198 protein-coding genes, 3 pseudogenes and 1 other annotated feature (2 of these 202 cut by a window edge) are annotated in these 230,686 nt (G+C 53.9%); of the genes and pseudogenes, 30 read left to right on the top strand and 171 right to left on the bottom strand.

The genetic code is table 11. The annotated features are described in order from the left end of the window. A protein-coding gene (locus AC58P5_RS07550; RefSeq protein ID WP_497385513.1) for a carboxypeptidase regulatory-like domain-containing protein crosses the window boundary here: on the top strand, nucleotides 1-3,330 show its 3' portion. It extends 2,382 nt beyond the left edge of the window; only the last 3,330 of its 5,712 coding nucleotides appear in the window; its start codon lies beyond the left edge, outside the window; its stop codon occupies nucleotides 3,328-3,330. A gap of 83 nt (nucleotides 3,331-3,413) precedes the next feature. On the opposite strand, the gene AC58P5_RS07555 is transcribed toward AC58P5_RS07550, so the two are convergent. The 21 genes from AC58P5_RS07555 to AC58P5_RS07655 all read right to left on the bottom strand — a co-directional run bounded on the left by AC58P5_RS07555 (nucleotide 3,414) and on the right by AC58P5_RS07655 (nucleotide 21,010). After that, a complete protein-coding gene (locus AC58P5_RS07555) occupies nucleotides 3,414-4,400 on the bottom strand; it encodes a cation diffusion facilitator family transporter (protein WP_497385514.1) in 987 nt (328 codons plus the stop codon). A 201-nt stretch (nucleotides 4,401-4,601) separates the two neighbouring features. Next, entirely contained in the window at nucleotides 4,602-4,892 is a 291-nt protein-coding gene (locus AC58P5_RS07560; protein ID WP_497385516.1) for a hypothetical protein, read from the bottom strand. A gap of 116 nt (nucleotides 4,893-5,008) precedes the next feature. Next, nucleotides 5,009-5,908, bottom strand: coding sequence for a carbohydrate ABC transporter permease (locus AC58P5_RS07565; protein WP_497385517.1), 900 nt, complete (start codon nucleotides 5,906-5,908; stop codon nucleotides 5,009-5,011). A 13-nt stretch (nucleotides 5,909-5,921) separates the two neighbouring features. After that, a complete protein-coding gene (locus tag AC58P5_RS07570) occupies nucleotides 5,922-6,791 on the bottom strand; it encodes a carbohydrate ABC transporter permease (protein ID WP_497385519.1) in 870 nt (289 codons plus the stop codon). Beyond that, nucleotides 6,788-8,179, bottom strand: a complete 1,392-nt coding sequence (locus AC58P5_RS07575) for a sugar ABC transporter substrate-binding protein (RefSeq protein WP_497385521.1) — start codon at nucleotides 8,177-8,179, stop codon at nucleotides 6,788-6,790. Before AC58P5_RS07575 ends, AC58P5_RS07570 begins: the two co-directional genes overlap by 4 nt. Beyond that, nucleotides 8,176-9,126: an amidohydrolase family protein gene (locus AC58P5_RS07580; RefSeq protein ID WP_497385522.1), complete on the bottom strand. Its 951-nt coding sequence runs from the start codon at nucleotides 9,124-9,126 to the stop codon at nucleotides 8,176-8,178. The genes AC58P5_RS07575 and AC58P5_RS07580 overlap by 4 nt, the downstream gene beginning before the upstream one ends. A gap of 306 nt (nucleotides 9,127-9,432) precedes the next feature. Next, the gene (locus tag AC58P5_RS07585) at nucleotides 9,433-10,788 is read right to left on the bottom strand and encodes a TrkH family potassium uptake protein (RefSeq protein ID WP_497385524.1); all 1,356 of its coding nucleotides are present in this window, start codon (nucleotides 10,786-10,788) and stop codon (nucleotides 9,433-9,435) included. A 291-nt stretch (nucleotides 10,789-11,079) separates the two neighbouring features. After that, nucleotides 11,080-12,075, bottom strand: coding sequence for a zinc-dependent alcohol dehydrogenase family protein (locus AC58P5_RS07590; RefSeq protein ID WP_497385526.1), 996 nt, complete (start codon nucleotides 12,073-12,075; stop codon nucleotides 11,080-11,082). A gap of 147 nt (nucleotides 12,076-12,222) precedes the next feature. After that, complete coding sequence (locus AC58P5_RS07595) at nucleotides 12,223-12,912, bottom strand: VOC family protein (RefSeq protein ID WP_497385528.1); 690 nt, start codon at nucleotides 12,910-12,912, stop codon at nucleotides 12,223-12,225. A gap of 84 nt (nucleotides 12,913-12,996) precedes the next feature. Then, nucleotides 12,997-13,491, bottom strand: coding sequence for a GNAT family N-acetyltransferase (locus AC58P5_RS07600; protein WP_497385529.1), 495 nt, complete (start codon nucleotides 13,489-13,491; stop codon nucleotides 12,997-12,999). A 97-nt stretch (nucleotides 13,492-13,588) separates the two neighbouring features. Then, nucleotides 13,589-14,038: a hypothetical protein gene (locus AC58P5_RS07605; protein ID WP_497385530.1), complete on the bottom strand. Its 450-nt coding sequence runs from the start codon at nucleotides 14,036-14,038 to the stop codon at nucleotides 13,589-13,591. Between the two features lie 110 nt (nucleotides 14,039-14,148). After that, a complete protein-coding gene (locus tag AC58P5_RS07610) occupies nucleotides 14,149-14,559 on the bottom strand; it encodes a RidA family protein (RefSeq protein WP_497385531.1) in 411 nt (136 codons plus the stop codon). 150 nt (nucleotides 14,560-14,709) lie between these two features. Then, nucleotides 14,710-15,279: a hypothetical protein gene (locus AC58P5_RS07615; RefSeq protein ID WP_497385532.1), complete on the bottom strand. Its 570-nt coding sequence runs from the start codon at nucleotides 15,277-15,279 to the stop codon at nucleotides 14,710-14,712. A 45-nt stretch (nucleotides 15,280-15,324) separates the two neighbouring features. Next, nucleotides 15,325-16,008: a DUF1361 domain-containing protein gene (locus AC58P5_RS07620; RefSeq protein WP_497385533.1), complete on the bottom strand. Its 684-nt coding sequence runs from the start codon at nucleotides 16,006-16,008 to the stop codon at nucleotides 15,325-15,327. Between the two features lie 48 nt (nucleotides 16,009-16,056). Then, nucleotides 16,057-16,824, bottom strand: coding sequence for a GNAT family N-acetyltransferase (locus AC58P5_RS07625; RefSeq protein ID WP_497386041.1), 768 nt, complete (start codon nucleotides 16,822-16,824; stop codon nucleotides 16,057-16,059). Nucleotides 16,825-16,892: 68 nt separating this feature from the next. Then, nucleotides 16,893-17,489 carry a DUF1572 family protein gene (locus AC58P5_RS07630; protein WP_497385534.1) on the bottom strand — a complete coding sequence of 199 codons (597 nt, stop codon included), beginning with the start codon at nucleotides 17,487-17,489 and terminating at the stop codon, nucleotides 16,893-16,895. Nucleotides 17,490-17,503: 14 nt separating this feature from the next. Beyond that, entirely contained in the window at nucleotides 17,504-17,662 is a 159-nt protein-coding gene (locus AC58P5_RS07635) for a hypothetical protein (protein ID WP_218228317.1), read from the bottom strand. Nucleotides 17,663-17,727: 65 nt separating this feature from the next. After that, complete coding sequence (locus AC58P5_RS07640; protein ID WP_497385535.1) at nucleotides 17,728-18,252, bottom strand: GrpB family protein; 525 nt, start codon at nucleotides 18,250-18,252, stop codon at nucleotides 17,728-17,730. Continuing rightward, nucleotides 18,249-18,659, bottom strand: coding sequence for a GNAT family N-acetyltransferase (locus tag AC58P5_RS07645; protein WP_497385537.1), 411 nt, complete (start codon nucleotides 18,657-18,659; stop codon nucleotides 18,249-18,251). The genes AC58P5_RS07640 and AC58P5_RS07645 overlap by 4 nt, the downstream gene beginning before the upstream one ends. A 177-nt stretch (nucleotides 18,660-18,836) precedes the next feature. Next, a complete protein-coding gene (locus tag AC58P5_RS07650) occupies nucleotides 18,837-19,166 on the bottom strand; it encodes an Mpo1-like protein (RefSeq protein ID WP_497385538.1) in 330 nt (109 codons plus the stop codon). 212 nt (nucleotides 19,167-19,378) lie between these two features. Then, nucleotides 19,379-21,010, bottom strand: a complete 1,632-nt coding sequence (locus AC58P5_RS07655; protein ID WP_497385539.1) for an alkaline phosphatase — start codon at nucleotides 21,008-21,010, stop codon at nucleotides 19,379-19,381. Between the two features lie 229 nt (nucleotides 21,011-21,239). On the opposite strand from AC58P5_RS07655, the gene AC58P5_RS07660 reads away from it, so the two are divergent. Continuing rightward, on the top strand, nucleotides 21,240-22,079 hold the full coding sequence (locus AC58P5_RS07660; RefSeq protein ID WP_497385540.1) for a helix-turn-helix domain-containing protein: 840 nt from the start codon (nucleotides 21,240-21,242) through the stop codon (nucleotides 22,077-22,079). Between the two features lie 102 nt (nucleotides 22,080-22,181). Here the strand turns inward: AC58P5_RS07660 and AC58P5_RS07665 are convergent, their stop codons facing one another. From AC58P5_RS07665 to AC58P5_RS07835, 35 genes and pseudogenes are all read right to left on the bottom strand, one after another. Beyond that, complete coding sequence (locus AC58P5_RS07665; protein ID WP_497385541.1) at nucleotides 22,182-22,751, bottom strand: GNAT family N-acetyltransferase; 570 nt, start codon at nucleotides 22,749-22,751, stop codon at nucleotides 22,182-22,184. A 38-nt stretch (nucleotides 22,752-22,789) separates the two neighbouring features. After that, nucleotides 22,790-23,362, bottom strand: coding sequence for a histidine phosphatase family protein (locus tag AC58P5_RS07670; protein WP_497385543.1), 573 nt, complete (start codon nucleotides 23,360-23,362; stop codon nucleotides 22,790-22,792). 30 nt (nucleotides 23,363-23,392) lie between these two features. Continuing rightward, nucleotides 23,393-23,791 (bottom strand): hypothetical protein, encoded by a 399-nt coding sequence (locus tag AC58P5_RS07675; RefSeq protein WP_497385544.1) that lies wholly within the window; start codon nucleotides 23,789-23,791, stop codon nucleotides 23,393-23,395. Between the two features lie 121 nt (nucleotides 23,792-23,912). Further along, nucleotides 23,913-24,434, bottom strand: coding sequence for a DinB family protein (locus tag AC58P5_RS07680; RefSeq protein ID WP_497385545.1), 522 nt, complete (start codon nucleotides 24,432-24,434; stop codon nucleotides 23,913-23,915). Between the two features lie 320 nt (nucleotides 24,435-24,754). Further along, nucleotides 24,755-25,264: a GNAT family N-acetyltransferase gene (locus AC58P5_RS07685; RefSeq protein ID WP_497385547.1), complete on the bottom strand. Its 510-nt coding sequence runs from the start codon at nucleotides 25,262-25,264 to the stop codon at nucleotides 24,755-24,757. Between the two features lie 68 nt (nucleotides 25,265-25,332). Continuing rightward, nucleotides 25,333-26,334 carry a phosphotransferase enzyme family protein gene (locus tag AC58P5_RS07690; RefSeq protein ID WP_497385549.1) on the bottom strand — a complete coding sequence of 334 codons (1,002 nt, stop codon included), beginning with the start codon at nucleotides 26,332-26,334 and terminating at the stop codon, nucleotides 25,333-25,335. A 177-nt stretch (nucleotides 26,335-26,511) separates the two neighbouring features. After that, nucleotides 26,512-26,970, bottom strand: a complete 459-nt coding sequence (locus AC58P5_RS07695; RefSeq protein WP_497385551.1) for a transporter — start codon at nucleotides 26,968-26,970, stop codon at nucleotides 26,512-26,514. Between the two features lie 87 nt (nucleotides 26,971-27,057). Continuing rightward, a complete protein-coding gene (locus AC58P5_RS07700; protein WP_497385553.1) occupies nucleotides 27,058-28,086 on the bottom strand; it encodes a serine hydrolase domain-containing protein in 1,029 nt (342 codons plus the stop codon). Nucleotides 28,087-28,334: 248 nt separating this feature from the next. Continuing rightward, nucleotides 28,335-28,511, bottom strand: a complete 177-nt coding sequence (locus AC58P5_RS07705) for a YHYH domain-containing protein (RefSeq protein WP_497385554.1) — start codon at nucleotides 28,509-28,511, stop codon at nucleotides 28,335-28,337. Nucleotides 28,512-28,617: 106 nt separating this feature from the next. Continuing rightward, a complete protein-coding gene (locus AC58P5_RS07710) occupies nucleotides 28,618-29,337 on the bottom strand; it encodes a stalk domain-containing protein (protein WP_497385555.1) in 720 nt (239 codons plus the stop codon). Between the two features lie 148 nt (nucleotides 29,338-29,485). Beyond that, on the bottom strand, nucleotides 29,486-30,067 hold the full coding sequence (locus AC58P5_RS07715; protein ID WP_497385556.1) for a DJ-1/PfpI family protein: 582 nt from the start codon (nucleotides 30,065-30,067) through the stop codon (nucleotides 29,486-29,488). 177 nt (nucleotides 30,068-30,244) lie between these two features. Next, entirely contained in the window at nucleotides 30,245-30,940 is a 696-nt protein-coding gene (locus AC58P5_RS07720) for a cysteine hydrolase family protein (protein WP_497385557.1), read from the bottom strand. Between the two features lie 183 nt (nucleotides 30,941-31,123). Further along, nucleotides 31,124-32,203, bottom strand: a complete 1,080-nt coding sequence (locus AC58P5_RS07725) for a DUF418 domain-containing protein (RefSeq protein WP_497385558.1) — start codon at nucleotides 32,201-32,203, stop codon at nucleotides 31,124-31,126. Between the two features lie 100 nt (nucleotides 32,204-32,303). Continuing rightward, entirely contained in the window at nucleotides 32,304-32,660 is a 357-nt protein-coding gene (locus AC58P5_RS07730) for a glyoxalase superfamily protein (RefSeq protein ID WP_497385560.1), read from the bottom strand. A gap of 22 nt (nucleotides 32,661-32,682) precedes the next feature. Further along, nucleotides 32,683-33,729, bottom strand: coding sequence for a hypothetical protein (locus AC58P5_RS07735; RefSeq protein WP_497385561.1), 1,047 nt, complete (start codon nucleotides 33,727-33,729; stop codon nucleotides 32,683-32,685). Between the two features lie 26 nt (nucleotides 33,730-33,755). Next, nucleotides 33,756-34,496: a YdcF family protein gene (locus tag AC58P5_RS07740; RefSeq protein ID WP_497385562.1), complete on the bottom strand. Its 741-nt coding sequence runs from the start codon at nucleotides 34,494-34,496 to the stop codon at nucleotides 33,756-33,758. 40 nt (nucleotides 34,497-34,536) lie between these two features. Then, nucleotides 34,537-34,887, bottom strand: coding sequence for a VOC family protein (locus AC58P5_RS07745; RefSeq protein WP_497385563.1), 351 nt, complete (start codon nucleotides 34,885-34,887; stop codon nucleotides 34,537-34,539). 66 nt (nucleotides 34,888-34,953) lie between these two features. Further along, nucleotides 34,954-35,484, bottom strand: a complete 531-nt coding sequence (locus AC58P5_RS07750) for an HXXEE domain-containing protein (RefSeq protein WP_497385565.1) — start codon at nucleotides 35,482-35,484, stop codon at nucleotides 34,954-34,956. Between the two features lie 106 nt (nucleotides 35,485-35,590). Further along, a complete protein-coding gene (locus tag AC58P5_RS07755) occupies nucleotides 35,591-36,322 on the bottom strand; it encodes a metallophosphoesterase family protein (protein ID WP_497385567.1) in 732 nt (243 codons plus the stop codon). 199 nt (nucleotides 36,323-36,521) lie between these two features. Further along, nucleotides 36,522-38,615: a methyl-accepting chemotaxis protein gene (locus AC58P5_RS07760; RefSeq protein WP_497385568.1), complete on the bottom strand. Its 2,094-nt coding sequence runs from the start codon at nucleotides 38,613-38,615 to the stop codon at nucleotides 36,522-36,524. Between the two features lie 275 nt (nucleotides 38,616-38,890). Continuing rightward, on the bottom strand, nucleotides 38,891-40,558 hold the full coding sequence (locus AC58P5_RS07765) for a hypothetical protein (RefSeq protein WP_497385570.1): 1,668 nt from the start codon (nucleotides 40,556-40,558) through the stop codon (nucleotides 38,891-38,893). 37 nt (nucleotides 40,559-40,595) lie between these two features. Beyond that, nucleotides 40,596-44,540, bottom strand: a complete 3,945-nt coding sequence (locus tag AC58P5_RS07770) for a hypothetical protein (protein WP_497385571.1) — start codon at nucleotides 44,538-44,540, stop codon at nucleotides 40,596-40,598. Nucleotides 44,541-44,554: 14 nt separating this feature from the next. Next, nucleotides 44,555-46,906 carry a hypothetical protein gene (locus AC58P5_RS07775; protein ID WP_497385572.1) on the bottom strand — a complete coding sequence of 784 codons (2,352 nt, stop codon included), beginning with the start codon at nucleotides 46,904-46,906 and terminating at the stop codon, nucleotides 44,555-44,557. Nucleotides 46,907-46,920: 14 nt separating this feature from the next. Further along, nucleotides 46,921-51,825 (bottom strand): DUF6603 domain-containing protein, encoded by a 4,905-nt coding sequence (locus tag AC58P5_RS07780; protein WP_497385573.1) that lies wholly within the window; start codon nucleotides 51,823-51,825, stop codon nucleotides 46,921-46,923. A 72-nt stretch (nucleotides 51,826-51,897) separates the two neighbouring features. Further along, nucleotides 51,898-53,334 (bottom strand): hypothetical protein, encoded by a 1,437-nt coding sequence (locus AC58P5_RS07785; protein ID WP_497385575.1) that lies wholly within the window; start codon nucleotides 53,332-53,334, stop codon nucleotides 51,898-51,900. A gap of 249 nt (nucleotides 53,335-53,583) precedes the next feature. Next, nucleotides 53,584-54,102: a DUF2569 domain-containing protein gene (locus AC58P5_RS07790; protein ID WP_497385577.1), complete on the bottom strand. Its 519-nt coding sequence runs from the start codon at nucleotides 54,100-54,102 to the stop codon at nucleotides 53,584-53,586. A gap of 393 nt (nucleotides 54,103-54,495) precedes the next feature. Then, complete coding sequence (gene sigK, locus AC58P5_RS07795; RefSeq protein ID WP_009673339.1) at nucleotides 54,496-55,197, bottom strand: RNA polymerase sporulation sigma factor SigK; 702 nt, start codon at nucleotides 55,195-55,197, stop codon at nucleotides 54,496-54,498. A gap of 208 nt (nucleotides 55,198-55,405) precedes the next feature. Continuing rightward, nucleotides 55,406-55,533: pseudogene (locus AC58P5_RS07800) on the bottom strand (sigma factor); the annotation flags it as partial. A gap of 358 nt (nucleotides 55,534-55,891) precedes the next feature. After that, nucleotides 55,892-56,866, bottom strand: coding sequence for a hypothetical protein (locus tag AC58P5_RS07805; RefSeq protein ID WP_497385579.1), 975 nt, complete (start codon nucleotides 56,864-56,866; stop codon nucleotides 55,892-55,894). After that, nucleotides 56,867-58,414, bottom strand: a complete 1,548-nt coding sequence (locus AC58P5_RS07810; protein WP_497385580.1) for an AAA family ATPase — start codon at nucleotides 58,412-58,414, stop codon at nucleotides 56,867-56,869. A 509-nt stretch (nucleotides 58,415-58,923) separates the two neighbouring features. Beyond that, entirely contained in the window at nucleotides 58,924-62,289 is a 3,366-nt protein-coding gene (locus AC58P5_RS07815) for a DEAD/DEAH box helicase family protein (RefSeq protein WP_497385581.1), read from the bottom strand. A gap of 8 nt (nucleotides 62,290-62,297) precedes the next feature. Further along, the gene (locus tag AC58P5_RS07820; protein WP_497385582.1) at nucleotides 62,298-63,455 is read right to left on the bottom strand and encodes a restriction endonuclease subunit S; all 1,158 of its coding nucleotides are present in this window, start codon (nucleotides 63,453-63,455) and stop codon (nucleotides 62,298-62,300) included. Next, complete coding sequence (locus tag AC58P5_RS07825) at nucleotides 63,452-64,906, bottom strand: type I restriction-modification system subunit M (protein WP_497385584.1); 1,455 nt, start codon at nucleotides 64,904-64,906, stop codon at nucleotides 63,452-63,454. The genes AC58P5_RS07820 and AC58P5_RS07825 overlap by 4 nt, the downstream gene beginning before the upstream one ends. Nucleotides 64,907-65,040: 134 nt before the next feature. Next, nucleotides 65,041-65,654, bottom strand: a pseudogene (locus AC58P5_RS07830) (McrC family protein). 845 nt (nucleotides 65,655-66,499) lie between these two features. Continuing rightward, nucleotides 66,500-66,697, bottom strand: a pseudogene (locus tag AC58P5_RS07835) (RNA polymerase subunit sigma-70); the annotation flags it as partial. 363 nt (nucleotides 66,698-67,060) lie between these two features. On the opposite strand from AC58P5_RS07835, the gene AC58P5_RS07840 reads away from it, so the two are divergent. Next, nucleotides 67,061-67,663 carry a copper amine oxidase N-terminal domain-containing protein gene (locus AC58P5_RS07840; RefSeq protein WP_497385586.1) on the top strand — a complete coding sequence of 201 codons (603 nt, stop codon included), beginning with the start codon at nucleotides 67,061-67,063 and terminating at the stop codon, nucleotides 67,661-67,663. A 91-nt stretch (nucleotides 67,664-67,754) separates the two neighbouring features. Here AC58P5_RS07840 and AC58P5_RS07845 read toward each other — a convergent pair whose 3' ends face one another. The 10 genes from AC58P5_RS07845 to AC58P5_RS07890 form a co-directional block, all read right to left on the bottom strand. Then, nucleotides 67,755-68,180: an SRPBCC family protein gene (locus tag AC58P5_RS07845; protein WP_497385587.1), complete on the bottom strand. Its 426-nt coding sequence runs from the start codon at nucleotides 68,178-68,180 to the stop codon at nucleotides 67,755-67,757. Between the two features lie 152 nt (nucleotides 68,181-68,332). Continuing rightward, on the bottom strand, nucleotides 68,333-69,043 hold the full coding sequence (locus AC58P5_RS07850) for a hypothetical protein (protein WP_497385588.1): 711 nt from the start codon (nucleotides 69,041-69,043) through the stop codon (nucleotides 68,333-68,335). A gap of 260 nt (nucleotides 69,044-69,303) precedes the next feature. Continuing rightward, entirely contained in the window at nucleotides 69,304-69,549 is a 246-nt protein-coding gene (locus tag AC58P5_RS07855) for an Imm51 family immunity protein (RefSeq protein ID WP_497385589.1), read from the bottom strand. Nucleotides 69,550-69,710: 161 nt separating this feature from the next. Beyond that, nucleotides 69,711-70,304 carry a hypothetical protein gene (locus tag AC58P5_RS07860; protein ID WP_497385590.1) on the bottom strand — a complete coding sequence of 198 codons (594 nt, stop codon included), beginning with the start codon at nucleotides 70,302-70,304 and terminating at the stop codon, nucleotides 69,711-69,713. 398 nt (nucleotides 70,305-70,702) lie between these two features. Beyond that, a complete protein-coding gene (locus tag AC58P5_RS07865) occupies nucleotides 70,703-71,632 on the bottom strand; it encodes an ADP-ribosylglycohydrolase family protein (RefSeq protein WP_497385591.1) in 930 nt (309 codons plus the stop codon). A 452-nt stretch (nucleotides 71,633-72,084) separates the two neighbouring features. Beyond that, nucleotides 72,085-72,972, bottom strand: coding sequence for an L-serine ammonia-lyase, iron-sulfur-dependent, subunit alpha (gene sdaAA, locus AC58P5_RS07870; RefSeq protein ID WP_497385593.1), 888 nt, complete (start codon nucleotides 72,970-72,972; stop codon nucleotides 72,085-72,087). Next, nucleotides 72,969-73,649: an L-serine ammonia-lyase, iron-sulfur-dependent subunit beta gene (sdaAB, locus tag AC58P5_RS07875; protein WP_497385594.1), complete on the bottom strand. Its 681-nt coding sequence runs from the start codon at nucleotides 73,647-73,649 to the stop codon at nucleotides 72,969-72,971. Before sdaAB ends, sdaAA begins: the two co-directional genes overlap by 4 nt. Before the next feature lie 516 nt (nucleotides 73,650-74,165). After that, nucleotides 74,166-75,236, bottom strand: coding sequence for a dihydrodipicolinate synthase family protein (locus tag AC58P5_RS07880; protein ID WP_497385595.1), 1,071 nt, complete (start codon nucleotides 75,234-75,236; stop codon nucleotides 74,166-74,168). A 2-nt stretch (nucleotides 75,237-75,238) separates the two neighbouring features. Then, entirely contained in the window at nucleotides 75,239-76,255 is a 1,017-nt protein-coding gene (locus tag AC58P5_RS07885; protein WP_497385597.1) for an NAD-dependent epimerase/dehydratase family protein, read from the bottom strand. 452 nt (nucleotides 76,256-76,707) lie between these two features. Continuing rightward, nucleotides 76,708-77,103 (bottom strand): YvaD family protein, encoded by a 396-nt coding sequence (locus tag AC58P5_RS07890; RefSeq protein WP_497385599.1) that lies wholly within the window; start codon nucleotides 77,101-77,103, stop codon nucleotides 76,708-76,710. A gap of 102 nt (nucleotides 77,104-77,205) precedes the next feature. Between AC58P5_RS07890 and AC58P5_RS07895 the strand changes: the two genes are divergently transcribed. The 5 genes from AC58P5_RS07895 to AC58P5_RS07915 all read left to right on the top strand — a co-directional run bounded on the left by AC58P5_RS07895 (nucleotide 77,206) and on the right by AC58P5_RS07915 (nucleotide 80,982). Further along, nucleotides 77,206-78,048, top strand: a complete 843-nt coding sequence (locus AC58P5_RS07895; RefSeq protein ID WP_497385600.1) for an amino acid ABC transporter substrate-binding protein — start codon at nucleotides 77,206-77,208, stop codon at nucleotides 78,046-78,048. 31 nt (nucleotides 78,049-78,079) lie between these two features. Beyond that, on the top strand, nucleotides 78,080-78,757 hold the full coding sequence (locus tag AC58P5_RS07900) for an amino acid ABC transporter permease (protein ID WP_497385601.1): 678 nt from the start codon (nucleotides 78,080-78,082) through the stop codon (nucleotides 78,755-78,757). Nucleotides 78,758-78,766: 9 nt separating this feature from the next. Continuing rightward, nucleotides 78,767-79,513: an amino acid ABC transporter ATP-binding protein gene (locus tag AC58P5_RS07905; RefSeq protein ID WP_497385603.1), complete on the top strand. Its 747-nt coding sequence runs from the start codon at nucleotides 78,767-78,769 to the stop codon at nucleotides 79,511-79,513. An 87-nt stretch (nucleotides 79,514-79,600) separates the two neighbouring features. Next, on the top strand, nucleotides 79,601-80,611 hold the full coding sequence (namA, locus tag AC58P5_RS07910) for an NADPH dehydrogenase NamA (protein ID WP_497385604.1): 1,011 nt from the start codon (nucleotides 79,601-79,603) through the stop codon (nucleotides 80,609-80,611). A gap of 65 nt (nucleotides 80,612-80,676) precedes the next feature. Then, complete coding sequence (locus AC58P5_RS07915) at nucleotides 80,677-80,982, top strand: hypothetical protein (protein ID WP_497385606.1); 306 nt, start codon at nucleotides 80,677-80,679, stop codon at nucleotides 80,980-80,982. A gap of 63 nt (nucleotides 80,983-81,045) precedes the next feature. Here AC58P5_RS07915 and AC58P5_RS07920 read toward each other — a convergent pair whose 3' ends face one another. Next, complete coding sequence (locus AC58P5_RS07920) at nucleotides 81,046-82,665, bottom strand: phosphodiester glycosidase family protein (protein ID WP_497385607.1); 1,620 nt, start codon at nucleotides 82,663-82,665, stop codon at nucleotides 81,046-81,048. 142 nt (nucleotides 82,666-82,807) lie between these two features. Further along, nucleotides 82,808-83,569 carry an NAD-dependent protein deacylase gene (locus AC58P5_RS07925; RefSeq protein WP_497385608.1) on the bottom strand — a complete coding sequence of 254 codons (762 nt, stop codon included), beginning with the start codon at nucleotides 83,567-83,569 and terminating at the stop codon, nucleotides 82,808-82,810. A gap of 232 nt (nucleotides 83,570-83,801) precedes the next feature. On the opposite strand from AC58P5_RS07925, the gene AC58P5_RS07930 reads away from it, so the two are divergent. Beyond that, a complete protein-coding gene (locus AC58P5_RS07930; protein ID WP_497385609.1) occupies nucleotides 83,802-85,127 on the top strand; it encodes an MFS transporter in 1,326 nt (441 codons plus the stop codon). Nucleotides 85,128-85,239: 112 nt separating this feature from the next. Here the strand turns inward: AC58P5_RS07930 and AC58P5_RS07935 are convergent, their stop codons facing one another. The 3 genes from AC58P5_RS07935 to AC58P5_RS07945 form a co-directional block, all read right to left on the bottom strand. Then, nucleotides 85,240-86,688, bottom strand: a complete 1,449-nt coding sequence (locus AC58P5_RS07935; RefSeq protein WP_497385610.1) for a nicotinate phosphoribosyltransferase — start codon at nucleotides 86,686-86,688, stop codon at nucleotides 85,240-85,242. A gap of 42 nt (nucleotides 86,689-86,730) precedes the next feature. Further along, nucleotides 86,731-87,282 carry a cysteine hydrolase family protein gene (locus tag AC58P5_RS07940; protein ID WP_497385611.1) on the bottom strand — a complete coding sequence of 184 codons (552 nt, stop codon included), beginning with the start codon at nucleotides 87,280-87,282 and terminating at the stop codon, nucleotides 86,731-86,733. Between the two features lie 174 nt (nucleotides 87,283-87,456). Further along, complete coding sequence (locus AC58P5_RS07945; protein WP_497385612.1) at nucleotides 87,457-88,230, bottom strand: sporulation protein; 774 nt, start codon at nucleotides 88,228-88,230, stop codon at nucleotides 87,457-87,459. A 398-nt stretch (nucleotides 88,231-88,628) separates the two neighbouring features. Here AC58P5_RS07945 and sda point away from each other — a divergent pair, with 398 nt between their 5' ends. Next, the gene (sda, locus tag AC58P5_RS07950; protein WP_009673311.1) at nucleotides 88,629-88,766 is read left to right on the top strand and encodes a sporulation histidine kinase inhibitor Sda; all 138 of its coding nucleotides are present in this window, start codon (nucleotides 88,629-88,631) and stop codon (nucleotides 88,764-88,766) included. A 21-nt stretch (nucleotides 88,767-88,787) separates the two neighbouring features. On the opposite strand, the gene AC58P5_RS07955 is transcribed toward sda, so the two are convergent. The 7 genes from AC58P5_RS07955 to AC58P5_RS07985 all read right to left on the bottom strand — a co-directional run bounded on the left by AC58P5_RS07955 (nucleotide 88,788) and on the right by AC58P5_RS07985 (nucleotide 97,528). Continuing rightward, nucleotides 88,788-89,066: a hypothetical protein gene (locus AC58P5_RS07955; RefSeq protein ID WP_497385613.1), complete on the bottom strand. Its 279-nt coding sequence runs from the start codon at nucleotides 89,064-89,066 to the stop codon at nucleotides 88,788-88,790. Nucleotides 89,067-89,307: 241 nt separating this feature from the next. Beyond that, a complete protein-coding gene (nagZ, locus tag AC58P5_RS07960; RefSeq protein ID WP_497385615.1) occupies nucleotides 89,308-90,945 on the bottom strand; it encodes a beta-N-acetylhexosaminidase in 1,638 nt (545 codons plus the stop codon). A gap of 23 nt (nucleotides 90,946-90,968) precedes the next feature. Beyond that, nucleotides 90,969-92,594 (bottom strand): response regulator, encoded by a 1,626-nt coding sequence (locus AC58P5_RS07965; protein ID WP_497385617.1) that lies wholly within the window; start codon nucleotides 92,592-92,594, stop codon nucleotides 90,969-90,971. Beyond that, nucleotides 92,564-94,342, bottom strand: a complete 1,779-nt coding sequence (locus tag AC58P5_RS07970) for a cache domain-containing sensor histidine kinase (protein ID WP_497385618.1) — start codon at nucleotides 94,340-94,342, stop codon at nucleotides 92,564-92,566. Before AC58P5_RS07970 ends, AC58P5_RS07965 begins: the two co-directional genes overlap by 31 nt. Nucleotides 94,343-94,362: 20 nt before the next feature. After that, nucleotides 94,363-95,205, bottom strand: a complete 843-nt coding sequence (locus tag AC58P5_RS07975) for a carbohydrate ABC transporter permease (RefSeq protein WP_497385619.1) — start codon at nucleotides 95,203-95,205, stop codon at nucleotides 94,363-94,365. Nucleotide 95,206: 1 nt separating this feature from the next. Further along, the gene (locus AC58P5_RS07980) at nucleotides 95,207-96,094 is read right to left on the bottom strand and encodes a carbohydrate ABC transporter permease (RefSeq protein WP_497385620.1); all 888 of its coding nucleotides are present in this window, start codon (nucleotides 96,092-96,094) and stop codon (nucleotides 95,207-95,209) included. A 99-nt stretch (nucleotides 96,095-96,193) separates the two neighbouring features. Then, a complete protein-coding gene (locus tag AC58P5_RS07985) occupies nucleotides 96,194-97,528 on the bottom strand; it encodes an ABC transporter substrate-binding protein (protein WP_497385621.1) in 1,335 nt (444 codons plus the stop codon). A gap of 363 nt (nucleotides 97,529-97,891) precedes the next feature. Between AC58P5_RS07985 and AC58P5_RS07990 the strand changes: the two genes are divergently transcribed. From AC58P5_RS07990 to AC58P5_RS08000, 3 genes are read left to right on the top strand one after another with little or no spacing between them, the layout of a single operon-like run. Continuing rightward, nucleotides 97,892-98,836: a carbohydrate ABC transporter permease gene (locus tag AC58P5_RS07990; protein ID WP_497385622.1), complete on the top strand. Its 945-nt coding sequence runs from the start codon at nucleotides 97,892-97,894 to the stop codon at nucleotides 98,834-98,836. Next, complete coding sequence (locus AC58P5_RS07995) at nucleotides 98,833-99,654, top strand: carbohydrate ABC transporter permease (RefSeq protein ID WP_497385623.1); 822 nt, start codon at nucleotides 98,833-98,835, stop codon at nucleotides 99,652-99,654. The genes AC58P5_RS07990 and AC58P5_RS07995 overlap by 4 nt, the downstream gene beginning before the upstream one ends. Before the next feature lie 45 nt (nucleotides 99,655-99,699). Then, nucleotides 99,700-101,085, top strand: coding sequence for an ABC transporter substrate-binding protein (locus AC58P5_RS08000; RefSeq protein WP_497385624.1), 1,386 nt, complete (start codon nucleotides 99,700-99,702; stop codon nucleotides 101,083-101,085). Between the two features lie 279 nt (nucleotides 101,086-101,364). Here AC58P5_RS08000 and AC58P5_RS08005 read toward each other — a convergent pair whose 3' ends face one another. The 5 genes from AC58P5_RS08005 to pdhA all read right to left on the bottom strand — a co-directional run bounded on the left by AC58P5_RS08005 (nucleotide 101,365) and on the right by pdhA (nucleotide 107,592). Continuing rightward, nucleotides 101,365-102,381: a GGDEF domain-containing protein gene (locus AC58P5_RS08005; RefSeq protein WP_497385626.1), complete on the bottom strand. Its 1,017-nt coding sequence runs from the start codon at nucleotides 102,379-102,381 to the stop codon at nucleotides 101,365-101,367. A 217-nt stretch (nucleotides 102,382-102,598) separates the two neighbouring features. Further along, nucleotides 102,599-104,014 (bottom strand): dihydrolipoyl dehydrogenase, encoded by a 1,416-nt coding sequence (lpdA, locus tag AC58P5_RS08010; protein WP_218228264.1) that lies wholly within the window; start codon nucleotides 104,012-104,014, stop codon nucleotides 102,599-102,601. Between the two features lie 4 nt (nucleotides 104,015-104,018). After that, complete coding sequence (locus AC58P5_RS08015; protein ID WP_497385628.1) at nucleotides 104,019-105,356, bottom strand: dihydrolipoamide acetyltransferase family protein; 1,338 nt, start codon at nucleotides 105,354-105,356, stop codon at nucleotides 104,019-104,021. Nucleotides 105,357-105,407: 51 nt separating this feature from the next. Continuing rightward, nucleotides 105,408-106,388, bottom strand: a complete 981-nt coding sequence (locus tag AC58P5_RS08020; RefSeq protein WP_009673352.1) for an alpha-ketoacid dehydrogenase subunit beta — start codon at nucleotides 106,386-106,388, stop codon at nucleotides 105,408-105,410. A gap of 136 nt (nucleotides 106,389-106,524) precedes the next feature. Next, entirely contained in the window at nucleotides 106,525-107,592 is a 1,068-nt protein-coding gene (pdhA, locus tag AC58P5_RS08025; protein WP_497385629.1) for a pyruvate dehydrogenase (acetyl-transferring) E1 component subunit alpha, read from the bottom strand. 227 nt (nucleotides 107,593-107,819) lie between these two features. On the opposite strand from pdhA, the gene AC58P5_RS08030 reads away from it, so the two are divergent. Next, a complete protein-coding gene (locus AC58P5_RS08030) occupies nucleotides 107,820-108,548 on the top strand; it encodes an alpha/beta hydrolase (RefSeq protein WP_497385630.1) in 729 nt (242 codons plus the stop codon). 374 nt (nucleotides 108,549-108,922) lie between these two features. Here AC58P5_RS08030 and AC58P5_RS08035 read toward each other — a convergent pair whose 3' ends face one another. Continuing rightward, the gene (locus tag AC58P5_RS08035; protein ID WP_497385631.1) at nucleotides 108,923-109,747 is read right to left on the bottom strand and encodes a lipoate--protein ligase family protein; all 825 of its coding nucleotides are present in this window, start codon (nucleotides 109,745-109,747) and stop codon (nucleotides 108,923-108,925) included. 291 nt (nucleotides 109,748-110,038) lie between these two features. Here AC58P5_RS08035 and AC58P5_RS08040 point away from each other — a divergent pair, with 291 nt between their 5' ends. Beyond that, complete coding sequence (locus AC58P5_RS08040) at nucleotides 110,039-111,343, top strand: ATP-binding protein (RefSeq protein ID WP_497385633.1); 1,305 nt, start codon at nucleotides 110,039-110,041, stop codon at nucleotides 111,341-111,343. On the opposite strand, the gene AC58P5_RS08045 is transcribed toward AC58P5_RS08040, so the two are convergent. The 17 genes from AC58P5_RS08045 to cymR form a co-directional block, all read right to left on the bottom strand. Further along, the gene (locus AC58P5_RS08045) at nucleotides 111,331-113,355 is read right to left on the bottom strand and encodes a peptidoglycan D,D-transpeptidase FtsI family protein (RefSeq protein WP_497385634.1); all 2,025 of its coding nucleotides are present in this window, start codon (nucleotides 113,353-113,355) and stop codon (nucleotides 111,331-111,333) included. The genes AC58P5_RS08040 and AC58P5_RS08045 overlap by 13 nt on opposite strands. Before the next feature lie 135 nt (nucleotides 113,356-113,490). Then, nucleotides 113,491-115,641, bottom strand: coding sequence for a methyl-accepting chemotaxis protein (locus tag AC58P5_RS08050; RefSeq protein WP_497385635.1), 2,151 nt, complete (start codon nucleotides 115,639-115,641; stop codon nucleotides 113,491-113,493). A 214-nt stretch (nucleotides 115,642-115,855) separates the two neighbouring features. Further along, entirely contained in the window at nucleotides 115,856-117,142 is a 1,287-nt protein-coding gene (locus tag AC58P5_RS08055) for a peptidase U32 family protein (RefSeq protein WP_497385636.1), read from the bottom strand. An 11-nt stretch (nucleotides 117,143-117,153) separates the two neighbouring features. Continuing rightward, on the bottom strand, nucleotides 117,154-118,086 hold the full coding sequence (locus AC58P5_RS08060; RefSeq protein ID WP_497385637.1) for a peptidase U32 family protein: 933 nt from the start codon (nucleotides 118,084-118,086) through the stop codon (nucleotides 117,154-117,156). Nucleotides 118,087-118,099: 13 nt separating this feature from the next. After that, a complete protein-coding gene (gene mltG, locus AC58P5_RS08065) occupies nucleotides 118,100-119,179 on the bottom strand; it encodes an endolytic transglycosylase MltG (RefSeq protein ID WP_497385638.1) in 1,080 nt (359 codons plus the stop codon). 84 nt (nucleotides 119,180-119,263) lie between these two features. Next, complete coding sequence (locus AC58P5_RS08070; RefSeq protein ID WP_497385639.1) at nucleotides 119,264-119,560, bottom strand: DUF1292 domain-containing protein; 297 nt, start codon at nucleotides 119,558-119,560, stop codon at nucleotides 119,264-119,266. Then, nucleotides 119,557-119,859, bottom strand: a complete 303-nt coding sequence (locus tag AC58P5_RS08075) for a DUF1292 domain-containing protein (RefSeq protein WP_009676589.1) — start codon at nucleotides 119,857-119,859, stop codon at nucleotides 119,557-119,559. The genes AC58P5_RS08070 and AC58P5_RS08075 overlap by 4 nt, the downstream gene beginning before the upstream one ends. A 12-nt stretch (nucleotides 119,860-119,871) precedes the next feature. After that, nucleotides 119,872-120,282, bottom strand: coding sequence for a Holliday junction resolvase RuvX (gene ruvX / locus AC58P5_RS08080; RefSeq protein WP_497385641.1), 411 nt, complete (start codon nucleotides 120,280-120,282; stop codon nucleotides 119,872-119,874). A gap of 52 nt (nucleotides 120,283-120,334) precedes the next feature. Then, complete coding sequence (locus AC58P5_RS08085; RefSeq protein WP_009676594.1) at nucleotides 120,335-120,595, bottom strand: IreB family regulatory phosphoprotein; 261 nt, start codon at nucleotides 120,593-120,595, stop codon at nucleotides 120,335-120,337. Between the two features lie 115 nt (nucleotides 120,596-120,710). After that, a complete protein-coding gene (gene alaS, locus AC58P5_RS08090; protein WP_497385643.1) occupies nucleotides 120,711-123,338 on the bottom strand; it encodes an alanine--tRNA ligase in 2,628 nt (875 codons plus the stop codon). Nucleotides 123,339-123,881: 543 nt separating this feature from the next. Continuing rightward, on the bottom strand, nucleotides 123,882-124,415 hold the full coding sequence (locus tag AC58P5_RS08095) for a DUF1854 domain-containing protein (protein ID WP_497385645.1): 534 nt from the start codon (nucleotides 124,413-124,415) through the stop codon (nucleotides 123,882-123,884). Continuing rightward, nucleotides 124,399-126,639: an ABC transporter ATP-binding protein gene (locus AC58P5_RS08100; protein WP_497385646.1), complete on the bottom strand. Its 2,241-nt coding sequence runs from the start codon at nucleotides 126,637-126,639 to the stop codon at nucleotides 124,399-124,401. Before AC58P5_RS08100 ends, AC58P5_RS08095 begins: the two co-directional genes overlap by 17 nt. Nucleotides 126,640-126,824: 185 nt before the next feature. Further along, a complete protein-coding gene (locus AC58P5_RS08105) occupies nucleotides 126,825-127,895 on the bottom strand; it encodes an AI-2E family transporter (protein ID WP_497385647.1) in 1,071 nt (356 codons plus the stop codon). Between the two features lie 236 nt (nucleotides 127,896-128,131). Further along, on the bottom strand, nucleotides 128,132-128,329 hold the full coding sequence (locus AC58P5_RS08110; protein WP_009676575.1) for a YrzR-like zinc ribbon domain: 198 nt from the start codon (nucleotides 128,327-128,329) through the stop codon (nucleotides 128,132-128,134). A 14-nt stretch (nucleotides 128,330-128,343) separates the two neighbouring features. Beyond that, nucleotides 128,344-128,871: a PRC-barrel domain-containing protein gene (locus tag AC58P5_RS08115; protein WP_497385649.1), complete on the bottom strand. Its 528-nt coding sequence runs from the start codon at nucleotides 128,869-128,871 to the stop codon at nucleotides 128,344-128,346. Between the two features lie 56 nt (nucleotides 128,872-128,927). Further along, nucleotides 128,928-130,070 (bottom strand): cysteine desulfurase family protein, encoded by a 1,143-nt coding sequence (locus AC58P5_RS08120; RefSeq protein ID WP_497385650.1) that lies wholly within the window; start codon nucleotides 130,068-130,070, stop codon nucleotides 128,928-128,930. 16 nt (nucleotides 130,071-130,086) lie between these two features. Further along, the gene (cymR, locus tag AC58P5_RS08125) at nucleotides 130,087-130,506 is read right to left on the bottom strand and encodes a cysteine metabolism transcriptional regulator CymR (RefSeq protein ID WP_009676580.1); all 420 of its coding nucleotides are present in this window, start codon (nucleotides 130,504-130,506) and stop codon (nucleotides 130,087-130,089) included. Nucleotides 130,507-130,754: 248 nt separating this feature from the next. On the opposite strand from cymR, the gene mnmA reads away from it, so the two are divergent. Beyond that, a complete protein-coding gene (mnmA, locus tag AC58P5_RS08130; protein WP_497385651.1) occupies nucleotides 130,755-131,837 on the top strand; it encodes a tRNA 2-thiouridine(34) synthase MnmA in 1,083 nt (360 codons plus the stop codon). Between the two features lie 373 nt (nucleotides 131,838-132,210). On the opposite strand, the gene AC58P5_RS08135 is transcribed toward mnmA, so the two are convergent. From AC58P5_RS08135 to AC58P5_RS08160, 6 genes are all read right to left on the bottom strand, one after another. Beyond that, nucleotides 132,211-133,689, bottom strand: a complete 1,479-nt coding sequence (locus AC58P5_RS08135) for a potassium/proton antiporter (protein ID WP_497385652.1) — start codon at nucleotides 133,687-133,689, stop codon at nucleotides 132,211-132,213. A gap of 60 nt (nucleotides 133,690-133,749) precedes the next feature. Further along, on the bottom strand, nucleotides 133,750-135,054 hold the full coding sequence (locus AC58P5_RS08140; RefSeq protein WP_497386042.1) for a replication-associated recombination protein A: 1,305 nt from the start codon (nucleotides 135,052-135,054) through the stop codon (nucleotides 133,750-133,752). Between the two features lie 87 nt (nucleotides 135,055-135,141). Further along, nucleotides 135,142-136,245 carry a Ger(x)C family spore germination protein gene (locus AC58P5_RS08145; RefSeq protein WP_497385653.1) on the bottom strand — a complete coding sequence of 368 codons (1,104 nt, stop codon included), beginning with the start codon at nucleotides 136,243-136,245 and terminating at the stop codon, nucleotides 135,142-135,144. Further along, on the bottom strand, nucleotides 136,242-137,330 hold the full coding sequence (locus AC58P5_RS08150; protein WP_497385654.1) for a GerAB/ArcD/ProY family transporter: 1,089 nt from the start codon (nucleotides 137,328-137,330) through the stop codon (nucleotides 136,242-136,244). Before AC58P5_RS08150 ends, AC58P5_RS08145 begins: the two co-directional genes overlap by 4 nt. Next, nucleotides 137,317-138,678, bottom strand: a complete 1,362-nt coding sequence (locus AC58P5_RS08155; protein WP_497385655.1) for a spore germination protein — start codon at nucleotides 138,676-138,678, stop codon at nucleotides 137,317-137,319. Before AC58P5_RS08155 ends, AC58P5_RS08150 begins: the two co-directional genes overlap by 14 nt. A 415-nt stretch (nucleotides 138,679-139,093) precedes the next feature. Next, nucleotides 139,094-140,086, bottom strand: a complete 993-nt coding sequence (locus AC58P5_RS08160) for a LacI family DNA-binding transcriptional regulator (RefSeq protein ID WP_497385656.1) — start codon at nucleotides 140,084-140,086, stop codon at nucleotides 139,094-139,096. Nucleotides 140,087-140,190: 104 nt separating this feature from the next. Here AC58P5_RS08160 and AC58P5_RS08165 point away from each other — a divergent pair, with 104 nt between their 5' ends. The 4 genes from AC58P5_RS08165 (at nucleotide 140,191) to AC58P5_RS08180 (ending at nucleotide 144,713) form a co-directional block, all read left to right on the top strand. Beyond that, on the top strand, nucleotides 140,191-141,519 hold the full coding sequence (locus AC58P5_RS08165; RefSeq protein WP_497386043.1) for a DegT/DnrJ/EryC1/StrS family aminotransferase: 1,329 nt from the start codon (nucleotides 140,191-140,193) through the stop codon (nucleotides 141,517-141,519). Beyond that, nucleotides 141,503-142,360 (top strand): HAD-IIB family hydrolase, encoded by an 858-nt coding sequence (locus AC58P5_RS08170; protein ID WP_497385657.1) that lies wholly within the window; start codon nucleotides 141,503-141,505, stop codon nucleotides 142,358-142,360. Before AC58P5_RS08165 ends, AC58P5_RS08170 begins: the two co-directional genes overlap by 17 nt. A gap of 62 nt (nucleotides 142,361-142,422) precedes the next feature. Next, nucleotides 142,423-143,478: a Gfo/Idh/MocA family protein gene (locus AC58P5_RS08175; RefSeq protein WP_497385659.1), complete on the top strand. Its 1,056-nt coding sequence runs from the start codon at nucleotides 142,423-142,425 to the stop codon at nucleotides 143,476-143,478. 35 nt (nucleotides 143,479-143,513) lie between these two features. Continuing rightward, nucleotides 143,514-144,713 carry an MFS transporter gene (locus tag AC58P5_RS08180; RefSeq protein WP_497385661.1) on the top strand — a complete coding sequence of 400 codons (1,200 nt, stop codon included), beginning with the start codon at nucleotides 143,514-143,516 and terminating at the stop codon, nucleotides 144,711-144,713. A gap of 341 nt (nucleotides 144,714-145,054) precedes the next feature. Here the strand turns inward: AC58P5_RS08180 and AC58P5_RS08185 are convergent, their stop codons facing one another. The 5 genes from AC58P5_RS08185 to AC58P5_RS08205 all read right to left on the bottom strand — a co-directional run bounded on the left by AC58P5_RS08185 (nucleotide 145,055) and on the right by AC58P5_RS08205 (nucleotide 151,158). After that, on the bottom strand, nucleotides 145,055-146,299 hold the full coding sequence (locus AC58P5_RS08185) for an S-layer homology domain-containing protein (protein ID WP_497385662.1): 1,245 nt from the start codon (nucleotides 146,297-146,299) through the stop codon (nucleotides 145,055-145,057). Between the two features lie 45 nt (nucleotides 146,300-146,344). Then, complete coding sequence (locus AC58P5_RS08190; RefSeq protein WP_497385663.1) at nucleotides 146,345-147,100, bottom strand: tRNA threonylcarbamoyladenosine dehydratase; 756 nt, start codon at nucleotides 147,098-147,100, stop codon at nucleotides 146,345-146,347. A 198-nt stretch (nucleotides 147,101-147,298) separates the two neighbouring features. Continuing rightward, complete coding sequence (gene aspS, locus AC58P5_RS08195; RefSeq protein ID WP_497386044.1) at nucleotides 147,299-149,083, bottom strand: aspartate--tRNA ligase; 1,785 nt, start codon at nucleotides 149,081-149,083, stop codon at nucleotides 147,299-147,301. Continuing rightward, on the bottom strand, nucleotides 149,083-150,369 hold the full coding sequence (gene hisS, locus AC58P5_RS08200; protein ID WP_497385664.1) for a histidine--tRNA ligase: 1,287 nt from the start codon (nucleotides 150,367-150,369) through the stop codon (nucleotides 149,083-149,085). Before hisS ends, aspS begins: the two co-directional genes overlap by 1 nt. 483 nt (nucleotides 150,370-150,852) lie before the next feature. Beyond that, a complete protein-coding gene (locus AC58P5_RS08205) occupies nucleotides 150,853-151,158 on the bottom strand; it encodes a winged helix-turn-helix transcriptional regulator (RefSeq protein ID WP_009674280.1) in 306 nt (101 codons plus the stop codon). A 237-nt stretch (nucleotides 151,159-151,395) separates the two neighbouring features. Here AC58P5_RS08205 and AC58P5_RS08210 point away from each other — a divergent pair, with 237 nt between their 5' ends. Continuing rightward, nucleotides 151,396-152,181, top strand: coding sequence for a phosphodiester glycosidase family protein (locus AC58P5_RS08210; protein ID WP_497385665.1), 786 nt, complete (start codon nucleotides 151,396-151,398; stop codon nucleotides 152,179-152,181). 169 nt (nucleotides 152,182-152,350) lie between these two features. On the opposite strand, the gene AC58P5_RS08215 is transcribed toward AC58P5_RS08210, so the two are convergent. The 4 genes from AC58P5_RS08215 to AC58P5_RS08230 all read right to left on the bottom strand — a co-directional run bounded on the left by AC58P5_RS08215 (nucleotide 152,351) and on the right by AC58P5_RS08230 (nucleotide 157,732). Further along, complete coding sequence (locus AC58P5_RS08215; protein WP_497385666.1) at nucleotides 152,351-154,333, bottom strand: FAD-dependent oxidoreductase; 1,983 nt, start codon at nucleotides 154,331-154,333, stop codon at nucleotides 152,351-152,353. Between the two features lie 432 nt (nucleotides 154,334-154,765). Further along, on the bottom strand, nucleotides 154,766-154,939 hold the full coding sequence (locus AC58P5_RS08220; protein WP_497385667.1) for a hypothetical protein: 174 nt from the start codon (nucleotides 154,937-154,939) through the stop codon (nucleotides 154,766-154,768). A 135-nt stretch (nucleotides 154,940-155,074) separates the two neighbouring features. After that, complete coding sequence (dtd, locus tag AC58P5_RS08225; protein ID WP_497385668.1) at nucleotides 155,075-155,518, bottom strand: D-aminoacyl-tRNA deacylase; 444 nt, start codon at nucleotides 155,516-155,518, stop codon at nucleotides 155,075-155,077. 27 nt (nucleotides 155,519-155,545) lie between these two features. Further along, nucleotides 155,546-157,732, bottom strand: coding sequence for a RelA/SpoT family protein (locus AC58P5_RS08230; RefSeq protein WP_497385669.1), 2,187 nt, complete (start codon nucleotides 157,730-157,732; stop codon nucleotides 155,546-155,548). 236 nt (nucleotides 157,733-157,968) lie between these two features. Between AC58P5_RS08230 and uraA the strand changes: the two genes are divergently transcribed. Continuing rightward, nucleotides 157,969-159,225, top strand: a complete 1,257-nt coding sequence (gene uraA, locus AC58P5_RS08235) for a uracil permease (RefSeq protein ID WP_497385670.1) — start codon at nucleotides 157,969-157,971, stop codon at nucleotides 159,223-159,225. A gap of 80 nt (nucleotides 159,226-159,305) precedes the next feature. Here uraA and AC58P5_RS08240 read toward each other — a convergent pair whose 3' ends face one another. From AC58P5_RS08240 to AC58P5_RS08265, 6 genes are all read right to left on the bottom strand, one after another. Next, the gene (locus tag AC58P5_RS08240) at nucleotides 159,306-159,821 is read right to left on the bottom strand and encodes an adenine phosphoribosyltransferase (protein WP_497385672.1); all 516 of its coding nucleotides are present in this window, start codon (nucleotides 159,819-159,821) and stop codon (nucleotides 159,306-159,308) included. Nucleotides 159,822-159,835: 14 nt separating this feature from the next. Beyond that, nucleotides 159,836-162,298 carry a single-stranded-DNA-specific exonuclease RecJ gene (gene recJ, locus AC58P5_RS08245; protein ID WP_497385673.1) on the bottom strand — a complete coding sequence of 821 codons (2,463 nt, stop codon included), beginning with the start codon at nucleotides 162,296-162,298 and terminating at the stop codon, nucleotides 159,836-159,838. 47 nt (nucleotides 162,299-162,345) lie between these two features. Beyond that, nucleotides 162,346-163,299 (bottom strand): cation diffusion facilitator family transporter, encoded by a 954-nt coding sequence (locus tag AC58P5_RS08250; protein WP_497385674.1) that lies wholly within the window; start codon nucleotides 163,297-163,299, stop codon nucleotides 162,346-162,348. 91 nt (nucleotides 163,300-163,390) lie between these two features. Further along, nucleotides 163,391-164,311, bottom strand: a complete 921-nt coding sequence (gene secF / locus AC58P5_RS08255; RefSeq protein WP_497385675.1) for a protein translocase subunit SecF — start codon at nucleotides 164,309-164,311, stop codon at nucleotides 163,391-163,393. Continuing rightward, nucleotides 164,301-165,533, bottom strand: a complete 1,233-nt coding sequence (gene secD / locus AC58P5_RS08260) for a protein translocase subunit SecD (protein ID WP_497385677.1) — start codon at nucleotides 165,531-165,533, stop codon at nucleotides 164,301-164,303. The genes secF and secD overlap by 11 nt, the downstream gene beginning before the upstream one ends. Before the next feature lie 112 nt (nucleotides 165,534-165,645). Further along, on the bottom strand, nucleotides 165,646-166,344 hold the full coding sequence (locus tag AC58P5_RS08265; protein WP_497385678.1) for a post-transcriptional regulator: 699 nt from the start codon (nucleotides 166,342-166,344) through the stop codon (nucleotides 165,646-165,648). Nucleotides 166,345-166,526: 182 nt separating this feature from the next. Between AC58P5_RS08265 and spoVB the strand changes: the two genes are divergently transcribed. After that, nucleotides 166,527-168,098 (top strand): stage V sporulation protein B, encoded by a 1,572-nt coding sequence (gene spoVB / locus AC58P5_RS08270; RefSeq protein WP_497385679.1) that lies wholly within the window; start codon nucleotides 166,527-166,529, stop codon nucleotides 168,096-168,098. A gap of 64 nt (nucleotides 168,099-168,162) precedes the next feature. Here the strand turns inward: spoVB and AC58P5_RS08275 are convergent, their stop codons facing one another. Together AC58P5_RS08275 and AC58P5_RS08280 are read right to left on the bottom strand one after the other, a co-directional pair. Then, on the bottom strand, nucleotides 168,163-168,852 hold the full coding sequence (locus AC58P5_RS08275) for a DUF421 domain-containing protein (protein WP_497385680.1): 690 nt from the start codon (nucleotides 168,850-168,852) through the stop codon (nucleotides 168,163-168,165). Between the two features lie 83 nt (nucleotides 168,853-168,935). Beyond that, nucleotides 168,936-170,255 (bottom strand): ArsB/NhaD family transporter, encoded by a 1,320-nt coding sequence (locus AC58P5_RS08280; protein ID WP_497385682.1) that lies wholly within the window; start codon nucleotides 170,253-170,255, stop codon nucleotides 168,936-168,938. Between the two features lie 120 nt (nucleotides 170,256-170,375). Between AC58P5_RS08280 and AC58P5_RS08285 the strand changes: the two genes are divergently transcribed. Beyond that, a complete protein-coding gene (locus AC58P5_RS08285) occupies nucleotides 170,376-170,768 on the top strand; it encodes a TIGR04086 family membrane protein (RefSeq protein WP_497385683.1) in 393 nt (130 codons plus the stop codon). Between the two features lie 93 nt (nucleotides 170,769-170,861). After that, complete coding sequence (locus AC58P5_RS08290; RefSeq protein WP_497385685.1) at nucleotides 170,862-171,707, top strand: phosphatase PAP2 family protein; 846 nt, start codon at nucleotides 170,862-170,864, stop codon at nucleotides 171,705-171,707. 89 nt (nucleotides 171,708-171,796) lie between these two features. On the opposite strand, the gene yajC is transcribed toward AC58P5_RS08290, so the two are convergent. From yajC to AC58P5_RS08310, 4 genes are read right to left on the bottom strand one after another with little or no spacing between them, the layout of a single operon-like run. Then, nucleotides 171,797-172,117 carry a preprotein translocase subunit YajC gene (gene yajC / locus AC58P5_RS08295; protein WP_497385686.1) on the bottom strand — a complete coding sequence of 107 codons (321 nt, stop codon included), beginning with the start codon at nucleotides 172,115-172,117 and terminating at the stop codon, nucleotides 171,797-171,799. A gap of 19 nt (nucleotides 172,118-172,136) precedes the next feature. Next, nucleotides 172,137-173,273: a tRNA guanosine(34) transglycosylase Tgt gene (gene tgt / locus AC58P5_RS08300; protein WP_497385687.1), complete on the bottom strand. Its 1,137-nt coding sequence runs from the start codon at nucleotides 173,271-173,273 to the stop codon at nucleotides 172,137-172,139. A gap of 20 nt (nucleotides 173,274-173,293) precedes the next feature. Next, complete coding sequence (queA, locus tag AC58P5_RS08305) at nucleotides 173,294-174,415, bottom strand: tRNA preQ1(34) S-adenosylmethionine ribosyltransferase-isomerase QueA (protein ID WP_497385689.1); 1,122 nt, start codon at nucleotides 174,413-174,415, stop codon at nucleotides 173,294-173,296. A gap of 9 nt (nucleotides 174,416-174,424) precedes the next feature. Continuing rightward, nucleotides 174,425-176,497 carry a SpoIID/LytB domain-containing protein gene (locus tag AC58P5_RS08310; RefSeq protein WP_497385690.1) on the bottom strand — a complete coding sequence of 691 codons (2,073 nt, stop codon included), beginning with the start codon at nucleotides 176,495-176,497 and terminating at the stop codon, nucleotides 174,425-174,427. A gap of 526 nt (nucleotides 176,498-177,023) precedes the next feature. Here AC58P5_RS08310 and AC58P5_RS08315 point away from each other — a divergent pair. After that, nucleotides 177,024-181,271, top strand: coding sequence for an S-layer homology domain-containing protein (locus AC58P5_RS08315; protein ID WP_497385692.1), 4,248 nt, complete (start codon nucleotides 177,024-177,026; stop codon nucleotides 181,269-181,271). A 427-nt stretch (nucleotides 181,272-181,698) separates the two neighbouring features. Here the strand turns inward: AC58P5_RS08315 and ruvB are convergent, their stop codons facing one another. The 12 genes from ruvB to AC58P5_RS08375 all read right to left on the bottom strand — a co-directional run bounded on the left by ruvB (nucleotide 181,699) and on the right by AC58P5_RS08375 (nucleotide 194,254). Further along, nucleotides 181,699-182,703 (bottom strand): Holliday junction branch migration DNA helicase RuvB, encoded by a 1,005-nt coding sequence (gene ruvB / locus AC58P5_RS08320; protein WP_497385693.1) that lies wholly within the window; start codon nucleotides 182,701-182,703, stop codon nucleotides 181,699-181,701. An 18-nt stretch (nucleotides 182,704-182,721) separates the two neighbouring features. Then, nucleotides 182,722-183,348, bottom strand: a complete 627-nt coding sequence (gene ruvA, locus AC58P5_RS08325) for a Holliday junction branch migration protein RuvA (protein ID WP_009671933.1) — start codon at nucleotides 183,346-183,348, stop codon at nucleotides 182,722-182,724. Beyond that, nucleotides 183,345-183,848 carry a crossover junction endodeoxyribonuclease RuvC gene (gene ruvC / locus AC58P5_RS08330; RefSeq protein ID WP_497385694.1) on the bottom strand — a complete coding sequence of 168 codons (504 nt, stop codon included), beginning with the start codon at nucleotides 183,846-183,848 and terminating at the stop codon, nucleotides 183,345-183,347. The genes ruvA and ruvC overlap by 4 nt, the downstream gene beginning before the upstream one ends. A gap of 323 nt (nucleotides 183,849-184,171) precedes the next feature. Next, nucleotides 184,172-184,594, bottom strand: a complete 423-nt coding sequence (locus tag AC58P5_RS08335; RefSeq protein WP_497385696.1) for an organic hydroperoxide resistance protein — start codon at nucleotides 184,592-184,594, stop codon at nucleotides 184,172-184,174. 200 nt (nucleotides 184,595-184,794) lie between these two features. Beyond that, nucleotides 184,795-185,472 carry a BofC C-terminal domain-containing protein gene (locus tag AC58P5_RS08340; RefSeq protein WP_497385697.1) on the bottom strand — a complete coding sequence of 226 codons (678 nt, stop codon included), beginning with the start codon at nucleotides 185,470-185,472 and terminating at the stop codon, nucleotides 184,795-184,797. 215 nt (nucleotides 185,473-185,687) lie between these two features. After that, nucleotides 185,688-188,201 carry a LysM peptidoglycan-binding domain-containing protein gene (locus AC58P5_RS08345; RefSeq protein WP_497385698.1) on the bottom strand — a complete coding sequence of 838 codons (2,514 nt, stop codon included), beginning with the start codon at nucleotides 188,199-188,201 and terminating at the stop codon, nucleotides 185,688-185,690. A 288-nt stretch (nucleotides 188,202-188,489) separates the two neighbouring features. Beyond that, complete coding sequence (gene ilvE, locus AC58P5_RS08350; RefSeq protein ID WP_497385699.1) at nucleotides 188,490-189,371, bottom strand: branched-chain-amino-acid transaminase; 882 nt, start codon at nucleotides 189,369-189,371, stop codon at nucleotides 188,490-188,492. A gap of 9 nt (nucleotides 189,372-189,380) precedes the next feature. After that, nucleotides 189,381-190,319 (bottom strand): prephenate dehydratase, encoded by a 939-nt coding sequence (locus AC58P5_RS08355; RefSeq protein ID WP_497385700.1) that lies wholly within the window; start codon nucleotides 190,317-190,319, stop codon nucleotides 189,381-189,383. A 2-nt stretch (nucleotides 190,320-190,321) separates the two neighbouring features. Next, entirely contained in the window at nucleotides 190,322-191,284 is a 963-nt protein-coding gene (gene thrB / locus AC58P5_RS08360; protein ID WP_497385701.1) for a homoserine kinase, read from the bottom strand. Then, nucleotides 191,284-192,354, bottom strand: a complete 1,071-nt coding sequence (thrC, locus tag AC58P5_RS08365) for a threonine synthase (protein WP_497385702.1) — start codon at nucleotides 192,352-192,354, stop codon at nucleotides 191,284-191,286. Before thrC ends, thrB begins: the two co-directional genes overlap by 1 nt. Before the next feature lie 34 nt (nucleotides 192,355-192,388). After that, nucleotides 192,389-193,678 (bottom strand): homoserine dehydrogenase, encoded by a 1,290-nt coding sequence (locus AC58P5_RS08370; RefSeq protein ID WP_497385703.1) that lies wholly within the window; start codon nucleotides 193,676-193,678, stop codon nucleotides 192,389-192,391. A 102-nt stretch (nucleotides 193,679-193,780) separates the two neighbouring features. Next, nucleotides 193,781-194,254, bottom strand: a complete 474-nt coding sequence (locus AC58P5_RS08375) for an ACT domain-containing protein (protein WP_497386045.1) — start codon at nucleotides 194,252-194,254, stop codon at nucleotides 193,781-193,783. A gap of 292 nt (nucleotides 194,255-194,546) precedes the next feature. Here AC58P5_RS08375 and AC58P5_RS08380 point away from each other — a divergent pair, with 292 nt between their 5' ends. Both AC58P5_RS08380 and AC58P5_RS08385 read left to right on the top strand, forming a co-directional pair. Next, on the top strand, nucleotides 194,547-195,053 hold the full coding sequence (locus tag AC58P5_RS08380; protein ID WP_497385704.1) for an NUDIX domain-containing protein: 507 nt from the start codon (nucleotides 194,547-194,549) through the stop codon (nucleotides 195,051-195,053). A 29-nt stretch (nucleotides 195,054-195,082) separates the two neighbouring features. After that, nucleotides 195,083-196,453, top strand: a complete 1,371-nt coding sequence (locus tag AC58P5_RS08385; protein WP_497385705.1) for an aldehyde dehydrogenase — start codon at nucleotides 195,083-195,085, stop codon at nucleotides 196,451-196,453. A 223-nt stretch (nucleotides 196,454-196,676) separates the two neighbouring features. Here the strand turns inward: AC58P5_RS08385 and obgE are convergent, their stop codons facing one another. The 18 genes from obgE to AC58P5_RS08475 all read right to left on the bottom strand — a co-directional run bounded on the left by obgE (nucleotide 196,677) and on the right by AC58P5_RS08475 (nucleotide 211,971). Continuing rightward, complete coding sequence (gene obgE, locus AC58P5_RS08390) at nucleotides 196,677-197,984, bottom strand: GTPase ObgE (protein WP_497385706.1); 1,308 nt, start codon at nucleotides 197,982-197,984, stop codon at nucleotides 196,677-196,679. Nucleotides 197,985-197,989: 5 nt separating this feature from the next. Then, nucleotides 197,990-198,763: a Spo0B domain-containing protein gene (locus AC58P5_RS08395; protein ID WP_497385707.1), complete on the bottom strand. Its 774-nt coding sequence runs from the start codon at nucleotides 198,761-198,763 to the stop codon at nucleotides 197,990-197,992. A gap of 169 nt (nucleotides 198,764-198,932) precedes the next feature. Then, nucleotides 198,933-199,244: a 50S ribosomal protein L27 gene (gene rpmA / locus AC58P5_RS08400; protein ID WP_009675465.1), complete on the bottom strand. Its 312-nt coding sequence runs from the start codon at nucleotides 199,242-199,244 to the stop codon at nucleotides 198,933-198,935. A gap of 4 nt (nucleotides 199,245-199,248) precedes the next feature. Further along, on the bottom strand, nucleotides 199,249-199,596 hold the full coding sequence (locus AC58P5_RS08405) for a ribosomal-processing cysteine protease Prp (protein WP_497385708.1): 348 nt from the start codon (nucleotides 199,594-199,596) through the stop codon (nucleotides 199,249-199,251). 11 nt (nucleotides 199,597-199,607) lie between these two features. Continuing rightward, a complete protein-coding gene (rplU, locus tag AC58P5_RS08410; RefSeq protein WP_009675460.1) occupies nucleotides 199,608-199,919 on the bottom strand; it encodes a 50S ribosomal protein L21 in 312 nt (103 codons plus the stop codon). A gap of 13 nt (nucleotides 199,920-199,932) precedes the next feature. Then, nucleotides 199,933-200,026: a sequence feature (ribosomal protein L21 leader region), on the bottom strand. A gap of 394 nt (nucleotides 200,027-200,420) precedes the next feature. After that, entirely contained in the window at nucleotides 200,421-201,584 is a 1,164-nt protein-coding gene (locus tag AC58P5_RS08415) for an Rne/Rng family ribonuclease (protein ID WP_497385709.1), read from the bottom strand. A 143-nt stretch (nucleotides 201,585-201,727) separates the two neighbouring features. Beyond that, nucleotides 201,728-202,603 (bottom strand): M50 family metallopeptidase, encoded by an 876-nt coding sequence (locus AC58P5_RS08420; protein WP_497385710.1) that lies wholly within the window; start codon nucleotides 202,601-202,603, stop codon nucleotides 201,728-201,730. Further along, a complete protein-coding gene (locus tag AC58P5_RS08425) occupies nucleotides 202,596-203,525 on the bottom strand; it encodes a peptidoglycan DD-metalloendopeptidase family protein (protein ID WP_497385711.1) in 930 nt (309 codons plus the stop codon). Before AC58P5_RS08425 ends, AC58P5_RS08420 begins: the two co-directional genes overlap by 8 nt. 99 nt (nucleotides 203,526-203,624) lie before the next feature. After that, nucleotides 203,625-204,770: an FtsW/RodA/SpoVE family cell cycle protein gene (locus AC58P5_RS08430; protein ID WP_497385712.1), complete on the bottom strand. Its 1,146-nt coding sequence runs from the start codon at nucleotides 204,768-204,770 to the stop codon at nucleotides 203,625-203,627. 7 nt (nucleotides 204,771-204,777) lie between these two features. After that, complete coding sequence (minD, locus tag AC58P5_RS08435; protein ID WP_217558194.1) at nucleotides 204,778-205,572, bottom strand: septum site-determining protein MinD; 795 nt, start codon at nucleotides 205,570-205,572, stop codon at nucleotides 204,778-204,780. Nucleotides 205,573-205,638: 66 nt separating this feature from the next. Further along, on the bottom strand, nucleotides 205,639-206,283 hold the full coding sequence (locus AC58P5_RS08440) for a septum site-determining protein MinC (protein WP_497386046.1): 645 nt from the start codon (nucleotides 206,281-206,283) through the stop codon (nucleotides 205,639-205,641). A 78-nt stretch (nucleotides 206,284-206,361) separates the two neighbouring features. Continuing rightward, nucleotides 206,362-206,889: a rod shape-determining protein MreD gene (mreD, locus tag AC58P5_RS08445; protein WP_497385713.1), complete on the bottom strand. Its 528-nt coding sequence runs from the start codon at nucleotides 206,887-206,889 to the stop codon at nucleotides 206,362-206,364. A gap of 2 nt (nucleotides 206,890-206,891) precedes the next feature. Further along, on the bottom strand, nucleotides 206,892-207,770 hold the full coding sequence (gene mreC, locus AC58P5_RS08450) for a rod shape-determining protein MreC (RefSeq protein WP_497386047.1): 879 nt from the start codon (nucleotides 207,768-207,770) through the stop codon (nucleotides 206,892-206,894). A gap of 34 nt (nucleotides 207,771-207,804) precedes the next feature. Next, a complete protein-coding gene (locus tag AC58P5_RS08455; RefSeq protein ID WP_009672964.1) occupies nucleotides 207,805-208,836 on the bottom strand; it encodes a rod shape-determining protein in 1,032 nt (343 codons plus the stop codon). Nucleotides 208,837-208,984: 148 nt separating this feature from the next. Then, complete coding sequence (gene radC / locus AC58P5_RS08460) at nucleotides 208,985-209,674, bottom strand: RadC family protein (protein ID WP_497385714.1); 690 nt, start codon at nucleotides 209,672-209,674, stop codon at nucleotides 208,985-208,987. An 834-nt stretch (nucleotides 209,675-210,508) separates the two neighbouring features. Beyond that, entirely contained in the window at nucleotides 210,509-210,964 is a 456-nt protein-coding gene (locus AC58P5_RS08465) for an RrF2 family transcriptional regulator (RefSeq protein ID WP_326052096.1), read from the bottom strand. Nucleotides 210,965-211,050: 86 nt separating this feature from the next. Next, nucleotides 211,051-211,677: a Maf family protein gene (locus AC58P5_RS08470; RefSeq protein ID WP_497385715.1), complete on the bottom strand. Its 627-nt coding sequence runs from the start codon at nucleotides 211,675-211,677 to the stop codon at nucleotides 211,051-211,053. Between the two features lie 51 nt (nucleotides 211,678-211,728). Then, a complete protein-coding gene (locus AC58P5_RS08475) occupies nucleotides 211,729-211,971 on the bottom strand; it encodes a DUF4321 domain-containing protein (RefSeq protein WP_497385716.1) in 243 nt (80 codons plus the stop codon). 146 nt (nucleotides 211,972-212,117) lie between these two features. Between AC58P5_RS08475 and AC58P5_RS08480 the strand changes: the two genes are divergently transcribed. Continuing rightward, nucleotides 212,118-213,326: an N-acetylmuramoyl-L-alanine amidase gene (locus tag AC58P5_RS08480; protein ID WP_497385717.1), complete on the top strand. Its 1,209-nt coding sequence runs from the start codon at nucleotides 212,118-212,120 to the stop codon at nucleotides 213,324-213,326. 62 nt (nucleotides 213,327-213,388) lie between these two features. On the opposite strand, the gene AC58P5_RS08485 is transcribed toward AC58P5_RS08480, so the two are convergent. The 4 genes from AC58P5_RS08485 to AC58P5_RS08500 all read right to left on the bottom strand — a co-directional run bounded on the left by AC58P5_RS08485 (nucleotide 213,389) and on the right by AC58P5_RS08500 (nucleotide 221,092). Continuing rightward, nucleotides 213,389-215,221 (bottom strand): SPOR domain-containing protein, encoded by a 1,833-nt coding sequence (locus tag AC58P5_RS08485; RefSeq protein WP_497385718.1) that lies wholly within the window; start codon nucleotides 215,219-215,221, stop codon nucleotides 213,389-213,391. Between the two features lie 355 nt (nucleotides 215,222-215,576). Continuing rightward, nucleotides 215,577-216,962 (bottom strand): UDP-N-acetylmuramate--L-alanine ligase, encoded by a 1,386-nt coding sequence (gene murC / locus AC58P5_RS08490; RefSeq protein WP_497385719.1) that lies wholly within the window; start codon nucleotides 216,960-216,962, stop codon nucleotides 215,577-215,579. Nucleotides 216,963-216,970: 8 nt separating this feature from the next. After that, nucleotides 216,971-218,347, bottom strand: a complete 1,377-nt coding sequence (locus AC58P5_RS08495; protein WP_497385720.1) for a bifunctional folylpolyglutamate synthase/dihydrofolate synthase — start codon at nucleotides 218,345-218,347, stop codon at nucleotides 216,971-216,973. Between the two features lie 78 nt (nucleotides 218,348-218,425). Then, nucleotides 218,426-221,092: a valine--tRNA ligase gene (locus tag AC58P5_RS08500; RefSeq protein WP_497385721.1), complete on the bottom strand. Its 2,667-nt coding sequence runs from the start codon at nucleotides 221,090-221,092 to the stop codon at nucleotides 218,426-218,428. A gap of 498 nt (nucleotides 221,093-221,590) precedes the next feature. On the opposite strand from AC58P5_RS08500, the gene AC58P5_RS08505 reads away from it, so the two are divergent. After that, nucleotides 221,591-221,755, top strand: coding sequence for a YszA family small membrane protein (locus AC58P5_RS08505; RefSeq protein ID WP_181024400.1), 165 nt, complete (start codon nucleotides 221,591-221,593; stop codon nucleotides 221,753-221,755). A gap of 71 nt (nucleotides 221,756-221,826) precedes the next feature. Here the strand turns inward: AC58P5_RS08505 and AC58P5_RS08510 are convergent, their stop codons facing one another. The 9 genes from AC58P5_RS08510 to AC58P5_RS08550 all read right to left on the bottom strand — a co-directional run. Further along, a complete protein-coding gene (locus AC58P5_RS08510; protein WP_497385722.1) occupies nucleotides 221,827-222,684 on the bottom strand; it encodes a hypothetical protein in 858 nt (285 codons plus the stop codon). A 43-nt stretch (nucleotides 222,685-222,727) separates the two neighbouring features. Further along, nucleotides 222,728-223,423: a hypothetical protein gene (locus tag AC58P5_RS08515; protein ID WP_497385723.1), complete on the bottom strand. Its 696-nt coding sequence runs from the start codon at nucleotides 223,421-223,423 to the stop codon at nucleotides 222,728-222,730. Then, nucleotides 223,420-223,911 carry a VanZ family protein gene (locus AC58P5_RS08520; protein WP_497385724.1) on the bottom strand — a complete coding sequence of 164 codons (492 nt, stop codon included), beginning with the start codon at nucleotides 223,909-223,911 and terminating at the stop codon, nucleotides 223,420-223,422. Before AC58P5_RS08520 ends, AC58P5_RS08515 begins: the two co-directional genes overlap by 4 nt. Before the next feature lie 22 nt (nucleotides 223,912-223,933). Further along, nucleotides 223,934-225,286, bottom strand: coding sequence for a UDP-glucose 6-dehydrogenase TuaD (gene tuaD / locus AC58P5_RS08525; protein WP_326053793.1), 1,353 nt, complete (start codon nucleotides 225,284-225,286; stop codon nucleotides 223,934-223,936). Nucleotide 225,287: 1 nt separating this feature from the next. Continuing rightward, complete coding sequence (gene galU / locus AC58P5_RS08530) at nucleotides 225,288-226,199, bottom strand: UTP--glucose-1-phosphate uridylyltransferase GalU (RefSeq protein ID WP_497385725.1); 912 nt, start codon at nucleotides 226,197-226,199, stop codon at nucleotides 225,288-225,290. A 38-nt stretch (nucleotides 226,200-226,237) separates the two neighbouring features. Continuing rightward, the gene (locus AC58P5_RS08535; protein WP_497385726.1) at nucleotides 226,238-227,476 is read right to left on the bottom strand and encodes a DegT/DnrJ/EryC1/StrS family aminotransferase; all 1,239 of its coding nucleotides are present in this window, start codon (nucleotides 227,474-227,476) and stop codon (nucleotides 226,238-226,240) included. Between the two features lie 249 nt (nucleotides 227,477-227,725). Next, nucleotides 227,726-228,361, bottom strand: a complete 636-nt coding sequence (locus AC58P5_RS08540) for an acetyltransferase (RefSeq protein WP_497385727.1) — start codon at nucleotides 228,359-228,361, stop codon at nucleotides 227,726-227,728. Further along, the gene (locus AC58P5_RS08545) at nucleotides 228,358-230,151 is read right to left on the bottom strand and encodes a sugar transferase (RefSeq protein WP_497385728.1); all 1,794 of its coding nucleotides are present in this window, start codon (nucleotides 230,149-230,151) and stop codon (nucleotides 228,358-228,360) included. The genes AC58P5_RS08540 and AC58P5_RS08545 overlap by 4 nt, the downstream gene beginning before the upstream one ends. A gap of 36 nt (nucleotides 230,152-230,187) precedes the next feature. Then, nucleotides 230,188-230,686, bottom strand: partial view of an NAD-dependent epimerase gene (locus tag AC58P5_RS08550; RefSeq protein ID WP_497385729.1) — the 3' portion only. 509 nt of this gene lie beyond the right edge of the window; only the last 499 of its 1,008 coding nucleotides appear in the window; the start codon falls outside the window, past its right edge — the gene reads right to left on this strand; its stop codon occupies nucleotides 230,188-230,190.

Genomic DNA, 230,686 nt, shown 5'->3' on the forward strand with positions numbered 1-230,686 from the left:
GTACAGGGGGCGGTCCTTGTGGTGCGCCAGACGGACAACAGCGTAATCGGGCGGACGATTACTTCGCCCGACGGCACCTTCGTATTGGAGGAGCTTGCGCCGGGAACTTATACGGCCGCCGTTTTTGCCGACGGGCTGCAGACGCAAATCAAAGGGTTCAGCATTACGGCCGGGCAGACGACAACCGTTTCCTACAATCTGGAGCCTTTGCCGGGTATTCTCGCCGGAAGCGTGTACAATGCCTCCAATGACCAGCTAATTCCGGATACTGCCGTTGCGATACGCATCGTCGATACGAACGGACTCGTGATCCAAAGTTTGTTCACGGACCAGTTTAGCGGATTCACGGCTCCTAATCTGGCACCGGGGAGCTACACGGCGATCGTGTCATCCACTGATTTTCAGACGAATCTTGTCAGCTTCCTGATCGCCGCCGGACAGACAACAACGATCCGCGTGAATCTGATTCCGAGTCCCGGACAGATCAGCGGGACGGTAACGGCGGCCGGACCGGACACGGGAATTTCCGGCGCCTCCATCCGGATCAGCAACTACACGGGGACGCTGATCGCCACCGTCCTCACCGACAGCAGCGGTTATTTCAGGGCAGAGGGCCTCGCTCCCGACACCTATATCGTCACGGCTTCCCAAGCGGGATTCCAGCAGGGCAGCATCGGAGCCATTGTGAGGGCCGGTCAAACGACGACGACCCGTCTCAGCCTGCTCCCGCTTCCCGGATCGGTAAGCGGCGTTATTTCCCCGGCCGTGGACGGGACCGTCATCCAGATTTACGACCGGAACAACCTCCTGATCAACGAAGAGCTGATCAATACGGGGAACGGCACCTTCCGGTTCGATTCGCTCGCACCGGGCGCCTATATCGTGACGGCTACACCGCCGGGCTACGCCGTATCGAAAGCCGGGACAGTTGTGGAGGCGGGACTGGAATCGAACGTAACGCTCACACTCATGCCGCTGCCGTCGATTCTTTCGGGACGTGTTACGGATATCGCCGGAACCCCCGTGAATACGGCGGTTATCCGGGTCCTTGACGGCAATGAAACCTTGCTGGGGACGGGGCACGCCGACGCCACAGGAGCTTATGTCGTCGATAACATTCCCGCAGGCAATCATTTTCTCGTGGCAGCGGCTCCCGGGTTCTCAACCGTTATCGTCGGCGTCGCAACCCTTCCGGGTACGGATTCGGCGGGAATCAACATCCGCCTCGTTCCCAATTCCGGGTCCATCAGCGGTCAAATATCGAACGTTTCGGACGGAAGTCCGCTGCCTTCCGCCACTGTTCTGATCCGCAGCGCGGACGTGAGCAATCTTCTAATCGCGACAGCTACCACTTCCCTGTTCGGCAACTTCTTCGTAAGCGGTCTGTCTCCGGGTGCTTATACGGTGGTGGCGGAAGCGGAAGGTTTCGCCGCAGGCACAGCCGGAGCCGTCGTAGTCAGCGATCAGGAAACCGCCGCCAGTCTCGCTCTTCGGCCCCTAAGCGGCGTTGTGACGGGCATCATCACGGACCGCTTGGGCTCAATTCTGACCGGTTCGGAAACCCAGATTAAAATCTTCAACGAAGCAGGCATTCTCCTGTTCGCTTATCTGGCCGATGCAGACGGGCGCTTCACAACGCCGGAACTGGCTCCCGGCAGGTATGTCCTTACGGCATCCGCTCCGGGCTTTGCTTCCGCCTCCGAGATCGTCACGGTCACTGCCGGTTCGGCAGGCACAGTAAAGCTCGTTTTGACCCAGCAAAATTCGCTCCTGAGCGGCAATGTCATCAACCGGAACGGATCCGCTCCCGTGCCCGGAAGCATTGTCACTCTCCTGAATGCGGCCGGTCAGACTGTCGATCAATCGGTTACCGATCTAAGCGGAAATTTTACGATCGAAAACGTAACCGCCGGGGCCTATACGCTGACCGTCACCAGTGACGGTTTCGGCAGCACCTCCCTCGGTGTCGTGCTCCGGCCGGGGCAAACGACAGCCGTCACTGTCCCGCTTGAGCCGTCGCCCGGCAGTGTCAGCGGCTTCGTGATCGACCGTGCTACGTCCGCCCCTCTCGCCGGAGCGGACATCACGATCGAAGACGCGGCAGGGGTGCCGGTCAACACGGTTCAAACCGACAGCAGCGGCTTCTATCTCTTCAATAATCTCAGTTCCGGAGATTATAAAGTGACCGCCGAAGCGGCCGGATTCGGCTCGCAAAACGGCGGCGCTCCGGTAGCGCCCGGGCGTAACACCGACTACAGCTTCGCTTTGAGCCCGCTGTCGGCCTCTCTATCCGGGACGGTGACTAACGCCGCCGGCGCCCGGCCGCTTGCCGGTGTGCTCGTCGAAGTCCGCCAGCTCAACACGTACGGCACCGTCGTAACGGATACGACGACTGATGCGGCCGGCCGTTATACACTGGACGGCCTCCCGGCGGGCAATTACACGGCCGTGTTCAGCCTTTCCGGCTTCGGCCAGCAGACGGACGCCTTCAACGCCGCCCCCGGGCAAAATACGGTCGTGGACGCTCAGCTGTCCCCGACGTCGAACGATTTGAACGGGACGGTCGTGACTCCGCCAGCCGTTCCCGTGTTTCCGCCTCCTCCGGTGGTGGATGTTTACGACGACAGGAATACACCGGTCGTGACGGTTCCGACGGCCCCCTCCGGGCAATTCACGGCTGACGGGATAACCGCGGGCGACTATACGGTCGTCGTGCAAAAGCCGGACCTGTCGTACAGCCAGCAGGTTGTAACCGTCGTACCCGGCTTTACTCCGAATGTCGTCCTCTCTCCGGGGAGCCCTGCACTTGCCGCTTCGGGCGCCGTTCTGGACGAATCGACAGGCAATCCGGTTCCCGGCGCTTCCGTCCAGATCCTGAACGAGAATTTAACGCCGGTCGACCGGACGCTTACCGACGGAACGGGAGTATTCCTGCTGGGAGGCCTGCGCCCCGGAAGTTACACGGTCACCGTGTCCAGCGAGCTCTTCGGCTCGAAGTCGGCCGCGGTTTCCCTGGCGGCCGGAACTACGGCCCCTCCTGTAACCGTGGCGCTGAACCCTTTATTCGGCACTTTGACGGGCACGGTAACGGACAGGAACGGACGGCTCTTATCCAACGTGTTCGTCCAGCTTTTCGATCCTTCCGGGCTCTTCCTGAGAAGCGTGACGACCAGTACCCGGGGCGTCTATACGATCACCAACCTGGCCCCCGGCTTCTACTCCGCCCGCTTCACGCTGGAAGACAAACAACCGGCGGCACGCACGCTGATCATCGCCGCAAATGAAACGACGTTTCTCAATGTCGTCCTGGAGGAAGATTCGGAAGAATAAACGCCAAAAAATCCCGCCGGTTCTCCGGCGGGATTTTTTGCGTTTCTTTTTCACGGTATAAACGGTTGAGCGGTTGGAAAGCGTTACCGGTTGGCGGCAGGCACCCAGTCCTTCACGCCGTTATCTTCGAGAATCCCCAGCGTAACGTCCGCGATATCGGGGTCTCCCAGCAGCTTGTCGCGAACACGGAATTTGATATCGTCCGCTTCGGCAAGAGTGAGGCCCGGTTTCAGTTCGATCAAGCCCTCCACATGGTAGTACCGGCCTTCCTGAAGAACGCGCAGCTGATAAATATCCGTCACAAACGTTTCGGAAAAAATAATTCCGGACACCTTGTCCTCCACGTCGGGAGGCGCGGATACGCCGATCAGGCCGACCATATTATCGTAGCCGACTCGGAACGCGACGAATATCATCAGTAAGCCGATCAAGATGGTCATCAATCCGTCCAGGGCGCTGAAATTCGTAAGAGAGGTAACCACTACCGCAATGAGGGCCAGCAGAGCACCCGTTGTCGCAACCAAATCTTCGTAGAAGACGAGCCGCGTCGGAGGTGCCGCACGTTTCACATGCTTGAAAGAGGCCTTGACGATTCCAAAACCGGCCGCTTCCGCCCTGGATTCTTTGATGACTTCCTTCATCGCCTTGTACAGCACATAACCGTCAATCACGATCGACAGCACGAGAACCGAAAGATTCAGCCAAAATCCGTGGGATTCGGACGGATGCTGCAGCAGATGCAGCCCTTCTCTGATCGTTTCGTAGGCCATGAAGGTGACGACGAGAACCGCTATCATGCAGAAAATATTGATGACGCGGCCGAAGCCCGTCGGAAAACGGCGGGTCGCCTTTTTCTCCGCAAGTACGCTGCCCGTAAAAACGAACATCTGGTTAATGGCGTCCGCGATGGAGTGCATCGTAGACGCGAACATGGCGCCGCTGCCCGTCAATGAAGCGGCAACCCCCTTTACGATGGCAATAATCGTATTGCCCAGGGCCGCCGTAGCCGAAGACATATTACCTTTCTTGATTAACTCAAACCAATTCGTGCGTTCCGCATCCGGGCTCATAAGAAAATGAATCCTCCTAAGTAAAAAGGTAGTTAGGGTTAGGTTACCACGAAACCTTTCCGCCAAATCATCCTTACGCGGTATGAGTAAGAGCGGTTTCATAATCCAACCGAAAAAATCCCCTTTCGTTTGCGGTGCTTTGGACAAGTCATCCTTGTCGGCAGCCGTGCAAACGGAGGGGATTTCATGTGTCCGGACCGGTCAGCTCCAGACGTTCTGTCTTTCCTTGGACTGGATCGCGCCCGACGGGTCCAGATCCACTTCGCCGTCAGCCGCCGAATCGTCGGCCCGCAGCCCGATCCGCTCGTGGGCGCTGACATCCTCGAATATTTTAAGCGGAATCGTATCGTCGGCGGATTTCCCGCCCGTCGTTACATCTTCAAAAGCGGACTGCCGGATTTCACCGCCCCGGGTATCCGTTAAGCCTTCGGCTCCCGGTCCGGCCTTTGCCGGCGTGTCCGGCTGCTTGTTGTTCTCGGTCTGCCTGTTCACTGCGCATTCCTCCTCGTCATCGTCGCCGCTATCCTCGCGGAAAAGGTTTCCGCCGATAGGTTTCCCGACTGCGGAAAATGCTACTCTCCTGCCCGCCTCGTCCCCCCTTACCCGGCTTATTTGAAGCCGGTCATGGCAATGCCGCGAATAATCTGCTTCTGGAACAGCAGAAACACGGCAAGCAGAGGCAGAATAGAGATCGCGGCGCCCGCCATGATGAGCGTCCAGCTCCCGCTGTCGCCCGACTCGCTCGAGAAGAACGCAAGCCCCACAGGGATCGTCAGATGCTCCGGCGTCTGCGTGACGATGAGCGGCCAGATAAACGCGTTCCAACTGCCCAGAAAGGTTAAAATGCACAGCGTTGCCAGCGCAGGCTTGACCAGCGGAACGACCACGCGGAGCAAGATGCCCCACTCGCCCATCCCGTCGATACGGGCCGCATCGAGCAGATCGCGCGGAACGGATTCCATAAACTGCTTCATGAGAAAGATGCCGAACGCGGAGATGAGGCCCGGAAAAAGAATACCCAGGTACGTATCGACCAGCTCCAGCTTGGCGGCAAGCAGATACCAGGGTATGATCAGCATTTCGGTCGGAACCATCAGCGTGCTTAGTATGCCGACGAAAATGACGGTTTTACCCGGAAACGTAAATTTCGCCAGAATGTATCCGACCACCGTATCGAAAAAGCAGACGGAGACCGTCGTAATGACGGCAACGATCAGACTATTGACGATCCAGGTCGTGTAGAGCGTCTCCGAGAAAAGCGTCCGGATGTTGCCCAAGGTTGCCTCCGGCGGAATCAGGCTCAGCGAAAACACATCCTGCGGCGTTTTCAGCGTGGTCGCGATCATCCACAGGAAAGGAAACATCATCACAATCGCGCCTGCCCCCAGAAGTAAATAGGCGGGAAAGACGGACGGGCGGATACGGCTCCGGGCTATACGCTTGACGGCCTTTTCGCTGCCCCGCCTCCGGAGTCCGGTATGCTCCGCAGCCCAATCATATTTGCTCATGGCCGTTCTCCTTTTAGTATTCGACTTTGCGGTTTAACGTTTTGAGCTGCAGCAGCGACAAGAGAAGAATAAGGAGGAACAAGACGACTGTAGCCGCGGTCGCCTGGCCCATATTGAACTGCTTGAACGCGAGCTCGTAAATATAAACCACCACGGATTTCGTAGAGTTAAGCGGCCCGCCCCCGGACGTCATATTCAAAATCTGGGTGAAAGACTGCAGATAAGAAATACTTGCGATAATGACGGAAAACAGCAGGACCGGGTTCAGCAGAGGAAGCGTGACATGCACGAACCGCTGCCACGCGCCCGCCCCGTCGATGGCGGCCGCTTCCTCGTATTCTTTCGGGATATTTTCCAGACCCGTGAGGAAAATCAGCATTTGAAAGCCGAGGTTCTGCCAGATCATAGCGGCGGTGACGATAAAAATAGCCTGGTCCGGCGAGCCCAGAAGCAGTTGGGACGGCAGGCCCATTTTGAGCAAAAGTCCGTTGACGATGCCGTTCTTCATGAAAATCCAGCGGAACACCCAGCTTACCGCAACGACGCTGGTGACATAAGGCAGAAAGTACACCGTCCGGAAAAAACCTCTGAACCGGATGATTCGTTGAAGAAGCAGGGCTACGACAAGTCCGGCCGCAAGCTGCCCCGGTACCCCGATCAGGACGTAAAGGGCCGTATTTTTAAGCGATATCAGAAACACCGGGTCCTGGTATAGAGCAACGTAATTGGAGAAACCGACGAACGGCTTCTTCTCCGACAGCAGATCCCACTCGCGGAACCCGACCAGAAAGGAATACACGATGGGGACGATCCGGACGCCGATGAAAAACAGCAGCGGAACGAGCAGGCAAGCGTAGACGAAAACGAGCCGCTGCCGCTTCATTTTTTAGCCTGCTTCGCCCAATAGTCGTCATAGAGCTTCTGGGTTTTCGCTACAAGTTCCTCGAAAGCCTTCTCGACGGGAACTTTGTTCAGCACGACGCTGTCCGCGGCCTGCACGAAATAGTCCCGCTCCAGTTTTTCATCCACGAAGAAATGGGCGTTCGCATCACCGAGCTGGCGGATGAACGGACCGATCTTCTCGTCCTTGGCGTACTTATCCTGAAGGGCCACGGCCTTGGACGCCGGCAGCTCGCCGACTTTTTCCACCCACTGCTCCTGCACTTCCTTGCTCGTCAAAAACTTGAGAAATTCGGTTGCCGCCTCAAGCTTTTTCCCTTTGGCGTTTTTGGTGATTCCGTTGGCCCAGAAAGAAGCCTGCGTGGCTTTTCCTTTGTAAGCGGGCAGCGGGGCCACGGCGAAATTCAGATTCGGCGCATCCTTCTTGAGTCCCCCGAGCTGGAACGAGCCGTCGATATTCATCGCCGCATGGCCGCCTTTAAACGCCGTAATATCATCGTTGTAAAAATCTTTCGTTCCGACCTTATGTACGGTGGCAAAATCAAGCAGATACTTGAACGCTTGAAGTCCCGCAGGGGTTTCGTTCCATAAGACACGCTTGCGGTCTTCGCTGATATCCTTGCCGCCGGCCTGATACACGAGCGCATCCCGGTACCAGTGATGCAGCTGGGAGTTCGGCTGCCAGGCCAGGCCCTCGACGACAAACTCGCCTTTGGCATCCTTCTCGGTCAACTTCTTCGAATAGTCCACGAGCTCCTCCCATGTCGCGGGAGGTTTAGCCGGATCCAGACCCGCTTTTGTAAACAAATCCTTGTTGTAGTATAGACCCAATGTCCGGACGGCTGTCGGAATCGCATAGTAGCTGCCGCCGATTTTGGCGGCCTCTACGAACGGGAAAAATTCTTCTTTGATTTTTGAATCCGGGAATGTTTCCTTCGGCAAAGGCTGCAAATAACCCGATGCCGTGTATTTCGGAAGCCAGCCGTAGTACAGGTTGATCACATCCGGTCCCTTGCCGGCAGGAATCAGCGTCGCCACCTTTTCGTTATACTGGTCGTAAGGAAAGTTGGTTTGTTTAACGGTAATGTTCGGGTGCGTCTTTTCGAATTCTTTAATAAGCGAGTTGATGAGATCCACCTTGACCGGATACTGGTACTGCCAGTACTCGATCGTGACTTTCTCGTCCTTGCCCGCGTCCCCGGATTGTTGCCCGGCTGCGTCTTTGGCGCCGTCCCCGGAAGCGGACCTGCTCCCCGAGCAGCCCGCCACCCAAACCGCGCTCAGCGCGGCGGCCAGCGTTAACGCCGTAAGACGGTACATCATGTGCTGCGGCTTCCCTTTCACGCTTTTGTCTGTTTCCCGTTTGCTCATAGGACTTCAACCCCTTTATGTTCTTGAACGCTTGCGGCGGTTTCCGGTATACGGAGCAGCCTTCTCGCGTTATTGCCGAAAATACTCTGTATGTCCGTTTCGCTGAAGCGAAGTTCCCTGCATACGCGGACCTGGTCCTGCAAATAGCGGTAGACGTACCCGCGGGGAAAGCCGCTGGAATCCGACCCGTACACGACGCGTTCGGGACCGATCAGCTCCACGGTTTTGCGGAACAGGGTTTCCAGTGTCAAGTCGTAGGGCGTCCACCGCATCCACTGGTTGGAGCCGGACGTATCGACGAGCACATTCGGGCATCCCCAGCACAGGTGCAGCAGCTCCTGGTAGTACCCCGCTCCGAAGTGCGGAATAAGGATCGGAATGTCCGTGAATTCCCGGGCCACGTTAAATATGGCCAAGGGGTTGATATTCCGGTGCTGCACGATTCCGCCCGTATGACCCAATAACCCGAAATGAATCAGCACAGGCAGCTTGCGCTCCGCCAGAAAGCTCCAAACGGGTCGGAGGGACGGATCGTCCAGCGACGTTTGGATAAGCGGGCCGAACAATTTGTAACCCCCGAGCCCCAGTTCGTCTACGGCCCGCTGCAGCTCTTCCACCGCATCCGGCGCTTCGATGGAATGATGGGCGAAGCCCGTGAATTTACCGGGATATTTGGAAATTTGCTCCTTTAAATCGTCGTTTCCCCTAGCGGTCAGGAAATTCAATCCCCCGATTCCGTACTTGTCGAGCTCATCTGCCCAGCGGTCGATAAACGGCCGCTCCGCACCCGGTCCGGTATCCGGCCCGGACGGAAAATCCCAAGTGAGCCGCATCCGCTCTGCCCGTTTGGCCTGCGCGCCGTCGATCACTTCATCGTGTTTGACAAACTGCTGCGCATAAGGCAGATGCCCGTGAATATCGAAGACTTTGAACCCTTCTTTGAACATTGTCCGTTCCTCCTTCTCCTGCTGCTCCGCTTTACCCCTGGAAAAAGAAAAGGAGACGCGTTTTCTTCTCCATACAGGCTCCCCTAGCATCCCCCGGCCGCCATCCGCCCGTTGGAACCCGGATTCCTTCCCGCCGCGGCAGGGTGCCCGTCAAATAAAAAAGACACTATCCGCGTTAAACGAAATAGTGTCTCCAGTGGTCTGGTCAACAAGGTATTCTTTTATCCAATGGGAATACTAGGAATTATAAAACGCCGCCGAAAAACTGTCAAACTCTTTTTTATATTCCGGCGGAAACGCAGCCCCTTACCCGATTGTAATTTTTCCTTCCGGGTAGCGGTACAGCTCTTTCGTCCCTTTCGGTGTCAGCGCATAGGCAAGCGTCAGCGGGCCCAGCCGGCCGATAAACATCAGGAGCGACATCAGAATCTTGCTGGGTGAAGTAAGCTCCGGTGTCAGCCCCAGAGAAATGCCGGCCGTACCGAAGGCGGACGTGACCTCGAACAGCATTTTGATAAAAGGCCCGTCCTGCAGAACCGACAGAATCATCGTTCCCGTTACGACCAGTATGAGAGCAATCAAGGTCAGCGTCGTCGCTTTATAAATGCGTTCCTCCGGAAGTCTTTTGCGGAAAAACACGATATCCTCCTTGCCCCGGACCATCGTAATGACGGCGCCTATGAGAATCGCGAACGTCGTGATTTTGATCCCTCCGCCCGCAGAACCCGGCGCCGCTCCGATAAACATCAGGATGATAACAAAGAACTGGGTCGCCTGACGGAACGATTCGATATCGATCGTATTCATGCCCGTCGACCGGGTCGTCGCCGACTGGAAGAAGGCGGCGAAGATTTTGCCCGGAAGACTGAGCGGCTGCATCGTCAGCGGATTTGTATATTCGAAGATGAAGACAACGACGGAACCGAGCAGAATCAGCAGTCCCGTTGCCGTAAGCACAACCTTGGAGTGGAGCGTCAGCTGCCGGGTCCGTTTGAAATCGAGCACGTCCGCTATGACGATAAACCCGATGCCCCCCAGAATCATAAGTCCGATGACCACGATATTCACGTAAGGATCGTTCACATACGCCATCAAGCTTCCCTGGGCTCCGGGCAGACTGCTGAACAAATCGAAGCCGGCGTTATTGAAGATCGAGATACTATGAAAAATGCCAAAATAAACAGCTTGTCCGAACGGCATGTCGAAGGCCCAGCGTACCGTCAGGAGAACCGCTCCCGCTAGCTCAATGGCAAGCGCGTAGGTCAGTACCCTGCGGATCAGCCGCACGATGCCCTCTACGGACCCTTGGTTCATCGCTTCCTGCAAAAGCAGCCGCTCCTTGAGGGTTATCCGCTTGCGAAGCACGAGCGCGATCAAGGTGGCCATCGTCATAAATCCGAGTCCGCCCACCTGGACCAGCATAAGGATGACAATCTGGCCGAACAGCGAAAAATGCACCCCTGCGTTCAACACGGAAAGCCCCGTCACACATGCGGCCGAAGTCGCCATAAAAAAAGCGTCCAGGTAAGAGATCGGCTCTCCCGTAGAGGAGGCGGCAGGCAGCGAAAGCAGCACCGCTCCTATTAAAATAATTGCTAGGATTCCGAGCGCCAAAATTTGCGGAGGCGTAAAGCGAATCGGAATCCTTCGTTTTTTAACCATGTTGTTACTCTCCTTCTCACAAACACATTCCCCTCTATCCTACCCAAAAAAGAAAAGGAAAGCCACCTGATCCGGTGAACTTTCCCGAGATGAAGGGACAGGGCCCTTTACGGGCACGCGCCCGTCCTTTTTCTTCCGTCTCATCTGTATTTGCGGCCGGCTTCTATCACTCTGTCGGCACAGGCGCGGTTGCCTGTCTCGCTGAGATGCAGATGGTGAGCTCTCCGGCCATGGCGCCTCCTGGTGAGGATCCCAAACAGCGGCATACAACGGAAGATCCGCACCGGTCCTTCACCTGTGCCCGCCGGTCAGCAAAATCTTACCGGGCACGCCCGACTCGAAAGCCGCCACGGCGGCGTGCACCTCGTCCAGCCCGCAGCTGGCGGCGATCTTCATCAGGCTCAGCCGTCCATCCCGGACAAGCTCCATAATCTCCTCGAAAGTCCCGAGCCAATCCGCGGGGGAAGCACGGCGAATCCAGTGCCGGAGCCAGAACGGCCGGGCGTCCACCCCGTACAGCCGGGACATCTCCGCCCAGTCCACCGGCCCCCCCGACAGCAGCCCGATGCTGAACACGGAACCGCCGGGCCGCACACAGCCGGCGAGAGCCGCTCCGTCCGGGCCGCCTATGCTGTCCACGGCCGCGGTCGCTCCACGGCCGCCTGTCCGTGACAGCACCGCCTCGCGAAGCGGCGCGGTCGTGTCGGCGGTGTCGATGACATGAGCTGCGCCTAGGCTCAGCAGCTCCTCCGTATGAGCTCCGCTGCGGGTAACCGCAATCAGCTCATAATTGAAAACCGCCGCAAGCTGCGCGAACACCCGGCCGATCGCCGAGCCGCAGGCGTTGACGACGAGCGTATCGCCATACCCCAGGCGGAGAGCCCCGCAGACGGCCCAGGCGGTCACGGGGTTGATATAAAGCTGGGCGGCCGTCTCGTCGGGAATGTCCGGCGGAACCGGGATCGCCAGCCCGGCGGGCGCGAGGACCGATTCCTGCCAAGTCCCTTCGCCGCGCAGCGGGAGAACGCGTCTGCCGAGCAGCTCCGCCCGCACGGACGGGCCGGTCTCCTCGACGATGCCCACGCCTTCGTAACCGGGCACCGCAGGGAGCGCGATCCGGTGGGCGTAGGCTCCGCGCACGGGAATCAGGTCCGACGGGTTGATGGGCCGGGCCAGCATCCGCACCCGGATCTCGCCCGGTCCCGGCGGCACGACGGGGGTCCGGCGGATCTCCAGCACTTCGGCCGGAGGGCCGAACCGGCCGTAATAGACGCTTTTGTTAAGCACGCTGTTCTCTCCTATGATGTCTATTTGCCGAAGCCGTTCCAGGGGCGGCGTACGGTGGGCGGACCTGCGGCAAAAGTGCGGATGGGCCTCCTGCCGTGTGCAGCGCTTGGGCCGCGTACCGCTCATCCGCCGACTGCCGCGTCCTGTTTACGGCTTTTCCGGCCCGCTCTCCCCGGACACTCCGAATGAGATTCCTTCCTCCGCGTCCAGACGCACCGAACATCCATCCGTCCTAACGGCGAGCGTGTGGGGATAAGAGCTTCTTTCACCCGCGAACCAGACCCGGCCTTTTTTCACCACGATAAAAAGCCCGTTCTCGTCGCCGACCGGCGCGAACGTTTCACTCGGAGTCTTCCAGGCATCCAGCCCCGCCTCCTGCTTCAACGCCCGCAAAGCGGCGGAAACATCGTCTACCGGCACTCCGATTTCGCTGACGCAGAGAAAATCTTCCTCACTGAACGGTTTCTGCGATGCATTCTTAAGATTATGACGGGCGATCAGCTCGACAATATTGCCGGCCGGGTCTTTAAAATAAAAGGCGTGGGCGTTCCAGTTCTCGAAATGAACGATAGGGGTGCCCTCCTGGCTCAGCAGTTCAACCCTGTCCCGGAGCCAATCGGCCGCTTCTTCAACCTTGTTCTCCGGGATGTTGAAAGCGAAATGATAGAAGCTATCGTCATTCTGAGCTGCGCGGACGAACGTCACGTACGTGTCCCCGGCCCGGAAGGAAAAGGAGGTGCTTTTCTCTGCGGTGACAGGCAGCCCCAGCCGCTCCCCGTAAAATTGTTTTAATTCGTTTACATTCGAAGCGTGAAGAGTAAGTTCCAAAATTTTCATGATGTCAGCTCCTTAAGATGACTAATAGAGGGAATGGACTGATTCGCTAGTCACGAGTGATTCTCAGGCCGCTGCCGCCTGCTCCTATACCGCTTCACGCCTGCGGTCGCCGAGCACGACGGACGTTTCGATCTGACGGTCCGGTATGGTCCAATAGGTGCGCAGCAGCCGCTCCTTCTCTTCCTCGGGGACGAGAGCGAAGCCGTTTTTGAGATAAAAGGCGATCGCCCAGGAAGCGTCCGCCCACGTACCGATCAGGAACGGCTTCTCCGTCAGGTCCGTCAAATAAGCCAGCAGCCGGCTGCCGATGCCGCCCTTGCGCTGGTCTGTTCTCACATAGGCGTGCCGGATGAGGAAAACGTCGCCTTTGTCCTGGATGCCCATCACCCCGATCAGCCCCCCGCCGTCCTCATACCCCCAGAACACGACCCCGCTGCGGATTTCGCTCTGCAGTTCCTCCATCGTCATGTAAGGCTCGTGAAACCGGTCGGCCGGTATAATACCTTTGTAGGCCACGGCGGCGTCGTTAATAATGTCGTAAATCTCACGGATATCTTGTTCGGTACAAATTCGGATCATAAATGAATGCCTCCCGTGAAAATTTCTCCGGTCGCTAATCGGCTGTTCTCATGAAAAAACACATCTGCAACTTCCAAGCTATTTGATACTGTTACGTTTACGGGACGTCCTTATCGGCTGTCCGCCGGTTCAGCTTTTTGTCCGCAGCTTCATGCCACAAGGCGCTGATTCCAATCGCTGTAGCGGCAAAAAGCGGATAAAAGGGCATTAAAAACAGGGCCATCATGTAAATGACATAGAAATTATCCTCGCCCGGAAGCACAAGCGCCAGACCGTGACTGGTCAATAGCCAGTAAGGAAACCACAGTACCGCCGCCCAGAATGCAAGCGCCCGCCCTTTCATCCACTTCTTGGTCATCCACATACATAACAAAGTGAGCAAACCGGCCAAAAGGAACGTTACCCCGACAACCATCTTCACCGAAATCGAATAGGACAGACCGAGCGATTTGATCACGTTCATTCCGTAGAGCAAACCGTGCCCGAATACGAGACAGACGCACGCATATCCCGCACTGATTCCGTTCAATTTGAGAAAAGCGTTCACGCCCGTTCATCCCTTTTGCCTCACAGCCCATATTTTCCTGATTATACCACAGGGATCTATCCGCTCTGCAACTAAAAAAGGCCCCCCTCTAAAAGGAGGCCCGAGGGCGGTCAATCACCGAACCCGGAAGAAGTTTCCTTCACAATGGCCTGAACTTCGATCTCCACCAGCAGCTCGGGATCAATCAAGGCCCGGACCTCCACCATCGTGGATGCCGGACGAATGTCCTTGAAAAATTCCCCGTGAGCTTTGCCGATCTCTTCCCACCGGCCGATATCGGTCACGAACATGCGCGTCCTTACGACGTCAGCAAGTTTGGCCCCCGCCCGGTTAAGCGCGTCCTCGATAATGCCCAACGCGCATTTCGTCTGGGCGTAAGCGTCTCCTGCGCCTACAACTTCTCCATCTTTCATGGCGGTCGTTCCCGCTACTTCGACGATATTGCCGACCCGTACCGCTCTGCTGTATCCGACAACAGGCTCCCACGGCGAACCGGATGAGATATTCTTTCTTTTGGTCATGATTTTCTCTCTTCCTCTCCGATAAATCTGCTTGCCGTGCTTTTGTTCTTCAGGCCGCTGCGGCCGCTTATCTCCAGACCGGCTTTCTTCCTATTTGCGGTCGTGAAAAATCCATGGTAACGGCGCCTCATCCTTTCGCAAGACCCGCGTTTAACGCTTGGCAAAAACAGCCGCTCCGCCCGATCCGAGCACCATAAATGCCTCTCCCGACGGAGAAAATCCGCCCTTCAGCCAGCCGTCGAGCCGCGGAATCTCCAGCATAACGGCCCCGGCCAAATACCGGTACTCCCTTGTGAAAACATTCTCCAGGATCACGGAAGCTCTCGGCCACCACGGATAAATGACCTCCAGCCGCCAGCCGTCGGCGTTCATCTGAATGCCGTCTCCCCCGTCAAGTCCGAAGACGCCGATTACTTCCCCCGTCTCCGGTACGGTGAATCTTAACCCGCCGCCGGTGAGATGCCGCTCGGTCTCCTCCTCATCGCGTTGCCTGACAAGCCGCTGCCCGGTAAAGGCATCCGTGATGCTGTAGCCGCTGCCGATCAGGACGATCCGGCCTTCGCCGTCCCAGCCGCCAGCCGTTACTCCCGCCGCCGCAATAACCGTCTGCAGACGCCAGGGCGGCGGCGGTTCCCCTGGAATAAGCCGCCTGGCCTGACGGAGCAGATCCCGTTCGAAGTCCGTCCTTGGATCGGCCGGATCTTTTTTGGATAAAAGCATGGACATTCTCCTCTCCGCTCTGTAGTAACTGCCCGCGGGAACTTCTCATGCACGCTTTCCTGACTGGCCCGCCAGATGAATAACAAAATAAAACGAAAGATAAACCATTCCGATCATAAGACCGAACAACAGGCAGAAAAGCAGCGCCGGCGCATGAAGGCTCTCCAGGACGATCTGTTTGATGAGCCGGGCATCCGTCAGCACGTCCCAGCTGTTAAGCCGGTGCACTCTGCCCAGCAGTACGCCGTAGCCGCCCAGCAGCGCTGCCGCCGCCACAAAGCCCCAGCCAAACAAGGAGCCAGCGGCAAGCCGGATAAGTGAATGGAAATGATACAGGGAATACACGCAGAGCAGCAGACCGTTCCACGCAAATAAGACGAGAACGAGCAGATCGTACCAGTACCGGAACGTAACCGTTCCTTGACCGGCATACAGCCCTTTCATCGCGGTTAAATGAACCAGGTCCGTCACGATATAAGGGGCGTTCGGATAAAACAGAAGCCAGCAAGCCCCCAGAAGGACGATGATTGCGGCTCTCATCCGCCTTTGTACCCGGTGCCCCGCCTCATAAGCGATAAACGAGAAAACGAACGGAACCCAGGCCAGAAATAAATTCCAGGTCAAAAAATCGTAATACGTCTTGTTCCGGAAAACGGAATAGACCAGCAGCGTAAGTGCCGACAGAGCCGCCATAAACGCGGCCGATTTCCACGCAGATAGGTTTACCATTCGTTCTCCTTCTTCCGCGGGGACAACGGCCGCACTGTCTTCCTCCGCCTAATCCTGCAGGGAGAAAACCTCATAAGATCCGGCGTAGATCAGACCCAGTTTCTCCGCAAGCCCCTTGGATTTCAAATTTGCCGCATCCCAGCTCGGATACAGATTGTGCTCCAGGCAGTGCAGCAGGAAAGCCGCCGCAACCCGGGTCGCCAGACCGAACTTCCGGTAGTCCGGGTGTGTCATAATGCCGATTTCCACGCCCGTACGACTCACCATCGCGGACGTGCAGGCGGCCGCGACTTCGCCTTGCGCGCGGATGCAATAGCCGAACCCGGTCTCCATAAATTGTTCGGCCGTGTCGTAATTCATGAAGTGATAGTGTTGGAGCGGGTCGCGGATCATGTCCCGGGCCAGCTCCAGCGTAATCTTTTCCACCTTGTAATCCGGATGCTCCGCCAGTTCCTTCAAATGGCCGCACTGCAGCGCCTCAGGGGAAAACATGTACCGCTCGTCGCGGATCAGCTTGCCGCCGTGGATGGTTCCGGCCCGTTCCGTCCAGCCGGGGGACGAAGGCATAATGAAGCAGTGGGCGGGAAACTCCTCCAGCCATTGCTTTGCGGAAGGACACTCGGAATCACCGGCGAAATAGGCGAAACTCCCCTGGTTGATCTGCACGCTCGAAGGCTCCGTCAAGGAATCGACGAAGATCCGAATCTCTCCGCCCGCCTGGCCTTCCAGTACGCTGTCTATACAGACGTCCACCCGGCGGACCTCTTCAAACAATTTTGTCAGATGCGGCCTGATGCCGGCGTTTACTTTTGTCATCGTGTACACGGCCTTGAATGTCTCCCGTCTGTGTCCGTCGTGATGCCGCTCCGGTTTCCGGAGCCGTTTTATTGCATGCTGTCCGTGTTGGCGGACAATTTTTTCATTTCTTCATCGGTAAAATTTCGGACGGATTTCTCTTTGCCGAATTTTTCGCTGTTGAATTGCGCGGATTTGTTTCTCGGAATGGACAGGCTGTTCCATTCTTCTTTTTTGAGCAGTTTGGCCGCATAGACGATCTGCCCGACGTGGTAAGGATAATGGGCCAGCTGCCGGTTAATGGCTTCGATCACGGTATGGCCTTCGTTGCGGATATAAATGATCTGCTCCAGCTGATCCGGACTCAAGGAATCCAGCGCATGGAATAAGCAGTTCCATCCTTCGTTCCACTTGCCCAGAAGCTGCTCTTTGTCCGAAAGGCTGTGCCCGAATTCGGCGTCGCGGTCGCGCCAGTCTTTTTCCCCGTCCGTCGTAAGAAAGTCGGTCCAGCGGGAAAGCATATTCCCGCCCAGATGAGCCACTATCGCCGCAATGCTGTTCGTGTCTTCGTTGTAAGCCGTAAACAACTGCTCCGGCTCCAGCTGGTCCATCGCTTTCTCTCCCAGTGTTTTGTAGTAGAGAAATTGTTTGCGGACACTTTCCAGGTAAGTCTGATTCGCACTCATTTCGGTCACCCCGGTTATTTATTTTTTTTCGACGCGGCCCAGAAAGCCAGCACGACCAGCGGAATCGCGATGATCCACGGAATCGTAACCGTCCCTCCGGCAAGCAAAGCGAAAACCATAAGAACCACTATACCCAAAATAATATACAGGCAACCTCTGCCGAATGTCTCCATCGTATCGCCGGCCTCCCTGGTCTCCCTCTGCCGGTTCCTTGGATGCTGCTGACGCCCCTGCTGTTTTAATCCTTATAGAGGGTCTTGTTTAAAATGTCCCGGACAAAACCGGTTTTCCTCTCACAATAAGTATCTCTATCATAGCGGAATTCGGCCGCCAAATCTTCCTTAAGCCGCTGATACCGCTCCCGTGCCGCAGGATGGGCACGCAAATAATCGCGAAAAGCGATATGCTCCAGATATCCGCGCCCGTCCTTGGGACATACGTAGAGATGATAAGCCATAAAGCTGTCCTCGTACGTCCGTTTGAACGCTTCACGGCCCTCTACGCCGAGATTGCCTTCATGCCGGAAGCCAGCTTTCCCTAGACGCTCCGCAATGGCGGGAAACACTTCATAGCTGTCCATCACGACATCAATGTCTATGACCGGTTTGGCTCCCAAGCCTACTACCGACGTACTCCCGACATGTTCGATGGCGAGAACGAGATCGCCGATATGCGTCTCAAGTTCGGTCCTGATGCTCTCGAAAGCGGTTTTCCACGCCGGATCATAAGAAACTATCCGGACTTCTTTCGTTTTATTCATCACTGGGACAGTCCCTCCTTCCGGTATTTCATCCCGCTGGCAAACACCTCGAAACCGAACTTTTCATAATAACCGATTTCCCGGTCCGAGCAAAAAAGCTCCATATGTAATTGACGGGTGATGCACCGCTGCATAAGCCGCTTCATCAGCTCGCTTCCGATTCCCTTCTTCTGATAGTCCGGATGGACGACGAGGCCGCATATAAACGCGTTCATCACGCCGTCCGATACGACTCTGCCCGTGCCGATCAGGCGGCTTCCATCATAAGCGCTCGCCACATACCAGCTTCCCCGCATCGTATCATGGAGCTGACTTGCGGACAGCTTAAGGAATTCGTTCCAGCCGAATTGCTCATACAGGTCATAAACGGCTTCACCCGCAGGAAGTTCGTCCGAATACATCATGTTCATGATTTCACTCCTTAATCGGCCGCCCGATATCCTATGCCGTTGATCCGATAATGCCGGTCGCCCGCTCCGTTCACGGTACAAAGCCTTCCGCCGTTCTTGCCGAGCAGAGTAGCCCAGCGGAAGGAGGAAAACCAGCGCCATTCCGACGTATCTTCCCTGCGGAGGCATCGTCCGTTCTCATTCGGGCTCTCTCACCCACGCGTCGACAAGATCGGTCCGGGTCACCACTTCCGCCGTCCTCAGAAAAAACCAGAGAAACCCCGCGTAAAAACCGACGAACGGATAGCGGAATGACGCCGGCTTGTTGCCTTCGAAATAAAAGTGTCCGGTCCAGGCTAACGCATAATGAAGGACGGCAAGCGCCAAGGTAAGGCGGATGTCGAACCACAGAAAGATCCAGGCCATAAATGCCGCCAGGAACGCGAAATAATGCAGCGTCCGGTTCACCGGATTCCGGTGTTCCTCCAAATAACCCTTCATATCCCGTCTAATGCGCCCCATGCTCATCCCGCGACTGTCCTCCCGTTCCGGCTATTCTCCGCTGCTGCTTCTGCACCTGTCTTTCTACTTTATCATTTAACGGTCCCGTTAGGATATATTTTCCTTCCCCGCCTGTCCGTCACACGAATAACGGCAAAAAGAAAAATCCGCAGCGAGTGCGGATTTCAATTAAAGAGTTACTGGACAAGATGGGTCCTAAAAGATTTCTGTAAAGCCGTTTATTGAATCAAAGCCGCCGCGTCCTTGGACACCCAGACTTTATTTTTGATCAGCAGGGTTGGCGTGCTAAGCTTGATCGTCTTGCCGTCCGTCAAAGCGATGTTCTTGTCTACCGGGAGCTTGATCGTCTTCGTTCCTTTGGTCACCACGACGACCGGGTTTTCTTTATCCGATTTGTCCAAGCTGACTTTGGCGCCCTTGGCTTCCAGGTCACTCGCCGGAACGAAAAGGGTGTTTTCCAGTGCGGGCAGGTCCAGTCCCAGGATCAGCTGGAGGTATTTTCCGACATCCGTGTTCTCAACCACGCCGCTTCTGGCGTAATCCGTAGGCAGGAAATCGTTCGGGTGATAAGCGAAAAGTCCGACCTCTTCCGAGGTATGATCTCCCGTGGAGAAGGAAACGCCTGCCCGCTCTCCCAATATGCCGCCGATAACCGGGGACAGATTGTCTTCGAGCCCTTTCTTGACGGCTTCCTCTTCTTCCTTCGTCAAATCGGAGAGCCCGTATTCTTCCTCCAGCATTTTCTTGTAGTTGGATTCGTTAATTCTGCCTTCCAGCCCGTAGCTCGTATGTTTGGCCTTCGTAAAGATAGGTTGCAAATCCTTCATCGTGTCGTAGTTGGTCATATTAACTCCGCCCGTGGCATGGTCGGATACGGAGATAACCGCGGTGTTTCCGTCTTTTTTGGCAAAATCGATCGCCGCTTTCAGGGCACGGTCGAAGGCCTGCGTCTCGGTAACGATGCCTACCGGATCGTTGTCGTGTCCGAACCAGTCGATCTGGCTCGCTTCTACCATCAGGAAAAAGCCGTTCTCGTTCGAAGAAAGCTTATTGGCCGCGATCGTCGTCATTTCAGCCAGGGTAGGCTGCTTCTGCGGGTCCAGGTCAAGATCGGCGTCCAGCGCCCCTTCGTTAAAAAGGCCCCAGATCTTGTTCGTCTGCGAACTGAGCAGATCGATCCGGCTCGTCGCATATTCGTAGCCGTTTGCTTTCAGCACTTTGGTGAGATCTTCCCCGTCCTTGCGGTTGATTTCTTTATCTCCCGGCACGAGATAGCCCGATCCGCCCCCCAGCACGAGATCCACGCCGCTGTACACCATCTGCTCCGCGATGGAATGGGCGTTGTCCCGGCTTTCGGCATGGCTGGCGAATACTGCCGGTGTAGCGTCCGTGAGCTCGCAGGTGAAGACGAGCCCCGTCCCTTTGCCCTTCAGGCGGGCCGCTTCCAGAAGAGTCGGCAGAGGTTTGGCCGCTTCTTGTTCGCCGGGCTTGTCGATGAAAGGCATTGTGACCTTATCCGGCGAGATCGATACCGTCTCGCTCTTCACTTTATGACCGGTTGCGTAAGCGGAAGCCCCCGCAGCCGAATCCGTCGTTAGCGAATCCGACGCGTACGTCCGGACGAGCCCTTTGAAATAAGCGTCCATCTCCAAAGGTTTGCCGCCTTGCACCCATCTCGTCAAATTCACGTCCGACAAGCTCATGCCGTCCGTAATAAACAAAATCACGTTTTTGACTTCTTTCTTCTCCGCCGGCAAAGTACGGCCTGATTGCGCATGTCCCGTACCGGCCCCCAGACTGCCGCACACCAGAGCCGAAGTCAACAGCATACCGAGCATCTTTTTAGCCATTTTTTACCTCCTGAACCGTTATGTAGAAATATCACTCCTTCATTATAAGCGAATATTGTTCCGTTTTCTGCACATATCTTCCAGTAGAGAGAAAAAGCCACCTTATTTTGCTGTTCTTTTTTTGTTACCTTTTTTGTTTTTTTATGTGATTTGGGCCGAAAGGGTTAAAAAGAAGCCGGAGAACGCGCTAAACTGAATAGGACACCCAGGGGGCGAGGAGGAGTTCATTTTGAAGAACGTCTGTTATGACTGCGGTTCTCTGCATATCAGCCGCAAGGAGCTCACTTACACGAGCATGCCGTCGCGCCACACGCACGATGCTTTTGAAATCATGTATCTCGTATCCGGTCAATTGTATTATTTTATCGGGGACAAAACGTACCAGGTCGTAGGCGGGGTACTTCTGTTCATCAACGCCAACGTGCCGCACCAGTTAGTCAACGCGGGCGAGGCCGTCTTCGAGCGCGTTACGATGCTGTTCAAAGAGGAGTTTCTGCACGATTTTTTCCGTCTGCAAGACGACGGGGAGCTTCTGTCCTTTTTCTATGCGGACTTCCATGCCGTCCACCTTTCCGGGTATGAGCAGACCTTTGCGGAGGAGCTTTTTCATAAAATGCTCCACGAAGGCGTCCGCAAGCAGATCGGGTTCGAGCAGTATCAGAAAGTGCTGCTGATGGAGCTGCTGCTGTTTATGAACCGCAAGGTGCGCGAAGCGGACCGGGAGCAGGCCGGGAACGGCACATCGCCCACCCACAAAAAAATTTACGCCCTCGTAGAGTACATAAACAGCCGTTTTTACGAGCGGCTTACGCTGGAAGATCTGTCGCAAACGTTCGAAATCAGCCCTTCCCACCTCAGCCGCACCTTTAAAGAAGTGACCGGCTATACCGCGATCGAATACATCAACAACGTCCGGATCAAAAAAGCATGCGCCCTGCTCAGGGAAACAAGCTGGAAAGTGCTCGAAATCTGCGAGCGCGTCGGTTTTGATAGCCTGACCCATTTCGGTAGAACCTTCAAGCAGATGACAGGCTGCTCCCCTGTCCGTTACCGCCGCAGGCAGCCGTGAACGGCGGGGCCGCGCGGGCGCGGACGGCAAATAATCCGCCGGGGTTCGGCGGATTGGAAGGCGGCGTCATTTGGCGCCGAGGCGGCCCGTTTCTAGAAAGTATCAGTGATTCAAAAAAGGCTGGATTTCCGCCTTGCCGGCGTGCAGATTGTAGAACGAATCCAGCCGCAGGTCCTTGACCAGATACAGGAGGAGATCATCGTCCACGCGGACCATTTCTCCCGCAGCCGCCTCCCGGTTGCCCGACATCAGGCCGTTGCCGTCCGGGACATAGCCTCTTCTGCAGTAAATCCTCTGCGCCGCCCCATAGTCTTTGTAAAGTCCGACTCCCAGTCCGATCCGGTGAAAATCTTCGCTTGCCAGCGTCTCGAACTGCTCCAGCAGTTTGGTTCCGATTCCGCTGCGGCGGTAGTCGGGAAAAACATTCAAATCATTGATTTCGGGAATCCGCCGGTCCCGGAAATACGCATACTCCGATTCCACCTTCAAATGGCCGCAGCCGACCAGCGTCTCTTCCACGAAAGCGAGCAGGGTGACACGGGTACCCAGCACATTTTCATGAAGGCACTGATCGTAGTAGGCGACTTCCCGGTGCAGCCCGTGCTTGTGGAAAGCCTGCATCCAGATCCCTTTAAGCTCCTCGCTGTCGAGCGGCTTGACTAAAATATTCATGCCCCCACCCTTTCTGTATCCATTGCTTCCGTCCTCTTCTAGTCCAGATGCTTCGTACAGTTGTACAATCCGCAAGTCCAGTCCCGGTCATCCAGAACTAAAGTCGTAACCGATGTGTTCGTTAAATGTCCGTCGTACTCCGAATCGGGCAGCAAATGTTTCAGCATCGTCCGGATAAAGGAGCCGTGGCTGACGATCAGTATCCTTTTCCCTTTGTGCCTGCTCAAAACCTCGTCCAGAAAAGAGCCGCCCCGGGCTATGACGCTTTCCGGCTTTTCTATGCCCAAATCAAGCTCTCTCCATCCCGCACCCCACTTGGCGATACGTTCCTGCTCGGTTGTCCCTTCGATTTCTCCCCCGCCCGCTTCACGGATTCTCTCGTCGCTCCACACCGGAATCCCGGCGCGGCCGCCGATTCTGTCCGCCGTCTGTTTTGCGCGGAGTAAATGGCTCGAGTAAATAGAGTCCCACTTCTCCGACCCGATCCGTTCCGCCAGCTTTTCCGCGTCGGCCAGCCCGTCTTCATCGAGCGGAATATCCGAGCTTCCCTGCGCTCTTCCTTCTTTGTTCCAGTGTGTACTGCCGTGCCTTATAAACCCGATTGTCGTCATATGTGCCGCTTCCTTTCCCGGTTTAACAGCCTATCCTTCCCGCACCAGCCATGTCTTCGCAACCTCGGGATCGCTGAAAAACGCGACGGGGCGTTTTAAAGGCGGCTCTAGTCTGTTCAGCCTTTTCTTTAATTTGAACTTGCTCCCGAAGGAACAACCCACGAGAGTCAGCTTGTAAATATGCGCGTTAAGACGGCCGATATGCTCAACAAAAGAAGCGAGAGCGTCATCGCTCAGCCGCGTTTCGTAGAAATCGACCCAAATTCTCAATTCCTGGCTTCTCTGCCGGATAAAATGTTCTTCCTCCAGCATCAGCCTTAACAGTCTTTCTTCATCTTGGAAGAAGCTCCCGTACTTTAAGCAGTGAATCTCGCCCCCTTTATAGTAATAAGGAAAAAGGGAACCTCCCGGCGATTTGACACTGTACATTCCGCTGCCTCCTTCCGTTCGTCGCAATAGCGGGTCATCCCGCTTCGGGCGTTCACCATTTACCGGCTTGCCGGGAAGCCTATTCAGTCGTGCGATCAAGAAAAATCCGCCGTGAATCAGCTTACTCGGCCCGCAGGTATCTCTCCTGAATAATCCGGATATGATGCCGCTCGTGCCCGGCTATGATCGCGGCGAGCGCTCTGGCGGATAGGAGGTTGTTATTGGCCGTTCCGGTCCGGAGCCAGGCTTCATCCGTTATGCCCCGCAGCAAGGTCAGTGTAGAGCAGCGGACGGCGGAGTAATCCTTGAGAATGTCGGACAGGCCGCTTGCCGCGAAAGACGCCCCCGCTACATACTCATTCTCGTCATAACCGGGGAGCGGCGTCCGGTCCCCTCTCGCGATGCAGAGCATGCGGTAGGCCATGATCCGTTCCGTATCGGCCACGTGGCCCAATACCTCTTTGATGCTCCACTTGCCCGGAGCGTACTTGCGGTCCCCGGTTTCTTCCGTAAGGGACTGCATCAGCTCCGTCGTGGTTTGAAGCTGTTCGACCAGAATCTCGGCGAGATTGCCCTCCTGAACCAGCTTAACGTACGTTTCGTAGTAAGCCGGATATTCTTCGTGCGGCGGTTTTGTAAGCATGAACTCACTCCTTTTTGAACTTCGGCCCGGTCAAATGTTTGACAAATCGGTAACCGTTCACTTCTCTGCAAGCTGCCGTGCACCTGTACTAGGATCGTACGCAAATCTCCGGCATTTGTTTCGCTGCCGCCTGTAATTCGGCAAAACGGCCCGCTGGAGCGGACCCCCTTTTATTCACCGGGAGGACCCGGTGGCCGATCCTTCTCCGAAGCCATACGGTTCAGCGTCTCGTATATTTTGCGCAGATAGGCCGTAATCGTGATCAGGCTCATCAGAATAAACCCGAGCATGATGAACGTTACGACTTCCCTAGGTCTCTCCTAGATCTGCTTGTAATAAAAAATCGTCGTGTGCAGGCTCCCGTCGGACGATTTGGCGAAATGCGGGATGCGGCCCGCCTCCACATACCCGAATGACTTGTACAGCTTGTTGGACGCGTCTCCTTCACGGGTATCCAGCACCAGAAGCGACCTTCCCTCCTCCGCCGCCGTTTCCTCCAAAGCCTGCATCAGCATATGAGCGATGCCCTTTCTCCGGTATTCGGGGTGAACCATCAGCTTGACGACTTCCGCCCGGTGCGCGGCATTTCTTTTCATCGCCAGGTGAAGCTGGACGGTGCCGACAATTTTGCCGTCGCATACGGCGTTCCAGGCCAATACGCCGGGTTCTATCACTTTTTTCCAGTAAGTGTTCGCATCCTCCCAGCTTAACGGCGGCAAAAATCCGATCGAAGCCCCATCCTCCACTACCCGGATCAGCAGCTCCGTCAAATCGTTCAGAACGCCCGACTCCATCGATTCCAGCTCATGAATCGTCACTCCATGGGTCATAGTCGTTAACCTCCTTGTGGCCTCCGGCCCTATATTTTTTTGCGTGGTGCATGCGTATTTCCGTTGTTCTACAAGGTATAAAAAAGGCTACGGTCCTCAAGAAAAGGAACGCAGTAATTTTTGCAAAAAGCAGGCATCCTTTCTTTCATCCACGGATGCTTATCGGGGTTATGTAGGTGGAACGAATAAAAACCGAAAATCGACAGAAGCATAAACCCCTCCAGCAGATCCAGCCGCTCCGCAACGGCGCCGGGCCGGACAAGTGAGTAACCCTCCAGCACGGAATCCCTCAATTCCGCTTTCATAGTGAGCGCGCAGCCCGCCAGATCATATCCGTAATACCCGTGCCCGAACAGGCAGAAATCGATGAGCGAAAAGCCCTGCTCCGTCACGATCAGATTGCCTTTATTGATATCGGCGTGAATCAGTCCCCAAGTACTCCCGGACCGGCTGTGCCGTGCAAGCTTGTCCGCTATGCGCGTAAAAGTCAGGCCGACGATCTCAAGGTCTTCTTCCCTGAAAAGGCCCATGGGCAGCCCGGACCGGATTCGTACGAGCATCTCCTCGTTCTGTTCCACACCCGCGTAGCGGGGTCTTTTCCATTCGGCAGCCCCGGCGTAGGTTTGCGAGAACCGGTGCATCATACCAAGTTGCCGGCCGAGCTCTTTCACCATCTCCCGCGAAAAAGATTCTCCGTGGCCGACATCCCGGCCTTCGATCCATTCGAGTAGCGTACAAAAGACGCCGGATTGCGATCCGGATTCCCCGTCAAGGTTTACAGACGTTACCCATTCACCCGCGTTGCTTGCGACCGGTTTCTGCACCCGCATCCCCGTACCGGCGCCAAGATCCGCCAGCCACTGCATTTCCGCATGCAGCCCTTCCCGGGAATGCTGCAGCCCGTGCAGCTTGTACGTAACCGGTTTATGTATCCGGAGCAGGTAAGATTGTCCCGTGGTGACGTCCGTTACCCGGTAGGTCATGTTTTCGTTGTGCCGGATAAACTGTACGGACGGCTCGCGGACCGGATAAGCGGCCAGAATACCGGACAGAAGGTCCTTTTCATTCATGACTGTTCTCCCTTCCCATCGGTTTTTCTGTATGCCCCTTCCATATATACCTTCCTAGTATCTTCGATGTGCACGTGCGCCTTCCTCTTTCCGGGTTATAAAAAGAGGATATCCGAGACGCTAAAGTTCGGATATCCTTCGTATTTGTACTTGCCTCTCAGAGCCGGCCGTCTATTTCTAAAAACAGGTGAACGAGCTGATCCTCCGCAGATCGATTCCGAAATAGACCCAACTGAACCCCGTCCACCGGAAGCCGGCCACCGAAGTGCGGCCGACAAAGGTCGGGAAGTACCAGAACCGTGAGCCGTCATTCAGCCAGACGAACGTATTGCGAAACAGGCAGCCGGAGATGGCGCCCGGGTCAACCGCAAAGGGAGTCACCTGCGGCTCGAACTGCGGAGGGGGCGCCGTCGGTGCCTGCTGGCCGGGGCTGCCTCCGGGAAATCCGGGAGGTCCCAGCGGGGGAGGCGTACCCGGTCCCTGCTGGCCGGGAAACGGAAAGAACGAGCCTTGGCCCGGTCCGCCTCCGGGTGACGGAAAGAACGGCCCCGTCGTACCGAACGGTCCCTGACCGCCTTGAAACCCCTGGCTTCCTTGCGGCTGTGTAAACGATCCTTGAGGGAAGAAAAATCCCATGCTGCATTCACTCCTCTTCCTTTAGTAGGCTCCTATACTGTATGCCGGGACGGATGCCGGGGACTGGGCGGATGCGGATTATAAAATTTACGGGGACCGGTCTGCCCGCAGGCCGATAACATTCAGACAGCCATATACGGTGTTGCCGAACGTCCGGATGTCGTCCAGATAGCTGTAGCCGGCGAGATTCGGCCCTGTCTGGTTATACATCCGGACCGCGACGGCTTCCTTCTCCGGAATAACGAGACAGGCGCAGCCCGTACTTCCGAGAGATTGATAAGAACCCGCGGGAAGCTCGTGCCCCAATTCCGTCAAGGAGCGCGGACGGTCCTGCACGAACCAGAAAAACCCGTTTCTCGGTAAAGAGTCCGCAAGACCTTCCGGACTGATAATTTCGGCGGTCTGCTCCCATACCGGACGAGGGACTAGCTGCATCCCGTTCCATATGCCTTTGGACAGATGCAGCTGCCCCCAGGAAGCAAGCTCTTTGGCGCTGACGAACATGTTTGTTTCTGTGCCTTCTTCGCTGGTGTAAATTTCATCCAGCCAAACGAGCCCGTCCGTTTTGTGTTGGCGCCAGCCCGTTTCCGTGAATCCGCCGGGACGGAACACCTTTTCATTTAATAGCTGTGCAAGGGGCTTTCCGAATACTTCTCCGACCATGCGGATCAGCAAATTAACGCCCACATTGTTATAAGCCCAGTCCGCCCCGGGAGGAAATATCCGCTTTTGCGGACTCGCAAGACCGTGCGTGTGGGTGAGCAAATGCCGGATCGTCGTGCCCGCCAGCAAGGCGTCGTCCGGATCGGCCATATAGTCCGAAACCGGATCATCCAGGCTGCCGATCCGTCCCTCGTAAAGGGCCAGAGAGACGGCGAGCCCCAGATAGGTTTTTCTGACCGAAGCGACATTAAATCGGGAATCCGCGCCGACGAGACGGCTGCCGGGAGAGAACTCATGCGTACCCGAGTACCATTCGTTAACGACGGTTCCGCGATGCAGAACATAGACGGCGGCCGCCGAAGCTGTAATCTTTTCCTGTATTCCGAGGACATATTGATTCAGCGGAGAAAATGCTTCGTTACGGTGAATCTCAAGACCCTCTCCGTTATCCATGATTCGTCTCCTTCCCGGACTTTTCAGCAATAAAGGCCAATCCACCCCGAAAAGCATCCGGACACGGAACAACCTCTTAGTAAGAAGGAACTCTTTGTATTCAAAGGCAGTGTCCATCCCTGCAACATAAACCAAACAAGCCGGCCCCGATACGGTGCCAGCTTGTTTTGCAGGGTTTCTTTTTACCGGTTACTTCATGGGGATTGGCCTACAAGGAAACCGGCTAAGTTTCTACGTAAATGGGCCTGTTATTTCTTTTTGTGGTAATGATACCCGCTGCATAACCCTTTTTGTTTGGATTTTGCGGAGCAGTTGTGGCCCCCGTTTTTGTCTAATCTTCCGGGATGCGCGTAAGCCGAAGCGGATGTAGCCATAACGACCACGATAGCGACGATAAAAATAACGGTTTTTTTCAATGTTATCACCTTATGTACACCCTATTTTCAGGGCTTAATGGAATTCTCTCCCATTCTAAACCAGTTTCAAAAATCGGGATACGATTTGGCCCTACAATTTATCAATTCTTTAGATTCAGTTGGTGGCAGGATTGTCTTCCGATGTTCCATCCAGACCCACCACAAATAAATGCACCTTCTTGTCGGCCGGGTTCACGTAGGAGATGGAATAAAAGTGCAGCTTATCGTTTTTCCAGCCGATAAATAAACTCGCTCCGACTTTTTTGTTCTTCAAGCCTTCGTAATCGATTGCGTGGTCCGGAGTCCCTTCGGGACGCTCGTAACCGGCCTCTTTGAAATAATACACTTTGGAGAAAGAATCGCTGCCGTTTTCAACATCGCCGTTGTCATTGGCATTTTCAAGTTTTACTTTGAGTTGGGCTGCCACTTCTTCCCGGGTCAAACCCCGCTTCAGTTTCTTTTTGATCTCGGCTATTTTTTGCGCGATCTGCTCGTCTCTGTCCGTCACGCCCGATTCCGGGGGAGAAACAGGAGCGTCTTTGCCGGGAACGGATGTGATCGCGATCGTTTTCGTATCATTGTTCCACTGAACTTGTCCACCCATCGCCTCCACGACCGCTTTGGCCGGAACATAGGAAGTCCCGTCGATAATGACCGGGGCCAGCGCATTTCCTTCTCCGTTTTTCGCGGTCCAGGCTTCATTGTTGAGCGTCAGCTTGATATCGGGATTGAGATAAGCTTCGATTTTCTCCACTCCGCCGGCGGCATAACTAGTCGCCCCCACCACTGCGGCTAATCCGCATGCACCCAATAGGGTCATGTACTTCTTTTTCATCTTCTTCTCTCCTTCTCCTTGGTTTTTCTAAATTAGTCATCGAATTCCTTAAAAACAGTACAGAAATAAGTGTAGCACACTAGAATTGTTTATTTTCAACAAATTTGTTAGATGGAATGTCCAAAATCGGTCCTTAAACAGCGCCTGCTTAAGCCTCCACCATCCCGCTTCGCTCATAAGGATAGTCGATCTGCTCCTTCACTTGACCCGCAGCTTCCCGCCCAGCGAGCATTTCGACCACATAGAGCCCTAAATCGATAGAAGCCGATACCCCTCCGCCCGTGACGATATGGCCGTCCTTGACGATTCTGGCCCGGACCACTTCCTTGCAGTACGGTTCCAGCAGCGCATAAGCTTTCGGATGTGTGGTTGCTTTCCTGTTCTCCAGAAACCCGGCCGCCCCGAGCAAAAGCGAACCCGTGCATACCGAAACCACGTGTTTAACTCCAATCGCCTGCCTCAGCCAGTCCACGAACTCTTTTCTAAACCTGAGCTTTCTCGTCCCGAGACCGCCCGGAACAAACAGCAGATCATATTCCGACAGGTCCGGTTTTACTTTGCCGGCACGGATCGTCAATCCCTGCTCATCCTTTACCTCCGGCGCAAGCGCGCAAATATCCCACGTCGTTCCTTTCGTCTTGTCGAACAGATGCAGTCGGTTGACGACATCGTAGAAACCGATAAAATCCAGAAAGGTAATCCCGTCAAACACGATAAACGCGATTTTCATCTCTAAACCTCCTTATGGAAAAAATTCAGATCAATCCATGAAACGCAGAATTATTTCTTCTAAAAAGTATGCAGATGGCCGTTAATGCCCGCCATCTTTCACCGCTATGGAATTCAAAGGGCCTGATTCAACGGCCCCGGACGGATACATTCCGGCCCCGTGGAAAGCTGTTCCTTTTCAGGAAACGGGGGATGATGCCGGATCGGCCGAAAGTTCCAGCCTTTGCGCGAAAGCTTGGCCGATGTCCCTGATTAAGGAAGCCGAATCATAAACAGAAATTCCGATATTTCTGATTTCATCCTTTCCCTTCTCGTACACACCCGAAATGGCGTCCTCCACCATAATTACTTTAAAGTCGCGCTCGCTCGCTTCGTACATGCTCGTCCTGGGACAGTTAGGGAAATTGCAGCCCGTGAAAATAAGGGTGTCGATCCCCAGCTCTTTTAGGAAGTCTTCCAATTTCGTCTTGTAAAAAGCTCCCCAGCGGGGTTTGTATAGGGCCCACTCCCGCTCACCGATCGCCTGGATTTCTCCGCCGAGCAGCGGCCCGAATCGGAGTTCCTCCGCATGAGGCGGTTTGATCGCATCCGCGAGATCCGCCCCCCGTGTCCCCGGCGCTGCGATAGCCGCTCCGGCCTCGATCATTTCTTTGCGGCACAGATCCGCATTGGAGCCGTCCCGTTCGTAAATCCGGATCACGTGGATAACCGGGATGCCATGGGCCCGGCACTGCTCGAGGATCCGGCTCATAACGGGCAGTACCTCGTTCGTGCCGGGAATTTCGGCCGGGGCGCCGGGCAGGCTGAAATCGTTTTGCGTGTCGATCGTCAATAACGCGGATGTTACCAAATTCGGCTGGATATACGTGCTCATTCCTGCTCATCTCCCCAGTATCATTTGTAGCGTTTCGCATCTTCCCAGGAAAGACGGCAGTCTGCACTAGCTCCCGCAGCCGCCCTTCTGCATAAATACAGCCAGAACTGCTCCTGCCGCCCTCATTTTCCACAATTATACATCCGGTTTCGCCCTTCGTCTAATAAAAGGTCCCTTCTCCGCTTACAGCTTTCTCATCCAGGCTTCCAGCGGCCCTCTGGAAAACTTTCGTCTCCAAAGAAGACTCGCCCCGACCGCAGCGGCAAAATAGCCGACGGAATACGCGACGGAGAAAGGCAGGGAGCCGTTTTCCAGTATCCCCAGCGCCTCCAGAAGACCAAGGCCCGCAATAACGTGCAAAATATAGTGGCTCAGCGCCATTTGTCCCGTTTGGACAAGAGCCGTGAGCATACGCTGTCCGGGCACTTTCTCTGTCACATAGATGCACAAAAAAATAACCAGCACGGCCGTACTCGTCGCGGAAACCATATACAGCATATTGGGCGGCATGGGTTTCGTCTCAAAAAGATAGCGCGCCCCCTCATCCCCGATGGAAGCAGCGCTCAGCTTCATGGCGAACCGTGAGATCAGTTCACTACCGGCGAATAGGATCAGCGAGGCGGTCATCCCCTTGGTGCGCACAGAGGGATCGGTAAGATCCAGTCGGCCGATACACATCCCCGTCAGAAAAAAAGCAAACCACGGAAGCGCGGGATGGAACCCGTTAAAGAACAGATTCCGGATAAAGCCGTGGGCCGTCCAAAAATCGGTGTAGGAATGAAAAGTCGCATCCCAGCCCGCCCCATAATTCAGCGCGAGCTGTGCGCATTGACCCGCCAATACGGTGGTAACGGCCGCACCCGCAAGGAAGCGGTCGGATGAACGGATCAGAAATGATGCCGCGAACAAAAACAAGGCATAGTAGTGCAAAATATCCGCCGTCCATCCCAATGCCAGCAGAAACAGTCCGAGCGTAAGCAGATACGCCGACCTTTTGCGGAGGACAAGTTTTTGCTTTGCCAGCTCGGGTTCGTCACCCCGCCGGGCTTTGCGGGTCATGAGGGAAATGCCGATCCCCGCCAGCACGACAAATACCGCGGAGGCTCTCCCCTCGAACAAGCCGGCGAATCCGGCCAGCCACGAAGGCCCGCTTCCGTCCGCCATCATCGCGATTTTGTAGTTCACCACGATCATCCCGAAGATGGATAAAGCCCGGGCCAGGTCCAAACCGGTAACTCGCGTTTCCTTTTTAACGACCGTCATAAAAAATCCTCCCAAATAAATTTTACCTACCGGTAAGTAAAATTCTAACCGAAAAAAGACCGGTCTGCAACCGGCTGGATTTTTATACACGGCCTTTGTCTTATTCGAAGAAAATCAGTTTGTTTCCGAACGGGTCGGTTACCGTGCATTCTGTTGTTTCCCAAGGGGTGCGTTCGATCCCCGGCCTAGCGTAGGGATAATTTTTGCCGATCAGCGCCTTCTGCAGATCTTCTACGCCGGAAACCGCAATCCGGAGCGCCGCTCCGGGGCTGCAATCTCCGTAATGCTCGCTGAGTTGAAGAACGATTTCATCCCGGGAAATCTGCATGTACAAAGGCATGCCGGGCTCGAAGCGATGCTCCCAATCCAGCGTGAACTCCAGAAACTCCACATAAAATTGTTTGGCTTTCTTTTCATCGAATATGCGCAAAATAGGGGTTATTCCCGTTAAGGTCATTTCGATGGCACCTCCGCAAGTGTTATTCAGGACGTTTCGTAACCGTAAAAACGGTGATTTCCTGGCCGATCAAACTCAGAAATTGTCTGGTCCCGGGGTGATAGGCCGATGCGGATAAGCCCGAATTGGCGTACAATTCCTCTCCCGTTCCGGAATCGTAAATTCTGAAGCCGCTCTCAGCGGATGTGCAGTACAAATAGTCATCATCATACAGGTCGCCGAAGGCAATTTTAAAGGAGACAGACTCCATCCCGTCACGGACATCCACGACTCTTATAAGAAAATCTTCGGAAAGCGGCGTTTCTTCCTCTTGCGCCAACAGGTCGGGATCGTGCCGCCCGATGATTCCGAGCTTTGTTTTTCCAATCCAGCAAATAGGTTCGTTCCAGTCGTATTTGCCCCACCAGAGCGTTTTTCTGCTTTCCCCGTCTTCGGATTCCCAAACATTTTCCGTTAACCACTTCTGTACATTCCACGAGGTAACGGAACCCGTAGGATGCCATATCCAGCCGTTATCCGCTATCCAGTCCCCCCCGGGCGATACGAGCAATTGTCCATGAAAATAATCCAGGCGATGCTCCGCTTCACTAGAGTCGTCTTCACCGGTATCACAATAAGGATCCGGTCTGGGAACTACAGATTCTCCGGTACGAACATCGGTAATGTCGAGCCGGTTCCATTTTGTAGCGTGAACAAATAGAGTGCGATTGTCGTATTCCAGAAAAACCGCGGGAAAAAGAGACTGCTCGAAATAGTAGTCGTCTCGCTGAAACGTACGGAGGACCTTTTTTTGTACTAAATCTATAATCACTCCGTGTTTTCCATGCGTATTGACGATTGAAATAACTTCCTCTTGAACGGAAACCGCAAGTGTTACGCGTTCTTCGAAATTTATATCTGGACACTGGACGGAGCAAATCTTTTCAATGGAGTCCGATACGGTATCCAGCGTATAAAGATTCCCTTCTTCCGTAACGACGATGAATTTCATCGACTTTACCAAAGGTTTGATATCGGCAATACGTTCATCCAACCATAAATTGAACTTCTTTGTTTTGATTTCGAACACGGCTTCTTCCCCTCATTCCCCCCGAATCAACTTACCCACGTCTTGATCATGGCGAAGTACTCCCGGATCATATTAACCGGTTTGAGATGCGCCGGTGACGGACTCGAAAGGCCGTAAGCTTCATAGCCTTCCCGTTTCGCCAGCAGCTTGGCCCGGTACATATGGTAGTCGCTTGTGACGATGAGGATTTTCGGATCGGTGATGCCTTTTTGTTTCAAAACGGCTTTGGTAAACCTTAAATTCTCGCTGGTGCTTGTCGATCTGCTTTCGAGAAGAATCCGGTTCTCCGCGACCCCCTTCTTCACCAGGTAGTCCCTCATAGCCACCGCTTCCGGCACATTCTCACCCGGGCCCTGACCGCCCGATACGACCACGGTGATGTCCTTCCTTCCGGAAACGTAAGCGAGCCCCGCATCCAGTCTTTGCTGAAGCGTGAGCGACAGCTCATATCCTTTCAGGCCCGCCCCCAATATCACGACGGTGTCCGCTCCCGAAGTTTCGGCTTCGTCGGCGCCCATTTGCGAGATCACGAACGATTCCACGGCGACGAAAGAAAGGCCGATCAGCAGCGAGCCTGCCCATAACGTTTTTCGGAGCCGCACGCGCTTTTTAAAATCAATCTTCCTGATTATTAAGAGAAGGACGACCACGGCTAAAAAAAGCATCAACCCGAAACGCCCTCTAAACAAAAAAGGAAAGCTCAAAACGGTCAGCACTAACAAAACGTCTGCGACTTTCGCTTTCCTGATTCCAGACAACATATTCATACCGCGGTTCTCCTTAATGGATAATCTGTCCCGGCAACTCTTACTTGCAAACCATAAGCAGATTCCCGTCCGGGTCCGTAAAATTGAACCAGTGCCCGTGCTCGATTTCGGAGACCAGCCGGACGCCGAGACTCTTCATGTACGCATAAGACTGCTCAATATCGTCCGTGGCAAACTGGACCACCGGCGCTTTAAAAACCGCGTCCGGCGAGTAGATTTTACTGTCCAGCACAATTCCCGCCCCCCGCATCGGCAAAATATACAAATGGCCGAACAGCACCTCGCCGTCCGCGGGAAGGCCCAAAATCTTGCAGTACCAACCCGCCGCCTGTTCGATATCTTTGACCGGAATAAAAACCGTACGGATTTTATTTTGGATGGGGCTTTTCATCTTCGTTCCTCCTATTCGGCAAGCCATTGATTGGCGATGGCGGCTGCTGCGGCAGCCTTGACACTCTTAATCCGGCACGACCTTTTTTCCTAGCTTGTGTCCGGCCAGCACGACAGGCAGCAAAAGCAGCCCCAGCGGGGCGCAGGTCAGCAGGTCCTGCCAAGTTGCCGCGCCGTCCCTGAGCAGCCTGTAAAACAAATAAACCGAATAAGGCAGGGTGACCGCCACCGCGGTGACCACGCCAGGTGTATAGGATCTCAGCAGGACCGACTGTCCCAGATGGGTAAACACATGCACGAACAGAAGCGCATTGAACCCGATAAATAAGGCCCAAATTCCCCTCTCGGCCGCCAAATACGTAACCGGTATAAAAAGAATAAATTCAACAAACACGGCCACGGCAAACTGCGAAGATTTCACGTTCGACATGTTCTGGAACAATTTTTGTCCCGGTCCCGGCACTTTCGGCCGAAGCCTCGCGTAGTTCCTGTTCATCCATGACTCCACAAAAATGATCTCTTCGAAATCGTGTATCATAAACGCCGCAAGGAACAGCCAGACGACTGCGTTAAGCGAAACATAATCGTCCATGAGCATAAAATCCCGTCCCCTTCTTCCTTAACCGGTCCCCGCGTTACCGGGGGTTCAGACACCTTTTTCCGGCACCATATCGAGGCTGCGGTTTCAATCCGCGTCTATGCGCCTAATCTTTGATGCCCCGGTATTTCGCGGTACGAAGCTCCTTGATATAGGCTTCCAGCGCAGGCATACCCGACTCCACGGCCTGGCTGACGGAGCGTTCGATGTCGTAAGGAACCCGGACGAACCGGATTTCGAGCGGAGCAGGCGTCCGGGACTCGAAGCTTCCTTCCAGAATGACGTAGGAAGCCTGGGTCAGATCGAGCGGATTTCCGACGCTTCCGGCATTGAACAGCACTTTGCCGTACAAATGCTGGAGGTACGCGTTGTGAATATCGCCGTAGCCGACGAGATCGGCCGGAATCCGCTCCCGGCTCTTTTCCGAGGATTCGAAAAGGGAAAGCCGCTTCTCCAGCTCGTCCCACGGCTGCACGCGCTCGTACAGGCTGCGGGGCGAAGCATGGAACAGCCGGACGTATTTGCCGCTCATATAAAATTCGAGCGAAAAAGGCAGTCCCGCCAAGTATTCCAGCCGTTCTTTCCCGAGCACCTTCTGATGCCATTTTAGATCCTCGATTTCCGTTTCCCGGGTGATAAAATCGTCCCAGTTGCCGCTTACAACCTCCTCGCAGTGCTCGCGGATCAGATCGACCGCCCGATCGGAATGCGGTCCTTTGCCTATCAGGTCGCCCAGGCAAAAGATTCGCGCGATGTCTTTGCGCCGGATATCTTCCAGCACGGCTTCCAGCGCCGGTATGTTTCCGTGAATGTCTGACAGGATCGCTATTTTGTCCACACGTTTGTCCTCCGTAAGTCCGGCAGTTAATCTGCTCTCTATTTGGGTTGTATCTACTTTCGATCCGCCTGCGGCGGCTTCCTTCTTTTCCCTCCCAAACAATCTTCCACTCCTTTGACGAAACATACGTAAAAAAGACTGCAATGATCGCTCATCGCAGTCTTTCCGTTCAAAGCTTTTTCAAACAAACGGCTCTCCGTTATATTTTGAAATTGGCGATCGTTTGCTTGAGCTGTTCGGCGCTTTCTCTCGTGCCTTCCACAATGCTCAGCACTTTGTCCGAACTGTCCATCGCAACGCTTGCTTGATCCGAGATGTTCCCGGTTCCGGCGGCGGATTCGTTGTTCGCGATCGAAATTTCGTTGATCATGAGCGCCATATCCTGAATCGCCCGGCTCAGCTCATGCGCGGTCGCGTTGAAGCTGCCCAGCAGATTTTCGTAAAACTCCGCGTCCCGGTAGTACTGCTGGCCCGTTTCTACCATCGCGTTGTAATCGCTGATAACGGTCGTATCGATGAAGGCGAGCATACTTTCGGAGTTCGCCTTCAAATTCTGCACCGAGGAAGTGACGATTTGAACGACTTCGCGGATTTTATTCGCGGAATGTCCGGATACCTCGGCCAGCTTGCGGATTTCTCCGGCTACGACGGCAAACCCTCGGCCCGCTTCCCCTGCTCTTGCCGCCTCGATATTGGCGTTCAGGGCGAGCAAATTGGTCTGGGCCGTAATCTCCAGAATGGAGCTCGCCAGGACCTGAATCTGCTCGACGGCTCTGGACTGCTCGATGGCGCTCTCCAGCTTCTCCCGCATCTGCCGGCCGATTTCAACCGCCCGCTCGGACGAGGCGACCGCAGTCTCGCGCAAATCTTCGGCCCGCTTGCTGACTTCCTTCGAAGCCTCTTCGCCCTGCTTCGCCTGATCCGCAATCCGGTCGACGGACTGGCGGATGCTCGCGGACGAATGGTTCATTTCTTCCGTCGATGCGGCCGTTTCTTCCATGGCGGCGGCCATTTGCTGCGTCGTGCCGGACACGTTCTGGATTTGGCTGTTGAGATCCGTCAAATGGCTGCTTACCGCCGTTACCGAGCCGCCCAGCTTATCCGACTCTTCCACAACCGTACGGATCGTGTCGCTGATCGAAGACTGCATCGTGTGCATCGACTGCATCAAAACGCCCGTCTCATCCTTGGATTTCATAAATTTCTGCGGAACCGGATGGGAGAAGTCGCCGCTCGCGATGACTTTCAAATGACCCGTCGCGACTTTAATCGGCGTCGTAATCCGGTACGAAAGCAGTACGAGAATGGTCGCAAACACGAGAATACTACCGATAATGACGATGACCAGACCTTTTTGCAGAGCCGAAACATTATGCATATACTCTTCGACCGGTTTGAAGGAAATAATGTACATATCCTGCAGGGCCGATTTGGCATAAGAAGCGATTTGCTGCTGGCCGTTCAGTGTGAAATACCCGATCCCCTTCTTGTTCGCGCTTATTTCTTTGAAAAAGGCGGGAACGTCTCCTTCGGCCTTGGTCATATCGTATTTCAGCACTTCTTTGCCGTCTTCCGCGGCGACGAGAACACCCGCCGCATTGATCATAAACGTCTTGACGTTGCCTTCCTGCGTGGACCGGACGATATTCGCCGACAGCTTCGTCAAGTCAACCGCCGTCCCTACGATAGATGGCATCGCATCCGTACTTCCGTCGGGAATATGCGCCAGCAGCGCCATAATCGGCCCGCCGGTTACGGGAGACTCGACGGGTCCGTACAGGACGGGACCTTTCTTCATCCCTTCGAGAAGGGACTTGTCCAATTCGGCAACCCCGATGTCGATGCCCACGGATTGCCCGCCGATGCCGTCGGATACGATCGCGCTGTTGTACGCGGCGTAAATATTTTCATAAAGGCCGCCCGCGTCCGTAATGAGCTTGCCGAGATAAGCGGATGCGGCGGCGGCGTTTTCCGATTTCGGATTGCCCGTTTTTTTAATTTCCTTGAATGTGTTGATCAGAAAAGGATTGTTCGCGATCGTCGAAGAACTTAACGATAAGTTTGTGAAAGCCAGATCCATCTGGTTCACCTTCTCCGAAACGATGTTCGTCATGGACTGTCTTGCTTCATCCTCGAGCGAATCGGCTGACGAGCTGCTTGCGAACCATAGCGCGATTAACATCGGAATGGTCATACAAGCAACCGATATCAGCATGATTTTGGCGAACAACCCGTTCAGGTTGATTTTGCCGAGGACACCGCGTGCCCGATTTGCCTTGCTTTTTAACATCATGCTCCCCCTCGTATAGCGGCGTACGCCAAAAATAGATATTTACTTTATCGACAAAAACAGACAAAAGTTTGATATTCATTTTATTAAATTCGACAGACAATTACAGGAAATTGTTTCTATGGAACTATTTTTTATAGGACAAAAGAAACAGCCTCTCCGCAAAGAGGCTGTTTCTTTATTCGGCGGTTTCATGGCAATGTCGGGTGTTTTTCGAAAAGCATCCGCACTTGGATTTCTCCTCTTATACGAGAGCGAAGGGTTAACGATCCCTTCGGCTAAAGGGTTCCCAGCACGTCGAGCAGAGCTTTCTTCTTATCTTCGTCCATAGATTTTCCCAAAATTTCCTCCAGCAGCCGAGTCAGGAGCTCCGCCCGTTCAGCACGTTCCGCGCCGTTCGTTTTCTCCAGGCCGTCATGCGGCAGAACGATACCATCGGGAATTTTATCAGAGATTTTTACCGTCGCCTCTTCCCCGCTCGAACCGCTTCCTAATGGTACAAAATAATAGACCGTTCTCGGATTCACCTCATTGTCTTTGAAAAAGCTTTCGCCGACCCAGTAGCTTGCTCCCCTCCGTACCGGAAACATAAAGCTGTTCGGATTCGAATAATTGTACTTCGTCCAATTGCCGGTAAAGCCTCCCGTATTTCCGCCGGTGGTCTGCACTATATATCCGTCGGTCCCTCCGTAAATCCAGCCCACCGATAAAACCTGCTGCCAGGGGAGGTAAACATAACCGATCACAAAGCCGTCCGTTCCCGCCAAATGCGTACCGGTACTGATCTGCTGGTTGTAGCCGATCATCCCTACGCTGCCCGCAGCGCTCAAAGCCCCTTTGACCGTGGTGTCGGACAGGGTTGACGCACCGCCAACGGACAGTGCGCCCTGCACGGACGAGCTTCCCAGCGCGGCGGCGCCCTGCACCGTAAGCGGGCCCGTAACCGTCCCGCCGGACAACGTTGCGGTTCCGGTTACGTTCAGCGAACCTTTCGCGTTCAGCGGGCCGCTTACGTTCAGCTCACCCTTCGCGTTCAGCGGGCCGGTTACGTCCGCGCCGCCTTTCAAAGACGCGGAATCCGACACCTGAAGCGTCTTGCCGTTCAATCCGGCGGCCGTCGTGATGTATCCCGCCGCGGTCACCGTGTTCGGCGTTTCGTCCGGATTCGTAATAGGTACGGTTACCGCTTCGTACACATACAGCGTTTCGCCGCGAACCCCATCGGTCCGGCTTGCGATGAGAATGAAGGTGGTCGTCTGACCGAGGCCCTTCGTTATGACGAAAGAATTATCGGTCCCGCTGTACAGGGGCGCGGAACCAGCCGTTGTGACGATCTGATACTGGCTGGCGTTCCCTTCCCAGCTCAGCTTGAACGCCTGGCCGTTTGCGAAGCTGCCGCCCGGCACGATGTCCGGTTTGGAACTGTCGTAGGCGCCCGCCACGAAATTGCGTACGAAAAACTCCGGAAGCCCGATCGTCAAGCCGAAAGGCAGATCGCGCTGCTGATAATCTCCGGAGAACGAGGAGGACGTCTCCAGGATGTGCAGGTTGCGGATGTCGCCGAGAGCGGCGGAGACCGAGCCGACGCCGACCGTCAAGATCAGCGGATAGTTAATCAGGTAATCCTGCGACGACTTGGCCGTGAATTTAAGCGGAATGTAGGATATGTCGGCGGCCAGCCCCACCTCGCTGCCTGCGACGATCTTTCCGACCGCATACTGCCACTTATCCGTATTGACTCCCGGATCAAAGATATCCTTTCGGCTCAGCGCCCCCGAGGGGATATACAGATCGATTTCCGGACAATAAACTTCCTTCCCGGGGGGAGGGGTCACGACCAGTGTTACGGTGCCGGAAGCGGAAGACGTCTGCGTACTCGCCTGCAGGGGACTCGGTGACGTCAGCACGCTGTAATTCAAAAGTGCGGGAAGATCGGTTTTGCTCATCGTTTGAAACCTCCATGGGATAAAATGCTCTTGCGGTTTAGCTTTCGGATTCGGATGTGTCCCTCTTGCCGGGTTCCGAAGGTTCGGTTCCGGCCCCTTGAGCGGACCCGCTCCGGAATTGCAGTGTGCCTTCGCGCAGCGACAGGGACCGGGAGTTCAGCCGGGCCTGCTGGTCGATTTCGGCCAAAGCATACGTCAGAAAAGCGGGCGGTCCGCCTTCCCGGGATTGCGGCTCCAGCCACTCCCACCGTCCTCCGTTATCCGAGGGAACGGGGAGCGTTATAACACCGGCGGGTACGTTCTCTCCCCCGGCCGTCTTATCCGGAGCCGGCTGAAGCACGGTCAGGAGCGGCCCCGTCCGGAATTGGAGGTTTAACGCGCTCAGCACGGGATCGATAAAACGGGCCGGCAGCTCCAGAGCCTGCACCGGAACGATGCCCGCTACCGCGTGAACCGAAGCGCGCGGATCCAGCAGCATCATCACTTCGGCCTGCCGGGCGCCGTCGAACCGCAGCGAGAAGAAATTGCCGGGTCCGATCGGTCGGACATAACCGGCCGCTTCCTCTCCCGCTTCCAGTTGGTGGACGCTGTTAAACCGGTCGTAAGCGCCGTTAAGAAAGTAGCCGATCAAGCCGTCTTTCCGGATTTCCGTGTCGCCCAGTCTCACCTCGTAATCGTTCCCGGTAAAATCGGACGGCGGCGGATTGAAGGTGGCCGACCACCCGGTATTCCTCGCGGCCGGGCCGTCCAGCGCGAGCTTCAGATTGGCGCGCACGAGCGCCAGCGGCCTTCCGGCCAGGACCGACACGTTCCGGTCGCTGCTTGCGGAGAGAGGATCGATCGTCCACAAGGAGGAATCGATCGCCTCAAGGAAGCGGCTGAAGGCATCTTTGTCCGCGGCCGACAAGCTTTGCAGCATTTTGGCCAGCTCGGGCGCCCGCTTCTCGATATCCGCAAAATTGCCGTAAGCTCCCATCGGCGCATAGAACAGATGAACCCGCTTGACGCCATCCTTTCCCGTGATCAGGCCGACGTCCCCGACAGCGCCGCCCTGCGCGTCGTATACGGATACCGAGCCGTTGAGATGATTCGGGAGCAGCCAGCCCGCAACGGGGTTCGCCGCGCTGTCCAGGTCGGCAAATCTCCCCGCTTCCCGCGCGTCCACAAGGCGGAATTCGAGGCGGATGTGCTGGTTAGGCCTCGGCGGCAGCTGGATGAACCGCTGGACATTCTGCGCCTCGATCGGCGCGTCCGGCACAAGACCTTCCGACAAAATCGGCTCAAACACATCGGAGCGGCTGAGCCCTGAATCGCCGATCACCTCCAGCACTTGACCGAACGCATCGTACACGGCTAAATAGGCGAAGGCGAACTGTCCCTGCCGGACTCCCTGGAATTCCAGCGTATCGCCGGTCGAGCGGATATAAGGGAGATCGTGATAGTCGTCGCCGACGAGATCCGCCAGCGTTTTTTGCCCGCCGTCCTTGAACGTAAAGGTCAATCCGGGATCCGGCGACCGGTTTACACGCATATCGCGTACAGCGAGCTGGCTGCCAAAACCGCCAAGCGATTGCGAGATAAAGTCCCATCCGTCGATATCGTCGATTAAGTCGTCGAGCTGGTCCAGCAGCCCTTCATCCGTATTTTCCGATTCGCTTTGACGGGTACGGACGAGCTTTTTCAACCGGTCCCGGAAAAGAAAGCTTGTCTGCGGCGTCAGCAAAATGTCTCCTCCGATCTGCCGGTCGTTCGAACCGGAGGCTTTGCCGTCGTACCGGTAATCGGTTCCGTCGAACGTCCAGTTGGCATGCCCGATCGGATACCAGTCCGACACCCATTTCAGCAAGAGCGGATTCCAGGGCTGCTGCCAGCCTCCCGGAACGAAGGCGGGAAGTACGCCTTGAAAATGGGCGGGATCGTGCCCCGCAATTATTTCCCGCGTGATCGCGGGATGCCCCGCGGAAATGGCCGGAGCGTTGTCCGGATCGAGCAGGAAAAACTCGGCCAGCAGCAAACCGACAGCGCCGGCAAGCTGCAAGGCAGTGTCCGGCGGGATGTAATCGCCCTGAAGAGCGGAGGCCAGCTCCGAAGAAGTCAGCGGGAGCTTGGGCAGCGCGGCCGTCAGCTCATCCGCCGTCACGCTGTCTGCGCCGCTGACGATCCCCCCGACGATTTGCGCCGGCAAGCGGCAGGGCAAAGGCCGGTCCGGCCCGCTTATCCGGCCCGTACTGCCCGCCCCGCTGATGAAGACGACGGGATCATTGGCCCGCCAGTAGCGGGGGCCTGCCACCGGCTTAAGCTTCCGTCCCGCGTCCAGCTCCCCTTGGGTGCGCTTCGTCCGCTCGAAAGCTTCGATTCCGGCCGCCAGCGCCTCTTCCGGAGTCCGGCCGTCCCCTTCCGCAGGGCGGGGCACACCTTGGCCGGCCAATGAGCCGGCCTCGCCGAAGAGATCCATGATCTTCCTCGGCAGGCTGGCGATGTTGTCCGGTCCCTCAGGCTTGGACGGATCGTAGGACGGATCGTTTTCGGCGGAAAGCGCCTTGGCGAATTGTTCTTCCGTCAAACCGTCCGGCCGCGCGAACACCGGATAGGATTCGTATTTCCCCCGCTTCCACCACGTGTCGTAGAGCTGCCTCCGGGCGGCTTTCAATTCGTTCAGCTTTTCGTCCAGCGCGGCTTGCGTACCGTTCAGCGCCGTTAGCCATTCTTCCGGCGCACGTTCTCCGAGGTTCTCCGGCCGGTCGGACTCCGCATCCACGACCGTCCACCGGTATCCGCCCGGCTTCGAGCCGTACCATTCCTGCCGGATGCGGAGATCAAGAAGGTCCCAGCCGCTCGGCTGGTCGAGCAGATGAAGCATATCGTACTGAAACGCTTCGAGCATTCCGGCCGCGTTGGGCATCTTCGCAAGCAGCTGCTGCGCTTTGGCGTCGCCGTTCTTGGCGCGGTCGTGCAGCTGGCGCTCGATCATAGCTTTAAAGGCATCGACCGACGTATTGCCGACCGCCACATGTATCCCTTTGCCGGCGGGATCTTTGTATTTGTCCTTGACCGTCGGCAGCACGCCCGCGCGGCTCCACTTCACGCCAAGCACCATTCCGTGGTACAAGCTGGCCTGCGGAACGTCGCCGTCCGGCAAGGCGGAGCCGTCCGCGGGACCTGCCGGGGCGGCTGGATCGGCTGGGGCAGTTCCCTCAACCGTCCACGAAAACGCCGCAAGCTGCCGCTCGTAAGCGTCGGCCGGAGAGCTTCCGGAAGGCTTGGCGCTCTGGCATTTTTGCAGGGGATCTTCCGCATGGTTGGAGTACCAGCCGGTCACCAGATAACTGACCGCACACTCCGGCTCGGCATCATCCAACGGATCCCGGAAGGAAAACACCTGACTGCAGTGGCTTTGAAACGCGCTGAAAAGCGGATTGCCCGGAGCGACGGCTTTAACGAACAGCTCCTCGATGCCTTTTTCCGACCAGCCGCTCAGATCGAATACTTGTCCGAGCACATCCGCGATTTGCCGGCCGCTGCCGCCTAACCGCTCGCCTGCCTGCCGGCGTACGGAATCCTTGCTTCCTTTCCACGCTTCTATAACGGCCGGATCAAAAACATAAGCCGCGGAACCGGCGCCTCCGGGCGCGTCGCTTTCCACGAGATACGCTTTGGATACGCGTCCGGCGGAAGTTCCGCCGAAGCGCACAATGAGCCAGCGGTTCGGAACCAGGGGGAATTCCACACGCCGTGTGACCCGGTCCTGAACACCGTGTTTTAACGCATCGGGAAGCGTCCAGTGTACGTAAACGCCGGTGTGATCATCCGGATTTCCCGCGAAGCCCCCGCCCCGGTCCGTCGGATCGGGTTCGGAGCTTCCGAAGCTTTTGACCTGGGTATAATTGTGCTCCCAGCGCCGAAAAGGCTGATTGGCCCAAACATACGCGTTTACCGCAAGAGCACTGACCTCGATAGGAACCAATAAGGTTGAATTATCCATAACTTTCCACCTTTCTACTGCGGTTCGACTGCGATGCCCGGTTGAAACACGATCCGCTCCGGAGATTTAACCATCTGCAGAGCGAAATCGGAAGGGTTCAGCGTCAAATGTTCCAATTTCAGCGCTTGCTTGATCGCATCGGCCGACTGCTGCACAAGTCCGTCCGCCTGTTCGGGCCGCAAGTCCAGAATGCGTCCCGGTCTCAGATGACGGTCGCGAACCGGCAAATGCACATTCAACTCCGAACCGAAGGGGGAGCCGGAACGATCCGGGAGCACGCTGCGCAAATTGATTTCCCCTTCCTCGTTCAGGCCGAACTGGAACCCTTCCTGAGGCTCGCTGAGCTCGATCCGGTCCGGGATGCCGCGGAATAAGGCGATCAGCACGCTGGACGAAAGCCGTTCCAGACGGGCGATCCCGAGCGGAAGGCCCCCGGCGTCGAAGGCGCGAACCGCCAGTCCCGGCCATCCGGCGACAACCGCGGACCGGAGCAGGAAACCGGCCAAGGGCAGAGCTTCACCGCCGGGCGCCGCGCTCCGTTCATCTCCGGGGCGGGTGCGAACGGTTTGCACGGCTGCTTCGGCTGCCGCACGGATTGTTCCTTTGGTCATGCCGTACGTAAACGAATCGCGGCTGGAATGCATCGCGACCGCCAGCATACCGTCCAGCATGGCGTCCAGCCAATTCGAGTCCAGGTAAAAAAAACGGATGGATTCGGAAGGCAGCATTCGCTCTTCCGGCACCAGGTAATAGAACGGTACGTCGTACAGCAGAAGCTTGTGGGCAAGCCACACCGCAATCGGCTCCAGATCGTCCTGCGTCAGCTCCGCGATCGCCTTTTTGACCTCATCCCCGGACAAAAATTGCTGCAGCGCGGCGACGGGACTTACGTCGGAGCCTGTCTGGGACAACCGCCGGTTCGCGGAAGGGTTCCGCGGCGGGTCGTCCGGCTGCAAACCGAGGAGAGGCGGCTGCGGGATTTGCTCCAGCAAATCCCCCTTCATCGCGGCGAGCAGCGCCTCCCGCATCAAGCCGGATTGCGCGAGCTCCTTCAAATCAGCGGCGTCCGTCAGCCCCAAAGCCTCCAGCCGATGATACAGCAGGTCTGTCAGCCTGTGGCAGCGGCGGCGGTAATCCAGGAGCAGCGAACCGAACGCGGCGTCGGACAAGGCCAGGCTGCGTCCAATTTGCCAGGCGGCCGCCAAAGAGGCGTCAAACAAGCCGTTCGCCTTGTCGTAAATCAAGGCCGCGTCCGCCGTGAGCAGCGGCTCCGCGGGCTGGAAGGGAGCCGGACGGACCGGGGCGAGCGGCCCCCGGTACCACGCGAAGGTATCCTCCCCGCTCCGGATATGGAACGGAAGGGGCACGTAACCGCTGCGCAGCCGCTTCCTCGCTTCGGCACCGGCCGCGTCACCCGGCGGCGCTGTCCGCTCCTCCCCTCCGTCCGCTGCCCCTTGCGGCAGCCGGAGCAGCAAAGCGCCGGGATCGTACGCGGATCCGGACATTTCCTCGGCCACCAGACGGTGCATGAGGCCCGCGAAATCTTCTTTATTGTCGGGGCGGCAGCGGAACGTCCACCTGGCCAGAGACAACAGGGCGATTTTATGTTTAGGCGGCTTTGCGCCGGGCTGCAGGAGATCGTCGAATTTTTCGAGCGATACGAGATGAACAATGTTTTTCGAACCGCCTTCATCGGACTCCTGCGCATAGGGAAAGCGGCTGCCCGTCACGACGCTGTACCACCCGTCTTCCTCGTGTCCGGCTGCTTTATCCTGCGTATTTAACTGCCTGACGTGCGTCAAATAAGGCAGCTCATTCAGTTGAGGGATGATCGACTGGAACACACCGGCATCCATTTGAATGTAAAAACAGGTCTGGCCGTCGGTTACGTCCGCCTCCCGGACCAGAGCTTGGGGGACATACACGTCGGGGCTGTTTTTCAGCCCCATAAATTCGCCCGCCGTCGAGCGGATGGCCAGCGTCTCGGCATCCGTCCGGTCCGCAGGGCCGGCCAGAAGCTCCCCTTCCTGGAAAAGAAGCAGCGCCAGCCAGGGGATGTTCGGCCCGCTCATCTCACGCTCCCACGGCAGACCCCGTGTATTCAGCACCAGATGCGGAAGCTCGTCGGCAAATTTGCCGGTGCTGCCCGCGGGGGGCACCAGACTGTGTATCTCCGAAGGATCGATCGCAAACTGCGGGGCGTGTACGATAAAGGGCTGTTCGGCCGTCAGAAGGGCCTGTTCCTGAGCGGTCATCCCGATATCCTGCACGGACTGCTTCACGGTTACCTTGTAATTTCCGGCGGGTAAGCCGGGTAAATCATGATCATAAAACCGGATTTGACCCTGCTGGGGTTCGTCACTCATGTTTTCCGCTCCTTTCACGGCTTCACCTGCATGGGAGAATCGGCAAAGAGATCTCCCGCTTCTTCGGCAAGACGGGGCAATAGTCCATTCGTGCCGCTGTAGGCCTGCATGTCTTGCAGCGCCGCGAATATGGCGGCCCGATTGGCCGCGGACGGGCCCATAATTCCCGCGATGTCCCCCGGTGTCGTATCTGCCGGAACGGGCGCATAATCGGAATTCACGGCCCCTCCGGGCTCTAACGGAAGCCGCCCCTGCGGCACCACGTCATCGTAAGCGAGCAACTCCGTCTGAAGGCCTGCCGCCGAATAACCCAGCTTCGACCCGGGAGGAGTAACCGTTAAGCCCGCGGGTGTATTCCGCGTCGTATCGCTGCCCGGCACTTGCGGATTGCGCATAAACCGGCCGTCCGCATCCTTCAGCGGCTCTCCCCACAGCGCCGTCGGCATGTTCCGGTAATACGGAACGAGCTGCCACCCGGAAATGTCGTGGTCCGCGCCGTCTTTCTCGACCGTCAGGTGGTGCTCGGACGAGACGTTCGTTTTGTTCATCGTCCGGATTTGTACGGGGTAGGCTTCCGGATATTCCGGGTCCTTCACGGGGTTCATCGCTTGGCCCGCCGTGAAATGACTGGCCGGAATCGCCGTCTGTGTCGTAAAGCTGAAGGAGCCCGCACGGACCAGCCAAATATCCGACACCGGTTGAGACGGGGAAGGTCCGGGCGGTTCGGACAGTGAAGACGGTCCAGATGACTGAGATGGTCCAGATGGTTGGGATAGTTGGGATAGTTGGGATAGTTGGGATGGTTGGGATGGTCCAGATGGTTGGGATAGTTGGGATGGTTGAGACGATTGGAACGGTTGGGACGGTTGACCCGGCGGCACCGCCGTGCCCCCCTCGCCGATCCCCGCAGCATCTTCGCTGCCTGATTTTAAAGCCGTGGCCGAGCCGCCGGGAGAAAGTGAGCCTGTCAAACCGGTCACGGCCGTAATTTTGCAAACGTTGTCCAGAGAAGGGAGCAGCGATTTGAACTGGTCCCACTGAATCGGCGTTTCGTCCCGTTCCGAGCGGTCGGCTCCGAATCCGACCGTGAACGAGATGATCCACCAGTGCACGTGAGCCTTTCCGCCCGTCGGCGGTCCCCACAGCTCTACGGATGCTCCCAGCTCGACGCTGATCGTTTTCGTTACGAATAGCAGGTCCAAACGGTACGAAGCCCCGATGCTCACGCTGATACCCGCCTGGAAATGAAACGGATGGAAGGTGATCAGCAGATCGGCGTGGGCGGTGAACCAGGCTTTTAAGTCGCCGTCGTGAAAAAGAACTTCCAAACCCCCGCCGGCCATAACGGCTGCCGGAGTCAAGGCGAAATAAGCTTCGCCGTGAATATTCACCTTGTCGCTGATCGCCCAATTGAAGCCGATCCGCGGCACGGCCGGGTAGTAAGACGGAGGCTTGAAGCTCGGATGGTAGCCGCCGAAGGTGACGACGAACTGGCCTTCCTTCTCCCCTTCGTACCACAGATAGAAAGCGAAGCCTCCCGTCAAATGACAGTTCGGATCGATCAGGAAAGAATTCGGAGTTAAAATAGCCGTCAATCCGAAGAAACCGGCGGACGGTTTCCAGTCCGCTTCCAGCTGCAGCTCCGCGTAAGCGTATATGGCGCTTCCCGCCTGGGGCAGTCGAATGGAGGAAAGCCCGAGCAGGGCCAGTTCCAGCTCCCTGCCGAATTTGGCGATAAGCAGGGCGCGGGTATGCAGCAGCTCGTACGACCAGAAATCGACGCCCACGGCCAGCCAGTACTCGCCGGTTTGAGGCCGGATCCATGCCTTTTTCTTGCCGGGTGCGTATTCCTGATTTCCTTCCAGCTGCGCCATCACTTCGTTCATCGACAGTTTGGGGCCCGTGTCCCGGGTCAGGGCGAGCAGCGGAAATTCAAATACTTCCTCCGGCGCGGGCATATTCACATCCCGGTTGTAGCCGAAACCGGCGGACAAACCCGTCACAAACAGTGCGGGCGGACCGCCGAGTGGCGTGTCCACATTCGCGAACACGAAGAGCGAAGGCTGGCCATCGAGCATTTGCGCGTACGAGCCGAGCGCTTCCAGGGCAAAATCGGCCGTCCGGATTGTGGCGGCCCCGTCATACATAAACCGGGCGCCCGCCGGCGGAGGCACGACTTCCATAAAGCTGCCGCCGATTTCCAGAGGCGCCTGAACATAGTCCACGCCGATTCCGAGCAGTTGGAATTTAAGCTCGAAACGATCGAGCGGAGAACCGAAGCCCATCCCGCTCAGGCTGATCGTTAAGCCGGATAAGGTTAAAGAGCCGTCCAGCATAAACCAGAGAGTTCCGTCCCCGTAACCGATGCCCAGGCGGTTTATCGAAACGGGGCCGAACGTTTTCTGCACAAGGAACCACTTGGCCGAGGATGCCGAAGATGCGGAGGCTGCGGACGAGACAGCCGGGACCAGCGAGCCGCCGGAAGGGACGGACACCGCCTCAGATGCCGCCTGCGTCGACAGGGCATCCGTAATCGCCGGGTCATGCTGCCCGGACGCTTCCGGGGCAAAGGGCTCCCGGAGAGCGGGCGGTTTCTGCCCTCCCCCCGGTATAAGCGTGAAAGACAACGATTGCGGCGTTCCGCCGAAAAGAAGATCCGCGCCCGCGGTCAGACCCGCCTCCACTCCAGACGGCAGCGGATGAACCGTCTCAGGCAGCAGCTTGTTGATCTGTGCCGCCTGGACCGCCGTGAATGCGGCGGATGCGTACAAAATCTGCAGCTGTTGAACGGCAATCGTATCGTCGGCGGGAAGCTCTTTGCCGATAAGGGGCAGATCGGTTAAGCTGATATGCGCGTCGAGGTCAAGCCCGAGCGCAAACTTGCTCTCTTTTGCATCCTGGTAAAAAACGAATTTCACATCCCGCAGATCGATCGCCAGGCTCTGCGGGATTTCCGCCGCCAGCTTTGGTGACAGGGACGCAACCAAATCGTGGATGGAAACGGAGGGCGGGGAGCCGTTTTTCCGGCTGTACGCCGCTATAAAGGTCTGCGACGTCAGATCCTGCCGGTCAAACAGAAGATCGAACTCCAGCGACCCGATGACGATTTGACCGCCGAAAAAAGCCTCATACCGGGCTCCGGCGGGCTCGCCCGTTCCGGCCTGGTTCGAAACGACGCGGATGCTCAAGGTAACGGCAACGGGCACCGAATTAACTTCAAAATCGCTTTCCACCGTAAAAAAGAAGCTGCTCGCGGAAGCGGAGGATGCGTACTTCAGCTCCAGATTTTTCAATTTCATCCCGCGTATGGCAGCAGGGATGCCCACATCGAATTTGGCCGCGAGATCGTCCAGCAACTCCCCCATCAGTATCGGGTTCTCTTCCCCCGCTTGCACCAGGATGCTCCAGCCTCCCGGAGGCGTGTCGCCGGAAGAACCGCCGGAACCCGCCGCCAGCGACAGACGGGCGTCCACTCCGGCGATGGTCATCGTCCCCTCCAGACTGAAGCTCGGCTGTCCGTCGTAATCCAGTTCGAACACGAGATTGTTCATCACAAACGTGTTCGGACCCGTTCCGAGCGGATGCTGGGCCAATCCGGCCCGGATGTAGTACGTTCCGGCCGTGGAGCCGCCCATCTCGAATTCCTCGATCGCAATCGCGTACGCGCCCGTAGGCAGGCCGAATTTGGCGGCGATCATCGTGAGGTCGATTTCGCTCCACGGCTCCATCCGCACGACGACAGACAGATCCGGAACTCTTGGCGAGGGGACCAGGTTCGCCGAAACGAGCAGATCGACTCCGCCGATGTCCAGAATACCGGACATTTTGTAGGAAGCGCTCGGGTGGTCGAACGGGTTCCGGACGGCAACGGCCGCCTCGATATCGCCGATTTCGACCCACTTGGGGATGATGGTCAGCGTCTTGTCGTCCAGTGCGGTAAGCGTCGCCTTCACGTACTCCACGCTTCTGGAGCCGAGGCCTATACCGAGCGCCAACCGTCCGATCTTGACGGACGCCAGCATGCTTTCGAACGACGGAGGAAGATACTCCGTGATGCTGACGCCGCCGAACCAATGTGCGAGGTCGTCAGGGGAAGGAAGGTCCACCGGGCCTTCCAGGGAAAGCTCGGCAATCCCTCCCCCCGCGGGCGGAATAAGCGAGGTAATCCGAACCGGCTGGCCGTTCCACTGAATTGTCGCGGCGATTTCCAGCCCGGACGGCGCATTGGCTGCCGCTGGGTCATGGACGAGACTGGCGTCGACGGGCACCTTCATCGCCTGAAAAAGCCCGGATAACCCGCCGCCGTCATCCGCCAGCTTCAGGGCGAGCGACAAGCCCGGGGCCCCTGCGTCCCGCAAAACCGCGGGACCGAACGCCAACGGGCCTTCGCCGGTCACCCAGTCCGCTTCCTGCAGCAGCCCTTTTGTTTCGTCGAGCGCGCCATAGAAATAAACGGCACCGTTCAATTCAAGGCCCAGCTCCGGTTCCGCGGCCTTCCCGGCGGCGATCAGCCATCTCGGCGCCTTGGCTTCCGCACTCTGCTTCAGCGCCAGATCGGACCAGAACGTGTTGGTCAGCCAAGGCAGCGCATCCCCGAAGCGCCAGTCCGGCGTTACCGAAACCGAGAGCACGAGCACCGGTTCCGAATCCGCCCCGTATACGGCGCCGTGAACCGAAGCCGTCTTCTTCTCCGGAAAAAATATTCTCGGCGGGCTGCCGGCCAGTTGAAGACCGATGCCTTCAAAAGTAACGATTCCCCCCGATTCCGCAGGAGCCGCCTGTACCCCGGTCACGGTCAGCGTGCCGCTTCCCGTCAACTGCCGGAGCGTCTCGCCCGTCGGGCCCAGCTTCGCCGTATCCAGCGTCAGCGTCCCGCTTCCCGCTTCGTACATATTTTGAAGATCGGACAGAAAGCTCACGCGAACTCCTCCTTTCCTTTTTTACACAAGTTCCAAAATACTCCGGAGCCCAAGCTTCGTTTCCTCCGAGCCTTACACATATTGAATCTCCATCCGGATCGGCAAATGGTCGCTAATGGCATGATGGTACACATAATGGGCTTCAAACAAGGAAGACGGCGGTCCCGCCAGCTTAGGCGCGGCATTGAGCATATCGGTAGCCGCTTTCGATTTGCGCTTCTTCGCGTTTTGCCGGTCCCACCAGTTGTTGTAGATCGTTTGGGCCAGACTTCCCAGTTCCGGGGAGTAGGAAGCCGTCGTGGTGGAGCGGGTATCCATAATGGGAGTGCCATCCTGCTGAACGCCGATTTGTACGCTTTTGGGGATCATCACGTCCATCAGGTTGACGACAAAGGCCGCCGAAGGATCGGCTTTGGGGGCTTTCACGAAAAATTTATCGTACTCGCTGGACAGCACACTTTCGATATTCGTGGGACTTGCAACGGTGGTGGAGGGATTCACAAGGATTGAAGTGAGACTCGTTTTGCTGCTCCACAGCCTTTTTCCGTAATTGAGTACGGTTGACAAGGCCGGATTGCTGGCAGGATTGGGGAAATCGGGGCCGGTGATGCGCTGAAAAGGGTGTGCGTTGATATAGGCGTTCTTGGCATCGCGCACATACTGGAGCCTGCCGAGGCTCATGTCAAAATAATTGAGCGCCCATTGTTTGGCCGCGTCCGTCGCGTTTACGTTAAAATCGCCCATAATGACGCCGACAGCCGCGTTCTCGACGGTCGGATTCAATTGGTTGCTGGCGATAATCGGCAGGCTGTCTCCGGGTCCGGGCGCGTGGTAAAGAACGAGGGTGAGGTCGACATTCGTTCCGCTCGTCAGGGCGCGCAGCACGAAAGGCGGGCGGGAACCGCGAAGCGGGAACGCTTCCGGCGTTTCGGCCAGGAGCAGATCGACGATGTCCTTTTTCTGGGCATTGGTCAGGGTGATCGCGGGGGCTTTGTTCGTCAAATCCAGTTGTTTGTAATCTTTCAGCATTATCTGGAACTTTTTGTAAGGAATCATAAAGGCCGCATCGAGCCATCCGTTCTTGAACAGGCTTTTCCAAAACAACTCCTGATCGCTTTTGCTCACTTTGTAGGTTTTGAAATACGTGTCGAACATGGTCTCTCCTACAACATTCCATAACAGGCTTGCCTGTCTGCTGAACAGCCCGCTTTTCCATAGAAAAACATACTGTTCATTGGGCCGCGCCGGCGTCATTTCACTCGCTTCTCCGGTCCAAGTGATGCCGCTGCCCTTGCCGCCGTTCTTTTTCTTCTCCAAGTTGTTGAGGCAGGTGACGAGCGTGTCCTTGATTTCGTTGCCGAGCCAGCCGACCAGCTCCATGATTCCGACGACATCCGATTCGGTCATTTGAATGACCCGGGCGACGTACTCGACGAACGACACGTCGTTCATCTTGTCCTCCCCGAATTTTTCAATGTTCCACGATAAAAGCTTGAGTGAACCTGACACTGCTCATGCCTCCCGTCTTGAATCTCGTTTTAAAATAAAAACAAGAAATTGGATCACTTATACTTTTCTACTATAAATGCCATTTTCCTCCTGTTTATGATCCGAATTTTATGGAATGGTTGGGGGGATGTAGGATTACTTATGTATACAGAAAATTGCCGCGATTCAAGAACGAAGTAAAACCCCTGACAACAATTGTCAAGGGCCATCGTTTAGGCCGGGCAAATCCTTGGTTAATCTCTTTAAACGTCAAGCGATATACGTATTTCTCACACGCTCTGATTTCACAAAATACAAAGTCCAAATCAGACAGGTGATCCCGCTTCTTATCAAATCTTTGAGGGCCCCATCCACAAAATCGGGAGCCAATTCGGAGACGAATGAATAAGCAAGGTAAGAAATTGCGGAAAGCGCCAGGCTCAGCAGCAAGTAAGCGATGGACATCGTTTTAAAAAGCCGCTTGCGTTTGTAGCATAAGTAGCCGAGAACGAGCGGGAATACCGCATAAAACAGATGGGAGAGCGTCTCCACCAAAACAGCCGCGCCCACAGCCGGATAGTCGCTGAAATAAGCGGCAGCTTCTCCTGACTCATACATGGGCCATACATAATCGACCAAGCTATAAACGGCGTAGATAAAAGTGATGATTAACCCGAGCGAAAACATAATCAACCAACCGCCAAATCCCGATATCCCTGTTCGCTCATAATCGCCCTCATAAAACTCTTTTTCGTTGTTGACTTTTAACTCTCTGACAAAAGGTTCCATATTCCGATCCGCTCTTTTCCTGAAATTTGCTTCCCCGTTCATTCAAGCATATTTTGCACCCATTGAATATGGGGTTATTTTGTCGAAAATGCTAAAGAAAAAAAGACCTTATCCAAGGTCTTTCACGGTAGGGTAGGAAGCGCGGGCTCGTTGATGATCTTATGTAGTCAGATGATTTAGGAACGTTCTCCGACTTGTCACCGGTAGCTGTTTCTTCTGAAGCAAGATAGTTGTTATAAAAGTACTTAACGGAACTTTCAAACTGTCGTCAATCAAAAACACCTCCCATACTCTTTTCTCTTATATAGCACAATATGTGCTACATGTATTACAGGTTTAAAATAAAAAAAACCCTCCATCAAGAGGGGTTAATTCTTTGCGGATAAGTCCATCTCATCGCTTCGCTTTGTAAAACTCGTGATACAGCTTCATTAGCGCACGCTTCTCGATGCGTGAAACATAGCTCCGTGAAATCCCCAGTTCCTTCGCGATTTCCCGCTGTGTCCGCTCTTCCCCGCCATGCTCCAGCCCGAAACGTCCGACCACCACTTCTTTTTCGCGTTCGTCCAAAATATCAAGGTTGCGGTAAATCTTGCTTTTCTCGATCTTAAGCTGCACCTTATCGACGACATCATCCGCTTCTGTGCCCAGGATATCGATCAATGTGATTTCGTTGCCCTCTTTATCTGTTCCTATCGGATCGTGTAGAGAAACGTCTTTTCGTGTCTTTTTCAGAGAACGAAGGTGCATCAGGATTTCATTTTCTATACATCTCGCCGCGAAAGTCGCCAGCTTGGTCCCTTTGGTCGGGGAAAAGCTTTCGATCGCTTTAATGAGGCCGATCGTTCCGATCGAAATGAGGTCTTCCAGATCCTCGCCGGTGTTGTCAAACTTCTTGACGATATGTGCAACAAGCCGAAGATTATGTTCGATGAGCAAATTGCGGGCGTGGGCATCGCCTTCCGCCATTTTTTGCAGATACTTGCTCTCTTCCGCCTCGGTGAGGGGCTGCGGGAACGCGTTGTTTTTGACATACGATACCAGCAGTGTCAGTTCTTTGATGAAAAAAGCAATGGCGCTAAACAATCCTGGCAAAGAGGACACCTCCTGCTCCAATTCCCGTACCAACCATGGATTAACGGCTGCGGTCTTATCATTGTATGAGGGCAGATGCCTAATTGTGCCTGTACGGGCGGATTTGATGCGGGGGAGGATTCGAGGGAATGAACAGCGATAAAAAGGTGAATTCATTCCTACCTTGACTGTTGGCGGGGAGTTGTTCGGAATCTAAGGGGGATCGCATCCGTAAATGCATGAGAATCTCGTTCTCTATACTTCTCGCCGCAAAAGTCACCAAATTGGTCCCTTTAGTCAGAGAAAGCTCTCGATCGCTTTAATGAGGCCGATCGTTCCGATCGAAATGAGGTATTCGCTCACCAAGGACATCACTTTGGATGGGCTGGAATGCCGTATGTTAAGTCCTCCATCGAAATCTACCGAGTAATCCGATAACAAAAAGAACCCGAGTTTCATATGCATGAACAATTATTTAAAAAACAGTCTAGTCCTCTGTTATCATTAAGCACCATAAAGGGCAATCGATACCGGAAAGCCATGGCTTGTGGAAGAGTATCAATCAACTGTCCAGCTGAAAAAGATTTGGACCAGAGGTCGGCCACTCATCAAGGCTTTTGTTGGGAACAGAAGCGATTAAAGATTCGGTAACATTATAATCGTAATATCAAGAAGCATGTTGGCTGCAGTGCTGCGATATGAGCAAATATTTTGTCTAGCACAGTTGGAGAAGCGCATCCTCTTCTATTGCCTGTAGAGCTTCTAAAACAGCTTTTTTAACAAACTTATGATCCTGCATTTTAGGCTTACATGCCTTTATTTCTGCATTTATAGCGTGCTCAAAATCAACACCGTAATTCTTCATTGCTTCTGTAATATTTGATACCCAACCATTCAAGTTAGCATCGGCAAAATGATTAATCCTATTCTTAATATCAAATAAACCATTCCAAGTTTCTATCTCTTCTTGAAAACAATCACTACATATTTCTGCATTTTCAATTATTCCAGAAACTATATCGAATGATAACTTGCAATCATTGATTTCTGATGTAAAGGGATAGAAAGTTTTTCCGTATTCATGAGGATTTTTATCATTTTTATACACTGAATTACACGTATTACAAATAGGGAATAGATTTTCTCTTAAGAATGAAACATATGGATATTTTGACTTCGGAAGATAGTGATCGAATGCTTCTCTATATAAATCTTTGGAAGTCAACATATTATCAAGTCCGCAAAATGGACAAACATATTCGATCGCTTCCTCATAAAAACTTTCATAATAATTTTTTAATGTCACTCCCATGTCATTAAAGTACTTAAGCTTTAATAAATTATCATAAAGATACTCTTGAATTAACCTTATGCTTTTTATACAATTTTTAAACTCTATTGTTGCATTTTTCAATAACTCTTCATAAGATATTGGACTAATCTCATTTTTGCAAACTCTTTCAATTTGGATATTCACATTAAATGATTCAACTACTTTAGTTTTTTCTTCATCCAAACTTAATTCAAAATGGTTTTTAAAATTTGCAAAATGCTCTTTTAGAATAATGGATTCCATCCAATCCGGAAAAACAATTTCATCTTTAGCAAAAATTTTACGAAATAAGTCATTGACTTGAGTTATGACTTTATTCATTTCTTCATTATTAAACTGTCTATAAAAATACCACATTCATTTCATCCTCTTTTGAATCTCAAGTAATAGCATCAAGCGTTCTGAAGAATCTCCTAGTTCACTTTCAATTTCCTTCTGAAGACACTCTAGACTCACTAAGTCCTTGTTTTCATATAATTGGTTAATCTTATTTCTAAACTCTCTAACTTTCTGATTAGCTAATTCAGATACAGTGTTTTTCTTATCAAATAAATTAGCACTTATTATATTGGGATTAGCGCCAAAAGTCTCAATTAATAGACCATTTTGAACCCCTCTTTTCATACTAATTACATTTTCTTTTCTTAAATCTGTAATGACTTCAGGGTTATGTGAAGTAAAAATAACGAATGAATTTGTATCAGTTATTTTTGTGAGATAAGAGACAAATAACGATTTCCAACTTGGATTAAAATGTGTCTCCGGCTCATCCAATAAAAACAAGTTATTGCTCCCACTAAAAATATTCATAATACTAATAATCTGCAATATCTGGTACTCACCATCAGAGAATGCTCTTAAATCAAATTCATTACCACTATTAGTTTTTAATATAATTTCTAATAATTCAAATACCTTATTATTTGCAATATTCCAATCAATTAATGAGCTTTTATTTTCTTCAGAACTATGAACTATCTTGTTTCTAGTTCTTTTCTTAATCTTATATACATTATACTCATACAACCTGTGAAAACCTTCAAAAACGGCTAATAAAGCACTTTTTTCTTTAGTCGAATTATCTTCCAATAAATATTGATAATATTCGAATCCGTTTTCATTTGTGTGTTTTTTATTCTGAATATCATTGAGTCCTTTTAACAAATATGTTACTTTTTCATCAAAATAGATTTTATCACCATAAACATCAAATTCATCAAACCTTAGTTTAAATGATTTCACGTACACTTGCTCAATAAATTGTTTTATTAAATCTTGATCTATTGACTTATAAAGAAATGCTGCCAGAACCGATAATTTACTAATTTTATCATCAAAATAATAAAACATCTCATTATATCTCTCTAAAACACCTTTGTTTATTACTTCTCCCGAATTATTTCTTTTCACGGCTTGATTATCTTTTTCCATGAATGAATACAATTTATAATTATAAATTTCATTGCTAATATTCTCATTGTGTCCGGAAGAATATACAATGATTCTCCGAGGAAAAAAAACAAAATAAAGGTTTAAGTTTTCAATTTTAAATTCTTCACTATCATTCAAAATCCACATTCCAAACTTATTATCCCGATTAGAAATCTTGATATTTATCCTATCTACATTTTTCCAGTCTCCTCCTATATTATAAAGGACGCTATTGAACATATGATCTTTAACCAAAGAGTATGTAGCTTCAAACTCAATCTTGCTTTTATAATTTTCTTGTGTTATTTGATTTACAGCCTCAATAAAAATGTTAGAAATCAATTCAAGTAGGATTGATTTTCCACTTCCATTTACCCCCACAATCCCCTGTATATATTCGTTTCCGAACAAGAAAACTTGTTCAGGGTTAAATATTTTGTATTTATTCCATATAATAATTTTATGAATTCTCAATTCATAACCTTCTTTTTTGACCAGTTTATTATATAAAGGCGCAGCAGTTATTGGAATTAAAGATATATAAGAATAAAAATGGAAATATTTTAAAGTTAACTTCGACACAGTCTTATCAAACAGTACAAATATATCTCTTCAAAGTGGGTCTCAAGCATCACTTTCTACAAGAAAGAAAGTTTCGAGTTGACCCATCTACAGATTATGTAATCCCCGGAGCAAACCGTGGAGCGAATTCGAAGTGAGGATTGTCCTGTCATGTGCTTAAAACAAACTTGCACTAACCAAGACTCTTGCAAAAAGCTTCAGCCTTTCCGCATAAAGGAAAGCGGAAGAAGCCCTTTTAAAACACGAACCATTTTTGATTAGCTTTCGCATTCGGCTTAACGGCCTGTCAATTACAATATCTATCAGAAATCCGCACTCGAAGGCGAAAGCCGACACTTCTTCAACTCCAAACTCTTTTCTCCATGCTTTTTCACCAATTTTTAAAACAAAGTTAAATCTACCTACGCTCCAACAAACTCCGCATTTTTATTAATCATATCGATAACACCGATAATCGCTCGTGCGTCGTCCATATTACTACTGAACAATTCTGTGATGCTGCCAACCGAACGGAACGGCTCCTCTTGAAGAACTGATTTCTCCATAATGCCGTTTTTGACGACATAATTAATAATAAGTTTTACAAACCGAAGTTGGTCAATATTTAATCGATTTTCTTGCAAAAATACCATGAATGCATCATTCGCTGCTTCATGATCGAGTCCCACAACCGTTCGTACAAGTTTCGTAATGGGTAAATCTTTATATTCCCGCTCATAGTCCGCCTTCGTACCAAGCTCTGCCCACAGAATCTGCTCAAGTGTCTGCAAATCTTGTTTCGTGATCGGCTTGTTGTTGCGTAATTTATAGATCGCCAGTTGATTCTTGTTGTCCTGCAAATATTGGCTAACCTTTTTACGGTAATTTTGCAGGTCATTGGTGTTATAGAAACCGCGGCTCTCCTCTATAGCAAGCCATTCATCTTTAAAGTTTGTATAATAAATTTGCTGTGTTTCTCGTTCCAGGAACTTAATCAGATCTCGCAGCGCATCCCTGACTTGTTCCATCTCGAAGATATCCGCTTCTTCCCAGAATTCAGCCGTCATAACCTGCTCGATGACACTTCGCTGAGCGACTATTTGAGGAACGGTTCCTAGTTTAGTGAGCTTCTCCGCAGTCCTAATCACTTTGCGAATCGGCCTCACCGATTGTGTTCCCTGAAGTTTAGCGAGTTCGATAATGAGCATCATGTAGTCAAATCTCTTTGCTAATTCATCTTGATCTACTGAAACAACAAGAGGAGCAATATAAGCCCGCAAATCCCCCATATCGGTATCGGTTAAAGAGTGCCATGCAGCGTCATTTTTATATTTGTGGACATATTGGATATGTTGCCTGATGCGAAAATGCTCTTCGTTAAGCGCCTTCACCCTATCCACTAACCCTTTCACCAATTCCGTGCGGTGAGTAATATACGTCGCTTCCTGATATCTTAGTTGCTGAAGCTCTCGTACAAGCTGAGTACGAACATTGAACAATTTCTCCGATAACGTCTCAGCAAGGGCACCCTCCATTCCTTTTGGATTGGCCCGGAAGTATTCAAAGTTGCGACAGAAATCGAAGATCAAAAATTCCTTCTTATCCTCTCCGATCCCGTGCAAATCTTTGCACAGCCGCGTCCCACGGCCCACCATCTGCCAAAACTTCGACTTCGAGCGAACCTTCTTAAAGAACACCAGATTCACAACCTCCGGTATATCTACCCCCGTATCCAGCATATCCACAGAGACGGCGATTTGCGGAAGCTTGCTCCATATCGAGAAATCATCAATTAGGGATTGATAATATTGGGTCTTTATATCAATCACGCGTGCAAAATGTCCCTTGAGTGCCGGATACAGGCTATCGAAACGCTCCACGATCGCAACAGCATGTCGATGGTTTTTGGCAAAAATAATGGTCTTGCCCAGCTTGTCTCCGCCTTCTACCTTCAGCCCCCGAACCATCACAAATTGCATCACCCGGTCAATCGTATCTTGATTAAACAGCCACTCATTGATTGCTGTACTATCAATATCTCGTGGTTCCTCTTCTTCCTCTGTGAGCAGCACTTCATCGTACTGCTCCTTCTCCTCTTCGGTCAGGTCGTCATATCGTATACCTTCATCCAACATTTTGGTCGTCGTTTCCACCGTCCGATAATCCACCAAATGTCCTTCTTTAACGGCTTGCTCCAGTTCATAGGCAAACGTTGGAACTCCATTTTCCAGTTGGAACACATCGTATGTATTCTTATCGACCTCGTCCTTGGGCGTTGCCGTCAAACCAAGAAGGATTGCATCAAAATAATCGAATATCGCCTTATATTTCTTATACACACTTCGATGCGATTCGTCGATAATGATCAAGTCAAAATGACCAACCGTAAACAGCTTTTTGCCGTTCTTCCGCTTGGTCTCGTCGATGGCATTCATCATCGTTGGGTAAGTAGAGAATACGATCCTTGCCGTCTCTGGATTGTCCTTGCTGTCCAACAGATTGCACAGTGTAGTATCGGGCAAGTATTGACTGAAGCTGTTTTTCGCTTGAAGAACCAGTGTTGTACGATCCGCAAGAAACAGCACATTTTTCACCCAATGATGTCGACTTAACACGTCAACAAGCGCACTCGCCGTTCGTGTCTTGCCGCTGCCTGTTGCCATAACGAGCAATGCGGTCCGCTGTCCTTTGTTTAACGCGTCGCACACCGACAAAATCGCTTCCTGTTGATAAGGACGATTCACAATAGAATTGTTGATTTGTACTTCTTGCAACGGTTTACGGATTGAGCGGCGGTTCATGAGCAACTGTAGCTCATCCTGACTGGCGAATCCAGATACCAGCCGACTAGCATAGTGAAGATCGTCCCAGAAGTTCGTCACAAAACCGTTCGTATAATAGATCACAGGTCTCTGTCCGTATTGTTGTTCCAAACAATCCGCATACAGCTTTGCCTGCTGCTTCCCCACATTCGGATCTGTGCTGGCACGTTTCGCCTCCACCACCGCAAGCGGCTTCCCATTCTCTCCAAATAGGACGTAATCCACATAGCCGATTCCTTGCCTGTTCGGCATTCCCTCAACTTTTACTTCTTCTAGTACATTCATCTGAAATATCCAGCCAGCCAGCTTCAACTCTAGCTCAATGTAACGCTTGCGGGTCTCATATTCGCTGATTTCATCCGGTACAAAGTCATATGCCTGAAGATTGTGTGCTTTACGCTCGGTCAGTAGCTTTCGCAGTTCTTCATTCTCCTTGACCAAATCCTCCAATTTTCGATCTTTCGAACCCAAGCGGTCGTATAAATCTTGCAGTTCTTGAGGTCTAATCTTCTCCTGTTGCTTATTCTCTTCCAACAGAATTTGTTCATCAAAGCTTCTGGCCGTATACTCGATAGAGTAGCAATAATCGATCCAACTTATGAAGTTATGAAGGTTGCGAATGGATAAGATCGCTTCTCCACGACTGATTGTGGCATTTGAATGCACTGCTACATTACCCAGCTTCGTAATATATTTCAATTGTGGCAGCATGGACTGATCAATGACGCGGAGAAACGATACATCATGGATCAAGCTTGACAAATTATCTTGATAAGGGACCTTCAAGTCGCTGTCGTAGGTAAACAGCCATTTGACCGCAAGCTCGAGCGCACGTCGACTGAGGATCGCGCTGGTCGCCGGACTGACGACCAGCGCTTTCTCTGCCTCCATACAAGCGCCCGCAAAGCTATTGTATGTTTCAAACTTATTTAGAAATCCAAAGTTCGATAGCTGAACATCAATCATCGCATTCACTACCCTTCTTGTAATGTGAGCTCACCCTTGAAGGCTTTTTGAAGAAGCGCTTGGAAGTTGGATTCTAGTTGTTGTAAGGATTTTATTTGCTTTTCTTTTTCTGCTTGTATCTTTATTAAGACTCCTTCAAATCTATTCTGCTCATCAATTGGTGGTAGTTTAATCTTCAGAGATTTTATAGCATTAAAGTTTAACCCAGACTTAACACCAACTTGATCCAATGTGGAAAATTGTATCTTCCCCCCCGTGCTTTCAAGATAATGAGCCACATAGTAAGGGTTACATTTTAGGTTAAGTCTTAATATTGATAAATGTTGGTTTATATACGCCCCCTTTTCAGCTGTGTACTCATCTACAACAGCAGTTCGACCAAGGTCAGCAGTTATTGAAAGCAACAAATCTTTATACTTTACTTTTGTTCGCTCTGCTTCTTTAGTATTTGGGGCTTTTACATATGTCACATCATCCAACCACAACTTCCCGTTCTTCACATTCTTTATAGTAATAAAAAGCTCTCCAGCACTAGAAAAGTATTGTGACCATCCCCTCGAACCACTTGTAAGAAAATCTAGTAGCGAATCCATAGGCACAACTTCATAATTGAACGAATTCGTAACTGGATCACCGAACATATCCAAAAACACCGCTTGCACCAATTCATCAAGTCTGGTTATGGCTTGTTTCCGTTTGTCGATTAAGACTTGGGCTTTGTCTAGGATAGTTGCAAGTTGCTTCTGTTCGTCGAATGATGGCAATGGAACTTCAATTTCTTCTAATACTTTTTTCTGAATATGAGGTATCGTTGCTCCAGTACAATTTTCTCTTAGATAAGAACTTTTAGACTGAAGAAACATTGCAATGTATGGAATATGATTATCGTTATTTTTTGGCCTTAACACCGCTAACGTACTGCCTATGATTCCAGTAAGGTTATAACCAATCGTACCTGCATTGGCGCCATCCCATGCGATCAATACGTTATCTGAGTTAACATAAACACCAGAGTCAGTTTTTTTTACCATTTTTATATTATTATCATTTCGCAAATCGTCTATCTGAATATACCTAACCCTCTCATTGACTCCAGCTACTACAGTTCCTTCATACTTTTTTCCTTTCGAGATCGTAAATAAATCTCCAATCCTTTGCTTCCTCACCCCAACAGCGCCTCCAATTCAGCAAGCCCCTCCACAATCTCCGCCTCAAGCTGCTTAATCGAAGCGAGAATTACCTTCGGATCCTCATACTGGACTTCCTCATAGACCATTTCCTTGTAGCGATTAATGCTTAAATCATAGGCATTGCTGCGAATCTCTTCTACAGGGACAAAGAAGGATTGCTCGGTGCGTTTACGCGCTTTCTCAGCTTCCAGCTTGCCGAAGCGCTCAATAATATCGGGAATATCATTGGACTCAATCGAGTTACGCTTATCATCCAGAGATAATCCGTCCGCCTTCATATCATAGAACCACACCTGATCCGTTCCACCTGCACCTGTCTTGGTAAAGATCATAATAGCGGTGGATACGCCGGCATACGGCTTGAATACGCCGCTTGGCATCGAAATAATTGCTTCTAGCTTATGATTCTCAACGATTTCCTTACGAATCGCTTTGTGAGCTGTACTGTTTCCGAACAGAACCCCATCCGGTACAATGGAAGCACAACGACCGCCAACTTTTAGCATACGAAGGAAGAGAGCCAGAAACAGCAGCTCCGTTTTCTTTGTGCGAGTCACGCGCAGCAGGTCTGCTGATACTGCATCCGCATCCAACGAACCTTTGAATGGCGGATTGGCTAAGATTACCGTATATTGGTCCTTGTCTGTATTGTTTTCATTCAGCGAATCACGGTACTCAATATTCGGATTGTCCACGCCATGCAACAGCATGTTCATAGCACCGATGCGCAGCATCGTGCGGTCCATATCGAAGCCATGGAACATGTCATTATTGAAATGCTCTCTAAGTCCCTGAACGAGAAATAGGTCTGCATGCTCTTTACGCAAGTACTCCCCTGAAGAGACCAAAAAACCTGCCGAACCTGCAGCAGGGTCGCAAATGATATCCTCTGGCGTCGGCTTCATCAAAGCGACCATCATGTCGATAATATGCCGGGGTGTTCGGAACTGTCCGTTCGTCCCTGCTGTTGCGACCTTGGACAACAGATATTCGTACAAATCTCCCTTCGTATCCCGATCCTTCATATCAATCGTATCGATCCCCTCGACAATGCGTACCAGCATATTCGGAGTCGGAATCATGAAGATGGCATCGCCCATATATTTGGCATAGGCCGAATCCTTATCTCCATGAAGTGATTTAATAAAGGGAAATACTTCAGTGGATACAACCTCAAACATGCGTTGCGGATCCAAATCCTTAAATTGACTCCAACGCAAGTACTGCTTATCATTTGGAAATAAGCGGATAAAAGGGACGGATAACATCTCGGATTCATTTTCCTTGCGAGTCTCTGTTTCATCCAACCCTTTAATGAATAGCAAATATGTGAATTGTTCGATAACGCTTAATGGATTCGTAATACCACCAGTCCAGAATGTTTCCCAGATCCGGTCTACCTTTTGTCGTAATTCACCTGTAATCATAGTTGTCTCCTCTTCATGTAAATTCATGTCTAATTATACAGCAGATTATCCTAACTTGACATAAATCTAATCATTACCAAGCACAATATTCATCAATTCAGTGGATAATTCATCCACGTATGCTTTTCCAAGACTCAGATCCAAAAATGCGATCCTAACTTGCCGTAAGCATAGGCTTGATACATATCAGCCTGCGAAATACCGTAGTCCGGGGTATTTGTGAGCCTCTTCCACTTGGTATCCAGAACGATAACCCCGGCTGGCCCATGGACAACGATATCCGGTTGTAATTGAAACCTTGCTGGATTATGAAACAATCTGTATGTTCGATCCTGGGTCTTTATCTGTAAAAGAGGATTTAAAAAAACTTTTTTTAGAATGCCAGCCAAGTATTGTTCATATACCTTCTCCATCGGAAACAGTAGTGCATAAGCATAACTATCGCCTTTGAACGGAGTAAAGCTTTGACCTGACAGGAATAACCGGCACCAGTCCAAATTGTCTTATAGTCCTTCATCATGCGATCCGTCGAAATACATGCCCAGTCCTGTTCCAGATGCCCCGATGTCTCAACGCTGTCAAACGCAGCCAATAACGTGTATAAATCCCTCTGATTATCCTTGCTTCCGCTTATCTTCATCAACAGCTCAATGGTAGTCTTGATCAGCCGATTCTCCGGTCGATTGACACTATATACGTCATATTCAACATAGAAACGTTCCTTATGTGCAGCATCCGTGTATACAATTTGGGTAGAATCTCAATTTGCGTACCATCGTTCATCGCAATGACACCTACATAATTTTTTGCGCTAATGACTTTGCCAATTCCTCTCCTGATCGACAAGGTCATGAATTCAATCGGCTCTGCCGCCTTCTTGGTCGCTCTATTTTCCGAGAATCGAGGTTAAAATTATCGCTAATGCGAAGCTTGTCCACGATCAAATTCCAGATGGTGCTTTTTGTCGCTACCATTATTTCCAGCAAACACAACCATTATGGCAGCAGCTTTACTCATGCGGAACCCCTCGGTTTTCGATGGGTTCAATTACACCAGTTATGTATTCTTTAACAATTTGACGGTTATACGCTTGTTAAACAATATCGGTATCATTTGCTTTGGCATCAATCTTGGCCCGTTCACCTGGGCTTAATCAGCTTTTACAAATCTTGAATATGATTCGTCGTCATAAGTGACACCTTCCATCCTTATTTCTTAAATAATTTGTTTCTATCAACTGGAGACAGACCATAGAATGATACAATTCATTATCAAAAACCCTCGGAGAAAAAGATTTTAGCATTTCCGAGTCCCATGGCTTTGCCAAGTCTATGCTCCGTCTGGCTTTGTTCAATCACAGCCCTTCCGCCTAAGATCAGTTTGAATGGGTGATTGTTGCGGTGAACTTACCTTACTAAAATCAATTTTATCTGTAGTATAACATACAGCATTCAAAGGCCAGAAGCTGATAAGCTAACCTTTTTCTCTGATTGGCTTGCAGTCGGCTAAGGCTTGTTCACCCTCACCTCACAAACCTCCTACTGCACACAAATCGAGCCTTTTCCTGACACCAGTTCATGTTCATAACGTGTTGACGATATGTGCAACAAGCCGAAGATTATGTTCGATTAACAAATTGCGGACGTGGGCATCGCCTTCCGCCATTTTTTGCAGATACTTGCTTTCTTCCGCCTCGGTGAGGGGCTGCGGGAACGCGTTGTTTTTGACATACGATACCAGCAGTGTCAGTTCTTTGATGAAAAAGGCAATGGCGCTAAACAATCCTGGCAAAGAGGACACCTCCTGCTCCAATTCCCGTACCAACCATGATTAACGGCTGCTGTCTTCTCATTGTATGAGGGCAGATGCCTAATTGTGCCTGTACGGAAGGAATTGGTGCGGGGAGGATTCGAAGGAATGAACACCGATAAAAAGGTGATCTCATTCCCTTCCTTGTCTATTGGAAGGAGTTGTACGGGAAATCGCCGGCTGTGGCTGAGCGCAGATGCATCGGGTTTTCGATATTTATGCTCTGAGTACAGTTAGTTAAAATCTCGCTTCTTCACCTTTATTCGACAAAATACCCCCATTTCGAACACTGGTAAAATATGCTTAAATGAGGTTTGTACCTATATTTAGAATGGAGACATAAGGATGAAAAAGAAAATTATCATGCTTGTCGCTGCGTTTAGTGTGTTCGCAGGGGTTGTATCTGCATCAAGCATTAATGGAGTTTACAAAGGAAATGCCATCGTCAAGGTCACGGTTAACGGCAATGAAGTCAAAAGCGAAGTACCTGGAATCAATTTGGACGGGACCACCATGCTTCCTGTGAGATCCGTTTCTGAGGCGCTGGGAGCAGAAGTGAAGTGGGATCAGAATACTTATACGGCGGAAATAGAATCATCGCCGACTTTTAAAAGCCTGGATGAGATAGCGAGGCATTTAAAGAACTACAATATTCATTCTGTTGATTACCATACGGATGGATCCGGCCACACGGAATTCATTGCTATTTATGAGGGTCTATTCTTTATGGGGAATGAAAATAAATATAATGAGGCAGTCAAGGAAATAGCAAAGCAAGCAATCACTCTGGGAACTACTGATTTTATTTTCGCTGATATGCTTAATCAATCCATAGCAGGAACTACAGAAAATGCTCGTACTTTTTATAACGGTAAACTAACGGAAACTCAATTTTTTGATACCCTTATTAGAGAGAATATAGAAGAAGAGATCGAGCTGGATTCATAAAAAAGTATTAAAAAAAGGGGCCCTCGGTTGAGGACCCTTTCTTCTATTTCTCACAAGCGACTCCGTCGCTTTGAACCAATTTTATTTTTCTTTATAAGGCTTCACTATATTTTTTAAAATTATCTAGAATCGCCTGCCATCCTGCTTTCTGCATCTCAACGGAATTGGCGGCTTCGGCTTCAAAAACTTCAATTACCTTAGTGTTGTTTTTTTGATCAATAAACGTGATCGTAACGTTTCTTCCATCTCCAAGCGTGTAAGAAATCAATTCATTTATTCTGATTTCATCATATTCTCCGCCAAATTCAAATCCAAAACTTCCATCTTTCGCTTCCATTCTTGTGAGAAATTTTCCGCCAACCCTTAAATCATTTTCGGCTTTCGGGGCATGCCAGTCATCAGAAGCAAAAGACCATTTCGTTATATGCTGTGGTTCTGTCCAATATTCCCACACTTTTTCAACGGGAGCATGAACTGTGGCTTCTACCGTTATGGTTACTTTATCGCCGGTTTCCATTCTAATTACCGCCCCACTCTATTAAATTTGTACTATCGATAATTATACCATTGTGCAAATGGGAAACGATAGTTCAAAAAACACCCATTATTACCGATGATTCATACGAAAAATAGATTAAAGACTCCCTCTATAAAAAGAGACTCCCGCCCTCATCCCTTCGACGTTTTCGGAGTCGGTTTCGGCGTGGAAGGCGGCGAAGGTGTAGACGGTTTGGCCGCTGGCGTCGGAGTCGGCTTGGCGGTTTCCGGCTTTGCCGTCGGCTTGGGCGTCGGCTTAGACGTCGTCGTCGGTTTCGGTGAAGCGGAAGCCGCAGGCTTAGACGACGGAGAAGCGGTCGGCTTGGGCGACAGCGTGGTTCCCGGTTTTGCCGTTGGCGACGCCATCGGTTTTGACGTGTTCGTTGCCGTCGGTTTTGGCGTGTTCGATGCCCCGGGTTTAATCGTCGGCGATACGGTCGGGGCAGGCGATATTTTTGCCGTCGGCTTGGGTGTCAAGGTTGGCCTTGGCGTCACGGTCGGCTTAGCCGTTTTATACGGAACGATGATCGTAGTGTCCGTATCGGCATCGTCTTCCCGGTTTTCGTCGGCAGATGCCCCGCCCTGCTGCGTCCCCTGCTCAGGCGCGACAACGGGGGTCTGGTCCGCAGTCGGCGCTTTGGCACCGGCCGGCGTTGACACCGGCACGTTTAATGGCTTCTCGGGTCCCGCATTTACCGCGCCCACGATCATCAGCACGAAACAAGCCCCGGACCCCATAAAAATATTTTTGGCTTTTCCTTTTTTCCGGATAACGGCGACAACGGCCCATACGAACAAAGCGACACAACCGAGTAAACTTAACATGCCAATCGAATTCCACATAAAAAGATACAGCCTCCCGTGTAGTTTCAAGACTTTTAGTATAGCAGAATCCGGTTTGTTTTAGAGGAAAAATTTTGCACTTTTTCGCTGCTCCTATCGCCCGCCGGAAAAAAGAAAAAGAAGCCTTCCGGGCTTCTTTTTTAGCTTATCAAACTCACTGGATACCGGTGTGACGCTCCAAGTTCTCCTGAAGCCGCTTACTTATCATGTGTGGTGTCATATTTATTGAGAAATTAGATTTTTTTCGATTATTGGAACCTTCAGATTTGAAGAAATGCACAAAACATTCCTGCTTCAGGATCAAATCTGATATCTTCTGCCAGATGCGGTTTTCTTTCATCTAAAAAAACTTGTGCTAAAGATCCCCAATCATAACCATTTCCCTCAAAGCCTTCATCTTCTCTTGTTTCAAAAATTTCCGGTTTATAACTTCCTGTGTTCAAACATACAGAAAAACTACTTTCATGGGCTACCCAGAAGAAGGGTACTGTATATTGTGCCCTCAATCATTATAATATCTTTTTCTCGATCCAGCTTCACGCCAAAGGGTAGATAGAAATCGTCCGGCATAATCATTTGTTTTCTTTGCATATAATTACAGTATGAGCTCAAATCCCTTGTTGTAACGCGGCTTTTAGCGATTTTTCGAGCATTCAGCAAACCCTAATTAACTCTTGATTTTATTAATGATATCCTGATAGTATTGTTTACCGTATTCATTGTTAGACTCTTCTACTTTTTTATTAAAATATTGTATGGCCTCATTTTTATATGGTTCCGGAATTTTTTCTAAATACAAATCCATTATAGTTTCAAAAGAACTTTCGGCTACTTTTTTGGGTGACATTTTTTTAATATTCATAAAATATTCCCACTTTTTATCGTAATTTTCAAAATGCTTCAATCTAGGCAGGAATATTGCGACATAAGGTCCTATGTTACTTTTACCGGAATTTTCCAGCATGAATTCGTAAATTTCCTTAGTTTCCGGAAGATCGTATCTCTGAATCATATTCCCAATTGCTGAAACAAGCAGAACTGCAAGTTTAGTATTATCCTTATGCTTATTATAGATATCAAGAAGGGTTTTAGAAAACTTCGGATCATTAAATAAATCTTGATAATAAATTGAAACCTCTAACCTGGGCGTTTTCTCAAACTCTTTTACAGCAAGAAACAGCTCTTCATCACTCCATTTATGCCAATCAGATATTTTCTCTTTTAATAGGCTGATATTTTCAATATTTTTTTTAGTGTCCATATAGTTCTATCACCACCATTTTCCTTTATACCACCTTTATATTTAGCAGGTATTTTGCAGTAAAGCTCTTTATATAACGGCATATTTCTCTTTTAAGTGTTGATAGGAACCATAACCCTTCGGCAATTTCTCGCAAATTTTTTTCAAAAGCCCCGTCCCATCCTCGGACCCCAAATACCTTCTTGACAGGCCCGATCCAATAAACATTATAGGCATCGTGTCAAATTGTTGTAAGAGTTATTCCAATTGTCTCTCCATCATTTGAGGCCCCCATCATGAGATGTCACCCGAATCAGGTTCCACGAAAATACTAAAGGTCATAGCATCAATATTGAATTTTCTAAAATTTCGAAAAAAATTCTCATTAATTCTGACAACACACATTATAAAAACAACCGTTAAGTACGCTGCAAGCCGTACAGCTTCCGCGCGATCTCCTCGATCTTCCCGCGCATCGCCAGCTTCTCCCGCCACGATTCCGGTATGCCTCCGTAGCCATAATAGGCTCCGGCAATCTGCCCGTAAACGGCTCCCGTCGTATCGGCGTCGTCGCCCAGATTAACGGCCAGAAGCGCCCCGTCCTCAAAGCTCGAGGACTTGTCAAAAGCCCACAAAGCGGCTTCCAGCGACTGGACGACATAGCCGGAGCCTTTGATCGCCGGCGGCTCCTTGCGCCGGTAAGAGCCGCCGAGGATCTCGGCGAGCCCGCCGGACAGCTCCAGTCCGGACGCCGCCATCCATTCGCGGTAAGCATCCGGCTCCAGGAGCTCCGCTTTGCTGCGGCCGTGCAGACCCGCGAGGAGATAGCAGGCGAGCAGTCCGCACGCCTGCAGGCACTCCGCCGTGCCGTGGGTCGTGCGCGAGCTCTGCACCGCGAAGCGGACGGCAGCCGCCGGATCGGCGGCATAGAACATCGGCACGGGAGCCAGCCTCATGATGGAGCCGTTGCCGGCGGAGTACGGGTCGAGAGAGCCGCTGAAAGGCTCGCCCGTGCGCTCGAAGAGCAGCAGCGCTTCCCGCGTCGCGTTTCCGATGTCGAAGCACGTGCCCGTGCTGCTCATGTACCCGTTTTTGAACCACCTTACGTAGCGGCTCATCTGGTCGGCGGGATCGAAACCGCCTGCCGCCAGCAGGCTTTCCGCCAGGCATAGCGCCATCGACGTATCGTCGGTCCACTGGCCCGGCTTCAGGCCGAAAACACCGCCGCCGATCATATCTCGAAGGGGTTCGAACGTCCCCGGTCTGCTGAATTCCACTGCCGTCCCCAGCGCATCGCCCGCGGCGAGACCGGCCAGGCAGCCATGAAAACGATCCAGGGTTAGTTCCATAACGTTTCAGCCTCCCAGCTTGGTTGTATGTATACAACATTCTTCACCTTGCGGCCGTTCTCCTTTTCTCCGCTTTAAAACAAGACCGCTGAGTACTGCGGCGCATCGCGCTCATTTTTCCATTCCGCGTGACGCGATCTTGCGGCACCACACGACCCGCTGGAAGCTGCGGTCGGTGCCGCGGGAGAAGCCCAGGGCCAATGGTTAAGCACGCCTCTCCCGTTCCAAGATTCTCTGCGCCCTCACCCTGCTTCCACACGTATATAAAAAAGACACGTCCGGCAGTCCGGACGTGTCTGTGTTTCGCCATGCGAGCTTCTAGCGCGCGGCGGGGCATTGCGTTGCGGTGGTCCACCACATGCAAGGCGCACCGCTTTCATCCGCAGTAGGCAGAGATGGCTCCATGTCCCGAACAAGCTTTATTATGCAGCATTCCGGCCGGCTCACAACCTCTAAGTACGCTTGCGGCTGAGCTTCAGCTCCTGCATCATTTTTTTGCCGGTCGGCGTCTGGGCCAAACCGCCCTTGGCCGTTTCCCTGTACTTCTCCGGCATAGCGGATCCGGCCTCGTACATCACCTGGATGACTTCGTCGGACGGAATCGCGCTGCGCACGCCGGCAAGGGCCATGTCCGCGGCGGCCAGCGCATTGACGGCGCCGAAGCCGTTGCGGACGATACACGGAATCTCCACGAGGCCGCCGACGGGATCGCAGATGAGCCCGAGCGTGTTTTTCAGCGCCAAGCCGACGGCGTGAACCGCCTGCGCGGGCGTTCCGCCCCGCAGCTCGACCATCGCCCCGGCCGCCATCCCGATGGCGGAACCGACCTCGGCCTGGCAGCCGCCTTCGGCGCCGGACACGAACGAGTTGTTCGCGATGATGTAGCCGATGGCGCCGGCGCTGAACAGGCCCATCACCAGATGGTCGTCTTCCCAGCCGAACCGCTGCTGGGCGCTGACGAACACGCCGGGGATGATGCCGCAGGAGCCTGCGGTCGGTGTCGCGATGACGCGGCCCATGGACGCGTTCACTTCGGACACCGCAAGCGCGTAGGCCATCGCCCGGCACGCTTCCTCGCCCACGGACGGAACGGAGCCGGACATATAGCTCATGACGCGCTGGGCGTCCATGCCGGTCAGTCCGCTGCGGGACGTCGTGTCCTCGGTGAGGCCTTTTTGCACCGCTTCCTTCATGATCTTGTAGTAATCGGCCATCTTGCCGAATTCCTGCTCCGTGCTGCGGCCAGATTCCTTCGCCTGTTCCTCCAGCATAAACTCGGAAATCGATTTGTTCTCGGCCGTGCAAATATCCGCCAGTTCTTTCAGCGTCCGAAATCTCATGATTGCCCTCTTTCCTTCAGATCCACGATCTTCACTCCGTCTATCTCGCTCAGCTGCAAAATCTCCCCGATCAGGTCATCCGTTATTACGGAATCCGCTTCAATCACCGTCATGGCGTCGCCGTTGCGGCCTTTGCGGTCCAGATCCATATATCCGATATTCACACGGTGCTTCTGCAAAATAGCGGTTATATCGGCGATCATTCCGGGCCGGTCATGATGGGAAACGGCCAGCGTCGGAAATTCCCCCGTGAATTTCAGGTCGAATTGGTTAACCCCGAGAATTTCGATATTGCCTCCGCCTATCGATGCGCCGACCATGCTCAATTCCTGGCCGCCGGCATAGAGAACGATTTTCGCTGTATTCGGATGAACGGTCAGCCCTTTGCTCGTATGAAAAACGATTTCGATACCCGCCGCTTCCGCATCCTCCAAAGAATCCGGAATCCGGCTGTTGTCCGTCTCATAGTTCAGCAGGCCGCCGACAATCGCCAAATCTGTCCCATGGCCGCGGTACGTATCGGCAAAAGACCCGTAAAAAGTCAGCTCGGCTTTCTCCGGCTGCTGACCGAATAGCTGCCTGGCCACACGCCCAAGGCGGATGGCTCCGGCCGTATGGGAGCTCGATGGGCCGATCATCGAAGGACCGATAATCGAAAAAACATCTTTGAACCGCACCCAGTATTCCTCCCTGTCCTAATCATTTTAGCAGGGCGGCAGCGTTTACACGGCTTTCCGCTCGGCCGGGCTGATCCGATAAATTAATTGACCAGCACCTAATTCCTATTCTATTGCGATTCTCGTTTCTATTCAACTGCCGGACCTTGTAACGGGCCGAACATTTTCAAAGCGGGGTTTAGCTGTTAGCTGAAGGGGATGGCTGAACTGCCGGAAGAACGGCCGAATAAAGGGCGGAAATGAGATAAAACGGCAAGCAACCGGCTTGCAGAACTTCGCTTGGTTTCACCCCGATATATACATTTGGTTGTCTTCATGGCTTACTTACAAGTGATTACATATGATTACATATGCGATCCCGCATACTCACGAGTTCCGTAACGCCGCTAGGATCACTTGTCATTAAAAGGAATTTTTGAAGTGGAATCACATCCTGCCGGTCTACAGGCGGTTTCCTGATCTAGGGACATGGACATCCAGCCTGGTCTGCTGGCGGCCCGCCCCGACTTCCGCCCCTTAATCCGTGAGCCATTCACTCAGGTGCGCCTTCACAAAAGCATCGTCGTTCAAATGAGGATAATCCCGGTAAACGCGGTCGATTTCGTCCATTTGTCCCGGAGAAAGCTCTTCGCGCGGGTTGAGGCACCAGCGGCCTTGCAAAAGACCCTGTCTCCGCAATACCTCGTGTATGCCCGGAATACAGCCCTCGAAATGATGCGCCGGATCGAAAAACGCCGCGTTTGCATCCGTTACCTCAAGGTTCCTCGTCAGCCACTCCGCAGGGATTTCGCGGTTGTCCCGCACTTTTTTGACCGCTTCCAGCAGTTCCACCGCTTTGTGCGTCCAAACGGCCCAGTGACCCAGCAAACCGCCGACGATTTTCTTCTCAACCGTTTGTCCGTTCACCTGAAAGCGGTAGGTTGTCAGCAGATCCGTGACAATGTTGTCGTCGTTGCCCGTATACAGCGCAATCTCGTCCCTGCGCTCCGAGCAGCAGACGGCCCGGACGACGTCAATCGTCTGGTAGCGGTTGAACGGCGCCATTTTGATGGCCACTACGCCCGGAATTTCGACGAACTGCCTCCAGAAGTCGAAGCTGAAAATCCGCCCGCCTACCGACGGCTGCAGGTAAAACCCGAACACCGGAATGAGTTCGGCGACAGTGCGGGTCCGTTCCAGAATTTGTGCTTCGTCGTACCCTGTTAAGCCGCCCATGCTCAGCAATCCGATATCATAGCCGAGCTTTACGGCAAGTTCCGCTTCCCGGATCGCCTGTTCCGTAGGACCGCAGATCCCCGCGATTTTGAAAAAAGGACGCCGGAGCTCCGCTTTCTCCACTTCCTCGGCCGCAAGGCGCAGAACCGGCTCCAGCAGGCCGACCTCCTTATCGCGGATCTCGAACTGGGTGGAATGGACGCCGACGGCGATTCCGCCCGCTCCCGATGCGATATAGTAGCGGGTCAGCGCCCGCTGGTGCTTTTCATCGAACTGCCTGTTCTCGTCGAGTGCGAGAGGATGGGCGGGAATCGCCACGCCGTCATGCAGCGCGGCCAGCATGTCGGGACTTAAGTTTTTACGGGCTGCCATGATCAGAATTTCCCCTCTCTCTCCTGGAAATGGGTCGGTTTGTTCCACGTATGGCCGTCCGCTTCTACCCACTCCGCAATCCAGTCGATCATTTGCAGAACGGACACTTTCGGGTAGCCGAACGTTTGGCTCGCCTTCGATGAATTGCTCAGCAGTGCCGTATCCGACTCGCTTCCTTCGAAGATCGGATCGACTCCGAGCCTGCTGCCGAATTCGTTTGCGACCCAGCGCAGCGAAAGCGTCTCGGGCCCCGTGACGTTAAACACCGCAGGAGGCGTGCTGCAATGATTCAGACAACGGATGGCGATTTCGTTCGCGTCTCCCTGCCAGATCACGTTCGCGTGTCCCATCGTAATGTCGATCGGCTTGCCCGCTTTGACGGATTTGGCGATTTCGAGCAGCACTCCGTAGCGCATATCAATGGCATAATTCAACCGGTAGATCGCCATCGGAATGTTATATTTGTGCGAAAAGTACGTGAACACCCGCTCGCGTCCAAGACTGGACTGACCGTACTCCCCGACGGATGCGGGCGGCGTGCTCTCCGTGGCTCCCCCTTGGTGAACCGGTGTGATCGGATAAACGTTCCCCGTGGAAAACACGACAATTTTCGAATCCCGGTACTTTTCGGCTACCCGCCCAGGCAAATACGTATTCATCGCCCAGGTGAAATGTTCGTTTCCAGTCGTTCCGAATTTGTTGCCCGCCATGTAGATGATATTTTTCACGTCCGGCAGTCCCCGGAGCTGTTCGTCGTCAAGGAGGTCCACGGCAAACGTCTTGACCCCGTCTCCCTCAAGCTCTTCCCGCAAACCGCCGGATGAGAACCGGGAGGCACCGTATACTTTTTTGTCCACGCCCGCTTCTTTGATGGCATTCATCGCCAGCCTCGCCAGGCTCGGCCCCATCTTGCCCCCGATCCCTAGGAGCATAATATCCCCCTCCAGATTGGCCATATCGTTGATAAGCGCCTCAGAGGGCCGCGCCAGTTTCGCTTCCAGTTCTTGAACGGTTTTCATACAGGTCTCCCTTTCTGCTTTCCAAGATAGTTCCAGTATTTCATGCCGGAATATATAAAGACAAGGTCTTTAAAACGTCTAATAAAAGCGATAATTTGTCTCTAAATCGAGCCTTCTTAGAGGTTATCTATTTGAAGCAGGATAGGATGAAAAAGCGATGATACCAAGGAAAAACAAGCCTATACTGGAAGGATTCTTGGTCAGATTTCGTTTTTTATCCGCTGATCCGGATTTGGTACCTGAACGTCCAATTTAGAGACACAAACCTTTATTCGGTCTAAATATGCACGGCAAATACGAGAACAGTCTTATTGTCCTGTTCCGGCATGCCGCTAGACTTATGGTGTTTCCTCTTCCCCCCTCCGCCACGACCCGTCTGTTCATCGACAGCAAAAAAAGCCCTCCGGCGTATAACCGGGGGCTTTGCCTTGTCTGCTTTTTCCCTTGCATTCTTAAGCCGAAGACGGCTCCCGCGCAATAAAGTGACGCAGGAAGAACAGCGGATAGATCATTAAATACAAGTTGAAGGCCCACCAAGCCGCGTCGAAATCGCCGCTGAATCCCCAGAATGCGATCGCCTGCAGACCCGAGCAGAAGGTCAGGACCAGGGAAACGAGCGCCCAGCTTCGCCATGCCGCCCTTTTGTTCCTCTGAAGATAGATACTGAGCAGCCCCGTAAACGAAATAAGAAGATCCAGGGGGAAGAAGGACCAGTTCCAGGCGACGATGACGGGATTGTCGTAATCTTTGAACAATGCGCTGTCCGGGAGCAGATGGAAAAACGTAACCACCCAGTACACGATAAATCCGATGTCCGTAACGAAAAAAAACGGCTTCAGCCCTTTCATGATGCAACCTCCGTGATGAAAACTTTTGGGAATCTTATTCATAATTCCGAGCGGTTAAGGAAACCTATACAAAATATAACAAGTTACTGGAGGCATAGACAAATGAAATCTTTTCGCAAAAGCGGCATCGCTCTTACCGCCGTATTTGCCTGTACCCTGCTGCTCGGCGGGTGCGGCAAAACCGCCACCCCCGCGCCGTCTCCTTCGCCCTCGCCCGGCGCCGCCACTCCTTCCGCCGGAGCGGGCACACTGGACGCGATCAAATCCGCGGGAAAAATCCGCATCGGTACGGAAGGCACCTACGCTCCATTCACGTTCCACGATAAATCCGGCAAACTGACGGGATTTGACGTGGAACTCGCGGAAGAAGTGGCGAAAAGACTCGGCGTCCAAGCGGAGTTTCAGGAAACGAACTGGAACGGCATGCTCGCCGGGCTGGATGCCAAACGCTTCGACCTGGTAGCCAACGAGGTGTCCATCCGCGAGGACCGCAAAGAAAAGTACGATTTCTCCGATCCCTACATCGTCTCCAAAGCGGTTCTTATCGTGCGCGAAGACAACAAGGATATTACGAAACTCGCGGACCTGAAAGGCAAAAAATCCGGGCAGTCGCTCACCAGCAACCTCGCGGATATCGCCAAGAAGAACGGCGCGGAAATCGTCACGATCGAAGGATTCAACCAGGCGATCGAGCTCCTCATTTCCAAACGGATCGATGCGACCATCAACGATAACCTGTCTTACCTCGATTTCAAAAAGCAAAAGCCCGACGCGCCGATCAAGGTCGTCGCGGAAACGACGGAAGCGTCCCAGAGCGCTTTCCTCCTTAACAAAAACAACAACGATCTGGTTAAAGCCGTCAATGAAGCGCTGGCTTCCATGAAACAGGACGGCACCTACCTGAACATTTCGAATAAATGGTTCGGAGCGGACGTGTCCAAGTAACAAGCACATGACGAAACGGGGTTGAAATCGTATGTCCGAGCGCAGCGAACGGCTGCTTCAAATTTTTATGGAATCGCTTTGGCCGATGCTGAAAGCGGGACTGCAGTACACGGTCACCTTGACGCTGATCTCCTTTGCGCTCGGTCTGGCCCTCGCGTTCGCGACAGCCTTGGCGAGGCTCTCGCGCTGGAGGCTCCTGGCGGGGATCGCAGCTTTCTATGTCTGGATTATCCGGGGAACCCCGCTTCTTGTGCAGTTGTTCATCATCTATTACGGCCTGCCCAGCCTCGGCTGGACCATCGATGCGTTCCCGGCCGCCGTGCTCGCTTTTACGCTGAGTGTAGGCGCCTATAACTCCGAAGTCATCCGCGCCGCCATTTTGTCCATCTCACGGGGCCAGTGGGAGGCCGCCTACTCCATCGGCATGACCCGCAGACAGGCTCTGCGCCGGATTGTTCTGCCTCAGGCCGCAAGGGTTTCGGTCCCCCCGCTGTCCAATTCCTTCATCTCTCTGGTGAAGGACTCGTCGCTTGCGGCTACGATTACGCTGACGGAGCTCTTCCAGATTGCCCAGCAGAGGACGGCGGTATATTACGAGCCCATGCTGCTCTACTGCGAGGCGGCTCTTCTGTATTTGCTGTTCAGCACGGTACTCACGTATGCCCAGCGGCGGCTGGAACGGCGGTTCGACCGTTACACCGCCAGATAGGAGGCTCTTATGATCGAACTCTCCCACCTGAAAAAACAGTTTCAGTCCCAGGAAGTGCTTCGCGGCATCAGCCTGAACATCGCCCGGGGCGAGACTGTCGTCGTCATCGGGCCGTCAGGCTCCGGCAAAACGACGCTCCTCCGCTGCATCAATCTCCTGGAAGTGCCGGACGCAGGCTCGCTTCGGATCGGCGATGCCGGGCTGGACTTTACCGGCGGCGGAAAGCCGTCCTCCCAGGACATCCTGGCCCTGCGCAGGCAGACGGGCATGGTGTTCCAGTCATACGAGCTGTTCCCCCACATGACCGCGCTGGCCAACGTGATGGAGGGACCCGTCACGGTTCAGGGGAAGCGGGCTGCCGAGGCGCGTGACAGGGCGCAGGAGCTGCTCGCCCGGGTGGGGCTCGCCGATAAAGCCGGGCTGTACCCCCATCAGTTGTCCGGCGGCCAGCAGCAGCGCGTCGGAATCGCCCGCGCTATGGCCATGAACCCGCTCGTGCTGCTGTTCGACGAGCCGACCTCGGCGCTTGATCCGGAGCTCGTGGGAGATGTCCTCGAGGTCATCCGGCAGCTCGCGCGCGACGGAATGACGATGGTCATCGTCACCCACGAGATGAAATTCGCCCGCGACGTGGCCGACCGCATCGTGTTCGTGGACGGCGGGGTCATCGTCGAGGAAGGCCCTCCGCAGAAACTGCTGGAATCCCCTTCCAATGATCGGACTCAGCGCTTTCTGCACCGCATCTCCGGAGGCTAGTCCCGGCTGTTTTTGATCGGAGCAAGCGGTGAGGAGTATAATGGAACGAGCAGCGTACATAAATTTGTCGGAAAGGCGGGATTTCCCGTGAAATTGTTCGAACCGTTTACCATCCGGAACGTTACCCTTCCCAACCGCATTGTCATGTCGCCGATGTGCATGTATTCCTGCGAAAACCGGGACGGCAAAGTGACCGACTGGCACCGTACCCATTACTCTTCCAGAGCGGTCGGAGGCGTCGGTCTCCTCATTCTGGAAGCTTCCGCCGTGACGGAGCAGGGCCGCATCTCTCCGCAGGATCTGGGCATCTGGAACGACGGCCACGTCGAGGGGCTGCGCGAGCTGGTCCGGCTGATCCACAGCCACGGATCGAAGGCGGGCATCCAAATCGCGCACGCCGGACGCAAAGCGGAGCTTGACGGGCCGATCGTCGCTCCGTCCGCCCTTCCTTTTCCCGGCGGCAAGACGCCGGAAGAAATGACGACGGCGCAGATTTCCGAGACCGTCCGGGCATTTGCCGATTCGGCCCGGAGAGCGAAGTCCGCCGGGTTCGACGTGATTGAAATTCACGGCGCTCACGGCTACCTCATCAACGAATTCCTCTCGCCTCTGTCCAATCGCCGGACGGATGAATACGGGGGAAGCAGACAGAACCGTTACCGCTTCCTGCAGGAGATCATCAATGCGGTCAAGGAGCAGTGGGACGGCCCGCTCTTCGTCCGCGTCTCGGCGGAAGAATACGACCCGAACGGGAACAGCATTCAGGATTACGCGTTCTTCGCCTCCCTCATGAAAGAGCAGAGCGTCGATCTTATCGACTGCTCCTCCGGCGGCGTCGTTCCCGCCAAGATCGACGTCTACCCGGGCTATCAAGTGGCCCTGGCCGACCAGATCAAGAACACGGCCGTCATTCCGACTGGGGCCGTGGGCCTCATTACGGGCGGCAAACAGGCCGAAGATATTATCGAGCGCGGACAGGCCGATCTCATCTTTATCGGCCGCGAGCTGCTGAGAGATCCGTACTGGCCCCGCACGGCAGCGCGCGAGCTTGGAGTCGAGCCCGCGTTTGCTCCGAAGCAGTACACGCGCGCCTGGTAACGCGGCTTAAGCCGGCCCGGCAGACGAACTCACCCGAGTCCGTCTGCCGGGCCGGCTTTTTTTGCATGCGGACGCTGTTGCGCATACGGACGCCTGCGGCTGCGCTTACGCTGCCTGCATGCATACGGGCACCTGCCGATGCGCTTACGCTGCCTGCGCGCCTACGGACGCCTGCCGATGCACTTACGCTGCCTGCACGCCTACGGACGCCTGCCGATGCGCTTACGCTGCCTGCACGCCTACGGACGCCTGCCGATGCGCTTACGCTGCCTGCACGCCTACGGACGCCTGCGGCTGCGCGGACGCCTCCCCGTAAGCATGCAGATGACAGCTTCATGCGGCGTCTCACCTCTCCCCGGGAGCTAGCATAGCGGCGCAAAGATGAAGCCATAAAAAAAGCCCCCGCCTGTCGGCAGGGACTTGATCTTACAACCTTAGGGCAGCACAATGTCGGCCCGGTACAAGCTCTGATTCCACTTGACCTCCGCCCCGATCTTTTCGGCCGTAAAACGCAAGGGGACGTACAAGTAATTATCCAGCAGCTGCGGCGCCGCAGGCACCCAGTAATCCTTGCCGTTGACGCGGATATAATAACTGCCGACGGTCATGACCATCTCGACGTTCCCCTTCTTCAAGGTCAGGGAATGCGCCGCGTTGTCCCACTTGTATTCCGTATTCATCGCGTTCAGCAAAGGGCGCATGGGGACCATCGTCGTCTCGCCGCCGATAAATCCTTTGAAGCCTTCTGACAGTTGGCCGTTCACCGCAACCTGCACCTGCGGGGTCGCGTGTCTCTTCACCACCAGCGTGTTGCTCAGAGCCCGTCCGGGAGCCGTCAGCATGCTTCCGTTGGCGTACAGCCCCGAACTGGCCCCGCCGTCCATGTTCATGGCATCGGTTAAGCCCATCGAGAGCGCAATCTGCGCGAGATCGTTCATGGTGGCGCCGTTAACCGTTCCCATAACGAGTCTGCCCTGGGCATCCGCGCCTACAAAACTGCGCATGGCCGCACTCTTCGTAATTTTCGGATCGGAAAATCCGTCCCGTGCGGGGTCGATATCCACCTTGCCGCCGGTAACGAGCTTGGGCCCGACCCCTGTGGCGCTCTGCCACAGTTCCGCTCCTTGAACGCGCTGGCCGTTCTCCGTCACTTCCAGCTTCGTTTTGACGGTGTCGCCCACATGGAGATGCGGAAGCAGATTGCTCTTGTTGTTGGAGCTGTTTCCGATCAGACAAACGTACCCGTCGTACGGTACATACACGGCGTCGCCGGTAATGGCCGTGATGACACCGTCCCGCACCACCACTTTCGTCGTTCCGCTTTTGCCCACCGCGGCTTTGTATTCGGGCGTAAACCAGACCACCTGATCGGGCTGGGAATCGCCGTAATCCTTATTGGTCCCCCACGGAGAAAACGTATAATCCTTGCCGCCGTGAGTCGTCGTAATCGTGTAGGACATTTTCAGCTTCCGGATATCCACCGTCTTGTCCGCATCGACAATCAGGGACTGGTTCTCCCCGGAATGAAGCAGTTCCCCGTCTTTCAGCATAAGGCCGTTCGGGTAACGGATCGAGGCATCTTTTTCATACGCATTGAAAAAGGTCCCGTTCACCGCGGCGACTGCTCCCGTCCTTGCGATCATGGACGAGAAGCTCTCGTCGTACCCGATGCCGCGCGATGCCGTAACGGGCACAACCTCCAGATAAGGGTCCGTTACATCGACGCGCACCCATTTGACGGCGAAGCTTTTCCCGCCGGCGTTTACCTGCTTGCTGCCGCTTGTGACCGCATCGTCGGCCAGAGCTTGACCGGCAGGGCCCGCCGCGAACAAGAAGCCGCCGATCAGCAGCGCAGCCGCTCCCGTACGCCAGACTCCTTTGGCTCCGGCGTACATGGCTTTTGTTCTAAGCCCCCTTCGGCCGTACCCCTCTTTCAGAACGTCCGCTCCGGCGAAATCCGTATGCGCTTTCCGTTTACCGGCGCCTTTCGTTAAACTTCTCCGCTCGCCCAACCGCGAAAAAGCGTATCCCGCTATATCCAGACCGCGTCTCATGCTGTCATGTCTCCTTTGACTTTGTAATCCGGCTCCGTCCGGTTCAACCGTCGAACCACGTTCCGCGCCTGTCGAAAGAAATTCGCTGCGGGACCCGCCGGATTCCTTCCCGAATCAGTCCTTCTCTTCTTGAAAAAACCGTTTATGCCCTTTTATCCGCAAAAGGAGCCAGCACTTTTCCGATCGGCTCCCGGATAATACAGGAAGCGTACGAATCGTATGGAGTCGGGTCCAGGTTGATCAGGGCCAGACGGCCTCCGCGGAAGCGGCCTACCATGCCTGCGGCGGGTTGAACCGTCAGCGAGGTGCCGCCGACGATCAGCAAATCCGCCGCGGCGATTTGAGCGGCCGCTTCGCCCAGCACATCCGCATCCAGCCCTTCCTCGTAGAGCACGACGTCCGGCTTGATGAGGCCTCCGCACACCGTGCAGCGGGGAACCGTCTCGATGCTTTCCATGACCGCATCCAGGCCGTAGCCTTCGCCGCAGGAGAGGCATTTGTTCCGGAGCACGGAGCCGTGCAGCTCCAGAACGTGCTTGTTTCCGGCAAGCTGATGGAGCCCGTCGATATTCTGCGTAATGACGGCGGTAAGCTTGCCGCTGCGCTCCAGTTCCGCAAGCGCCAGATGGGCCGGGTTCGGCCTGGCCGCCGGGTGAAGCATCTCTCCCCTGTAGAAGGCGTAGAACTTCTCCGGCTCGCGGATAAAAAAGCTGCGGCTCAGCATAACCTCCGGCGGATAGTCGTACTCCGCCCCGCTGCTGTACAAGCCGCTTGAGGAGCGGAAATCGGGAATTCCGCTTTCCGTAGAAGTACCCGCACCGCCGAAGAACACGATGCGCTCGCTTTCGTCGATCAAACGGCGGAGATTCTCCGTATGGTTTTCAAACGATGGCAGATCGCTCATTTTGAGCCCTCCCTGAATTGGAATAAATAGAAACCCGCCCTTTCGCAGGCCCCGGAATTTCGAGGTTCCTCCTTATTGTACCTTATTTCAAGCACATTCCAGAAAGCGATTGCAAATATTAGGTAAAAGGAGAGGAATTCCGGTAAAGCCGGGCGAATAAGTGTGTACAAGAAAAAAATCCGATTAAATCCAGTGCTTAACATTTTTTAACCCGTGAAAAGGAAGGTGCCTCATGTCTCAAACGAACCCGGTCACACCGGCGCCCCTCCCTGCGAAAGGACGCAAGCTTTTTCTGTCCAGGCCCGTCCTCTCCTGGGGATTAAACGATTTGGCCAACACGATTTTCTCCTCCAACATCGTCACGTTGTTCTTCCCGTTTTACTTGACCCAGGTGATCGGCGGCGATGCGCGGATGGACCAGGTGGCCAGTACGTTCATAACGTATACCAACGCCCTCTCGGGCCTGCTCATCGTCCTGCTCAGTCCGCTGTATGGCGTCTGGATGGACCGAACCGGCCGCAAAAAGGGCCTTATGGTCCCGTTCACGCTGCTTGCGATCGGATTTACGCTGCTCATGGCTTTATCCGCCAATTGGAACAGCAGCGCCTCGTTTTTGGGGCTTCCCCTGGCCGTGGCGGGCGTCCTCTTCTTTTTCGTCATCGCCAAGTTCTTTTTCAGCTCGTCGGTCGTGTTCTATGATGCGATGATTTCCGATCTGGGAAATTCCAGGGAAATTCCTCTCATCTCGGGATTCGGCGTCGCGCTTGGCTATATCGGCACCCTGATCGGTCTCTCCGTGTACCCGCTGGCCAGCGGGCAGCAGTATGAACAGACCTTCCTGCCCAGCGCGCTGCTTTATCTGCTGTTTGCGCTGCCGCTCATGCTCTTCTACAAAGAAGCGGCTCCCGCTCCCCGCTCCGGCGGGCGGACCGGATTTTTGAGCGGCTACAAGGAAATCGCGGCAACCTTCAAGGAAATGAAGACCTACCGGCCCATTTTCCTTTTCATGGTGGCTTACTTTTTCTTCAACGATGCCCTGCAGACCGCCATCTCCGTGATGGCCGTATACGCCAAAACCGTGGTCGGCTTTACGACCGTAAGGTTTCTCATCCTGTATCTCGTGGCGACCGTATCGAGCATATTCGGTTCCTTCGTCTTCGGCTATCTGACCCGGAAATACGGGGCCAAGCGCGCGGTCGTGTACGTCGCCCTGCTGCTGATCGTCGCCATCGGCCTGGGAACGACAGCCGTCAACGAGCCGATGTTCTGGGCCGCCGGCGTCATCTACGGGATTTCCATGGGGTCCATGTGGGTGACCTCGCGTACTTTGATCGTCGAGCTGTCGCCTCCGGACAAACGCGGCCAGTTCTTCGGCCTCTTCGCCTTCTCCGGCAAAGTGTCCTCGATTGTGGGACCGGTTCTGTACGGGACGATCACCTTCCTGCTCCAGGATCAGGGCACCTTGGCCAGCCGGGTCGCGCTCGGTTCCCTTCTGGTTATGGTCGTCATCGGCCTCATTGTCCATAAGCGCATTCCGGAGCAGCACGAAACGGTCTGACCCGACGGGAGGCCGGATTTTCTCTCTTTTCCCCATTATCCCCTTATGCAAAAAGCAGCCCCGCACCCGATGGACGAAACACTCGTCCCCCGGGTACGGGGCTTTTGGTAAATCAGGCGAAATTGAAGTTTTCAATCATTTTCATTTTCATTTCCCACGTCTTGGTGCTGAGATCGACCGCATATTTCTCGGGATTCAGCTTGCGGAGATACTCCGGCCAGAACTGGTCGAGCTGCTTCCGGTGATGAGCTCTCATTTCTTCCAGAGAAGGCACCTCGTATACCTGCTTGCCGTCTTCAAATACAGGTTGCAGCAGCTTTACCGCCTTATACTCGTCCACATATTTATAAATATACGGATGAACGGGATCGAAGAGCTTGATCTTCCTGCCTTCCTGGACATCCGTCTCGTCATGAAGCACAATGTAATCCGCGATAGCTTTGCCCGTATCGGAGCCGATAATCCGGTAGACATCTTTCCAGCCGGGCGTGGACACTTTCTCGGGATTGCCGGAAATCTTGATCTTCGGCACCATGACGCCGTTTTCCTCGATCGCCACAAGCTTGTACACCCCGCCCAGTGAAGGCTGGTCGGCTGCGGTGATGAGCTGGGTGCCCACTCCCCACGTGTCGATCCGGGCTCCCTGCGCCTTCAGGTTCAAAATCGTGTTCTCGTCGAGGTCGTTGGACGCCACGATTTTCACGTACTCCAGCCCCGCTTCGTCGAGCATTTTGCGGGCTTTGATGGACAGATAAGCCAAATCTCCGCTGTCCAGACGGATCGCCTGCATCCGTTTCCCCTGCTCTTCCATCTTTTTCGCCGTTTGGATCGCATGCGGAACGCCGCTTTTCAAGGTATGGTACGTGTCCACAAGCAGCGTAACCTGGTTCGGCAGCGCCTCGGCGAATTTATCGAACGCTTCCTGCTCCGTAGCGTGTCCCTGCACCCAGGAATGGGCGTGGGTCCCTTTGGAAGGGATCCCGAACATCATGCCCGCCAGCACGTTCGAGGTGGCGTCGAAGCCGGCGATATACGAGGCCCGCGCTCCCCATACCGCGGCGTCCGCTTCCTGGGCGCGGCGTGTGCCGAATTCAAGGAACGTGTCGTTCGGGGATACATTTTTGATGCGGGAAGCTTTCGTCGCAATCAGCGTCTGGTAGTTGATAAAATTAAGCAGCGCCGTTTCGATCAGCTGGGTTTCGAAAATCGTGCCTTCTACCCGTACGAGCGGCTCGTTCGCGAAAACAAGCGTTCCTTCCTCCATCGAGTAGATCGACCCGCCGAAACGGAACGCTTTTAATTCTTCCAGAAATCCTTCGTCGTAATTCTCTTCCTGCTCGCTCAAATAGCGCAGAGCCGGCTCGTCGAAGTTAAGATGGTGCACATAATCGATGAGACGCTGCAAGCCCGCAAAGACCGCGTATCCGTTCCCGAAAGGAAGCTTCCGGAAGAACGCTTCGAATACCGCTTTCTGGCGGTGGGAACCGTTTTTCCAATGGGCGTACATCATGTTGATCTGATACTTATCCGTATGTAAGGTTAAATTCGGTATGCTGCTCATGAATTCGTCTCACCTGTTCCTGACAATGTAGTAGTCCTGCTGTTAGACCGGTTCGCTGCCTCTCACGACTTGAGCGCCCAGCGAAGTACGGAAATGGTTCAGGGCAAACGTGTGCCCGTCCGGGTTAAAGCTCGCCACGGCATCCTCGTGGACGATCAGCTCGAAAGCTTTGTTATACGCATCCACGGCCGTATGCAGGACGCAAATATCCGTGCAGACGCCGGCCAGGTGAACTTCCTGAATCCCCCGCGCGCGCAGCTGCAGCTCCAGATCCGTGCCGCAGAACGCGCTGTACCGCGTTTTATCCAGCCACAAGATCTGGCCTTCCTTTTCCCGGTAAAGCGTATTTAAACGGCCGTACAGCTCGCGTCCGCTCGTGCCCTCTATATTGTGAGGCGGAAACAGCTTCGTCTCCGGATGAAAAGGCTCGTTCAAACGATGGAAATCCACGGCCATGACGACGAAGCCGCCCTGCTCCAGAAATTCCTCCGTGAGCGCCGTAATTCTCTCCTCAATGGCAATGGCGGGATCTCCGACCGGAAGCTTGCCTTCGACAAAATCGTACGTATAATCAATGACGATCAAAGCTTTCATAACCCGATAACCCCTTCCCCGAATCTTAGGCTTAAAAGTTTGTAACGATCATATCACTCCAACCCTTTAAAATCAAACGGGCCCCGCCCCTTCCAGACAACAAAAAAGACCGCTGCGCCAGACACGCGGCAGTCCTGATTCTCCTATCCCTCGTTACCTTCGTTTTTGGCTGTCTCACAAGTGATCCTGAATCAATTCGGCCAGCATGCCGGCCATGTAGGAGGAACCTCTGTCGAGATCTGCAGGATGAATGCGGAGCCGGAGGAGCGTTTCATCCGTGTCCGCAGCCTCCGCAAGCAGGCCGGACAAGCCTCTGGCTTTGCGGTCGATCTGCAGCAGCAGTTCCAACCCTTCCGTTGCCGGCAGGAAGCTGATCTCCAGCTCGTCCAGCTCGCCGCGGAAACGGCCGGAAGGAGCAAATTCAAATTCCTGCAGCAGGCCGATCCGTCCGCCGAACCTCGGCGACTGCTTCACCTCCGCCTCCCGGAGCCGGAAGCCGAGCTGGTCCGCCGCATCGAATACGACCTGCATCTCCGGGGAGGGAACGACTTCAATCCGGTCGGAATCGTTAGGGTCGATTGCGCTGGCAATATCCAGCCCTGTCGAGAACCAGACCGGAGTATGCCCCAGCGTAAGCGGTGTATGTTCAGCCAGCCTGAACCGGAACGGAACCTCCATCTGCTCGCTTGGCCCCAGAGTGATCGGGTCCGAAACGAGGTATTTGGCAATTTCTCTCGTTTCGCTTACATAACCGTTATTGACTTCGCGTTTGTATTCGGTAACCAGGGAAATATAAATCTCCTCGATATGTTGTTCGACCTGGCCGCCGCGGATATGGACGACGCCTTCGACCTCTTCGCCCGGATAATAGGCATGCTTGCTGAGGCGTGTATCCACTTGAGCGGCGCCAAAACCGATACTGGCCAGCATCCGTTGGAAAAATGTCATTCTTCATCCTCCTGAACCTGCTAAAAAATAGAAATCTTTGAGAAAATTATACACGATTTGAACAATCGTGTCTCCGAAACAATTCCAGCCGCACGAAAAAAAGGCTCCTTGCGAAAGGAGCCGGAACCTGCGGTAAAGCCGATTTTACTTGCTTTTTTACTGAAATCTCGGACCTTCTACCCTGTTTCGGGACACCCCTTCTTTTAACAGTAGGACGAAAGCCTCTATCAGATGGAAAGGAACAGGTCATTTTTATTGTTTTTTGGAAGAATAATGTGCATGAAAGTGTAATGATATACGCGCAATTGCGTAATCATTTTGCGCTGACGAAACGATTTGAATCTTTTATTATAAGGTTGTACCCACGTTTACCATTTTATTCATAAAGGATGAATGTCATGTTAAAAAAATCAGCTGTAGAGCTGCTCAGTGATTATCAGCTGCTTGATTGTTTCGTACAAGCCCTACAAATGAAGTTGGGTGCCGAATTTCTTCAACAACTTGCCTCCGAGATTAGACGCCGCAATTTATATTAATCGGCGGCTTGCCGGCCTCGTTTATTTTATACCGGGCCGATACGCCGCAGAATCTATCGCTTGACTGATTAAGGCTCCCTGTCTCTGCCAATTGTCGGAAGCGGAACGAAGCAGCGCAATCGTACTGCTTATTTCCTTCATATAGTGAATATCCTGAATATCCGCAGCCAATTGGTACAAGGTATTGAGGCTTCCGGTTGCCTGTTCTTTACCGATTGTTCCATTCCGGATGTTCGACAACGTCCTTTCTTTTTCATTGGTAATAAATTTGCGTATGCCGGCCAACCTGTTCGATCCCATACCTCTCCTCCTTAATAACGAAAAATGACGAGCGCCGGGTCTTCGGCTTATGTGAAGACCATTATCACTATATGCGCCTAGATTCACATTTCATACGTTTATGGAGAAGCTGCGGAACAAGAGAAAATTGCCGTTTTATAAATCGAGATCCGAAAAAAAATTACATTTTAACATGCAATAAAAAAAGAAGCCCTGTAAGCTAACGGAAGTTTGCTCACAGGGCTTTTCGGTTATTCGGTTATTAGCTTTGGGAAGAGGCTGACCAGCCGTATGGGTATTCAGGTGTGACGGTAACAGGCAGCTTGCCGCGTGCCGGGAACTGGCCGGTCAATACACCGGCAACCGCGTTCATGACATGAGGACGGTTCTCGTAGCTAGCCAAGAAAGTTTTGACTTCCGGAAATTCTTTAAAGTCAAACGGATTGCGTCCGGCCACGACGACGAGCTTGCTGTCTCTGGCCGCCAGTTCTTTTACGATACGCACCTGGTTGGGTGAAAAGCTTGCATTATACGTGACTACGATAACCTGGTCGTATCCTTGACTGGCCTTCAGCACACGCTCTACTTCTTCTTCGGAAGGATTCGTGTGGATTCTTTCTTCCGTTACCTCAAAAACGGTTTCCGCCAGGAAGGCTCCGAGTGTTTCCTTCTGCTCCACCACTTCGTCGATTTGCGTCCATTCCCGGACTTCCGTCCAGATGACAAACGTCCTTTTGTCTTTCGCAAGCGGAAGCTGATCCTCGTCCTTAACAAGCGTCACGCTCTTCTTGTAGGTTTCGCGCACAAGCTCGATATGCTCAGGGGACCCCACTGCCGAAATATCGTCGGCCGTAGTGCCCAGCGTAATATTCAGACCGCCTTTCAAAGCGAGAATACGGTCCACCGACTCGTTGATCCGTTCTTCGCTGATGCGGCCGGTTTCCACGGCTTCCACCAGACGTTCAATGGTTTGAACCTGGGTGTCGTAAGTATGGCTGACCAGCAGCAAATCGGTGCCCGCTTCCACCGCCATTACCGCTCCCTCCGCCGTCCCGTAATGGTCTGCGATCGCTTTCATCTCCAGGCAGTCGGTCACGATGATGCCATTGTAACCGAGCTCACCGCGCAGCAGATCGGTCAGTACCCGCTTGGACAAGGTCGAAGGAAGGCCATCGGGCTCCAGCGCCGGGAAAATAACGTGCGCCGACATCAACACGTCGGCTCCTTCCTGAATCGCTTTCACAAACGGAGCGAGCTCCAGCTCACGCAGGCGATCCAGGTCGTGAGGAATCAGGGGTAGAGCATGATGGGAGTCCGAATGCGTGTCCCCGTGCCCCGGGAAATGCTTGATCGTCGGTGCAACGCCCGCCGCCTGGTACCCCTTCACGGCCGCAGCCCCCAGCTCGCCGACGATTTCCGCGGTTTCGCCGAAAGAACGGACACCGATCACCGGATTCATCGGATTGTTGTTAATATCGAGGCATGGCGCGAAGTTCAAGTTGATGCCCATCGCGCGCAGTTCCACACCGCTGACCCGCGCTGTTTCATAGGCCGCCTGGGCGTCTCTTGTTGCCCCGATTGCCATGTTGCCGGGCATACAGGCAATGCCCTCGTGGATACGGGCAACCATGCCGCCTTCCTGGTCGATGCTGATCAGAAGGGGCCCTCCTGCCGAATCCTTGGCCAGTACCTGCAGCTCATGGTTAAGTTCGCTTACCTGCTTCGGATTGTCCAAATTGCGGCGGAACAAGATTACGCCGCCGATTTCGTGCTTCTGAATCAAGTCGATAATTTTCTTGTTGGGCTTCATCGCCGAGTCGAACTCATTCGATGTGGAAAAACCGCACATCATCATTTGTCCGATTTTTTGCCGGAGGCTCATTTCTTTCCGTTGTTTCATCCTAATCATCCCCCATCGATAATTTATGCGTTCGTAATTTGTTCACGGTATTCGGAAGGCGTCATGCCGGTAAATTTATAGAACACCCGGGTAAAATACCGGCGTTCCGCATACCCCACCTGCTTGCCGATCTGGGTAATGCTCTTGTCGCTCATACGCAGAAGTGACTTGGCCAGCTCGATCCGCTGCCGGGTCAGATTTTCAAGGAATGTTTCCCCGAAGTGCTGCTTAAACAACAGACTGAAATAACTGCAGCTGATACCGAGATGATCCGCAATTTCCTCTACGCCGAAATCGTTGGATAAGTTCTTGGCAATATATTCTTTGGCGTTGACCATCAGCAGTTCGCTCGGCTTGCGGTTCATCCCCGCATTCATGCAGTCCTGAATAAGCTGATGGATCGTCGCAAGCAGATCCTTGACCCCGACACTGCGCTCCAGATTGGACCATAGGCCCCGTTCTTCCTCATCGGACATGATGTTGATCTCCCGCATCTCCCGGATGAGATGAAGGACCAGAAAATGCAAAATCTGCTCCACACGCACATAGGAATGCTCGGAAATAACCCGCAAGCTCTGATTTAGCTTTTCAAAGGTTTGCTCCATTTGCGCTTTATCCCGCCGTTTCAAGCTGGATACGATTTCTTCGACCAGTTCCCACATGGAGTTGTTCCATTCGTTCCGGCCGGGATTCACTTCTTCCAAGAGCAGAATCTGCTCGATGTCAGGGGATAGCTGAAGCGCACGCTGAAGCTTTTTGTAAGCGTCTGCAAGCTGGAGAACGGACATGTGCTCGGGATAAATGCCCAGGCTGACCGTCAGTTTGACGTGCTGCTTTACCGCCAGCTGAAGGGCTTCGCTCCACCCTCTCGCCGTTGCCAGATTGAATGGCGTTTCCCTCTGATGACGGATGAGCACGCCCCACTCCCCTTCCCGGGTCTGCAGGACCGAGTACAAGAGCTCATACGGCTCCAGCGCATCCTGCAGCACATTCCGGACGGCGAAGTTCTTGAGCTTGCGCTCTTTCTCGTTCCATGCCCGGGAAAGATGCGAATAATTGTCCAAGTCGATGAGCAGAAGGGTAAACTCGATCTCTTCCAGACTGTTTTCATCTTCGAAAAAATGCCGGGTCGTCACGTTCGTATAATCAAGCAGAATATCGAACAAAAACTTCTCGTACGCCAAGTGCTTGACCCGGCTCCATCTTTTCTGCTCATCGAGCTCCGCCTTGCGCTTCTCCCGGATATCAAAAGCGACCCGCTCCACAACCGCTTCCAGCTCTTCGTAGTTGATCGGCTTAAGGATATAATCCTTGGCCCCGTATTTTAACGCCGACCGCGCATATTCAAATTCCTGAAACCCCGTCAGCAGAATAACCTGGATATCCCTTTCCAGCTTGTTAACCTGCTCCAACAGCGCGATGCCGTCCATCAAAGGCATGCGGATATCGCTAAGGATAAGATCCGGCTGATGCTCCTGGACCATCTCCAGGGCCTTGACCCCGTTCGATGCGAGCGCAACGACTTCAATATCGTGCTTCTCCCAGGGAATAACGGTTTGCAGATTACGTAAAATATTGATCTCATCATCCACCAATAAAGCTTTTAAGTTCATCATCATCACCTTGCCGTCGTTTTGGGAATTATACACTTGATCCGTGTACCTTTATTCGGCTCGCTGCAAATATAGAGCCCGTAGAGATTTCCGTAATGAATCCTCAGACGGTCGGCTACATTGAGTACACCTAATCCTACCCGTGGCTCATTCGTATTAAGGCCCGGTTTCTTTTGCCGGTATTGGAACCTGGCAAGAACGTCCTCGGGGATGCCGATGCCGTTATCTTCAACCCACAAAATAATGTGATCCCCGCCGTCTTCAACACGAATGGTAATAATTCCCTGATACGTAATCCCTTCGAATCCGTGCTGAATACTGTTTTCAACAAGCGGCTGCAGCGTCAGTTTAAGAATAGAGTGATTTTCCAGCTCTCTGGGAAGGTAAATCTCGAAATCGAAAAGTTCTTCAAAACGGTATTTCTGAATTTCCATATAATTTTTCAAATAGTCGATTTCCAGGCCGAGGGCGATTTCTTCTTTATGATGGAACGAAATTCTTAATATCGTACCCAGCCTGTAAACGAGCTGGCTCACTTTTTTGCCTTGATTTTGTACGGCCAGCGCATTAATCGACTCCAGCGTATTAAACAGGAAGTGAGGCTTGATTTGTGCCTGCAGCAGAGAAAGCTCCGCTTTGTTCTTGTGCTCCTGCTCCTGCTTGACCTCTTCCACAAGGTCATGGATACGGGATACCAGGCTGTTGAAACCTCTGGAAAGAATGGTCATTTCATCGTTGCCCTGTACTTTGACCCGCACGTCCAGATCTCCCCGTTCCACTTGTTTCATGGAACTGACGATCCGGATAATGGCCCGGATATAGCGGTTGACAAACAGCAGGTTAAAGAGAAGGGCGGATATGAGGAACAGGAACATGATCGTTCCGACCCATTTCAGAATAACGGACATTTCGCCGGAGAGATAATCCCACGGGGTGACAGACACGAGCGCCCATTTGGGAGTTCCGTATTTTTCCAGCCCTATATCATATACCGTCACAAGACTCTCTATACCGTCAAATTTGACTCTGGAAGTGGCGTAAGACTCCGTCAAATCTATTTTTTGAGATAAAAATTTATTTAAATTGGAGCCATTTGTAAGCTTACGGTTGTCGTACAAAATAACCCCTTGCTGGTTTACTAACAGAAAGTGGCTGTTCTTCTGATTATAAAAGTTGAAAATTTTATCCATCTCTTTAAAGTCAAACTGAAGAAACATAGTTCCAATTCTACCGGAACCCGGAGTTTCATAATAATTGGCTGTGCGGACCTGACTGAACAAATTGTTGTCTCCGGTCAATTCGGGATTTTCGTAAGGCCCGATCCACCGGGGAAAACCGTTCAAATTTCTCACTTCTTCATAGATCGGATGATCTTTTAACGTTTTAAAAGGAATCGGTGCAAATGGAATAACACCACTTGAGTAATTTTCTCCATACAAATTGTATATGGAAAAGGTCCCAAGCGGCTCATAGGTTAGAAATATTTTTCTTAAGCTATTCGTTACATTATTCAGTTGTTCGTCGGATGGCGGGTTCTCGTTTAACTCAACGAGCTGGGACTGTAGATTGTCCCCCAGCATCCAATAATCCGAATAATAGTTGGCTTCCTTGAAAAGGCTTGCAATGTTACGGCCGATTGACTTAATGGTCAGCTCGGATTGTTCCATGTATTTCTCTTGGGTAATGTCCTGAAAAATCATATAGGTGAAAATTGAAATAGATAATAAGGGAATAATGATGAATCCCATGAAAGCCAGAAATACTTTTTTTCGTAAATTCATCATTACTCCCATGTCCTTTCAACTTAACCCTTGACGCTTCCGGCAGCCAAGCCTTCGATAATCTTTTCTTGTAGTATAGCATAGATCACTACGACCGGCACGATACTGAACATAGTCGCCGCCAGGAGAGCTCCGTAGTTCATCGCCATCCCGTTGTTCATCGCCGCCATCGCTACAGGCAGCGTTCTCAGCGCTTCTTTGGACAGCATCACGTTGGCGAGAACGTACTCGTTCCAGTGACCCAGGAAGTTGATGATAAATACGGTCACAATGGCAGGCGTCATGAGAGGCAGAACGATTTTCCAGAACAGTCCGTAAATCGTCAGTCCGTCCATAACTCCCGCTTCTTCAAGCTCTCTCGGAAGAGATTTGATGAAAGCCATGATAATGATAATCGAGAGAGACAGACCGAATGCGATGTAAGGCAGGATCAAAGCAAGGTGTGTATCGTACAGCGGAATATGCAGATCGTTTGTAACGTTCAAAATGAAACGGTACAGCGGGATGAGCAGAGAACCCGCCGGGATCATGATGGCCAGAAGAAATACCCCGGTAACGAATTTATTCATTCTCGGGAAATACATCCGCGTCAGCGCGTAAGCCGTCATACTTGCCAATACAATCGTCACGACACTGGCCGCAACGGAGATATATAAGCTGTTGACGAAATACCGGCCGATGTTGGCACTGGTCCAGGCGTTCGCATAGTTATCCAACGTGAAGTTTTTGATTAAAGAGAAAGGACTCGCGACAATATCAACATGCCTTTTAAATGAGTTTTGAAAACCCCAGAACAAAGGATACAAGGTTACAAAAACGTATAACAAAAGAAAGGCATGGAGAAATCCATTTTTCAATTTGGACATATCAGTTCTCCACATCCTCTAATTTTTTTGTAAGCAGGTTGCTGATCAACGTAATAATTAAGGTGAAGATGAAGATCAGGATCGCAATGGTATTCGCGTAACCGTAATTTCCTGTCGTCATACCCACTTTATACATGTAAGAGGCCATAACTTCCGTGCTTCCGTAGGGCCCGCCTTTGGTCATAACCATGACGATATCCATCGCTTTCATCGCACCTGTGATAGACAGCAGGACGATAACCGCGAGGATCGGACGGATCAAAGGAACCGTAATGAGAAGCGCTCGCTGAAACCCGGTGGCTCCATCGATTTCGGCAGCCTCGTAGACTTCTTTGGAAATTCCGAAGATTGCAGCCAGGACGAGAACGATATAAAATCCGGTCCACTGCCAGGCATTCGTCAGAAGAATGGAAAGCATAGCTGTGCTTTCGTCAGCCAGCCACAGATGGATCAATTTATCCAACCCGATCGACTCAAGCAGCTTGTTCAGCAAGCCGACTGTCGGGTCAAACACGACTACAGTCCAAAGTACACCTACGACGGCAGTCGACAAAATACTAGGCAAGAAAACGGTCGTTTTATAAAAACCGCGTAACTTTCTGACTTCGGAGATCAGTACCGAAAAAACGACGATAACCGGGACTTGAATAAATACGGAAAACAAAATAAAGTAAAGGTTATTTATAACCGAAGTCCAGAAAAACTTATCGTTAAAAGCTTCTTTAAAATTATCCAATCCGTTGAAAACAGGTGCAGTCAGACCATCCCAGCTAGTAAACCCGTATCTGAATGTTGTAAGAAGCGGGAACATATAAAATGTTAAGTAGAAAAACAGGGTTGGAATAATGAACACCAGGTATGCTAGAGGATTTCGATAAACCTTGTTCATAACAGCCTCCATCCTTCACACTATGCGAATAAGAACGGGTACCACTTGGTGTGATACCCGTTATTTTTTTATCTGCTTATTTAGATGACGTTACTCATCTTACTTTGCAGTCTTTTTGTTTTCTGTTTCTTGGGATTTTTGAACATCAGCCAACAGGTCCTGAACGGATTTTTTGCCGCCTACAAAAGCTTGGATACCGGACTCAAGGTCAAGTTTCACTTTAGGCTGAATCAAGGAGTCGAATGCCGGGAATGTTTTCTTGCCTTCGGAAGCTTTCAGCATTTCAGCAATGATCGGCTTGTCGCCAGTGGAGCTGAGCTTCATGGACGGGAAGAATCCTTCTTCTTTCAGCTGACGAAGTTGATATTTTTCCGTGAAGAATACTTTGATGAATTCTTTTACCACTTTTTTCTCGTTTTCGTTCAGCTTAGCGGAGAAACCGAAGCCGTTGGAGTACGAACCGTTGATCAGATCGTTACCTTTGCCGCCTTCTACAGTCGGGAAGTTGAAGAAGCCGAGGTCAGCAGCCATTTTGGATTGATCCGGGTTGGAGTACTTCTGGTTCGCCCAGCCTCCGTCGAAGATCATAGCAGTTTCGCCGTTAGCGAAACGGTCTTGCGTTTGGGCATATTTCAGCGCAAGAGCGTCTTTGTTGAAGTAGCCTTTGTCGATCAGGTCTTTAAACATAGTGTGGCCTTTAACGTAAGCTTCGTCCGTCCATTTGCTTTGGCCGGATTGGAGACCGTCTACGACTGCTTGGCCGCCTACGCGTACGTAAAGGGTGTTAGGAAGCATGTTGAGTACCCAAGCTTCGTTGCCGCCAAGCGCCATCGGCGTGATGCCTTTGGATTTGAACGTTTCGCAAGCTTTCAGGAACTCTTCGTAAGTCTTCGGAACTTCTACGCCGTTGTCTTTGAAGATTTTCTTGTTGTAGAACATGCCTTCCAGGTAACCTGCGATCGGAAGACCGTAAACTTTGCCGTCTACCGTGAACTCGGAAAGGTCAACGAATTTGTCTTTCAGGCCAAGCTCGTCAAGGATCGGCGTCAGGTCAAGCAGGTTGTTTGTTTTCGCATAGTTCTTTGTATCGGTACCACCGAAAAGTTCGAACATTTTTGGAGGGTTACCGGCGGCCATTTCGGCTTTCAGCTTTGTATCGCGGTTGACAACTTCGTCCACGCCTTCGGATTCGATTTTCAGGCCGGGAATGTTAGCTTCAACTTCTTTAAGAGCATCCTCGAACATAGCCTTTCTTTTCTTGGCTGTGTCTTTGATTTGCGTATGACGGAAAGAAACGGTAAATTCTTTCGGCGCAGCGCTTCCACCCGGTGTCGTCGTGCTGCTAGCGCCTCCTCCATCTGTGCTGCCACAAGCGGAAAGAACGGTTGTCATCCCCACGGCTACGGCCATGATTGTCGCCAGTTTCTTTTTCATTTGTAGACCTCCCCAAAACGTTTGAATTTGTGTCTTACAAGTTTGATTATAGGGACGTTGCCCTTCTTGCGGCAGGTCCTCATTTCAACAATACAGGGATAAAATCCTCTCACTTGAGGGGTAAAATAGTGGGCCCTTAGTCCTTAATCCTATTTATAGAAATTAAGGATTCGTTTTACATTTTATTAGGAAGTAATCCAACTGAAACTCTGGGTATTCCCCCTCCTCCTTCCTTATTCTGCCCCTTGATTCGACAGGTTTAGCGCTTCCCGGCCGGTTTTACAAAACCTTCAAGCCCAATTGATCTGAGCAAAATAGTCCGTACGTACACTTAATCCTGAAAGAGAGGGGGATAAAAAATCGATGAATACCGTCGATGAATCGTTACCAATCCGGGTCAGAAACGCGCGGGGCATCCGGACCGCCTCCTGGTGGAATCGCGTCCGGGAAGCGGGGATCGGCTATTTGTTCCTGCTGCCTTCACTGGCCGGGTTCGGTATTTTTTTGTTTTACCCGTTCTTCCAGTCCTTGTATTTAAGCGTACACAGTACGAATCTTCGGGGAAAAATCGCGGAATATGTCGGTTTCGAGAACTACCGGGAACTGCTTACCTCGGAGAAATTTTATCATAGCCTGGGCGTTACGGCCCAGTTCGCTCTGCTCACGATCCCGACCACGATCGCCGCGGCTCTGCTCCTTGCCGCGCTGACATACAGAGGGCTGAAGGGCAAGAGAATCTACCAGTTCATTTTTTCCCTGCCGATGGCCCTATCGGTCGGCACTGCTTCCGTGATCTGGGCCCTGCTCTTCCATCCGACCGCCGGTATGCTCAACTACTGGCTCGGTCTGCTTGGACAGGCACCGGTCGCCTGGCTTTCCGATCCGAGCTGGGCGCTCTTCTCGGTCTCGCTGATGACCGTATGGATGAATCTCGGCTTCGCCTATATTGTCCTGCTCAGCGGGCTGCAGAGCGTACCGGAGGATATGTACGACAGCGCCAAAATCGACGGTGCGGGTCCGATACGGACATTCTTTAGAATCGTGCTTCCGCTCGTCTCCCCCACCATGTTCTTTGTCGGTGTGGTTTCCCTGATCGGGGCCTTCCAGTCTTTTGGCCAAATCCAGATTTTAACCAAAGGTGGTCCCATGGATACGACCAATGTCATGGTCTATTCCCTTTACCAGGAAGCGTTTGTCAACTTCCGCTTCGGCTCCGGCAGCGCGCAGGCCATTCTTTTATTCGTGATCGTCCTGTTCTTCACCTTCGTGCAGTTCGGCGTTCTGGAAAGGAAAGTGCACTACTCATGATCCGGTCCTTGCAAAAAACCGCTATCTACGTTTTTCTGACCGCGGCTGCCGCACTCGTTCTCTACCCGCTGTTCTTTACGTATGCGTCTACGTTTATGACTGCGGGAGAAGCCAGCCAATTCCCGCCGCCCCTGCTTCCCGAAAGCCTGTACCTGGGCAATCTGAAGACGGTGATGGAGCTTGTTCCGATCGGCGCTTTTCTGACCAACAGCTTTACCGTCTCTCTGCTTATTATGGCGGGGCAGCTGTTTACGGCAAGCCTGGCGGCATACGCGTTCGCTTTCGTCCGTTTTCCGGGGAAAAAGTTCGTGTTCCTGCTGTTTCTGAGCACCATGATGATCCCCTGGGAAGTGACGATGATTCCCAATTACCTGACGATCCGCAGCTGGGGATGGACCGACACTTATGCGGCGCTGGTCGTCCCATTCCTTGCCACGGGCTTCGGAACGTTCATGCTGCGCCAGTTTTTCATGCAGCTGCCGGGCGAACTGTTCGAGGCCGCCAAGATCGACGGCTGCGGGCATATCCGCTGTTTTTTCTCCATCGCGTTCCCGCTGTCAAAGCCCGGTCTGGCGACACTCGGCGTATACAGCTTCCTCAGCGCCTGGAACAGCTATCTCTGGCCGCTGCTCGTCACGAACGATCCCGCGAAACGCACCGTGCAAATCGGCATCTCCATGCTCCAGTTCGAAGAGTTCACGTCATGGAACCTGGTGCTTGCCGGAGTCGCACTCGTTCTTCTTCCTTCTCTGCTTCTGCTCGTGCTCGGGCTTAAGCAGCTCGTCCGCGGCCTCACGGTAGGGGCCGTCAAAGGCTAACCGTTTATCCACCATTTTGATTGATAAAAAGGAGAGACATTCCACATGTTTTCGTACAAACCGTCCCGCCGCACTTCCGTAATGGCTATGTTTCTGGCTTCCGCTCTGCTCATGCAGGCCTGCGGTGGCGCAAACGACAGAACTCAATCTTCCAACAAAGAAACAACAGGTTCGACCACCACAAAAGAAAGCAGCGCAGCACCGGTGAAAATCACATTCTGGCACTCCATGAGCGGCGAGCTCGGGAAAGTGACGGACAAGCTGATCTCCGACTTTAACGCTTCCCAGAAAGACGTTCAGGTAGAGGGAATCTTCCAAGGAACTTACGACGAAAGCCTGAACAAAATGAAAGCGTCCATGGATTCCAAAAGCGGACCGTCGCTGATCCAGGTCTATGAAATCGGCAGCCGCTACATGATCGACTCGAAAGCCATAACACCCGTACAAAAGTTCATCGATGCCGATAAATATGATCTTTCCCAGCTGGAAGAAAACATTACCCAGTACTACACCATCGGCGGCAAGCTGAATTCCATGCCTTTCAATACGTCTAACCCGATTCTGTACTATAACAAAGATATGTTCAAAGCCGCCGGTCTCGACCCGGAAAAGCCTCCGGTCACGTTCGATGAAATCACCAAAGCGGCACAGGCTCTTTCCAAGGACGGTAAAGCGGGTGCGTCGTTCGCCATTTACGGCTGGTTTATGGAGCAGTTTTTTGCCAAACAGGGCGCTGAATATGTCAACAACGGCAACGGACGCACGGCTCCCGCGACGGAATCCTATGTAAATAAAGAAGCGGGCCTCAAAGCTTTAACGTGGTGGAAATCCATGGTCGACAACAAAACCGCGCTTAACCTCGGACGCAAAACCGACGACACCAAAAAAGCTTTCGCGGCGGGACAAATCGCCATGGTGCTCGATTCCACCGCCTCCCTTAAGGGAATCGTCTCCACGGCGGAAGGCAAGTTCCAGGTAGGCACGGCCCCCCTGCCGAAACCGGCTGACGCCAAAGACGGCGGAGTTGTCGTAGGCGGCGCCAGCCTTTATATTACGAACAATAAATCCGAAGCCGAACAGAAAGGAGCTTGGGAGTTCATCAAATTCCTGACTTCTCCTCAATCCCAGGCATACTGGCATGTGAACACGGGCTACTTCCCTATCACGAAAAAAGCCTATGACGAGCAAATCGTAAAAGACAATCTCGTCAAATACCCGCAGTTCAAAACGGCGATTGACCAGCTGCACGAAAGCAAGGCGAATACGGCCACTGGGGGCGCTGTAATGGGCGTGTTCCCGGAAGCCAGACAAATCGTCGAGGGTGCCATTGAGGAAGCCCTGAACGGCAAGAAAACGCCTCAGGCAGCCCTGGATGAAGCCGCCAAGTCGATTACGGAAAAGATCGGCAAGTATAATCAGACGGTTAAATAATTCTACAACAGGATACCGGCAGAATGACCGGATGAAACTGCAAAAGAGCACAGCCCGTGAGGCCGTGCTCTTTTTGTATTCTTGCTTCAGTGTGACGCACGCGGACTTAGCCGCACAACCTGGGATTCGGGATGACCCAGGAAAACGTTAGTTATCCACAGGCGAGCCGATGCCGGACTCCGGATTGCTCCTGCCGTTCGGATCCCTTCCCGCTGCCTTGAAGAAATATCGGAGCCTATGGATGCCCTCCTCCGGATACGGAAACGCCTCCGGCTGCGCTCAGCAAACCTGATTACGTCCGTTGTGCTTCGCTCGGTACAGGGCTTTATCCGCTTCCTCGATCAGAAGATCGGGTGAAACCTGCGGAAAAGTAGCCGCCCCGATCGAGATCGTCAGGCGGATCGCCTCCCCGTCTCCGAGCAGGAAGGAATTGCGCTCTACTCTGGAGCGGATCTGCTCCGCATAGTGCAGAGCTTCTTTCCGGCCGCAGTCCGGGAGCAAGACGGCAAATTCTTCTCCGCCGGTCCGGCACACTTCATCCATCCTGCGGGATGAATCTCTCAGCAGCACCCCGATTTGCTGGAGAACCGCATCCCCTGCAGGATGACCGTACGTATCGTTGATTTTTTTAAAATAATCGATATCCAGCGTCAGTAGGGACAGTTCCTCCTGTTTACGCTCCGCCGATTGAACGAGCTCGTTAAAGAGCCTGTCAAACGTGCGGTGATTGTTCAGTCCCGTCAAAAAATCGACATGCGACGCTTCTTTCATCAGGAGAAAAAGCTCGTGGGCCCTCACGATATAATTAACCATATAGCCGATAAAAAATCCGCCAACCGCCAGCGTACCGAGAATAACCGGCATGATAGGAAGGCTCGTTGTGCCTATGGCGGAAAATATAGAGGCTCCTGTCGTGACCAGGAGGATCGCCATCATTTTCGTCCAGCGCGGCCAGTACCGCTTGTCTGTACTTCTTAACACGATGCCTCCGGCGAGAGCGATAAGAAGTACATTCGCCGCGCCGATGAAGGCAGACCAGTTGAGACCGCCCAGCAGGGCGATGCGCGCCGCGGCAATGAGAACGGCGGCAATAAAGCCGGAATAAATGCCTCCGAAATGCAGCGCCAGCAAGACGGCGTACCCACGAAAATCAACAATGGTGTGGGGGGCGATCGGAATGCTGAAATACATTAAAACGATTCCGAATGCACCGGTTGCCAGTCCGGTTTTTATTCGCGTCCACGGCTTCGTGAAATTCAAGCGTTCATCTTTGTAAATCTGACTAACGGCAAACAAAAAAGCAAGCAGGAGAGCAAAATTGACGATAAGTTCCTTTACGATGTAGAGGCACCTCCACAGAGGTTTGACTCGACTTTATAAGCCAGTGTACCTATTATTTGTACCTTCTTTAATACTGCGGACCTAGTTCAAATTCCTGTAAAAAAAGACATGCGCCAGAGATTTCTCTCGGCGCATGTCTAATTGTGTCTATTTTAAGAAGTAATAATGGAAGTTACTTGCCCAACATGTGGATCGGGTGGCCGAGCGCGCCTTCGGCGGCTTCAGCTACGATCTCACCAAGCGTCGGGTGAGCATGGATCGTAAGCGCGATATCTTCAAGCGTAGCTCCCATTTCGATCGCCAGACCGATTTCGGCAATCAGGTTCGATGCTTCCGGACCTACGATTTGGGAACCGACAACAAGACCGGTATCCTTGTTCGCTACGATTTTAACGAAACCTTCGGTTGCGTTCAGGGAAAGGGCACGGCCGTTAGCGGCGTAAGGGAACTTACCTACGGAAACGTTCATGCCTTTCTCTTTGGCTTCGGTTTCGTTAAGACCTACCGAAGCAATCTCCGGATCGGAGAATACAACGGCCGGGATGGCCTTATAATCGACAACGCTAGGCTGTCCGGCAATAGCTTCCGCCGCCACTTTTCCTTCGTAAGAAGCTTTGTGCGCCAGAGCCAGGCCTGGAACGATATCGCCGATAGCGAAGATGTGCGGAATGCTCGTGCGGCCCTGCTCGTCAACTTCAATCAGACCGCGGTCGGTCAGTTTCACGTTGATCAGGTCGAGGCCAAGCTCGCCGTCCGTATTCGGACGACGTCCGACGGTTACGAGTACGTAGTCGGCCGTAACTTTTTTCTCTTCGCCTTTAACCGTGAACGTTACCGTTACATCGTTCTCGGTTTGCTCGGAGCTTTGAGCAAGAGCTTCCGTGAACACTTCCACGTTCAGCTTGCTCAGGTTTTTGGCAACCAGACGAGTCATTTCTTTCTCGAAGCCCGGCAGAACCGTATCGGAACCTTCAAGTACCGTTACTTTCGTACCGAATTTCGCGAAGGTTTGACCCAGCTCGATACCGATGTATCCGCCGCCGATTACAACCATGCTTTTCGGAATTTCTTTCAGTTCCAAAGCTTCGGTCGAGGAAAGAATACGTCCGCCGAACGGGAACGGCTTCAGCTCGATCGGACGGGAACCGGTCGCGATGATACAGTGCTTAAAGCGGTAGCGCGGAGCTTCCTGCTCATTGAAAACACGTGCTTCGTTTTCGTTGATGAACATGACTTCGCCCTGGAACATTTGCACTTTGTTGCCTTTGAGCAGACCGGCAACGCCGCTGGTCAGCTTTTTCACAACGGAAGCTTTCCACTCTTGGGTTTTCGCGTAGTCCAGCTTAACGTTCTCCACGCTTACTCCCATCACTTCGGAATGCTGGGCCGCTTCGTACTGGTGCGCTGCGGAAATAAGAGCCTTGGAAGGGATACAGCCGCGGTTCAGGCAGACACCGCCCCACTCGGATTTATCCACGATCAGAACACTTTTGCCAAGCTGTGCAGCGCGGATGGCAGCCACATAGCCGCCGGGACCCGCACCAATTACCAGAACGTCAATATCTAAAGAAGCATCTCCTACTACCATCGCTTTATACCTCCATCACGAGCAGCTCGGGATCGTTAAGCAGCTGCTTGATATAGTTCATGAAATTTTGAGCTGTTGCGCCGTCAACCAGACGGTGGTCGAAGCTGAGAGACAGGGCCATTACCGGTGCAATGACAATTTCACCGTTCTTCACGACAGGCTTCTCGGAAATACGGCCGGTGCCGAGAATGGCAACTTCCGGATAGTTGATGACCGGAGTGAAGAACATGCCGCCGGCGGAACCGATATTGGTAATCGTAATCGTGCTGCCTTTCATTTCGTGCGGAGTCAGCTTGCCGTCGCGGCCGCGTGTGGCCAGATCACGGATGGAATCCGCAATCATCCAGACATTTTGACGGTCCGCATGATGAATGACAGGTACAAGAAGACCGTTGTCCGTATCCGTTGCGATACCTACGTTATAGTATTTCTTGTACACGATTTCCTGCTTCTCTTCGTCGATCATGGCGTTCATGACCGGGAATTGGCGGCAGGCCGCTACGAGCGCTTTAACGATGAACGGCAGATAAGTAAGCTTAACGCCCTTCTTCTCGGCAAGCGGCTTCGCTTTGGTACGGAGCGCTACGAGCTGTGTTACGTCGACTTCGTCCATAAGCGTCACGTGAGGAGCCGTATGCTTGGATTTAACCATGGCATTGGCGATCACTTTGCGGATGCCCTTGAACGGAATGCGCTCTTCTTCCAGCTCGCCTTGTACCGCAGGTGCGGAGGCCGCTTTGGAAGGAGCCGCTTTCTCCTGTGCAGGCTGTCCGGCCTCAGCTGCGGATGCGCCGCCGCCGGATACAAAGCCTTCGATATCTTCGCGGGTAATGCGGCCGTTCTTGCCGGTGCCGGAAACTTCCGCGATGTTGATGCCCTTCTCGCGTGCAAATTTGCGGACGCTAGGAGTAGCTAGAACGTCTTTAGGAGCAGCCGACGGCTTGCCGCCTTCGGATTTCTTCGTTTCTTCCGGAGCCGGAGCTGTCGGAGCGCCTTGGTCTTCCTTCTTAGGAAGCTCAGTGGAAGGTGCGTTGGAAGGAGCCGGTGCAGCCGCTTCCGGTGAAGGGGCCGCAGCGGAAGTTTCCGATTCCGGAATCTCGCCTTCCGCGTCGATGATCATGACCACTTCGCCGACGTGGCAAACTTGGCCTTCCTTGATGAGCACTTCCTGAATCTGGCCGTTAACCGGGCAAGGAACTTCCACGACTGCTTTGTCGTTCTGAACTTCCATCAGAATGGTATCGTCATCAACCTTGTCGCCCGCTTTAACATTGACTTTGACAATCTCGCCTTCATGAATGCCTTCGCCAAGTTCCGGGAACTTATATTCAAAACGTGCCAAGAAGAACAACCTCCTATATTGAGTAGTATAATCGTGGAGCCGCAGGCAGGATTAGAAATCCAGCACTTGGTTCAGCCCGTCGATAATGCGGGCAGGTGTCGGAAGCCACTGATCTTCAATTTGGGCAAACGGGTAAACCGTATCCGGAGCGGCAACGCGGAGAACCGGCGCTTCCAGATGCAGAATAGCCTTTTCATTGATTTGTGCGATAATTTCAGCAGCAGCACCCGACGTTTTCTGTGCTTCCTGCACCACAATGGCACGGTTGGTTTTCTTGATGGATTCGACAATCGTGTCGATGTCCAAAGGCATCAGCGTACGGACGTCGATAACTTCCACTTTCACGCCGCGGGTTTTCTCGATCTCTTCCGCAGCTTTCAGGGAAGTGTGAACCATAGCGCCGTAAGTGATGATCGTAGCGTCGGAGCCTTCGCGAACGACGTTCGCTTTGCCCAGCTCTACCGTGTACTCGCCTTCGGGAACTTCCTGGCGGAAAGAACGGTACAAGTTCAGGTGTTCCATAAAGAATACCGGATCGTTGTCGCGGATCGCGGCGATCATAAGACCTTTCGCATCGTACGGGTTAGAAGGAATTACTACTTTAATACCCGGAGTCTGGATCATCAAACCTTCCAGGGAGTCCGTGTGAAGCTCGGCTGCCTTAACGCCGCCGCCGAAAGGCGTACGGAATACGATCGGAGCCTGGTAGCTGCCGCCGGAACGGTAGCGCATACGGGCTGCCTGAACCGCCATTTGATCGAGCGCTTCATAAATGAAGCCTACGAACTGGATTTCCGCGATCGGACGGAAGCCCTGAGTCGCCATACCTACCGCCAGACCGCCGATAGCGGATTCGGCCAGCGGAGTATCGAATACCCGATCTTCGCCGAATTCTTTCTGGAGTCCTTCCGTTGCACGGAACACGCCGCCCACATGGCCTACGTCTTCACCGAACAACACAACATTCTTATCTCTTGCAAGCTCTACGCGCATAGCGTCCTGAATCGCCTGAATCATCGTCATTTGTGCCATGACATCTACTGCCTCCTATATCGTTCTTCTATCTGTCAGAGAACACGGCCTTAGACCGGAATATTTAGTGTAAAAAGGGCTGGCGGCCGTCTAAAGAGGCCGCTGACCGTCTGCTGGTTTCATCATGCAGTCCCGCTTAGGAGAACTGCGCCTTTTGCTCTTCCAGGTGCTTCGGAGTCGTTTCGAACATGGAATCGATCAGGCCGGCTACCGTCATTTTCTCGGTTTGCTCGGCTTTCTTGATTTGCTCCGCTACAGTCGCTTTCGCTTCTTCTTTCACTTTCGCTTCTTCTTCCTCGCTCCAGAGGCCCTTCTGCGTCAAGTAAGTACGGAAGCGTACGATAGGATCTTTAGGCGCCCATTCGCCTTCTTCGTCCTTCGTACGGTATTTCGTCGTGTCGTCCGCCATGGAGTGCGGTTTGAAACGGTAAGTAAGGGATTCGATCAGTGTAGGGCCTCCGCCGTTGCGGGCAATTTCTGCCGCTTCGGATACGGCCGCGTAAACGGCCAGAACGTCCATGCCGTCAACCTGTACGCCGCGGATACCCGCTGCCAGCGCCTTGTGGGCGATGGATTGCGCGCCGGTCTGCTTGGAGAACGGAGTCGTGATCGCGTAACCGTTGTTCTGTACCATGTAAATAACCGGAAGCTTGAAAGCTCCGCCGAAGTTAAGGCCTTCGTAGAAATCGCCCTCGGAGCTTCCTCCGTCGCCGGTGTACGTAATGGCAACGCGCTTCTCGCCTTTCTTCTTGAACGCCATACCGATCCCGGTAGCGTGCAGGATTTGAGCGCCGATGATGATTTGCGGCATCAGGACGTTCACATCCTCAGGTACCTGTCCGCCGTGCTGATGGCCGCGGGAGTACAGGAACGCCTGATACATCGGCAAACCGTGCCATACGATTTGCGGCATATCGCGGTAGCCCGGGCAAATAAAGTCTTCTTTGTTCAGGGCGAATTCGCTGCCGATCATGGAAGCTTCTTGTCCGGAAACCGGCGCATAGAAGCCAAGGCGGCCTTGACGTCCCAGATTGATCGCGCGTTCGTCCCAAACACGGGTAAACACCATGCGGCGCATAAGTTCTTTTAATTGGTCGTCACTAAGTTTCGGCAATTTCTCTTCATTAACCACGGTTCCGTCCGGCCCGATAATGGTCAAGGGCTGTACTTGCTCGGAACTTACTTCATACTGCGGCTTGCTCATGTGATTGTCACCTCATCTATGATTTTCATGCCATGAAAAAGACTTTCTGTTATACTAATTATTATAAACCTGTTTCGTATGGAATATCAACAGGTAACTTGGTGTAATAACGCCCGTATATCGATTCGGGATAGTACAGATGTTTTATATATATAATACAGATCAACAAAACCTTTACACTATTATAATACAACCTCCTTTAAAGGAGTAAAGAAAGGATTCCCGTTATGACCGATTCCAGACTCTATAAAAGAACCATTGTAAAAGAGGAAATCAGCTCCAAGCACCTTGATTCGACACGATCCTTGCGTATTTTCCTGCCTCCGGGTTACAACGAAGTTCTGTCGTATCCGGTCATTTACTGTCAGGATGGAGAAGAATTTTTTAACTTCGGCCGGATAGCGACCACCATGACCGCAGGCATTCTCGACCACGGCTGGGAGCCGGCCATTATCGTAGGCGTCGACGTGAACGTCAAAATCCGGACTTCGGAGTATTCACCGGACGGCGAAAACCACGAATCTTATACCCGCTTCTTCGCGGAAGAGATGCTCCCCTTCGTCGAATCCAAGTATGCCGTGCGCACGGACAAAAGCGAACGCATCCTGGCCGGAGATTCCCTCGGAGGCACGGTTTCCCTGCATCTTGCCCTAACTTATCCTCACCTCTTTGCAAGAGTTATATCCCTTTCCGGCGCTTTTTTGGAACCGACCCGCAGCCGTCTCCAGTCCGAGGGCGATCTTTCCTGGCTGGAGCTGTACATGCTGATCGGATTGGACGAAGAAGAGGTTAAGACCGAGCGCGGCACCTTTGACTTCGTGGAAGCTAACCGGCTCTCGAAAGCTCTTCTCGAACAAAAAAATGTCCGGCTCTTCTATGAAGAAAAGCCGGGTAAACACGTGTGGGGCTTCTGGCAGAAAGAACTTCCCGCGATTTTGGAAAAATTTTTCGGCTGATCGCCCGAACAAGATATTAAAAAACCTCCATTCCACGAATTATGTGGATATGGAGGTTTTTTTAATGGAAGGAAAGCTTCACGGCAAAAGCCTTGGCTGCGGACGAGGGCCAGGTCGCTGCATGGCGTTAAGCTTAACGCGACCTCGCTTTTCCGAGGACTGGCGAGTCCCCGAGGGGCAGCGCGCTGTTGCGGCCGGGCACTCCGCACCTACAGCAGGGCAGCGGCGCAAGTCGGCACGGCCGTTGGTGGCTGGCTACCCCGGAGGGGAGCGGCGGCTGCACCGTGCCCATGCCCTTCGGAGGTCCGCCGCCGGTTGCCGTGCGAAGCTGCGCTTCCGGCGGATCTGGGCTGACGGGCGGGACAGCGCGGCCGCTAGTCCGCGGCCTTGAAGCCGTAGCGCTCCCGCATCGTGCGCATCATCGCCGCGATGTCTTCGTCCGCAGCGAATTCCCGGTAATCCGCTGCACGCACCTTCGTCTGACGGGAGAGCCATTCCCCCGTCAGACGGCAGAACGCGGGCGAAGTAAGCCCGGCGCCCGCGTACTCGGCGAGGCTCGTCATGCGCCCGGGCTCCACGTCCGGGTAGCTGTCCGGCGCCGCGCCACGCCCCGCCTCGTCGTAAAACGAGCGCGCCACGGCGGCTTTCTCCGCCCCGGTTCCCTCCACGACGACGAAAGCCTGCACGGACAGCGCGCGTGCCTGCCTGCGCTGGGCGATGCCGCAGAACTTGCGGCCGCCTACGCTCAAATCGAAATCGCCGGGGCAGTAAGAGCCGGCGATTTCCCCTTTGGCGACGCCCGTGTTCCAATCTGCCAGGACGCCGCCAAGAAAGCGGTACATGGTTTCAAAATCATCGTGAAAATCTATTTTCCCTACAGGTTTGGGTGTAATCAAGGTTACATTCACTACTCCCGGATCCAGCGGCACGGCAGCTCCACCGGAATTGCGAACAATCACCGCTCTTCCTTCCCGGCCGATCCTGGCCGCCGCTTGAGGGGCATGAGGCAATCGGCTGTCTCGGAGACCGAGCACCAGACCTTGGGGGTGCCTCCACAAATGAACGATGGGGTCCGCTCCTTCACCCACTTTGCGGATGAGCATCTCTTCGAGGGCAAACGGAAACAGCAAATCCGCATCCAGGTCCCCGGAGCGGTCAATGAGTGTAATCTTTTCGGGTAATAACGGCAATGATTCCATTCGGCAATCTCCTTCTGTCTATCGGTCCATCCTCTGATACACTTCGGCACGTTTTTAATCGTTTCTTTGTTTATTGTAGGGGAAACCGGGCGCCTGCGGCAAGAACGGGTTTATTTTCTCCCATCAGGATGTGAGGTTGTGGCATTTTACAAGTAGGAAATTTGTATAACTCTATCGAAGTAATACACAGCCCAACAATTGTGGAAAATACTTCCTAGGTATACTGTCCTAAACTTATCTGAACTATGGGACGGATTTCCTATAAAACCCTAAAGATAGTAGGCGAACCGTATGTCGATCAGTTTTCATGAGGTATTGTTTAACGTCCTGATATCGTGTTCACCTGTCATCGTGTCCCCTTTCTTCGATGAAAACAATCCGTTAAGCAAAAAATCGTATAAACCTATGATGACGCTCGTCAGTATTCTGGCTGCACTCGCGTGCGCGACTTATCCCTACAGCTCCGGCAGCGGAATCAAGCAAAGCTTGTTCATGATCCCGCTCGTCAGCAGCTTTCTGCACGGAGGTCTTCTTCCGGCTTTAGCCGTTTCGGCCAGCCTTCTGCTTCTGCACGGATTCGTTTTCCCGGCCTCTCTTCCGACAGACGCGGTCTTTTTACTGATCTGCGCCTGCTTTGCCGGGCTGTACATCAAATTTCACAAGAAAGACAGCCGATTCTCCGCTTTTTTATGTCCCGTCCTTCTGTCCGCTGGCCTTGGCTTTATGTTTATGGCTTTTCAAATCTTTTTCCATCGTAAGAACCAACTGTCTCTTCCTTCCGATTTTTTTTCCTTTCACGCGTTTTCTATTTTATTGCATGGTATTTCTATGGCCATTGTCATCTATTTATCTGAATTTATCCGGGAGAGCCGTGTCAGCCGTCTGGAATCGCAGCGGGCGGAAAAGCTTAACGTCCTCAGTGAATTAGCCGCTTCCGTGGCGCACGAAGTTCGTAATCCGATGACAGTTGCCAGAGGTTTTCTGCAAATTTTATCGCAGACGGAAGTCAGTGAAGAAAAGAAAAAAATTTATACGTCAATGGCTATCGAAGAAATGGATCGCGTCCAGCAAATTATTACCAGCTATCTCGCCTTTGCCAAACCCCAGGCCGAAATAACCGAGCCTCTGTCTGTAAGCGGCCTTATGGTCAGCCTGGTCCAGCGCATTCAAGGCTACGCCGGCAGCAGCAGGGTCCAGCTTGAAACGCACGCCCCCCCGTCTTTATGGATCACGGCAAACGCGGAAAAATTGATCCTGTGTCTCGTGAATCTGGCGCGGAACGGAATCGAAGCGATGCCGGAAGGAGGACGATTAAGAATAGAAGCTTATCCCGAGCCCAAAAGCGTCTGCATTTCCATTGAAGATACCGGAATCGGGATGGATGCGGAAGAAATCGCCCGCCTCGGCTCTCCTTTTTATTCCACGAAGCAAAAGGGAACCGGACTCAGCGTCATGGTGGCGTTTCGCATCATCGAAGCCTTCAGCGGAAAAGTGCAGGTGACGAGCGTACCCGGCCGGGGAACCCGCGTGCTTGTCACGCTCCCTCAGGCGGCGAAACCGTCTCAGCTCGCTTCCGCGCAGGATCAGTTCGGCTGATCCGCCAGCATGTCCATGATCTCACGCGCCAGCGGAAGCGCTTCCGCCGGCGCTTCCGGCGCAGCCTCGCGTATGACGACAACTACGGCATACCGGGGAGCATCGACGGGACCGTAGCCGATGAACCACTGGTTAACGGTATCGCGGGGACCCGATTGCACCTGCGCCGTGCCCGTTTTTCCGGCCAGCGGCCACTTCGCCGCATCCAGCACCCTGGCTGTTCCGCTCCGCACAACGAGTCTCATCTCCCGGAGGAGTTCACTTGTCGTCGAAGAAGAGAGAAATTCCTTCGCACCCGGAAGAAATTGGGGCGGGAAAGAGTCCAGCGTCAGGCCGTCCCGGAACCGGACTTCTTTAACCAGGCGCGGAGCGTGCGCTTTTCCCCGGTGTAGAAGGGTTACGACCAGATTCGCCGCCTGCAGGGGCGTCACTTGGACGTCCCGCTGGCCGATGGCAGTCTGGAGCCGGACCCCTTCATCGTTTCTCGGCGTTTGCGCCCCGAAGAGCTGGCCGCCTTCTTCGCCGTCGATTTGAGCGACCGCGGCCCCTCCCGTGAGGGTCCCTTTCCATCCGACGGGATTCAGCAATCCCAGGTTCCGCGCATAGGTTTCCAGCTCATTCGAATCCAGACGCCGCATCACTTCGCCGAAAACGATGTTGCACGATTGGGCAAATCCTTCTTCGAACGTAAGCTTTCCGTGACCTTCCTTCTTCCAGCAGGTAAACCCGTATTTCCCCCATGCCCCGTGACAGTCAAAAGTCTCTTCCGGCTTAACCGCGCCTTTCTCGAGAGCCGCTGCGGCTACAACCGTTTTGAAAATCGAGCCCGGTGCGGCAGCTTTGACTCCCAGATTGGCCCAGTCTCCCTCGACCGCGTTGATCTCCCCCGGATGGAAAGACGGTTTAGACGCCATCGCCACGATATCCGCATTCGCGGCATCCAGGACGACGACCGCCCCTTTTGCAATTCCCCGTCTCGACATCCGTTCTTCGATGTTTCGCTGGATATCCGAATCCAGTGTAGTCACCAGCTGCAGGGGGTAACGGGACTGATCCGGCGAGATCAGTCTGGCGCTTAGAGCGTCCAGCGGCCGTTTACCCGCATCCGTAAACACGGATAAAGAACGTTCACCGATGCCCCGGAGCCGGGATTCGAACGTTTTCTCGAGTCCGGATACCCCGATCTCGCTGGTAAGCGTCAAATGTCCGGCCGCAAGCTCACGGGCATACATGCCGGAGATCCGTTCCGGGTTCTGCCCGATGTAACCGATCACCTGCGCTGCGGCGGGATGATCCGTATAGCGGGTTTTGTAATCCGTCACCTGCACGTAAGAAAGCCCGCTCCCCTCAAGCAGAGCGATTTGGGAAGACGTTATTTCCAGCGGTTCTTTTGCGGATTCGCCGGATTTGGAGGAAGCTAATTTGCCGCCGTTCTTTACCGCGTAGTGAGCCGTCAGGCTGCCCGTCCATAAAAGCGGCTCCTTGACTCTTTTTATAAAAGACTTCCAGTCGTCCGCCGTCACCCCGAAAGCTTCACTGATTTTCCGAAGCTGTTCCGACGAGCCCGTGTAATCGGGATGAACCGGAAAGATAATGGCCGTCCGGATTGTTTTACCGGTCAGAGGCTTCAGATTCCGGTCGTATATGTCTCCTCTTCCCGTATCGAGCACAATGCTTTTCTGGCGCTGTAAAACGGAGTTTCTGACCAAATCTACTTCGTAAGACGAAAACCGGTGGGGTCTCAGCACTTGGATCCAAAATAACCGGGCGGCCAGGAGTGCCAGAATGCCGGTCAACCCGAGCAGCAGCAGGAGTTTGCGGCGCGGGTCCGTTTTGCTGCCGTCGATGCAGTTGATGCTTCTGCTGTCCGCATCGCTGCTGCTGTTGCTGCTGTTGCTGCCATTGCCGCCATTGCCGCCATTGATACCGTTGATGCCAATACCCCCAAGCCAGACCCCCGTCCCGGCATCTGTCTTTTCTTTTCCGGCAGTACCGGGTAATTCTTTGCCCATACCTTCACCGCTTCCGTATCCGCTTCTTTTGTTTCCAGTATAGACAAGGGGGAATGCGCTCAAACCTTTCGTACGAGACGGTAAAAAAGAAAAACGCCCCTTCCGGTTTTCCGGAAACGAGGCGTTCTTTGGAGATCATAAGGTAAATTTGGAAAGCGTGTCTTTCAGGGAGTTTGAGAGGTTCTCCAGTCTGTCGGACAGCTTCACCAGATTCTGACTGATGCTGAGCTGCTCGGAGCTGAGCGAAGCAACTTCCTCGGAAGTCGCCAGGGATTCTTCCGCCACTGCACTCACATTCGTCATCGCATCGGACAGGACGGCCTGCGACTGATCGAGCTCGCTTATCGATTCCGTCACCGCGTTCAACCGTTCGATAAATTGGCTCATGTGATTCTGAACCTGGGCAAAAATCCCGTCCGCTTCTTTCACGGCACCGATTTGCTGGTTGAAGAGCGGGTAGGCTTGATGAAGCACGTGAACAGTCTCGTCAATTTCGCGCTGAATCGTTTCCGTTATCTGGGCCACGACGTCGATGGACTGTTTGGACTGATCCGCCAGTTTGCGGATTTCATCGGCGACCACCATAAATCCTCTGCCTGCCGTTCCGGCTCTCGCAGCCTCAATCGTTGCATTAAGAGAAAGGATATTCGTCTGCTTCGTCAGATTGTGAAGCATCTCCAATATTTTGCGGATGGACCGGGTGCTCTCTTTCAGGTTGTCGACCTTCTCCACCATGGACCGGGTCATCACTTCCGTCTGGCCGGTTTTGTCCATAAGTTCTTCCATGTACTTCGTCCCCTGTTCACCCGAGCTTCGGACGCCGGAGGCGGCCGTTCCCATCTCCAGGTTAGCGGACATCACCTGCTTCATTTTCTCGCCGATATGATGTGTCAGCTCGTTTCCGCGTTCCGACTCGGAGGCCAGCCCTGCAGCTCCTCCCGAGATCTCATCGGTTGCCACGGCGATTTCCTTCGCGGAAGTCGCGGTAATCTTGGAGGCGTTCGCCAATTCGGAGGCCGTGTTCAGCACTTCCTGGGCGGATTCGTTCGTCTGGCGGACCAGCGTCGTAATCTGTTCCATCATCATGTCGAAGTTTTCTCCGAGCATGCCGATCTCGTCCTGGCTCTTAATATTTGCCCGCACCTTCAGGTTGCCCTGGGCGCCCTGCTTCATTAGTCCGGCCAGTCCGGCCAGCGGCCTGCCGATCATTCTCGCCACGAAAATGCCGATCAAAGCGGCGATAACGGCCGCGACAAGGGCAATCACCAGCGTCAGGTTGAAGATCACGTTCGCGTCTTTAACCAGTTCTCCGACCGGCATGCTTCCTACGAGGAACCAGCCCGTACCGGCGAACTTCGAATATACGTTCTGCATCTGTTTATCCGCCGACAGGAAGTCTCCGGAAGCGGCATTCTGCTTCTCCTCGCTGATCATAACCGGGGACGGTTTTGAGAGAAGCTGCTGATCTTTCGCATAGATCAGCTTGTTGGACGCATCCGAAACGTACATTGTGCTGTTATCGCCGAGCTGGATAAGTCCGAGCTCTTTTTCCATAATCGACGTAGGAATTTCCATCAGAAGCATCGCAATCGGCGTGGAAGTACTCGTCGAGTTCAAATAGCGGCCCATAGCGACGCTCGGTTCTCCGCTGAAATACCCTTGCGGTTTCGTATCCAGCCACAGGGGCTGCCCGCTGGTTTTGGCGATTGCCTGAAACCAGTCCGTTTTTGTAATTTCATCGGTCGAAGCGTTCAAGGAAGCTCCGTTGGAGTTTATCATCTGACCGTCTGTTTTTAACAGCGTCATGCTTTTAATCGATTTGTTGGAAAATAAATAGGAATTTACTTTTTCCGTAATTTTACGAGTGACTTCGAGCTGCTCGTATGTACCTTCTTTAACCTCGTTGCGGATTTCAAGCAGGCGCTGCAAATCGGCATCGAGCATCATCTGCATCGTTAAATCTTCAAAGCTGCCGAAAAGAAGATCGAGCTTCTGGCTCGCCTGGATCATCGTCTGCTTCGACGCTTCGCTCACTTTGTCGCGGATGACGCTTTTCGAAAGCTGATAGGAGGTGATCCCCACGGTCAGAACAAAAAATAAAATACTGACGATGAAAATAAGAAACAATTTCATACCTACGGATTTTGCCGGGTTGGTCAATCCCATGGAAGAAGAAATAAATCCGCCCCCCGATTGACCCGGCTTCGGAGCCCCCCCTGACGGAGCTTGTTTCTTTTGAAAACGCTCTCTTAACTGGGTTGCTGTTTGTGTGAGTTTTTTGTTCATGGGCACCACCATCCACTTTTTTTAGGAAGAAAGTCTTACGTAGAAACTTAATATCCCCAGTATTTTCTACTTTTGTTTTAATATTCGACGAAGATTTGTGTTTTTCCTCTTCGATTTGTGCCATTTTTCCTATAAAATCATCTTTTTTTGATTACACAGACCTAGAAATAAAAAAAAATACCGCCCGGCCTAAGCCAGTTGGTATTAAAATCCATTAACGTGTGCGCTTGCGCATTATATCCAGCGGTTTCACCGGCTGCTCGGTTTGAATGCGGATGAGCTGCAGCGGATGGCGCGCAGCATCTAGCTCGGTGCCTTCTTCGTCGCGGATGACGTCTACCCGCTGTTTGAAGTGCGTGCCCCCCGGACCGAAAAATTCCACTTCCGTGCCCGGTTTGAAGTAGTTGCGCTGCTGAATGACGGCCGTTCGCGTATTCTCGTCATATTCCATAACTACGCCTACGAAATCGTAGCTTGCCGCCTTGTCCTCCGGTCCGAAAATATGATCTTCGTGGCCGGGCGCTTCGTAGAAAAATCCGGTATTCAGCGGACGGTTAGCCGCTTTATTAATTTCGTCGCGCCAGAGCGGCTTGACCTCATAGGCTGCCGGATTTTCAAAATAGCTGTCGATGGCTTGGCGATAGGCATTCACAACCGTCGCCACGTAATGGATGCTTTTCATTCTGCCTTCGATTTTGAAGCTGTCCACGCCGGACTCAATCATATCGGAAATGTGTTCGATCATGCACAGGTCCTTGGCGCTCATCATAAACGCGTCTTCCTCTTCTCCGTAAAGCGGAAAATCGGGTGCAAGCGGATCGGACAGGGGAGCTCCCTTGGCGTACAGATCGTACTTCCAGCGGCAGGACTGGCAGCACCCTCCCCGGTTGGAGTCGCGGTCCGTAAAATGATTGGACAGGACGCAGCGTCCGGAGTAGGAGCTGCACATTGCTCCGTGAATAAACGCTTCGATTTCGATATCGACATGACGTTTGATCTCGTCAATATCGCTCATGCTCACTTCGCGGGCGAGAACCACCCGCTCGATGCCTTCTTCTTTCCAGAACTGCACCGTCTGCCAGTTCATTACCGATTGCTGGGTGCTCAGATGCACTTCAAGCTTAGGGGCCACGCGTCTGGCGGTATCCATAATAATCGGATCGGCGGCGATGATAGCCGAGATACCGGCTTCCTGCAATTCTCTCAAATAGTCTTCGATTCCCTCGATGTCTTCATTGTGGGCATAAATATTCGTCGCCACGAAAACTTTGGCGCCGTAACGTTTCGCGAACTCGACGCCTTCGCGCATTTCTTCGAAGGTAAAATTGTCGGCGTTGGAGCGCAGACCGTACTTCTGGCCGCCGATATACACGGCATCCGCCCCGTAATGTACGGCAAACTTCAGCTTCTCCAAACTCCCCGCCGGGGCAAGCAGCTCCGGCTTGTCCAGACGAACGCGTCTGCCGCGCGCACGCTCGTTAACAGCTGCGGCAATACTCATGGTGGTTCACCTCAATATACTTGTTCTTTGTAGAAAAAGCCGAAAGACAGTTCCCTGTCCGGATCCTGCAGGCGGCGGATAGGCTCCAGCATTTCGTCGTCAAATTTGTAAGAAACCGGATCGGCACAATAAGAATCAATCACTTGACGGTATGCCCGCACCACGGTTTCATTGTATTCGACGGATTTCAACAGTCCTTCAATCTTAAGACTGTCTATATTTCCCTTCATCAGCTCATGAAGATCTTCCAGCATACAAATATCGTCGGAGCTCATCACGTGGGTTCCGTTGCTATCTTCATAAATCGGATACCGCTCTTCCTGACGTTCCTGCTCAATCAGAAAAAGCCCGTTATCCATGGAGCGGTCGATGCTGTCCGCCTCTTTGCCCAGATGCTCCGCGTAATTGGCGACCAGGCTTCGGCGGGAATGGTAAATATTCGTCATCCCGTGCACCTGAACCTGGACTTCCAGCTTGGCGTGAAGCTTGAATTCGAGCGTTTCCTCTAGATTCAATTCCCTGGCCAGAACCGCGCGCACGGCTCCGCGGGACGCCCAGTAATTCGCCGTTGCGTAGTTCGTCGTCGTCATTTCCGCATTCCAGTGAAGCGGAAGTCTAAGCCCCGCTTTGTTCACCATCCGCAGTACAGCGGGGTCTCCGTATACGGCTCCGTCGACACCGATAGCCGCGATGGCCGCGAGGTATTTCTCTACCTCCGGCAGTGCTTCGTTATCGAAAACATTGTTTACGGCCGCATAGACTTTAGCGCCTTTAGCATGAACGTAAGGAACCAGTTCCTTCAAGTCTTGAATCGTCATATCGCCCGGAAGGCGCATGCCGAATGCCGCTTCGCCGATCAGTACGGCATCCGCCCCGGCTTGTATGAATCGCTTCGCTTCCTCTACTGTTCCTGCCGTTATAAGCAGCTCGGGTTTTGGAATCAACCTCGTCACCTTCTTATTTCGCGTTTTTCTCGGTTTGCTTGCTTTTTTCGATGTTGGCCAAATGCTGCGCATAGGTTTCTCCGAACAAATGCGCCTGGCTTCCGTCTTTTTTCGTTACGTAATAAAAATAGTTCGATTCCGCCGGATACAGCGCCGCCTTGATGGACGACAAGCTTGGGCTCGCGATGGGCCCCGGAGGCAGTCCCGGATTTTTATACGTATTATAAGGACTTTCGATCTTCAGATCGCTTTCGAGCAGTCTTTCCTTCTGCTTGCCCAGCACATACTGCACGGTCGCGTCGATCTGCAGCGGCTGTTTGATTTTCAGCCGGTTGTAAATGACGCTCGCCACGAGCGGACGTTCCTCGTCGACAACCACCTCACGCTCGATCAGGGAAGCGATCGTCATCATCTGATGGAATGTCAGCCCGCTTGCCTTCAGCTTGTCCTTCCAATCCGCGGGCAGGTTTTGCAGCCGCTTGTCCAGTTGATCGACCATAAGGGTGATGAGCTTCTGCTCGGTAGCATCCTTGGGAATATCGTACGTATCCGGGAACAGATACCCTTCCAGCCTGTGCTTGAGTTTGGCGTCCGCCGGAATCGCGGCGAGCAGCTCTTCCCCTTCCGCAGGCTTGTACGCTTCCGCCGCCTTGACGAAGGCAGACGCTTCCATCCCCTTATGCTGTCCGACTTTGTCGGCAATCTGCGTGACCGTGTATCCTTCGGGAATAGTGAGGCGGTTCGCTTTTACAGTCTGCCCGCTGTTCAGCATCGCGATGATCTCGTCTGATCCGATCCCGGGTTTCATCGCATACTGGCCGGCCTGGAAACGGCCGCCTTCGTTTTTCCATTTCAAGTAATACATAAAAACGGAGGCGTTACGGATAAGCCCTTCCTGCTCAAGCTTGGAAGCGATATTTTTCACGCCGTCACCGGACACGATCTCGACCTTCTTTTCCTGATCGGAAGCCGAGGTCGGCTGCAGTTCTCCCCGTATATAATAAGCCGCGGCCGCAGCGCAGCCGGCTAAGAGCAGAACAATCACCAGCAGCCCGGTCATCAAGCGTTTTATTCGTGATTTAGGACGATGCATAAGTTCCTCCACAATGGTCATCTTGGTCGATCATCTGCATGAAAAAGAGCGGATTGGACTCCGCTCTGGTTTGCTTTAGATTTCTTAAGGTTCGTCGTGTTCCGGAAACGTGAGTTCGTCGTACAATTCGGAGACGGTTTCCCATTCTTCGTCATCTTCGATGGTTTCCAGCTCCGGTGTGCCTTCCGAATCCCGGGATACCCGGAACACGGACACTTCGCCTTCTTTCTTCATCTCTTCGGACTGCACAACGGCGTAGTGGCGGTCTTCATGTAGAATCTCCGTCAGGATGCGGAAGACGGTAGATTCGTCCTGTTCGTCGAATAAAATAATATCATCTCCGAAAGAACTCCGCAACTCGTTCGTCTGGTTCACACTCATGCTTCTTCTTCCTCTTCGGCGATTAGTGTATTAAACGTTTCTTCAACGATATTCCATTCTTCCTCGTCCTCGATGGTGTAAAGCTTCAGATCGTCGCCGTTCTCGTCTTCCTCGTAACGAAATGCGTACACTTCGTCGGATTCCTCGTCGCCTTCAACCGGAACGACCATCATGTACTTTTTGTCGGAACCATCCACTTCGAATTTCATGACGACTTCGAATTCTTCTTCGTTGCCCTCATCATCGGGGATATAAATAATTTCCGCTTCCTCTTGCTGAAAATCCTCTTCTTTAGCCATGGTTCCATCACCTCATCGTTTAGAGTCCATATATCCCTGCAGAATCAGCACAGCGGCGATCTTATCGACCACCTGCTTGCGCTTCTTCCGGCTAACGTCCGCCTCCAAAAGAGTGCGGGTCGCGGATACCGTAGTCAATCGTTCGTCCCACAAGCGTACGGGAAGGTTAAACGTCTCGGTCAGCAGTGCGGCGAATTCCTGACAAAGCTCGCCGCGCGGCCCGATCGAGCCGTTCATATTTTTGGGGAGGCCGACAACGATCTCCGTTACTTCGTACTCCCCGATTAACCGCCGCAGGTGGTCTAAATCGTGTTGCGGACTGGCTCTGCGTATAACCTCGATCCCCTGGGCGGTAAGCCCGAGAAGATCGCTAACGGCAACGCCGATTGTTTTGTCGCCATAGTCTAGGCCCATCGTTCTCATACGTGTGAACTCCTAAGCCGGACCCGTCTGCCGGGAATCGGCGCAGGCCCGTTTATTTATGCTCTTTGAGATAAGAGCGTACCAATTCTTCGATCAGTTCGTCGCGTTCCCGTTTGCGAATCAAGCTACGGGCGTTATTGTGCCGGGGAATGTAAGCCGGATCCCCGGAAAGCAAGTAACCGACAATTTGATTGATCGGATTGTAGCCTTTCTCCTGCAGAGCGTCATAGACAGTTAATAGCACTTCTTTGGGGGATGTTTCGATCTCATCGGCTTTGACATTGAATTTCACCGTTTTGTCCATAAAATCCATGAAAGGCACCTCCAATGTTTGCTTTTTTCAAATCCTATCGGCTGTAAATGCTACTGATCCCGCTATTGTCATATATTCTCTGCGGGACGGAAAATTCCTGTTCCCGCAGGAAAATTTAAGAAATCTGTCCGGCCACAAGCGTTTCGACACCGTCCAGCGCCTCTTGGAGCTTGGACGGGTCCTTGCCTCCGGCCTGGGCCATATCGGGGCGTCCGCCGCCGCCGCCGCCGCATTTCGCCGCGGTTTCTTTGATCAGCTTGCCGGCATGAAGCCCTTTGGCAACCAGATCCGGCGTAACGGCGGCGACCAGGTTGACTTTGTCGCCCGATGCGGAGCCGAGCACGATCACGGCCGAGCCCAGCTTCGCTTTCATTTCATCCACGATGCCCCGCAGGGAATCCATATCGGATGCGCTCACCTGGGCGGCCAGTACCGGTACGCCCGCTACTTCTTTGAGGCGGCCTTCCAGAGCGCCCGCTTCAATACGGCCCAGCTTGGCCCGGAGCGATTCGTTCTCGCGCGCCAGCTCTTTCATCTGCTGGAGCGTGGAGTCCAGACGCTTCGGTACGTCCGCGGTGTTCGCCTTAAGAACGCCGGCCGCATCCCTCAGCAGCTGCAGCTGACCGTCCACGTACTCGTAGGCTTGACGGCTTGTCACCGCTTCGATGCGGCGGATACCGGAACCGATTCCGGATTCGCTGACAATCTTGAACAAGCCGATTTCGCCCGTGCTCTGTACGTGGCAGCCGCCGCAAAGCTCGAGGCTGTAATCGCCGACGCGGACGACGCGGACGATGTCGCCGTATTTCTCGCCGAACAGTGCCATGGCGCCCATCGCTTTCGCTTCGTCGATGCCGCGCAGGGAAATGTCCACCGGCGTGTTCGCCCAGATTTGAGCGTTCACGCGGCGTTCGATGTCCTGAAGCTCTTCCGGCGTAATGCCGCCGAAGTGGGAGAAGTCGAACCGCAGGCGGTCCGGATCAACGAGAGAACCCGCCTGGTTAACGTGCGTGCCGAGCACTTCTTTCAGCGCTTTATGCAGCAGGTGAGTGGCCGTGTGGTTCTTCACGGTATCTCCGCGAAGCTCGCCGGAGACTTGAGCCGTAACCGCATCGCCTGTGCGCAGGATGCCCTGCTCGACGGTCACGCTGTGAACGTGCTGGCCGTGCGGCGCTTTGCCGACTTCGTGTACGGTCAGACGAACGCCGTCTCCCGAGATTACGCCGCGGTCGGCTACCTGACCGCCGCTTTCGGCGTAGAACGGTGTCCGATCGAGAATGACCTGGCACGTTTCGCCCGTTCCCGCCGCGTCGACAAACTCATTTTCATGCACGATCGCCAGCACCTTGGCTGGAACTACCAATTCAGTGTATCCAACAAATTCACTTTTATCCGTAAATTCGGAGAGCGCCCCGCCCTGCACTTTCATGCTTCCGGATTTGCTCCGGTTGCTGCGCGCACGCTCCCGCTGTTCTTCCATCGCCGCTTCGAATCCTTCCCGGTCCACGGCCAGTCCCTGCTCGTTCGCAAAGTCCTCCGTCAAGTCAACCGGAAATCCGTACGTGTCATAAAGCTTGAACGCGTCCGGTCCGCTGATCGCCCGTCCGCCGGCCGCACGTGTGTTCTCGACCATGCCGGCAAGAATGGCAAGCCCGTCGGACAGCGTTTCGTGAAAACGTTCTTCCTCGATGCGGATGATTTTCTCGATGAACTCGCGCTTCTCCACGACTTCATTGTAGTAAACGCCCATGATTTCGCCTACGACCGGAACGAGCTGGTACAGGAACGGCTTATCCATTCCGAGTACTTTGCCGTACCGGACGGCGCGGCGCAGAAGTCTGCGGATGACGTAGCCGCGACCTTCGTTCGTAGGCAGTACGCCGTCTCCCACCGCGAAAGCGACGGTACGGACGTGGTCGGCAATGACCTTCAAAGCCACGTCAAACTCTTCGTTCTCCTTGTATTTCACGCCCGCGATCCGGCTGGTTGCTTCCATGATCGGCTGGAACAAATCCGTATCGAAGTTGGAATCCACATCCTGCAAAATCGAAGCGAAACGCTCCAGCCCTGCGCCTGTATCGATATTCTTGTTGGGCAGCGGCGTGTAGCTGCCGTCTTTGTTATGGTTGAACTGGGAAAATACGAGGTTCCACACTTCCAGGAAACGCTCGTTCTCGCCGCCGGGCCAGCATTCCGGATCGTTCAGATCGCCGTATTTGTCTCCGCGGTCGTAGAAGATTTCCGTACAAGGTCCGCACGGGCCTTCACCGATATCCCAGAAGTTCTCGTCGAGCTTGTAAATACGAGCTTCCGGCAGACCGATCTTTTTATTCCAGAACTCAAAAGCTTCCGTATCCTCGGGATACACGGTTACCGACAAGCGCTCCGGATCGAATCCGATCCATTTCGGGTCCGTCAGAAATTCCCATGCCCAGGTGATGGCTTCTTCTTTGAAGTAGTCGCCGATGGAAAAGTTTCCGAGCATCTCGAAAAATGTATGGTGACGGCGGGTTTTGCCGACATTTTCAATGTCGTTTGTACGGATGCATTTCTGCGCGTTTACGATTCTCGGATTCTCCGGCACGACGCGTCCGTCAAAATAAGGTTTGAGCGGAGCCATGCCGGCATTGATCCATAAAAGAGAAGGGTCGTTGTGAGGCACGAGCGAGGAGCTCGGCTCGATTTTGTGTCCTTTGCTGGCGAAGAATTCCAGCCACTTGGAACGAATTTCACTTGCTTTCATTGCGTTTCGAGCCTCCGTTTGTTGGAATGGTTTTGGTTTAGTAGGCTTAAACTGCTGCTCCTTCGGCCCTCTCTACAGGAAACAAAAAACGCCCCTGTTATCAACAGGGACGAAAAATTCGCGGTACCACCCTGGTTATCGGATGACGTCCGGGCAGAGTACCTTCCGTTTCATCCAATCTCCTCGTTGCGGACGATAACGGATCCGCTTGCCGTTGGGCTTATCTGACTTGTCACCCACACTCCGAAATGAGCGTTCGGCCATCCTTCATGAAAGGTTCTCGCAGCCTTCTTCTATAGAAGAAGGAACCTTCTCTCTGCCAATGGGCTATGGCGTACTGGATTTCTTCAGCGCTTTGCATATCGAGTTTGACTCAGTTACCGAAAATTATAGTTCATATCTGGAAACGATGTCAACCTGACGGGTGCGGATTTAAGAAGCCCCGCCGTTAAGCGTGCGCCCTCATCGTAGGTTGGCGGAAAAGAAGCATAACCGGCTCAAGGAAATCGGTCAGGTTCAGCGTCAAGCGGAAGGTTACTTTGTTCAAAAAATCTTCTGCAGCTGTTTGAAACTTGCTGGATCCAGCCTCCGGATGCTGGCCAATTCCAGCCTGCGGTCTCCGGTATCCACCAAGAGGAGACGATCCTCTCCCTGCCTGAATACGTGCTCGTGCAGGTTCGGCAGCCTGAGCTGCTCGGGGCCGAACTGGGTAACGATGTCCAACTGCCATCCTGACGTGTTCTGCTTAATGCTGCGGATAGCTTCGATGCGGGGAAGCAGGTATCTCAAATGCAGTTCCTTCTCCAGCTCTTTGCGGGAGGTATCGTCCAACTGCTGTAAGTCGGCGATGATGCCGATCTCCTCCCCCTCTTTCGTGCGGATGGAGATGTATCGGTCCGGCTCGGAGAAGGGAAATGTCCGGAACACCAGAATTTCCTCATGAACCCATCCATCGCAGGCCAACAAAAGCAGGCCGCCTTCCGTGCGTTCAAACCGGCATTTATCTGCTACGAGCAGTGAGATATCGAAGGAATCCCCGCCCTCCGGGGAACCGCCGGATTTATACGGGTTCGGCACTGGTATCACGCTCCCTGATCAACGCTGTTTCGGTCTGAGCCTTCACGAGCTTCCAATAGATGCCTTCCTGTTCCATCAGCTGCTCGTGAGTCCCGGTTTCGGCGATCCGTCCTTTGTCGATCACCACGAGACGGTCCGCACTGCGGAGAGTCGACAGCCGGTGGGCGATCGCGAAGGTCGTCCGTCCCCGGACAAGCCGGGAAACGGCCTCCTGGATAAGACGCTCCGTCTCCGTGTCCACGGAAGCGGTCGCCTCGTCCAGTATAAGAATGCGGGGATCGTGCAGGATGGCACGCGCGATGGCAATGCGCTGCTTTTCCCCGCCGGACAAGCGGTGACCGCGTTCGCCGACCCGCGTATCATAGCCGTCGCTCATCGCGACGATAAAATCGTGGGCGTTGGCGATCTTCGCGGCCCGCATAATTTCAAGAGGGGACGCTTCCTGCTTCGCATAGGCGATGTTCTCGGCAATCGTCCCGTCAAAAAGAAACGTTTCCTGAAGCACAACCCCGATCTGGGCCCGCAGGCTTTCCTGACTCAGCTTCTTCAGCGGAATCCCGTCTATTAAAATCCGCCCCCGGTCGGGATCGTAAAACCGGCAGATCAGATGAATCAGCGTGGATTTACCGGCGCCCGAATGTCCCACAAATCCGATCATTTCACCGGGCTTCACTTCCAGAGAGATGTCTTTCAGAACGGGCTTATGCTTCTCATAACCGTATGTAACCCGGTCCAGTGAAACGGAGCCTTCCAGCCGGCCGGGAGTTACCGCATCTGCCGTATCGGCCACTTCGCGGGGCGTATCCATAATTTCAAAAACGCGCTCGGCGGCCGACACGGCCCGGTTCGTCCAGCTGATCGCCTGCGTAAACCACTGCAAAGGACCGAAAAACATCGTGAGGTACACCGTAAAGGCCATCAGAGTGCCCAGAGTCAAGCCGCCGTCCAGTACCTGCAGGCCGCCGTAATACCAGACGATGATCCCGCCTGCGCCCGTAACGAGCATAAACAGCGGGGTTGCAGCCTGCCACAGCCCTTCCATCCGTATCGTTTGCGTCATCATTTCCCGGTTGGCTTCCCCGTACCGGGCCTGCTCGCTTTTTTCCCGGCCGAATGCCTTGACGACACGGATGCCCTGAAGAGAGTCGCCTACCAGCGTCTGAAGCGCGTTTAACGCTCTCCACTGCTTATACCAAAGCCGGCGGACCCTCGGCCACAAAATCCAGACTCCCGCAAGCAGCAGCGGAGTCGGCAGAAGCACGACCAGGGTGAGCTTCCAGCTGAGGGCGAGCATCATCGACAAAATGGCCGCGACGGTCAGCACCTGGCTCGCCACCCAGATCACGCCTTCCGTGAGAAACTGTCTCATGGAATCGGTGTCCTGATTGAGCCGGCCGATAAACTGGGACGTCTGGCGGCGGTCGTAGAAGCTGAGAGACTGCTCGGTCAGCGCCTCGAACGTTTCACGACGGATATCGTTCATCATGGCCGCTCCGACCTTGACCCCGATAAACCCCCGGGCGATCTGCAGCACGGACAGCACCAACCGGGCGCCCAGCAGAGCCGCCACCCAAATCAGCAGCGTCTCGGCCATCCCTCCCGGATGGAGCACGTCATCGACGATAATTTTGGTCACAAGCGGAGGCGCCAGCTCCAGCAAAACCGCGATGATCAAAAACAGCGCGGCCAGGAACATTCTGCCGCGGTACGGACGCGTATAGGCCAGCAGCCGGGTCAGTACGCGCCGGCGTCCCGGACCGCTCCGCTCCGTCTTATCTCCGGCCGTACAGTCATGGTCCTGCCCGCTTGCGGCCTCTCCGCACAGCGCGCACCGGCCGGCACTATCTCCGCCGGAACCGCCTGCGGCGGTTTCCAGCACCAGATTGGCCGTGTGAACGGCCGCCTCGAGTCCTTTGGCGCAAGCGCCCGTGTAGCGGACGAGCACGACTGGGCCCGAATCCGTATCCGCGATGAGGCTTCCTCCGCCCTGCGGAGCATCCTGAGTCCGCAGGCGCCGGACCTCTACCGGCGTGAATCTGCGCAGGCAGGCGCCGCCGGAAGTGAAGACGCCGATTTGTCCGGCGTCCGCCACCAGCCAGCGGTCATCCGGCCGGCCGCTCTCGTCCACGTCCGCCCGGGCGGCAGCCGCAGGCTTTGCCCCCAGGCTGCGGAGGAGTTCGGGCGGCAGTTCATCCGCTGTCACGTGCGGCTCCTTGAGTGCCATCGGCAACCTCCTTTTACCGCCTCTTCAAAGGCGGTAGAATCGATAGTCTGATCGTAACCCACGCCTCTTGCAAGCGCAAGAGAACGGCCGGGATCCGATTGCCGATTCTGCCCGGACGTGCCTTCCGTCTTCTATGGCGAGTTCCTTCCTCTGCACGGCATCCTTCTCCCGCACTCTATCCGTATCTACACCGTACGCCGGTGTATGTAATAGAGAAACAGATGATGAAGCACCACCTTCAGCACGGCAAAAAAGGGAACGGCCAAAATCAGGCCCGGTATCCCCGCCACTTCTCCGCCGACGAGCAGCGCAAAAATAATGAGCAGCGGATGCATATGCAGAGTCCGCCCTACAACCTGCGGAGAAACTACATTGCCCTCCAAAATTTGTACGATCGTATTGACGACGATAACGAGCAGAACCATTTTTACCGAAACCGTCACCGCCATAACGACAGCCGGAGCGGCCCCGAAGAACGGGCCCATATAAGGAATAATGTTAAAAACCGCCACTAGTCCGGCAAGCAGCAGCGCATACGGCATCCCGATGGCCCAGTAGCCGATATAGGCCAGTACGCCGACAATGACGCACACAAGGAATTGTCCCCGGATATAATTGCCCAGCGCCGTGTCGATATCGACCAGCACCTTGACCACCTGCCTGCGCCGCGATTTCGGAACAATGGTCAGCACGGTCTTTTCGATCAATTGAAAATCTTTGAGCATATAAAAAGCGAGAAAAGGAACGATGAAAACGGTCAGAAGCATATTGATGGTGCCTCCGATGCCGTGAATCGTGTCCGAAATTTTGAGGGACAAATTTTTTTGCAGTTTAAAAATCGCATCGTGAATGCCCGACCGGACCGTATCCGGAAGGAGCTGGCTGTTTTTCATGCCGTCCACAAGAGACTGGGCCCTGATCGTCATCTCCGGCATATGCTCGTTCAATTCCCCGAGCTGCTTGACGAACATCGGAGTCACATTCATAAAAATGACCGTGAGCGAAGTCAGGAACACCGCATAAATAAGCAGAACGGCAAACGTCCGGGGAACTTTGCGCGTACTTAGCAGATTGACGACGGGGTTGAGCACATAGGAAATAATCATCGCGATCAGAAAAGGTGTCAGAACCGCTTTCAAGAAATGGAAGACACTCCCCAGAATCGGTCTTATTTGCAGCAGGAAGAACAGGACCAGCAGTCCGAGAAGCGTATAAATCAGGCCGGCAAACCAGCCGTTTTTAAAAATCGAATTCATGGCGACCCCTCCTGTTGATGCTGGCAGACTCCGGTGAATGTATGTCCCTCTCCATTTCTACAGTATATGTACAACCTTGCCAATTAATCCAAGCTCCTTAGGCACCGGCCGGTTCTCTTCTATCGTCCAAACCAAAAAACACCGCTCCTGCCGGGCGGAAGCGGTTAAGCTTGTCCCTGCAGAGGCGGTGCCTCTTATTTATTTCTGTCATTTTCGGCTAATCAAGTTGTAAACCCTTATTGGGCATGAATTTGCGGCATTTCTTCTTCGAAAAACAGATCGTCGAGCGAACTCAGCGTACCGTCTTCCTCCACTTGGTAAACGGACATTTTTTCCCCGTTTACAGCGAGTTCAATGAAGCAGCCCCAGCAATAAAATTGATGGGATCCGATTTTGCCGATATCCTTGGAACTGCAATTTGGACAGCGCATCATGTGCAATTTTCACCCTATTCTTCTTTAGATACGAAGATTTCCTCCGCCTCAAGCCGGGAATTAAGCGGAACAATGACCGCATCCTCACCAATGGTTAGCGATACAGGCATCGGGAGCCACTTGCGACCTTCCATTAAATCGGACACGAAACCTTCGGACAGTTCAAAACCTATTATCTTTGTACCCAATTTCTCAAGCAAATAAACGTCCTCGATCGTTCCCAATTGCTGACCGTTTGCCGTAATAACGGGGAGTTCTTTGAGCTTGTGCTTGCCGCCGTTCAGCGGAATCAGCCCCAGACTTTCCGCTTCCGCATAACTTCGTACGGATTTCATATCGGCAATCGTAACAGCATCTTGTCCGCAGGCCATAATTTCACCGGCAGGAATATAACGGCAAGAAGAATACCAATGCCGGGCGTCCAGCATAATGCCGAGTATCGTCCACTCCTTGTCGAATAGAACGTCTCTCACAGTTCCTGCACGCTTGCCTGTGGATAAGCAGAAGACAGGCAATCCGATAATGTCGCGGGCTTTACGCAAAGGGAATGTTCAACCTCCTCATGACAGCTAACGGCCGTCACGGGCGCGCCCTTCTCTTATCTACGAATCCGCTTCACGATGGTTGCGGTTTTACGGGCGGCCGTCTCAATTTGGTCTATAGAATTCCCAAAACCGAAGCTAAAACGGACAGCCGACTTGCATACAGATTCTGGAAGGTTCATGGCCCGTAAGACATGAGAAAGTTCAAGAGAGCCCGACGAGCAGGCTGAACCGCTCGCGGCCGCGATGCCTTCCAGATCCAGATTCATGAGCAGGGTTTCCGTATGGGCCCCGGGAAAGCTCACGTTAAAAATATGGGGAGCGGACGCATCCGGATTGCCGTTGACCACAAAGCCGTCAGGCCCCAGTTCCTCCAGGAAAATGCGCTTCATATGTTGGCGGTACTCGGAAGTTTTTGTATTGTATTCTTTGTAATTAATGTTATATATTTCCAGTGATTTTGTAAAGCCGACTATTCCGGCTACATTTTCCGTACCGGCTCTTTTTTTACGTTCCTGAGACCCTCCCAATACTTGCGGGGCCAGTTGAAGCTTGCGGGAGGCGAAAAGAGCGCCGATCCCCTTGGGCCCGTTGATTTTATGAGCGGAGAAGCTCATGAGGTCTACGGGAAGCACGGACAGGTCGATCGGAAGTTTGCCCAGCGCCTGAACCGCATCCACGTGAAAAGCGATGCCGCGGCTCCGGGCTAGCCGTCCGATTTCTTCAATCGGCTGGATGGTGCCGACCTCGTTGTTCACATACATTACGCTGATCAGAACGGTTTCGGGCCGGATAGCCTCCTCCAGGTCTTCCATTCGGATAAGACCGGTCATATCTACTGGTAGAAATGTAACGTCGCAGCCCATTCGCGCCAAACGTTCTGCGGGATGCAGCACCGCATGGTGCTCGACCTGGGTTGTAATTACGTGAGCGCGTTTGCCGCCGAAGGTTTCGACGACCCCGTACAAGGCTGTATTGTTGCTCTCGGTTCCTCCGCTCGTAAACAGCAGATCGGCCGGTGAACAGCCGATTGCCGCCGAGAAAGCGCTCCTCGAACGGTCGAGCGCCGTCTTGGCGGCCCGGCCGTAGCTGTGGATGCTTGAAGGGTTGCCGAAATAGTCTGTATAGTAAGGCATCATGGCTTCCAGCACTTCCGGATGGAGGGGTGTGGTAGCGGCATGATCAAGATATATTCCCATAGTGGTCACCCTGCGATCAAATATAGAACATATAGCTGTCGCGTTTGCCTTCTTCTTGATAAGAAATCAAAGAAGCCAGAGTTGTGGAATCCAGAACCTCGGCGATGCTGTCCCGGATACGAATCCACAAATCCCGCTTGGCCGGATCGTCTTCTTCCGTAAAATCGACCGGTGAAATCGGTCCTTCCAGGACGCGGATTACTTCACCCGCGGTAATTTCTTCCGCGTTTTTCGAAAGGATATAACCGCCGTAGGCACCGCGGATACTTTTAACAAGACCTGCGTTTCTTAGAGGAGCTACGAGCTGCTCCAGGTAATGTTCGGATAGCTGGTGTTTCTCTGCGATACTTTTCAGCGAGGTCGGCCCTTCCCCGAATCTTGCGGCCAGTTCCATCATTATAGTGAGACCGTAACGGCCTTTTGTTGAAATTTTCAATTTAACACCTCTTCTACCCCTGCTTATGTGTAAGATTACTAGCTCTAGGGTATCCTATTTCTCTATAATTCATTCCATTTAGGCATGTTCTTTACTATGTTATCACAATTCCGATTAATTTGGTTACAAAACCATGACATCTTGATGAAATATTTTCACTTTGCGAAAAGCGCGTTATAATGGGTAGAACCCTGAGGTCCATACAGGTGTCACCAGCCATTTTTGGCAAGAAAGGATTAGAACCGGCCATGAGCAAACAGAGAGTCATTCTCGGTATGTCGGGCGGGGTGGACTCTTCCGTAGCGGCTCTGCAGCTGAAAGAGCAGGGCTATGACGTCATCGGCGTCTTTATGAAAAACTGGGACGATACCGACGAGTTCGGCCATTGTACCGCCGAGGAAGACGCGGAAGACGTACGGAGAGTCTGCGACCAGATCGACATTCCGTTTTATACGGTTAATTTTGAAAAAGAGTACTCCGAGAAGGTGTTCCAATACTTCCTGGATGAATACAAAAGCGGGCGCACCCCGAACCCGGACGTCATGTGCAACCGTGAAATCAAGTTCGGCGAGTTCTTGCAGAAAGGTCTTGATCTGGGAGCCGATTTTATCGCGACCGGCCATTATGCCCGCCTGGAGGAACGTGACGGCGAGTTCGTTCTGCTTCGCGGAAACGATTCGAACAAGGACCAGACTTACTTCCTGCACGCGCTGAACCAGTACCAGCTTTCGAAGGCCATGTTCCCTATCGGGCACATGCCGAAGCCGCAGGTCCGTGAAATCGCGGCGGCTGCGGGCCTTGCCACCGCCAAGAAGAAGGACAGCACCGGCGTTTGCTTTATCGGCGAACGGAACTTCAAAGAATTCCTGAGCCAGTACCTGCCCGCCCAGCCGGGTGACATCCAAACGCTGGACGGCGAAGTAAAGGGCCGCCACGACGGTTTGATGTACTACACGCTGGGTCAGCGTCAGGGACTCGGAATCGGCGGCTCGGGTACCGGCGAGCCCTGGTTCGTTGCGGACAAAGACTTGGAGCGCAACATTTTGTACGTCGTTCAGGGAGACAAGCACCCGCGCCTTTACAGCAAAGGTCTGTCCGCCACGGACGTGAACTGGATCAGCACGCGGAAGCCTCAGGGAGAGTTCACCTGTACGGCGAAATTCCGTTACCGCCAGCCCGATCAGGGCGTTACGGTAACACTGGGCGAGGACGGAACGGCGGAAGTGGTGTTCCACGATCCCCAGAAAGCCATCACTCCCGGTCAGTCCGTCGTTTTCTACGACGGTGAAATTTGCCTGGGCGGCGGCATCATTGATAAGGTGCACCGCTAAGATGAACCATTCCGGGCCGCCGGACTCATAGAAGCGGCCGCATGGCCGTGTACAGCCTGACGGAAAAATTCGTCCGGAAAGCGGCGGAGGCTCACGGAATGCAGACGGAACATGCCTTCCGGAATGTTGCCTAGGCGGCTCCGCTGCACCGCGGCCGTTCCGGCTTCAAACGGGCCCTGCTACCTGCTCGCGCAGCGGCTTCGTCCGAGCGGACGGTCTGCTCGGCACCGGCAAAAAAGAACGCTAATCCTCTTGAGGATTAGCGTTCTTTTTGTAAGTATATATGGAGATTTCCGGATACTTACGATTAGAACAGCGATTGATTACCTGGGAAATAATTCACCCCGTTAGCTGTTCCCGCTCCAAGCTGTGCTTACAACCCGTTCTCGGGCGTAAGATCGGCCGGTTTGATAGCGGGGGATTCCTCATAAAAGATTTTCTTGACCTTCTCCCTCATCGGCTTAGAAACGAGTGTATACAGAAGGTCCCCTTCGATAAGCTCCGTATTTCCGTGAGGGGTTATAATTTTTCCTTTGCGGACGATTGCCGTAATCAGAACCTCATCCGGAAGCTCCAAGTCACTGATCAGCCTGTTGTTGACCGGACCGTTTTCCGTCACTTTAATTTCAATAATTTCCGCATTCGCTTTCCCGAGAGCGAGAAGCTCCAGGGTGTGAGTGTCGTTCTTGGCCGACCCTTCGGTAAGCCCCAGCTTTTTGGACAAGACGGAAATGGTGGAGCCCTGAACCAGCGTCGATAGAAGCACGATGAAGAAGACGATGTTAAAAAACATGCGTCCGTGCTCCAGTCCCGCAAGCAGCGGATAAGTCGCGAGTACGATCGGAACGGCCCCTCTGAGACCGGCCCACGAGATCAGAAGCTTTTCCCGGTATTGAAATTTCGTGCCGAGCATGCTTCCGAATACCCCGACAGGTCTTGCGACGAACATCAGAATAAGGGCAAGAGCGACTCCCTGCCAGGCAATACTGATTAGATCGTCCGGGAACGCCAACAGTCCGAGCAGCATAAACATCAGAATTTGCATCATCCAGGCAAACCCTTCATGAAACCGCGTGATCGAGAACCGGTAGGCAAAATCCGCGTTGCCGAGCCGAAGGGCCATCACATAGACGGCCAGCAGACCGCTTCCGTGAAGCAGCGCCGTAGACCCGTATGTGAAGATGGCAAAAGCAAGCGCCAGCACGGGATACAGCCCCGAGGAATCCAAATCGATTTTGTTAAGGCTCCAGACGGCCAACCGGCCGATGACCAGTCCCAGCACAAGCCCCAGACCCATCTCCCACAAAAAACTGCCGATCAGAAGAAGAATGCTCGTGTCCGGCATTTGAATAAGCTCGATGAGAGATACTGTCAGAAACACCGCCATCGGATCGTTCGTGCCGGATTCCGCCTCCAGCGTTGAGGTTAGCCTTCTCTTCACGTTCTGATTTCCGAGAACGGCAAATACCGCCGCTGCGTCCGTAGATCCGACAATGGCCCCGAGGAGCAGCCCTTCCTTAAGCGACACCTGCAAAATCCAGTAGGCGCTTACTCCGACGATAACCGTAGTCAGTAGTACGCCTACGGTAGCGAGCATCAGGGAAGGCCGGATCACTTCCTTCACGTGCGTCCACTTCGTATGCATGCCTCCGTCGAACAAAATGACGATAAGGGCCATCAAGCCGAACCACTGTGTCAGCTGGGCGTTGTCGAAATAAATAAAACGGTTGAGCCCCATGCCCACCAGCATAAAAAAAACGAGAGCCGGAAGTCCGAATCGGGACGAAAATTTGGACATAAGCACGCCGGCGAACAGCAGGATGGCAATGAGAAAAATATACTTCTCCGTCATAATCGGTCTCCTTCAGCTACCTGCAGTTCCTGCCGGAAGCCGCAGGCTCTTCTAGAAGGGTCATCGGTTCCGGCGCTGCTGATTTATTTTCATCTTCTCTTCCATACCCTGTTCCGTGGCATTAAAAAACACCTCGCCCTCCAATTGTTCCGGCAAATACGCTTGTTTCACGTAATGACCCGGATAATTGTGAGGATACATATAGCCTTTGTGCCCTAACTTGTCCGCTCCCTTGTAGTGGGTATCTCTGAGATGGAGCGGAACCTCCGCTTGCCCGATTCTGTCCATGGCGGACATGGCTCGTCCGATGGCAAGCGGGATGGAGTTGGATTTCGGGCTTTCCACTGCAAACAGAATCGCCTGGCAGACGATATATTTCGCCTCCGGCCAGCCGATCTTGTGGTAAGCCTCCATCGCCGACACCGCCTGAACCATGGCCTGCGGATTCGCCAGGCCGATGTCCTCGCTGCATGCGACGGTCAGACGCCGGATAAACGTCATCGGGTCCATGCCGAGCTTCTCCACCGCGTACAGGAACCAGAAGAGAGCGGCGTCGGACGACCCGCGCACGCTCTTATGGAACGCGGAGAGGACGTCATACTGCGTCGACTCGTCCGCTTTGACGGTCGGGCGGCGGATGGACTCCTCCGCGATGTCCAGCGTGATGCGGACGACGCCGTCCGCATCCGCCGAGGTCGTCAGCGCGGCGATTTCCAGCGCATTGAGCGCACGACGGATATCTCCGCCCGCCATGAACGCGATATGCGCCAGCGCCTCTTCTTCGGCTTCGATGCCCAGAAAGCCGAGGCCGCGCTCTTCATCGGCGAGGGCACGCTCCATCGCGATGCGGGCATGCTTCTCGGTCAAGCCGTGAAGCTGAAACAGCGTGGAGCGGGAGAGCAGGGCCCCGTTCACATAATGGAACGGGTTCTCGGTCGTCGCTCCGATGAATACAATCGTGCCCTGCTCCACAGCGGGCAGCAGGGCGTCCTGACGGGCCGAGTTGAAGCGGTGCACCTCGTCGAGAAACAGAATCGTCCGCCGGCCGTACAGCGCCTTGGCCGACTTGGCCTGCTCGATCACCTCGCGGACATCCTTGACCGAAGCGTCCACGGCGTTCAGCCTTACGAAATCGCCGGACGTCTTCTCCGATATAATGTGCGCGAGCGTGGTTTTACCGCAGCCGGGTGGCCCGTACAGCACGATCGACGTGATTTGGTCGGCCTCGATCGCCCGGCGCAGCAGCTTGCCGGGACCCACGATATGTTCCTGGCCGATATATTCATCGAGAGTCCGGGGCCGCATCCGGTCCGCGAGAAGCTTCCCGCGGGAATCGTTCTCGGCAGCGGCACTGAATAAGTCCATTTCCATCTGCAATTCCGCCTTTCAACAGCATGTAGAGTATCTACCTATTATACTGTTGACGCCTCTTATTTGTCGAAGCACCGCGTGCTAATGCGCCGTTCCCGCGGAATGAATACGGACATGGGTCTCCACCTTGAATTTCAGCTCAGGGTATATTTTTTGCCAGTCCTCCCATTCCGATACATTGTTCCAGCGCCGGGACATATAATGCAGCCCGAAGCCGATCGGATCCGTCTCATATTTCTGAAGCTTTCTCAGGAAGCGTTCCACCTGCTTATTCATTTCTTTTTCCATCGCATCTTCCAGATTATCCAGAACGGACCGGGTCATTTTCAGCTGACTCTCGTATTCTTCCAGGGTGCCTTTAATGTGAATTTCGTACTTAAGCAGCGGTTCTTCTCCCGGTTTTGCCGTTATTTTGTAGGCAGCTCGTGAGTTTTCCAGATTCAATTCGTAAATGCTTCCGTCATGTTTACCGCTTAAATTCGTTTTCAGATTTTTGGTCGTAAGCAGATTGTACAATTTTGTTTCGTTGGGATTAAGCTCTATGCCGATGCGGTGTTTTTTCATCAGAGCCATCTGATCGATAATAAAATGATCCCCATCCGCTTTGACGATCGGCAGAATGGGATCGACCCCTCTCTCCTCGATCCGCCGCTGGTAGTCGAATAAATACTCCGTTACGATATAGGGCGATTCCGTTCCGCTTTTGGAAAGAGCGAGTATAAGAGCGTTGGAAGGGATACGTTCGGACAGGGGCTTGACTTTCTGAACGTCATAAGCCGTAGGCTTGGCGATGGCAAGCAGGGTAACGAGCTGGATATCCCGGCGGCGCACCCCCCAGTTGATGATTTGATAAATATCGTCGAGGGCCATTTTCTCCCCGATCAGAAATACCTTCATATGACCGAAATCCAGCTCTTTGTCCACTTTGGACTTCGCTTTCCTCACCGCGTCGGCGACCGTCTTGGTTTCCTCGACTATAATGTCGAACTGCTCGGTCCCTTCTTTGGGATTTCCTTGGGGAATCGCCAGCTTCAGGCTGACCCGAAGGTTGTTCTCCTGATCATCCAGCTTGTCTATTCCCATCGAGATCACAAAAATGCGTTTGTCGATATCTTTGAAATTGCAGCCGCCCAGCAGAAGCGGGAGCAGCAGAAGCGGAACGAACAACAGCAGCTTTAGCCTCACTTCTTCTTCTCCTTCCGATACATATAGAATATCAGCAGCACGAAAAAAATTTCAGCTACGATCCGGACTTCGAGAAAAATCTCACCGGCTTTTATGAGCCCCTCCTGATTGAATTTAAGCATTGTCAAGCTCGCTATGGCGAAAACGAGAACGACTCCCAACGGAAGATAGTTAGCTCGCCGCGTACCGGCGGGAAACCGGAACAATCCACGTGCCAGACTTTGCGCCGCATGCCAGTGTACGACCGTGCTGATCAGAAAAAGGGAAATGTACACCAGGTAAAAAACGAAGACGAGCCGTTCGACGAGAAACATATCGATTCGTATGGCATCCGCCAGCGAAAACCAGGGATACACGTAGGTCGATACCCCCATGGAGCCGTGCATTCCGATCGGCACGATCATCGTAAGCAGCAGAAGAAGCAGACCCGACAGCGAAATAAGCAGATAACATCTCATATGAAACTTTTCGAAAACCCGATTATATACAACCAGATTGATATACCCGGTAAAAAGGAAAGTTGCCGCCGCCACCGCCTGAAATGAGGGCCACTGCAGACTGAAGGTGAAGGTTTGGAGCACCGCGTCCCAATCGAACATGGGAGACGTGATAGCCCGGATGATGAAAAACGCGACAATCGGACAGTTGAGCACGAGCAAAATTTCCAGCCCGAACAAGATCGAGGCGGGATTTAGCGTACAGGCCCAGCATACGACGATCAAATAGCCTAGCATAACCAGAAAAGCGGGAACGTCGGGGCTTATGTAACGTAGCGTGATATCCACAAAGGACAAAAGCGTAACGGCCCCGACAAAAAACCAAAGCACGATCATCAATAGCTGGACGACGATATTCAGCCATTTGGGCAGAAACCGCTCCATCATTTCCGGAAACCCCTGCCGGGTGAAAGGAAGAAGCATTTTCGTGAAACTTCTTATCAGCACATAGCTGATGACGACCGAGAGAAGAATCGAAGTCCAGGCGCCGTCGAACCGGTGCTGCAGCAATACTCTCGGCACGTAAATGATAATGCTGATTAAAGCGTTGATGGCGATCAAGTAGTACACATATCTATTGGTGACCATCCGTACCTCCTCCGCGCTGCTCGTCTATATGAAACAGCCGCATGTAAGGGCGCCCGAAGCTGCGAAGATTGCACAAGTATAAAATACTGCCGATCACTCCGACCACGACGCCGAGCAGTCCGAAAATAGCGGCGAGCAAGACGAACCAGTACTTCGCGAAGCGGACGGAAAAGCTCATCATGTTGATCGGAATAACAAAGTTGGAAATAGCAACGGCCGCCACGAGAATAATCATAATGCTGCCGACCAGTCCCGCTTCCGTGGAAGCCGTTCCGAGAATGAGACCGCCGACCGTCGTCGCCGTAGGCCCGATCGCTTTCGGCAGCCGCAAGCTCGCCTCGATCAGAAATTCCATCATGATTAGCATGATCAAAACCTCGACAAATGAAGGATACGGCACGCTCGCCCGGCTCCCTGCGATGAGCAGCGTCAAGTTCATTTTCAAAATTTCGGGGTTGTAGGAAGTAAAGGCCACGTAGAGCGCAGGCAGGGTCAAGGTCATAAACAGGCCGACATACCGGAGAATGAGCAGAAAAAAACCGACGAACGGGAGCTGCACTTTATCGTCCATTGCCGTGAAAAAATCAAAGAAGGTGGACGGCAGAATAAGCGCAAAAGGGCTCGTGTCGATCAGGATGATAATCTTGCCCTCGCTCAGGTTATCGATCACCCGGTCGGGCCGTTCCGTCGTCATCATCGTAGGCACCAGCCGGAAGCCTTCCGGACTGAGCGCTTTCTCCAGCTCGCCCGAAGATTGGATCTTGTCCACCTTTAACTGCGAAAATTTGTCTTTGACGTCTTTAAGGATTCCCTGGTCGACTTTCCGGTCGTCGTAAACGAGCGCGATGGCGGTTTGGGACAAATAACCGACCGTCGAATTTTCGATCTTCAGATTGGAAGATTTATAGCGCCGGCGCACCATATTCAGGTTCGTGAAAACCGACTCCGTAAAGGCGTCCTGAGGCCCCTGCACGATCGCTTCCACCGTGGCGTCTCCCACGCTGCTCTTTACGTCCTGCAAGGCTTCCAGCAGGTATATTTTACCGTCGACGAACAGAGCCACCGATCCCGATAGAATCAAATCGAGCGCTCTGACCACATTCGTAAACTCCATGCCGCTTGGCAGAGATGAAATATACTGCACATAAAGGTCCATGGACCGGATTTCAAAAAACGGAGTGATGAAAAATCTCCGGATCATTTTCGAATCGCACAGGCTTTTCATATAGATCAGCCGCATGGTCCTGCCATCCGAGGTAAGCTCGCAATTTTCCAGATCGGCGGAAAGCGCCAGCTTCTCAGTCAGCCATTGTTCAATCTGTTCCGTCGTCGCATTATTGCCGGTCATTCGATATTCCCCTCCTTCCTCCTAGGTCCGTAACGGTTCTTTGGTTTACGATGCCCAGCTTGCTTCCATGTCATTCCAGGGCTTCGTCTTTACAACCTGCCGAACAGCCGGGACCCTGCCGCGCTTAGATGCCTCCGATCTTTCAATCCCATCTACGGAAAGAGAGCGGCTCTGGAATGTATGAGGGTAGAACGATAATGGCAAAAAAGGATGCCTCATACAAGCGAGGCATCCTTTTGTTCTTTGAATATACTATCTTATTCCAATCAGGCTTTACGCGTTTCATACGTTGCAAGCCGCCTATCGCAATCTGCCCGCGAAACCTCCGCAACTCTGCAAAGCAGCATCGTAGGGAAACCGGCTGTCGTTTCTCGAATGGGCTCTAACGGGGTTTGCTTATCCGACTTCCCTCGCCTCATGTCGATTCCCGTACCACCAAGGCAGTCGGAAACATGGTGACCTCACGCTTCAATGGAAGCTCCTCCCTCAAGCAGGCAAGGAGCCTTTTAACGGCTTCCCGTCCCAACTGCTCCACCGGAATATCGATGCTCGTAATGGTCGGCGTCGTTACCCTGCAGATCGGCTGATTGTCGTATCCGATGACGGCCAAGTCACCAGGCACGCTATACCCGAGATTCACAGCCTGTTTGATCAGCCCTGCCGCGACCTGGTCGCTGCCCGAGAAGAGGGCGGTCGGTTTCTTCTCCGGCAGGTGGTGGATCTCATCCATAATACGGATGCCGTCCAGGATCGAAAAGGCTCCCTCAAAGATCCACTCTTCACGATAAGGCAGGCTGTAGTCCGATAGGGCGGCCAAATACCCCTTCTTCCGCATATTCTGCGCTTCGCTGTTGGCCGTGTCGAAGCAAAAGCCGATGTCCCGGTACCCCTTGTCGATCAGGTGCCGCACCGCAGTATAACCTGATTCGTATTCGTCGTAGCACAGAATGGGGACCGGCGCGGTTTCATGAAACTCGTTGCACATGAGGATGGGTCCCCGCTTCAGGTAAGGGGCGATGTCGTCCCACATGTTCTCCAGTGCGCCAAGAATGATCCCGTCCACTTCCCTATTCTTAAGGAGCTTCATCAGCTGGAGCTCGTTTTCTTTGCGGTAGAAAGTCTGGAACACACACACCTTGTAATTGAATTCCAGCGCTTGCAGCGAGATTCCCTTGATCAGGCCGGCAAAAAAAGGATGGTCTGCCTTGGGAACGGAAACGGCGAGCAATTTGGAGCTGTTGGTGCGCAGCCCTCTGGCCAAGGAATGCGGCGTGTAGCTCATTTCTTCAATAATCCGCAATACTTCCTTCCGCTTCTTCTCGGATACGTAAGGATGATTGTTTAAGACTCTCGACACCGTGGATGTCGATACTTTGCTGAGCTTGGCGATCTCTTGTATCGTAGGCATAAATTTTCCTCCAAAAAATGTCTTGACGTGTCATCGATTTCATAATTTACGATGATTATGGATAGGAATTAATAACAATTTCAGGAAACGGAGGAAAAACCATGCTGACCACCAAAAATAAATATTGGGGAACAAGCAAAGACCTTCTTCAACTGATGGATCGCATCAAAACAGGACGTGACGTAAAGCCGGATTGCTTTGAAAATCATTTGGTAAACAGAAAGATAATAGAAAAATTATACAATTCAGGTAATAAAATTACAATTAATACTTGGATTCGCTCTCTATTCCCCGTTCTTCCCCACTTCCCGGGCAAAGTCGACTTTCTGCCTGTAAACAGGCTGATTTCCGAAGAAGAGGTGGAAGCCATTCTGTCGGTTATGAAAGAGGTGCTCCCGACCGGTCAGTTCACCAGCGGGCCGTATGTGAACCGCTTTGAAGAGATCCTCTCAAGCTACCTGCAAAAAAAATATATCATCGCCACCTCCAGCGGAACGGATGCGGCGATGGTGGCCCTGCTCGCTTTAGGCCTCCAACCCGGCGATGAAGTTATTATGCCGGCCAACAGCTTTGCCGCAACCGAGAATGCCGTGCTTGCGGTAGGCGGTGTACCCGTCTTCGCGGATATTGATCCGCATACGTATACGCTGGACCCGGCAAGCACGGAAGCGGCCATTACGCCCCGGACCCGGTTTATCCTCCCAGTGCATTTGTACGGGAAGAAAGCGCACATGGCGAGGCTCCGTGAGCTTGCGGACCGGTACCGCCTGAAAATTGTGGAGGACGCCTGCCAAGCCATTGGCGTAACGGAACTCGGACGTGAGGGGGATGCCCTGATTCTAAGCTTCAATCCCTACAAGAATGTAGGCGTATGCGGAAAAGGAGGCGCGATCGCTCTCGACGATGAAGAAGCTGCGCAGCGGTGCATGCAGTTTAGCTATCACGGATTTGAGGTTAACGTCAAGAACCGGAAAGTAAGAGACTTCGGATACAACAGCCGCATGGATAACCTGCAGGCCGCTATCGGGATCGAGCGGATAAAGCATTTGTCCCTGAACAATTTCAAACGGATGGTTCTGGCCGACCGGTACCGCCAAGGTTTGCAATCGCTGGCCGACAGCCAAAAAATCCGGCTGCCCGACTTATCCGATGATCATGTCTGGCACCACTTCCCCATTCAAATCCTTAGTGCAGACCGGGACTTGGTGCGGCGCGAGCTGAAGGACAAGTATTCGGCCGAAACCGATATCTACTATCCCGTATTGTCCCACAGGCAAAATACCGCGTTTGTGAATACCCGCTATACGAATGCCCGGCTTCCGCAGACGGAGCAGGCGCACAGCCGGCTGCTGCATCTGCCCATGTATCCGCATTTGACCTGGGAAGAACAAGACCATCTGATGGAGGGACTACGACGTGTTATTAGAGTATAAAGACAGCTTCGTCCGGCTGGAACATCCCGAGAAGCCAAGGCACCTCGTGTTCTGTGACTTTGACGAAACTTATTTTCCGCACGTTCTGCTGGAAGAGCACCGTAGAGAACTCGAAGAGCTTGAATCGTTCATCGAATGGAAAAGCCGCGAGGGAGAATTAATGATCGGCTGGGTAAGCGGCAGTAAACTGGAAGATATTTTGAACAAAATGAACAAGGGGAAATTCCGGATTTTTCCTCACTTTATTGCAAGCGACCTCGGGACGGAGCTCACCTATATGACTCGGGAACGTTACGGCACGAGAGACGAACAGTGGGACCGGCGGCTTGCAAGCAGCGGTTTCTCCGAAGAAGCGGTCGGCACCGCTGTCGGGCGGTTATCTCAGGAACACGGCGTGGAACTGACCCCTCAGACCCAACTGGGCAGCTCCCGTTTCAAATGGAATTTTTACTATAGGCAAAAGGATCCCGTGACAGACCGGCATGCGGTCGAGCACATCCGCAATTTGGCCGGCCAGTACCGGCTGGATGTCAATATCAACCGCTGCAACCCCCTGGCGGGCGATCCGGAAGACTGCTATGACGTGGACTTTATTCCGCTTGGAACCGGCAAGGCGGAGATCGTGCGATTCATGCTGGAGCGGTACGGCGTAGAACCCGAGCGTGCGTTTGCTTTTGGCGACAGCGGGAACGATCTGCTTATGCTCCAGGCCGTCCGGCACGGCTACTTGGTTCACAATGCGACGGAGGAAGCCAAGGGCCTGCATCCCCTGGTCTCCGAAGGGGCTTATGTGAAAGGCATTCTTCACGTGCTAAAAGAACACCTGCAGGCGGGAGACTAACGGTTCAAAGACGCTGTGTTTGATCAGAGAGAAAATCCACGGATAAGGGAGAGGAAATCAAGATGATCAAGATTGGTATTATCGGAGCCGGAAATATTGCCAAGACGCATGCCAGAGCTTTGTCCACGGTCAAGGAAGCTATTCTTACGGGCGTACACGATATAAATCAGCCGGCAGGCGAGCGGTTCGCAGCCACCTTCGGCGGACGAGCTTTCGAACGGGTTGAGGACCTGCTGGATTCCTCGGACGGCATTATTGTCGCCTCCCCTAACTTCAAGCATAAAGATCATGCGCTGCTGGCCTTGGCTGCCGGCAAGCATGTCCTGTGCGAGAAACCGATGGCCATCACTCTTGAGGAAGCCCAAACGATGCGGGACTTTACGGAGAAAGCCAATGCCATCGCCATGATGGGATTCAATTACCGGTATTTGTCGTTCGTCCATATCCTGATGGAATTTATCCGCAGCGGCGAACACGGCGGCATCATTTCGTTTAATATCTCCTTTAAAAAAGACAGCGCCCTGAGAAAAAAAGCCTTCACGTGGAGAGACAGCGAAGCCAGCAAGCAGACTAGCGGCGCTCTCGGCGATCTCGGCATACACCTGATCGATATGATCTGGTATCTGTTCCGTTCGGAGTTCCGGCCCGAATCGATCCGTGTCAAAATGGCCACCAATGTGAAGGAAAAAGAAAACAGGGAAGTCCAGGTCGATGACTATTCGGAAATCCTGGGACAGCTCCGAAATCAGGTGTTCATTCATATGATTACCTCCAAGAGCACGGCCCCCGAAGACTGCGGGTTTGGGATTGAGGTCATCGGACACCAAAAAAATTTCCTTTATCACACACGCAATCCACTGAGTTATACCATCACGGAAGGAATCTTGTCCACAAGCTACGACCTCCCTCCCTCCTTGTTGACGGACCCGGCGGGCGAGTTTCACGGCTGGGCGGATTCCTTCCGGATCGAACAGATGGCATGGGTGGACGCCATTCTCCGGAAGAGCCGAATGGGTCTGCCAAGCTTTACGGACGGGTACCGTTCTCAAGCTGCGCTGAATCTGTTCTTCGAAACACACGCGAAGGATCTTTCAGGCACGCTTGTATTGCAGGCCTAATCCCCTGAATGCCTTCCGCAGATAGGAGGCCGACGATGCGAATCGTCCTTTGGATGGGCTGCGCCTTTTATTTTCTCGTTGGCGTCGTTCATGTGTTTATCGGCAGTTTGTCCCCTCATCTTTTTGCGCGATACGGAATCGGGGCCCGGGAAATCTCCGTGATCCTGTCCGTGCAGTTTATCGGTTTTCTCATCGGTGTCCTATTCTCTCCCGTCCTTTCCAAGAAACTCGGTCCTTTTGGCGTCATTACGATCGGACTGAGTATGGTCGGGGCCGCCTTGGCGGGTTATCTGTGGATCGACAGATGGGAACTGCTCTCTCTGACAGGGTTCCTGATCGGATACGGGGCGGGCACGCTGGAGACGACCGTAGGAGCTATGACCATAGCGCAAGGGGAAAACGGCAAGACAGGGATGGCGAGGCTGGAGGTATTCTTCGGCTTCGGCGCCCTGCTTTTCCCCATCCTTATCCATCTGCTGGCCGGCGAAGACGTGCTTCCTTTGGTTCTGTCTTCCCTGCTCGGTACCATTGTGGTGCTGCTGGCGGTTTGGGTGTCCTTGACATCGCTCGCCCGGTCGAAGCAGCGGTTTGCGCAGCCCGAAGAAACCGGAAGCGGGACGGAGGAACTTTTCCCGGGAAGCGGATTGATCAGCGAGGGGAGGCGCAGCGTAGTTCTGCTCATTGTGTTTGCCTTCGTTTATGCCGGGATCGAGACCAGTTACGCTAACTTTTTACCATCACTGATGATTGCCGGCGGCTTTGAACCCTACAGCCTGATCGGAGTTTCCGTATTCTGGGCGGCGATGGTTGTCGGACGAACATTGCTCGCCATCAAAGGGAAGAATATTTCCCCTCTGCCGATGCTGCAAATTTCCGCTCTGTGTCTGATTGTATTTTTAGGCGTCTTCCCCTTTCTCCATGATGCCATCTTGGTGCTGGCAGTCATTTTTCTGACGGGCATTGCGGCATCTCCCCTGTTTCCGGTTGCGATTACATTTGCGGCTTCCGTGAGCCGGGGAAATGTAGATGAGGTGACGAGCTACTTTATCGCTGCCGCAAGTTTGGGCGGGTCGCTTATTTCGCTTCTAGTCGGCTGGAGCCTGACTCTGGAAAAGCTCCCGGTTACGCTGTTCCTGTTTGCCGGACTGGCGCTGCTGCTCTGGTTCATTTCCTTCCGGCTGAAAGACGCGGGCAGCAGCTTCTATAAGACCGCAGGCAAGAGCATGGACCGATAAGGATCCATGCTCTTCCTCTTGTCGAAAAGCCGCGGCCAACGCTCCATACACAAAAACTCCAACAGGTGATTCTAAGGTGCCCGAGCAAACGGGGGTAACTCAAGCAAGCATGGGGCGATCCTGCGGAGGGAGAACTACCAAGATTCAACTCGATAGGAGTTGGCAATGCCATACCTGCTTCGGCATGCACAAAAAGGCCGTGTGTACCGGGCATCCGTCCTGCGGCGGAACGCAAAAAAAGCCTCACTCCGCCGGGAAAGCGGAATGTAGGCTAATCGCTTCGAAACATTCAAACGTGTTTAACAGGTTTATTTATGAGAAAAAGGCTGGCCGCGATTCCCTCAGTTTTCTTCCAGCGCGAGAATTCCTTTGGCTTTGCTGACGGATAATCGCAGCTTCTCCCCTTTGTCTGTCACGGTAAACAGGTAGCGATCGCTCTCCTCCCGCTCGAACAGACTGGAGCCCGCTTTGTAATACCGGGCCACAATTCCTTCCGCCTCTTCGCGGGTAAACGGCTCCGTAAGCTTCTCTTCCTCTTGACCGCCGATGACCCAACTCCCGTTACGTTTGAGCAGCGTATAAGTCAGAAAGGCCGAATCCGTGTAGGCCCCTTCCGGCCTCTTGCCCCGGACTTTGACCCTGCTGTCCGTCGCGCTGACGATTTTAAACGAAGGCACGGGTATCGATGCAGCCGGAAAAATAGCCACGGCTTCGTATATACCGCCCAGATGGCGCTCATAGAACGTTCTCCAGCTTCCCGGGTCCGCGTAATAACGGCTTAGGGCCGGCTTGATCGCTTCAAAAGGCGGCTTGGTACGGGAAGCCAATTCATGGTCGAAGAGGCTCAGAAACAGCTCCGCCGTCTTCTGCTCGCCGAACCGGATCAGGCTTGCCGCCTTGTCCGCCGTAAGCGGCTGCGCCGCTTTAGCCGCCCGCTCCCCGGCCGTCGTCTCCAGCAGAGCCAGCGCCCGCGAAACAAGCGCAGCCGCATCCCCGCGGGTCATGACGCGCTTCGGTTCGTAGCTCGCGCCCGAATCGCTGCGCAGCCCCAGCGCCATGATGTTATGCACGGACGCCTGCGCCCACACATCCGCATCGTCCGCGCTCCGGCCGGCTGCCGCCGCCGGGGCTTCGACGCCCCGGGCCTCCAGCCAGCGCCACACCATCGCGGCGGCGGCCTGGCGGGTTACCGGCTGCGCGGGCATGAACTTGACGGCGGTTACGCCGTCAACGAGACCTGCCGCATAGGCAGCCGAAATATACGGCGTCGACCACGCGGACACAAGGTCGACGAAGGGGGTCGGCCCTTCGGACACTCCGAGTCCGAAGGCCGATGCGAGCAGCTTGGCAAACTGCTCGCGTGTCAGCGCACCGTCCGGATCAAACCGGCCGGTTGCCGTCCCTTCGATGAGGCCCCGCGCAGCCAGATCCGCAATCGCGTCCGCGTTGCGGTTATCCGGGGCCACATCGGCGAAGAGGCCGCCGGTCCGCTCCGCCTCGCGGTGCTCTGCCGCAAGGGCCTGTCCGGCCGCCGAAGTTAGAACCGCAGCCGCGGATAAAGTAAGGAGAACCTTTTTCCAAGCCATACCTTTCCTGCCTCTCTAGGTGCTATTGTGACTTCGCAAGGTTGTTTAAACGTCGATACCGGCGGTGTGCAGCAGGTCTTTGACGCATACGCTGACCATGATCAGACCCGCAACGGGCGGCACAAAAGCGTTGCTCGCCGGAGGCTGCTGCGCTTTGCGGATTTCCGGGGCATTCTCCGGAACGATGCGCTGAGTGACATCTTCACGCGGTTTCTTCGGCTCTTCCGTCGAGAAAACCACTTTCACGCCTTTTTTGATGCCTTCTTTACGAAGTTTCGTCCGGACGACCCGGGCAATGGGGTCCATCGTCGTTTTGGAAATGTCCGCGACCTGGAACTTGGTCGGGTCCATTTTGTTCGCCGCGCCCATGCTGGAGATCATCGGAATTTTGCGCTCCAGGCACTGCTTGATGAGATGAATCTTATAGGAGATGGTATCCGAAGCGTCCAGAATATAGTCCGGCTTATAGTCAAATAACTGCTCGTACGTTTCCTCCGTGTAGAACATCCGCAGCGCGATGGCGTCGCATTCGGGATTAATCAGCTTGATCCTCTCCTGCATAAGCTCGGCTTTAGGCTGTCCTACCGTCGTCGTAAGGGCATGAATCTGACGGTTCACATTCGTAATATCCACCACATCTTTATCGATCAGTATAATTCGTCCGACTCCTGTCCGGGCCAGGGCTTCGGCTGCTATGGAACCCACTCCGCCGATCCCGAGCACGGCTACTGTGCTGCCTTTCATAATCTCAAGCCCTTCGGGTCCGATGGCTAGTTCCGTCCGGGAGAATTGATGAAGCATTCGGAATTTCCTCCTCTGTCAGCTGCAAATGATAGGTTTACGCTAAGTTTGACCTGATTCGGTGGTCAATGTCAAGTCGGGCACTTGGGTTTACCTCTGCGGCCCTAAAAAAAGGGACCCGAAGGTCCCTCCCTGTTTCATCTATGTTGCCCTGCGACCTGTAAAACTCTTCATGGCCGTAGTCGCGGCTGCCGACATTTAAGCCTTGGCGGCCGGTTGTTTCAACGCGATGCGGATGGAAAGCTGCTCCAGCTGCTTCTCGTCGACTTCGCTCGGCGCATCGGTAAGCGGATCGGACGCGCTCGCCGTTTTCGGGAAGGCGATCGTTTCACGCAGGTTCGTACGTCCCGCAAGCAGCATCACCAGACGGTCGAAGCCGTAAGCCATTCCACCGTGCGGAGGCGTGCCGTATTCAAAAGCTTCGAGCAGGAAGCCGAATTTTTCTTTGGCTTTTTCAGGCGTGAATCCGAGCGCCGCGAACATTTTTTCCTGCACCTCGCGCTGGTAAATACGCATGGAACCGCCGCCTACTTCGTAGCCGTTGAGAACGATATCGTAGGCCTGGGCGCGCATTTGGCCCGGGTCCGTTTCGAAGAGATGCAAATCTTCGTCCTTCGGACGGGTGAACGGGTGATGCATGGCGACATAACGCTTCTCTTCTTCGTCGTACTCGAACATCGGGAAGTCTACGACCCACAGGAATTTGTAGGCTTTGTCGTCGATAAGACCCAGATCGCGGCCGACCTTGAGACGAAGGTTGCCCAACACGTCGTATACGACTTTCGGTTTGTCGGCCGAGAAGACGAGCAGGTCGCCCTCTTCCACGTTCAGGCGCTCGGTCAGCGCAGCGATCTCTTCTTCCTTGAAGAATTTGACGATCGGCCCTTTCCACTCGCCTTCCTTCACGGTGATCCAAGCAAGACCTTTGCCGCCGTAGCGGGATGCGAACGGCTGGAGATCGTCAAGTTCTTTGCGGCTCCACGTCGCGCCGCAGCCCTTGGCGTTCAAGGCTTTGACGATGCCGCCGTTTTTGGCGACCATGTTAAATACTTTTACGTCGCTGTCCGCCACGATATCGGTCACCGTGGACAGCTCCAGACCGAAGCGCAGGTCCGGCTTATCGGAGCCGTATTTGTCCATCGCTTCCGCGTACGTCAGACGCTGGAACGGCGTCGGAATTTCCGCTCCGACCGTTTCGCGGAACAGACGCACGATGAGCTGTTCCATCATTTCCAGAAGCTGATCCTGGGACATGAAGGACGTCTCGATGTCCACCTGCGTGAACTCCGGCTGGCGGTCGGCCCGCAGATCCTCGTCGCGGAAACAGCGCGCGATTTGGTAGTACCGTTCCAGTCCGCTCACCATAAGCAGCTGCTTGTAGAGCTGCGGAGACTGCGGCAGCGCGAAGAATTCGCCCGGATGCACACGGCTCGGCACGAGATAATCGCGCGCGCCTTCCGGCGTGCTGCCCGTAAGAATCGGCGTCTCGATATCGAGGAAGCCGTTCTGGTCGAGGAAGTCGCGGAAAATCCGGGCGGCTTTGGCGCGGAGCATGAGGGTCTGCTGCATTTCCGGACGGCGAAGGTCCAGATAGCGGTGCTTCAAGCGCAGCGTTTCGTCGATTTCGATCCCGTCTTCGATGAAGAACGGGGGATTTTTAGCCGCGTTCATAATTTCGATTTCCGTGATCCGGACTTCGATTTCACCGGTCTGCAGATTGGTGTTTACCGTTTCGGCGTCGCGTTCGACGACAGTCCCTTTTACAGCCAGTACGTATTCGTTACGGGCGCGGTCGCCGATCGCCAGCGCTTCTCCCGAGAAGTCCGGGTTGAAGACGATCTGCACGAGCCCGCTGCGGTCGCGCAGGTCGATGAACAAGACGCCCCCCAGGTCGCGACGGCGCTGTACCCAACCGTTTAGAATAACCGTTTCTCCGATGTTCGCTTTCGTTAATTGCCCGCAATGATGTGTTTTGAGCATCATCATGACTGAACCCCTCCATTTTCGTTTCCGGACCTTGTCCGTTTCAAAATAGCTTCCGCAAAATCCTCCAGCTTGATCGTTTCCTGCTCGCCGGTGGCCATTGTTTTAACCGTTATTTCCCCGCGTTCCAGCTCGTCGTCCCCTAGAATGGCGACGAAACGCGCTGCGGAGCGGTCAGCCGATTTCATCTGCGTTTTCATTTTGCGGCCCTGGTAATCCTTCTCCGCCAGAATGCCGTGCGCACGCAGCTCGTAGAGCCGCTTCACGATCTCGTCCTCGGCCGCCTGACCGAGTCCGATCAGGTACACGTCGAGTCCTGGAGGCTGAGGAAGCTGCACGCCCTGGGATTCCAGGACGAGCAGAACGCGCTCCAGGCCGAGGCCGAAGCCGACGCCGGGCTGGTCTTGTCCGCCGATCTCGGAGACGAGGCCGTTGTACCGGCCCCCGCCGCCGATCGTATCGATGGAGCCGATGCCTGCCGCTTTATATTCGAAAGCGGTGTGCGTGTAATAATCGAGACCGCGTACCAGGCGGGGGTTGATCGTAAACGGAATCTCCATCGCCGTCAGATGACGTTTTACCGCTTCGAAGTGCGTCCGGCACGCTTCGTCCAGATCGTCCAGCAGCTCGGGCGCCCCTTCGAAATACTTCTGATCGACTTTGCAGTCCAGAATCCGCATCGGGTTGCGGTCGAACCGCGATTGGCAGTCCTTGCAGAGCTTATCCTTGAGAGGCTCCAGGAACGCCTGCAGTCTCTGTTTGTAATTCCCCCGGATCTCCGGTGTACCGACCGAGTTAATCTCCACGGATACGCCCGTCATTCCCAATTCGCGGTAAAATGTGTAACCGAACGCGATAACTTCGGCATCCAGCGAAGGATCCTCCGAGCCGAACGCTTCGATCCCGAACTGGTGAAACTGCCGGTAACGTCCGGCCTGCGGCTGCTCATACCGGAACATGGGGCCGATGTAAAACAGCTTGCTGATATCCGGCTCGCCGTACAGTTTATTTTCCACATACGCGCGTACGACGCCGGCCGTTCCTTCCGGACGGAGCGAAATGCTGCGGTTGCCCTTATCCTGGAACGTGTACATTTCTTTCTCTACGATATCCGTCGTCTCTCCGACGCCTCTGGAGAACAGCTCGGTGTGTTCGAAAATCGGCGTACGGATTTCCCGGTAGCGGAACCGGCTGCACAGGTCGCGGGCTTTGTTTTCCAGCGCCTGCCACTTTTCTACGGAACCCGGCATAATGTCCTGGGTGCCCTTCGGCTTTTGCATGCTCATGCGAGCTCCCTCCTTGCTTTTCTTGTCGACTTCCCCGTCGTCTTGACGGCTGCGGATGTTTCTTTTTTGCCATTAAAAAAGTCCCCCATCCCTAAAACCGCAAAACGGTCAAAGGGACGAGAGACGTTAGTAACTAACCATCACCCGTGGTGCCACCCACATTCCGAAAATCGGCGGCCTGCGGCTCGGAAAGTCCGGCCCGGCTGATTTTCGCTTCATACGGTTAACGCCCGTCTACGCATATCGGCTAATGAGTCGCGGTCTGCACGGCAGGTTTCAGGGAACAAGCACAGGCAGCCCTCTGTTCACCGACTGTCCTCCGGGAGGTCTTACGCTCGGCCATCATAAGGAAGCTTGCAGCCAGGGCTTCCCTCTCTGAGTACGTGGAGTCGAACGACTTCATCCCTTCAGCGGATCAAAGTTTTTCAGGGTTGTGTTAGGAATGATTGTAAACGGCTCTTCCGGCAAAGTCAAGCTTTTCCCTTACCAAGTTTCCGCCCATTTTTGCAGCTCGTCCATGACCGGTTCGAGGCCCTTGCCTTTCTCGGTCAGTTCGTATTCGATCCGCACGGGTGTCTCGGGGTATACGTGCCGGATCAGAATGCCCGCCGCCTCCAGCTCTTTGAAGCGTTCGGACAGCATTCTGTCGCTCATGCTCGGAATCATATCGGATATATCTTTAAAACGCTTGGGACCGCTCAAAAGGACCCGGATGATCAATCCTGTCCAACGTTTTCCAAGCAGCTCAAACGCGTTCTCGAATTTGGGACACAAATGAAAATCTGCCATGCGACATCATCTCCTTAGTTACATCTTACCATAGTGACTTGTCAAAAGTAAGTCTATAAAGCTAATATCCCGCGGACGGGCCGGTTTATGCCTTAACCCGTGTAGTCGCTGCCGGGTCGTCTTTTCTTTACATCTTTTTCGGGCATTTGAAAAATGCGGGTTCTACTCTAGCGGCTTCCTCATAGAATAGGATCATAGAGTTCAGAATCATAGAGCCGAACAGACAGGAGGTTGGCTATGCTTCCCCGGTTTTTCACCCGAATGGACAAGCTGCTTGCGATTTACGGCGCCGTTGCGGCCGCCAGTTTTGCCGTCACCCTGCTCTTCGCCCACCAGTCCGGAGAAAAAGGTCCGCCCCCTCCTGCTTACGCCTATGCGCAAATAACGGCGCCCAACGGAGTCGAGCTGCATGTGGCGAAAACCAAACCCGAGCGGATTGCGCTCAAAGCCGTAAAAGGCAACATCATGGAGCTGTCCGAGTTCGGGATCAACGGCGGCTTTTTCTGGCAGGGCAATCTGCTCAGCATCGCCGTCATGAACGACCGGCCGGTCAAGGGGGCGCAGGGCGAATACGGATCGGGCTGGTTCAATACCGGCCATAAGCGGGGAACCCTCGTCTGGGACGGTGCGGCCCGGCAGTTTACGGTTCAGCAGGCGTCCGAAGCGGCCGAGCTGAAGGTAGCGGACCGCAACCGTTACTGGGCCCAGGGCGGGATCTCCATGAGCCTGCAAAACGAAGCCGACTGGCGCAAGCTCGCCAAGGAGGAGAACATGCCGGCCTTGAACGAAGCCCGCATGCGGACCGGCATCGTGTACGACAAGAGCAACGCCGTCTGGCTCGTCGTAACGCCCACGCCGTGCACCGGCGAGCAGTTTCGCGCCGCTATCGCGGGATCGCTGGGCAGAAGCGGACTCGTCGACGGCGTATTCCTGGACGGCAACGGCTCCTCCCAGCTAAAGGTGGCCCAAGCTTCCCTGCCGGGCGACAAGAGGCAAATCTATCAGATGATCGCCCTTCATTAATCACCCGTTTTAAGAGAAATCCGGCCATAAAAAGAAAAGAGCCTGCAGCACAAAGCTGCAGACTGTCCATGGATATCTATATCGTAAAGGGGGTCGATATTTAGTATAGAGCGCGAACATTAATCCCAGATGAAAATCAAGTTACAATTTCGTTACAATCTCGGACATCTTATTGCGCCGCAGGTTTCGCGCCTTTGCTTTCGGCGTATTTATGCAAATCAAGGATCAGCATAAAGGTGTCGCCGTTGGTCAGGTTCTGCTTGTCCTTGATTGTCGCGAGCGACGACTCCTGTACGATGCCGCGCTTGGAGAGTTCGGCCAGGGCGGCCTCCTTCGAAACGGCAATGCCCAGCCCCTGCGTCATCGTATACGCGGCCTGATCGAGCGTCAGCGCGGACTTCTTGCGCGCTTCCTCGTCGATTCCTTTCACCGAGCCGCTCGGGTCGCCGCCATAAGCCGACGGAATGATTTTCTTCATCCGGGTGATATAGTTCACCATGCGCTGCGGGTTTGACACTTTGTCCAGTTCAAATTCGTTCTTGTAACCGCCGCCCACGAGGGACATGGACACGGCTGCCTTGAGGCCTTCATACTGCTTGTGCGTCATAAAAGGCTGCGGCTTTATGCTGAACGGCTTAAGATCCATGCCCTGTTTGTTCAGCATATCCTGAAGCTTCGCCACATTCTCCTTCGAAGCGGCAAGCTCGCGGAAGCTCAGGCCCGCATCTTTGGCCAGCTTGGCTGCGGCGCCTGCCGCTTCACCCTCGGCCATGCCGACCGGGATGACACGGGCGCTGCCGTGCGGAAGCGTGTCGTAAGAAGCGGCCCGTCCGATGACGAGCAGGCCGTCCACCTTCTTGGGCACGATGCTCCGGAAAGGAATCGCGTACTGCTCCGGCTGCGTGACGACCATTCCGGTGTCCGTAGGAGCCAGACGCTGGATGTCGACCGGATACGAGCCGAACGCGATGCGGTCCCACTGGTCGCGGTTTTCCAGCAGGTCGATAATATTCAGACGGTATTCCCCTTGAATATGGCGTGTCTCCCTTATGTACAGCTCGGGAGCTGTTCCCGCCAGTTCGACACCCGCGAACTCGGGATAGTTCTTTTTCAGGAAAGCGACCACGTTCGGGATTTCTTTCTTCGCGATCTCAAACGCCTCGGCCCGCGACTTCGCGTCCAGACCGTCGATATTGAAAATTTGCAGGGCGTTGATCAGCACCATATCGCCGTCTTGGCGTCCGATATTCAGACCGCGCATTTTCACGCGTTCCGGGTTGAGCGCCGGGTAATTGTAAAGCTCTTTGTAACCCCAGGCGCTGACTTCGTTGGCATCGGACATCGGATCGTCGTCCGTTTTCAAATGCTTGCTGATCTGGGACCAGACGTCAGGGGTCACATTTTTCAGCTTGAAGACGAGCGTGACCGCCATTTTGGCGTTTTTGTTGCCCAGGTCTTCCAGACCGTACGTAAAAGGAACGCCCGCCGCAGCGGCGATATCGCCGTCTTGGGTCGCATCGATCACGGCATTCGCACGGATTTCCTGCTTCGTTCCGTCTTCTTTTGTAAGGGTGATGCCTTCTACGCGGGTTTGCTGTCCCTGATTGGATAAAAGCGGCTCGATGGATTTAAGTTTAAGCATCAGATCGATATTCTTCTCGCCGCGCACCATATCGTTGAAAGCGTTCGCCGCCGTGTTAATGCTGAAGGAATCGCCTTCGATTTTACTGTACCATTCGGAAAAAAGGCCTTTGTTCAGCACATCGTGCGGATTGAGCACGGACGGATTCGGCACATAGTTCATGTCGATGCTGTTCAGCCATCCGAGTGTCATCAGACCGCCGAGAATTTCCCGATCGTGTCCGTCCACTAGCAGGGTCTTCTGTCCGTTGCGGGCAGCGGATACCGCTGCCGTTACGCCTTCGGGGTCCGTCCCGACGACGATCACATCGTACTGATTCTGCACATTAGCCGCCGATTTCACTTCGGACAGCGTATGCTGAGCGATCGGCTTCGGTTTGTTGTGATGACGGTACTGCCAGTAAAGTGCGGCTACGGCTGCGATTACGGTCAGCGCGAGCAGCAGGCACATCCAGACGATCCAGGATTTTGATGCGGCATGCTTCGAATGGTTGCTCTTACTCTTTGTCATGGGGCACCTTCCTCATTGAATTCCAACTGCTTTCTTTTCTGCTTGCATCCCGGCGTGTATCGGCTGTACCGATGTGTCCCGGATTGTTCCGGAGCCTTCCGGATTGCTGCACAATAGCGATCACGGCCGGGATGGCGGAGAGTAGGGGAGTTGAACCCGTTGTCCGCCTTTTGGTATACATTGGTTTTGTAGGGTCGTGAACTTATTGGAACGCCCGGAACCGCGGGAAGCTCAAGCACCACTTCTTCTTATACGGGAATGAAGCCGAACGGTCTCCGTCAAGCGGCAAAAAGCTTCATTTCCTGCTAAAAATGACCATGACTAGTGTAACATATTTTGCAAGGGGGACAAAGGATTAAAGCCGGTTTCCGCTATTGCGTCTCCCTATCCGTGCAAAATGAAAACCGGCCTTCCGCTAGGAGGCCGGTCTCGTTAACGGGGCGGCACTTTGGCCGTCCGTTTGAATCTTCCTTGCACGGGGGCGATTTCCCCGCTTGCTTCCATCCCGGACAGCTCTGCTCCGGCGCGTATTTTTTCGGAATAAGCGGAATGAGCGAGCTGGCTCTCCGGCTGGGTCATTTGCTTTTCTTTAAGGGATCGGCGCATGGTGTAGGAAGGCTCCTCTGTCTAATGGCGCGCCGCCGGAAGTTCTTCTCCGGAGAGACGGCCCTCCGGCCGGCGGCTTCGACTTTTAGCCTGTCCAAAGGGCTGCCGGATTATGCCAGCCCTGCCCCTGCCGGATTAGGCTTTGCTTTCGAGAATAAGCGTGACCGGTCCCCAGTTGGTGAAAGCGACATCCATCATTTGTCCGAACGCACCTGTTTCCACGTGAAGACCCTGCCCCCGGAGAAGGTCGTTGAACTTGTCGTACAAAGCCTCTGCCTGCTCGGGCCGGGCCGCTCCCATGAAATTCGGCCTTCTGCCTTTCCGGCAGTCCCCGTACAGGGTAAACTGCGAAACGGAAAGCACGCTGCCGCCGATATCCTTCACGGAAAAGTTCATCTTTTCCTGTTCATCCTCGAAAATGCGCAAGCCCGCGATCTTGTCCGCCAAATATTTGGCATCCTCTTCCGTATCTTCATGGCCCACACCTACCAGAAGCATCAAGCCCCTGTCGATGCGGCCGACGATTTCTCCGTCTACCGTAACCTGCGCTTCCTTGCTGCGCTGTACCACGACTTTCATTAGGTCCACTCTCCCTGCCGAACGTGCTTATTGCATGATCCGCTGAACGGAATATACATCCTCCACCCGCTTGATTTTCTCCACAACGGCATGAAGGTGCTCGATATTGCGGATTAGGATGGTCATATGAATCATGGCCATTTTGTTCTTGTCTGACCGGCCGGAAACCGCGGAAATCATCGTCTTGCTTTCCGAAACGACCTGCAGCACTTCGTTCAGCAGGCCGCGGCGGTCATGTCCCGTGATTTCGATTTCCACGTGGAAATTCGACTCGACGGAATCCGCCCACTCGACCTCGATGACGCGGTTTCCTTCTTCCGTATTTTCTCCCGGAATGTTCGTGCAGTCCGTCCGGTGCACCGACACCCCGCGGCCGCGCGTGATGTACCCGATAATATCGTCGCCCGGCACCGGGTTGCAGCATCTAGCGAAGCGGATCAACAGGTTGTCCACCCCTTTTACCCTTACGCCGCTGACCGGTCTGCTTTTCTTCTCGGGTGGAGCCGCCTTGACTTCCTTGACCTCGTTGGTCAATTCCATCGCCTGGGCTTCTTCCGCTTCCTTCTCTTTGCGCAGCTTCTCCGTAAGCTTCGTGCAGATCTGAGCCGCGGTGATCCCGCCGAAACCGATAGCCGACATCATATCCTCGATATCGTTAAAAGCGAACTTTTTCGCCGCTTCCATCAACTTCTCGTCCGTCATAAGCGCCTGTGGATCGAAAGACAGCCGCTTCAGCTCGCGTTCGATGCCTTCGCGCCCTTTAGCCACATTCTCCTCGCGCTTCTCTTTCTTGAACCACTGCTTGATTTTGCTGCGCGCGTGCGAGGACTGGGCGATTTTCACCCAATCCTGACTAGGTCCGTAGGAATGCTTGGACGTCAAAATCTCGACGATATCGCCCGTTTTGAGCTTGTGATCCAGCGGGACGATCCGGCCATTGATTTTGGCTCCGATGGTGCGGTTGCCGACTTCGGTATGAATGCGGTACGCAAAATCAAGCGGGACCGCGCCTGCCGGAAGCTCGATAACCTCCCCTTTGGGAGTAAACACAAAAACAAGATCGGTAAAGAAATCCATCTTCATGGATTCCATAAATTCCGACGCGTTGTCTGTTTCTTTCTGCAGTTCGAGAATTTCACGGAACCACTGCATCTTGTCACTGAACGTCCCCTCGGGGGACCCGTTGCCTTCTTTGTAGGCCCAGTGGGCCGCGATTCCGTATTCGGCGGTTTGGTGCATGTCCCAAGTCCGGATCTGGACTTCGAGCGGCTCGCCCTTCGGGCCGATTACCGTCGTATGGAGCGACTGGTACATGTTCGGCTTCGGCATGGCGATATAGTCTTTAAAACGTCCCGGCATCGGCTTCCACAGCGTGTGGATAATTCCGAGCGCGGCGTAGCAATCCTTAATATTGTCAACGATGACGCGCAGGGCCATCAGATCGTAGATCTCGTTAAACTGCTTGTTGCGCGAAGACATTTTTTTGTGAATGGAATAAATGTGCTTGGGCCTGCCGGAAATATCGCCTTCGATTCCCATTTCCCGAAGCTTGTCCTGGATATTCCGGATCACGTCCTCGATATACTGCTCCCGCTCCGTCCGCTTCTTCTGCATAAGATTGACGATCCGGTAATACTGCTGAGGATTCAGATAACGCAGCGCGATATCTTCCATTTCCCATTTGATGGCGGAAATACCGAGCCTGTGGGCGATCGGGCAGAAGATTTCGAGCGTCTCGTCGGCGATCCGCCGCTGACTCTCTTCGGACTGGTACTTCAGGGTCCGCATATTATGCAGCCGGTCGGCCAGTTTAATAAGAATGACGCGGATATCCTGCGCCATCGCCACGAACATTTTGCGGTAATTCTCGTTCTGCTGCTCTTCTTTGGTTTTAAACTTGATCCGCTCCAGCTTGGTCAATCCGTCCACCAGCATGGCGCAGGTTCTGCCGAATTTATCTTGGACGGCCTCGAGCGAAACCGTAGTGTCTTCCACGACATCATGAAGCAGAGCCGCAATAATGGACGTCACGTCCATCTGCATGTCGACCAGAATGTCGGCAACGGCCAGAGGATGTAAAATATAAGGCTCTCCGGATTTGCGCACCTGCCCGTGATGGGCTTGTTCCGCGAACTCGTACGCCTCTTTGATTCGGTTGAGTTCTGTCTCTTTAAAGTACTGTGCCGCCTTTTCCAGCAACTGCTCTATTCCCATGAATAAACCCTTTCTACGAAACATGGATATTTCTATTCATTATGCCTAAATTGTGCGCCTTGCGTCAACTGTCAAGCCCGCTCAAAACAAGAAAATTCGGGAAAACACGACCTTTTTCCGCAAAATCTCCCTCCGGTCCGAAAAAAGTTATAGACGAATCCCGAAAATCTGCTACACTTGTCGATGGAACTCTAGCTCTCATCGCTTAAACGCGATAAAGGAGGAAATGTTCGGACATGAGTAACCGTACCATTGGGGTGGATGAACGGCCATCCCTCGGCAAAACAATTCCGCTGAGTCTTCAGCATTTGTTCGCCATGTTTGGCTCCACTGTTCTCGTTCCCGCGCTGTTTCAAGTAAACCCCGCCATCGTGCTGCTGATGAACGGGATCGGAACACTGCTCTACATCTTCCTTTGTAAAGGAAAAATTCCGGCATATCTGGGCTCCAGCTTCGCCTTCATTTCGCCGGTGCTCGGCGTGCTCGCTACCAAGAGCTACAATTCCGCGCTGGGCGGCTTCATCATCGTGGGGATCGTCTTCGTTCTTGTCGCTCTGCTGGTCAGACAAATCGGAACGAAATGGATCGACGTCGTTTTCCCGACGGCCGCCATGGGCGCCATCATCGCCGTTATCGGGCTTGAGCTGGCACCGACGGCCGCAGGCATGGCCGGGTTTCTGCCGAAGGACGGCGCTCCTCTCGACGGCAAAGCGCTGCTCGTCTCCATCGTTACCCTGCTGATCGCCCTGCTGGGCAACGTCCTGTTCCGCGGCTTTCTGAAGATCATTCCGATTCTCGTCTCGATCGTAATCGGCTATATCTTAGCCGCCGCGGTCGGAATCGTGGACTTCGCCAAGGTTTCGGAAGCGAACTGGTTTGCCCTGCCGCAGGTGTATGCCCCGCAGTTCGACCTCACTTCCATCGTGCTCATCCTGCCTGCGGCCCTTGTCGTGATCGCCGAGCATATCGGCCATCTCGTCGTAACCGGCAATATCGTCGGCAAGGACTTGTCCAAGGATCCCGGACTGGACCGCTCGCTGCTCGGTAACGGGATCTCTACTATCCTGTCCGGTTTCGTCGGTTCTACACCGAATACGACCTATGGCGAAAACATCGGAGTACTGGCGCTCACCCGTGTTTACTCCACCTGGGTCATCGGCGGCGCGGCCTGCTTTGCCATCGTGCTCTCCTTCTCCGGAAAGCTTGCCGCACTGATCATGACGATCCCGACTCCTGTTATGGGCGGCGTTTCGCTCCTGCTCTTCGGAGTTATCGGCGCATCCGGTATCCGTATGCTGGTCGAAAGCAAAGTCGATTACTCCAAGGCGACTAATCTGATTTTGACTTCCATCGTCCTGATCATCGGTCTCAGCGGAGCGGCCCTTAAAATTGGTTCCTTCGAGCTGAAAGGCATGGCTTTGGCGACCGTTGCGGCTATCGTGCTCAGCGTCTTCTTCAAGCTGGTTGAGGTGTTGAAGCTTTCGAACGACTAGTGCTGCTGCGTTAAAGAAAAATAGTAAAAAGCCTGCTCTCCGTAAAGGAGAACAGGCTTTTTTTGTATAGGAACTTAAACTTAGTACTGAATCAGAGTGAAGACATCTTTGCCAGCAGGCAGCTCATCGCGGCCGTTCAAGTAAGTCAACTCAATCAGGAAAGCCGAACCTACGACTTCGCCGCCCAGTTGTTCGATCAGGTTGACGCAAGTTTTGATGGTCCCGCCGGTTGCAAGCAGATCGTCGGCAATCAGCACACGCTGTCCGGGTTTGATCGCATTGTCATGAACCGCCAGCTTGTCTTTGCCGTACTCCAGCGAATAGTCGGCCTCAATGGTTTTGCCGGGCAGCTTGCCGCTCTTGCGGATCGGCACGAAACCTATTCCGAGCGCATAGGCAAGAGGAGCTCCCACGACGAACCCGCGTGCTTCGGGACCGGCGATCAGATCGATTTGTTTGTCTTTAACGAAACGGGCGATCTCGTCGATCGCTTCTTTGTATACAGCCCCATTTTGCAGCAGGGTCGTGATGTCTTTAAAACGGATACCCGGCTGCGGGAAATCTTCGATGACGCGGATGTACTCTTTGAAATTCATGGGGATTCCTCCATTTATGTGGGTTGCGCGGATGACAGCTGCTGCGGTGAACGGCAGCCTGCAATCCAATCGCTTAATTCTTTGGCGGACGTATAGACGCATACGCGGTCGACTTCCGCGCGCGACAGACGTTCCTGGTATTTCCTCGAGGTCGTCAGGTCACGCTTGGACGGAGCGGCTACCGGCCGGACGACGCCTCCGGCTTTCTCGATGAATCCCAGCTCCTCGAATACATCGAGGACGAAAGAGATCATCGCGGCCGATAATCCCGACCGGCGGCTGAACGATTGCAGCAGGGCGGGATTACGCATATCCCACATGCCCTGCTGCCTGACGGACGCGTAGACCGCTTTGAACTGGTCACGCGTAGGCATCGCGCCGCCATCCTGCGGCACGGGATCGGCGAAGACGGCATAGCACCGGCGTATGCCGTCCGCTTGGGCAAGCGCCCGCTCCAGCTGCGCGAGCGAGCGGGGAGCCGTGTAGAGGACAATGTCGGTCATCTCCGGGAACTTCAGTTCCCGGGCCGCTTCATTGTCCGCCGCCAGGCTCCCGTCCGGCAGGCACCGCCACACGGGGCCTGCCGGACGCCCGCCGGCGCCGGGGACCCGGTCCTCTTCTCCGAAGAGGACAAGGGCCGGCGGCCGGGCGGAGCCGCGCCCCGGAAGGGCGGCGAGCCGTTCGCCGAGGGCGGCCAGCTCTTCGCCGACGCGCGCGGCGGGTTTGCCTCTCCAGTCGAAGACCTGGAGAGCGGGGATGCGCAAGTCCTGCAGCATAAGCTGCGGCTTGCGCACGCCGTTCCACTCATTGACGGAGAGCTCTCCGACAATGTCAACGGGCGCCTGCGGCGTCATCAGGCTGCCGAGCCAGCCCTTGCCGAAGCCCACGGCCTCGACTCCGGCCGCGATCTCGGCGGCGGCATCCGTGAGAACCAGCTTGAGATGCTGGCGCTCACGGCCCATCAGCTTGATTTCATCGAGGCGTAGGCCGCTGAACAAAATCTTCGGCGCCGGATTGCCTACTCCGAACGGCGCCAGCTTCTCCAGCTCCTCGATGCATTCGAGGGGCACCTCGCTGAGGCTGCATTCCGCATCGACGGCAAGCAGCGGGATAAAATCTTCCGCGCTGAGCCATTCCCCGGCAAGAACATTCAGCCTCCGCTCAAACTCGGCGATGTTCTCCCTGCGCAGCGACATGCCGGCTGCGGCTTGATGCCCGCCGTAATGATCCAGGAGATCGGCGCAGTGCGTCAGCGCCTGATACATATCGAAGCCCGCAATGGAACGGGCGGAGCCTTTGGCCATCCCCGTATCGGGATCTATGCTGAGCACGATGGTCGGCCGGTAATAAGTGTCGACCAGACGCGAAGCCACGATACCGACGACGCCGACATTCCATTTTTCGCCGGATACGACGAGAAAGTTCTTGGGCATTTCTCCCCGCTTCAAAGCCCCGTCCTGTTCTTCTTGCACGGCGGCCTTAGCCAGTCCCGTCAGCTCGTCTACAATGAACTGGCGTTCTTTGTTCAGCAGATCGAGCTCTTCCGCGATTGATACCGCTTCGGCTTCGTCCTCCGTCACCAGAAGCTTGAGTGCCGTCGAGGCGTGCTCCAGCCTGCCGCTGGCATTGATCCGGGGCGCGAGGCTGAATCCGATATGCGTGGCATTCACTGCACTCCGCTCGACACCGGAGACGTCCATCAAGGCACGCAGTCCGGGATAAGCCGACTTTCTCATTCTTTCCAATCCGAGCTTAACGATAAGCCGGTTCTCGTCATGCAGCGGCATTAAATCCGCTACCGTACCGATTGCGGCAATCTCCAGCAGTTCTTCGGGCAGACGGCCCAGCAGTCCCTGGGCCAGCTTTAAAGCTACCCCAACACCCGCAAGCCCCTTAAACGGATAGGAGCAGGTTTCTTTCTTGGGATTGATCAGGGCAAGCGGCTGGGGAAGCGTACCGGGCGGTTCGTGATGATCCGTCACGATAACGTCCATGCCGAGCTCCTGAATATAAGCGACTTCCTCTACCGCGCTTACGCCGGTATCGACCGTGATCATCAGGGATACTCCCTGCTCTTTGGCGAGATCAACGGCCCCTTTATTCAAACCGTAGCCTTCTTTGACTCGATGTGGAATGTAGGTGTCAAAATTGGCGCCCATACCTTTAAGCAGGTGAGCCATAAGCGCCGTCGAGCTGACCCCGTCCGCATCGTAGTCGCCGTAGATACGAATTTTTTCTCCGCTGCTAAGGGCGGATCGGATCCGGCTGACCGCCGTTTCCATACCTTCCATCAGGAAAGGATCGTGAAAATGACCGCTTCCCCCGCTGAGAAACTGTTCGGCTTCGGGAACGCTGCTTACTCCACGCAGCACAAGCAGCCTGGCAAGCAGCGGATCGATCCCGAGAGCATCGCAAAGCTGCCCGGCAACGGCCTCGTCTCCAGCGCCCAACCGCCATCTTGCTTTGGATTCCAGCACGTTGTTCCTCCTAAACTTGCATAATGATTTTTTTGCTCAAGTATTCGTTAATGAAGCATCTGCGCGCTGTCAGTTGCAGCGGCGTCGATACCGTGTTTGTAGGGATAACCCGAATCGTAAGGAAATACGTGAATCGTCACATCCGAAAGATGAATAAACTTTTTCATGAGCTGGTACTTGACCGATCTTGCAATATCGTTGCCTTCCAGAACGGAAATACGCGGATTCACGCTGATTCTGAGCTCCACAATAACATAATGCCCGTGTTCCCGGGCTCGAAGATCTTCTACGGAAATGACGCCCTTTACGCCTTGGACGGCGTCGATCATATCCCGCGCATCTTCCTGATGCAAGGCACGATCCATCGTTTTTTGCAGCGCGTCGGTAATAACCCCGTAGCTGTTTTTAACGATAAGAAGGGTGACGGCGATGGCCGCTGCCGGGTCCAGGTAGTACATAAAACCCCAACCCATTTTTTCACCGATCAGAGCGCCTCCTACCCCGGCCAGTGCCATAATCGAGGAATACACGCCGGAACGGTGTTCCCAGGTGCCGGTTACGAGATCGCGTGAGCCGAGCTTTTTCCCGACCCAGTAATTGTACCGGAACATGACTTCTTTGCAAACAAGGGAAACGATAACGGCGATAAGCGCATAGCTCTCGGGCGCGTTATGTACACCGGAGACCATATCCTTCACCGCGTTCATACTGATTTCCACGGAAATGATCGTCATAATGACCGCAATTAGAATCGCGGCTATGGATTCCGCTTTGTCACGACCGTAGGAGCGGCCATGGTCGACGGGAGTTCCCGGCGCTTTCAGACTCCGCAGCGAAGCGAATGAACCCGCCGTATCCGAAGCGGAATGCACAGCGTCCGCCAGAAGGCTTCGGCTTCCCGCCATCACGCCGACCACACCCTTAAGAACCGTAAGGCCGATGTTGCCTCCTATTCCAATCCACGCGGCGACTTCGGCTTTCTGAAATCGTTCGTCTGACATGTCGACTCTCCTAATGAATAGTTTGCTGGGTGATGCTTCTATCTCATGTCAAGGAAAAGCCGCGGGAACAAGAATTCACGCGGCAGTGAGCTTATTCTTTTGCGGCTGCGGCAGGAGCGGCTTTGCGCTTGTTGCCGAGCGAGTTTCTTTTGAGCAGGTACCACAGCGGGCTCGCAATACAGATGGAAGAGTAAGCGCCGCTTGTCAAACCGATGATTTTCGCCAGGGCGAACAATTTAATAGATTCGCTGCCGAAAATAAAGAGGCAGACAGCCGCGATCAATACGGTAAGAACCGTGTTGATGTTCCGGGCCATCGTTTGCCATGTGCTGTCATGAACAAGCTTCTCCAAATCTTCCGGATTTTTCAGCTTGGTAAAACGAAGGTTTTCACGAATCCGGTCGAAAATAACGATCTTATCGTTGATCGAGTAACCGACGGTAGTCAGTACGGCAGCTACGAACGGCAAGTCGACCTCGAAACGGAAGATGGCAAACATCGCAACGACGATAAACGCATCGTGAAGAATGGAAATGATGGCGGCTACCGCGAATCTCCATTCAAACCGGATGCTCACATAGATGCTGATCGCCACACTTGCGATGAGAATACCGATGATCGCTTTAATGGCAAGTTCCTTGGCGATGTCGGGCGATACGGTGTTCACTTCCATGGACACCTTATCTTTATAAGGGGCTTCGAAAGCCGCCTTGATTTTATCGACCTGTTCTTTGCCCAGAATTTCATCGAAACGGGTGGAGACGCGGTCGCCGTTGGCTCCGCCGATCGTTACCGTCTGATCAAAGCCCGCGCCTTTGTAAATCTCCTGCGCTTTCTCTTTGGTGATCGCTTGTCCTACCGAAACGTCGATGGAAGTACCCGCTTTAAAGTCGACGCCGTAGTTCATCTGGAACAGCAGGAGCGTTACGATACCGGCCAGTATGAGTATACCGGAGATTGCAAAGAAAACATTCCGGTGTTTGACAAAGTTGAATTTGTTACTATAGTTCACGGATTTCCGCCTCCTTCACGCCAAAATAACCGGGCTTTTTAAACACATTGCCCTTAATGAGCAGGTGAATGAGGAATCTCGAGAAGAACACGTTCGTCAAGATACTCACGACAATACTGAGCATCGTGGTCAAAGCAAAGCCTTTGATAGCCCCGTTACCGATATAATAGAGGACAAGGCTTGAAATGATATTGGTGATATTCGCGTCCATAATCGTACGGAAAGATGCTTTGGAGCCCGCTTTAAGCGAAGACGGAATGCTCTTGCCGCTGCGGATTTCTTCTTTGATCCGTTCGTACGTAATAATGTTGGCGTCGACCGCCATCCCGATCCCGAGCACGAGTGCCGCAATACCCGGAAGGGTCAATGTCGCGTTGATCCAGTCAAACAGCACGAGAAGCAGCCAAGTATACGTGATAAGCGTAAAGGCCGCAATAATACCCGGCAGACGGTAAAGGAGAATCATAAAGACCAGAATGATAACGGATGCGATAATCCCTGCGCGGATCGTTTGCTCCAGAGACATTTGTCCAAGGGAAGCGCCGACTACCTGCGTGTATTTCTCCGTCAATTTCAGAGGGAGGGCACCGAGGTTGATCGTGTCGGCCAGCTTTTGCGCTTCTTCGAAAGTGAAACTGCCTTCGATAACAGCAGAGTCACTATCAATTGGAGTTTTAACCATCGGAGCGGAAAGCATAGTATCATCCAGATAAATAGCTAGTGGATTGCCCACCATTTTTGTAGTAACTTCTTTAAACTTGCTGCGTTCTTTCATTTTGATCTGTACAACCGGACGATTCGTAGAATCGTAACCGACCGAGGCTCCGCCTTCGACAAAATCCGTACCGATCAGCATGTTGTTGCCTTGCGGATCGCGGAATGTGAGAACAGACGGTTTGCCGATTTGCTTGCGCACTTCGTCTTCGTTCTGGACGCCTGCCAGACGGACACGGATACGGTTTTCGCCTTCTGCGAGAACTTCCGGCTCCGCTACGCCGAGCTTGTCCGCGCGCTGCGCGATGCTTTCCGCCGCTTTCTTCAAAGTTGCGGGGGTTACTTTCTGACCGGCCGTAAACGGCTCAGCCACGTAGAGGATCTCAAATCCTCCCTTTAAATCCAAACCGAGCTTGATCTTGCCAAGAAGCCCGGGACTCGTCGTTGCGATCACGGCCAGCGTGACAATGACGGTTATGAAAAACGCCGAGATCCGTTTTACATTCATGCCTTGATAATCTCCCTTCCCAACTCAATATTCCTATTATACCCACACGCGAAAAACGAGTCAATTTGACGTTTTTTACCACACCAAACAAAAAAAGGCCCCGAAAAGCCGATCAGGACCTTCGATACATGCTTAACGTCAAATAATTCATAAACTGATTAGGTTTAAGAGACAAAATATCGTTGACAACCTGATGAAGAGGCGGCAGACCTTTCTTCTTATACCTGTCGTTTATGCACTCCCAGATTTCTTCCCCCGTGACGTGCTCGTAACCGATCATCTGGAACTCTTCCGCCTTGCTTAGGCATAAGCCTTCAATCATCTCGTTAAGTTCCCGGTCTGTGAGACGCTCGGGTTCGGGTTCCTCTTCCACGCCTTGCGCAACCGCGGGATTAACTTCATTTTCCACCGTCATGTCGAATGTCGGCTCCGCTTCCACTTCAAACGAATCGGCAGGATCGATCACAACCGCTTGCACGGGTTCGGCAGCAGCCGACGTCTCATCCCTCGAGCTGATTTCTACAACCACTGACGCTTCATGTTCCGGGTCTGGTTGGGCTTCACGTCCGGATTCTTGCAGAGTTCCGCCGTTTTCTTCCCGTCCGTCCAGGACATCCGCTTCTTTCTCTTTTTCTATCTCTTCGGGCACCGGCATCGTTCTCGGGGACTCCGCTTCGGCCAGCGCTTCCGCTTCAAGAAGTCCTTCCGGCAACAGCCGGTCTTCCGTTTTTTCTTTGGCGTCTTCCGGGGCCCCGGATTGCTCCGCTGCCGCGGCTGATGCCGTCTCCAATTTGTCCGTTTCCGAATTCATATCTTTTCCCCCCTTAGCTGCTGTAACGGCAACGTACACGTTCTGTTCCTTACTTGCTATATTCGCTTACAAAAACAGGTTTTCCTGCATCGCCGGACCCGTCTCCCCAAAAAGTTTGGCATGAGCTTGGCCATTGCCCGCATATCCTCTAGTAGAACCCGTTACGGAAGAGGGAGTGAACGTTGACCAAGCAGTCTTTTCTAAAAGGGACGCTGATTTTGCTGGCCGCAGGCATCGTAAACCGGATACTCGGTTTCATCCCGCGGATCACGCTTCCCCGGGTAATAGGCGCCGAAGGTGTCGGCCTCTATCAGATGGGCTGGCCGTTTCTGATCGTTATTCTTACGATTGTGACGGGAGGCATTCCCCTCGCCGTATCCAAACTCGTGGCCGAGGCGGAAGCCGAGCGCAACTATCGCCGTTCCGCGCGCATTCTTAAGCTCGCCCTTACGCTTTCCGTCAGCATAGCGGGGATTTTTACCGCAGTCTGTATACTGGGGGCGCGCTGGATAACCTCCCATCTACTGACGGACGAGCGCGTCTATTTTACTTTTCTGTGCATGAGCCCGATTATACCGATTATCGCCGTATCCTCGGTTCTCCGGGGCTATTTTCAGGGAAAGCAGGACATGATCCCCACAGCGACTTCCCAGACCATAGAGACGCTGGTGCGCATCGTTATGGTTCTGTTCTGCTCCTTCGCCCTGCTTCCCTACGGGATTTCGTGGGCGGCCGCCGGCGCCATGATCGGTGTGACCATCGGTGAAATCGCGGGCATGCTCGTTCTTCTCATCCATTATAAGCTGCAGCGCAAGAAAAATAGGCCGGTAAACAAGGTGCAAATCGGTACAAGCGCCGCACAAGGACGGATGACCCAGCTGCGCCGCCTGCTGACGCTTTCCCTCCCGATTACGGCCAGCCGCCTTGTGGGAGCGGGCTCCTACCTGCTCGAATCCATTCTCATCGCCCACAGTCTGGCGGCCGCCGGTATCGCTACCGCACTCGCGACCGCGCAGTACGGTGCCCTTCAAGGGATGATTATTCCGATCATCCTGCTGCCGAGCGCCTTAACTTCCTCGCTTTCGGTTTCGCTCGTTCCGTCGCTCAGCGAGGCGGCGGCACGCAAAGATCTGAAGACCATTCACAAACGCATGCATCAGTCGCTCCGCCTTGCGTTAGTGACAGGCGCTCCCTTCGCCGTCATCATGTACGTGCTGGCCGACCCTCTCTGTCTGCTCATGTACGGACAGAAGGATATCGCGGTCATGCTCAAAATGCTGGCGCCAGTCGCCATTTTCATCTACCTGCAGGCTCCTCTTCAGGCCGCGCTGCAGGCGCTGGACAAACCCGGCAGCGCCCTCATTAACACGCTGATCGGCTCTCTCGTCAAGCTTCTGCTGATCGTGTGGTTGGCGAGCAAGCCGGAATTCGGCATCCTCGGCGCTGTTATGGCCAGCTGTGTGAACATTGTGCTGGTCACCTTCCTGCACGGACTGAGCGTGCTGCGCCATCTGAAGTTTACACTCCGCGGCAGCGATGTGGCCAAAGTGTCCGCCGCCATGGGCATCGCCTCCTTATGCTGCTACGCCGTTTATCGCTCCATCGGCAGCCTGTCGGCCGGTGCCGGTTTCCTCCTCGCCTCGGCCGCCGCCTTAACGGCCTATCTGGCGGCCGTAACGGTACTCAAAATCGTTAACAAGTCGGACATGTCCCGATTGCTTACACTCGGGCGAAAAATCATCCGCAAACCTTGACCGCCCGCCGCATGCAGAAAAGCCGGTACGCACAGATTGTTGTGCGGTCCGGCTTTTTCATCGTTTAAATCCGGTCCTTTTTATCCACGTACAAATAGCCCCTGTGATCGACGGAACAGAAGAAAACCTCCTTGAACTCGGATATCCCCTTCTTCTTAAGCTCGCTCTTGAGCCAGAATCGGGTCTGGCCCACCTTTTGCAAATTATCTTCCTGGACTTTTCCGTCCATGACCAAGGCCACAGGCAGCCCGGCGTAACGAATGCGCCCGTTCTCGACCGGTCCCATTTCGGGCTTGCGGCTGGGATGATATTTTTCCACCACACTCAGCTTACCGGAAGGCTCCAGAATGGCGAATTCGACATCGGCCACGTTCATAACCTTATGCTGCCGGAGCTGCATCATCAGATCATCGAGGTTGTAGCGCTGTTTGCGCATTTCTTCGCGGTTAAGCTTCCCGTGTTCGATCAGGACGCTGGGACGGCCTTCGAATAACGTGCGGAAGCGCTGGCTTTTGAGCGTAACGAACGCCATCAGCAGTTGAATGAGCACGAGCGTAATCATCGGGACCATTCCGTTAGCCATGGGCATGCGTACGTCTTCCAGTACAAATACGGCAATTTCGGCAATCATAATCGAAATCACCAGATCGAAAACCGAAAGCTTGCCGATTTCGCGTTTCCCCATAATACGGAGCATTACGAAAACGACGAAATAGATCATAACGGTGCGCAAAAAAATCGTCAGTAATTCCATGGTATCCTCCTGGACGGTTCGTTCTCGGAGTTTACCCGGTAGTCTGACCGTCCCTCTTCCCCTTCATGCGGCCCGGAGGTCCCTCAATTGTTGCCAAACCAGAATCCGACTAAATACAGGGACGCCAGGGTAAGCGAAAACAGAGAAAACGGCACGCCGATCCGTGCATATTCCCGGAAACTCAGCCCGTTTTTCCGCACGGCGACGACTCCGAAGGCCAAAAGACTGGAAAAAGAACTGAAGCCGGTCGCATTGGCCCCTAAGTGGATGCCCGAAAGCAGGACATACCAGAGCCTCCCCGTGTGATCCGGGGAGACGGCTTGCAGCTGTTCAGCGAGACTCTGAACGACGGGAACGGCGAATGCGGTCCAGGCCGTCCCGTCCGAAAAAACGGCTCCGGCCGCGGACATCCAGAGAACGGTCAGCACGGCCCGCTGCTCGTCTCCCGAGCTTGCCTTCATCAGTCCGCCGGCAGCGGCGTCAAGCACGCCTGTCTGGACGAAGACGCCGGCGATAAGAAGCCAGCCGGCAGTGAGCGCCACGAGCGGAACGAAGCCCGCCGCGAAACTTTTGCGGCTTTCCTCTCGTTTAATTAATGATTGGAGCACTAGGGCTGCTCCTGCTCCGGAAACCCAAATCAAGTCAACACCCGTCAGATCGGCACAAAGATAGCCCAGCAGGATTAACCCCAGGGCAATGGCCGGATTCCGGATATCCCCCTTGTTTCCATCCATGCCGGAAGCCGCGGTTTGGAGCTCCCGGAGTCTTTCCGGGCTTACCTTCAGCTTATCGGTATACACCGTCCGGATCATCAGATAAGCGAGAACCAGCAGAACGGCATGGAGGGGCCCCAGCACGAGCCAGACGCCCGTTAGGCCAAGTTCGCCTGCAGTTCCGATCATCCGGGCCGGCATGGTTCCGGCAACGGAGAGGCCGCTTCCGAGGTTGCAGGCCAGCATCATGCCGATCACGAACGGAGAAGGCGGTATTTTCCAGGCTCTCGTAAAAGCCAGCATCAGCGGCAGGAGAGCCGCCATGGCGGTCAATGCGTCCAGAAGGGACGATGCGGCGGCGGCCAGCATCATGGACACGGCCAGCATCTTCTGCGGACTCGCCGAAGTAAGCCGGTAAAATCTTACCGCCGTCAGTTGGAGCCATCCCGCTTCTTCGATGACAGTGGCGATTATTCCCGTTGTCAGTGCAAGCGCAAGCGCTCTCCAAGGGAGAGCCTCCAACACGGCGGCTGGGGGACCGGCAATTCCGGCCGCCAATAAAACAGCTGCTCCCGCCAGCGGAAACCAGGCACGGAAGCGGACAAATTTCAGACTCAAACCAACCACCGTCAGGGCGGCAACTGCAGCCGCTGCGGCTTGCCAGCCGGCATCCTGCACAGCTTCATGCATCTTGTTCCCGTCCCCCTTTCCCTCGGAACCGCCGTACAAGCGGAACCTGTACTATTCTTATGAACAGGCCCATAGAATGATGATACCGAAATGTTCCTAAGGGAAAGGGAGGATTATGTCATGATTCCGATTAATAAGGTGAGCCAGGTCCGTCTATCTTCACCATTTCTTTCCGGCCTTCTCTATGCGTTTATTATGCTGGTTGCGGGAACCGTATTAACCTCGCTGATTCTGCTTCTCAGCCGTACGCAGGAGTCTTCGCTTTCCACCCTGGCTTATATCACACACGGGCTTTCCGTTTTTATAGGAGGCTGGGTGGCGGGGAAACGCGCGGGCCGCAAAGGCTGGTATTACGGCGGCATGCTGGGCGTTTTCTATGCGCTGATCGTCTGGATCATCGGCTTCCTTGCGGTTGAGACCGCATTCGATCTGAAAACGCTCACCCTGGCCGGATTCGCTTTCGTTGCCGGTGCGCTCGGCGGTGTTATCGGCGTTAATTCCAGCAGTAAATAATGGAGCGGCCCCTGAAATTGCACACCTACTACTTCGACTATGATATAATATCTTAGTTCTCTTATACCTTTTTCAATTTTAGGGGGAAATACAATGTATCCGTTACAATCCATGACCCACGCAACCGTATATATTGTGATTTCCATTTACGTTCTCCTGTATTTGTCTTTACGGAAAAATCCGTTTCTTGTGGCAGGAGCATTCGTACAGGACTTTTTCACAAAACGGAAGTTTTTTCTGCATTTTGCGGCGGTCATGGCTATTCTCTTTTTCAACAAAGTCGAGCTTTGGATTGAATCCAAAATGCACTACACAGCCGATTTCACGGCAAAAATACATGGGCTGGAAGGGGACTTCGTAGCGGGTTTCCAGCAGTTGTTCTATAACCATACCGTCACTCTGGTTACGAGTATTTTTTATGTAATCGTATTTCCCTGCCTCATGATCGTATCGATTCTGATCTATACGTACCAGAAGAAATACCGTCTTTTCTATGCGCTCTGCTATACGGTCATGATCAACTACATCATCGCCATTCCGTTCTATCTGTTCTTCCCCGTCCAGGAAGTGTGGGCGTTCCATCCCAACGTAAAGCTGCTGATCATGGAAGTGTTTCCTAAATTCGAAGCGGAATACCGGCCTTTGTCCGGGCTCGACAACTGTTTCCCGAGCCTGCACACCTCTATTTCCGTTTCCATGGCGCTGCTTGCCAGCCGTTCCCGGAACCGGTTGTGGAAATGGTTTTCCCTCCTCAGCTGCGTAGTGATCATCTTCTCGATCTTCTACCTGGGCATCCACTGGCTGATAGACATGTGCGGCGGTGTCCTTCTCGGCGTGTTCGCGGCCCGTCTCGGCATAAGCATCAGCGAAGAACGTCCGTTCTTCAGCAGAGTTCTGCTGCCGCAGCGCAGGCTCCAGGAACAGGAAGTCAGCGAATAATGTTTTAACAGCTTGCGGATACGTAAAAAAGGCGAGTTCCTCAGACCGGCCGGTCGAGGAACTCGCCTTTTTTTGTATGTGATTCGTTCTTATTTTTTCTCTTCTACAACCGTGCTGCTCGTGACAATCGTATTGACTGCGGAACGATCGAATGTCATTTTGGTCGCGTCGTTGACGCGCAGAACGACAATGTCATCGGTAATCTCCAGGATCGTGCCGTGCAGGCCGCCGATCGTAACGACCTTGTCGTTTTTCTTCAGGTTAGCCAGCATCATGTTGCGGGTTTTCGTCCGCTTCTGCTGCGGGCGGATTAGCAGGAAATAAAGAACCAGAAACATCAGAATAAGCGGAATGTACGTCACTAAGCTTCCGTACGGACTTGCATTGGCTGCTGCGGCCAGATTGGACATCGTTGAGATCCTCCTTCAGTTAAAAACCTTTGTCGTTGTCGTGAAGACCATACTTTGTAAAAAACTCGTCCCGGAAATCGCCGAGGCGATCTTCTCGGATAGCTTGTCTGACACCCCTCATCAGTTCAAGCAAAAAGTGCAGATTGTGGTACGTGGTCAGCCGGATGCCGAATGTCTCGTCAGCCTTGATCAGGTGACGGATATAGGCGCGGCTGTAGTTGGTGCACGTGTAGCAGCTGCACTCCGGATCAAGCGGCCCCAGATCGTCGGCGTGTTTCGCGTTGCGGATAACTAGACGCCCGGCGCTCGTCATCACGGTGCCGTTGCGGGCAATCCGTGTCGGCAGAACGCAGTCGAACATATCCACTCCGCGCATAGCGCCTTCGATCAATGCGTCGGGTGAGCCCACTCCCATCAGGTAGCGGGGCTTCCCGGCCGGAAGCAGCGGCGTCGTGCATTCCAGCATCTCATACATGAGGTGCTTAGGCTCGCCTACGCTTAATCCTCCAATAGCATACCCCGGGAAATCCATGGAAGTCAACTGCTCCGCGCTCTGCTTGCGCAAATCCGCGTACATGCCGCCCTGCACGATGGCGAACAGTCCCTGGTCGGCCGGACGGGCATGACTCTTCAGGCAGCGCTCCGCCCAGCGGGTCGTACGCTCCAGGGAGTCTTTCACGTACTCGTAAGTCGCCGGATAGGGAGGACATTCGTCGAAGGCCATCATAATATCGGAGCCGAGCGCGTTCTGGATCTCCATCGCTTTCTCCGGCGAGATAAAGAGCTTATCCCCGTTCAAGTGAGAACGGAACTGCACGCCTTCTTCCGTAATTTTACGGATATCACTCAGGCTGAATACTTGAAAGCCGCCGCTGTCCGTCAAAATCGGGCGGTCCCAGTTCATGAATTTATGAAGGCCGCCTGCCTTTTTCACAAGCTCATGTCCCGGACGGAGGAAAAGGTGGTACGTATTGCTCAAAATAATATGAGCATCCATCGCTTTGAGTTCTTCCGGGCTCATCGTTTTTACCGTCGCCTGGGTGCCTACCGGCATAAAAGCCGGCGTTTCGATCACACCGTGCGGTGTATGCACGCGACCGAGCCTTGCCCCGGTCTGCTTGCAAGTCTTGATATGTTCATAAGTAACCGCAGCCATAGTTGTCTTCCCTTCTGGATTCAATAAATAAACATCGCGTCGCCGAAGCTGAAAAAGCGGTACTTCTGCTCGACGGCTTCACGGTAAGCGTTCAAAATGCTCTCCCTGCTTGCCATGGCGGAAATCAGCATCAGCAGCGTCGATTTGGGCAGGTGAAAATTCGTCAGCATCGCATCGACAAGTTGAAACTCCACGCCCGGATAAATGAAAATGCTGGTCCAGCCGCTGCAGGCGCGAATGTAAGGCTTCCCGCTGTCCGTATGAACGGAGCCGCCTTGCGCTTCCGATGCCGCCTGCGACTGGCGGGCCGCGGTTTCCAGCGTTCTCGTCGAGGTCGTGCCGACCGCGACGATGCGTCCGCCTGCGGCGGTCGTCTCGTTAATGAGATCCGCCGTTTCCTGCGGAAGCTCATAGTACTCGGCGTGCATTTCGTGCTCCTCCACCTTGTCGGCGGATACGGGACGGAACGTCCCGAGCCCGACGTGAAGGGTCACGAAGGCCAGACGGACGCCGCGGCTTTTCAGCTTCTCGAGGAAATCGCCGGTAAAATGAAGGCCCGCGGTCGGAGCCGCGGCGGAACCCGCATGGCGGGCATATACCGTCTGATAGCGCTCCTTCTCGGGCAGCTGTTCCTTAATGTAAGGAGGCAGCGGCATTTCTCCCAGCTTATCCAGGATCTCGTTAAAAATACCTTCATAGCGGAAGCGAACGGTACGCGCTCCCATCTCCCCTTCGGCTTCGACCACCGCCGAAAGCGGGGCCTGCTTCGGAACGAGCGGCTTACCGTCCTCAGCCGTCTCCGGCTGTACACCGAACAGCAGCTCGGTTCCGGTTTTGATCCGTTTGCCGGGGCGCGCCAGAGCTTCCCATCGGTCCCCGCCCAGCGGCTTGAGCAGCAGAAGCTCCACCTTGGCCCCCGTGTCCGCCTTCACGCCAAAAAGCCGGGCTGGAATGACTCGCGTGTCATTCATCACGAGCAGATCCCCGGCTTTCAAATAATCGGCCAACTGTTCAAACGTATGATGAGCGATGGCACCCGACTGTTTGTCGAGCGTCATCAGCCTGGACTGCGTCCGTTCCAGGAGCGGAGTCTGGGCAATCAATTCTTCCGGTAAATCGTAATCAAAATCTTGTACGTCCATTTATGTCTCTCATTCCTTAGTCGTCCAAACTCCGGTATAGTAAGTTTGTAAAATTTCGGTGTAGGTTTTCCCCTGTTCCGCCAGACCTCTGGCTCCCCATTGGGACATGCCGAGCCCGTGCCCGTTGCCTGTCCCGCGGATCACGAAGCCGGCCGCGCCTGATGCGACGCTGCGCACCTGGCTGTCCGCTCCCATGACGAACAGGTCGGCCCCCGCTTTTTGCGGTTTGGCCTGGGTTCCGCCGATAACCTGGACAGAACCCGCCGTTTGAGCGGCCGGTTTACCGTCTGCACCAACTATAGTATACCTTCCCGGTTCCTCAATTTCAAACAGGGTACTGGGCAGGCCGCCCAAAACGTTACGGAGGTCGTTCGGGTATTTGACCTTCACCACTTCCCCGTTTGCTTTTAGCTCGGTAGCGCGTCCCGACGGGCCTCTTTTGCTAACCTCCAGCGACTGGAGCGGTCCGTTCAGCTTCACTCCCGAGCCTGCGAGCAGCTTCTCCATCTGGGCACGGTCGTACACCCGGAACCAGCTGTAGGAATTCGACTCCGTTACCTGTTCCAGCAGGGTGACGCGCTCTTTATCCTTAAGCTGGGCGACAGCCGGAGAACTCGCGCTGTCCGTGCTAGGCAGCGTGCGTACATTTACGCCCCCTTGCGTGGATTCGGCTATTTCAAGTCCCGCCGCGTTCTTCTCACCGGTTTTCTTCAGGTAAGTGCCGCTGACATATCCGGTCACACCGGAAAGCAGAGCGACCCTGTACCAGACGGCCTTTCCTTTAGCCGCTCCCTCGTCGGGGCTGGCTACGCTTTTCAGATAAGGAACCGCATTGCCCCATATTTCGGACGCGTCGGCGGTCTGCCCCCCGGAATTGGAAGAGTATAAAGGATCTCCGATAATACCCGCCTTGTCCACCAGGACTTCACTTTTGGTAGCGTCGACGGCCTGACGGACGATTTCGGCTTCGCGCAGCATGCCCCGGTAAGCCTGGTCGGTCGTCGAATCGCTGAGGTGCGCGATGCCGTATTTCATTCCTTTTTTAATCGCAAACGTCCGTGCGGCGACCGCCTGCGCTTTCAACGCTTCCAGCGGAAAGCTGCCGTCCATCTCCGAGCTGACCACGGAGTACAAATACTCTTCGAAGGGAAGCTCGTTAACCAGGGCGAATTTGCCGTTGTAGCGGCTGATTTCCATGCTGCCCCGGTAGACCTGATTCGACTTCTCGGCTACTTTGATTCCGGCGCCGTTGCCGTCCAGCCAAGTTTTCTGCGAGCCCGCTCCCGAGAAATAGTGGGGAACCGCGGCTGCGGCGGCAGTAGCGTCCGAGCGTTTGATCATATACGCCGATGCCGTATCGGCCGGCTGCAGGGCTACGCCCGGCAAAGCGGCTTGGACGGCAGCCAGTCCGGCCTCGTCCGCCTCGCCGCCTACCCATACGCTGAATCCGGCTTGTCCCGAAGCGTCCGACGTCAGGACAACGTCGGCGTCCGCTCCCGCTTGGGAGACGGCCGCGGCCTGCTTGTCCGCTTCGGCGGCCGTGGCGTATGTGCCGGCAGACCAATGCAGAGGCCCGGACAGAACCGCTTGCGCGGAGCCGGTCGCTTTGACCGCTTTGGCTTTTGCCGCGTTGGCCGTTTCCTTCGCCGCATAGCTGCCGTAATAGACCTGATACACGGCAGCTCCTTTTTTGGAACGGCTGATGATGTAGGCGCGGTCGGAAGGCGAGCTCTGGAGCTTGTCGTAAGCGGCCTTCGCTTCATTCCAGTTCGCCGTTTCCAGCACGCGGACTCCGTAAGCGTCAAGAGAAGCTTTTAGAGTCGTGCCTCCTTCAGTTGTGAGGCCCGCAACACCGGCAGGGGTGCGAACTCCCAGCTTGAAGCCTTTGTCCGATGAGAGGGTGACCACCTGCTCGGATGTGCGGTAGCTTTCATGTTCGATAAAAAGGCCGACCCGAATCGTATCAAGTTTCGGAACCGCTGCTTGTAGCGGGAGCGCGGCGCTGCCGAACAATCCCGCTGCCAGCACCAGCGCCAGTACGGCGGCCGTGACCACTTTCCAGCTTATCCGGCTGTTCTTCATAGGTGTAAACAATCCTTTCCGTTTGGGGATATGAGTCTGGTAAATGAATCCAACTCTAGTATTCTATCAACTATTAGACGCCGCTTTCAACGATAAGTTGTGACAAAATACGGCAAATGTCCGAATACGGAGGCGGGTGTCTATATTTATATCGGCTAACGGATGCGTAAATGCAAGAGCTGTTTGGGACGAATGAAGGCCAGCCGGTACCTTCGGCTGGCCTTCTAGTGAACGTTTTCTGTTTATAATGAGAGCTTTGTAACTGACTCGGTTTTTACACGATCACTTGCAGAATAAAGATAAATCCGAACGCGGCGACGTTTACACGAGAAAGAAGGAGCGATCTCAGCTCCGGCCGCGGGCATAGGCACGACCGGGAAGAGCTTGTTTACTAACCCCTTCATATTTCCGTCACAATTGTATCATTCATAGTAGAACGTTATCGTTTTTTGGAGGAAAATGTTGGATAAAGACGAATCAATTACTGGAACAATCATCCAGCCATACTGCGAAAGGTGTTGAAGCAATGAAACTGAAATTGCGCAAGCGAAGATTAACCCCTATGTTTTTGACTTTCCTGCTTTTCTTTTTATCGGTTATGCCGATGCCGTTTGGCATTAACAAGGCTATGGCCGCAACGAATTGGCAGCCGATCGGGAACTCTACAGTCGGTTTGAATGTGGACGTTACACAAGAAACGTCTAGTCCCAGTCTCGTTCAATTTAATAACGAAGTTTACGCAGCGTGGTCTGAATCTGTGGACTACACCCAAAATACGATTCATATCAAAAAGTATAACGGTACGAAATGGGACTATGTTGGCGGAGGCGCTGGCTTCCAAGCAGATGCCTCCGCTACCGCAAGAAACCCTGTCATGACCGTTTACAATAATGAACTGTACATAACATGGTATGAATTATCGAACAAAGGTAATCAGATAAGAGTCAAAAAATATAATGGTTCGAATTGGATCTTTGTAGACGGCGGGGGCAGCACCGGTCTGAATATGAATCCTCCCGCTGTCGCGTATATCCCTCATTTAGTCGTCTATAAAAACGAACTCTACATCATCTGGGTCGAAAATACCAACGGACATTATCAAATCAGAGTAAAAAAATTTAACGGTTCGGTCTGGACATCGGCAGATGGCGGCGGTGACTACGGATTAAATGCGAACCCTTCTTTGCATGCGAATTCCCCCGCGTCTGCTGTGTATAACGGTAACTTATACATATCTTGGAATGAAATTGACGGGCCTAAATCCCAACTGCGGGTCAAAAAATACGACGGGACAACTTGGTCTTTTGTCGACGGACCTAATGGTTTGAACTATGATTCTTCTTCCTATGGACAAAACGGTAATCTGAAAGTATTTAACAACGCTTTATATGCTGCATATTCTGAAGATAACGGATCGGGAAAACAACTCCGGGTAAAGAAGTTTGACGGATCGAATTGGGCATCTGCTGATGGCGGCGGCAGTGTCGGATTAAATGTGAACGCTTCGAAAAATGCAAGGTACCCTAGTTTGGACATTTACAACAATGCATTGTACTTGATTTGGTCGGAGGTAAACGATAATAATTTTAGCGGAGAAATCCGGGTTAAAAAATATGACGGCAATAATTGGGGAGAGGCAAACCAAGGCGTCATGAATGTGGATACGTCACGGACTGCTGCATCAAATCCCCAATTAACCGTAACTCGTGATAATCTATATGCTGCGTGGATTGAATTTAACGGCTATCAGAATCAAGTCAGGGTCAAGAAATATGTTGGTACCGCTTGGTTACCCGCTTATGAAGAGATTAATGTCGGGTTAAATGGAAATCTGATAGACGCATATAATCCTAATTTAAAAGAATATAAGGATGAGTTATACGCCGTCTGGGTCGAAGCAGGGAAAATTAAAGTTAACAAATATTCCAATGGAATGGTTTTGCCCGTATCCGGGTCCCAAGGTTTGAATGTGGATCCGACAAAAGAGGCTGAAAGTCCGAAACTTGCCGTGTTCCATAATCAGTTATACGCATCCTGGATAGAGCGCGACAATGCAAACGTCTGGGTACTGCGTGTCAAAAAATTCGATGGGTATACTTGGATAGACGATGATGATTGTTGCAGAAACGGATTAAACGCTGATCCTGGGATCGAAGCTTTGTCTCCTAGTCTTTTGACAACGGATGACGGAATGTACGCGGTGTGGGCAGAAGCAGCCCGTGTAGGGTTTGACATTCAAGTGAAGAAATTCGATGGAACCTGGAAATCGCTTGGTCGCGCGGCTTCGCGTACGGCCGGCGATCCAAGCTTAGCCATGTTCCATAACGAATTATACGGATCTTGGTTAGAGCTGAACGGAAATCAATACCAAACGAGAATTAAGAAGTTCAATGGACAAGAGTGGGTTTATGCAGATAACGGAGAGGTTGGCGGTACCGACGACATTTCCAGCTCTTTAATCGTGTTCAACAATGAATTGTACGTTGTGTGGAGCGAGAACAGCAGTAATGGAACTCTTCTGAAAGTAAAGCGTTTCGACGGAACCAGATGGGAGTCGGTTGAGAACATTGCGGATTCCGGCGGGGTTAAAAGTCTCTCTGCTCTGAAGGTATACGGCGATACACTGTTTGCGACTTGGACGGAATGGAACGGACGGGCCGAACAAGTGCGCGTTAAACAGTTTAACGGTACAAGTTGGTATGCTGCTGACGGCGGCGGTGCGGACGGTCTAAATGTGGATGCATCCAGACGGGCAGCAGCTCCTGTTCTGGAAGTGCATAACGGCGATCTTTACGTTTCCTGGTTTGAATATAACGGGGTGTCTAACCAAATACGAATGGCTCGTTATACAGGAGCCATTGTCCCGCCCGAGCCACCGGTTAATCCGGTAATTCCGGCGCCGCCGACGGGACTTATCGCAACACCGGGAGACGGACAAGCGTTCTTGCAGTGGGACAGTGTTACAGGCGCTACTTATTATCAGGTTTACCAAGGGACGTCACCTGGCAGCTATGGCTTCTCCTCGGCAGTGACGGTAAGCGGAGCAACTTACTCTACTCTCATTACCGGCCTCTCGAACGCCTCAACCTATTATTTTGCGGTTCAGGCAGGCAATGCGGATGGAGTCAGCCCGTTTTCGGCAGAAGTGAGTGTCATACCGCAGGCGGGTCATAAAACAGATTTGCACACATTGGCTTTGTCTCAGGGAACGCTTACTCCTGCTTTCGATTTCAAGACTCTCGCCTACACGACCGAAGTTCCGAACAGCGTCTCGTCGTTAACGGTGACTGCTTCGGTTTACGATCCCCTTTCTACTTTGAAGGTGAATGGAGCGGCAGTTCTGAGCGGTCAAAAGAGCAGCTCTATTGATCTTGCTGTAGGAAGCAATATCATCTCTGCTGAAGTGACTGCAGCGGACGGAGCGACGAAAACTTATACAGTTAACGTAACACGGGAGGCCGCATCCTCGTCATCGGGAGGAAATTCATCCGACTCCGACAATTCCTCGAGTACGCCAAGCGGCGGCCAGACGACGGATGATCAAAATGCTTCCGGTACCGTAACATACGAAAACGGTCAAAAAGTTATAAACGTAACCGTTGATGCAGCCAAGCTGGCCGAGCGACTTGCAGCGGGTGGAGACAAGCAAACATTCGTCATCCCCGTGAATCAAGGCGCGGATAAGGTGTCTGTGACGCTGAACGGAGACGTCGTGAAAACTCTGGAAAACTTCAAACAAGCTGTGATTGCTATTGAAACGCCTAACGGCAACTATAAGCTGCCAGCCGCACAGATTGATTTTGCTGCTTTATCAGCTCAATTCGGCCAGCAAGTGAAGCCAAGCGATCTTTCCATACGCGTGGATATTGCCAAGAGCGATGCAACCAAGGTAAACTTCATTGGGTCAGCAGCGGATAAAGGTCGATTTACCGTCATGGTTGCGCCTGTAGATTTTACGGTTTCAGCAACTTATAAGGACAAGACGGTAAGTATGGACCAATTCAGCAAATTTGTTGAGCGTGAAATTCCGATTCCTAGCGGCATCGACCCTAGTAAAATCACGACGGCAGTCGTTCTGAATGACGATGGATCGATCCGTCAAGTACCGACACGCTTCATAACCCGCGGTGGCATCAGCTATGCGGTTGTGAAGAGCTTAGCCAACAGCACTTATGTACTGATCGCGCATCAGAAGACGTTCGAAGATGCGGATGAACATTGGGCGAAAGACATTATCCATGACATGGCATCGCGGATGGTGGTAAACGGTGTTGACGATGCGCACTTTGCGCCTGATGCACCGATCACGCGTGCGGAGTTCGCAGCAATTATCGTCCGGGCACTGGGCATGGACAATAAAGGAAAAACCCTTGCCTTTAAAGATGTAGCTGCAACCGATTGGTTCAATCCTGCGATTGCAAAGGCACAGGAGTACGGCATAATTGACGGCTATGAAGACGGCAGGTTCCAGCCTGAGAAGACGGTTACTCGTGAGGAAGCGATGGTCATGATGATCAGAGCCATGAAACTCACGGATCTGGATCCGAACGTTAACGATGCAGACATAAAATCCGTTCTATCCTCATTCGCTGATGGTGCTTCGGTTGATACATGGGCTAGACAAGGCGTTAGCGCAGCCGTGAAAAGTAAGCTGATCAACGGTACCGACATCGGACTTCTGCCCAAGAGAGACATTACCAGAGCCGAAAGCACGGTGCTCATTCATCGAATGCTGGAAAAAGCTGAATTAATTGACGGCGTTCGGACGAAATAAATTTCTTGCTTCGACGAACTAGTTAATGAATAAACCCGGAAAGTTGGCTCTTGCGAGTGCAACTGCTCCGGGTTTGTTTTTTACAAAATGCATTAAGGAAGAAAGAAGTTAAAGCCATCCGTAATGGAGAGAGACTGCTGAGAGCTCGGAGCAAGAGCAAATAGGTTTCCCGGCTTCTCAAACCAATCTGAGGTTTTGGAACGAAAAAACGTACACGCACCGACCCGCACCGAAGGTGCGCGATCTGTGCGTGTACGTTATGTGTCCGGTTTTACAGCCGGAGAGCATACGGTCAGCAGCCTGTTGTTCAGTCTGCGGGCTGAATCCTGTGCCCTAATCCGCTCCTTTCCCGCTCAGGTCGCTTCCTGCAGCAGGGGGCCGAAGCCATCATGCCGATGTGCCGGTCCCAACCCGACAGCAGCCTGAGTCAGTTCTGCTCCGGGATCGGCAGCCCCAAATGGCTGTACGCCTGATGCGTAACCATTCGTCCGCGGGGAGTTCGCTGCAAAAAGCCGATTTGCAGCAAATAGGGCTCATACACGTCCTCGATGGTCTGGCTTTCCTCTCCGATGGTGGCGGCGATCGTATCGAGTCCGACCGGGCCTCCCCGGAACGAAGTAATGATCGCTCTCAGCATTTTGTGGTCGATCTCGTCAAGGCCGAGATCGTCGACCTGAATGTGCCGGAGCGACTCGCGAGCCAGTTCGACGGTAATGATCCCGTCTCCTTTGACCTGTGCGAAATCGCGTACCCGCTTCAACAGCCGGTTCGCGATTCGAGGTGTGCCTCTGGAGCGCATCCCGATTTCACGCGATGCTTCCCCGACGATCTGCACTTGGAGAATATCGCAGGTGCGGCTGACGATATACGACAGCTCGTCGACGGTGTAGAACTCCAGCCGGCTGATTACGCCGAAGCGGTCCCGCAGCGGTGCCGACAACAGGCCTGCGCGCGTAGTCGCGCCGATCAGCGTGAAGGGGGGCAAATCCAGCCGTACGGAACGCGCGCTCGGCCCCTTGCCGATGATAATATCGAGCGCAAAATCCTCCATCGCCGGATACAGCACTTCCTCGACAGTTCGGTGGAGGCGGTGGATTTCGTCGATGAACAGCACGTCGCCTTCCTGCAGATTCGTCAAAATCGCGGCGAGGTCGCCGGGACGCTCGATAGCGGGACCGCTCGTCGTGCGGATATTGACGCCAAGCTCGTTGGCGATAATATTCGACAGGGTCGTTTTTCCGAGCCCCGGGGGTCCGTAAAGCAAAACATGGTCAAGCGCTTCTTTGCGCATTTTGGCGGCTTCGATATAGATCTTGAGATTTTCCTTCGCCTGCGTCTGTCCGATATATTCCGCCAGGTACCGGGGGCGCAGGGAGAATTCCACGATTTCGTCTTCCATCATCAAATTCGCGGATATAATGCGGTCTTCCATCGTCATCTCCCCCAAAACTTACATTTGAAACAGAGCCTGGAGGGCTTGTTTCATGATGACATCGGCAGGATCGGTATCCTTGACCTTCGGCTGGATGCGGGACCACGCACGGTCCGCTTCCGCTTCCGTGTAGCCGAGCGCGAGAAGACCCTGCTTGACTTCGCCCCAGACTCCCTGGGTACCGAATTCATCCGACGGGTCCACTAAGCCGAACGATACAGCCAGATCGCGCTCCGTAACCGGCAGTGCGCCCAGCTTTTCTTTCAAATCGAAAATAAGCCGCTGCGCGGTTTTCTTGCCGATACCGGGCAGCTTTGTAAGAAAAGCGATATTCTCCTGCTGGATAGCCGCGACTACCGTTTCCGGACGGCCTCCGGCCAGAATGCCGAGCGCGACTTTGGGTCCGATGCCGCTGACATCGATAAGCTGCCGGAACAGCATCTGCTCCTCCCTTGTCGGGAAGCCGAACAGCAGGTGTGCGTCTTCGCGCACATGGTAGTGAGTATACAGCGTGACATCGGCGTCTTCTTTCAATCCGAACGCGTACGGGTTGGCGCAAAAAACGCGATAGCCGACTCCGTTCACATCGAGGACGACGTATTCCGTTTCACGCGCAGCTAACTTGCCTCTTAGGAAATCGATCATCGTTTGGTAACCTCTTTGATTTTATCGTGCAGCGTGGATGAATGTGCGTGGCAGATCGCTACGGCGAGCGCATCGGCTACGTCATCCGGCTTCGGTATAGCAGACAACTTAAGAAACATGCGGACCATTTCCTGCACTTGGATTTTCTCCGCTTTGCCATAGCCGACAACGGCCTGTTTGACCTGCAAAGGCGTGTATTCCCCAACAGGTATTCCGCGCTGAACGGCTGCCAGTATGATCACACCGCGCGCCTGGCCGACGGTAAAGGCCGTCGTGACGTTCCGGTTGAAGAACAGCTTCTCGACGGCCATCGAGTCGGGTTTATATTTGTCTATGAGCTGGCAGGCCGCATCATAAACCTGCTTCAGCCGAAGACCCGGATCGGTATGGGCCTCGGTTTGTATACAGCCGTACTGAACGGGCGTTAGTTTGCTGCCGGTCTTATCGATAAATCCGAAACCGACGATCGCAATGCCCGGGTCGATTCCCAGAATACGCAAAAGAAGTTCTCTCCCATCCCCTGTATGTCCCAAAAAGCGAACATATGTATCGCTTTCCATTATAGCAAATTCTCGCCGAAAGGGATAGCGTGTTTAAAGGCGGGACAAGCCGTAAATATTCACCGCCTTGTTTACGGTCTGTCCGCCGTCTTGTTCACCGTCTGTTCGCCGTCTTGTTCACGGTCTGTTCACGGTCTTGTTTACAGATATGTTCATGTCATGTTCGAGCCCATGCAATCCCTTGCAAGAGGTCCCGCACGCTTCTCCTGCGTTTACGGCAAAAAACGGCTCCCTCGCGGAAGCCGTCTCGTTGCGCTGTTATTTTACGCTTCAACAACATCGATAAGCACGTCGATATTGTCCCGCGTTGCTTTCGAATAAGGGCAAACATGATGAGCGGCGGCAACCAGCTCGTTAGCCGTTCCCATTTCAACCCCCGGAATGCTCACTTTGAGTTCGACAGCCAGCTTGAAGCCCCCGTCCTGCTCGTCTTTACCGATCGTAACGTGAGCCGTCACCTGGGTTTCGGAACGGATCTGCTTTTGCCGCATAACGAGGTTCAGCGCGCTGTCAAAGCAGGCCGCATAACCCGCCGCAAAAAGCTGCTCGGGATTCGTTGCCGCCCCGCCCGGACCGCCCAGCGCTTTCGGCATTTTGACTTCCAAATTCAGCACGCCGTCATCCGAAGTTACTTTCCCGTTCCGTCCGCCTTGAGCCGTTGCAACCGCTGTGTACAAATGTTCCATGGTCAAACACCATCCCTCTAAAAGTTAAAAATGCAGAGACGCCGCATGGGACGCTTCGTTCTATAATTGAATAGTATCACACTATTATATTGTGTGCAATATAATTTTATAAAACTTATATGTATTGAAAAAAGCTCCGCCTTCAAAGCGGAACCTTTTAAAGAAACTTTTTGCTAGCGGCCGCTTGTCCCCTAATAGCATTAGTAATTGGGTGACATCGCCTTTTCGCTCTCCTGCACGGCATAATCGCTGAACGTAGACAAGACACTGTTGAATTCAGCCACATCCGACACCCGTATTCCTTCGTGAAGCTGACGGACCGTTTCTTTGGGCAGGGCGCTTTCGAGATATTGGATATTGAGTTGGAAAAAAGTACGGATCACTTTGTCATTGGCCGGCAGCCCGTCAAACAAAGACAAGTTTCCGCTCTCGTCTACGCCGAAGTATGCGCTCTGCTTACATTTCGGCGACAGATCGTCGATGTGCTGGGTAAAGATGACGCTTCCCCCCGAATTCAGGCTCAGCATCCAGTCAGGATGTTCTCCGTTCAAAGCCGTAATCTCCTCCGCGGATTTCAGCCCCAGCTCCTGCTGTTCTTCTCCGCACACATACGAATGCTGTATATAAGTCAGCCGCTGACCGCCCTCGGAGCGGATTTGCCGGAGCGTTTGTTCCTGCTGCGCTTTCAGAGCCTGATCGATTTCCGGTGCGGCAGCTTGTCCGAGCGGTGTGCTGGCTTCCCGGTAAGCCGGCTTGGGGAATTCATTGGCAACCAGCAGGTATGCGGCTGCAGCCAGCAGAACGTAACTGCCGAATATCAGCCGTTTGCGTTTGAGACGGATTTTTTTCTTCAATTGCTTCAGCAAGTTGAAAACCATCACGGCAATCCCCTTCTATCCTCTGTTTTTCCTTATTGTGCCCCCCGTCGAAAAGCTTATACATGTATTTCCAGCTTGCTTGGCGCGAGGGCGCGGACCGGAAATTCAATGGCCCTATCGTCGTACATATAAAAGAAAAACTCCGGCGTTCCAGAAGGAATCGCCGGAGCGGAAGCTCTCTACTGCTTAATACGCAAAGCCTGTGCGCAAAGGGTTTAAACGTTCATCCAAGGAACATTTGCACTAACCGCCTGTTTCGGCGCGCTGCGGCCCGATTTGCGGATAACCGTGCGTACGGAGCTCTTGGAAGTTTTGGCTTTCTTGGGAGCCGATGTCTTCTTAGCTTTGGCCTCCGGTTCGAAGTAGGAGCCCGATTCATCTTCCTCATCGACCAGATGAATCCGGGCTTCGCTTTCTCCGGTTCCCTGTGAGAATTCCTGGAAACCCTCTATACGGTTAGCGGCTTCCTGATACTGCGGACCCGAAACGGCGTAGGCCGGCTGGGGAATCGGGGCGTACGGATTCACCGCTCCTTCCTGCTGGGTGCCGTAGCCGTACGGGGCAAGAAACGCGGGTGGGCAGATCCGCTCCCAATCCGGCTGGCCGTAACTTGTAAAAGGCGTGTACGGAGGTTGCTGTGCGCCTCCAGGATAAGGAACGAATCCGGACGGGAATGCTTGGAAGTTAGCCGCTTCCGGCGCCCGACCGTGTCCTTTCTTGGCTCCCCCGCATCCGCAGCCGCAATCTTTCTTGCCCGTCATTGGCGGGATAGACGCCAGACCGGCCGTAAAAGCCTGCTGATGCCCGTAAGGCTGCGGCCCAAAGCCCTGCGGCCATCCGCCTCCCTGCTCGAAGCCTCCGGGCGCGTACTGGCCCTGATCCGGCTGCTGCTGCGGCCCATAGCCCTGCGGCCATCCGCCTCCTTGCTCGAAGCCTCCGGGCGCGTACTGGCCTTGATCCGGCTGCTGCTGCGGCCCATAGCCTTGCGGCCATCCGCCTCCCTGCTCGAAGCCTCCGGGCGTGTACTGGCCCTGATCCGGCTGCTGCGGCCATCCGCCTCCCTGCTCGAAGCCTCCGGGCGCGTACTGGCCCTGATCCGGCTGCTGCAGCCCATAGCCCTGCGGCCATCCGCCTCCTTGCTCGAAGCCGCCAGGCGTGTACTGGCCTTGATCCGGTTGCTGCTGCGGCGCAAATCCCTGCGGCCATCCGCCTCCTTGCTCGAAGCCGCCGGGCGCGTACTGGCCCTGATCCGGCTGCTGCTGCGGCCCAAAGCCCTGCGGCCATCCGCCTCCTTGCTCGAAGCCTCCCTGCTCGAAGCCGCCAGCCGCATACACGGCTTGCTCCGCCTCCTGCGGGGACGCGTAGCCCTGCGGCCAAACGCCTGCCTGCTCGTAGCTTTGGGGCCATCCGCCTACGTGACCGTAACCTCCATGCTCAAAGCCCCCATGGCCGAATGGCGCGTATGGCTCGGGGCAGCCCGGCTGCTGTCCGAATACCGGTTTTTCCGCGCAATAGGCTCCGTCCGTGTAAGGGGTATGCAAATCCGGGCCGGCTCCCGCGCCTCCGTACAAACCGTGCTGGCTTGGAAACCACGGCTGGGACGGATAAGGCTGCACCTGAATCTGACCGGCCGGCTGGATGAATTCTTCCTCGGTGGCGACCATTGCCTGATAGGACGGAATGCCCTGAGGAATCTCAACATTCGGATACGGAAGTGTCTGTGGTTGTCCCCAGCCGCCTTCGTAGGCTCCGTGATGTCCATACGAGAAGGGCAGTTCGCCTTCGCATCCGCACGGTTCCTTTTTCCACGGTTCCTGCTGCTGCCCGTACGGAGACACAAAAGGCGCATAAGGAGGGCACGGCTGAATCAACGGAAGAGTCCCCGGATGTCCTCCGAAGTCCGGAATGGCCTCGGCCTCTTTTACATAAGCCGGATAAGGAGCCGGAACAACGGGTTCGCAAGGGTGCTGTGGCGGAGGCTGCGGCGTATAGGACGGCAGTTCGATCTGCGGCAGCACCAGCTGAGGCAGTTGGTATTCAGGCACCTGCGGCTGTGCGGGAGGTTGGGGAGCAGGCACGGGAGGCTGCTCGATAACCGGCAGCTGCACCTGAGGTTCAGGCTGGACCGGTTGTGCGGGAGGCTCTATCTCCGGCTTCACTTCTGCTTTCTCCTCCACTTTCTGCTCCGGCACGGGAAGTTCCGTAATTTCATGGCTCTCCGGCAGTTCCGGAAGCTCCGGAACTTCGGCCGTTTCCGGCTTCTGCTCTACTGGTTCGGGCGCGGGAACAGCCGGCTGGATCGGGGAAGTATCCTTCTTGCCGTGAGCTGTTCCGCCATGATGAGGCTGACTGCCTTGCGAGCCTTCTTGCGCTTGAGACTTTTTCGGAATATAGACCGTTTCGCCGGTCATCAGCACATTCGGGTTTTTCAGCTGGGTATTCGCTTCGATCATTTCCTTCAGCGGAATCCCCCATGCTTTCGAAAGCTTCCACAGCGTATCTCCTTGCTGCACAATGTGCTTCACCAGATGATCCGGCACGGGATGATGAGGCGTGTGGGGCTGCTGCGGTTTCGTCGGCGTTCCCGGAATTTTCACCTTTTCACCGACGTTGATTTGATCCGGGTTCGCGATCTGAGGATTCGCTTCGATCAGTTTATCGAGATCGACGTTGTATTTTTGGGCGATTTTATACAGTGAATCCCCTTTTTTAACCATATGGATTTTCAACGGGTCTTACCTCCCTCTTCTAAGTACATATCCGTCTTCCCCAATCCGATTGACATTACATCTTATGCAGACCCATGGGCATTTGACATCCCCCGAACGAAAAAAAGCCGCGGAAAATTCAAGAGGACAGGCGCAAATACAGCAAATCCGGGCATAAAAAAAACCGCTGCCGCAGGAAGTGCCCCTTCCCGGGAAACGGTTTTGAGAATTTAATGAGTCGTTTTGGCAAAACCGATTTAACCGATAAAAAAATCGGCGCCGGACAAGAAACGAACCGCGCGAGACGGATTATTCGTATACTTTAACCCCGTCGACATTCACAATGCTGCGGAACTCCTGCAGAAGCTTCGTCGTGATCGGGCCGGCCTTGCCTTCCCCGATAATGCGGCCGTCCACTTCGCGAACCGCGATAACTTCGGCGGCTGTGCCCGTAAAGAACACTTCATCGGCCACATACACGTCGTGCAGGGTAAACGGTTCTTCCTTCAAGGTGTAGCCTTGACGCTCGCAAATCTCGATGATCGCCGCGCGCGTGATGCCTTCCAGCGCACCGATGTAGCAAGGCGGTGTGAACACGACGCCTCTTTTTACGATAAAAATGTTATCCGAAGAGCCTTCGGCTACATACCCTTGCGAATTCAGCATGATCGCTTCGCCCACGCCGGCCAGGTTGGACTGAATTTTGACGAGAATGTTATTCAGGTAGTTGAGCGATTTGATTTTCGGATTGACCGCGTCGGGAATGTTGCGGCGGCTTGAGACCGAAACGGTTTTGAGGCCGTTGATGTAAGCCTCTTCCGGATAAATCGACAGCTGCTCGACGATAATGATGACGCTGGCTTTGGGCGAACGGCGCGGATCGAGTCCGAGGTCACCGGGACCGCGGGAAACCACGAGGCGGATGTAGCCGTCGCGAAGTTCATTGCGGCGGATCGTCTCCACCAGCGCGTCCTGCATTTCCTGATAGCTCAGCGGAATATTGAGCATGATCGATTTGGCTGAATCGTAAAGGCGGTCGAGGTGCTCCTTGCATTTAAAAATATTGCCGCCGTAAATGCGGATGCCTTCAAAAATTCCATCCCCGTACAAAAAACCGTGATCGTAAACGGATACTTTTGCTTCTTCCTTGGTAACGAAGCTTCCATCCAGGTAAATCCACTGCTGTGCCATAATTTGTTCTTACACCTCCGGGGTTTGGGTTTCGTACTGATACGTCGGGTAGCAGCCCAGAATCCGAACCTGGCAGCCAATCGCTTCGATTTCTTCAAAAGCGGCGCGGACGAGAACCGATTCCAGTGAGCCTTCTACATCGATATAAAAATAATAATTGCCCAGCTTTCGTTTCGTCGGCCGGGATTCCAGCCTCGATAAGTTGATCCGGCGCCAGGCGAAGGCCGAAAGCACCTGGTGCAGCGCTCCCGGGTAATCTTCGGGCGGCGTAACCAGAATGGTCGTCTTTGTATGGCCGGAGGCCGGCAGATCAAGCTTTTCGCGCCCGATTAAGGTAAACCGCGTCGAATTGTCGGGGTTGTCCTGTATCTTCGTTGCGAGAAGCTCCATTCCGTACATGCCGGCGGCGTTCGTGGTGCCGATCGCTACCACGTTCGGGTCTCCCAGCTCGCTGACAAGCCGGACGCTCTCCCCGTTGGAACCCGTCTGCTCGATCTCGGCCTGCGGCATATACGTGCGCAGAAACTTCCGGCATTGGGCAAGCGCGACCGAATGGGACAGCACTTTGGTAATGCTTGACCAAGAGACGGGCGGGGAGCTTGCCAGTTCCCCGTTCTCCAGCCTCGCCAAGCCGTTCTTGTCATCGGCCGCCGGGTGGGCACTGCCCGGAAGGCCGATCAGGTTCATATCTATAGGATAAACCCATTCCACCTGCATCGGCAAATCCACCTCGTGGACAAGCCAATCGATATGCAGGGTAACGGAGCCCTCGATCGTATTCTCGATCGGAATGACGCTGTAATCCGTTTCTCCCGAAGCGGTCGCCAGGAATACATCGGAGATGAGCTTGAACGGCACATATTCGTACCGGTCCCTCCCGAGAAAATGGTGCACGCTCTCTTCGGAGAAGGTGCCCGGTCCCAGCATCGCAATCCGTTTCTTCGCCATCGCTATTCCGCTCCTCCCGCAAATTCCTCGAAGGACGGCTCTCCGCCCGTCAGCTTCCAGACGCGGACGCCTTCGCGGGAAGGCCTCAGCCATCTCGTTTCCGCCTCGATTCCTTCGCCGCGGAACGTCTCCCGGAGGAACGCTTCGAGTTCCTCCTGGCGTCCCTCGCTCTTATCGGCGAACGCGATAAGAGTCGGGCCCGCGCCGCTGAGCGCAGCTCCCAGCGCGCCGTGATCGGCCGCTTCCCGGAGAATCTTCTCCATGCCGGGAACGAGAGCCGCGCGGTACGGCTGATGAAGCGCATCCTTCATCGCGTGCCGGATCATGCCCAGCTCGCCGGCGGCAAGGGCCGCGACGAGTAGAGACGAGTGGCCGATGTTGAAGACGGCGTCGTTCATCGGCACCTCGGTCGGCAGCACGCGGCGCGCATGCTCCGTCGAGAGCTGGAACGCCGGCACGGCGACCAGCGCCTCCAGACGCTCGTGCGGCTCGATGCGCACATGCTTCGCCTCTTGGCCGTCCCAGTAGGCCGCGATAATGCCGCCGAACAGCGAGGCGCCGACGTTGTCGGGGTGCTTTTCCATGCCGGAGGCGATCTGGAAAAGCTCCTCCGGCGGAAGGTCCGCTCCGCTCAGCGCATTGGCCGCCGCAAGCGCTCCGACGATAGCGGAGGCGCTGCTGCCCAGGCCCCGCGTGAGCGGAATATCGCTGTCCATGCGGATGCTCAGCTCCGGCATAGGCAGATCCGCGTGGTCGTACAAGGTGCGGGCCACTTTGTAGATCAGGTTCGTCTTGTCCGTCGGAATTCCCTGCATATTGCTTCCGAAAAGTTCGATCTGTGTCCGGTCCGCTTCACTCATCTCAATCCGGGCGTACAAATCAAGGGCCATGCCGAGCGCATCGAAGCCCGGTCCCAGATTGGCGGTGCTGGCCGGAACGCGGACGCGTACCGCTGCGGGGGCCATTAGCTGCCCACCTGCTCCAGCTGCCTGATCGCGTCCATCACGGCCGCTTCCGAATCTTCTACGACGAGCGGCTCGGCTTTCACGCTCTGAATGGCGTTGTGCGGATCTTTAAGGCCGTTGCCGGTCAGCACGCACACGACGGATTGTCCCTGACGGAAGTGTCCTTCCCGCTTCAGCTTGATGACGCCCGCAAGGGATGCCGCCGATGCCGGCTCGGCAAAGATGCCTTCCTGCGAAGCAAGCTTGCGGTAAGCCGACAAAATTTCTTCGTCGGTGACATAGTTGATCTGACCGCCGGATTCGTTTGCCGCATTTACGGCTCCGTCCCAGCTTGCCGGGTTACCGATCCGGATGGCGGTCGCCACGGTTTCCGGATTGAGAATAGGCTCTCCCTTGACGATCGCCATGGCGCCTTCCGCTTCGAATCCGATCATTTTGGGCAGCGAGGAGGATTTACCTGCCGCCTGATACTCCTTGAAGCCTTTCCAGTAGGCCGTGATGTTGCCCGCATTGCCGACCGGAATCGCCAGATAATCCGGCGCTTTTCCGAGCTGATCGCACACCTCGAAAGCGGCGGTCTTCTGTCCTTCAATCCGGTAGGGATTGACGGAATTGACGAGCGTAATCGGCTGCTTCGCCGTAATTTCGCGGACGATCTCCAGGGCCCGGTCGAAATTTCCTTCAATGGCGATCACTTTCGCCCCGTAAATAATAGCCTGCGCCAGCTTGCCGAGCGCAATGTTGTTGTTCGGAATAAGCACGATGCAGTTCAGTCCGCCGCGCGCGGCGTAGGCGGCAGCGGCCGCCGACGTATTGCCCGTGGAAGCGCACATGATCGTGGAGCTTCCTTCCTCCATCGCTTTAGCTACGGCCATCACCATGCCGCGGTCTTTGAACGAACCCGTCGGGTTCAGCCCTTCATATTTGACGTAAAGGTCGAGACCCAGCTCTTCGGACAATTTTTCCGCGCGAATAAGCGGGGTGTTTCCTTCATGCAGGGTAAGCAGCGGAGTTTTTTCCGTAACCGGAAGATAGGATTTATATTGATGCAGCAAGCCCATGTATCTCATTTTCTTCTGCAGCCTCTTTTCCTTAATATAAAATTTAGCCTTCGACGCGGTAAACGCTCTGAATCCTCTGGATGACGTCCAGGCTTTCGAACTCGGCCAGAACTTTATTCATGCCCGCCTGGTTGGCGTCGTGGGTAATGATAATGATTTCCGCTTTCGGATTATGCTCGTTCGGATGCTGGAAGACGGACTCCAGGCTGACTTCGTGCTTCGCGAAAATTTGCGTGATTTGGGCAAGCACGCCCGCCTTGTCCTCTACATGGAGGAGCACGAAATATTTTGAAGATATTTGCTCGTCCGTCTTCAACTTTTTCTCCAAATAAGGTGCCGTGCTGTGCTGGCCGTTTACACCCAGATTCAAGTTGCGCACGACAGCCACGAGATCCGCCACGACGGAGGTCGCCGTCGGCATTTCGCCGGCGCCCGGGCCGTAGAACATCGTCTCGCCCACAGCTTCGCCGTACACGTACACGGCATTGAACACGCCGTTGACCGAAGCGAGCGGATGCGACGTTTTGACCATTGTCGGCTCGACCGACACGGAGATGTGATCGTCATGCTTTTCCGCAATGCCGAGAAGTTTCACTTCGTAGCCGAGCTTTTTGCCGTATTGGATGTCTTCTTTGCTGACGTTGGAAATTCCTTTGACCTTCACGTCGGTCAGCGCCACTTCCGAATGGAAGCCCAGCGTGGAGAGAATGGTCATTTTACGGGCGGCGTCCAGTCCTTCCACATCGGAAGTCGGATCGGCCTCGGCATAGCCCAGCATCTGCGCTTCTTTGAGCACGTCCGCGTAAGCGGCGCCTTCTTGGCTCATTTTGGTCAGGATATAGTTTGTCGTACCGTTGACGATCCCCATAATTTTCGTAATCCGGTCCGAAGAGAAGCCCTCCACCAGTGTACGAATAATCGGGATTCCCCCCGCCACGCTTGCTTCATAGAATACATCGCAGCCTTTTGCGGCGGCTTTGGCAAGAATCTCGGGTCCGTGCATAGCCATCAGATCCTTGTTCGCGGTCACGATGTGCTTTCCTTGTTCCAGCGCTTCGAGAATATACGCTTTCGTATCCTGCACGCCGCCCATCACTTCGACGACAACGTCGATTTCGGGGTTGCGGATAATATCCCAAGGCTGGTCGGTAAGTTTGTCACGATCGACGGCAACGGAACGCAGCTTGCTCAAATCCTGCACCAGCACTTTCTCCACTACGATGGCGGAACCTGTCTGTTTCTCCAGGTCCTCCCGGTGGCCTTCTACAATCCGGACTACACCCGTTCCGACGGTTCCGAGTCCAAGCAAGCCGATTTTAATAGGTTTCTTCATAGTTATAATTCCTCCCGTGTACGTTCTGTTCTTTTTCCGATCTTTGAGTTTGCACCCGGTTATTATCCGGGCTGCCCGTTCCATCGGGCCCCTGGCTTACCGTTAAATCGAGCTTCCCTGTCCGATCACGGCGGCTTTCTTGACCCCGTCCTGCGATTCCAGCAGTTGAATCAGCTCTTTGGCTTTATCGCCCATCAGCGACGTTTCCACGGAAATGACTACGTTCGCCATTCCTTGCAGCGGAATACTTTGATTGATCGTCAGCACATTTCCTTCCTGTCCAGCAATAAGCGCCAGCACCCGGGACAAAATGCCCGAACGGTGCTCCAAATTCATGGAGATGGTGACAATGCGCTCTTTATCCAGCTTGTTCAGGGGAAATACGCCGTCTTTGTACTTATAAAATGCGCTCCGGCTCAGCCCTACCTGCTCAACCGCCTCGTGGATCGTTTTTACTTCTCCCCGGGCCAGCAGTTCTTTGGCCTGCACCGTTTTTAGAATGCCTTCGGGCAAAATCTGCTCGTTTACGAGATAAAAGCCGGACTCGCTCCAACCGGCGGCCTGTTTAGGATCCATCACAGAAAGTCCGTCCTTTCCAGAAAGACGTTTGTTCTTATATAGAGGACATTATACTGCAAATCTACAAATTTCGGCAATAGGAAAATGGCATCCTTCCTGTTCGCCCCGCTTTCCGCCGGATGCGAAACGAAAAATTCCCGCGGTACGGCTTCAATCCAACCGGCTGCTTAGCTGCTGATTCCGTCAAGACCTTTCAGACTCCAAAAGGCGTCAAAATGCTTACCGGACAGGGGTTTGCTTGTCCTTCTCCCCCTATGGTAAGCTGAAAATCAGCAAGGAGGCGACACGTGTGATCACGTTGCGATTAATATCCGCGGCTCTTTTGTTCAACACTCAAGGCGAGCTGCTTATGATGAAGCGGTCCATAAAAAGGACGCTCTCGCCCGGTATGTGGGCAGCCGTCGGCGGACATCTGGAAAGCTTTGAAATGGCCCGCCCCCGGGCCGCCTGCCTGCGTGAAATCAAAGAGGAGACCGGAATACGCGAGGATGAAATTTCGGGACTCCGTTTGCAGTACATTCTAATGAGGTTAAAAGATCAGGACATCCGGCAGCAGTTTATTTATGTCGGGCACACGGATGTATCCCCCCGAATCCGGACCTCCGAGGGCGATCTGCACTGGATCCCCCGCGCCGAGATTCTGAACCGGGAGCTTCCTTTTATTTTCCGCTATGCGCTCGAACATTATTTGTCTTACGGAGACACTCCCCATACGTGGATCGGAACGGCGGTTCCGGGCTCCTCCGGCATTCCGGAAGTGAGCTGGACCGCGCTCCATGATCCCGAAACAACCTGAGTCAACAAACCCGGAAAGGACGAACCCCCTTGAATCGGATACACGCGCTTCTCGACAAACAGAGGAACTTTTTCGCCACGGGTGCGACCAAGCCGCTGAATTACCGCACGGAACAGCTGCGCCGGTTAAAAGCGATGATCCGAGATCATGAGGATGCCATTATGGAAGCGCTGAGGCAGGATCTCGGAAAATCCGAATTTGAAGCGTTCGCTACGGAAATCGGCATTCTGCTCGAAGAAATCAATCACGCGCTCAAACATCTCAAGCGCTGGAGCAAGCCCCGGCGGGTCAAAACGCCCCTTACGCATATCGGATCGCAGAGCCGCATTTATGCGGAGCCTTACGGCATAGCGCTTCTCATATCGCCGTGGAACTATCCGTTCCAGCTCGCAATCTCGCCCCTAATCGGAGCCATGTCCGCAGGAAACTGCGCGGTCCTGAAGCCCTCCGAGCTTGCGCCGCATACCTCCGCGCTGCTTGCCCGGCTTCTCGGCCAGACCTTCGACGAAGAATATGTGGCCGTTATCGAAGGCGGCGTCGAGACGAGTCATGCGCTGCTCGCCGAGAAGTTCGATACGATTTTTTTCACGGGGAGCGTCGGGGTCGGACGGATCGTCATGGAGGCGGCCGCCAAGCACTTGACCCCTGTCACGCTGGAGCTGGGCGGCAAAAGCCCCTGCATCGTGCATGCCGAAGCCAACATCAAGCACGCGGCCAAGCGCATCGTGTGGGGCAAAACGCTGAATGCGGGACAGACCTGCATCGCTCCCGATTACTTATACGTTCACGAAAGCGTCAAGGACGATCTGCTGAAGCGGATGAAAGAAGTGGTAGACGCCTTCTACGGCGATCCGCTTGCCGACGGCAGCCTATACCCGAACATCATTAATGCCCGCCATTACAACCGGCTCAAGAGCCTGATGGAAGCCGGTCAGCTGGTATATGGCGGAAGAACGGACGACCGGTCGCTTAAAATCGAGCCCGCCTTTATCGGCGGAGTCGGTTGGGAGGACCCGGTTATGCAGGAGGAAATTTTCGGCCCGCTGCTTCCGGTCCTTACCTACCGTAACCTGGAGGATGTGATCCGGGAAGTAAATGCCCGCCCGAAGCCGCTCGCCCTGTATGCTTTCTCCGAAAGCGAAGAAATCCAGCAGAAGATCATCCACTCGATTTCGTTCGGCGGAGGCTGCATCAACGACACGATCCTCCATATCGCAACTCCGTACCTTCCTTTCGGAGGCGTCGGGAACAGCGGGATGGGCGGGTATCACGGCAAAGCCAGCTTCGATGTGTTCACTCACCGTAAAAGCGTGCTGAAGCAAACGAGCCGCTTCGACCTGCCCTTCCGTTATCCCAACGCCAAAAACGCCTTGAAAAGATTAAGAAGCGTTTATAAATAAGCCGTTGTCCGGTTATCCGGCATGAAGAATTATCTCCGGTCAGCAGCCGGCTATGTCTCGGAAGGTGTGTGATGCAGGATGATTTCGATGCGGTTTCCTTAAACGGGATCATCCAATCATAACCGGACAAGCCGAACGATTTGAATTTGAACAAAATCGAATGACCGAATCAATTGAAACAATGCCAAAAAACCCCCATGCCTGCCGGCGAGGGGGTTTCTCGTCAAGATTTTTCTACGAACTCGAATTCATAATCGTTCAAACGGATCGTCTGGCCATCGACTGCGCCGCGTTCGCGGAGCGCCTTGTCGATACCCATATTCCGCAGAATTCGGGCAAAGCGAAGCACGCCTTCTTCCGTTGTGAAGTTGGTCCGTTTCATCAATTTCTCGATACTCGGACTCTCTACAACGAAAATATCGTTCTCGCGGCGAACAACGAAATCGTTGTCATATTCGTTCTTTTTCTCCATCCGGTACACTTTGCGTTCTTCGACTTCCTGCACTTCTTCAAGAAGCGGAGCGTCGGGAATCGCGTCCAGCATATCGGCTACGCGGTACAGGAGAGGCTGAATGCCTTCCTTGGTGACGGCCGAGATGGGAAAGATTTGGGCGGATTTGCCGTCTTCCTCCAGCTGCTTCCGGAAAGCGGCCAAGTTTTCTTCGGCCTCGGGAATGTCCATCTTGTTGGCGACTATCACCTGCGGACGTTCTTCCAGCTTGGCGTTGTACAGCTTGATTTCTTCATTGATCTTCTTCCAGTCCTCGTACGGGTCGCGGCCCTCGGTGCCTGCCATGTCGACCACGTGCACGATGATGCGCGTCCGCTCGACGTGACGCAGAAACTCGTGTCCGAGCCCGACGCCTTGGCTGGCGCCTTCAATGAGGCCGGGCAGATCGGCCATGACGAAACTTCTGCCTTCGCCAAGATCGACGACACCCAGGTTCGGCGTAATCGTCGTAAAGTGGTAGGCGCCGATCTTCGGAGTTGCCGCCGACACGACGGATAGCAGCGTCGACTTACCGACGCTCGGGAATCCGACGAGTCCCACGTCGGCCATCACTTTGAGTTCGAGTACGACCCAGCGTTCCTTGCCTTCCTCGCCGTTCTCCGCGATTTCCGGAGCGGTATTCTTGGCCGTGGCGAAGCGCATATTGCCGCGTCCGCCGCGTCCGCCCTTCGCAACGACCACTTCCTGCTGATGACGCGTCAGGTCGGCAACAATCTCGCCTGTGTCGTCATCGATGACAAGCGTGCCCGGAGGAACGCGAACGACCATATCGTCCGCATTGGCTCCGTGCTGGCACTTGTTGCGGCCTTTCTCGCCGCGCTTGGCTTTGAAGTGCTTCTGGTAGCGGAAATCGACCAGCGTCCGGAGACCTTCGTCCACGCGGAAGATCACATCGCCGCCATCGCCTCCGTCCCCGCCGCCAGGGCCGCCTTCGGGTACATATTTCTCGCGGCGGAACGCGACAAGACCGTCGCCTCCGTCGCCGCCTTTTACATAGATCTTCGCTTTATCTACAAACATGTGCATCACACCTCAACTGAAGTCCGGTAAGGCAGCCGCAGGGCGAGGGCCGCCTCCTGTTCCTGATAGTCATTCTGTTCTACAACCGCAGCCAAGATACGGCTTGTCCCCGATTCCATTGCGAGGGACAACGCCTCTTCCAGGTAGCTCCGGTTATACGGTCCCTGATATACAAAATCGAGCAGCAGTGAATCCTCTTCGGGAACAAGCTGCATGCTTAGCATGCCGCCTTCTTCATTTTCTCCCGCAGACGCTTGTTTGAAACCTTCAATCAGCTCGGGAATTAACTTGCAGACCGCATCGCCGTCCAGTGCCAGCTTGCGGATGTTTACCTCCTGGTCAAGCTCGACTTCCAGCGTCATGTGCCTGCCTCCCGCTTTCGCGCTAAGCAGAAACACGATCAGGCCCGGATCGCCCAGCTTGGCCATAAAGCTCTCATGCTGGAGCTTTCCCATCACAGAGGCGACAACCCCTTGAAGATGATCGTATTTCTTCAATTGAATATACCCAAGCAGCACCTGGATATCGTTCATCCAATCGTGGCGCAGATGATTGATCGTCAGAAGCATCTCCTGCTGAGCGAGCCGCTGAACCCGCTTACGCTCTTCTTCCGCTTCTTTGAGCTTCATTTGATGCTGGATGTACAGAGCCGCTGCAAAACATGCGGCGGTAACGGCACCCGCTGCCAAACGAAGTCCTGAAGTCAAAGGCGCAGCAGCCAGCATTATCAAACCGAGCAGACCCAGCAAGGCTGCCGGTATCCACAACCTGTTCCTCATGTACGCATACGCTCCGTTTCCGACTTCCCATTAGCACATTATACCATTTCCGGCCCCAAAACGCATCCGGTGTACAGATGGCAGCAGGTTCCGGATGGATGCCTCTAAAAAGCAAGAAAGCCCCAGCAAACATAACGTCGCCAGGGCTGTACATGCATGAATTTTTAACTTATGCTTCTACAGTAGCCGCTACTGGAGCGGTTTCTACCGGGTAGACGCTAACTTTCTTGCGCTCACGACCCCAACGCTCGAACTTAACAACGCCTTCCACTTTAGCAAACAGCGTGTCATCGGAACCGATGCCAACATTGTTGCCCGGGTGAATTTTCGTTCCGCGCTGACGCACGAGAATGCTTCCTGCGGTAACGGTTTGACCGTCGGCACGCTTAACGCCAAGGCGTTTTGCAATGCTGTCACGACCGTTCTTTGTGGAACCTACACCCTTCTTGGATGCGAACAGCTGAAGATCCAATTTCAACATGGTGTCAACCTCCTTCATTATAGGCTGTATGAATTGCTATATAGTCACTGTAGGAACTTGCAATAGTATGAAGCATCACGATCATAGATTCGATGATCAGTTGAACCTGAGCCATCTGTGCCGGATCCGCATCAAGAGGAAGGATAACGTCAAGCCAGCCCTTCTCCATCTCTGTACCCGGTACAACTCCGGTTAGCGTTTCGATCGAATTGACCGTCCCGACCGCAATGGCCGATACCGCGGCGCAGACAAGGTCTTTGCCGGGAACGTCGAATTCCGCATGGCCTTCGACCTGGTACGCTTCTATCGTCGGGTCTTGTTCAGACCGTCTTGAAACCGTAACGTGGATCATCTGATGGCCTCTTAAGCTTCGATTTTCTCGATTACGACTTTCGTGTACGGTTGACGATGACCTTGCTTACGACGGTAGTTCTTTTTCGCCTTGTACTTGTAAACGATGATTTTGCGTCCTTTGCCTTGTTTCTCGACTTTGCCGGAAACTTTAGCACCTTCTACGACTGGAGCTCCTACTTGAAGACCGTTGTCGCCAGAAACAACCAGAACACGGTCAAAAGTGACCACATCGCCTGCGCCGGCTTCCAACTTCTCGATGTAAAGAACATCGCCTTGTTGTACTTTGTATTGCTTGCCGCCTGTTTCAATAATTGCGTACATTTCGTTGCACCTCCTCATGTCTCAGACTCGCCAATATCCAGGTGACGTTCAGCGGCAGAGCCTCTGCCCGTGCTTCACAAACCCGATCCGTGCGGTTACAGCGCATGCCTAAAGCAACGCACTCATAGTAGTATAGCAAAAGGGTTCGTCCTTTGCAATGTTTTATTCCGAAGCCCAGGTCGGCAATACTCTCTTCCGGTTTTCCGACTGGGCAAAGTATTGGAATGCTGCACTGAGTGGAGGAGTCCGGGTGTCGGACGGATCTAAAATAAACCGGACAGCGTAAGTTTCCCGCTGTCCGGTATTATCCGCTGCCTATGCCGCATGTCGATTACCGGATTAATCCGGTTGTGAGATTCCGGCTAACGGCCGGTGTCATGCCGGAGGCTTGGCGATTACGGCACTGCTTGTACGAGTGCTTGATTCGTAGTGCAAACTTCGGCGCAGGCAGCCCGGCTTGGCCCCACTCACGCGAGGCGGCGAGGCTTAACCTGCTGCTTTCTACTTGCGCTTGCGCGTTATTTCCAGCAAGCCGAGCTTCGTCCAGCCGAGGAGTATCGTTTTGGAGCGGTCCTTCTTGACCGCCTCCGCCATGCACTCCAGCACGCGGTCGCGGTGCGCGGACTGCTCCATGTCGATGAAATCGACAATGATGATGCCGCGCAAATTGCGCAGCCGCAGCAGCCGCGGGATCTCGGCGGCGGCTTCCATGTTCGTGCGGAACACGGTCTGCTCCAGGGACGAAGTCCCTGTGAATCTTCCCGTGTTCACGTCAATGACCGTCAGCGCCTCCGTCGGGTCGATGACGAGATAGCCTCCGCTCGGCAGCCACACCTTGCGGCGCTGCGAGCGGGAAAGCTCTTCGGCGATGCCGAACCGCTCGAAGAGCGGGACATCGCCGCTGTCCAAGCGGACGCGCGCCGCAAGCTCCGGGCTGCGCTGCCGCAGCAGCCCCTGAAGCTCCGCGCGGACGGCTTCGTCGTCTACCCAGATCTCGAGCACGTCCTCCGTGATCACGTCCCGCGCAAGGCGCGGGAGCAGCTCGAGATCCTGGTAGATGCACGCCGGCGCTCCGCCGGCCGCCGCCCTCTGCTCGATTACCGCCCACAGCTCCCGGAGATCGAGCAGGTCGCGGCGCAGCTCCTCTTCGCTGCGCCCCTCGGATACCGTGCGGAGAATGAGTCCTTCTTCTCCGCCGCGGAGGCTGTCCGCCACCTGCTTCAGGCGGACTTTCTCTTCTTCCGTTTCGATTTTGCGGGAGACTGCCGTATACCCCGCTCCGGGCATATACACCAGCCAACGGCCCGGAATGGAATAATGGGTCGTGACACGTGCCCCCTTCGACCCCTCCGGTTCTTTGACAACCTGAACAAGCACCCGCTGTCCCGGCTGAAGAAGATCTCCGATAGGCGGTTTCATCTTAGGCTGCTTCTGCATGTTGACAGGCAGCACGTCATCTATGTATAAAAAAGCGTTCTTATCCAATCCGATATCTACAAATGCGGCCTGCATGCCAGGCAGTACGTTTACCACACGGCCGATGTAGATGCTTCCGGCACGCTGCGTCTCGCTTGGATGCTGAGTCTCGTATTCCACGAGCTTGCGATCTTCGAGCAGAGCCGCCTGAAGCGAAGCCGCTGCGCAGCTTACGATCAGTTGTTTCATGGCGTTCACCCCATCATTATTGTACATGAAGGAGGGAAGTTTCGCACTTTAGTGAATAAAAGCAGGAAAGCAAGCTAGACGCCCAAATCCTGCACACCAGGGTGAACAGGCGAGGAAACTACAGACGGAACCGTTTCCGCCCTTCAAGGCAGCAGTTCGGAAACCGTACATGAACGGTTTTGGTGCGTCAAATAAGTGTCCACCACCTGCTGTTCCGGAAGTATGCCTTCGATCGTTCCCCGGCTGCCCATCACGTAGACGGGATGATATTTTTCACGCATAAACAGCTTCACCACTTCTCCGACCTTCCGCTGCCTGGCGACCGCAATCGGCCTTGCTTGCGTTCCCTTCTGCATGAGACGCTCCGTGTTTGCTTCGCGGTTCATCAAAAACCGGAGAAAATAAAAAGGCAGATGCCTGCGGCTCACCCAATTTTGATAAAGCAGAAACAAGCCGACAATGAGGATGTTCATTTGAATCTGTCCCGTCCCGGCAGGCCAAAAGGCGATGACCGTCATCAAGAACCCGAGCACGATAGACACCCAGACCGTGTACACCAGTGTGCGTTGGAAGGGAAAGCCCAGGCTAAGCAATCCCTGCAGCAATTTCCCCCCGTCAAGCGGTAAAATCGGCAGCAGGTTAAACAAGGCGATAACGGCGTTGATTTCGATAAAATAGGACCACCAATCCGGGTCCCCCGCTTCGAGAAAGCGGCAGGCGAAGCCGAGAGCGATCAGCCACAGATGCTGGAGCGGTCCGGCCAGCGCAACGATCATTTCTTCCCGCAGAGGAACGGACGCCAATTCGTCGACGACAAGTACGCCTCCAAACGGCAGCAGACGAACCTCGCGCACCCTCCAGCCGAAAGCGGCCGCGGCTCCGAAATGACCGAGTTCATGGAGAAAAACGATACCAAACAACGTCGCCGATTCCAAAAAATGTCCGGTTGCCAGTGAAAGCAGCATCACCATCGTGAACAGGGGATGAAAACGGAATCGTACCTGCAGCCAGTTATTCAAACGGGATCACGCCCGTCGGGTCCACGTAGCGGCTTTCCTTTTGGACGGCAAAATAGAGCAGCCCTTTATCGCTCTTGCTGTCTCTCGACACTTGCCCGATGGCTTCGCCCCCTTTGATCCAGTCGTTGACCTCGACGCGGGATTGCTCGATCTGCCCATATTCGGACTGCATACCTCCGGGGTGGCGAATGATAATCGTGTAACCCGTCTCGTCTTTGGGGCCCGCAAAGGTGACTTGTCCCGCATCAAGAGCATACACGGGGGTATGAGGCTCGGCCGCCACGCTTACGAAAGGCTTATCAGCCGTAAAGGATTCGTGAATTTCCCCTTTCAGGGGGACAAAATAGGAGCGTTTTTGGGCATCCGCTTTTACAGCCGGATTTTCTTCATCCGAATGGAAGGCCGGAATAAAAGAAGGCGCCCCGGCAAACGTTTTCCGGTACCAGGCAGACAGCTGCTGAAAATCGAGCGGCTCACGGAGGGCCGCCGTGACATATCCTTTCCCTCGTTCGATCAAGGGATGCTGGAGCTGAAACATTCCCCAGATAAGGCCGAACAGCATAGCGCTGGCGACAAGCTGCCGCAGAAACCGGATGCGGTAAGGAATACGGGGATTGTATCCGCCCCCGTCCCCCGAATCCCTTCCGCCGGGTCCTCGGGCATAATAAGCGGCGGGCAGCTGAAGCTCGCGCTGCATTTTTTGCTTCCATACATATTCGGGATCGTTCCATCTGTCGTCAAACTCTGGATCCCGCCGGACTAAAGGGAGGCTATTAGGCGCGGGCTCCACATCCGAAGCCTGAATTCCAAAGGGCAACCGTTCTTTTGACTGACGGTGCGGAGGAGCTTTTCCAGGGGGGCTTCCCTGCAGCTTCCTGATTTTTTCCAATCTTCGTTGGCGCACGTTATGCTTGTTCTCCATGACTTAACCTCCTGTGAGGCGGGGCTTGTTTACTACAGCATATGAGCGGCTTGTATGAAATATGAGCATACAAAAAACAGGCCTCTCGGGCCTGTTTTTTTATTTGTCTTCTATGGCATGATCGTGGATTTTAACGCTTAGTACCATTCCTATACAGAGCATGTTGATTAACAAAGACGTCCCCCCATAGCTGATAAAAGGAAGCGTGATACCGGTCAAAGGCATTAAACCTATCAACATGCCGATATTCTCAAATATCTGGAAGACATACATGGCTACAACTCCGACAACCAGATAGGAACCGATTCGGTTCTTACTTTGAATGGCGATCAGGATCATCCTGTAAATAAGGAAAAAGTAAAGCATCAGGAGCACGGCCGCACCGCGGAAGCCGAATTCTTCTCCAACCACGACGAAGATGGAATCCGAATAAGCGTAAGGGATAAAGTTAGAATGAATGGAGCTTCCGTTCAAGTAGCCTTCACCCGTCAGCCCGCCGGAACCGATCGCTCTGTATGAGTTTTCCATCTGATAACGGTCGTTCAAGCTTGCCGTAGACGGATCTAAAAACGTATCAATCCGCTTGAACCAGTGCTCTCTAAAACCAAAATGCTCTATCAGATAGCCGCTAATTTCTTTGGGATGGATCGAGTAAAAATAGAAAAAAACAAACAACCCTCCACCGAACACAATTAAAGCAAACAGCGCATGGGAATACTTGATATTCCCTATCCAAATCATTCCGATAAGAACCCCGATCAGGATGATCGCATTTCCCAAGTCAGGTTGAATAAAAACTAAAGCAAAAGGAAGTAAGGTTAATAATCCCATCGGGATCACATCTTTAATGATTTGGAGGTCTTCTTCATTCTTTTTGCGGAGCCATGCAGCAAGTGCAATGATGACACATAGCTTACAAAGCTCGGCCGGCTGAAATAAAAAGTCCCCAATACTGATCCACCCGCTTGCCCCATTGATCGCTTCTACTTTGAGTACAAAGACAAGCAGCGCGATGCTGATCAAATAAGGAAATATCCAAAACCGGATGAGGATTCTATAATCCAAAAAGCTGCATGCGGTTAGGGCGAATAAAGCAATCACGTAAATGATGATTGTTTTCGTCCAATTCACATGAATGTTAGGGTCGTCTATATCCGCGCTGTATACCAAAAAGGAACTAATAGTAATTAACACCATCAGCAAAAAAATGATGGGCAAATCTAATTTTTTTAATTTGGCAAGCATATCGCACTCATCCTAATTTAAAAAACTTTTTCAATTTAGCCAGCATACCCGGCTTTTCGTCAAGCGGCATAAGCGGAACCGACTCTCCAAGTATGCGGCGTGCGACATTGCGGTAGGCGATGGCAGCCCGTGAAGTCGGATTCATCACGGTCGGTTCGCCGGAATTCGCCGCCCTAATGACATGCTCGTCATCCGGCACGATTCCCAGAAGGTCGATGGCCAGTACGGAGCAGATCTCGTCGATATCAAGCATTTCGCCTTTTTTAACCATGTTCTGTCGAATCCGGTTAATAATCAGTTTCGGAGCATGGATTTTCTCGTTCTCCAGCAGGCCGATAATCCGATCCGCATCGCGGACGGCCGCATTCTCGGGGGTCGTGACGACAATCGCTTTGTCGGCTCCGGCCACCGCGTTGCGGAAGCCCTGCTCGATACCGGCAGGGCAATCGATGATGACGAAATCGAAATCTTTTTTCAATTCCAGCACGATATCCTTGACGCTCTCCGGGGAAACGGCATGCTTGTCTTTGGTTTGTGCAGCCGGAAGCAGGTACAGTTCTTCGAACCTCTTGTCCTTGATGAGCGCTTGAGGAAGCCTGCAGCGTCCTTCCACAACGTCGACCAGGTCATAAATGATCCGGTTCTCCAGCCCCATAACCACATCCAGATTGCGCAGCCCGATGTCGGTATCGACCATACATACTTTCTTGCCCTGCAGAGCGAGTGCTGTCCCCACATTGGCCGACGTGGTCGTTTTGCCGACGCCGCCTTTTCCGGAAGTGATAACGATTGCCTCTCCCATGGTATTCACTCCTCAGCGTTACGATAATTGCGTGCAGCCGGTTTGCAAAAAAGGCCATCCGGCTATTTAAGCAAGCACCATACGGTGCAGTCCGTTCAATTTATCAATTTCCATACGCCCGTCTTTGATATAGGCGTACTCCATAAAAGCCTCCTGGAATCCCCATTCGTCCGGAGGCCGGCTGATTACGCCGGCAATGCGCAGCTGAGTCGGACGCATATGGGATGCCGCAACGATCGCAGCCTCGTCCCCCTCCACACCCGCATGTGCCATTCCCCGCAAGGAACCCATAATGTAGATGCTGCCGGTGCACAGTATCGTGCCTCCGGGATTGACATCTCCCATGTACAGCAGATTGCCTTCATGTTTAAGTGTCTGTCCCGACCTTACCATCCCTTTAAGCATGGTAATGGGAGCAGCCGTTCCGACAAGCGGCTCCGGTTCATCGGATTCAATGGACTGAATGAGCAGGTTGCCCTTCTGTCCGATGATGGCCCGGATTTCTTCCTTCTCTTCGTCACTGACACTGCGTTTACCTAGTCTGACATGAACGCGCACGATAGGTCCGGTCAAAATGCGGTCGTGACTGCTCTCCACCTTGTGCCGCAGTTCTTCCAGGACAGTCGCAAGCTCGCAAGAATCGTCGAGAAGAAAGTTCAGGCCGTCTTTGACTCCTTTTATAATCACATGATGTTTACCTGCCGTCGTCATAAACGTTCCAACCTCCCAACCCATACAATTCGGCCTGCTGTCCGGGTTTTCCTGCCGGGTGAAAAAGAACGGCCACAATTAATGTTTCGCTCTGGATCCTTGGCCGTGCAGGGCTTCCATAAGTTTGCGCATCGGAATGTACACCGCCAGAGCGAATAGCATATTGAACAGCACGCTCGGCAGCATAATATGGGTAAACGCAAACTGGAAATTCACCGTAACGATGTTAAATAACCGGTTGATTCCGAATTTGATAATTTCGAAAATAAGAACGCCGACCCCCATCGTCATCAAAGTGGTGAAAATAAGGTTCGTCTGCCTGCGGGGAAGAAGCCCCGCTATGTAGCCGACCAATCCGAATCCGAAGGAGTAGACGCCGAGTATGTGTCCGAAATAGACGAAATCGTGCAGCAGCCCGAAACCGAGGCCGTACAGCAGTGCAGAATGTCGGTTCAAATAAAGTCCGATATACAAAATAATGATCAGCATGAAATTGGAAGATATCCGGACGCTTTGCTGCCAGGAATCCGGAATCAGCCAATGAATAAGCGACCCTTCCAATATGAGCAGCGAGAACAGAATGAGCCAGAGCGAGTTGCGTACCATGGCTATTTCACCTCGGGTATTTCGATGATAAAGACTTCCCGGATATGTCTGAAATCAGCGAAAGGTTTGATCATCGCTTTCTGGGTAATCCCGAAATCCCCGGGTTCGCGGGAAACGACCGTTCCTACCGGAATACCGCTTGGGAATACTTTGCCGATATCGGAGGTAATGACGGTGTCGCCGACCGCAAGTTTGTCGTTCTGGTCGATTTTGTTCATTACGAGCAGGCCCTTTTCCTTGTCGTACGACTCAATGATCCCGTAAGAACCTTGACCCTCGGCGGATTTATACTCCTTGCCTTTGACGGTTGCGGAAATAGCGGGCGCCTTGTTGTTGGTATCGCTCAAATCCGTAAGAAGCTGTACGTTGGAGGTGAATTCCGTTACGGTGAGCACCCGGCCGAGAAGACCGTCCACGTTAATCACGGCCATATTGGGCCTGATGCCGTCTTTCTCGCCCAGATTTACGGTGATGGTCCCGTTATAAGGGTCGGGACTTGCCGCGATCACGTCGGCAATCCGGTATTTATAATTGGACACCTGTTTCTGGCGCTCCGTAAACCCCAGAGCTTCTTTATACCGTTTGTTCTCGTCTTCAAGCGCGTTCAGCTGCTGGGTAGCGAGTGCGTAGTCGGTCAGTCTTTTTTTCAAGATCTGATTCTCGTCATAGATGGTTTTAAGCTTGCCGACGTCTTCAAAGAAGCCTGCCACGCCCGCTGCCGGTCTGTAAAATACGCTCTGCGTCCAGGCGATCGAATCTTTCAGAAATTTTTCCGGCCAGTAAAATTTCGTCCGTCCGCTAAGCGTAAGTCCCATCAGAATGAAAAAACAGATGAGACCCACAAGCAGAACCATCAGCCTCTTGTTCCCCATGAATTTCAACAATTCAACACCTTCTCACGTCGGCACAGTCAGACTAGCGTCTGTATTTGGCGCCGGATTTGGCACCTTTGAACAGATGGATGTGATCCAGGGCGCGGCCGGTCCCGATGGCTACACAATCAAGCGGATTGTCCGCGACGATAACCGGCATTCCGGTTTCGCCTGCAAGCAGTTTGTCGAGATTGCGCAGAAGGGCTCCCCCGCCCGTCAGCACGATACCGCGATCCATAATGTCGGCGGCTAGTTCGGGCGGACATTTCTCCAGCGTTACTTTAACCGCGTCGATAATGGCGTTCACGGTGTCGGTCAATGCTTCCGTAATTTCATCGGAAGTGACGGAAATCGTTTTCGGCAAACCTGTCACAAGGTCTCGGCCGCGGATTTCAAGAAACTCCGGCTGTTCCATCGGCAGGGCGGAGCCCACTTCCATTTTCAGCGTTTCCGCCGTACGTTCCCCGATCATCAGGTTGTAGGTCCGTTTGATGTATTGAGTGATGGCTTCGTCCATCTCATCGCCCGCGATGCGAATGGAGCGGCTTGTCACGATACCCCCGAGGGAAATAACGGCCACTTCGGTCGTACCTCCGCCGATATCGACAACCATACTGCCTGTCGGTTCCCAAACCGGCAGATCCGCGCCGATTGCGGCCGCGAAAGGCTCTTCGATCGTATATGCGTCGCGTGCGCCGGCCTGCTTGGTCGCATCTTCCACGGCGCGCTTCTCAACCGCCGTAATGCCGGACGGCACGCAAACCATGACGTTCGGATGACGCTGGAACATGAAACGATCCTTCTGTGCCTGACGTAAGAAATAACGGATCATCGTGGCGGTCGTTTCGAAATCCGCGATTACGCCGTCTTTCATGGGACGGATGGCACGGATGTTGCCCGGCGTACGTCCGATCATTTTCTTCGCATTGTCGCCGACGGCCTCAATGGTTTTCGTATCCGTACGGATGGCGACCACCGACGGCTCCCTCACGATAATTCCTTTGCCCTTCAAATACACCAATGTATTTGCAGTACCCAAATCGATACCTAAATCCTTTGTAAAACCTCCGAACATAATAAAACGGCTCCTTCCCAAAATCCATCTTCTCTCTGCTTAACTGCTTAAATGGCAGCAAAAAAATACCGACGGTTATTGTTTCGTCATAGTTTTCGTAGTCATTGTCGAAATTAGGGGTCTTTCCACGAACATAATCTTTATTATATTACATATGACCATGCTCCTTCAAACTGACATAGCGGTCATCTCCGATGACGATATGATCGAGGACTTCGATCCCTATAATATCACCGGCTTCTGTCAGCCTGTGCGTAAGTTCAATGTCCTGAGGACTTGGCGTTGGATCCCCGCTGGGGTGGTTATGTACACAAACGATGGAGGCGCTGCTGCGCTGGATCGCGGCGCGGAAAACTTCGCGCGGATGCACAATGGAGGCGTTCAAACTTCCTATGGACAGCGTTTCGCGTCCGATGATGTGGTTTTTCGTATTGAGGAACAAACAAACGAAGTGTTCTTTCTGCAAATAGCGCAGTTCGTCCTTAAGCAGATCGAAAACATCAAACGGAGAGCGTACCGTCGTGATTTCTTCCGTGCGGGTCCGGGAAATCCGTCTTCCCAGCTCGATTCCGGCCATAATCTGGAGCGCCTTGGCATCGCCTATCCCCTTGATTCGGACCAGCTCTTCCCGGCTGGCTTCCACTAGTCCCCGGATTCCTCCCGTTTCCGAAAGAATCCGCTGGGCTAGCGCCAAAGCAGACTCGGAGTACGTCCCCGTACGAACCAGAATAGCCAGCAGTTCGGCACTGCTGAGCGATGAAGCCCCGAGTTTCATCATTCTTTCGCGGGGTCTCTCCTCCGGCGGAATTTCACGCAAGGTGACAATTGATGATATCATATATTCCCCTCTTCCGGTATGTTCTTAGGCCAATTTCCAACATTTCCTTCAAAACCCGCTTCGAACGTTCGAAAAGCGCCGTCTGCCGGGCTTTTACTGTCTTCAGCCGGCCTTTACGCGGCCCGGTTTTAACCGGATCTTGCGCAACCAATAGAATCCGGGCGACCAGCACGGAAATTCCTGTGAAAATCGGCAGAGATCATTCGTTTATTCCTATGCAGTCACATTTAAGAACCGCACAAAACCATACAAAGACAGAGGGGCTGTTAAATAGGACGATACAGGTCCTAAAAAAGTCTGCACACCTCGAAAAAAATAAAAGAATGGCACACAGGTAAACTTTCTTACGGCGGGTTCGGGTTCGGGACATGAGCTGGGAGGGATTTTTCCGGCAGCAGGATTAAAAGGCCGGTGTATTAAGAAAAGGTAGTAAAGGAAAAAACGGATTGGAAAACAAGATGCGCCAGCGGAGAGGAAATGAAAACGGACAGCGGATGAGACAAGCGGCCAGCAGTAGACATACGAAGAAGATAGAGAATGGGAGAGTGTAAAAAGAAAGAGCGCAGGGGCCCGAAAGCGGAGTTCATCGAAGGGTAACATCAGGTTAAGCCATTTAAACAGAAGCGCCGAATGAGAAAACGGCAAGGAAAGCGGCGGCGTCAAAGGCCCAAGAAGACAGGCGGACGGACCGGCAAAGCGTCTCCCTGACGGGAGATATCATGCCTGTGAAAACCGAGTCCGCGCCGCCTTCGCAGCACCGGGTGTCTTTCCTCATGTATCGTAACAATAAAGCGGGCGCCTGTACGTCCTTGAACGTTTAGCGCAGGCACCGCTTCAGGAAATCAGATTCTTCTCGGCATCGGCGGCTTTCTTCTCCGTCTCGTTCAAGGTGCGGAGCATGCTGCCGATCGTCACGCCTTTCAAATATTGAATCATGTTCTGTTCGGCTCCATCCAGCATGTTGTCCATCACATTCTGCATGTTCGCAGAAACAAGACATTCATTCCCCTGGTCGCCCGAGCACCAGTTCGGTTTGAGGGTGCCGAGCGAAGTTAGCTGATAAATGTCGCCGAGCGTAATCTCATCCGGGTCGTGATTGAGAATAAATCCGCCTCCACAGCCTTCCTTGGTGCGAACAAAGCCGGCTTTGCGCAGACAGCCCATAATTTTGCGGATGCGCGCGGAATGAGTGCAAACGTTGGAAGCAATATCGTCGCTCGAAGCCATGTGTTCCGGCAAATGGGCAAGAAGTACCAGACTGTGCACGGCAATCGTAAACTCGCTGTTCATGACATAGCCCTCCTTTCTCCTGATGTTCTCTCTATTGTAGCAGAATCGGCTCTTAATGAAAACGGTTCAGGGCCGGGACATTTACCCTAGATGACGCGGATGCCGAAAGGCTCGAGCATCTCGCTCAGGAGAGACACCGGAAGACCCACGACATTGAAATAGTCGCCTTCAATTCCCTCGATCAATGTGGCTCCGATCCCCTGAATCGCGTATGAACCCGCCTTATCCGAAGGCTCGCCCGTTCCGATATACCGGAGAATCCGCTCGTCGTCCATCGGCTTCATCGTGACTTTAGTCCTGCGGTGATTCACCGAAACGTCCCTGCGGTCCGCGCTCAGGCAGGCGACTCCGCTGTAAACCTCGTGAGTCCGGCCCTGCAGAGCGGACAGCATACGGAAAGCGTCCTGCCCGTCCTTGGGCTTGCCCAGCACTTCCCCGTTCAAAACCACAATCGTGTCGGACCCGATAATGACGGTTCTACCCGGTGCGTATGAACCGGATAAGGAGGCCGATACCGCTTCCGCTTTGCGCACGGCAAGCGTTTCGACGATCTCCCGGGGGCTCAGGCTCTCCTCCACGGTTTCATCCGCATCGCTGGCGATAATTTCAAAATCCAGCCCCATCCCTTTCAGCAGTTCCTGCCGTCTGGGCGAAGAGGATGCGAGAATCAGTTTAATGCCCTGCTCATTGGGCGCGCTGCCGGATTGGCTCATATCGGTTGCCTCCACTTTTTCCTCTAAAATTTACTTGCGTCTTCCCATGGGCTACACCTTGCGGTACAGCCAGAAAGCGGCCGCGAGGCCCAAAATGCTGCACAAATTCAGTTTAATCTTCAAAAGGATATCATACTGGATGACCTGCAGGTCCGCTTTGGGCTGCCAGACGATATCCGTCGTTTTGGTCAGGAACGCCAGTGCTTTGACCGGTGCAAGCAGTTGCCCCACAATGATGCCGACGACAAGACCGATCACTAAAAACAGAACGAGGGTGAAGCCGTTTTTCTTCATCCGTTATCCTCTCTTCCCTTGTTTCTCCCTTATTATACGGAGCGGCTGGTTTTGCATCAATCCGAAAAACCAACAAATTGTAACATTTTTCCGGCTTGCCAACCTGGAAAGTGCCTGTACAATTGGAAACGGGAGGGGAAAACACGATGAAAAAAACTACAAAATTAGCAGGGCTGACCCTCGCGCTTCTGCTGGTCTTTCCTTATGAGGCGATGGCCTACAAGGTTGTCGTCGATCCCGGTCACGGCGGGAAAGATCCGGGAGCCATCGGTGTAAACGGTCTCAATGAAAAAACGGTCAACCTCGACGTTTCTCTGAAGCTCCGCGACGAGCTCAAGAAGAAGGGCGTCGAAGTCGTGATGACCCGGTCGGACGACCGTTATTTGTCCCTTGACGAGAGAGTTCAATTTACAAATGCCCAGAACGCGGACGTTTTCGTATCCGTGCATGCCAATTCAAATCCGAGCTCGGCCGCGAGCGGATCGCAGGTGCTGTATTACGACAGCCGCTATCCCCAGGACGATTACCCCGCCAGCCCAGAAATGGAAGCCCTTACACCTTCCAGCAGGCTGCTGGCTCAAAAGGTATTAAGCTCGGTTCTGTCCCAAACCGGATTGAAAGATCAAGGCTTGGTGCCGAGTGCGGTTTATGTCGTCCGCAAAGGAAAAATACCGAGCATTCTTGTCGAAACCGGCTTTTTGAGCAACAAAAAAGAAGCGGATTTACTGGCCGATCCGGCTTTCCGCACCAAAATGGCTAAGGCGATTGCCGCCGGAGTCGTCTCCTACCAGCCCCCGGTTTTCCCGGATACCGCCGGTCATTGGGCACGCGAAGCCATCCTGCGCATCAAAGACAAAGGCTGGATGGAAGGCATCGGAAACAACTTCGAGCCTAACCGGGCGCTGACCCGCGCGGAGTTCGTAACCGTGATGGACCGCGTCTTCGGGTTTGACCGCCTGCTCGGGACGGGAAATTCCGCACCCACACCGGCTTTCAGCGATTTGAAAACGACCCAGTGGTCCTATCCGGTGATGACAAAGGCCGTCCGGCTCGGACTGCTCGACGGGTACGAGGATCATACCGTACGCCCGAACCAGTCGATCACCCGCGGCGAGGTATCCGCTATTCTTCAGCGGCTTCGCGAAATGAAAGGCACGCCTGCTTTAACGCCGCCGGCCGGGCAGGACGTATTCTCCGATGTTCCCGCCTCCATGTGGTGCGCAGGCGCGGTCTACACGCTGACGAAGGCCGGTATCGTCGACGGGACAAGCCCGACGGAATTCAAACCGAACCGTTACATAACCCGGGCGGAGATTGCCGTCATGATGGACCGCTACTCCAAGCTCCAGCCCTAAAACTAACACGGCCTGCGAATTCGCAGGCCGTGTTTTCGTGTGTATGGAGCGGGGGTTTGAGCCTAGGCCGATGCGGCCGTCAGCTGCTGCATCAGGCGCTTCTCGGCGAAGACGTACCGCATCAGCGCCTCCTGGGCTTCGGCCAGAAGCGGGGCGGACGGCGATTTGCCGTACTCGCCGAGCTTCGCGACCGCCTTGGCGAGAGCCGCGTTCATTTCCTCGACCTGCGGCTTGGCCGCGTCGGGGATTCCCGCGGCTACCGCCGGCTGCAGAGCCGCCCACGCCTTGGCGGCTGCGTCGAGCGGCTGCAGGGAAGCCGCGTCGAGCGCGCCCGGCGAAGCCTCCGCCATCTTCGCGGCGGACAGGCTGCCGGCCGTGCCGGCGACCTTCGCGCCCTGCGCGAGATAATCCGCGAGCGGCTGGGCGCTGCCGCTCTTCCAGTACACCTTGCCGACAGCGGGGAGATCGAGCGGCTTCGCGAAGACTTCGATTTTCTTGACGGCAAGGGCGGTTTTCAGCTTCGCGGCGTCCTCCTTGCTTCCGGCAACTCCGACGTATACCGTCGTCTTCGTGCCCGGTTCCGCTACCGCCGCGGCGCCTTTGCCCCGCGCGTCGGCGCGGGCGGTCTCCGCGCTCTGCGGCGTGCTGAAGATGCCGTTCTGCAGCACGGTGTAGGAGCGCGCCGGGATGGAGGCCGCCGCAGTCGGCCCTCCGACCGGCGGGGCGGCGACGGCCGTGCCCGCCGAGGGAGCGGAAGCGGCGGGGGCGGAGGCATCCGGCTTCAGCGGCGTGACCATCCCGGGACTCGGCTGGGCCGGGGCGGTCGCGGCCGGACCCGCGTCGATCGTGATCGGCTTCTCCGCCCCGCCCGAGAACATGGAGAGGACGAAATAGCCGAAAGCCGCCCCGGTTACCATCGCTCCCGCAACCGATGTGGCGATGCGCAGCAAGCCTCCGCGGCCGGACCGGGAAATGCGCACACCCGCTTTTCCGGGCTCCTCCCAATGAAGGCGGTTATACGGATCGTCGTAGACGGGCTCCCTGCGGTATGCCGGCGGTTCGTCCTCATAGTACGCGAACTCGTTCCCGTTCCGGCTCCGGTTCTGCCCGGAAGGAGGCGCTTCCGCAAGCTGCCGTTCATAGTAGTTCCTCTCCCCGGCCGTCCTTCTCCCCCTCGTATCCGGAACCGGCGCGCCGCCGTATACGGAACGCGCATGGCCGTCATCCTCCCGTTCGTCTTCTTGAGCGGCACGGAGGCTGTTATAGCCGGGCAAGGAAGCTGTCCCGTGATCGATAAAGCCGCTGGGATCCTCCGGCCAGCCCAGGTTGGGCGGAAGCGGATAGCGGTCCTCGCGTCCCCGTTCACCTGAATTGCCGCGCCCGGCGGCCGCATCCTCCCGAAACCGGTCATCCGTATATTCGTCCTCCTGCTCGGTCGGACTCTCAAAGTCTCGCCTTCCCCTCTCGGCTTCCTCGTCTCTGCGTTCCCGGAACGCGGTCCGGTCCAAATTTTCGTATTCTTGTCTTTTTTCTTTTTCTTCCCTGAATCGTTCGTTAATCGTGCTTTCAAAATAACCGGAATCCCCCCGGTAGCCCGGTTCCGCTTCCCGGATAAGCTTGGCGATCCGTTCCGTCTCGGCATCGTAAGGACTCTGCCACGTACCGAAATCGGCCGTGTAATTATTCAACTCTTCCCGGTCGACGGGTGCCGCTTCGGCTTCCTTGCGGTTTTGCCGGGCTTTTTTCGCTCTATCCGCCTTCGCGTCTCTCCAAAGCGTTTCCGAAACCGAAAACTCTTCTCTCGTTAAGGGAATAATTTTGCCTTCCGATTTATCTGCTTTACGGTTTGTCCGGTCGTTTCCGTCTATACGGTAAGAAATTCTCGCTTTATTCATACGGCCCATCTCCTTATCCGCGTTCTACTATCAGCCTATGAACGGGAGCCAAAAAATATGTCCGGGCCTCCATAAATTTTACTAGAGTGGAGATTCCCTAAATCTTGGTATATGAAAGAATAGTCAGTAGGCTTTTAAACTCGCGATGCGCTTCCCGCCGCTCTTAGAAAGCACTATTTTTGTACGAAAGAACACAGCGGCCATCCTCCATTTTATTTGCGGACTATCTAATCAGCCTGCTCCCCTGCCCGGAACGTAAAATTTCCCCATAAAAAAACCTCCCGTCAGCGAGAGCTGCGGAAGGTTTTCGTACTGCGGCGTGCAGTACTTTTTTGATTTCAATTAAAAAATTTGCTTACTCCGCCTCATAGCGGGCGCGAAGCGTTTTGGCGAGGCCGTCCGCCGTTTTCCAAATGTCTCCGGCTCCCATCGTGATGACGAGGTCGCCCGGTTTAACGCGGTCCGTCAAATACACTTCCGCTTCGCCGCGGGTCGGAATGTAGGTGACATTCGGATTGCTGTTCTTGCGGATCAGTTCGACGAGCTTCTCGGAGCTGATTCCTTCGATCTGCTTCTCGCCGGCCGGCGAGTAGATGTCGGTGATCAGCACCTCGTCCGCCTCTTTGAACGCATGGCTGAATTGTTCGAATAAGTAAAACGTACGCGTATAGCGCTGAGGCTGGAAAACCGCGATAAGATGCTTGCGGGTCGCCTTGGCCGCAGAGATCGTCGCCTCGATTTCCGTAGGATGATGGGCGTAATCGTCGATCACGAGAATGTCGTTTACTTCACCCAGCACCTGAAATCTCCGTTTGGCGCCGCGGAACTCCTCGATCGCCTCGGCGATCTGGTCAAAGGTCAGGCCCGCTTCCAGACACGTAATCAGCGTAGCCATCGCATTGTATACGTTGTGCCGGCCCGGAACCGACAAGCGCACCTTGCCGAGCGTTTCGCCGCCATGGCGAACGTTGAAGGACACTTTCCGGTCGCCCAGCTCGATGTCCGTCGCCACATAGTCGGCATCCCGGTCAATGGCGTAAGTAAGGGTCTCGCTTTTGATCTGCGGAAGCATGCCCCGCAAATATTCGTCATCGAGACAGATGATCGCCTTGCCGTCTTCTCTCACCTGGCTGAGGAACTGGGCATAGGCTTTTTTCAGATTCTCGAAATCTCCGTCATAGTTTTCCAGATGATCCGCCTCGATGTTGTTCACGAGGGCCAGCGTCGGATGATACTGCAGGAAAGTGCCGTCGCTCTCGTCCGCTTCGGCTACGACGTAGTCGCCTTTGCCCGCTTTGGCATTCGAGCCGATGTTCATGATCTCGCCGCCGATGATATACGTCGGATCTGTTCCGCAGCGCTCCATCACAAGCGCGATCATGGAAGAGGTGGTCGTTTTGCCGTGCGCTCCGGCGACCGCGATCCCTTTGCGCTCATTCATCAATCTCGCAAGCATTTGCGAGCGGTGAATAACCGGAATGTTCTGCTCTCCGGCCGCGACCATTTCCACATTGTCCTTGGACAACGCCGTGGAGTAGACCACGAGGTCCGCTCCGTTCACGTTCTGGGCTTCATGCCCGATATAGACGCGGGCGCCTTTGGCCCTAAGCTTTTCCGTCAATTCCTGCTGGGCCAGATCGGAGCCGGATACCTGGTAACCCATTTCCAGCATCACTTTGGCGATCGCACTCATACCGTAGCCGCCGATGCCGATAAAATGTACGTGTTCTGGGGTATTCAATGTCGTTCTCACCATCCTTTTTCAGAGTCGGTCGTGTATAAGAGCCAAGAACGAACATCAGAAATCAAGTACAGCGTGCCGGATACGACCGCCAGATCATCCTGTCCCGTTCGCTGCTTCAATTGTTCCAGGGCTTTCTTCCAATCCGGTTCCACCACGATATCGATATCCCGGTTCACGTCCAGTTCCCGGAGGGTCTCCCGGGCCCGGTCGGCCAGACGGGATGCACTTTCTTTTTTATGAAAATCCGGTTCCGTAAGGATAAGCGTATCCACCATTGGTAGTATATGCCTGAAATAGCCGGGTTGATTCTTCGTGGACAACATGCCGGCCATCAAATGCAGTTTCTTATAGGAATACGTGTCTTTCAGGGCGGCGGCCAACGTCTGCGCCCCCTCGGGGTTGTGGGCTCCGTCCAGCAGAATCCGCGGATTGCCGGAAACTATTTCAAGGCGGCCGGGCCACTGCGTTTCGCTCATGGCGGCGAAAAGATCTTCGTCGTCCACGATGAGCGCGTTATACTGGCGCAAGACTTCGAGCGTCATCAGCGCCGTAGCGGCATTTTTCAGCTGGTGCGCCCCGTTAAGGGAGACAGGCACGTTCTCGATCGAACGGAACGGTCCCGTGAAGTTCAGCTTCTGGCCGTCCAGCTCCGTCGAGACGGGCTCGTAAGTAAACTGCTTGCCCAGGAGATAAACGGTCGTGCGTTTGCTCTTGGCGTCCCGGATAAACAGTTCCGCAAGCTCGGGCTGTTCCACAGTCGTAACCAGGGGCACGCCGGGCTTGATGATGCCCGCCTTCTCAAGCGCAACCTGCTCCAATGTATCACCGAGAATATCCATATGATCGTGGCCGATGTTCGTGATAACGGAAATGACCGGCGACACGATGTTCGTGCAGTCGAGACGGCCGCCGAGACCCACCTCCAGGACAACATAATCCGGGAACGTGACTGTGCCGAAATACAAGAGCGCCAGCGCCGTGCAAATTTCGAACATCGTCGGGGAACCCAATTCGGTTTCCGCCAGTTCGTCGGCGATCGGCTTCAGCCGGTTCGCCAGAAGCAGGAGAGCCTCTTCTTCAATATCTTGACCGTTATACTGTATACGGTTCGTAAACTTTTCGAGATATGGGGACGTAAAGGTTCCGACATCGTATCCGCTGCGGATAAGCACCTTCGTCAGGAAGGCGCAGGTCGATCCTTTGCCGTTCGTGCCGCCGACGTGTATGAACTTCAGTCTCCGGTGAGGATGACCGAGTTTTTCCATCAGCAGGTCCATTCGTTTGAGTCCGGGTTTGATGCCGATCGGCACGAGTCCGGTAATCCAGTTCACTGCTTCGGTGTAAGTCTTGAACGGGGAAGCCGCTTCTGTGTGTTGTTCCATGACTATCATCCCTTTGATTGATGTGAATCGCGGTGCTCCCCGCCAAACCAGACGGGTGCACCGCGATATAATGCAAGCTTAGGCTTTCAATTCGGCCAGACGGGCAACGACTTTGTCGCGTTTATCCGCGTAGTCGGCCATTTTGGCTTTTTCTTCTTCAATGACTTTGGCCGGAGCTTTGGCGATGAAGCCTTCATTGGAAAGCTTTTTCTCGATCCGGGTCACTTCCCCGATGAGCGTCTGCATTTCCTTCTCCAGACGGGCCACTTCCTGGGTGATATCGATAAGTCCCGCGAGCGGCAGGAACAGCTCCGCTCCCGTCACGACAGCCGTCATCGCCTTGTCGGGCGACGCCATTCCCGCGGAAATGCTCAGCTCCGAGGTGCTGCAGAAACGGCGGAGATACTCTTCGTTACGGGAAAGAATCGTCTCTATGTCCTGGCCGGAAGGCTTGACGAGCAGCTCGATCTTCTTGCTCATCGGAACGTTCACTTCCGCACGGATGTTGCGCACGGCGCGGATAATGTCCATGAGCAGCTCCATTTCGCGTACCGCTTCCGGCGCTTCGAACTGCGCATCGTACACCGGCCAGGCGGCCAGCGTGATCGTATCGCCTTCGTGAGGCAGATGCTGCCAGATTTCTTCCGAGATGAACGGCATAAACGGATGAATCAAGCGCTGCGTACGGTCAAGCACATAGGCCAGAACGGATTTCGTCGTTTTCTTGGCCGCTTCGTCTTCCCCGTACAGGGAGAGCTTGCTGAATTCGATATACCAGTCGCATAGATCGTCCCAAATGAAGTTATACAGCAGACGACCGGTTTCGCCGAATTCGTATTGGTCGATCAGACGGGTTACATCGCGTGCCGTTTCGTTCAGACGGTGCAAAATCCAGCGGTCGGCCGTTCCGAGCTTGCCGCTCAGATCGATGTCCGCAGCCGTGAATCCTTCGAGATTCATCAGCGCAAAACGCGAAGCGTTCCAGATCTTGTTCGCGAAGTTGCGTGTCTGTTCCACGCGTTCGATACGGAAGCGCAGATCCTGTCCCGGCGTGCTCGAAGTCGAAAGCATATACCGCATGGCATCCGCGCCGTATTTCTCGATAATTTCCAGAGGATCGACGCCGTTGCCCAGCGATTTGGACATTTTGCGGCCTTCCGAGTCGCGGATGAGACCGTGCAGCAGCACGTCTTTGAACGGAACTTGATCCGTAAATTCCAGGCCGCTGAAAATCATCCGGGCTACCCAGAAATAAATAATGTCATAGCCGGTGACAAGCACATTCGTCGGATAGTAGCGCTGCAAATCTTCGGTCTGCTCCGGCCAGCCGAGTGTCGAGAACGGCCACAGCGCGGAGGAGAACCAGGTATCCAGCACGTCCTCGTCCTGACGGATATTTTCGCTTCCGCAGTGCCCGCAGGCATGAGCGTCCTGCTGAGCGACGGTCACCTCGCCGCAGTCCGTGCAGTACCAGGCCGGAATACGGTGTCCCCACCAGAGCTGGCGGGAAATGCACCAGTCGCGTACATTTTCGATCCACTGCAGGTGGATCTTCTCGAAACGGTCCGGAACGAAGTTAACGCCGGTGCCGTTCTTCTGCGCTTCAATGGCGCGCTCGGCAAGCGGCTGCATCTTCACGAACCACTGCGTGGACAAGTAAGGCTCTACGACGGCGCCGCTGCGCTCGCTGTGTCCGACCTGGTGCACGTGCTCCTCGATTTTGACAAGGACCCCCTGCTCCTGCAGATCGGCTACGATTTTCTTGCGGCAGTCCGCGCGGTCCAGTCCCTGGTAAGGACCCGCGTTGGCATTCATCGTGCCGGATTCGTCCATCACGAGAATTTGCGGCAGATCATGGCGCTTGCCCACTTCGAAGTCGTTCGGATCGTGCGCCGGAGTAATTTTAACCGCACCGCTTCCGAAATCTTTCTCGACGTACTCGTCGGCGATAACCGGAATTTCACGGCCGACCACCGGCAGCACGAGCATTTTTCCGATCATATGCTTGTAACGCTCGTCTTCCGGATGAACGGCAACGGCCGTATCGCCGAGCATCGTTTCCGGACGGGTAGTCGCTACCGTAATGGAGCCGCTGCCGTCTTTGAGCGGATAAACGAGGTGGTACAGGCTGCCCTGGATTTCTTTATATTCAACCTCGATGTCGGATAAAGCGGTCCGCGCTTTCGGGTCCCAATTGATGATATATTTACCGCGGTAAATAAGGCCCTTGTTGTACAGGCTCACGAAAACTTCGCGCACGGCTTTGGACAAACCTTCGTCGAGTGTAAATCGTTCACGCGAATAATCGAGGGAAAAGCCCATTTTCGCCCATTGCTCGCGGATGGTTTCCGCGTACAGGTCTTTCCATTCCCACACTTTCTCCAGAAACTTCTCCCGTCCGAGGTCGTAGCGGGAAAGCCCCTCTTCGCGCAGCTTTTGCTCTACCTTGGTTTGTGTGGCGATACCCGCGTGGTCGGAGCCCGGAAGCCAGAGGGCGTCATAGCCCTGCATCCGCTTCGTGCGCACCAGAATATCCTGCAGCGTAAAATCGAGCGCATGGCCCAGGTGCAGCATGCCCGTTACGTTCGGCGGCGGGATTACAATTGTATAGGTTTCCGCGTCCGGACGCTGCCCGGCACGGAAAAATCCGTTAGAAATCCAGTAGTCGTACCATTTTTTCTCGCTTTGCGAGGGATCGTAGGTTGTCGGCATGGATACCGAGTTTTTATCGCTTGTTTCTGCCATAGTCCATTTCCTCCATTCAAATACCTTGCGCAGCTGCTCCAGCTAACAAAAAAATCCCTTCGCCGCAAAGGACGAAAGGATGTGCTTCCGTGGTACCACCTTCATTTCACGCATGCTCCCCAAACGAGCGAAACGTGACACTTGAGACGCATATAACGGTGCGGGCCGGTTCGCGCTATACTACACCGCATTAAAGCGGGTGAGTGCTCACGCAAACAACTCCGGGGCGACTTCGAACGGCCGTTTATCTCCCTGTGGAACCTTCCAGCGCTGCAATTCCACTCTCTGAAGGGCTCGCCGTCTACTACTCCCCATCCACGTCGATTCAACGTAATGAAAAATGTTTGTAAAGCAAACCGTTAAATTACACTTTATGATAAACCAAACGGACCAAAAACGTCAATCTTTTCAATACGAAAAGGGCTATTATCCATCATATCCAAGGGGACGCCCGCATAAACTGGTAGCGGAAATTTTTATTATCTGAGGGGGATACTCATGCAAAAATGGTGGTGGAAAACCCGGTACACCGTTCGGGGCGTACTTTTCCCGCTCATCTGCATCCAGTTTGTCCGCACGCTGATCTTTCCCAACGGCCTGGATGTCTTTCTCTTGTTCGTTCTTTTTCTGGCCTATCTCGGTTTTCTTCTGGACGTCTATTAATAATAGTAGGTTTGCAAAAAAACAGGCAAAAAAAACCGGCAGCGCTGGATGCGCCACCGGCCCTTGCTTCCTTACTTCACAATGGTATCAAGCAGCATGCGGCCTGTCTCCATCTGAATATCGTACTCACGCTCATACTGGTTAATAATGTCGGTGCTGAATCCTTCATTTTGAAGCGTATTCTGGGCACTGCCCACAATATCCCTGAAATCGGACACGCACTGGGCGAAACGCTCGGAAGCTTCCTTATAAAGAGTGGATTTCTGGTGCGTTGTCGTGGCCCCGGAAAACTGGATCGCATAAGAAACGAGGTCCCGCTGGCACGCCGATTTCAGCGCATTCAGCTTTTGAATCGTTTCTTTGTTGATGGAGTCGTACCGGTCATCACGGTCCTTGCCGTTGTTTCCGTTGTTTCCGTTGTTTCCGTTGTTTCCGTTGTTTCCGTTGTTTCCGTTGTTTCCGTTGTTTCCGTTGTTTCCGTTGTTTCCGTTGTTTCCTTTATCTTGACCGTTACCGTTACCGTTACCGCCGGCCTGGTTGCCTTTGTCGGTGTCCTTGTCCGGGCCTTTATCCTGGCCGTTTCCGTTGCCCTGGCCGTTTCCGTTGCCCTGACCGCCGCCGTTGTTCTGGCCCTTCCCGTTACCGGAATCCGGAACAGGCGTTGGGACAGGCGTTGGGACAGGTGTTGGAACAGGCGCCGGGTCTGGCTTAGGCTCAGGCTTAGGGACTGGGAACTTCTGATTGCCGCCCGTAAGAATCGGGAGCAGGTATTCATTCAGAAAGCCCCAAACATTATTGGCAAGCTGATCAAAACTTGTGCGGGCGTTCTGGTTTACTGCCGCTTGCGCATTCGCCTGGACCGGCTGGAAAGCCGGGGACAACAGGGCCAGCAGCATGGCGGCCACGAGCGCTTTATTTAACCTTTTCACACTTTCACTCTCCTCTTGGCGGGCGTTCTGCCGAAACCGGAGCTTACTCGTTAACGGATTGCTGATACGACTTGCCTTTGCTCAAACCATATTTGCCTGCAATGGCAATCAGCTCGTTATACTCGCTTTCGCTCAGCTTGGCCAAAATGATCGCCTTCGCCTTTTTCTTTTCTTCACGTGACACGCCGTCCTTCAGGAGGAGGCTTAGTTGCTTGATGTCGCTTGCCTGCAGCCGCTTCAGCAGAACGGATGTAATCTTCATCCGCTCCGGCCAGGAAATCTCCTCGCTTACGCGCTCGGCCCGGTCCGCCGATATGGCTGCCGGGTCTTTGGAGCGGCTCTTCGCACTTCCGCTCCCGCGTCCGCCGCTGCCGGCCTCCGCCAATCCGTCTGCCTGGCGCTCTGCTTCACTCGGGGCCGGCCTGGCGGACGGAGCCGCAGACGCAGAAGCTTTCCCGCTGCCCGGCGCGGCCTTTACGCCCGGGAAAGCTTCCTGCGGACGGAAGCCGTCCTGTGCATCCGCACCGGGCGAAGCCGGCGCCTGGCCACCCGGAACCGGGGGGCCTTCCGGCGCTTCCTTGCCCGCAGCGTCCGCTTCAGAATCCGCCTGCCCATGACTTAAGGAGGCCACCGTCCGGATCATTTCATCCGAAATCCGGACGGCCGCAAAACTCCCGGCCATTCCCGCTATAAGGATGCCTGTCCCCGTCCAAAGGAACAAGCGGCGTCGTTTGTTCATCTCCCGGCCTCCCGCCTTTTAATCCGGATATTTGTCCGCCAAAGCCGAATCCCCCAAGGCACCGCCCACACGGCTGCCGATAGTCCCGCCAAGCCTCCTGCTGTATCCAAGACAACATCCTGTATTGCGCTGGTACGCATTGCTGCAGCCGATTGAACCCATTCATCGCCCATTGCGATCACGACAACATACAGCAGGGAAAACATTATCCGCTTCCACCGCCGGCTCCCCCAGAGAGAAAGAGCCTGATACGCAAGTGCGGCAAGTACGGCATAAACAACCAGATGGGCTGCTTTACGGAAAATAAATTCGATGAACCGCATCGGATCGGACTGCGCCCGAATAATCGTATGATGATAGCGCACCGTCACCTGCGGGATATAGTCATGAATCTCCTCCTTTGTGAAAAGTTTATGCAATAAAGGCTGTATGCTCTGCTCGCGAAACGATTGATGAGACCAATGGAAGACGAGCAGCGTCCACAGCAATACAGGCAAAATCCATAAAAGCTTAGAGCGAGACGGTTTTGGCCGCACTGGCATTTGCGCTGCCGGTTGTGACGGCGGGACGCCCGACGGAATAATAGACGAACTCCCGCTCTTTCATTTCCCGGACGGAGAAGCAGTTGCGCCCGTCCACGATGATCGGGGCCGTCAGCAGCTGTTTCACCCGGGCCAGATCCATTTCGACGATTTCACTCCATTCCGTCAAAATGAGGCAGGCATCGCAGCCTTCCAATGCTTCTTCAAGCGTCTCGAAATCTTCGTAATACTCGGCGATCTGATTGCGCGCGGCCTGCATCGCGATAGGATCGTAGGCGCGTACGGAGGCGCCGAGCCGGACCAGTTCCGGAATAATCGTCAAGGAAGGAGCGTAGCGCATATCGTCGGTGTTCGGCTTGAAGGCAAGTCCGAGGACACCGATCTTTTTGCCTTCCAGGCAGCCCAGAGCCTGTTTTAACTTGTCCACGACAACAAATCGCTGTTCGTCGTTGGCTGCGATAACCGATTTCAGCAGGGAGAAATCAAATCCCGCTTCTTCGGCGATATAAGAAAGCGCAAAGGTATCTTTGGGGAAGCAGCTTCCCCCGTAACCGATGCCCGCTTGCAGGAACTTCGCGCCGATCCGGCTGTCCAGACCCATGCCTGCGGCAACGGACGTGACGTCGGCGCCGACACGTTCGCAAACGTTGGCGATCCCGTTGATAAAAGAAATTTTGGTGGCCAGAAAAGCGTTGGCCGCATATTTGATCATTTCCGCGCTCTCCAGATTCGTCTGGAAAATGCGGGTGCGGAAAGGAGCGTGAAGATCCGCGATCCGCTTCGCCGCCTTGTCGCTCGTGGCCCCGATGACGGCGCGCTCCATGTTCATGCAGTCCTCAATGGCCGACCCTTCCCGTAAAAACTCGGGATTGGAAACGACGTCGAACTGGACGAATCGGTTTTTCCGGTTTTCCATGATAATCTGCCGGACCTGCTCGCCGGTTCCGACGGGAACCGTACTTTTGTTCACGATAATTTTGTAGCTGTTCAAATGCTGACCGATCGTGCGGGCAACCTCGTGCACGTAGCGCATATCGGCTTCGCCGTTATCGCCCATCGGCGTACCGACCGCGATGTAAATAATGTCCGACGCTTCGATGGCGTCGCCGATTTCGGAAGTAAAAAACAGACGGTCGGCATCGACGTTTTTCTTCACCAGCTCTTTGAGACCCGGCTCGTAAATCGGAATTTCGCCTTTGCGCAGCATTGCGATTTTAAACGGATCGACGTCGCAGCAGATAACCCGGTTGCCGATTTCAGAAAAACAAGTTCCGGAAACAAGCCCTACATAACCACTGCCGACTACTGTAATTTTTTCCATTCTACTTCGCCACCTTACTGATAGGATTGTGAAGCGCAGCATGCTGCTCGTGAACCGATTGAATGTAGCCCAGCAAATCCTGCTGTAAATCCTCGCGCTGAAGAGCGAAATCAAGGGTGGCTTTGATGAAGCCGAATTTGTCCCCGACATCGTAACGGACGCCCGAGAAGTTGTAAGCGACAACGGGTTTCTGCTCGTTCAGCTTGCGGATCGCGTCTGTCAGTTGGATTTCGCCGCCCGCTCCCGGCGCCTGATTTTCCAGAATTCCGAAAATTTCTGGGGTCAGCACGTAGCGTCCCATGATCGCATAATTGGAAGGGGCCGCTTTGCGCGAAGGTTTTTCCACGAGCGTTTCCAGGAAAAAGACATCCGGCTCAATGGACGAGCCTCTCGGCGCGATCACGCCATACTTCGAAACGTCCTCGTCGCTGACCCGCTGCACGCCCACGACGGACGAAGAATAGCGGGAATGAATGCGGAGCAGCTGCTTCAGGCAGGGCTCCTCGGATTGTACGATATCATCGCCGAGCAGAACGGCGAACGGCTCGTTGCCGACAAAGCTGCGGGCGCACCAGATGGCGTGACCGAGGCCTTTCGGTTCCTTTTGCCGGATATAATGAATATTCGCCATGTCGGAAATGGCCTGAATTTGTTTAAGTTCTCCGTGTTTGCCCTTCTTGTCCAGGGTTTCTTCCAGTTCGAACGACTTGTCGAAATGATCTTCAATCGCGCGCTTGCCCCGTCCGCTGATAATCAGAATATCTTCGATGCCCGACGAAATGGCTTCCTCGATAATGTATTGGATCGTCGGTTTGTCCACGATCGGGAGCATTTCCTTCGGTTGGGCTTTCGTAGCTGGCAGAAACCGGGTGCCGAGACCTGCCGCCGGAATTATCGCTTTACGCACTTTCATGATTCATTCCTCCTTATGGTCGTTAACTGCGGGTCGCTCTAAGCGTTCAAAGCATGAAGCAGAATGCCGATGACAAAATCCTGATCCGATTCGCTGAGGCTGGAACCGGAAGGCAGGCACAAGCCTTGTTCGAACAGGCGGTCGGACACGCTTGTTCCCTCTTCGTGCGGGTAGTAGGCGCACTTGCCGTACAGCGGCTGCCGATGCATCGGCTTCCAGACCGGCCGGGACTCCACGTTCTCGGCCGCCAGGCGCGCGATAAGCTCTTCCGTCGTGATGCCGGCAACGGCCGGATCGACCGTAAGCGCGGTCAGCCAGCGCGTGGAGCGGCCGTACGGCGCCTCGGGCATAAACGCGATACCTTCGATGCCGCCAAGCGCCTCGCGGTACCGGTCGAATACGGCCCGGCGGGCGTTCACGCGTTCATCGAGCACACGCAGCTGCCCGCGCCCGACACCGGCGAGGATGTTGCTCAGACGATAGTTGTAGCCGACCTCGCTGTGCTGGTAATGGGGAGCCTGGTCTCTCGCCTGCGTCGCCCAGAATCGGGCTTTCTCCAAGGCTTCCAGATCGTCCGACACCAGCATGCCTCCGCCGGAGGTCGTAATGATCTTGTTGCCGTTGAACGAGTAGACGCCGAAACGTCCAAGCGTTCCGCTCGACTTGCCGGAACAGGTCGCGCCGAGCGACTCGGCCGCATCCTCGACAACGGGAACGCCGTAGGCGTCGAGCAGTTCCAGGAGCGGCAGCATGTCCGCGCTCTGCCCGTAGAGATTGACGACGACCGCCGCTTTGGGCAGCCGCCCTTCCCGCTTCGACTCGGCGAGAGCCCGCTCCAAGGCGGCCGGCGACATGTTCCAGGTCGCTGCGTCCGAGTCGATCAGCACAGGCTCCGCGCCCTGGTACACGATCGGATTAACGCTCGCGACGAAAGTCAGCGAGGAGCACAGGACGCGGTCGCCCGGGCCTACGCCCAGCAGACGCAGCGCCTGGTGGATAGCGGCGGTGCCGGAGCTGAGGGCCACGGCTCCCTTCGAGCCGGTGTAGGCCGCCAGCTCGGCTTCGAACGCGTCCACGTTCGGTCCGAGCGGAGCGATCCAGTTCGTCTCGAACGCTTCGCGGACGAACTTCTGCTCCTCCTCGCCGATATGCGGAGGAGACAGGAGAATACGGCTCCGTCCGGCGCCCGGCAGGCCCTCCGGGGCCTTAGAGGCGGACCCGGTTTGAGGCCGGGCGGCGCGGGAAGGTGAAGAATGAGTTTGCAGCTGTGCGGCCATATTCAGTCCTCCTTTTGATTGATCCAGTCATTCGTTGAAATGGAATAAGGGTGTTCATCTGCATAACGATACACGATTTATGGATCGAAATTGGAATCAATTCGCTAAATCCGGTCACACCGAGCACGAGCACAGCTCAGCTCCCGGTACACGCTGAGGTGCAGCAAGACGTTGGCCACCCGCATACCGGCTGGTTGCCGGGTAACTCTCTCTGCCCCGGACGGATGAATCTGCAGACCGTCCAGCCGCTCATGCCTGCCGGATCACCCGGGCGGGCACGCCCGCCGCCGTGCATCCGGCAGGGATATCGCGCACGGCCACGGCTCCGGCGCCCAGCGTGCTCCACTCGCCGACGGCGAGCCCCTGGATCACGGAGGCGCCGATGCCGATGTGCGCCCCGGCTCCCACGGCGACACCGCCGGCCAGGGCCGCGTTCGGCGACACATGCGCGTAGTCGCCGATCACGCAGTCGTGCTCCACGACGGCGCCGGTGTTGACGATCGCGTGGGCCCCGATCCGGGCCCCCGCGTTGACGACCGCGCCCGGCATCACGGCGGTGCCGGGCGCCAGGCTCGCGTCCCCGCTCACGACGGCGCGGGGATGGATCAGCAGCGCGAAGCGGCCGGGCTCTGCGCCGAGCGATTCGGCGACCCTGCGGCGGACCGCGCCGATGCCGATGGCGACGAAGACGTGCAGGTCTTCGTCTTCGCCGAGCATGCGGGCCGCCAGCGCAACGGGTCCGCGGGGCAGCCCGTCCGCTCCGGCGGCCGGGAACGCATACCGGTCGTCGAGCACGGCGGCAAGCTCGTACTGCCCGCCGGCCTGCGCGATGTCGCGCACGACCTTGGCGTGGCCCCCGTCGCCGATCAGAAGAAGTCTCCTCACGACGGGCTTCCTATACCGGATGCGGCGCTTCCGGTGTACTTGGTCGTCGTGGCCTGCCCTTCCTGCGACACGCCTTCCCTGCGCACGACTTTAACGGCGGTCAGCAGAAGGATTTTGACATAGAGGCGGAAGGACCGGTTGTCGACGTACCACACGTCGAGTTTGAACTTGTCTTCCCACGAAATCGCGTTGCGCCCGTTCACCTGCGCCCATCCCGTAATCCCGGGGCGTACCCAGTGGCGCCGCTTCTGCTCGTCGGTATACAGCTCCAGATATTCCATAAGCAGCGGCCGGGGGCCGACAAGGCTCATATCGCCTTTGATCACGTTCAAAAGCTGCGGAATTTCGTCCAGGCTGAGCTTGCGAAGCAGCTTGCCGAAAGCGGTCAGCCTGACCTCGTCCGGAAGCAGATTTCCGGATGAATCTCTTTTGTCGGTCATGGTGCGGTACTTGTAGACGTAGAACGGCTGACCGAGCCGTCCCGGCCGCTTCTGCTTGAACAGCACCGGCGAACCCAGCTTCATGCGGACAAGAAGCCCGACGACCGCGTAGACCGGGAGCAGCAGAAGCACCAGTGGAAGTGCGATAGCGAGATCCGCCGTACGCAGGAGGGTATGCCCCAGCCATCTTCCGATGCGGCTTCTTTCCTTTTTTCCCGCACGAAGCTCTTTGTACATCGTTTCCAGCCTTTTAACGACAATCTGCTCGGTGAATTCCCGCTCGATTCTGCGTCGTCCGCCTTGCCCCAGCATGGTGCCGTACGCTTTGTTCTCGATGAGGGTGCGGAAGGCTTTGGCGAGCACCCCCGTATTTTTGTAAGGAACGAGCAGGCCCGTCTCCTCATGCCGGACCAGCTCCCGCGTACCGAGCACATCGCTTGCGACCACGGGTTTGGAAAAAGCCATCGCTTCCATCAGAAAACGCGGGATTCCCTCTTTCTCGGATGTGAGGACGACGATATCGGCCATCTTCAGAAAGGCATACAGGTCGGAACGGTGCCCGATCAGCAGCACTTCTTTTTGCAGGCCGAGCTCGGCGATGCGCTCCAGAATCTGTTTTTCCAGCGGGCCTTTGCCTGCGAGGAGACAAACGAAATCCGTGATTCCCTGGCTTTTCAGCAGAGCGAGCGCGTCCAGCAGGAAGTGATGATCCTTAACCGGCTCCATTCTCGCTCCCATGAGCAGAACGGTCTTATTATCCGGGACGCCGTAGGTTGCCTTTAACGTCTCCAGCTCTTCCCGGCCGATGCGGCCGGCCGCCTTATCCAGCTTGTCCAGGTCGACGCCGTTGCCTTCGTAGTAGACGATCTTGCCGGCATTCAGCGATTGGAGCTTGGTTATGTCCTCCCGGTTCTGGGAAGCCAGCGCATCGCAGAAGTACGTGCCGATTTTTTCGAGCGTCCGGTAAACCGTGTAAGCCGTCTTCGACTGGCCTTCATAGAACGGCAGGCCGTGGCTCGTATGCATAATGACCGGAGTCCCGGCCAGCCAGGCGGCGGCTCTTCCGATAATTCCCGCCTTGGCCGTATGGGTATGGACGATGTCATAGCCTTCGCGCTTGATAAGCCGTCTCATCCGGAGGATCGAACGCACATCTTCCACAGGACGTATTTTGCGGTTCATCTGCACGAACTTCAGTTTGAGTCCGCTGTTCTTCATCGCCTGCTCATCGTAGCCTTCCGGAGATGAAATCAGATGGACTTCATGCCCGGCCTGCCGCAGGACGGACATTTTGTCCGCCAAAATTTTGTGAGAGATAGCCGACGTACAAATATGGGCGATTTTGCTCAAGCGAAGCCTCCCCTTTCCGTCTAAGATGCGTTTGCTTTAAGACCCGTAATACCCCACGTACCAGTCGGCGAACTTCCGGAGTCCTTCCGAAATGGGCGTCGACGGACGGAACCCGACATCTCTTTGAAGAGCGTCAATGTCCGCGAAAGTCGCCTGAACGTCGCCCGGCTGCATAGGCTTCATCTCGATGTCCGCCTTCGTACCCAGGCTCTCTTCCAGCGTCCGGATAAACGTCATCAGCTCCACCGGCGAATTGTTGCCGATGTTGTACACCTTATAAGGCGCATAGCTCGTGCTCGGGTCGGGATTTTCCCTATCCCAGTCCTTATCCGGCACAGGCGGGCGGTCCAGCAGCCTCACGATACCCTCGACGATGTCGTCGATATACGTAAAGTCGCGCCGCATTTTGCCTTCGTTGAACACTTGAATGGGCTTGCCTTCGAGAATGTTGCGGGTAAAAGAGAAATACGCCATATCCGGGCGCCCCCACGGTCCGTATACCGTAAAGAAACGCAGTCCCGTCACCGGTATCCCG

The sequence above is a fragment of the Paenibacillus sp. JT31N7 genome, from assembly GCF_059692095.1.

Coding starts and splice junctions, on each gene's coding strand:
- AC58P5_RS08465 (WP_326052096.1), bottom strand. CDS start 210,964: ATGAACAGCGAGTTTACGATTGCCGTGCACAGTCTGGTACTTCTTGCC.
- lpdA (WP_218228264.1), bottom strand. CDS start 104,014: ATGGTAGTAGGAGATGCTTCTTTAGATATTGACGTTCTGGTAATTGGT.
- AC58P5_RS07700 (WP_497385553.1), bottom strand. CDS start 28,086: ATGGATAACGGAGAGGGTCTTGAGATTCACCGTAACGAAGCATTTTCT.
- AC58P5_RS07665 (WP_497385541.1), bottom strand. CDS start 22,751: ATGAATATTTTAGTCAAGCCGCTCGACAGCGAGGAGCTTAAAGGGATC.
- AC58P5_RS08055 (WP_497385636.1), bottom strand. CDS start 117,142: ATGAGTATTGCCGCAGCTGTTAACGAGCGTGCGCGCGGCAGACGCGTT.
- AC58P5_RS08075 (WP_009676589.1), bottom strand. CDS start 119,859: ATGGCTAAAGAAGAGGATTTTCAGCAAGAGGAAGCGGAAATTATTTAT.
- AC58P5_RS07720 (WP_497385557.1), bottom strand. CDS start 30,940: ATGAGCACGTATATCCAGCCGAATTTGGTAACATCCGCGTTATTGACG.
- AC58P5_RS08020 (WP_009673352.1), bottom strand. CDS start 106,388: ATGGCACAAATGACGATGATTCAGGCGATTCAGGACGCTATGCGCGTA.
- AC58P5_RS07815 (WP_497385581.1), bottom strand. CDS start 62,289: ATGATTGATGTTCAGCTATCGAACTTTGGATTTCTAAATAAGTTTGAA.
- AC58P5_RS08155 (WP_497385655.1), bottom strand. CDS start 138,678: ATGACCGGCAATAATGCGACGACGGAACAGATTGAACAATGGCTGACT.
- AC58P5_RS08045 (WP_497385634.1), bottom strand. CDS start 113,355: ATGGGCAAAGAATTACCCGGTACTGCCGGAAAAGAAAAGACAGATGCC.
- AC58P5_RS08355 (WP_497385700.1), bottom strand. CDS start 190,319: ATGGCGAAGAAACGGATTGCGATGCTGGGACCGGGCACCTTCTCCGAA.
- AC58P5_RS07930 (WP_497385609.1), top strand. CDS start 83,802: ATGTCTCAAACGAACCCGGTCACACCGGCGCCCCTCCCTGCGAAAGGA.
- AC58P5_RS07750 (WP_497385565.1), bottom strand. CDS start 35,484: ATGCTCATGGACGATTATGTTTCGCTTAACGCAGTCGTCTGGCTGTTC.
- AC58P5_RS07585 (WP_497385524.1), bottom strand. CDS start 10,788: ATGGTTAAAAAACGAAGGATTCCGATTCGCTTTACGCCTCCGCAAATT.
- AC58P5_RS07745 (WP_497385563.1), bottom strand. CDS start 34,887: ATGAAAAGCCCCATCCAAAATAAAATCCGTACGGTTTTTATTCCGGTC.
- mltG (WP_497385638.1), bottom strand. CDS start 119,179: ATGCATCGTCCTAAATCACGAATAAAACGCTTGATGACCGGGCTGCTG.
- AC58P5_RS08190 (WP_497385663.1), bottom strand. CDS start 147,100: ATGCTTCATCAATTCTCCCGGACGGAACTAGCCATCGGACCCGAAGGG.
- ilvE (WP_497385699.1), bottom strand. CDS start 189,371: ATGGCACAGCAGTGGATTTACCTGGATGGAAGCTTCGTTACCAAGGAA.
- ruvA (WP_009671933.1), bottom strand. CDS start 183,348: ATGATCGATTTCCTAAGAGGCAAGTTAGCTGCGCGTGAAACGGAATAC.
- AC58P5_RS08220 (WP_497385667.1), bottom strand. CDS start 154,939: ATGCGCCGATCCCTTAAAGAAAAGCAAATGACCCAGCCGGAGAGCCAG.
- AC58P5_RS07790 (WP_497385577.1), bottom strand. CDS start 54,102: ATGGAACCTTTTGTCAGAGAGTTAAAAGTCAACAACGAAAAAGAGTTT.
- AC58P5_RS08515 (WP_497385723.1), bottom strand. CDS start 223,423: ATGAACAAACGACGCCGCTTGTTCCTTTGGACGGGGACAGGCATCCTT.
- AC58P5_RS08290 (WP_497385685.1), top strand. CDS start 170,862: ATGTATCCGTTACAATCCATGACCCACGCAACCGTATATATTGTGATT.
- AC58P5_RS08035 (WP_497385631.1), bottom strand. CDS start 109,747: ATGGAATCATTGCCGTTATTACCCGAAAAGATTACACTCATTGACCGC.
- AC58P5_RS07650 (WP_497385538.1), bottom strand. CDS start 19,166: ATGAGCATGGGGCGCATTAGACGGGATATGAAGGGTTATTTGGAGGAA.
- AC58P5_RS08240 (WP_497385672.1), bottom strand. CDS start 159,821: ATGAATTTCAAAGAGTACATCCGCGTCATCGAAGATTTCCCGCAGCCG.
- AC58P5_RS08140 (WP_497386042.1), bottom strand. CDS start 135,054: ATGGACTTATTCAGTGCCGCTGCCGAGAACGATTCCCGCGGGAAGCTT.
- AC58P5_RS08110 (WP_009676575.1), bottom strand. CDS start 128,329: ATGATGCGCTGTCCAAATTGCAGTTCCAAGGATATCGGCAAAATCGGA.
- galU (WP_497385725.1), bottom strand. CDS start 226,199: ATGAAAGTGCGTAAAGCGATAATTCCGGCGGCAGGTCTCGGCACCCGG.
- AC58P5_RS08470 (WP_497385715.1), bottom strand. CDS start 211,677: ATGAGCCAATCCGGCAGCGCGCCCAATGAGCAGGGCATTAAACTGATT.
- AC58P5_RS07635 (WP_218228317.1), bottom strand. CDS start 17,662: ATGGAGACATTCGGCAGAGGTTGCCTGTATATTATTTTGGGTATAGTG.
- AC58P5_RS08285 (WP_497385683.1), top strand. CDS start 170,376: ATGATTCCGATTAATAAGGTGAGCCAGGTCCGTCTATCTTCACCATTT.
- AC58P5_RS08505 (WP_181024400.1), top strand. CDS start 221,591: ATGCAAAAATGGTGGTGGAAAACCCGGTACACCGTTCGGGGCGTACTT.
- AC58P5_RS07805 (WP_497385579.1), bottom strand. CDS start 56,866: ATGTGGTATTTTTATAGACAGTTTAATAATGAAGAAATGAATAAAGTC.
- AC58P5_RS07580 (WP_497385522.1), bottom strand. CDS start 9,126: ATGTTCAAAGAAGGGTTCAAAGTCTTCGATATTCACGGGCATCTGCCT.
- AC58P5_RS07655 (WP_497385539.1), bottom strand. CDS start 21,010: ATGGCTAAAAAGATGCTCGGTATGCTGTTGACTTCGGCTCTGGTGTGC.
- thrB (WP_497385701.1), bottom strand. CDS start 191,284: ATGGCCCCCGCAGCGGTACGCGTCCGCGTTCCGGCCAGCACCGCCAAT.
- AC58P5_RS07895 (WP_497385600.1), top strand. CDS start 77,206: ATGAAATCTTTTCGCAAAAGCGGCATCGCTCTTACCGCCGTATTTGCC.
- AC58P5_RS08395 (WP_497385707.1), bottom strand. CDS start 198,763: ATGAGGAACAGGTTGTGGATACCGGCAGCCTTGCTGGGTCTGCTCGGT.
- AC58P5_RS08425 (WP_497385711.1), bottom strand. CDS start 203,525: ATGGAGAACAAGCATAACGTGCGCCAACGAAGATTGGAAAAAATCAGG.
- AC58P5_RS07725 (WP_497385558.1), bottom strand. CDS start 32,203: ATGACGGTCGTTAAAAAGGAAACGCGAGTTACCGGTTTGGACCTGGCC.
- tuaD (WP_326053793.1), bottom strand. CDS start 225,286: ATGGAAAAAATTACAGTAGTCGGCAGTGGTTATGTAGGGCTTGTTTCC.
- AC58P5_RS08495 (WP_497385720.1), bottom strand. CDS start 218,347: ATGGAACAACACACAGAAGCGGCTTCCCCGTTCAAGACTTACACCGAA.
- rplU (WP_009675460.1), bottom strand. CDS start 199,919: ATGTACGCAATTATTGAAACAGGCGGCAAGCAATACAAAGTACAACAA.
- AC58P5_RS07840 (WP_497385586.1), top strand. CDS start 67,061: ATGAAAAAGAAAATTATCATGCTTGTCGCTGCGTTTAGTGTGTTCGCA.
- AC58P5_RS08310 (WP_497385690.1), bottom strand. CDS start 176,497: ATGAAGAACAGCCGGATAAGCTGGAAAGTGGTCACGGCCGCCGTACTG.
- AC58P5_RS08040 (WP_497385633.1), top strand. CDS start 110,039: ATGTCGATCAGTTTTCATGAGGTATTGTTTAACGTCCTGATATCGTGT.
- AC58P5_RS07980 (WP_497385620.1), bottom strand. CDS start 96,094: ATGAACAAGGTTTATCGAAATCCTCTAGCATACCTGGTGTTCATTATT.
- AC58P5_RS08180 (WP_497385661.1), top strand. CDS start 143,514: ATGCGAATCGTCCTTTGGATGGGCTGCGCCTTTTATTTTCTCGTTGGC.
- AC58P5_RS07625 (WP_497386041.1), bottom strand. CDS start 16,824: ATGACAAAAGTAAACGCCGGCATCAGGCCGCATCTGACAAAATTGTTT.
- AC58P5_RS08150 (WP_497385654.1), bottom strand. CDS start 137,330: ATGGTCACCAATAGATATGTGTACTACTTGATCGCCATCAACGCTTTA.
- AC58P5_RS07575 (WP_497385521.1), bottom strand. CDS start 8,179: ATGAGCAAACGGGAAACAGACAAAAGCGTGAAAGGGAAGCCGCAGCAC.
- dtd (WP_497385668.1), bottom strand. CDS start 155,518: ATGAAAGTCGTGGTACAGCGCAGCAAGGAAGCGCAGGTTACGGTAGAC.
- AC58P5_RS07645 (WP_497385537.1), bottom strand. CDS start 18,659: ATGAACATGATGTATTCGGACGAACTTCCTGCGGGTGAAGCCGTTTAT.
- alaS (WP_497385643.1), bottom strand. CDS start 123,338: ATGAAAGCAAGTGAAATTCGTTCCAAGTGGCTGGAATTCTTCGCCAGC.
- AC58P5_RS07710 (WP_497385555.1), bottom strand. CDS start 29,337: ATGAAAAAGAAGTACATGACCCTATTGGGTGCATGCGGATTAGCCGCA.
- AC58P5_RS07850 (WP_497385588.1), bottom strand. CDS start 69,043: ATGTGGAATTCGATTGGCATGTTAAGTTTACTCGGTTGTGTCGCTTTG.
- AC58P5_RS08120 (WP_497385650.1), bottom strand. CDS start 130,070: ATGGGAATATATCTTGATCATGCCGCTACCACACCCCTCCATCCGGAA.
- AC58P5_RS07600 (WP_497385529.1), bottom strand. CDS start 13,491: ATGATCCGAATTTGTACCGAACAAGATATCCGTGAGATTTACGACATT.
- mreD (WP_497385713.1), bottom strand. CDS start 206,889: ATGGTACGCAACTCGCTCTGGCTCATTCTGTTCTCGCTGCTCATATTG.
- AC58P5_RS07945 (WP_497385612.1), bottom strand. CDS start 88,230: ATGACATTTTTCCAACGGATGCTGGCCAGTATCGGTTTTGGCGCCGCT.
- nagZ (WP_497385615.1), bottom strand. CDS start 90,945: ATGAAACAACGGAAAGAAATGAGCCTCCGGCAAAAAATCGGACAAATG.
- AC58P5_RS07565 (WP_497385517.1), bottom strand. CDS start 5,908: ATGAGCAAATATGATTGGGCTGCGGAGCATACCGGACTCCGGAGGCGG.
- AC58P5_RS07935 (WP_497385610.1), bottom strand. CDS start 86,688: ATGAGCAGCATACCGAATTTAACCTTACATACGGATAAGTATCAGATC.
- AC58P5_RS08265 (WP_497385678.1), bottom strand. CDS start 166,344: ATGAATTCGGAAACGGACAAATTGGAGACGGCATCAGCCGCGGCAGCG.
- AC58P5_RS07925 (WP_497385608.1), bottom strand. CDS start 83,569: ATGAGCGATCTGCCATCGTTTGAAAACCATACGGAGAATCTCCGCCGT.
- AC58P5_RS08430 (WP_497385712.1), bottom strand. CDS start 204,770: ATGCTTGCCAAATTAAAAAAATTAGATTTGCCCATCATTTTTTTGCTG.
- ruvB (WP_497385693.1), bottom strand. CDS start 182,703: ATGGAAGACCGCATTATATCCGCGAATTTGATGATGGAAGACGAAATC.
- AC58P5_RS08205 (WP_009674280.1), bottom strand. CDS start 151,158: ATGGCAGATTTTCATTTGTGTCCCAAATTCGAGAACGCGTTTGAGCTG.
- AC58P5_RS08480 (WP_497385717.1), top strand. CDS start 212,118: ATGAAAAAAACTACAAAATTAGCAGGGCTGACCCTCGCGCTTCTGCTG.
- AC58P5_RS07775 (WP_497385572.1), bottom strand. CDS start 46,906: ATGAGTGACGAACCCCAGCAGGGTCAAATCCGGTTTTATGATCATGAT.
- AC58P5_RS07920 (WP_497385607.1), bottom strand. CDS start 82,665: ATGAGACGCGGTCTGGATATAGCGGGATACGCTTTTTCGCGGTTGGGC.
- AC58P5_RS07715 (WP_497385556.1), bottom strand. CDS start 30,067: ATGAAAATCGCGTTTATCGTGTTTGACGGGATTACCTTTCTGGATTTT.
- AC58P5_RS07770 (WP_497385571.1), bottom strand. CDS start 44,540: ATGGATAATTCAACCTTATTGGTTCCTATCGAGGTCAGTGCTCTTGCG.
- AC58P5_RS07680 (WP_497385545.1), bottom strand. CDS start 24,434: ATGCTTACAAAACCGCCGCACGAAGAATATCCGGCTTACTACGAAACG.
- AC58P5_RS07675 (WP_497385544.1), bottom strand. CDS start 23,791: ATGTACAGTGTCAAATCGCCGGGAGGTTCCCTTTTTCCTTATTACTAT.
- AC58P5_RS08485 (WP_497385718.1), bottom strand. CDS start 215,221: ATGAATAAAGCGAGAATTTCTTACCGTATAGACGGAAACGACCGGACA.
- AC58P5_RS07890 (WP_497385599.1), bottom strand. CDS start 77,103: ATGAAAGGGCTGAAGCCGTTTTTTTTCGTTACGGACATCGGATTTATC.
- AC58P5_RS07555 (WP_497385514.1), bottom strand. CDS start 4,400: ATGAGCCCGGATGCGGAACGCACGAATTGGTTTGAGTTAATCAAGAAA.
- radC (WP_497385714.1), bottom strand. CDS start 209,674: ATGATATCATCAATTGTCACCTTGCGTGAAATTCCGCCGGAGGAGAGA.
- secD (WP_497385677.1), bottom strand. CDS start 165,533: ATGAATGTAAAACGGATCTCGGCGTTTTTCATAACCGTCATTGTCACG.
- AC58P5_RS08405 (WP_497385708.1), bottom strand. CDS start 199,596: ATGATCCACGTTACGGTTTCAAGACGGTCTGAACAAGACCCGACGATA.
- AC58P5_RS08085 (WP_009676594.1), bottom strand. CDS start 120,595: ATGGATTTTATGGACAAAACGGTGAAATTCAATGTCAAAGCCGATGAG.
- AC58P5_RS07695 (WP_497385551.1), bottom strand. CDS start 26,970: ATGGGATTTTTCTTCCCTCAAGGATCGTTTACACAGCCGCAAGGAAGC.
- AC58P5_RS07975 (WP_497385619.1), bottom strand. CDS start 95,205: ATGTCCAAATTGAAAAATGGATTTCTCCATGCCTTTCTTTTGTTATAC.
- AC58P5_RS08250 (WP_497385674.1), bottom strand. CDS start 163,299: ATGTCAGACGAACGATTTCAGAAAGCCGAAGTCGCCGCGTGGATTGGA.
- AC58P5_RS07825 (WP_497385584.1), bottom strand. CDS start 64,906: ATGATTACAGGTGAATTACGACAAAAGGTAGACCGGATCTGGGAAACA.
- AC58P5_RS08370 (WP_497385703.1), bottom strand. CDS start 193,678: ATGAAGAAACCTATTAAAATCGGCTTGCTTGGACTCGGAACCGTCGGA.
- AC58P5_RS08275 (WP_497385680.1), bottom strand. CDS start 168,852: ATGGAATTACTGACGATTTTTTTGCGCACCGTTATGATCTATTTCGTC.
- AC58P5_RS08315 (WP_497385692.1), top strand. CDS start 177,024: ATGAAACTGAAATTGCGCAAGCGAAGATTAACCCCTATGTTTTTGACT.
- uraA (WP_497385670.1), top strand. CDS start 157,969: ATGAGTAACCGTACCATTGGGGTGGATGAACGGCCATCCCTCGGCAAA.
- queA (WP_497385689.1), bottom strand. CDS start 174,415: ATGGACGTACAAGATTTTGATTACGATTTACCGGAAGAATTGATTGCC.
- AC58P5_RS08050 (WP_497385635.1), bottom strand. CDS start 115,641: ATGAACAAAAAACTCACACAAACAGCAACCCAGTTAAGAGAGCGTTTT.
- AC58P5_RS07620 (WP_497385533.1), bottom strand. CDS start 16,008: ATGGTAAACCTATCTGCGTGGAAATCGGCCGCGTTTATGGCGGCTCTG.
- AC58P5_RS07970 (WP_497385618.1), bottom strand. CDS start 94,342: ATGATGAATTTACGAAAAAAAGTATTTCTGGCTTTCATGGGATTCATC.
- AC58P5_RS08500 (WP_497385721.1), bottom strand. CDS start 221,092: ATGGCAGAAACAAGCGATAAAAACTCGGTATCCATGCCGACAACCTAC.
- AC58P5_RS08000 (WP_497385624.1), top strand. CDS start 99,700: ATGTTTTCGTACAAACCGTCCCGCCGCACTTCCGTAATGGCTATGTTT.
- hisS (WP_497385664.1), bottom strand. CDS start 150,369: ATGAGCATGCAAAAGCCGAAGGGCACCCAGGACATTATGCCGGGTTCC.
- mnmA (WP_497385651.1), top strand. CDS start 130,755: ATGAGCAAACAGAGAGTCATTCTCGGTATGTCGGGCGGGGTGGACTCT.
- AC58P5_RS07905 (WP_497385603.1), top strand. CDS start 78,767: ATGATCGAACTCTCCCACCTGAAAAAACAGTTTCAGTCCCAGGAAGTG.
- AC58P5_RS08100 (WP_497385646.1), bottom strand. CDS start 126,639: ATGGCACTCAAGGAGCCGCACGTGACAGCGGATGAACTGCCGCCCGAA.
- tgt (WP_497385687.1), bottom strand. CDS start 173,273: ATGGCTGCGGTTACTTATGAACATATCAAGACTTGCAAGCAGACCGGG.
- AC58P5_RS08070 (WP_497385639.1), bottom strand. CDS start 119,560: ATGAGTGTGAACCAGACGAACGAGTTGCGGAGTTCTTTCGGAGATGAT.
- AC58P5_RS07885 (WP_497385597.1), bottom strand. CDS start 76,255: ATGAAAACCGTTCAAGAACTGGAAGCGAAACTGGCGCGGCCCTCTGAG.
- AC58P5_RS08475 (WP_497385716.1), bottom strand. CDS start 211,971: ATGAAGAAAAACGGCTTCACCCTCGTTCTGTTTTTAGTGATCGGTCTT.
- AC58P5_RS08280 (WP_497385682.1), bottom strand. CDS start 170,255: ATGCATGAAGCTGTGCAGGATGCCGGCTGGCAAGCCGCAGCGGCTGCA.
- AC58P5_RS07610 (WP_497385531.1), bottom strand. CDS start 14,559: ATGACCAAAAGAAAGAATATCTCATCCGGTTCGCCGTGGGAGCCTGTT.
- AC58P5_RS07985 (WP_497385621.1), bottom strand. CDS start 97,528: ATGAAAAAGAAACTGGCGACAATCATGGCCGTAGCCGTGGGGATGACA.
- AC58P5_RS07595 (WP_497385528.1), bottom strand. CDS start 12,912: ATGAAAATTTTGGAACTTACTCTTCACGCTTCGAATGTAAACGAATTA.
- AC58P5_RS07570 (WP_497385519.1), bottom strand. CDS start 6,791: ATGAAGCGGCAGCGGCTCGTTTTCGTCTACGCTTGCCTGCTCGTTCCG.
- AC58P5_RS07670 (WP_497385543.1), bottom strand. CDS start 23,362: ATGACGACAATCGGGTTTATAAGGCACGGCAGTACACACTGGAACAAA.
- thrC (WP_497385702.1), bottom strand. CDS start 192,354: ATGAGATACATGGGCTTGCTGCATCAATATAAATCCTATCTTCCGGTT.
- AC58P5_RS08160 (WP_497385656.1), bottom strand. CDS start 140,086: ATGCCTACGATACAAGAGATCGCCAAGCTCAGCAAAGTATCGACATCC.
- AC58P5_RS07880 (WP_497385595.1), bottom strand. CDS start 75,236: ATGGCAGCCCGTAAAAACTTAAGTCCCGACATGCTGGCCGCGCTGCAT.
- AC58P5_RS07760 (WP_497385568.1), bottom strand. CDS start 38,615: ATGATGTTAAAAAGCAAGGCAAATCGGGCACGCGGTGTCCTCGGCAAA.
- AC58P5_RS07990 (WP_497385622.1), top strand. CDS start 97,892: ATGAATACCGTCGATGAATCGTTACCAATCCGGGTCAGAAACGCGCGG.
- AC58P5_RS08185 (WP_497385662.1), bottom strand. CDS start 146,299: ATGGCTTGGAAAAAGGTTCTCCTTACTTTATCCGCGGCTGCGGTTCTA.
- AC58P5_RS08340 (WP_497385697.1), bottom strand. CDS start 185,472: ATGGTTTTCAACTTGCTGAAGCAATTGAAGAAAAAAATCCGTCTCAAA.
- yajC (WP_497385686.1), bottom strand. CDS start 172,117: ATGTCCAATCTGGCCGCAGCAGCCAATGCAAGTCCGTACGGAAGCTTA.
- AC58P5_RS07865 (WP_497385591.1), bottom strand. CDS start 71,632: ATGGAACTAACCCTGGATCGTTTTCATGGCTGCCTGGCCGGTCTCGCC.
- AC58P5_RS08375 (WP_497386045.1), bottom strand. CDS start 194,254: ATGGATCCTAAACAGGCCGCCGGTTGGAGCGAGTCCGGCTTTTATCTC.
- AC58P5_RS08175 (WP_497385659.1), top strand. CDS start 142,423: ATGATCAAGATTGGTATTATCGGAGCCGGAAATATTGCCAAGACGCAT.
- ruvX (WP_497385641.1), bottom strand. CDS start 120,282: ATGAGAACGATGGGCCTAGACTATGGCGACAAAACAATCGGCGTTGCC.
- AC58P5_RS07615 (WP_497385532.1), bottom strand. CDS start 15,279: ATGCTTTTATCCAAAAAAGATCCGGCCGATCCAAGGACGGACTTCGAA.
- AC58P5_RS07860 (WP_497385590.1), bottom strand. CDS start 70,304: ATGGACACTAAAAAAAATATTGAAAATATCAGCCTATTAAAAGAGAAA.
- AC58P5_RS07740 (WP_497385562.1), bottom strand. CDS start 34,496: ATGAATATGTTGTCTGGAATCAGGAAAGCGAAAGTCGCAGACGTTTTG.
- AC58P5_RS07915 (WP_497385606.1), top strand. CDS start 80,677: ATGCGGACGCTGTTGCGCATACGGACGCCTGCGGCTGCGCTTACGCTG.
- AC58P5_RS07940 (WP_497385611.1), bottom strand. CDS start 87,282: ATGAAAGCTTTGATCGTCATTGATTATACGTACGATTTTGTCGAAGGC.
- AC58P5_RS07955 (WP_497385613.1), bottom strand. CDS start 89,066: ATGGGATCGAACAGGTTGGCCGGCATACGCAAATTTATTACCAATGAA.
- AC58P5_RS08105 (WP_497385647.1), bottom strand. CDS start 127,895: ATGAATTCGATTTTTAAAAACGGCTGGTTTGCCGGCCTGATTTATACG.
- sda (WP_009673311.1), top strand. CDS start 88,629: ATGTTAAAAAAATCAGCTGTAGAGCTGCTCAGTGATTATCAGCTGCTT.
- AC58P5_RS08535 (WP_497385726.1), bottom strand. CDS start 227,476: ATGGCCGCACAGCTGCAAACTCATTCTTCACCTTCCCGCGCCGCCCGG.
- minD (WP_217558194.1), bottom strand. CDS start 205,572: ATGGGAGAGGCAATCGTTATCACTTCCGGAAAAGGCGGCGTCGGCAAA.
- AC58P5_RS07685 (WP_497385547.1), bottom strand. CDS start 25,264: ATGACCCATGGAGTGACGATTCATGAGCTGGAATCGATGGAGTCGGGC.
- AC58P5_RS08455 (WP_009672964.1), bottom strand. CDS start 208,836: ATGTTCGGAGGTTTTACAAAGGATTTAGGTATCGATTTGGGTACTGCA.
- AC58P5_RS07995 (WP_497385623.1), top strand. CDS start 98,833: ATGATCCGGTCCTTGCAAAAAACCGCTATCTACGTTTTTCTGACCGCG.
- AC58P5_RS08335 (WP_497385696.1), bottom strand. CDS start 184,594: ATGGAACATTTGTACACAGCGGTTGCAACGGCTCAAGGCGGACGGAAC.
- AC58P5_RS08030 (WP_497385630.1), top strand. CDS start 107,820: ATGACCGATTCCAGACTCTATAAAAGAACCATTGTAAAAGAGGAAATC.
- rpmA (WP_009675465.1), bottom strand. CDS start 199,244: ATGTTGAAATTGGATCTTCAGCTGTTCGCATCCAAGAAGGGTGTAGGT.
- AC58P5_RS08135 (WP_497385652.1), bottom strand. CDS start 133,689: ATGACGGAGAAGTATATTTTTCTCATTGCCATCCTGCTGTTCGCCGGC.
- AC58P5_RS07765 (WP_497385570.1), bottom strand. CDS start 40,558: ATGAGCAAAACCGATCTTCCCGCACTTTTGAATTACAGCGTGCTGACG.
- AC58P5_RS07900 (WP_497385601.1), top strand. CDS start 78,080: ATGTCCGAGCGCAGCGAACGGCTGCTTCAAATTTTTATGGAATCGCTT.
- AC58P5_RS07630 (WP_497385534.1), bottom strand. CDS start 17,489: ATGAGTGCGAATCAGACTTACCTGGAAAGTGTCCGCAAACAATTTCTC.
- AC58P5_RS08215 (WP_497385666.1), bottom strand. CDS start 154,333: ATGACAAAGAGTAAGAGCAACCATTCGAAGCATGCCGCATCAAAATCC.
- pdhA (WP_497385629.1), bottom strand. CDS start 107,592: ATGAGCAAGCCGCAGTATGAAGTAAGTTCCGAGCAAGTACAGCCCTTG.
- AC58P5_RS07730 (WP_497385560.1), bottom strand. CDS start 32,660: ATGACCTTAACGGGAATAACCCCTATTTTGCGCATATTCGATGAAAAG.
- obgE (WP_497385706.1), bottom strand. CDS start 197,984: ATGTTTGTAGATAAAGCGAAGATCTATGTAAAAGGCGGCGACGGAGGC.
- AC58P5_RS08415 (WP_497385709.1), bottom strand. CDS start 201,584: ATGAAACAACTGATCGTAAGCTGCGCAGCGGCTTCGCTTCAGGCGGCT.
- AC58P5_RS08440 (WP_497386046.1), bottom strand. CDS start 206,283: ATGACGACGGCAGGTAAACATCATGTGATTATAAAAGGAGTCAAAGAC.
- AC58P5_RS08210 (WP_497385665.1), top strand. CDS start 151,396: ATGCTTCCCCGGTTTTTCACCCGAATGGACAAGCTGCTTGCGATTTAC.
- AC58P5_RS08230 (WP_497385669.1), bottom strand. CDS start 157,732: ATGGGAATAGAGCAGTTGCTGGAAAAGGCGGCACAGTACTTTAAAGAG.
- AC58P5_RS07845 (WP_497385587.1), bottom strand. CDS start 68,180: ATGGAAACCGGCGATAAAGTAACCATAACGGTAGAAGCCACAGTTCAT.
- aspS (WP_497386044.1), bottom strand. CDS start 149,083: ATGATGCTCAAAACACATCATTGCGGGCAATTAACGAAAGCGAACATC.
- AC58P5_RS07690 (WP_497385549.1), bottom strand. CDS start 26,334: ATGAATGAAAAGGACCTTCTGTCCGGTATTCTGGCCGCTTATCCGGTC.
- sdaAA (WP_497385593.1), bottom strand. CDS start 72,972: ATGAGATTTCGGACGCTGAAAGAACTGGCGGATATTTGCACGGCCGAG.